Here is a 199,151-nt window from a genome sequence, read left to right as displayed (position 1 = left end):
AACAAGTCTTGATTTAGCTGGGTAAAGCAGCAATCCATTGCCGGAGTTGACGCTGAATCAGAGGCGGACAGTGTCTTTCCTAAATTGGGCAAGCAACTCGACCGCTTTGCTACGATTCTGCTTAAACATGGAAGCATAGAAGCGTCAACGATGAAGAGGGCGTCACGATCCGCCGAGGTCAGCACATCTACCTTTTGCACTGTAGCCGTTTCGGGCATTTTCACAAATCGACGCCAGGTGAGGTGGCTGTCTAAAGGGTTCGTGTCTTCATGTCTTCGTGTCTTCGTGTCTTCGTGTCCCTGCCTGCAGCCTTTGCACGATTATCCCTTTCGTTAAGGGAGCAGGGGGTGTGGGCTAGAGCAAGAGTTCCAAAAAAAGAGAGAAGAAAAAGAGATGGGGGAAAAAATGAGGCCGTTCAGGTGAGATGTTCGACTTGAAAAGGGAACGTGTGTTTGGTATGATGAAATAAACAGAACACACGTTCGCAAACTCTTGATTCGGGGGCGAGTAAACATGGGGGTCAATGCGGGAACGGAACTCCAACCATTCACCAGCCGTTATAACAGCGAGCAGGCCTGCATGGAGGCGGTGATCGCGATGAAGTGGCCGAACGGCTTCGTCTGCCCGCGCTGCGCTCATACCCGGTGCAGCCGTCTGACTTCCCGGCATATCCCCTTGTTCGAGTGCGGAAAGTGCAAGCATCAAACGTCGGCTTTGGTCGGCACGATTTTTGAAGGAACGCATCTGCCCCTGCTCAAGTGGTTCAATGCGCTGGAGTTGTTCTTGCTTGATGGTGGCATTTCGGCGATGCGGCTGAGCAAGGTGATCCGGGTTACCTACAAAACCGCATGGTTGATGCTGCATAAAATACGCCATGCCGTCGGGGAATTCGATATCCGGGAGCTGCTCTGCGGAGACGTGAAGGTGAACAGCGATCTGTATGGGTGTAATCCGTCCCGGTTTCAGGTTTCGAATCCGTATGCCTCGGCGGTCGTAGCTGGATGCACGGTCACGGAGTCGGGCGAGCCGGAGCAGGTCAAAATCCGCCTGGTGCCGCATAAGAGAGGAGACGGAAAAAGGGCAAACCGTCTCGAACTCGCCGCGTTCATCAACGGGCATGTGGATGTCCGTACATCGGTGGTAGAGTCGTTTCCTCTAGCCTATCGGCTGTATGCGCCCTTGCGGAAAGTAGTGAGAGAGGCGTGGGAATCGCTGAAGAGTACGTATGTAGCCTTGGGACTGAAGCATCTGCAGGCGTACCTAAACGAGTACACCGTACGCCGCTCGCTGCGCCGGCCCGGAGCGGAAGATACGATGCGGCAGAAGTTACTGCACATGTGTGTGGCGATTCCGGCGATCCCTTACCGCCGGCTGATCGCACGCCAACCGAACCAGCCCCTTGCGGCTGCGGCCTGATCGAGACGCTGTAACGGTGGGGGGAGTTTGACGCAGATCAACTTAATGGGTAGGGGGTAGCTTAATGCGGATCAACTTGATTGGTGTGAGTTAACATGAACGGTGTGGGCGTTGCTGCAAACGGAAGGGTTCAGGCTACAGCAAAATCATGGTCTTTTCGTTTCCCTCGCTTCTTGTCCTTGATCTCCTGTCTTGATCTCTTGTCCGGTCTGTTTCACCTCCCCTAAACCTGATTCCTTCTCCTAAGCCCGTCTAAATTATCTCGGACCTATCTGCTTCTTCACCAAATATTTTCTTCTCCCGAGCCTGTCTGTTTCTCTGCTACCCTGATCAAACGGGATAATCGTGCAAAGCGTCCGGACAGTGAGTGTTGATCTGCCGCCCAACCCACCGATCTTCTCTGTCCTCAAGCTTCCAACGCCCTTCCGCGTTTCTTGCCACGATCGGTTTTGGACTTGACTTTACCAAACGAAGCGGTGTTTTTCTATTTTGCAAGCCGCTTATCTAACTCCAGATTATAGAACTGGCCTTTGGTATTGTACTGACCTTTTATGGAAAGTACCCCTCTTTTTTTACGTTTTATTGCCACAAAACAAAATTAGTTGAATCGGGAGCATAAGCTACCGCACCCTGTACAGTTTTTGTTGAGAAATAAATGATAGAATGCGCGGGAGGGTGGGGGAATCGGAAGAATGGAGGTCAACAGCTTGGAATGGCGAAGCAGGCGGAATGTGTTGTGGGTGGCGATCGTTTTACTTTTGGGGGCATCCTTGGGGATCGGGGGATGCCGTTCCCATGCGGAAGGAAAAGAATCGACGAAACGATTTATTGCAATGAATCTGACCAACCCCAACGGCACACTGGCTACCTATTTGCAGGAGGCGGAGCCGGTCAGTCCTGAATTGGCGGCGGGGCGGGAGGCGCTGTCCGAGTCACTTGGGCTTTGGATGCAGGCGGCGTTGGAAAGCCATGATCTTGACGCGTTTGAAAAAAGTTATGAAACTTTAACCCGTCATTTCACGACGGATCGAAATTATATTGCGTGGAAGTTAAATCCCGAAGGCGGTACGGAAGTCAGCACAAACGCGCTTGGCGACGATCTGCGGATCATTGGGGCGCTGCTGGAAGGGACCCGAACGTGGGAGGGCCACCCTGAGTGGAAGGCGACGGCCAAAACTCTAACGGAAACGTTGTTAAGCCGGTCGCAAAAAAACGGGTTCCTGGTGGACTTCTACGATTTCTCCAGGCAGGAAGCTCCCGATACCCTGGCTCTCGCCTATGTGGATCTGTCGGTGCTGAAAGAGCTTGTGCAAGAAGGGATGCTGGACGAGGAAACGTACGGCCGATATCATGCCCTGCTGCAGGACATGCCGGACGACGGCGTATTTTATCCCAAGTCTTTTAACGTGGTAACCGGAGAGTATACGTATGAAACAACCGTCAATTTAATCGACCAGCTGCTGGTGGCGATTCATGCCGGAGAAACGGAAAGGGATCAAGAGCCGTTGCTTCAATTCCTGAAACAGAAATTCAAGCAAACGGGGAAACTGTCCGGACAGTACGTGCGTGCCGGCCGAACGGCCGCGGTAAATTATGAGTCCCCTTCGGTTTACGGCCTCGCCATTAAATTTGCGATCGATAGAGGGGACAAGCCTTTTGCGAAAGCCTTGTACAAGCATATGCTGACCCTCAAAGGGCGTGATGCAAAGTATCCCGGCGGTTACGTGTTTGCAGGCAATACCCATATTTTTGATAACCTGCTTCCATTGTTGGGGGAGTATGCCTTGGCGAACCATTGAAAATCATCATTGAGGTGAACATGAGGAATAAAAGATTAGTCCAGCGCATGGTCTGGGGGTACGTGCTGCTGATTGGGTTGGCGATCCTGCAGGAGCTGCTGGTGTATGTGAACGTTTTTAGAGACCAATCGTTTGTTTTCATCGAGCTGGGGTTCAGCATCGGGTGTCTTGCGGCATTGCTGCTGGGTTTCCTGGCTCCCGCCGGGGTTTCGGCCGTCTTGATTTTTATTTATATGGTCGCGTATTTCGTCTGGTTTTCGGCTTATGCCGAAGCGGATGTGCTGTCGTTTTCCTGGTGGTGGCTGCTTCCGGCCAATGTGGCCGCAGCCGCGTTTATCAAGGCCGGGTTGATCCGCAATAAGCGGCTTATGGAGCGGCTTGAGGAACTGCAAAGCAGAATCCCGGAAGTGGATTTGGATACCTCGCTCGGCAATAAGCAGGCCTTTGCGGCAACGCTGGTCAAGCAGTCTAACCTGGCCCATCGTTATTCGGATACATACAACTTTTGCCTGGCCATGTTTAAAATCGATTTTCTGCCGATGGTGCAGGAATCCCTCGGTTCGCCAGGGTATGCCCGGCTGCTCGCTTCCTTATCGGAAGAAATCCAGAAACAAATCCGTTATGAGGATTACAAGTTCGCGCTTGACCGGGGAAGGTTTGTCGTTTTGCTTCCAATGACCGACCATTCGTATTTAAAGGCGCTGACGGAACGGATTAAAAATAAGCTGATGGATATTCCGTTTCAAGACGGGAAAGGCCGGAAGCTGAATCTGGTGATCCGCGCCGGGGCACTGGTTTTTAATAAGGAGCAGTTCGGTAAATACGAGGATGCGGACGCGGTCATTTCCGCGCTCGAACGCAATACCGAGACGGATTTGATCGGGGAATACATTTGAAACCATCGCGATTCGTCTTGGATGATTAGCAGCAGGAGGAGAAGGAGATGTCTTATACCGCGTGGTTCATCCCGTTATGCAATGGGGTCAGTCTGATTTTTGCCCTTGCGGTTCTGGGGTTGTTTATCGCAACAATGATCTTTCGGTCACGCGTAACTCGAAAATATGACCGGAGGAAAGTCAGTGGCTGATCTATTATTGGTGTTTTCCATTTTCAGTATTTGGGCGGCCGTCTTTGAGGCGATTCTGATTATGTGCGGGGCGGTCCGGTTTATTTTCAGGCAGAGCCGTAAGGAATGGACCGTTCCCGGACCGGAGGAGATGAAGCACTTTCCCAAGGTCACCGTCATGGTGCCCGCGCATAATGAAGAATTGGTGATCGCCGCCACGGCGGAAAATATTTTGCGTTTGAATTATCCACAGGACAAAGTCCAGCTTATCGTCATTGCCGACAACTGCAGCGACGATACCGCCGGGAAACTGCAGGCGCTCAAAAATAAGGAAGCGTTTCAGGACCGGGATTTTATGATCTTCGAACGGACGGGAACGGGCGGCAAATCGGGAGCGCTTAATGATGCGCTGCAGTATGTCAAAAACGAGTGGATTTGTATTTTTGACGCCGACGCGGCGCCTGAGCGGAACGCTTTATACTTTTTGGTCGAAAAAGCGTTGGAAGACCCCGAAACCTACGGAGCGGTCTTCGGGCGGAACAAGGCGAGAAACCGCGGACAGAATTTTTTGACCAAATGCATTAATCTCGAACTGGTGACGGCCCAGCGGATTTATCATACCGGATTGTGGGAGCTGTTTAAGCTGGGGACGATCCCGGGGACGAATTTTATCATCAAAACGGAACTGATCCGCGAAATCGGCGGCTGGGATACGGAGGCGATTACGGAGGATACGGCCATTTCGTTCGAGATTATGGCGAGGGGACAACTCATCGCACTGGCGCCCCAGGCGGAGGCCTATCAGCAGGAACCGGAGCAGTTCAGCGTGTATATGAAGCAGCGGACGCGGTGGGCGCAAGGGAATTTTTCCGTGGTAATGGAGAACATCCATCATTTGTTTCAACGGTCAAGCTGGCGCATTAAGCTGCATGTGCTCTACTTTGCGGCGAGTTATTTCTGGTTTTTGTTTGCCTTGATCGTCGCGGATATCATCTTCGTCGTTAACCTGGCTTACGGGGCGATCGCTTTGTTCAACCCGGAAGTGGTTTCGCCGTTTCAATTTGCGGGGGATGTGTATGTGCACCTGATGATTGCATCAGGGCTGATGTATTACCTTTTTGTGCTGCAGATCAACCTGGCGCTGTCCACCGATATTGGACAAAGCACGAAGGAAAATTTTATTTTATCCTGCGTGTCCTATTTCACTTATTCCCAGCTGTTTCTGGTGATTTCCCTGCGCGCTTGTTATTCCATCATCGTCGACAAAGTGACGGGCAGAAAAACCAAGTGGTACAAAACGCAGCGGTTTGGGTGAGCGGGACGGCTTTATCACCCATGAGACTGTCAAACTAAAAGAACCGACCGTAAAGTCAATCCTAACGGGCCCCAGCGGGCCTCTTGATGTTTGCACTTTCCTTTAACGTGGTCATATTCTTCACCTCATGAAAAATGGTTACTAATTATATTGTAAATTAAAATATTCCGCTTGCCGATAAGCCAGGAAACATTTATATTTTAAGAAATATTGCCGCAAGGGAATAACTAAAATGTATCCTTTATGAATGGAATCGAAAGGAGCAAACGCATGAAACTGAGAGTATCCGCCGTTCAGTATCATCTTCATACGATAAACTCATTCGCGGAATTCGCCCGGCAGGTCGAGCATTATATCAAAACCGCCGAGGAGTTCGGCGCGGATTTTGTGCTGTTCCCGGAATTTTTCACGACCCAACTGATGTCCATCGGAAACAGCGAAGGAAAGGCGCTAACGATTCAGGAGCTGCCCGACTTTACGGAGCAGTACCGGTCTTTGTTTTCCGGATTGGCCAAGCAGACCAAGATGCACATTATCGGCGGCACGCATGTGACCCGGAATGGGGACCGGTTGTATAACGTGGCTCATCTGTTTTATCCGGACGGAAAAATCGCGGAACAACCTAAGCTTCACATCACGCCGACCGAGGTGAACGAGTGGAAAATGACCCCCGGCGACGGCCTCCAGGTATTCGAAACCGAGAAGGGGACGATCGCCATGTTGACCTGTTACGACATCGAATTTCCGGAGATCGTCCGGATGGCCAAGGCCAAAGGGGCGGACGTGATTTTCTGTCCTTCGTGCACGGATGACCGTCACGGATTCCATCGGGTCCGTTATACGAGTCACGCCAGAGCGGTCGAAAACCAGGTCTACGTCGTTACGACCGGGACGGTCGGCTCGCTGCCGACGGTGGACTTTATGCGGGCCAATTTCGGGCAGGCGGCGGTGATTACGCCCAACGACATTCCGTTCCCGCCGCGCGGCATCCTGGTGGAAGGCGAGATCAACGACGATATGATCGTCACCGCGGATCTGGACTTGGAGCTATTGTATCAGGTTCGGGAAAAAGGCTCCGTCACCACTTGGCGCGACCGGCGGACGGACCTTTACACCGACTGGAAATAAGCGGAGGGCCACTTCCACGTATGGAGGAACAAGCGATGTATCGGAAAGAGCTGTTTGTGTTTGACGGGGACCGGCCGGTTCCGGCGGTCATCCGAAATTATGAGGAGAAGGATTTTCCGGGCTTGATCCGCATTCAGCAGGAAAGCTTTCCGCCGCCGTTTCCTGCGGAATTATGGTGGAACACCGAGCAGCTAGGCAAGCATGTTGAGCTGTTTCCGGAAGGGGCTTTATGCGTCGAGGCGGATGGGGAAATCGCCGGGTCGATGACCGGTTTGCTGGTCGACTTTGACCCGCGCGCACCGGAGCATTCCTGGGCGGAGGTTACCGACAACGGCTATATCCGCAACCATAATCCCAAGGGGAAGACGCTGTACGTCGTCGATATCAGCGTACGGCCGTCCTACCGCAAGCTGGGACTTGGCAAATGGCTGATGTTGTCCATGTACGACCTCGTCGTGCATAAAGGGCTGGAACGCTTGTTGGGCGGAGGAAGAATGCCCGGCTACCATAAAAAAGCGGGGGAATTGACGGCGGAGCAGTACCTGGAGATGGTGCTCAAGGGCGAGTTAAAGGACCCCGTCATAACCTTCCTCCTGCGCTGCGGACGGACTCCCGTCACCGTCGTGGCGGATTATTTGGAGGATGAGGAATCGCGCAATTATGCCGCGTTGATGGAATGGAAAAATCCCTTTTATCCCGTAGTATCCGATTAGAAGGAGGCCTAAACTTATGGAATATACGCGAATTACGAACATTCAGGACCCTTTATTTAAGCAAATGCATCAGCTGATGCAAAACATTTTTCCGCCGGAAGAAGTGCTGGAATTCGATCTTTGGAAAGAGCCGCTGGAAGACCCGGGCATCCGCGTGTTTGTCGCGGTGCATGAAGGTCAAGTGGTCGGCGCCACGGAGTACCGGTATTATGAAGATTTCAACGTCGCGATGACGGATTTTACGATTATCGGTCAAGCGGGGCTGGGGATCGGGCGGTTTTTGGCGGACAAAAGATTGAAGGATCTGCACGCCTTGGCCAAAGCGAACGGGAAAAAACTGCACGGCATGTTTGCGGAAATTTACGATCCGTATCGGGTGGAGGACCATGAATTCGGCGGCGTAAAACCGATGGACCCTTATGTGCGCCGCGAGGTGTTGTCGCATCTCGGATATAAGCGTCTTGATTTCCCTTATGTCCATCCGTCCTGGAACAACGACGGGGAGGCGGTCACCGGACTTGATCTTTGTTTCCTTCCGATGGACGATGATGCGGAACAGCTGCAAACGGATCTGATCGTGAAGTTTTTGCAGCGCTACTATACCGTACTGCCGAACAAGCCGCAGTCCTGGTACGACATGGTTGAAGGCTTGAAAGCGAAAGAAACCGTGAAGCTGCTGCCGATTTAACGTAACGGAATACAACAGCGTTTCACTTGGGCAGTCCCTCGTCTGTTCAGTAACAGGAGGGACTTTTCCTTGTTTTCGGGCAGACTTGCAAAAGGTCAGGACGGGATGTTCAGAGCGGTTTGAATGTTTTGCAGGTCCCGCCCGATTTGCTCGTTTATCGCGTAAGGCTTGTAGAATCCGCGTCTCATCATGTAGTCGACGATCATCTCATGGGTGTTGATCGCTTCCTCCAGCTGTTTGGCCAAAATGGTTTTGACTTCCGGAGTGGCGCATTCCGTCACGGCCATGGCGTAGTTTCTGACCCCGGTTTTGGCGCTCAGCAAAAAATCCATGGCGATGATTTCATCGGTCAACGTGTCCACACCCATCATACGTTCCAGAATAGGAATCATGGGCTCACCTCCCCCAGGCCCGAATGGGATAAAATTCCGCTGAGTTTTTGAAGCTGCCGCGTGGTCACCAGGACATCTTGCTGCAAAATCTGCTTCAGTTCCGGGTCCGCAACCAGAATCTGCATCGTTTTGGACTTGGTCATGCAAAGCGTTTTGAACGTGGCCAGTTCATGGACTTCCAAGGTTTCGTGCAGGCCGTATGCCATCGGATTCATTTGGCTTTTTCCTCCTAGATTGATTTTGTGCTTAAGGCTTCAGGATGACTTTGATGCAATCTTCCGTTTTCGTATCGAACATTTCATACCCGTGTTTCGCCTCGCTGAGCGGAATGACGTGCGTGACGATATCGCCGGGATTGACTTTGCCCGTGGTGATCAGCTCGTACATATACGGCATGTAATGAATGACCGGGGCTTGTCCCGAATAGAGATTGATATTGCGCTGCATGATGTCGCCCAGCGGAAAGCCGTTATAACGTCCGCCATACACCCCGGTGACCTGGATTGTACCGCCCTTGCGGACCGCCTGAACGGCCATAACTAAAGCGCTCATCGTTCCGCCTTGGAGCTTCATTCCGCTGGCCAAATACTCGAGATCGCTCATTTTCCCGTCCATGCCAACCGCATCGATCACAACGTCGGCGCCGCCCTTGGTCAGTTCTTTGAGATAGCTTCCAACGTTTTCTTGCTGCTCGAAATTGACGATTTCCACGTTGTTCGTACGCTTGGCGTGCTGCAGGCGATAATCGACGTAGTCGACGGCAATCACCCGCGCCGCCCCTTTCAGCCAGGCGAATTTTTGCGCCAGCAGCCCAATCGGTCCGCAGCCCAATATGATCACGGTATCCCCGTCTTTGACCCCGGCATTATCGACGCTCCAGAACGCCGTCGGCATCGCATCGGCGATCAAACACAGCTTTTCGTCCGGTTCTTCGCTGCTTTCCGGAATTTTAAAATGGGTAAAGTTCGCGAAAGGAACGCGCAAATATTCGGCTTGTCCTCCGGGGTAGCCGCCCGTATTTCCGGAATAGCCGAAATAGGAACCCATGTCCCCGTGCTCATTGGCATTGTCGCATTGGCTTTCCAGGTGGTTTTTGCAATAAAAGCATTCTCCGCAAGCGATCGTGAAGGGGATGATCACCCGGTCGCCTTTTTTCAGTTTCGTTACTCCAGGACCGGCTTCCTCCACAACGCCCATCGGCTCGTGTCCGATGATGTAGTTCTCGTCGAGATTGGGGATCATCCCGTGAATCAAGTGGAGATCGGAGCCGCAAATCGCCGAACTGGTAATTTTGATGATCATGTCGTCGGGTTTCTCGATCTTGGGAGCGGGCACCTCTTTCACGGCAACGTTTTTGATTCCTTGATAGGTGACGGCTTTCATGCTTGATCTCCTCCCAGGTGTTCGTCCGGCGTCCGATCAAACATGCCTTTGCGGCGGGTATCGGCGGGAAATAAATTCATCTGCCCGATCATGACCGTGTTTTTGGCCGAAAGCTGATCCAGTTGATATTGTTCGTGAAGCTCATAAGGGTGGAACCATTTTTTTCGCATCATAAGTTCGGAGATTTCCTGGTGCAGCGCGATTCCTTGCCGGAGTTGATTGCGGAGCAGAGTGCGGGCTTCCGGAGACGCCGTTTCCGTCAGCGCGATCGCCGCATTTCTTACCCCTTCCTTCGCCCGTATCAGAAAGTCCATGGCCAAGGTCATGTCTGCCATTTCCGGCATATTCAGCGCGTTAATCGGATCCAAATCATCGTGATTCATGGCCAACTCCCCCTTAATTCAAAATCGGTTCGGGACGGCTTTCAGGGACGGGGGCTTGGAAAGGAACTTTTGCGTAGATGGCTTGCAGATCTTGAATCGCCTGAATGGATTGAACGACGTCTTTTTGCATCAAGTCTTTAAGCTCCTGGTCAAACACGAGACCTTGCATCAGTTTGGATTTGGCCAAACAAAGCGTCTTGAAGTTAAGCATCTCATGAAGGTCCATGGATTCATGGGGCGCCAAAGTTTGCGTTTTCATCATCGGGACAGCATACCTCCACATTTTTTAGGGATAGCATGCCCTTGGGCCGGAGAGTTATGCTTTGGGTTATCCGCTGTTTAAACGAGGCGAAGGCGCTGAAATGAAGGCGGAGGGGGGAATGGACTTAGGCGGAAAGAGCGATGCATCCTGGTATGGTGATTGGAGGGGCAGCGAGAGGCAAATCTTGAAGGTTCCCGCTGCCGCGCTCCGTAACAATGGTACGGAGGGTTCTGTTCTACACAACGCTTGACTTCGACGTATTGGAATCGAGCAGATCGGCGTCCATAATATTCGTAAAGGTCAGATAAAACGGGGATAAGTCGCCCATAGACTCCACGCCTTGGCTTCGCTTCGTTGATACGAGCACATCCTCCATCAGAGTGGATCCAAGGCTAAGGGACGATGCTCTATCCAGCGTGTTCACCTTAAAAGCGAATACATTCACAAACATCGGGCTAAAATTCTTGTTCATGCCATCTCCTCCTTAGCTGCAGCAATTTAATTCCTTACCCTTATTGAAGAAGGACGGGGCATCGATTAGATCCCGATCGTCGATAGCGGATCGCAAGCCGAAGAAACCGCTGTCGTCACCGGAATTATTGCCGAAGCCATGCGTATGTTTGGACGAATTGTTCCAATCGATCAAATAATTCTCGCCTATATTCACGGCAGACGCGTTTTCAATGGAGTTAATTTTAAGGATGTAGATATTGTTGGTGATGATGGAAGGCCTTCCGTACATTCCCGTTCCCTCCTTTTCGACATGTATATGAGGATATTTTCTGAATATGTATTTTAGTAAGGGGGGAGTATCAATGGACATGGATAGGCTCAAAAAATGGTTCGAAATCGCCCAGCAGTTTCATGGCAAGGAATTTTGGGATGACGTCTTTCGCGAACAAATCAAGCCCTTTAAAACTTCCTCCGAAGCCTATACTTCAAATTTAAACGAAAACTTTTCCGGTATGGAGCAGCAGCCTGATTCTCCCCAAACGGAATATCCTCCGATCGATGTTCTGAAAAGCGAGCATGAGATGCTGATCGTTGTTGACGTGCCCGGTTATAACAAGGATCAAATCGAGGTGTTTATCGAGGGCAGGCAATTAAAGATACAGGGGGAACCAAACATGAATTATACCGGATATACATTCATTAAATCGGAAAGGCATAACGGCGCTTTCCAGCGAGTTATCGGCTTGCCCGGCCGCGTTGACACGAAGGAGGTTACTTCCTTCATGGATAAGGGACTGCTGCTCATCCGGTTTCCGATTAAACCCGTACAAGGGAGGAAGGTCATCATTGATTAGTTTTCGTCTGACATGCGGGTCGGACTATCGAACAGATCCCGGTCATCGATATTCATGACGGAATGGAAGGCCACCGATCGGTCCGCCTGTTGGCGAATCAACTGACTGATCTTCATGGCGTTTAGGAGGCTCTGCTTTTGATTGACGCCGCCTATGGAGAGCTGGGAAATATAATCGATGGAATTGACTTTGATTAAGCCCAAATTGATTTGCCTTACTTTCTTCATGGCAATCCCTCTTTCATCGCTAGATTTACTAAAAAAGTATGCAACCGGATCTGGCCACATACATAACCGGATAAGAAAAAGGTGATCACACAAATGGCGGGGCAATTTTGGAGAAACTGGTTTGGTGCAAATGATCAAGTAAATGATCAAGTAGATCAAGTAAACGAAGTGGACGATCGGCTGAGGAAACTCGAATTAGAATTGGAAAAACTGAAAGTTCAGGATATCGGCCGCAGCATTATCGAAGAGCTCCAAAAGCTTCGCCACACGATGGATAAACTGGCGGAGGCGGAGGAGCAGAAGCAAAAACAGCCCCCCATTCACATCGAAAAGCTGGACATCGAGAAGGTGTTGATCGACCGGGTCGAGACCAACAACAATATCGGGGCCGTGGGCATCAAAGAGTTGGCCGGAAAACTGAATATCGGCGCCAATTATGGACAAGGGGCGGAAACGGCGGCATTGCCGGGTGAACAAAAGGTTGCGGCTCTCTTACAAAATTATGCGGACAAGGCCCCGATGAACGAAAAATCAAGCGAACCGCCCGCCGTCAATATAAAGGGGCGGTCAAAGAGGACTTGAAATCATTAGGGATAAATAAAAATGAACTGACGCCGAAATATACCGACGTCAGTTCAATCTAGTCCAGTGTATGATTTTCCAGAACTTACGGTTTGGACCAGTGTCTTAATTTAATGATGAGAATTTTCCCGGGCGGTTTTCTTTTTGGCGTCGATCAGACATAATTTGTTCCCGTTCACTTTCCTTAAGCAGAAACGCCAGAGCTCGGGGGTGGCCTTGAGCTTCTGGCGTTTCCAGTTTATTGCGGGTTGGTTGTCCAGATGCCGGCGGATTTGATGAATACGCGCTGCGGCAGCTTCAGGGTGGCGGTAATCAATTCGGCCACGTCCTCCGGCTGCATCATCCGGTCTTCGTCGCCGATTTTCAGGCCGGCTTTGACGGCCAATTCCGTGTTGACGGTGCTCGGGGTCAAGGCGGTGACGCGGATGTTGAACTTTCGCACCTCCTGCAGCAGAGACTCCGTTAGTCCCAGCACGCCGAATTTGGAAGCGCAGTAAGCGGAGCCGGTGGCAAAACCTTTTTCTCCAGCGGTGGAGGCCACATTGAGAATGGTACCCTGGTTTTGCTTAATCATCGTTGGCAGTACGGCGCGGGAAACATAATACGTCCCCATAAGATTCACTTGAATGATCCGTTCCCACTCCGCAGGGTCCATATCGAGCAACGTGCCGAACTGGGCGATCCCCGCGTTATTGATCAAAATATCAGCCGAACCCAACTGTTCAATCAACTGGCTTACCGCTGCATTAACTTCTGCTTGATTGGAGACATCGGCTGCAGCGTAGTAAGAGTCTACTCCATATGTACGCTTCAACTCGCCTTGCAGCGCTTCGAGATCCGCACTTGTTCTGGCGAGCAGACCGAGCTTAACCCCTTCTTTCGCCAGGGCCAATGCGGCCTCCTTCCCGATTCCTTTGCCTGCGCCGGTAATAATCGCCGTTTTGTTTTGCAAATCCATTATCTATCATCCTCCTTAAAAGATGGCTATCATCCATTATATTACAGCTTCACTCTTCGTTTCAAAGCATTATGTAACACTGTCGCCATGAAAAAATCGCTTGACCTGCAATTGTTCTTCTGTTATTTTTGATATTAACAAATTGTTATTATCAGAACTGTACTAAGAAGTACAGGAGCCGAGGGGATGCAACATGAAAAAAGGGTTGGGCAATTGGAGCTTATTCGAAATGACCTGGTTGGTACTATTCACCGGAATCGCGATCGCGCTCACGGTGTTGATGAAGGATTCTTTATTTGGTTTTACGGTGTTCATTACGGGAGTGCTGTGCGTGGTTTTTGCGGCCAAAGGCAATCTGATGACCTATGGGTTCGGGATGTACAATACGTTCGGCTACGCTTATCTGGCGTATGTCAACGGTTTGTTTGGCGAAGTGATGTTGAATCTGCTGTTTTTTGTTCCGATGAACGTCATCGGTTTCCTGATGTGGAGGAATCACCGCCATGGGGGCAAGTTGTCGATGCGGCAGATGGATGTTAGAGGCTTAGCGCTTGTGGCCGCCGCTTGTGTCCTGGGCAGCGTGCTGCTCGGGTACGGATTATCGTTTATTCCGGGGCAAAACTCCCCTTATATCGATGCCATTACGACCGTGTTGTCGATTGTCGCGACGATGTTGATGGTGAAGCGGTTTAAAGAGCAATGGCTCGTTTATATTGTGCTGAACATGTTCACGGTGCTGCTGTGGGCGATCAGAACGCTGGAAGGCAGCCCGGACGGCGTGCTGATGATTGTGATGTGGAGCGCATACCTGATCAACGCGATATACGGCTACTACAATTGGAACAAAGGAGCAAAGGAGAGTCTGGCATGAAAACGCTGGGATTAACGTTAGGGAAATTTGCGCCGCTGCACAAAGGTCATCAGTTCATGATCGAAACGGCGCTGCAAGAGGTGGATGAGCTGATCGTCGTTATTTATGAGACGGATGTGATGCCGGTTCCGCTGCATATTCGGGCGGGCTGGATTCGCAAGCTCTATCCGGCGGTCAGGGTGATTGAAGCTTGGGACGGTCCGGACGGGTATTCGAACGACCGCGAGCACGAAATCCGGGAAGAGCAATATATTTTGGGCTTGCTGAAAGGCGAGCAGGTGACGCATTTTTATTCCAGCGAGTTTTACGGGGAGCACATGAGCCTTGCGTTGGGCGCGGTGGACAGAAGGGTGGATGAAGCGCGCAGGGAAGTCCCGATCTCGGCGACGATGATCCGGTCCGATCCGTATAAATACCGGAAGTTTATCAGCGACGTTGTTTACCGGGATTTAATCACGAAGGTGGTGTTTGTGGGAGCGATGTCGACCGGCAAATCGACGATCACCGAGGCGCTCGCAGCGCGGTATGGGACGACATTCGCCAGCGAGTACGGGCGCGATTACTGGACCGAGCATCAGGTGAACCGCAGGATCGGCCTCGAGGCGTTCGATGAAATCGCACTTGGGCATATTGAGCGGGAGGAGCAGGTTTTGCTTCGGGCGAACCGGTATCTTTTTGTCGATACCAATGCGATTACCACGTATATGTTTGCTTTGGACTACCATGGACGGGCGCCGGAGCTGCTAACCCGGATCGCTCTGGAAAACGCGCAGAGATACGACCTGTTTTTCCTGTGCGACGACGATATCCCTTATGATGATACGTGGGACCGCAGCGGGGATCAGAAGCGGCATGTTTTTCACAGACAGATTATTGCCGATTTGCAGGAGCGCCGGATTCCCTTCATTACGCTGCGGGGAAGCCTGGAGGAGCGGATGCGCAAAGTGGATGAGGTGCTGGCCGGCTTCAAGCCGTACAGCAATTATTTTGGGGAATGAAGTAAAAAAAAGAGGCGGGTGGAGTTAGTGGACATGTTGGATCGCGACGGGCTAACGGAAAGCGAGTTTTTGCAGCGCTATTCGCCGGGGGATTACGAGCGGCCCTCGGTGGCGGCGGATATGGTTATTTTCACCGTGACGGACGCGGATGCGGACAGTTACCGCAAGCTCCCGGAGAAGGAGCTGAGGGTTCTGCTCATTCGGCGGGGCGGACATCCCTTTTTGGGTCAGTGGGCGCTGCCGGGCGGTTTCGTCCGGCCGGATGAGACGACAGAACAGGCCGCGGCGCGTGAGCTGCAGGAGGAAACCGGCGTGGACGACGTTTATTTGGAGCAGCTGTATACGTTCAGCGACGTGGGACGCGATCCCCGCACCTGGGTGATGAGCTGCAGTTATATGGCGCTGGCGGACAGCAGCCAATTGCAGCTGCAGGCGGGAGACGACGCTGACGATGCCGCCTGGTTCAAGGTGTCCTACCGGCTGCTGCGGGAGCGGAAGGAATTGATCGATGGCGGTTTCATCAAGGCGCTGCAGTATGAGCTTCGGCTGAGCTCCGGCGAGGTTGAACTCGCCGCGGTCGTGGAGCGGACGGTGACGGCGAAGCCGGCTTCGACGGCCACCTCATATTCTATCATTTCCAATGACGGACTGGCATTTGATCATGCAAAAATTATTGCCTACGCTGTCGAGCGGTTGCGGGGAAAGGTGAATTACACCGATATTGCTTTCAATTTGATGCCGAAGCTGTTTACCTTAACAGAGCTGCAGCAGGTTTACGAGGTGATTTTGGATAAAGAGCTGCTGAAAGCGGCTTTCCGGCGCAAAGTGGCCGACCTCGTTGCGGAAACGGATCATTACACGGAAAATGCGGGCCACCGGCCATCGCGTTTATTTCGAAGAAATATGGAGGATTACCGATGATTTACGGAATTGAAGAGTTCACGGGACAGTCCAACCCGGATGTGGAGAATCCGGCGAAATGGCGGGGCAAAAACCTGCTGGGCTTCGCGCTGACCGAAGCGCGGGACGAAATTTTAAGGGAAGAAGGGGAAAGAAAATGAAGCGAAAAGGAATTGCCGGGGACACCTTGCGGATCCAGCGGCAAGGCTTCTATGAATATGAAGGACGCCGGGTCGATTTTGCCGCGGCGCAGAAGCGTTCGGAAGAAGGCAGCCAGTTGATCACTCCCGACCAGGGGGCAGAGCTGGTAAGAACTTATCGTATGCTGCCGCGATCACAGGAAGCTGCGAAATATCCCGTCGCGAACGAGGCCACCGTAAAAGCGATCCTGGATTTTGCGGCAGCGGGCCAAGACCGGGTCGGCGTACTGAACTTCGCCAGCGCCAAAAATCCGGGCGGCGGGTTTCTGAACGGTGCGATGGCCCAGGAGGAGAGTCTGGCGGCTTCCAGCGGACTGTACGAAACCCAGCTGCGCAACGAAGGCTACTATGCCGCGAATCGCGCCTGCCGGTCCATGATGTACACGGACCATGCCATTTACTCGCCCGATGTGGTCTTTTTCCGCGACGAAAGGTTTAAGCTGTTGGAACGGCCGGTTACGGCTTCCGTCTTGACGCTGCCCGCCGTCAACTACGGACAGGTTCTGCTTAAGGGAGAGGATACGGTAGAAGCAAAACGTGTGATGAAAGACCGGATGCGGCTATCCCTGGCGATCTTCGCCAACAAAGGCGACACGCATCTCATCCTGGGAGCGTACGGCTGCGGCGTGTTCCGCAACGATCCGGTGGAGGTGGCCCGCTGGTGGCGGGAGCTGCTGGAAGATGAGGGCTGGGGATCGTTATTCACGGAAATCCGGTTCGCGGTATTGGACAGCTCGAAGGACGGCAAATGCATCCGCGCCTTCGAGCATGCGTTTCATGACTAAATCGCTAACGGTTCAAATTGGCTCGTCCCGATTAGATTATGCTGAGCCGTTCGCCGGTAAGGGCGGATTGCCGAATCGTTTCCAGCAGACGGTGCAGGCGGGCGGCCTCATAAAAACCGGGGGCCTGAAACGTCCCCTGGCGGATATCCTCTGCCAGCGCCTGGTGAGCCTTCAAAACCTGATTCACGGTCACTGAACCATCTTCGGTCTCATCGAACACCCTTTGGAGTGTCTCCTGATCTCCGTAACTCCCAAGGTGTCCTGACGGATATAGCGCCTGCTCGGCCACCAATCCCCCGAACTGAACATGACCTTGGGACTGGGGCTGGGAAAGGCGAATGACCCCTTTCTCTCCTTGAATCTCCAATTCAAATTTGGGATAGGTTCCGCCCTGAATATGGACCGATACTGATGCGCCGCTTTCGAGCATGCCGTGAACCATGATTTGATCGGCCGTATCTTTCGGCACGGTTTCCCCGGTTCCCAGCACCTTAGCCTCTGAATAATTGCTGTTCATGGTTGCGTAAACTTCTTTCAAATCTCCCAGCACAAAGCTAAGCGCGTCAAGCGAGTGTCCCCCGTTAATCGATAGCAGGGTAGCCCCATACTTTTCTTGGAGCAGATAGATGGCGTTTTGTTCCGTAAACCCTCCCTTGCCCGGTGTGGATACCAACATGGAGGCGGATAACACCCGTCCGATGTCTCCGCGCGAAATGCGGTTCTTTGCATCCAGCAGCGCAGGCGATTGTCTAGCCTGCAAGCCGACCGCATGGTGAATCCCTTTTTGGGAAGCCAGCTCCGCCAGTTCCTCCGCCTCTTCCGACGTGACGGTAAGCGGCCATTCGCTGTATACATGTTTTCCTGCGGCGATGGCCTCCTTGATCATTTCGTAATGATGGGGAACCTTGACGCTGACGACCACCAAATCCACATTTTCGGACCGCACCAGTTCCCGATAGTCGTCGAAAGCCTGGGAGACACCCAGTGCAGCGGCACTCTCCTTGGCAGATGCCATATTCGAGGTGGCAATGACGGTAATTTCATGGCATGTGCTTTGGGTAAGGGCCGGAATATGAGTCCGGCTAGCCCATTGATTGTTTAACGAGCCTCCGATGATCCCTGTGCGTATTTTTGCTGAACCTGCTGAACCCATCGTTTTCATGTCTAACATATATCTCCTTCCGTCTTTATGATCCTTTGCCGTTTCAGTATACTGGGATTGATCCATCACGAATAATGCATGTTTTTTATGGAGTCATCATCTTTTTTGATACCTTGGAGGTCCGTATGGATATTGACAATATGAAAGCTTACGTTACCGTCGCCGAATTAAAAAGCCTGTCTGCCGCAGCCATCAAAATGAACCATCTGCAGTCCAACATGACGGCCAAGATCAAAAAAATCGAAGCCCATTACGGGCAGCAGCTGTTCATTCGGAGCGCCAAAGGCATGGAGCTGACGTCGGAGGGACGGAAGCTGTACCGTCAGTACAAAAAAATGCTCATTTTATGGGAAGAAACCGAGCTGGATATGAGCCGGAGGGAGATGAAGCTTAGGCTGGGTACTATGCAATCCGTCTTCGGCAAAGATCTTACGGACGCCTTAACCCGCTTATATGAGAGCCACGCCGATCTGTCCGTAACGCTAAAGACCGGGACCACGCTGTCGATGGAGCACGAATTGATCCAAGGCAACATCGATTTGGCCTTCACCATCGGCAGGACCGATTTGCCGCAGTTGAGTTACAAAAAGCTGGGGACGGAGGAGATGGTGCTCATCGGCAAAAGGTTCGCCAGCGGGCTGAGCCTGGAGAGCTGTCTACACGGGGAGAACTGGATCATTTTGACCCGGGACTGCTTGTACGCAGCAATTCTGGAACGGCTGTATGCCGAGCTTGACCTTGAAAAAGGGGAAGTCACGGAAGTTGGGATTCTGGATACCCTCCTTCAGCTGACCTCCCTTGGCATGGGCATCTCCTTGATGTCCAAGAATATCGTGATGCAGCACGGTTTTTCGGCATATGCCCAGCTTCCTGAACCGTTCCGCTATGTGGACAAATATTTGGTTACCCGCGCGGGGTATGAGATGTCTCCCCTGGAAAAAAGCTTTGTGGAAACGAGCCACTTCCTATAAAGCAAGGATTTGATTTTCCGGGACGATGGGATTCCCCGCCGTCTATCCCCGGTTTTTTCCCAGCATTTTGTGAATGCGTTGGGCTTCAAGGAAACCCGAGTTGGCCGCGCCTTGGAAGCCTCCGCCGGGTTGGGTCCACGCTCCGACCAGAGAGAGGCCAGCAAAAGGGGTCTTCCGCGCGGTTCGCTTGATTCCGGATTGGTTGACAGTTTGCGCAAAACCGTAAACGGCGCCGCGCGGATTTTTCGTGTAACGCTCCATGGTGCGCGGCGTGCCGAGTTCCAGCATGGCGATACGTTTCTTTATGCCGGGATAGTAGCTTTCCAGGCGCTGCAGGAGGATGGCGGTCACCTCTTGCTTTTTCTGCGTGTAAGCTTCGCCCCGCTCCGGCCAGTTGGCGATATCGTCAATCATGGTAACGGTCAGCACGCCGCGGTCGTGGCGGTTTAAGGCGGGATCCATTTTGTTGTAGTTGGTTAATCCCAAATTGGCGGCGGCATATTTTCCTTGGGTTGCGTTATCGTAATCGGTCTGATGATCCGTCTCCTCCACCAGAAGAATGTCTTCGTCCACAATGCCGAGTTCTTCCGGATGGCAGGACAACCCGATATAAAGCTGTGTCAGCGATGGGCCGATTTCATGCTGCCCAAGGCGCTTTCGATATTTTTCGGCCCGCGGATGGTGATGGATCAAAGGCCCCAGCGTATGCTCGGGGCTGGCGTTGGAAACGACCCAGTCCGCCGTGAATTCCTGCCCTTTTTGGGTGCGGATTCCGCAGGCTTTTTTTCCGTGAATCAGGATTTCGGCCACTTCCTGCCGGAGATGCAGCTTGCCTCCGTTTTGTTCGATTACGTAGACGAGCGCATCGGAGAAGGCCTGGGCGCCGCCTTGGATGTAGTAAGTGCCTTCGAGATGATACCCTAGCCAGGGAATGAAAAAGTAAAGCGCGGAAAGCTGTTGCGGCGGCAACCCGTAATAAGGCCAGAGGACGGTAAAAAAGTTCATGAACTCCGCGGACTTCACATGCCGCCCGATCGCTTGCGCGGTCGTTAATTTGGACCATTGGACCAGCGTCGGACATTTGGCCAAAAAGCCGAGGGCTTTTTTCCAGCCGGGAATGCCGGGATCGTTCAGGAACTTCATTTCTGCGGAAAGCCGGCGGATTTCTGCAAACAAGCGGGCAATCCCGTCCTTCTCTTCCGGAAAACGCCGCTCAAGCTGCGCCAGGTACGCGTCGGCGTCCTGGGGGACGTCGAACTTTTCGCCTTTCCATCGGAACGAATAAGGATATTCTTTGAGCAGAGGTTGGATGTGACGCATGACCCCGCTGGCCTGCAAAATTTGATAAAAACCTTGCCCCTGGCCCAGCCCTCCAACCCCGTGCAAAGCCGCGTCAAAAGTGTATCCCTTGCGCTGGAAATTGGTAGCATACCCTCCGGGCAAATAATGCTGATCGAACACGGCGACTTTGTAACCCAAGGCGGACAATCTCGCCCCGCAGGTCAATCCGCCGATCCCCGCGCCTACGACAACCACATCGTAATGATTCATGGTTCCATCCCCTTTTATTTGATTTATCGCTCCAGCTGGTTAATTTAAAAACAAACCATCGGTTTGTTTTTAAATTAACGTATTTCCTCGTTAAGTGTCAAGTGAAAATATGTATAATCGCGAAACGCCAAAACCAAACTAATTAGGAAAAGAAAGTAGCGGCACTGCACTCGTGGGAGGCGTAAGAAGTGGTAGACGTATTTACGGAAATCATCATCCAATCTCCTCGTGACAAAGTTTCAGACTATGCCGCTAATCCCAACCATGCGCCGGAATGGTATGAAAATATCGAGTCGGCCGAATGGAGAACCGAATCTCCGTTAAGGGTCGGCTCTCAAGTGGCCTTTAAAGCCCGGTTTCTGGGAAGGGAACTCGCGTATGTTTATCAAGTCACGGAATATATCCCGGGTGAAAAGCTTGTCATGAAAACCGCGGAGGGACCTTTTCCGATGGAGACCATCTATACTTGGGAATCCATCGGCGGTCATTCCACCCGAATGACGCTTCGCAACCGGGGGAATCCGAGCGGATTTTCAAAGGTGTTCGCTCCGTTTATGTCCGCGATGATGAAAAAAGCAAATCGTAAAGATTTGCAAAAAATAAAGAGCATATTAGAGGATGCTTGAAGCAAGTTATGGTAGCATCCCCAAAATTAAGACCCAAAAGTGTCGTTATTCCCGGGATATCAGTCCATTGGAGAGAAATAGGAGCAATTAATGTCGCTATTTCCCCCCGCCGCAAGGAAATACCCGTGTTCTGAACCATTCATAGGAAAATAAGTACATAAAATGCCGCTAATGGAGATGAACATGCAAGGGTCCAGGAAATAAGTACATAAAGTACCGCTATTTTGAGGGCCGGCGCAACCCGACGCAACCCCACGCTGCTCGGCCGTTCCCGTTTCGTTCCGGTAACCGGCCGTCATGCAATGCACCGATTGCCAGGTTGAACCCCAAAAAATCCCCTCCAATAATTTGAAGGGGATCATCGCTTCTTTAAGCCAATCTCATCTTAAAATCCTCATATCCGAACTCATGCAGAACTTCGCAATCGCCGTCCTTGTGCTGGACCACAAGGGCGGGAAGCGGCATGCCGTTGAACGTGGTGTTCTTCACCATCGAATAGATCGCCATGTCGCCGAACACCAGCCGGTCGCCGTTCTTCAATGGCTGATCAAACGAATAGTCGCCGATCGTATCGCCGGACAGGCAGGTTGGCCCGCCCAGCCGGTACGTGTACGGCTTCTCGCCCGGTTCCCCGGAGCCGAGCAGCGGCGGGCGATATGGCATTTCGAGCACATCGGGCATGTGGCACGAGGCCGACGTGTCAAGGATAGCGATATCCATGCCGTTTTGCATCGTGTCCAGCACGGTCGTAACCAGGTAACCGGCATTCAAGGCCACGGCTTCTCCGGGCTCCAGGTACACCTGCAAGCCGTATTTGTCCTGCATCCGTTTGATGCATTGTTCCAGCAGAGGGATATCGTAATCCTCGCGGGTGATATGGTGGCCGCCGCCGAAGTTGATCCACTCCAGCTGCGACAGCCACGGTCCGAACTTCTCTTCAATCGCATCCAGCGTGACGGCCAAATCATCCGAATTCTGCTGGCAAAGCGTGTGAAAATGCAATCCGGAAATCCCGTCCAGTTGCTCGGGGCGGAAATGCTCGATCGTCACACCGAACCGGGAACCTACCGCACACGGATTGTAGATATCGTGCCCGACTTGCGTGGAGCATTCGGGATTGATGCGGAGTCCGATTTTTTTGCCGGCGGCGAGCACTTTATCGCGATATCTTTCCACTTGGGAAAACGAATTGAAAATAATATGATCACACAGCCTGATAATTTCGTCGATCTGATCTTCGCGGTAGGCCGGGGAGAAGACATGGTTCTCTTTCCCCATCTCCTCGTGCCCCAGCCGCGCTTCATACAATCCGCTGGCCGCCGTACCGCTCAAATACTCTCCGATCAGCGGATACAGGGTGTACATCGAGAACGCTTTTTGCGCCAAAATAATTTTCGCGCCGGTGCGCTCCATGACCCCGCTGAGGATGCGGAGGTTTTTTTCCAAAAGGGCTTCATCCACTACGTAGCAAGGGGTAGGCAGTTCCTCAAAACGCATCGGATTAGACGAGCTCCGTTTCCAACACTTTTTTCGTATCTTCTTCCGAAGGATACTCGTCTACGGGCACCGGGTTAAAGCTTTCTTGCCACGGCAGACCCCATTGGTTCAGCGCGTCCATGAACGGATCCGGATTGAACTCTTCGATGTTGTACACGCCCGGTTTGTTCCAGTGTCCTTGAAGGATCATCATGGCGCCGATCATGGCCGGAACGCCGGTGGTGTAAGAAACGGCCTGGGAACCCACTTCCTTATAGCATGCTTCATGGTCGCAAACGTTGTATACGTAGTAAGTTTTATCTTTGCCGTCTTTTTTGCCTTTGAAAATACAGCCGATGTTCGTTTTGCCTTTCGTGCGCGGTCCCAGGGAAGCCGGATCCGGCAGCACGGCTTTCAGGAATTGCAGCGGAATGATCTGCTTGCCTTCGAATTCGATCGGCTCGATCGAGGTCATGCCGACATTTTCGAGCGCCTTCAGGTGTGTCAGATAACTTTGACCAAAGGTCATGAAGAAGCGGATCCGCTTCAGCCCGGGAATGTTAACCGCAAGGGATTCCAATTCTTCGTGGTACAGCAGATACATATCTTTTTCGCCGACTTCAGGGAAGTCGTAGACCCGTTTGATCTCCATCGGTTGGGTTTCGATCCACTCGCCTTTTTCCCAGTATCTTCCGTTGGCCGAAACTTCGCGGATGTTGATTTCCGGGTTGAAGTTGGTGGCAAAAGGATAGCCATGATCGCCGGCGTTGCAGTCGAGAATGTCGATATATTCGATTTCGTCAAAATGATGCTTCAGAGCGTAAGCGGAAAATACGCCGGTCACGCCAGGGTCGAAGCCGCTGCCGAGCAGGGCGGTAATGCCGGCTTTCTCAAAGCGCTCGCGGTATTCCCACTGCCATTTGTATTCGAATTTCGCGGTGTCTTCCGGTTCGTAGTTCGCTGTATCCATGTAGTGTGTTTTCGTCGCCAGGCAGGCGTCCATGATCGTTAAATCTTGATAAGGCAGCGCCAGGTTCATGACGATGTCCGGTTTCACTTCGTTGATCAGGGCGATCAGCTCTTCAACATTGTTGGCATCTACTTGAGCTGTCGTAATTTTCGTTTTGCCGCCATCCAGCTTGGCTTTCAATTCGTCACATTTGGATTTCGTGCGGCTGGCGATGCAGATTTCCTCAAATACTTCGCTGTTTTGAACACATTTGTGAATGGCCACGGAAGCAACTCCGCCGGCTCCGATAATAAGCGCTTTTCCCATTGTTCCATTTCCCCTAACCCGGTAAATTTTTGTGCTGCTTTGTTGGTTTCGCGAAATTTGCAAATAAAAAAACAAGTAATGAACGCATAGGTGCGCACCACTTGTCTTCGATATAGTCAAATATTAAGATAACTCCGGTCATGACGGGACGGAACGACATAAACGTCCGTAAAACGCTCGCCAGCCAGCCATAAAACGCGCGCTTTTTATGGAAAAGTCCTTAATATTCAAATACATCATGTTAGGTTCAGAGTCTATTTAGCAAATAATCGCCTTTACCACTCTTATTGACCGTTTCACAAGTTGATGTGCGATATGCACCGGTTGTAAAGTAACCAACTTATAAAATTTGAGCTTTTAACTCAATCAATAAGGCAACAAAAGTTGCCAATCGGCATTTGACCCGGCTGTCCGTATGGCCTTAACTCTCCGAGGAAAGTGGTCAAAAATTATCTGCTTGGAAAGACCCGAAAATATACTTGAATATTAGCTTTCCAAAATAACGCTGTCCTTATATTAGCAGGACATATGGGAAAGGGCAAGAGAAAAAACAAAAAATTGTTATGAATAATTTTGGGTATTTAATATATGGGTTAGTTGGAAAAATCTGATTGACAAATCTCGTACAAGCCTTATAGGATTATTATAGATATGGAAGCGTTTTATATGAAAGGAGATGATGTTTCCATTTGCAGAGCCATGCCAAAAAGTAAAAAGGAGCGTGAAATTGATATTAAAAAAGCGGGAATCAACTCATTTTTTCGCGAACGGAGGAGAAAGACGATGAAGAAACGGTTTTTACGTAAAGTGTTAAGCTTGTTTTGGATTATAAGTTTGGTTGGCGCGTACTTCTATGCGCTGCCGGACGCCCAGGCGGAGAATACCGTCCTGGTGCAGAGCGATTTTGAGGACGGTACGGCCCAGGGGTGGACCGGACGCAGTGCGGAGGAGACGTTGACGGCGGTGGCCGAAGCGGCCCGCAGCGGAGCTTACGGATTGAAGGTGGCCGATCGCAGCAAGGGTTGGCATGGGGTGACGCTGGACGTGACGGCGCAGATGGAATTCGGGAAAACGTACGTGTTTTCGGGCTGGATCAAGCTGCCGGCCGGTTCCCCGGACAGCCGGGTGTACATGACTATGCAGCGTACGGCAGGGAGCGATGCGCACTACGAGCAAATCGCAAACGGCACCGCTTCGGCCAGCCGCTGGTTAGAGCTGCGGGCGGAGTACAAATACCGCGAACCGGGGGATCAACTGTCCATATACTTTGAAATTCCGGATCAGCCGACGCAGTCGTTTTATCTGGACGATTTTGCGCTGGAGCGGCTGCCAGACTCCGACCCGATCGTCATCGAAGACGGGATTCCGTCGCTCAAGGACGTATTTGCGGACGATTTCCTGTTCGGGGCCGCTTTTGAAAATTCCGAGCTTTACCAGGAGCCGGACAGACAACTTTTGGCCAAGCATTTCAACAGCGTAACGCCGGGCAATGTGCTGAAGTGGGACAGCACCGAACCGGCGGAAGGCCAGTTCCGCTTCACCGAGGCGGACGCGGCCGTGCAATTTGCGCAGGACAACGGCCAGCAGGTGCGGGGGCATGCGCTTGTGTGGCACAATCAGACCCCGGATTGGGTTTTCCGGGACGAGAGCGGCAATCTGGTCAGCAAAGACGTGTTGTTCCAGCGGATGGAAAACCACATCAAAACGGTTATGGGCCGGTACAAAGACGCAATCTATGCCTGGGACGTTGTCAATGAGGTGATTGATACCGGCCAGTCTGATGGGTTGCGCCGCAGCCTGTGGTACCAGATCGCCGGCGAAGAATACATCGAGAAGGCCTTTATTTATGCGCATGAAGCCGATCCCGACGCCGTGCTGTTCATCAACGACTACAACACGCACGAGCCGGCCAAGAGCCAGGCTTTGTACAACCTGGTGAAGCGGCTGCAGGAGAAAGGCATTCCCGTTCACGGGGTAGGGCATCAAACACATATCAACATCGACTGGCCGCAGATGAGCGAGATCGAAAACTCGATCCTCAAATTTGCCGAGCTTGGACTTAAGACGGAAATCACCGAATTGGACATCGATGTGTATACGAACACCAATCAGCGTTACGACACATTGCCGGACAGCGTCGCGCAAAAGCAAGCGACCCGTTACCAACAGCTGTTCGACATTTTCAGAAAACATAGCGACCTGATCGACAACGTGACGATCTGGGGCAAAGACGACGGAAACTCCTGGCTCCGCAAGTACCCGGTGAACCGCAACAATTGGCCGCTGCTGTTCGATGAGCGGCTGCAGTCCAAGCCGACGTACTGGGCGATTGTCGACGCTGCGCAGCCGCAAGTTCCGGCGGTGCCGGCGAACGTCCGGGCGGCAGCCGGCGATCAGCGGGTGACGCTGAGCTGGGGCGCGGCCAACGGGGCGTCCGGGTACCATGTGAAGCGGGCGGAGCAAAGCGGCGGGCCGTATGTGACGGTGGCCCAAGGGGTCACGGCTGCGGTGTATACCGATGCCGGCTTGGTCAACGGCCAGACGTATTATTACAAGGTCAGCGCCTTCAACAGCGTGGGCGAAAGCCGGGACTCGGCGGAAGTCAGCGCGACGCCGCGGGAGACCCCCACGCCGGAGCCCGGCGACCTGGCGGTGCAGTACCGGGCCGCCGATTCCAATGCGGGCGACAACCATTTGAAGCCGCATTTCCGCATCGTCAACCAGAGCGAGGAAGCGGTGTCGCTGAGCGAGCTGACGCTCCGGTACTGGTACACGATCGATGGGGACAAACCGCAGCAATTCCACTGCGATTATGCGCAGGTCGGCGGCTCGAACATCAGCGGCAGTCTGGTGAAGCTGGACGAGGCCCGTTCGGGAGCGGACTATTATCTGGAGCTGTCGTTCTCCCCAGCAGCCGGCAGCATCGCGGCGGGCGGCAACAGTGGCGAGATCCAGACGCGGATCAACAAGACCGACTGGACGAACTACAACGAGCTCGATGATTATTCTTACGATGGGGCCCACACCTCGTTTGCCGATTGGGATCGCGTGACGCTGTACCGGAACGGCACGCTCGTTTGGGGGACCGAGCCGGGGATGTAATGTAACGCGTATGGGGCGGAAGCTCCCGATGCGCTTATGCAGTCCGAGGGAATGAGTGCGAGTGTGTGGAAGCGCGTTAAAGCAAGTTAAAGCAAGTTAAAGTAAGTTAAAGTAAGTTAAAGCACGAAAAATCTAACGGTTGTGGCAGCGGCTATTTGACGAAAAAAGCCCTTTTCAAAATTCTAACGGTTGTGAGCGCGGTTATTTGCCTGGATCTAAGCGAAATTAGCCGACTTTAAGTGAAATAAGCGCCAGGGCAACCGTTAGAATTTGAAATCACCGTTTTTGGAACAAATAGCGCTTGTGGCAACCGTTAGCTTCAAGTTAAAGGCAAAGCACCAATGCCGTCATGCATTAATTGGCGGCTTTGGTGCTTTGTGTTTTGGTTCAGGGGAGCTGCCCGTTTCCCGGATAGGGCTTCACCGGCGGCAGGACATGGGCGGGAATCGGGCAGGCGTATCCCTCCAGACCGCCCCGGCTGCGCAGCTCCCGTTTCGCCTCTTCGAGGACGGACGGGTCTTTCAGCAGCTCCGCCGCGGTCGCCGCGAGCACTTTGGCGGCATGCAGCATGCCTTTATGGGCGGCCGCCGCCTTCCCTTGCGCGACCATCTGCCACGAGTGAAACGGCGTATCGGCGGCGAAGCAGACCGTTTCGAGCTGGGCTGTCGGGACGACCCAACTGACATCGGCGACATCCGTGGAACCGAGCATCCGGCCGGTCACGGGGCGGTACGGATCGAGTGTCTCCGGCAGGGCGGCTTGATCCGGAGCGTATTTCGGCTCCGGGTTCGTTTCTGGTCCAGCCTCCGGGTCCGTTGCCGCTCCGGCCTCTGGTCTTGGATCGCCTATCTGGCCGGCCTCCTGCCGCGAATCCGCTGTTGGCCCGGGATCCGGCCGCAGCGTCTCCAGTATGGCGCGGGCGTAACGCCGCTCCTCCTCCGTAAACGCCGGCACGCCAAGCGCCTCAAAGCACCGCTGCATGATCCGCTCCACGGTCACGTTCGGGATCAGATTGGAGCAGGCTTTTTCGAAGCCGATTTGCACCTCCGTTCCGGTCATCAGCGCCGCTCCCTTGGCGATATCGTTGATGCGCGCGTAAATTTCCTCCACTTGGCGGACCTCGGGCGCGCGGATTAAATACACGACTTCCGCGGTCGCCTGCACGACGTTCGGGGAGAATCCGCCCGTATCCGTGACCGCGTAATGGAACTGGGCCTCCCGCGGGACATGCTCCCGCAAATAGTTGGCCCCGACGTTCATCAGCTCCACCGCATCCAGGGCGCTCCTTCCCGTATGGGGACTGGCGGCCGCGTGCGAGCTGCGCCCTTGAAACCGGTAGCGCACCTGGTAATTGGCCGAGGACGTCTGGGAAACGACCGCGTTGCCGTAGCCCGGATGCCAGGTCAGCGCCGCGTCGACGTCGGCAAATGCGCCTTCCCGCACCAGGAACGTCTTGCCGGAACCGCCTTCCTCGGCCGGGCACCCATAATAGCGGACCGTGCCGGGCAGCCCCGCTTCAGCCATAAATTCTTTCAGGGCCACCGCCGCGGCGAGCGAACCCGTGCCCAGCAAATGATGGCCGCAGCCGTGCCCGCTGCCTCCGGGTTTAAGCGGCTCGCGGATAGCGGCGCCCGCGATTTGGCTCATTCCCGGCAGCGCATCGTATTCGCCCAGGAGGGCAATCACCGGCCGGCCGCTGCCGTACGAAGCCATAAATGCCGTCGGCAGCCCGCCGGTGCCAAACGCCACCGTGAACCCTTCCTGCTCCAGCCGCTCCGCGAGCAGCCCGGCCGATTCGAACTCTTCGAATTTCGTTTCGGCCAGCTCCCATAACTGGTCGCTCAACTCCGTCAACGCTTCCCGCCGCCGCTCGACCAGCTCGGCAATCCGCTTCCAAGCGGCCGTTTTTGCGTCTCTCTCCTGTGTCATGGCCGATTAGCGGGTGAGCGCCAGCACGTCTTCTGTTGTGATGTTGGCCCCGGTTTGCAAGTATTCCATGTTGAGCAGCGCCATATCATGGGCTTGCCGGGTCGTGCCAACGACGGCGTCGGACACGACATGGAAATGGTAGTCGTGCTGATGGGCGTCCACGGCCGTAAAGCGGACGCAGATGTCGGTCATGCCGCCGATCAGGTACAGGCGTTTAATGCCGAGGCAGCGCAGCAGCAGATCAAGGTCGGTCGCGAAAAAGGCGCTGTAGCGGCGTTTGGTGATAATATACTCGCCTTCGATCGGGGCGGTGGATGGGTGAAACTCCTCGGCCGGCGTCCCCTCGAGGCAGTGGACCTTCTCCACGCCGTCGAGCTCGCGGCCGAAGTCGCTGTGGTCGGCGCGGTGCAGCTCGCGGATCTGGATGACCGGCACCTGCAGCTTGCGGAAATGCTGAATGACCTTCGGCGCGTTCAGCAGGCATGTGCCGCCCTCCATCACGGGAATGGCGTCGCTTTCCGTATCGTTTTGAATGTCGATGACGAGCAATGCGCTATGTTCGGGGATTTTTGCCATAATCGGGTCTCCTCCTCATTGGGTTTTAGTTGAACAGGTCTTCCACGGAAATGACCGAGCCCGTTTGGAAATATTCGATATTGTCGAGCGCCGCCTGGGCAACCTCGTCGCTGCTTGGCGTCCCGCAAGCTTCCTTGAACACGTGGACGTGATAGTTGTATTGATGCGCGTCCACGGCCGTATAGTGAACACAGATGTCGGTCATGCCGCCGGCGAGGAACAGATGCTCGGCCTTAAGCCCGCGCAGCAGAATTTCCAAATCGGTTCCGAAAAAGGCGCTGTACCGGCGTTTGTCCACCGTATATTCGCCCTCGAGCGGCGCGGTTGGCTCGTAATACGTCGCTTCAGGCGTGCCCTCCACGCAGTGAATGTTCTCCGCGCCGTCCAGCTCGCGGCCGAAATCGACCAGATCCTTGCGGTGGATTTCGCGGATGTGCACGATCGGCACGCCGCCGCGCCGGCGGAAATATTCGGTGACCCGCTCGACGTTTTTCAAATACGCCAGCCTTTTTTCCGGAATGCCGCGCGGATGCTTGGCAGGGTCGGAGTTTTGCACGTCAACCAGGATAAGCACGCTGTGTTCGGGAATCACAATCATTATGGTCGCCTCCTAATTTAAATGGGGTGGCGGGGCGCTGACGCCCCGGCCAAGTTTTTCGGGTTACCAGAGGAAATCGGTGGATACCAGCTGCTTCACGTCAAAATTATTCTTGATGACGCCAATGGAATGATAGAAATAAACGACATCCTTCATCGTGTTGTACAACCAGCCGCCATCGTCCATCCCTTCATGGTTGTCGGCCAGCGTATACAGGTGGACGGTCGGGAACATTTCCTTGACTTCCGCGGCGCTGACCTGCAGATCATCAGCCGTCACCTCGGCGGCGTCGTCCAGATCGCTGTTGACATATTGCGTAGCGTCTTCTACGGCTTTCAGCGTGTTTTGCAGCCATTCCGGTTTTTCTTCGGCATTTTTGGCGGAGACGACGATCACGTCCAGAATCGTGTTCTCCAAGTTCGCGGTGGAGATGATCACATTGCCGCCCCGGGAGGTCACGCCTTGAGACAGGTACGGCTCGAACGTCGTGGCGGCGTCGACGCTGCCGGCGACGAAGGCGGCCCCGCCTTTGCCCGGCCCCATGTCGACGAGTTTGACGTCATCAACGGTCAGTCCGGCCGTTGCTAACGCTTTTGCCAGCATGTAGTGGGTCACTTCGCCGTATTGGGCCGTGACCGACTTTCCTTTCAGGTCAGAGACCGTTTTGATGCTTTTATCGGCCACGATGCCGTCCGCTCCCGTTGAAGCGTTGTGCAGGTACACGATTTTCGGCAGGGCGGCCATGTCGGTGCCTTCTTCAATTAGGGCGTTTATCGAAATGAGATAGGATTGCAGCGTTGTAAAAGCGATATCGACGTCCCCGGTCATCACGCTCATGAGCGGGGAAGTGGCGCCGAAAGCGCCGATTTGCACATCCACGCCGTGGGCCAGGTCAAACTCCTTGTCATTAAGCGCGTAGACCCCGATGCCTCCGATAAACGGCGCATACGCCGTTTTGACGGTTACGGGCGCTCCGGTTTGTGCGGAAGAGCCCGCCGCGCCGTTTGAGCCTGCTGCCGACCCGGCGGCGTTGGCCTGACTATTGCCTCCGCCGTTGGCGGAATTGCCGTTTCCGCATGCGATCACACCAAACATCATGGCCGTTAATAGCAGCAGCGTTGCCCCCGTTTTCATCAAGCCGCGTTTCTTTTGTCTCGTCATGATTTCTCGCCTCCAACTATTTTTTTATTTGATTACATCCGGCGAAATAGCCATTAGCCGCTAGCCCACCAGATTGCGAATCCATTTGTTGCTCCGGATGCGAAGCCGGATAAGCACGTATTTGCAAACATCGTCAATGATGACGAAGAGATAAACGGCTTCGATGCCGAGATTCAGCGTGTAGCCGGTGAGAAACGTCAGCGGAAGCGAGACGCACCACAGGGCGGCATTGTCGATGATGAAGCACATCTTCGTGTCCCCGCCGGCGCGCAGCGTCCCCATGATGTGCACGAAATTCATTCCCTTAATCGGCATGATGACGGCGAGGTAAACGACGATCAGCATGACGTTGTCCCGCACCGTATCCGAGATGCCTTGATAAAGCTGGAGCATCAGCGGCGTCCCCAAAACCATGACCGCTCCGGTCAAAATGCCGAATAGGGCGGTATAAGCTTCCATACGCTTGACGTAATAGGGCGCTTTTTCCGCACGGCCTTCGCCAATCGTCTGTCCCAGCATGATCGCGGCCGCCTGTCCGGTGCCGATGAAGAAGGCGATGAGCAGCTGCTCCAGCACCTTGGCGATCCCGACGGCCGCGCCGACGGTGTAGCTCATATGGTAAAAGACGACGCTGTACAGGGCGTAGCCGATGCTCCATACCGTTTCATTGATGATGACGGGAAAAGAGGTTTTGAAAAAAACAGCCAGGAAATCCCGTTTTGCCGCGAACAAATCGCCGGTCGTAGGTGCGAAATCGCGGAATTTGCCGTACAGCACCGCCGTCATAATGAGCATTTCGATGCATCTAGCCGCGACGATCGCGTAAGCGGCCCCTTGGATGCCCAGCGCCGGCATGCCGAATTTCCCGAAAATCAGCCCATAGCTCAGCGCGATGTCAATCAAGATGGTCAGCACGGTAATGCGCAGCGGGAACCCGGGCCGGCCGATATTCCGGAAAATCATCGTGCAGGCGAGCGATAGTCCTGTCGGCAAATAGCTGAGACAGACCGCTTGCAGATAACGTCCCGCTGCCGCGACCACTTCGCTTTCGTTGGAGAACACCCGCAGCGCCTGCTCCGGCCAGAAAAACCCGATCGCCGTAAACCCTCCGCTGACACCCAGGATGAGGACGAAGGCGAGCGCCGATGCGATCTTTAGCTGCCGCCGGTCTCCTTTGCCGTAAAATTGCGACAGGAAAATGGTGGCCCCGCTGACGATGCCGACGATGACCAGATTCAGGATGAAAAAGACTTGGCCGGCCAGGCTGGTGGCGGACACCTGCAGGTCGCCAAGCTGGCCCACCATCACCGAGCTGAGGGTGTTCGTAATGCTCGTAACCATGCTTTGAAGGCCGATCGGCAGCGACAGAAGCAGGAAGCTTTTCAGAAATGGAACATCCTCGCGAAAGGTCGAAAAGAGATTAGGTTGCCGCATGCAGGTCATTCCTGAAATCGCCGGAGTGCAGCAGGCTGTGAATCCTTTTGCGGATTTGGATGAATTCGAGTGTGTCCTTCAGCTCAAGATCGCGCCGGGCCGGCAGATCGATCGGGATATCGGCGATAATCCGCCCCGGACGGGCGCTCATGACGTATACGCGCTGGGAGAGAAACACCGCTTCCTCGATATCGTGCGTGATGAAGATAACGGTGTGTTTCTCTTGTTCCCACAGCTCGCGCAGCTGCAGCTGCATATTGCCTTTCGTGTCCGGATCCAGCGCCCCAAACGGCTCGTCCATCAGCAGCACCTCGGGGCTGTTCGCCAGCGCCCGGGCGATGGCCACGCGCTGCTTCATCCCGCCGGACAGCTCTTTCGGCAGCCGCCCCCGGAAATCCGTCAATCCGACCAGGCTCAAATATTTCTCCGTGATCCGGTCGGCTTCGTCCTTCGGCATTTTTTTCAGCTTGAGACCGAAGCGGATGTTTTGTTCGACCGACAGCCAGGGAAACAGCGTGTAGGCCTGGAACACCATGCCGCGGTCGGCGCCCGGCCCCGTCATGATGCGGTCCCCCAGCATCACATCGCCGGAGGTGGCTTCGTCGAGCCCGGCAAAAATGCGAAGCAGGGTTGATTTTCCGCAGCCGGACGGGCCGACGACGCAAATGAACTCATTGTCCTCAATGTCCATGTTGATGTCTTTCAGCGCGTACGTTTCCGATCTTTTGGAGCGGTAGATTTTGTTGAGGTTTTTACAGGAAATTTTTGGGCTGGACGCGGGTTGCAACATGATTATTTCCCCCTTTCATGGCATCGCAGTATAGGTTTAGAGGTCTTCGGCCCAGTGAAACAGCAGCTTGTTGATGTAAGCGAAAATGCGGTCGAACAGCAGGCCCAGCAGGCCGATGACGAAGATGCCGCCGAAAATGATGTAGGTTTTCATGAAGCGTTCGGCAATCATGATGCTGTAGCCCAGGCCGGAGCTGGAGGCGAGCATTTCCGCCATAATCAAATAGGTCCAGGCCCAGCCCATAACCATCCGCATCGTATCCATCACGCTTGGCATCATCGCGGGAATGATCACGCTGCGAATAACCTGCCCTTGCGTGGCGCCGAGCGTATAGGCGGTATTGATGAGGTCGATTTGGATGTTTTTTACGATGTCGGCGATCATGGCTGTCATGGAAAAAACGGCTCCGACGACGATAATCGTGATTTTGGCGGTTTCGCCGACGCCGGTCCAGACCATGATGAGCGGGATCAAGGCGGAAACCGGGAGGTAGCGGAAAAACTCGATCAGCGGCTTCATCACCGCGTTTACGACCTTGTAGGCGCCCGAGAGCAGGCCCAGCGGAACGCCGATCAGTACGGAGATCAGGAAGCCCATCAACACCCGGTAGCAGCTGACGCCGATGTCCCCCCAGAGGCTTCCGTCTTGGAGGACGGAGAACAAGTAAGTGAAGGTCGCCTCCGGTGTCGGCAGAAAAATCGGATTGATGCCGGAAAAATGGCTGCCGGCATACCACAGCGCAATCAGCAGCAAAAACGTTACCGCCATGATCGTATTGAACAGGCGCGGAGGGATGTCCCGGCGGATTCGAAACAGGGTGCGCGGCTGGCTTCGGTGGTTCATTTTTAATTCCCCCTTTGTGGTTTGGGTGCTTTACTCTCCCATTTCATAAATTTTCAAGCCCAGTTGCAGTTGGAGCCGCGCTTCCGGATCGTCGAACGAAATGCCCAGCAAGGACTTGATTTTATCGAGGCGGTACACAACGGTATTGTAGTGCGTGTACATATTTTGAGCGGTAAGCTTGATGTTGCAGCCCATTTGAAAATAGACCTTCAGCGTTTGGATCAGGCTGGAATGATGCGCTTCATCGTACACAACCAGCGGCTGAACGTAACGGCCCAAAAATTTGTCCACATTGGCGTGTTTAGGCAAAAGGCTGAGGACAGCGTAGATGCCGAGCCGTTCCCACGTAATCAGCCTGGCGTTCTCTTTGCTGATGCATGAGGCGGTGTATAAATTTTCCGCATCGATATAGCTGTCGTTCACCGCCAGCGGCCCGCTCGCTTCGCCTACGCACAGGGAGAAGGCGCCCGTTCCGCATACGTCCGCGATGTGGCGGAATAACGGTTCGGTATCCTCCGGCGAGAGTACGGCCCCGCTATTGGCCGTTTGCGGCAGGAGCCCGATGATTTTGCCGCCGATGCTCGTAAACAGGCTATCGTTTGGCGCGGAGCGGGTAAGCTCGGCGGTCAAACCGCTGTCCAGAGCGGGCGGCGAGCCGGCATGAAATTTGACGATCGCTGCCCGGTAGGTTTTGGAGGAGAGGGCGTCGTACCCGTAGAGCCGGCCTTTAATATCGAGATGCTCCGCGCTGGGAACGACTCCGGTCAGCCAATCCTTGATAAAATCGTCGAAGTATTTGGCTTTTACCAGGTTGTACGTGTTTTCGCCGCTCAGCCTGATGTTGATCAGCGGCAAAATCCGCGATACGGTGGACAGGTCCAGCTCGGTGCAGGCGCCGTTTTTCTCGGCCAGCAGCACGAGAATCGGGTCCTTATCCGCCTCCCAGAGATTGAATACATGCAGGCGGACGCCGCTGCCCTTGGGCGGCTTGCCCGGGACCGTGATGATGCTGCGGCTTTGGGGGCAGCTGGAATTCAGGGCCGTCAGAAGCTCGCGGAACGAGGAGAAGTAGGCGGCATGCCGCGGCGAGGTAATCATCCGGCCTTCGGCGCCTAAGATGCAAAGCGGATTGCCGACCATCGCTTCAACCGCCTCGACGATAAGCGCCATTTCGCGGCCGTGCAGCATCAGTTCCGCCACTTGCTCCAGCCGCTGCTGCAGCAGGAGGACGTTTTTTGTTTCCAGCGAGATCACCTTCTCCATCACCTCGCGTACGACGTTGGAGAAGATCGTCGACTCCGGCAGCTCGAAGAGCGGCAGTTCATACGCCTCGGCGCAGTCGACGATCTGCCGGGGGATTTCCGTAATGAACCGCTTGGGCTTGATGCCGAGCGCGGCCACGCCGCGCTCGACCAGCCGCGGGATGATCTCCAGGAAGGCGTCCATATTATGGTGATGCGAGTAGCCGGTCGTCACCAAAAGCTCGTTGGCCTGGGCCCAATTCTGGATATCGGGCACCTCCATAATGTTGACCCGGCTGATGACGTTGTCCAGCCGGCATTCGCCCGCCAGCAGCTTCAGGTTCGGGAGTGAGTTCATATGAAACAGGTCTGCGCAGCGGAATTCGCGGGCCAAAGGCTCCGTTAAACGACTGGTCATGTTCATGCTTGTTCGCTCCCTTCTCTCCTACTTGCTCTTATCCCGTCGCGGGCTCGCCGCTGTGGCTCCTGCTCCGCTCTGCGGCCGCCCATCCGCCGTAGCGGGTGATGTCTTCCCCGCCCAGCTCGGCGTAAGGCTCGCAAAGGAAGCCGGTGACCTCGCTTCCGTTTTGCAGCTCGATCTTGCCCAGCCCGAGCGGCGCGGGCACCTTGCGGATGAACTCGCCAAGCCGGTGCAGCGGAATCCGCCAAACCTCCAGCTCGATCGAGCTGCCTGGCGCGGAGCGGATCAGGCCCGGCTTCGGAGGGTTCGATTGCAGCCGGATCAGGCGGTAGCAGGGGGCCGTCCGGTCCGGCCGCAGGAAGGAGGCGCCGCATTCCAGCAGCTGTTTTTCCAGCGGGAATCCCCGCATATGCAAGCCGCAGACAGCCAGCTCGATCGAATCGGTCTGCATAAACTCGGCGGCGGCGCCCTTCAGGATATGGTCCTGGCCGCGTAAGGCAAACATCGTGATGCCGAAAGGCAGCCGCTCGCCGGCGTAATCGGACGGCAGCGCGATGGCCGTCAGATCGAGCAGGTTGCAGTGGTTGGTGTAGTAGCCCATGTCGCTGTTAGCGGCTACCGGTTCGGCGGCGACCTGCTCCCGCGTATACGTTCCGCCGCAGGTCGGCATGACGAGTATGGCGTCCCGCATCAGTGCGCCGGTCTGCTCTTTATAGCCGCGAAGCTGGTGTTGCGCCGTAAACACGGAAGCGGCGTCGTACCCTCGTTCATGCGAGGAGCGGAGGACTTGCTCCGTCACCGGGAAGATTTTGCCGGGATGCGATTCGACGAATTCCCCCAAATCGGACCAGCGCTCCGCGATCCATGGGCCGTCATACAGGATGCCGGACACTTTGCGGAAAATGCCGCAATCGATGTATTCGATGGGGATTCCGCATTGCTCCAGCCGTCTTACCGCTTTGTCCCAAGCGGAGCGGTAAGCGTCTTTGTGGTTGCCGTAAAAGAACAGCGGCTCCTTCGGCAGCAGCAGCTTCCGTGGCTTGCCCGAAGCGATGGGGGGATTGAAGCGGAAGCCGCCGCCGTTGTGGGCATCCTGCTCCCGTTTCCCCCGGGCAACGGAATCGACAAGATAGGCGTCCTCCAGCGCGGACGTGAACACTGTTACGCAATCGAGACTGGCGCAGGCCGGAACAACGCCACTGGCCGGCCAGTCGCCGATCGCGGCTTTGTAGCCGATCAGATCGTTCAGCGCGGCGGGAACGCGCCCCGACCCGGCCGTGTCGGTGCCGAGCGCGAAGACGGCCTGCCCGCGAGCGACGGCCACCGCCGACCCGGCGCTGGAGCCGCCGCTGATCAGTTCGGGCAGCAGTGCATTGTGCGTTTCGCCGTAAGGGCTGCGGGTGCCGACAAGCCCGGTCGCAAACTGGTCGAGATTGGTTTTGCCGAGCGGGATGGCCCCGGCTTCGATGAGCCTTTCCACTACCTCCGCGCTTTGCCCGGGTGTATAAGCGTAGGCCGGGCAAGCCGCCGTTGTCGGGACGCCCGCCAGATCGATATTGTCCTTAATGGCGAAGGGGATGCCCCAAAGCGGATATTGCTCCGGATTTTTGTCCTTCAGGCCGTCCAAATAAGGCTGGATAAACGACAGGGACGGAGGAACGATCCAGATGTTTAAGGACTTGTCGTGTTCGGCCTTTTCAATAATCGCTTCGATCAGCGCCTGCGGCGTCGTCTTTTTGCTTTTATACATGGCCTTCAACGTAGCGATGGTCAGCTTCTCCAAGATGTGAACCCCTCTCTCTCAAAATTTGCAACCATAATGGAAAAATATAAAAGTTTATTGTGTCATTTTATATGACTCTAAATGTTATTTAGATGCCATGATTCTCTTGAGTTTGCGAATTTGTGTGATGTAATTTGACATCGTGTTATGGCTTTTATTATTGTCGCTGTTGTCGAAGACTGTCAAGATACCACGAATCGGACTCGATATTTTCATGGTTCATCCACAGAAATGGCGCTTTCCACCCTTTGAAATTTGTGTGCGATCCACAAATAAATGCCGGGAGAATTATGAATAGATTCAATAATGGTGCGGAAAAACCCGCTGTTTGCGAGGGCTTTGAAGATGTGCTCGTTTCAGTTGGCGGGAGCTTTTTTTCAGAATTATTTACATTTATTTGATTTGACAAGGAAATAATTTTGTTGTTATGTTATCTAACATAAAATAAAATAGTTCAACAGTTTACTAGGGTTCCGTCTGGAAACAGAGTCTGGTCCGAGAGTAAACGGTCTCCTGCATGGGGGGGCTACACGGAAGGATAAAAACCTGGGAGATATCGTAAGGACGCGCGTCTAGCTGCGTTTATAGATGTCTCCCTTTTGTTTTACCTTCCGAAAGTTCGGCGCGAACCGCCAGGAAAAAAGGAGTGGATAGCCATGAACGTGATTTGGAGCGAAACGATGCACCTGGGAGGCAAATGGTCCGGAGTGATCGGCAGGGGCAAGCTGATTCGTCTGACGGCCTTGGAAGCAGGAGCGAATGTTGCAATGCTGATGTACCACGCCCGCGATTTGAGCGAACGGTACAATATGCCGGATACGCTCAAAGCCCAACACACCGCGCATTTAACGAAGGGGAACGTGCTTATGAGCGACAACGGCCGGGTGCTGGCAAGCATCGTTCAGGATGATTTGGGTTGGCATGACCCGTTAGGGGGCTATACCACGCGGGAATCGACCGACGCGAAGTACGGCTTGAGCCGGTATCAGGAGAAGCGCAACGAATGGCTGCGCAGCGGCCGGGAAAATTTAGCGGTGGAGCTTACCCGCAGCGGGCTTGGCAACCGGGATTTGTCGCCGGTGGTCAACTGGTTTTCCAAGGTGTTCTGCGACGAGGAAGGTAATATGAACTTCGACCAAGGTCACTGCGCCGCGGGACAGGCAGTCACACTGCGTACGGAAATGGATGTCCTCGTCATCTTTTCGAATACGCCCCATCCGTTGGACCCCCGGGAGCCGTACCCGTCGGTGCCGGTCAAGATCGAAGTGCTGCCCGGATTGCCGGTTGATTCGCAGGACCCGTGTGTTAACTACCGTCCGGAGAACCGCCGGGCTTTTGATAACACGTGGAACTATTATGCGCTGCAAAGCTGAGTGACCTAAAAGAAAAGGGAGGTTAAACATATGAAGGCATTTTATCGGGTGGAAAGTCCTCGGGTGGCCGAGACGGCGGTTTATGACGAGGTCATTCCGGCGGGCCAAGGCTGGATGCATGAGCTTGGGCCGGGGCAGGTGCTGCGCATCGTGGATCTGGAGGGGAATCAGGCGGCGGATACATTGCTTTACGATGCCGACAATCCTGAGGATCATTATAGCGCCGTGCGGACGATTCATGCGCAGAACAACATTTACCTGACAACGGGCTCCGCGCTGCTTGCCGAATCGGGCAAGGAACTGGCCCGGATCGTCGCCGATACGTGCGGCCGTCACGATACGCTGGGCGGGGCATGCTCGTCCCAAAGCAATACGGTCCGCTACGCGCATGAAAAAGGCTACATGCACAACTGCCGCGATACGTTTATGCTGGAGCTGTCGAAGCACCCGGAGGGCCATTTGTACGGAAAACGCGATTTGTCGCCGAATATCAACTTTTTTATGAACGTGCCGGTTACGCCGGAAGGCGGACTGACCTTCGAAGACGGCGTATCGGGGCCGGGCTGCTATGTGGAAGTTCAGTCGAGCTGCCGTTCCATGGTGCTGATCAGCAATTGCCCGCAGCTCAACAATCCGTGCAACGCCTACAATCCGACGCCTATCCGCGTGTTGATCTGGAACGAGTAGAAGCCGGATATTCAATAGAATCGGGAGAATTTTACGACAAGCAGTCGAGCAAATGCCTGCCTCTATCAACTGGGGGCGGGTATTTTTTGTCAAAACGGGGCGGAGGAACATATCAATTGTAAAATGAATGTAAAATATTGGGATAAAACCAGTATATAAGATTCGATGGAAAATAGAGTAATTATTTTGATTGACAAATTATTCCTCTTATGTATACGATGAAACTAGTTTGCAAGCGTTTCTTAATAACGCCCAAAAACTACTAATCTCTCAGCGGGAGGGGATGTATAAAAGGTGAATATCGGATGGCTGAACGATGCGGAAAATACGGGGAACGAGTCGGCCAAGGGACAGGGGGAATTCTGGCTGCCGAGCTGCCTGGCGGCTGTAATTCTCTTTTTCTATCGTTTTCCAACCCAAATGCTAGGAAGAGGAGCGTGAATGATGAACTGTTAAAGGCTGTCGCTTGCGGCTTACCGAGGAAGCTGAAGCGCCAACCAACGATAAGATTTTATAGTTATATTCATACAATTTTTGTTAGAAAAGTTCGAATTTGCAGAAATTGCCGAAACAACGAAGGGAGTAAAATAAATGAATAAAAAGCTTTTCGCCAAAATGAAGACCCTCTTCATGGCTAGTATGATTACAGCATTAACCGTTCCGGCAGCTTTGCCGGCTTCGGCGGCGGACTCCGGACATGTGGACAACCCGTTTGTCGGCGCCACGGCTTACATTAATCCGGATTACGCGGACTTTGTCGACACGTCGATTGCGCAGGTGACCGACGATGAATTGGCGGCGAAGATGGAGACCGTCAAATCGTATCCGACGGCCGTCTGGCTCGACCGCATTTCGGCGATCGAGGGCGGTGACGGACGCCTCAGCCTGGAAGAACATCTGGATAACGCCCTGGCGCAAAAACAGGGTGACACGCCGATCACGGCCAGTTTCGTCATCTACGATATGCCGGGACGCGACTGTCACGCCCTGGCTTCCAACGGCGAACTGCCGCTCACGCAAGCTGCATTTGAAAGATATAAGACGGAATATATCGATGTAATCGCGGATATTTTCTCCAATCCGAAGTATGAAGATATCCGTATCGTCACCGTGATCGAACCTGACTCGCTGCCTAACCTGGTGACGAACTTGAGCACCCCGGCTTGTGCGGCGGCAAATTCCAGCAATATTTACCGCGACGGGATCCGTTATGCGCTGGACCAATTGCATGATATCCCGAACGTCTACAAATATCTGGATATCGGGCACTCCGGCTGGCTCGGATGGGATTCCAACCTCCAGCCTGCGGTCGACCTGTATACTTCCGTAGTTAAGGGAACCAAAGGCGGTTTCTCCAGCGTTGACGGTTTCGTCACCAATACGGCCAACACCACGCCTTTGGAAGAACCAAACTTGCCGAACTCGAATTTGCAGATTAACGGACAGCCGATTCGCGCGGCTAAATACTATGAATGGAATCCGTACTTCGATGAGGCCGACTTTACGGCGGCCCTGTACTCCGGCTTTGTGGCCAAGGGCTGGCCGTCCGACATCGGTTTCCTGATCGATACCTCGCGTAACGGATGGGGCGGACCTGACCGGCCGACCGGAGCATCCGGCTCGGATATCAATACTTATGTAAATTCCGGACGTATCGATAAGCGTCTGCATCGCGGTAACTGGTGTAATGCGGCGGGCGCAGGGATGGGCATGCCGCCGGAAGCCGCTCCGCAAGCTTATCCGCATGTCGATGCGTTAGTATGGGTGAAGCCGCCTGGAGATTCGGACGGTTCGAGCACCCTAATCCCGAATGATGAAGGCAAAGGCTTTGACCGGATGTGCGATCCGACTTACACGACAGCCGACGGTACGTTGACCGGGGCTCTGCCGAACGCTCCGCTGTCGGGTCACTGGTTCCATGAACAGTTTGTAGAGCTTGTACAAAACGCTTATCCGGCTATTCCGCTGTCCGACAACGGCGGCAATCAAGATACGCCTCCGGTAGCTCCGGATAGCCTGACGGCCGCGGTAACGCTGAACTGGTCGAAGGCGGAAGGCGCGAAAAGTTATAACGTAAAACGCGCGACAAGCGCGGAAGGTCCGTTTACGGTTATCGCCTCCGAAGTGAAGGGCTTAACCTACACGGACGCAAGCGTGAAGAGTGACACTACTTACTACTATGTTGTCAGCGCCGTTAACAAAGCCGGTGAGAGTGTGGATTCCGCCGTACAGGTCGTCGTAACGACGGGCTACGGCAAATCCGTTCCTACGGTACCGTCCGCTCCTGCGAAGGTGACCGCAAAAGCGGGGGACGTGCAGGTGAAGTTGAACTGGAATGCCGTGGGCGGAGCCGATAGTTACACCGTGAAGCGTGCGGTTGACGCGGCGGGGCCGTTTGAGCCTATCGCCGAGACCGTAACGGGGACCGTCTATACGGATACGAATGTGATTAACGGCACTACTTATTACTACGTCATCAGCGCTACAAACGGCGCCGGAGTAAGTCCTGAATCTACCGTGGTCAGCGCGACTCCTGCCGCAGAACCGGCTCCGGATGCGCCTGCGGGTCTGAAAGCAACGGCCGGCAGCGCGGAGGTGAAGCTGAGCTGGAACGCGGTGAGAGGCGCAGAGAGCTATAATGTGAAGCGTGCGGATAGCGCTCAAGGTCCATTTGATACGATCGCGGATTCCGTGACGGGAACCTCTTTTACGGATAGCGACGTGGAGAATGGCAACACGTACTACTATGTCGTGAGCGCCAACAATAAATCGGGAGAGAGCTCGGACTCCAATGCGGTCAGCGCAGCTCCCCGGGAATTGCCTAAAGGCGATTTGGTTGCACAATACCGCAACGGTGATTCCAGCGCTACCGACAACCAAATCCGTCCTCAATTCAACATCAAAAACAATGGTTCGACCGCCGTTAAGCTGAGCGATGTGAAGCTCCGCTACTATTTCACTAAAGAGGGCAGCGATGCCATGCAAGCCTGGGTCGACTGGGCCCAAGTCGGCTCCTCTAACGTAGTGGTAACCTTCACGGACAGTTATATGGAGGTTGGTTTCACCAGCGGTGCGGGCTCGATCGCTCCGGGAGGACAATCCGGGGATATCCAGGTTCGGGCGGCTAAATCAAGCTGGACCAACTTTGACGAAACCGATGATTACTCTTATAATGCAACCCAAACATCGTTCGCAAACTGGGAAAAAGTGACGCTTTTCCAAAACGGAGAGCTGGTGTGGGGGATCGAACCGGGGGTATGATGGCAAGCTTAAGCGCTAAACAGCCGGAGTGTGCCTGAAAACTTTTAAAAGACGCTCCTCCGTGATGAAGCGTTGGTGCTTTGCGCAGCGTTGTACCTGTGGTGAAGTATTTGAATTTTGCTTAGGAATAAATGGCCCGGGCCCTAAAACGGCTCGGGTCTTTCCGTCGTTTCGTAATTAACTTCTACCGTGGCAGGAATACACCCGGAAATGGCGAACTGGAAGAAATGAGAATTCATTCCTGATGGTGAAAAAACAAAGGAGGAGAAGCGTATGTCCGTCGGAATTTTAGCGCATTTGCTGGGAAAGCAGCCTTTTAAGGAGTTGGCCGCGAAGTTGGCCGAATACCATTTTCCTTATGTGCAGCTGGCGTTGTCCAAAGCGATTGCGGACGTTGACTTTTCGCTGGGTAAAATCAGCCCGGGTTTGGCTAACGAAGTGGGAGGCGCGTTTGCGGACAACCGTGTGCGGATCGCCGTGCTCGGCTGCTACGCCAGCTTGATCGAGCTGGATGACGAGAGCTTCCGGCATAATGTAGACCGGTTTAAGGAGCATTTGCGGAATGCGCGGCATTTCGGGGCGCCGATCGTCGCAACCGAGGTGGGAGTGCCCGCGGACCGCAGCAATTTGCCTAAGTATTGGGAACGGCTTAATCAGGCGCTGGAGGAGCTGGTGGAAGAAGCGGAACGTTGGGGTGTCACGATCGGTTTGGAGGCCGCGCAGGGCCATTTGATCGACTCCCCCGAAACGATGGCCGAAACCATCGAGCGGTTCCCGTCCTCATGCGTGGGCGTGCTGCTGGATCCGTGCAATATGTTAAACGCTTCCAACTTTGACCGGCACGACGAAATTATCCGCACGGCCTTCGAGCTGTTCGGTTCGCGGATCGTCAGCGCCCATGCCAAGGACGTGAAGCGAGAGGCGGACGGCGGCGGGTTAACGGTCACGGCCGCGGGGCTGGGAGAGCTTGACTATCCGCTCTTCTGGCAGCTGCTGGAGCAGCACAAGCCGCACGGGTTTGTCACGCTGGAGCAGGTGACGGAGGAGCAATGCGCTGCCGCCGCGCGGTTTGTGCGGGAAAGCCGGGCGAAGGCTAGAGTGTAATATAGGGGCGCAGTCGGACTCCCCGTTTCAGGCTCCCTATTTCGGACTCTCTCTATTTATAGAAGGCCTCTTTGGTCGGCCAACTGCAAAAGTACATCTCATTTCGGCGATTTTCCCTTTCCGAGGCGATTGGCCTGCAAAAGTGCAGTTGGTTAGGGTGTTTATGGAAAAATATGGGGGGGGTATGGCTGAATATGAACTGCACTTTTACATTTGAGCTGCCTTTTACAGAGGGTTTCGACAAAAATCGCCTGCACTTTTGCATTTCGCGGAATATTTCTGACCTCCCGTGATCGGAAAGAGATGACAGGAAAGAGATGACCAGAAGGAGATGACCGGAAAGAGATAATCAGTAAGAGGTGCCGCGCTGGTGAACGCTCCTCTCGGAATGGTATAATTTGAAAAAGGCATTCGCGTAGGAGGAATTCGTGTTGAGAGAAGATCTTTTGGCGCAATTGGAGACGTGGCATGAGGAAGATAAGTTTGAGAATATCGTAAATGCGATTACGGAGATCCCCGCCGAGGACAGGGATTATGAGCTAGTCAGCCATTTGGGGCGGGCGTTAAACAATCTGAAACGGTATGAAGAAGCGGTTGAGCAGCTTATGACCGTTGCGGATGAGGGGCAGGAGGACCCGCTTTGGCATTACCGGGCTGGACTGGCCTATTACTATCTGGAGCGGTATGACGAAGCCTTAAAAGCCTTCGAAGCCGCCGACCGGTTGGACCCCGGGGATGAAGACACGCTGGAGTTCCTGGGTTGGATCCGGGAGAAACTTGCGGAGGAGTCCGGCGATCCGGGAGATGGTGACCGGAGCGAAGCTGGGGCTTCAACTGGGGCGGATGTTGATACGGACGGCGATAGCGATCGGGGAAGCGGTGCCGGTATTCGCGGTGCTGGACGAGCCGATACGAGTGCTGAAGGCGGCCCCGGTGGTCCCGGCGTTTACGCTCATACCGGAGTGAACGGCGATTTGGACTTGGCGAATTTTTGGGACGATAGCACCTTGGACACAGAGAAGTATGTATCCGCACCGCCCAGCGACGAGCTGATTGCTTCCGTGGAAGAGGAACTGGTCTTCAAGCTGCCTGCTTTTTATGTTCAAATGATGAAAATACATAACGGCGGCGTCCCGCGGAACCGGTTTTTCCCTTTAGGGGAAGCAAGCGGGGGAACTAAGGGTAATATAGAGATTACGGGCATTTTGGGCATTGGCAGAGAGAAGAAGCATTCCTTGTGTGGGACGGCGGGCAGCCGGTTTCGCATTGACAACGAGGGTTATCCCGAGTTTGGCGTGATTATCGGCGAGTGTCCGGCAGAGTCCGGGGTGGTCATGCTGGACTACCGCGAGTCCGGAAACGATGGCGAACCAGAGGTTGTACATGTCGATAAGGGGAACCGGTTCAAAGTGACTAAACTTACCCCGAGCTTTGAAGCTTTTATTCGCGGTCTGGTGAGTGAGGTTTAAGCGTAAATTCATTTTGCCCCGAGAAAAGGAAATGAACGACAGAGCCGCCTTTATAGGCGGCCTTGTGCTTTTTTTGGGATTGCAGCCTTGGCTGGATTCCTCCATATGGGCTCGGGTTCGGCTCATTTGAATAACGCCGCCGCTCGATGGAGCAGCTTTTTTGACATTATAGAATTTTATAAAATATCGGGCAAGGTAGAGGGCGATACGCAGGTAGAGAGGGGAGGAGAAGAGGACCTGGAGGGGGCTAAGGGACACCAGAGCCGTTATTCTCGAAAAAACGGAGGTTTGCAAAATGTAACGGACACAGAAGACCTTATTTACCTCAAATCGGCCTGGATGAACGGGTTTAGAGCGAAATAGGGCCGCCTGTGTCCGTTAGCCTGGGAAATATCCGGGAAATGGGCGAATAAGGTCGCTGGTGTCCGTTAGAGCAGCGTCCAAAGTTTAGGAAGAGCCTCCAATCGCTCCAAAGTAGAAGTCAGAATCACAAAGGACGCCGTCAGGCGTTTTTTTTGTGCCCTTGTCACAAATAGCCTATCTTTACTTGTTATATAAGTGAACAGATTAAGGATCAGGGAGGATAACACCAATGAACAAAATTTACAAAATAATCGGCTCCGTTGCACTGGCCGCCATGCTGGTGAGCGGTTTGCCGGACGCTTCTGCCCATGCCGCCTCGGCCGTGACTATCGAGAACGTGGATCAAGCTTTAATCGAAGCTGCGCAGAACAAGCTGAAAGAGATCACGGGGAATACCTACTCGTTCTCGAAAGCCAAAGCTTTCGGAAACGATGTGGAGTTTGAGATCGAGGGACAGTCGTACAGCCAGGTGATCGTGGACACTGAAGGAACCGTTAATTTCATCTCGGCCCAATTCAAATACAAGGACCTGCAAAACGAAAAGTTTAAGAAAGAACTGAAAGATGCATGGAAAAAGGCTTTCCCGAAAAACAACCAGGAGCTTGACCTGGTTATCGTTAACTACATGGGTTCAGAGGGGCTGAAAGTAAACGCAGGCAACGATGCCGGAACCATTTTCCTTAAAAACGGAAAGCTGGAGTACAGCACCATAGACGTTAAAGATAAGGATGTCCCTCAGCCGGCCAAGGCGGCGGCGGACGCGGCCCTTGCCAAAATCGGCGGACTAAAAAAGAAAGCCCGCAGCGTGAGCGGAATGACGATAAGACCGAATCAAAAGCCGGTTTATAATTTGGCCTACACGACAGACAAGGGAAACGCTTGGATTGATGTCGAGCAAGGAACCAACCGAATCATGACCGTCAACGCGCTGGCACTGTCCGATCAACTTCATAAAAAAGACACCAAAGATAGGGAGGCTATCGAAAACAAGATCAAAAGCTATACTGTGGATCAACTGCTGAAAACAGCCGCCAAGCAAGCGAAATCGATCATGAGCCTGAATCTGTCGGGATATACCGCTGAAAAAGTTGAAGGCAATGAAGATACCGTAGTGTTTACTAAAAAGGGCGCTCCCCAGGTAACAGGGAAATTTAATTCCAAAGGTCAATTTTATTATTTCGAAGTGATGTAAAAACTGTGAACAAGCCTTCTCTGTCGGCCAAGAGAACCGCCGGGGAAGGCTTGTTTCATTTTGTTATGCAGGCGCCCCGATCTACTCCATATTGCTGAAAGGTTCGATTTCAATTTGATCGGCAACAAATTCGTTTTTGGCAGGGTCGAATTTATAGGTGATATGGACATCACATACGTACACGGCTACTCCGATGCTTGCGCCAAGGTGGAGGTGAGCTTTTGCTTCTCCACGTGATAATAAACTACGCCGCCGAACCCAAGCCGGTCTTGATCCAAATCCGGATAGGGGGACTCGTAACGGAATTCGTGTTCTTTTCCCTCATAGAGCGTAGGGAAGCTCCAGTCGAACTCTTTTTTCACGCCATTGACTTCCACGGTTAGGCCCTTATAGGAAGAATCGGTGGCCTTCACAGGCTTAAGCTTCACTTCTTTGTTTTCCGAAGACCAGGCCGAACCTTCTTCAGCCTTTTGTGTCGGCTCCGTTTCCGCTCAGAAATGATACCAAAGAAAATAAGCAGGTTATTTACATAAAAACAACAAAACTTTACAAAAAAGTTAAGTTCATATGAACTGGTCTCTCTGGTCTGTTTATTTTCCGGCCTTCCTGCTTAACCTAACGGGGGAGTAACATTCAGTCCAACACCCTAAATGGAGGGAACCAAAATGACAAATGATCAGGCGGCGCATCAAGAGGCCGTTGAAACGGTCCGGGAATTGATTAAAGGGATCGAGATGGCGATGCTTACCACCGTAACGAAGGAAGGATTAGTGTCACGTCCGATGAAAACGCAGGAAGTCGAGTTTGACGGAGATCTTTGGTTCCTGACCAAGGAGGATACGGACAAGTATCGTCAACTCCAGCAAAATCCCGACGTGAATGTAGCCTATGTGGGAAAATCCTACGTATCGATTCGCGGAAAAGGCGAGCTGGTCGAGGATCGGGCGAAAATCAAAGAGTTCTGGAACCCGGCCTATGCGAAGCTGCTGAATACGACCAGCGACGATCCGCAGCTTGCTTTGATTAAGGTTCGGGCCGAAGCGGCCGAATATTGGGAGACCGGCAACTGGACCAAAATGATGAAGCGGATGTTCTCGCAGCTTACCGGTGCGCGTTCCGAGACGGAAGTGAACAAGACGGTGACTTTGGTCTAAACCCGGTAAAGTTTGGAGAGCGCTAAGTCAGCCAGAAAAAATAAAACCAAAGGCGCAGCCATCATGGCCGCGCCTTTGGTTTTTCTATCGCAATAAGTTACTTCGCCGGAATCACAATTTTCTGTCCGATATGGATCAGATGCGGATTCGTCAGCTTGTTGTACTTGGCTAGAACTTGCCAAGTTGTGCCGTGTTCAATCGCGATGCGGTACAGGTTATCGCCTTGTTCCACCGTATAGACGATTGATGCCGCCGGCTTAGACGGTGCCTTTACCGGTTCCGTTGCCGGTTTAGCCTCGGCTTCCGGCTCCGGCGTTGTGGTTGGCTCTGCTTCCGGAGCGGGCTGCTCCGGCGTCGTTGCCGGCGTTTCCGCCGGATCGGCTTGCGGCGCCGATGGCGATGCCGGCTGCGCAACCGGTTCGGAAGCAGGCTCGGCGGAGGCCTTTTCGGCATTCACGCTCAGCTTGAATTTGGCATAGCCGTCTTCCGTATTTTTCAGGTACGTCAGAACGTTTTGCTCCGCGGCCAATGCGGCGCTGGCGGCCAGGGCGTCTTTGGCGGCCGGCGACGTGGCGAATGTTACGTTGGCGCTGCCAAACGGAGCGAGCGACCAGTTCCCGTCCGCGCTCGGATTGATCGTTTCGTTTTTGCGGATGTAATCGATGATGACTTGGCGGTTTTCGTCCGGCGAAGCCAGGATAATCCGCTTGCCGTCCGGGTTGGCGAACTTATTCGACGAGGCGCGGTAGTTGTTGCTGGCGACGACGAATTTTTGCTCCGGATCGACCGGTTTGCCTTCGTAGCTGAGATTGACGATACGGCTGGATTTTTCGTCTAGCAATCCGCCTTTGGCGTCGTATTTGGCCGGTTGCGTGACGTCGATTTGGTAAGTGACCCCGTCAATGACGTCGAAGTTGTACGTCGGGAAATCGTAGTTGACCAGTTCTTGTTCATCCGTTTTGGCCGGATCGATTTGGTTGAATTGTCCCGCCGACCATTCCAGCCATTCCTTCAGCTCGGCGCCCGTCACCAGCACGGCGTTCACCGTATTGGAGTACAGGTACAGATCGGCGACGTTTTTGATCGCGATGTTGCCGGCCGGAATGTCCGTGTAGTAGTTCGCGCCTTGGCGTCCGCCCGCCTTGAAAGGAGCCGCTGCCGAAATGATCGGAACACCTTCGTACTCCGTTCCTTGCAGATGCTGTTCCACGTACCATTTTTGCGCGTTGTTTACGATTTGGATGGACGGATCGTCCTGGATGAGCGCGAACCAGCTATTGATCGGCGCTGTCGTCGTGCCGACCGGCCCGCGCACGTAGTTCACTGTGTTTTCATGATCCTCGGCGACCGCATCCCAGATTTCTTGGTCGGCTTCGACGAGAGCCTTTTTATTCGCGGTATCGTAAATCGGCTTCACGGAAGCGGCGGAATCTTTGACCGTCCACTTGCCGTCCGCCTGCTCCAGCGTCAGGTCGATGATCCCCAGATGGTTGCCCCAGTAACCCGGCTCGACGGCGGGAACACCGTTGATCGTGCCTTTTTTCAGGTCAACGCCCGTTTTGCCTTCAAAAGAAGCGTCCGGGAACACTTTATGCGCATGGCCGAACAGGATCGCGTCGATCCCTTTCACCTTGCTGAGGTACAGCACCGAGTTTTCCATCAGCGGTGTTTGGGGAATGTCCTCGAAGCCGGAGTGCGGTACCGCGATAATGATGTCGGCGCCTTCCGCTTTCATTTGCGGCACGAACTTCTCGGCCGTTTCCACGATATCTTTGGTGATGACTTTGCCTTCCAGATTGGCTTTGTCCCAGGACATAATTTGCGGAGGCACGAAACCGATCACCCCGACCTTGAGCGTGTGCTTGGCTCCGCTGTTGTCAGTCACTTCCTTGTCCAAAATGACGTACGGCTTGAACGCGTTTTTGTCGTTTGCGGGGTCCCCGTCTTTGTCGTCTATGTAAATATTCGCGTTCACATAGGGGAAGTTGGAGCCTTTCAGCGAGGTATTCAGAAAATCCAGCCCATAGTTGAATTCGTGGTTGCCCAGGTTGCCCGCATCGTAATCCAGCAGATTCATCGCTTTATAGACCGGATGCGTTTCACCTTCCTGCAGCTTCTCCACCGTGGCCACGTAATCGCCCAGCGGGTTCCCTTGAATCAGATCGCCGTTGTCGATAAGCACGCTGTTTTTGGCTTCTTCACGAGCCTGCTTGATAAGCGTCGCCGTTTTCGCCAGGCCGTACTCATCGGTAGGTTTGTCCGCAAAATAGTCATAGTTGACGATATTCACGTGCAAATCGGTGGTCTCCAGGATGCGGAGCTCCACGGTGGCCCCGGCGCTGTCGGCCGCAAAGGCCGAGAAAGGCATGGCCGCGAGGCTGGCGGTCAGGATCGCTGACATCAGGATAAGCTTTGGACTTCGGTGCTTGATCAATTTTATTCCTCCCTCTTTTTTGGTATTGCCGGGCAAATGTAAAAACTAAGTAAACTTATGAAATTGATTTTATTTTAAGGGATGGGGTGGGAAATGTCATGGGTTTTTTGGACCGGCGGCAGGGGGATGGCAGCTATATTCTCCTTGTCCCGCCGTTTCATGCAAAAAACAGCGGCTATGGACGTATGAAAACCGTATATTACTCAGCATGACCAGGAAAAATAAAGCGGATAAACTGGCCAGCTAAGGGGTGCAAACATCATGAACAATAAATCGATTTGGAAAAATCCCGTGTTTTCCGTATCCGCCGCGATCATTTTTGCTTTGGTCCTACTGGGGGCGATCATGCCGCGGGGATTTGGCGCGGTTTCGAGCCGCTTGTTTGAATTGACCACAAGGGATTTCGGATGGTTGTATCTGCTGGGAGTATTTGCGATCATCCTGTTTCTAATTTGGCTGGCGATCAGCAAGTATGGGGCGACCCGGTTGGGCAATTGGGGGTTATCGCCATTATTTTCGTGGGTTATATGCTGTCGTCGACCACCGGCCTCGACAAAGGGATTCGCTATTTGAGCAACTTAAACCTGGGGTTAGCCCTGGCTCTGTTGTTATTCGTATTTGCTACCGGGCCCACGGTGTTCATTTTGGACACTTTTACACTGGCGTTGGGGGATTATTTTTCGAACTTTATCGGATACAGTTTGCGGATGCAACCCTATCGGGGCGGCACCTGGGTGCGCGACTGGACGATTTTTTATTGGGCCTGGGCGATCGCCTGCCTCTGGATTGCGGTATTCGGCGGTACGGCATTATGGAGCGACCTGCACAATGGCATCGGAATTGCCTCGGCCGTGAATGAGGACGTTACTGTCGCCTTATTCCAAACATTGGGTCAGCTTCCCTTTTCCACGTTTATGTCGGTGTTGTCGATTCTGCTGATCTTCGTGTTTCTGGTGACCTCCGCGGATTCGGCGACGTACATTTTATCCAGTATGACGACGTTCGGCAGCCTGAATCCGCCGCAATTCGCCAAGTTTGTCTGGGGAGGGCTGATGGCGGTAATCGCCGGCGTCCTTCTCTATGCGGGTGGGCTTGAAGCGCTGCAAACCGCTTCCCTTATTGCGGCCCTGCCGTTTACGATCCTGCTGCTGTTGTTGATGGTGGCTGTCGTCCGGCTGGTCAGTAAAGAACCGCTTCCGATCCGGAAGTCGGACCTGAAACGTTTCCGCCGCCTGGAAAAAGCGGCCAACGAGGAAAGAAGGAAATAAGAACAGGTGAAATGAAGGGATATTAGGAAGGAGGACAGGAGATAATGATTTTAGTGAATCTCTTATTCTAATAATCTCGCAAGCATACGGGAGGAACGGTAATGAAGTTGGCGGAGCTAATCATCGAAAACTTCCGGGGGATCGGTCCGGAGGGCGTAAAGATAAAAATCGATAATATTATTGTACTTATAGGCAAAAATAACGTCGGCAAAACGACCGTCCTATCCGCCTATGAGGCTTTTGCGTCGACGGGTGCGCCCTTGAAATTGAAAGATTTTTACAACGAAGATATCAGTAATAAGCCCGTAATAACCGGGATTTTTGTGGATGTTGAAGAAGGGGAGTTAGCCCAAAAGTGGATCCATGACGACGAGGAATCCGGGTACAAAAATTGCATCAAAGCGCAGTACCGCTGGTCCTCGCCTGATATGGGCGGTGAGAAATTTTCCTTTAATCCCGCGACTAGAGAGTTCGAAAAAGGGGGCATGGGCGGTTTTGACAGTATCTTGACGAGCAAGATCCCAACTCCTTTAAAAATATCTCCGCTCGATGATCCCTCAGAATTGGAGAAAAAAATCCTCGAAATCCTCATCGATGCCATCAAACAAAACACCAAAAGGGATAATACGAAGGTTCAGCAGCTTTTGGCCGACATTAAGCAGTTAGCTGAAGACGTTCAAATGGAAATTTCCGAGGAATTGAACCGTTCATGCACTATGGTTTCCGCAGAAATCACAAAGGTATTCCCGGAAGCAAGCATCATCCAGATTGACCCGCAGGCCAGCAAAATCGAACCGGACAAGCTGATCGGCAGCGGCAGTTTTATCCGGCTAGGCAGCAGTGAACAGCATTTAGCGCCCCTTTCCAATCACGGTACAGGTCTGCAGAGAACTTTTCTGTGGTCGGCCTTAAAAATGCTCGCGGAAACCGGCAGACACCAAGTCAAAAAGAAGCCGGTCGGCGTAGGCACGAAAAAAATTCTACTATTGGAAGAACCGGAGGCTTTTCTGCATCCCTCGGCGATTCGAAACGCCATGGAATCACTCTATACGATTGCCGAGCATTCCGATTGGCAGGTGATGATCTCCACACATTCCCCTGTTTTTATCGATCTGACGAAAGACCATACAACCATCATCAGAATTGAAAAAGACCATCGCGCTAACCATACGGTGAACACTTTTTCCACGGAAGATGCCAAGTTTACAGCCGATGATAAAGAAAACTTAAAAATGCTGAATTTCTGCAACCCATATTTTAACGAGTTTTTCTTTGCAAATCATAATTTACTGGTTGAAGGGGAAACCGAGGTTACGGTTGTAAAATCACTCATGCAAACCGGGAAAATTGAGCAGGACTCGGTTCACGTCATCAATTGTTTGGGCAAAGCGAATATCGTGACTGTGTCAAAAATACTCAACCATTTTAAAGTAAACTACAGTATTCTTCATGATGCGGATAGCCCGAAAATGAACCAAAAAATGATGAGAGAAGTTGAGGCAGGGCGTGCGAATGGCCTTAACATTAAATCCTTTGTATCCATACCAAACTTTGAAGCGGAGTATTTAGAAGGAAAGGCCGACGGTTTAAAACCGTATAATGCATGGAGGATTTTCACTGAGGAAGAAAATGAGGCTGCCCAAAAGTTCATTACCATCATCAACAGAATCATTGGAAAAGAACACAATTGCAATTTAGAATACGCAAATCTATTTGAATTAACAAAGAAAGTGAGCGGGTTTATTGCGCAAAAGGGGTTAAGTCATGATCCGCTTTGGAAAATTAGGGATGAGGATATTACGGTGGTGAATGAGTAAGTTATCGTTAAATATCCTCTTTGCATATTTACAAACCGACGGTCTGTATTATAATAAACTTATAAAATTTAAATGGTTACATGGAGGGGCGGCTTTGAAACAGGAGGAACGCAGACAACACACAACAAGACGGCTGATTGACGCAACTAAGGCATTGATTGAGGAAAAAGGCTGCTATTCGATTACGATGCAGGACATTATGGACAGATCCGGCCTGTCCAAAGGGGCGATTTTCCATTATGTCAAAAGCAAAGACGAAATCTTTGTTTGGATTTTGCAAGAAGGTCTTGAAGAGACAAACGAACGGTTTATGAATGAGATTAAGCAAGGCCGCCGGAATTTCGACGACCCGATGCAGAAAATCAAGGAAAGTATTTTTGAGTATGAAAGCCCGCATAACATCACGAACAAAGTGCTGCTATATTTACTCGGAAAAGAAGAAGATCCTATGGTCGCGGAAGCCTTAAAGCAGTACTACGATCGGTCCGTATATTTATCCAAGGTATGGATTGAAACGGGCCAGAAGCACGGAGTCATTCCTGAAACGGTGGATGCGGCAAAAACAGCGGAAATGTTCACCCTAATGACATTTGGTTTCCGAATCCGCTCAAGCATTCCGAATGTACTGGCGATTCTTAAAGCGCAAGATTTAACGGCGTTGATGACGGATATTTTAAATCCCCGCAGAGAACAGGTATAGGAGGGGTGATCTGAGCCGCGAGAGTAAAACGATCGGGGCGGAGTTGCCCCTTGGGCGGCTGCAGGACTCTCGCTTCTACTCATCTGCATGTTCCCCGCACCCTGATGCAATCGTCTTCCTGTCAGCACCCCTTGCAATCATGATATTCTACGTCCGTCATCAATCTGCGTGGCGAACATAAAATGAGATTCGGGAGGCTATAGCTTATGCCCATAAAAATATTTTTCCCCGGCTTCCCAATTTCCTCTGGAGAGCTCTCTAACATAATTGTCAAATTCCCGGGAAAAGCCAATTCCTGATTAAAATAATATTTCCCCGTATCGCACGCGTCGCAGTATTCCCAGTAATAATGACCGATCTCTTCAATCGAAGCGCCCAAGCCCAATGGTTCTTCATAATCAATAAACGCATCGATGGCCTCTCTAAGGACCGTGGAAGTTTCGGGCACCTCATCCCAATCCTCAAGCAGGGCCAACAAGTAAGGAACGGCCTCAAGCGAAAGCGAAGTAACCACAGCCTACGCGAAGGTATGAACCATATCCGCCGGGACACTTGCCAGAAAACGCAGATGATCGGGATCCCTTAAATCTTCATGGGTGGCGATGGAGCAGAACAACCGAATGCAATGGTTTAATACAGCCCGATCTTCGGTATGATTCATTAACTGAATCAGCAGAGGCTTTTGCGAAAAATCCCCCAACTTGAACAACTCGGTAAGATAGAACAAAACTTCTTGCTCGGTGGATGCCCGCAAAATACGCTCCTTAATTTCTGCACAGGTGTCCACCGGTATCTCCCCGTACCAAATGCTATTCATAAGGTTCTGAAAGTTTGTCATGATTCACGGCCTTTGTTATGTAGTAGAAAGTAAATTGCTGATGCAATTTCATTAGTGAATCTATATTTTTAATTTTCGAATTAATTCAACTCCCCCTCACATCCAGGTTATACCACAAAATTCCAGTGAGGATGAGGGGAGGAGTTTCGTTGCTAAGTATTATATGGGCTTGAGCCGTACCACAAGTGAAGCAACTTCACGTACAGAAGCTTCCAAAAGTATCGACAATTGAAAATTACATAATTCCTCTATTTCTCGCCTCAGTATAGACCTTAGGTAAGTAACAGAGAAGCTTAGTTTTTCATCTCCATCCCCCAAATTACATCCCTAGCGATCTTCGTAATCAATGCGATCTCTTCCGCATTTCTACCACTTACCAACTTCAAATGTTCATCAAGCAAACGCTGCTTGTCCAATGCTTCTTCCGATATAATTATAATAGAAATTTAATCGCTTGAATAGTACTTATAAGTATGGAAAATAAGTAAGAAGAAAATAATTGCCGTTAAACAGGCTCAAAATCGAGATCAGTGCTTGACAAAATAAATTATAGCGTTCGTATCTTGGTATCCTTGCATGCTGCTTTGCACGATTATCCCTTTTGTTCAGAGGGTAGAGGGTGGGGGCTAATCACGGTCCTTTCATTTTTTCCGGTGTCTTGCCCCATTCCTCCCGTCAGGTCTGCTTCACTTCTCCTAAACCACCTTCTCCCAAACCTATTTTCTTTTCCTGAATTTATCTTCCTCTCAGCTTCCGGATCAAACGGGATAATCGTGCAAAGCGTCCAGACAGCGGATATTGATCTGTTATCTTAGTCAAATTTTTACGGCTTGCGGCCACGATAACCATTGGCAAAGGGGCGGTTATATTTAATACAAAAATATTTTATAAATTGTTTATATCTTTTAACCTGGGAGTTTAGATATGTACTTTAAGATTGGTTTATGCAGTAAAGGTAGATACAAAATTGAGGAGGGAGATTAATAAATGATTAGAAAGAAAAAGAATGTGATATTAAGTGTTTCTATCCTATTGTTGACATTTTTGTTGAGTGCGTCTTCAGTAACGGTCTATGCGGATACGTCCACGCTATCTAAGGAACAAGAACAGCTAATAAAAATGTTGCGAAGCGACGAGGATAAAGTCAGCGAAGAGTTGATGAATAAATACAAGGTCGGAAAGACGGAAGAAATGATGGTTCCGACGCGTGACGGGGAAACCCATATTTACGTATACTATCCTGATTCCGATCAGAAAGGCCCGTATCCCCTTTTTGTCAACATCCATGGCGGAGGATTTATCACAGGGTATAGAGAGCAGGATATTGTATTCTCAAAGAACATTAGCAGTCGTGCAAATTACGTGGTCATAGATATTGATTATACACCGGCACCCGAAAAAAAATATCCATATGCTTTGCATCAGTCTTACGATGTTATTAAGTGGGCAAGCAAGAACAGTGAATTATTGAACATTGATCCGGAGAAAATCGTATTGTGCGGGCATAGTGCCGGCGGGAACCTTGCAGCTGCAGTTACCCTTTTGAACAACGTAAGGCATGATTTTAAGATTGCATTGCAAATACTCGATTATCCTTCCCTTAATCTGTATACACCTCAGCCGCTTAAGCGCAATGCTTATAAAGACCCGGTGAATGTTCCGCTCTCCATTGCCAGCCTGTATAACAGTGCTTTTGTAGACGAAGAAAAGGATCTTGATCCGACGGCGTATGCGCGTCTTTCTCAACTGTATTACGACGCTTATATTGACGAGGATTACAGGCTTGACCCTACAGCGTCTCCAATCTTTGCACCGGACGAAATGCTGATCGGATTACCTGAAGCTTTAATTATTACTTGTTGGGATGATTACCGTGGAGAAGATGCGGAAAAGTATGCATACAGATTATTACAGGCAGGTGTACCCGTTACGGCAAGAAGAATGACCGATAGCAGCCATGGTTTTGTAGTGAGCCGTGATGATCAATTTGAAGAAGCGGAAAAAATGATTTTCGATGCACTGGACAGGGTGTATAAAAAATAAAGCCCTCAAACCAAATAACCCCCGGCCTTGCCGGGGGTTATTCCATTTCGAACAACTTTCTCCATAGAGAGGTGGTAAAAATTGTCTCTTACCTTCCGTTAATTAGTTCCCCTTCATCTCCATCCCCCAAATTACATCCCTAGTGATCTTCGTAATCAACGCGATCTCTTCTGCATTTCTACCACTTACCAACTTCAAATGTTCATCAAGCAAACGCTGCTTGTCCAATGCTTCTTCCGACTGAACTAGCTCCCCTGCCGGTACATCTAAAGCCAAAGCGATTTTTTCCAATGTTTCCAAAGAAATATTGCGATCTCCACGCTCCACGCTGCCTATGTAACTGTTATGAAGCGAAGCAGCTTCGGCTAGTTGCTCCTGGGTCCAATTCTTCTTTCTTCTACATTCGCGTATTCGTTTTCCAACAATTTTTGGTAAACTCATGGATTTCCACCTCTTCTTTTAGTTTTGGTAAGGCACATGTATAATTATAATAGAAATTTAAGCGCTTGAATAGTACTTATAAGTATGAAAAGAAAATAATTGCTGTTAAACAGGCTCAAAACCGAGATCAGTGCTTGACAAAATAAATTATGACTTGGCTCTGAGGTGGCTGTCTATAGCGTTCCTGTCGTGATATCCCTGCATGCTGCTTTGCACGATTATCCCTTTTGTTCAGGGGGTAGAGGTGGGGGCTAATCACGGTCCTTTCATTTTTTCCGGTGTCTTGCCCCATTCCTCCCGTCAGGTCTGCTTCACTTCTCCTAAACCTCCTTCTCCCAAACCTATTTTCTTTTCCTGAATTTATCTTCCTCTCTGCTTCCGGATCAAACGGGATAATCGTGCAAAGCGTCCGGACAGCGGATATTGATCTGCCGACCAACCCACTGGCCTTCCTTGTCCTCAAGCTTTCAACGCCCTTCCGATATTTCTTGCCACGATCGGTTACCGGCTTGACTGTCAAGCGCTGATTATTAGGTTGAGCCGTTAAACATGCTTTGTTTTCTTCTTGGCGTCGTGGGGGGGTGGATGGGTTAAGTGGTTGAGCGATTGGTTGGACATGAATATTATAAAGTGCAACCGTTATTTCGCATCAAATGAGCTAAATTCATGTGGTGTAAGGAGAGGTGCAAGTAATCGGTAATAAGAGTATTTTTATTTACCATACATATACCTCCTGATACAGAAGAGTTTTATACGGAATAATAATATCTATAAATATCAAAAATAACAATGATATTCCATGATTGATGTTTGCCTCTCGGAAACTTGACTACACTTCTACATAGAGAGGTGAATCTCGTGAAAGACAAAAAGGCATTAAAGCTCGTAGGAGCTAGAGTTCGTGTGCTGCGAAAGGAAAAGGGGTTGTCCCAGGAAGCTCTAGGAGAGAAGGGCGGCTTTCATTTTTCATATATCGGGCAAGTTGAACGTGGCGAGAAAAACGTATCACTTGTGAATTTGGCCAAAATTGCAGAAGCTCTGGAAGTTAATTTGATCCAGTTGTTTGCTTACGTGGAAGAAGAAATGAAAATAACTCCTATGGACCGTTCTATCCAAGAGATTGTGGACATGCTTAGAGAAGCTAATGAAGAGAAAATGAAGCTGGCTAAGAATGTTTTGAAAGAGATTTTAAAGACGGATACCTCATCATAAAACAGGTGTTTATTTTACGATCCTACAATTAAAGAAACTCGCCTTTTCTTGTGTAAAGATAAAGAGGTGAGTTTTATTTTATATAAAGAATAAGTCCGATCAATTTGACGAATCTCCCGTTCCGTAATAAGTTGGAAGGAGGAAAATTCAACCATGGGCCAATGCATGGCCACACCAAGAACGACAAGAGGCGGGCCCTATACCAAGGGGGTGGACCGTCTCTTTTTTGCATGGGGGCGGGTACGGCTCAAACTCTATTACAGAATGATAGGAGCACAAACATGAATGAAGAGCTGATCAAGATGCTGCTCGCTTTTCGGGAGGAGCGGAACTGGGGGCAGTTCCACAATCCGAAGGATTTGGCGATCTCGCTAAGCTTGGAGGCTTCCGAGCTGTTGGAGAATTTTCAATGGAGATCGTCCGAAGACGCGGTGTTACATAAAAAGCAGGAAATCGCTGACGAACTGGCCGACGTGCTGATCTACGCCGTGTATTTGGCTGATGCGCTAGACCTTAAGATCGAGGACGTGATCCGGGACAAAATGCGGAGAAACGCCGCCAAGTATCCGGTGGACAAGGCCTTTGGCAAAATGACCAAATATACCGAGCTATAGGAGTGCAGGCAGCATGATTATTTATAGCAGCAACGCGTTGAAATTTCGGGAGTCGGTGGACCGTAACCAAATCACCGTGGAGATCGAGCAAGCATTTCTCAACAAGATGGGGACGAAACCGAGCCCGGGCGAAAAAAGAGCCTGGAACAACTCCATGCAGTTCATGGAACGAGTCATCCGTAATTCCAACATTGCCGACGATTGTGGCGTCATGATCGAATACAATATCCCGGCGACCAGCAAGCGCATCGATTTCATCGTGGCGGGGCAGGACACGGAAGGCCGGGATAACTTCGTGATCGTGGAGCTGAAGCAGTGGGATGCGGCCCAGGCGACCGACCGGGAGGATGTGGTCGTGGCTTACATCAACGGCAGACAGCGCGAGATTCCTCATCCGTCCTACCAAGCATGGTCTTACCGCCAGTTTCTGGACGATATGAATGAAGCGATTCACAGTAGTGAGCTTAAGGGTTATTCCTGCGCTTATTTACATAACTATCGCGTGCCGGAGCCTGATCCGCTAAAGAGCGAACGCTATCAAAACATCATCCGGGAAGCGCCCTTATTTATGGCGGACGATACGGCGAAGCTCCAGGAGTTTTTACATCAACACGTCGGCAAAGGAAACGGCATTAATCTGCTTTACTTAATTGAGAACGGGAAAATCCGCCCTTCCAAAAAGCTGATTGACCATGTGGACGGGCTGTTCAAAGGGAACGCCGAATTTATTTTGCTGGACGAACAGAAGGTCGCTTATGAGACGATCATCAGTTTGGCCAAAGACATGAGCCGAAAAAAAACGATCATCATCAAAGGCGGGCCGGGTACCGGCAAATCCGTCATTTCCATGAACTCGCTGGGCGGCTTGCTGAAGCAAAAGCTGAACGCCAAGTTTGTCGCTCCCAACGCCTCCTTTAGAACGGTCATGGTGGAGACGCTGGCGAAACAGCAGCCGAAGAACAAAGCGCGGGTTCGCAATTTGTTTGCGGGATCGGGTCAATTTGTCGATATCCCGGAAAATTTCTTTGACGTCCTCGTCGTCGATGAGGCCCACCGCCTGAAAGGAAAAGGGGCTTACCAGTACCGCGGCGTCAATCAGATCGAAGATATTATCAAGGCCTCGAAGGTCAACGTCTTTTTCATCGATGAGTTCCAGCGGATTCGGCCGGACGACATTGGCACTGTGTCCGAAATCGAGCGAATCGCCAACGCTTACGGCTCCGAAATTCACGAATACACGCTATCGGCCCAGTTCCGCTGCTCGGGAGCTGAAGGCTTCATCAACTGGATCGACCACGTGCTGCAAATCCGCCCTACGGCCAACTTTAACGGCTGGGACCGGGAATCTTTTGAGTTCAAACTTTTCGATACGCCTAATGCGGTCTATGAAGAGATCAAAGCGAAGGTAGACGCTGGGCATAAAGCACGGATGCTTGCCGGATTCGCCTGGGATTGGACTAAAGACACCGAAGGCAACCGCAACGGCGAAGTCGCGGACGTCACCATCCCGGAACACGGCTTCCAAATGCCCTGGAACGGCCGTTCCATCTCCAGCACCTGGGCCATCCACGAGGCCGGCGTCGAGCAAATCGGCTGCGTCCATACCTCGCAAGGCCTGGAATTCGACTACGTCGGCGTCATCATCGGCAACGATCTGAAATACGATCCGACGACGATGGAACTTTACGCCGATTACAACGAATACAAAGACACCATGGGCAAAAGAGGCCTAAAAAACAATCCCGACCAGCTCACCAAGCTGATCAAAAACATCTACAAAGTGCTGATTTCCCGAGGCATGAAGGGGTGTTATTTGTACTGCAGGAACCCGGAGTTGAGGGAGTATTTGGAGGGGCAGTTGGATAGAGTGATGAAAAACTAAACCTCGTAAAACCCAAAAGCACGGCAATCTTGCCTTTTTTGATCGAATACCCAAACCATCAGTCTCTTTATAAAAAGCTGATGGTTTTCTTTTTTGTTCACAGTGGACTTCAAAAAGCCGTGTATAGCCCCATAAGTGGAAGGATCGATCTGCTCCACAAACAAATTGATGTGTGTATCGACTGTAATCTGACTGACCAGATATTTCATGGCTTCGCTGGTTTTAACAAACACGTTGGTATAGTGGTCATGGGAAGAATAATGAAGTAAGCTACAGTCGATTGATATGGTCTCTCCGCAAAGATAAATGGTATTTTCACTATCTACTGGACCTATAGAAACATTAAGATACTCCATTATTTTTCCTTCTTCATATATGGAAGTTCAAGGGATTGATGGAAAGAAACTAGTGACAATTTATATTTTAGTGCATATATACACTATTATCAACTAAATAATGTATATGATGTTCTGTTTGTGGGCACGAAGCTTCTCTAATCTGATAGAGAGGTGGTAAATCGTGCTGCTGAAAATCATAGGCAAACGGATCAAACAATTGCGGAAAGAACAAGGACTTACACAGGAACAGCTTGCTGAAAAAGCCGGTGTAAACGCATCATACATAGGAACCGTTGAACGCGGAGTGCGAAATATTTCCATTGAGACGTTGGAGAAAATCATTCAAGGGCTGGATGTTCCTTTAGCGGTGATGTTTCAGTTTCACGAAACGAAGAACGTGGATTCCTGGAAAGATAAAGCCGAGGTTTTGGAGGTAGTAAATTCGCTGCTTTATAGCCGTTCATTAGAGGAGAATAAGCTTATTTTTCGCGTGATTAAGGATGTTTTGGATACGATGGATGTGAAGAAGCACAGAGTTTAAAAAGGGTTGAACATATAGTAAGAAGGCAGAGCTATTTGTTTTAGATACGTAAGAACGCTTTCCTGTTTTGAAATGACAAACAAGTAACTTTGTCAGTTTTATGACACTTAAAAATGTGTGCTGTATAAGTTGGTGTCTGGTAAATAAACTAACTTGGGGGTTTACAAATGTCAGAAGGACTTACAATTAGACAAATAGTAGAGAATATTCAGCGAGGGCAAATTAGGATACCAGCTTTTCAAAGAGGCTTTGTTTGGGATGCTAATAGAGTAGCATTTTTTATGGATAGTATTTATAAAGGGTATCCTTTTGGCTCTTTTTTGGAGAACCAAAGAGCCACTTAAAACGGAAAGACAACTTGGGCCGTTTAAACTCCCGGAAAATGACCCGGATTTCCCAATAGATTATGTACTTGATGGACAACATTGCTTGTCCCACTATCTTTTTTTTGCAGCTAACGGAAATGTGCAAATTAAATATGATGATAGTCAAAGAAGGACAATTATTAGCTGGTTCTGGAAGTGTTGTTTTTCAAGAAGGTATAGTAGCGGTGTTCTAAGGAATCTTAAGACAGATATTGAGGAAATGTCAAAATTGAAAAGAGGGGAAGATTCTAGACTTTCTGATTTTCCGGTTATAATTACATCGGAATTTTTCCAGCGAGAGATATTTAGGTTAAGTACAGTTAACGCTGCAACTTTTATACTTCTACTCGCCCAAAAGCTTTTATAAAACTTCGTTCCGAAAATTTATCGAACTTTGCAAATGAACTAATGAGGATTAACCAACTTGTATAGTTTATAGTATTTATTCGTCTATTCGATTAGGTATCGAATGCATTTTTAATACATCTTAACTTTTGTCATCCTGTTTTATATATCCTAAGAATAGCCTTTTCCTCACGGAAAAGGCTATTTAAACGCCCTCAAAACCTCCTGATTTACCCGCCGCAAAATCTCAATCTGTTCCCCCGACAATCCTTCAGTACTTGCAATAAACTGATCAATGGCTTCCCAACGTGCCGTTTCGACTTTACTTTGTTCGACGCTTAGGTAAGCAACTTCATGGAGCGAAACGTTTAAGGCAGTAAGCACCTTTTCCAAATTATCTATGGAGAAATTCCGTTCTCCACGTTCGATTGCTCCGATATATCTATAATCCAAGCCGGATATATCTGCTAAATTTTGCTGGGTGAGGCCTTTTGCATTTCGGATTGCTCTGATTCGATTCCCTAGAAAATTGCGCAATTCTGCCATTTCATCACCTCAGTATAAGCTTAGGTGACCGGGCAAATATTATGCAGGGCAGTAAATTTAGTTTTTTATATACAAAATACTACGTATATGTAGTATAATTGAGCCTAAAGTGGGCATATGTGGGTGCACGTAGTTTCTGCAGTGATTCTTACCGTAGGTTTTCTGCCATTAAAGGAGGTTTACCTATGAAACCTGCAACCGCGGTCAGACAAGAATTGGAGGATTTTCTGAGACATAGAGGGTTAACGCTCCACCAATTTTCGGAAATTTCCGGGATTAACGTGGGGACGATCAGTTCGATGTTAAGCGGGTATCGCCAAATCTCCATTCATAATCTGGATCTGATCACTGTGGGAATGGGGCGGGAGGAAGGCAGCCTTTACGAGGTCTATTTGGAGGACTGTTTGCTTAATATGCCTCTGGATTGGCGGCGTTTGGGGCCATTTTTGCGGCGATGTGCGGAATTGGGGAAACTTAATTGCATAGAACGGCTTATTCAGGCGGTCGCAGATAATTTGACGTATGTACCGTTGCTGTTTGAGACGGCGGAGCAGTTTTTTCTGGAGGGAAAAAGAGAGGCTGCGGCACTGCTGTATGACTGTGTCGCCGAGTCCGAAAGGTATCAGCACTCCGAACGTTTGGCGCTCAGCCGCTATCGGCTGTTTACAATCGGCCTCGGCGACAATCAAGAGGAAAATATGCGTGCGGCCATACAGTTTGAACCTTATGTTGAACGCTTGGATGAAGCGGATCAGTTGGATGCATTAAAGGATCTGGCGGATGTGTATGCTTCTCTTCATCAGTGGGATCGTGTTAACGGCTTGGCGGAAAAGTTGGGGCAGAAAGCAACTCTGGCACTTCGTTCTAAGCGTTTCCGCAAGATAAAATCCGAGTACAGGGAAGGCAAGAATGCGTCTAGGCCGCCGCTTTTTTACTTCCTTTATGCTTATTTGTTAAATGCGAATGTTTGTGACGCTCGCCAAGAGTATGATCAGGCTTTGGGCTATGTAAGACGGTATGCTAATTATGAGGTGCGTAGTGGTGAGGAATTGAGCGAACAAGAGCGGCAGATTGCCGAACAGTTTCGGGATTGGGGAAAAGCGAATACTTTTTTATACCGTTTGATGTCCGGTGAGGTTGAGGTGCTGGCGAGTTACGCGGAATGCGTTGTTGCCAAGGAGCATGAGATTATTCCGGCGATGTACCGGATTTTGCAGGCGGCTAACCAATACCAGTTGAATGTGGATGATCTCCTGGAGCGTTTCAGACCGCATTTTGCGCTGAAAGAACGGCTCTACCGTTTTGGTAAATACAATGCGCAGATTGTGGCTGATCACTATGTCCGTTTCTTAACAGAGCTTGCTTTTTACGATTTACATAGGCAGCGGTATGATTTGGGAATCCGAAATTTATTGCAAAGTTTGGAGCTTGCCATAAGATTTAACCATGAATCCATGCTTTTTCGTTGCGTGCAGTTATTCGAGCAATTCCGGCATGTGGCTTCCCAGGAAAGTCAGGATCAATATAAGCATCTAATTTGTGAGGTGAAAAGAAATGAGAAGAAGCGTGTTGCCGTTTATTATGCTTAGCTTTCTGTTCGGCGCTGTAGGGAGTTTGGACAGCGGAATGGTACAAGTTCTGATTCACGGGTTAGGGGGTTAGTTAGGCGGAGAGGTATGAAGAGTCCCATTTTTGGGGCTCTTCTTCTTCAATAAAAAAGCCCTGATATAGTCTACATCAGAGCAAATAAATGTGCTAAAAAATCCTTAGCTTCCGCCACTTATGAATTGAATAACCCCTACTATGGTCAACAGCAGAAAAATACCCAAAATAATCGCAACGAAAATAAGGACTGCCTTCTGTATTTTGCGTGAGGCATTCCGGGATTGGTTTAGTTGTTGTTCAACATCATGTAATCGTTGTTTAAGCTCATGGATATCTTCCTTAACATCGTCATGCTGGTTTTCGCCCGATAAGTTAGGATTCATCGCATCCTCCAATAAGAATTAATATGTGAACTTCCTGATTCTATCAATCGCTATTGGCGCACTGTTTTTATAATTCGCCCGCCCAATTTCCATTAATTGTATTAAATTGTTGCAAAATGTATTCCTATCGAGTATAATAAATACGCATGACCGACCTGGCTTCGGCTAGAAAATCGGCCGTGCTTTTTTATGCATGCACGATGCCTAATTTGTCATATTTGGCTGCTTGTTTGAACAAGATTGGCTCTATGATCGGGAACATTTCGTGAACCTTATATTTTTCAATTTGCTCAGTTGGTCGTTCTTTAAATTTTAGTAATGCGTAGGCATTTTCCGAATCGCGGAAAAAGGGATCGCCAATAATTCTGTCAGTCACCAAGTTTTTGGTTTTTGAACCGTCTGTCCAAACTCCAAACATACTAGGGATAGGATTAAATAATTCATTTTCCGGCTAATTCTTCGAACCAGTTCTTCTTTTCCTTCATCAAATATGAGAATTCCATTCCTTCCTTTTTCAGCAAGTGTTCTCTGAATTCTATTAAGCATTCTATCGACGGCAATATCGTATGAATTTTGGCCAGGCTTATTTGTCACGCATACATTGATAGAGTAAACATTAAAATGCTCAAAGTAAGCGAGGACTTTTAGATACTTTTCGAAAATTTTGGATCTTTCATATTTTGAAATGATGCTTGTTCGACTAGGTCTTCCTCTTCCCCTAACAAAGTCACGGGCATGTATTTCCTTTCTCTTTGGGATCCCATACTGATCATAAGATGCTTTCTAAAATTGCCGGTAATTTCAAATACTTTGTTCCAGCTTTCTTCGGGAACAATTAAAGATGAGAGTATAAAAAAGATGTGTTCCCCATGTTGACCTTAACGTCTCCTGCTTCATCCAAGTAAACCAGATCCATAGTGACCACTCTATTAAATTTCCACATCGGTTGCGGGACTTTTTAAAGTAATCAGTTGATATGATTATGACCCTCATAGTCTTGATTTGTCAATGTTTTACAAAATGACAAATTTTCGACTCATCATTTTTACTTCTTAATATATCTGTCCTCCCCCTTGTCCTCTCACTGTCCTTTTCATGTCCGCTTTAGGGCCGATGATGGCCGCCAATCCGCGATAAAATGATAGTGTCGAAAGATGAAAACTTAATACCGAACGGGGCTGTGAATGAGACTTTCACGGCCCTATTTTTTTCTCGCCGGTTTCAGAGGCAGCGGCAGGCATTCCGTCTGGGCGGGACCTCATTGCAGCGGGTGATGATACCAGGTAGGCGCTATAGAGGAAGGGCGTTCGAACAATTGTGCAATAGAAGGGCCACTGGCTGGGACCTGTTGTGAAGCAATCTGAGAGTATCAGCCGTTCGATGCCGGTTGATGCTGTCCAGAATGCTGCGCCCCTGAAAATCGGCGGGAAAAACAAGCCTAAGCGAAGGCAGGTGAGCATTTGTCACAGTCGATCATGTACGATGTGGTGCAGAGCGTGGCTGCGGCGGTAGCGGCCCGGTTTCCGGATCTGCCGGTTTACACCGAGCCCAGTCCGGAAGGATTCACGGGGCCGTGCTTTTTCGTACGGCTGCTGAAGTCGGAGCAGCACCAGGAGCTGGGGCGCCGCTTTAAGCGGAACTATTCGCTGGATGTCGGGTTTTTCCCTGCGGCGGAACGCAGCCGGGAGTCTGCCTATGAGGTGGCCGAGCAGCTCTACGAGCTGTTTTGGAACTTCCAGGCGGAGGAAGGGCTGTCGCCGGGGGCGGGGATGAGCAGTGAGTGGAAGGACGACGGGACGGTGCATCTGTACCTGACGTTCCAGCATTTTGTCTGGTCGCCGGCCAGCGAAGAGATCAAGATGAGAAAACTCCAGCAGGAAGGGAAGGTCAAAGATGGTGTTTAAAAAGAAAATGGACAAGCCAGCAGCTGCGGCGGAACGGACTTTTTCCAAGGCGCAGCTGCTGGCGGCCAAACGCTTTAGCGGCGTGGAAAAGGACATTTTGCACGTGGCGCTGGCGGACGGGACGGCCTATACCGCGGCCCAGGCCGAGCAGGCGTTACAATCATTTATCCAAAGAGGAGTGAAGGAACATGGCTAATGGCACATGGACAACGCAAAACAAAGTATCTCCGGGGGTCTACATCAATTTTAAATCGGCGGCTCGCCCGGTGGGTACGGTAGGCGAACGCGGCGTGGCGGCTTTTCCGGCGTCGCTGCCTTGGGGACCGAGTGGCGTGATCAAGCTGGAGGCGGCGACTTTTCTGCAGAATGCCTTAAAGCTGCTCGGCTTCAACGCGGCGGACGCAAGAATCCGCCATATTACGGCAGCGATGGCGCACGCCAGCCAGGTGCTGATCTACCGGCTGGGGGCCAAAAACGCCGTAAAGGCTACGGCTGTCATCGGCAATCTGACGGCCACGGCCAAATACGGCGGCTCGCGCGGCAATGATCTGCAAATCGTCGTGCAGGCCAGCGTGGATCAACCGAACGCTTACGAAGTCCGTACGTTGCTGGAAGGCGAGGAAGTCGACGCCCAGATCGTCGGTTCGGCCGAGGCGCTCGTAAGCAATGACTTCGTCACGTTCGCGGGCAGCGGCGAGTTGACCGAAACGGCGGGAACAGCGCTGGCGGGCGGCAAGGAAGGCACCGGCGGAAACGGCGACTGGACCGACGCTTTGGCGGCTTTGGAAGCGGAGGAGTTCGACGTGCTTGGTTTGCCGACCGACGATTCCGCGCTGAAGCAGTTGGCCGTGGCTTATACAAAACGTCTGCGGGACGATGAAGGCAAGAAATTCGTCACCGTCCTCTACAATTACCCGCAAGCGGACTACGAAGGGGTCATCAGCTTGAAGAACAGCGTGATCACTTCCGACGGATTGACGGTGGAGCCGATTTCCCTGTTGTGGGAAATCGCCGCGATGGAAGCGGGAGCAGCCGTCAACGAATCGCTCACCTATGCGGAGATTCCGAATGCGGTTGACGTAACGCCGAAACTGACGTACAGCGAGACGATCAAAGCGCTGCAAAACGGCGAACTGGTGCTGACGGCGGCGAACGGCAAGGTGCAGATCCAGCAGGATATCAACACCTTCAAGACATTTACGCCCGAAAAAGCCAAGCATTTCAGCAAAAACCGTGTCGTGCGGGTATTGGATACGATCGCGCGGGACATTCAGCGTACTTTTGGCGCAAGTTACATCGGGAAAGTCGGAAACAACGCGGACGGCCGCAATTTGCTGAAAGGCGAGGTGCTCAGCTATCTGGGAACTCTGCAGGGCATTGGAGCGATCCAGAATTTCAACGCGGAGACCGATCTGGAAGTGCTGCCGGGCATCGACGGGGACGCCGTTGTCATCAATCTGAGCGTGCAGCCGGTGGATAGTATCGAAAAAATCTACATGACCGTCACGGTCAACTAAGGAGGACAAAACGATGGCAGGTTCTTTTTTTAATGTGAAAGATGCGATAAGCGGCAAGCAAGCCAAGGCCTTCGTAAAAATCGGCGATCGGACGGAGGAACTGTTCTACGCCAAAACGTTGGAATCGACGATCGAGAAAACGAAGGTGGACGTCCCGACGCTGGGCAGAACGGGCACGCCGCAGCGGTCGGCCGGCTGGAAAGGTACGGGCACGCTGACGATCTATTATGTCTCCTCTTTTTTCCGCAAGCTGATGGAGGACTATGTAAAAAACGGGAACGACTTCTGGTTCGACCTGATGATTACGAACGAGCAGCCGGGGAGCAGCACGGGCAAACAAACTGTGTTCCTGCGGAACTGCAACCTCGACAGCATCATCGCCGCCAAATTCGACGCGTCCAGCGAGGATATGCTTGAGGAAGAAATTCCGTTTACCTTTGAGGATTATGACGTGATGGAATCCTTTAACGCGATTCAGCCGACCAACTAACGATCTTTTACGAGAAAATAAAACCATTCAGGAGGAGATTCACGAATGAGCTCTTTATCTGCTTTTTTTGCGCAAAATGCCGCCGCCGGACTGGTGGAGGAAGTCGTTGTTTCCGAACGTTTCAAGGATGAGCAGGGACAGCCGATCCCGTGGCGTCTGCGCAGCATGACCGAGGACGAGAATGAGACAATCCGCAAGTCCTGCCAGCGCAAGGTGAAGGACAAAGGGATGGTCAGCTACGAGACTAATACCGACGAGTATTTAGCTAAGCTGGCGGTTGCCAGTGTCGTGTTCCCCGATTTGAAGAACGCCGAGCTTCAGCAGTCCTATCAAGTGATGGGCGCGGACCAGTGCCTGCGGAAAATGCTGCTCCCGGGCGAATACGCTACGCTTGTGCAGAAGGTCCAGGAGATCAACGGCTTCGACAAGAGCATCAACGAACTGGCGGATGAAGTAAAAAACTGATCGATGAGGGCGACGGCGAAACGGTCTGCGCCCTCTTCGCCCTGAACCGCTTCCACTTGATGCCGTGGGAGTTCGCCGCGTTGGGCGCAAAGCAAAAGGCAGCGCTCATCGCAATGATCCAAGAGATCATCAGGAACGAGAAAAAAGCGGCGAAGAAAAAGTGAACATCCTGCCTGGAAAGAAGGTGAAGCCATGGCAACTCCAGATTCCATGATAGTAGTGTACGACAGAATGAGGAATCTGCTTCCTCAAGTCATCCAGCCTGCCGAGCAGTCGATTGTCGTCTGGGAGGCCTCCGCGCGGGCGATGAACGACAACGTTAATGTGATGCTGCAGTTCTTACAGACCCTCCAGCAAATTATATCTAGCGAATTGAAGGCGCATCGGGAAGCGATGCAGGCCACGCAAGCGCAAGAGGAATTTAATCAGGAGCTGGACGAGTCCGCCAAGAAGGGGAACAAGCTTGTTGAAGCTTTTAAAAAGATGGACCTGAGTAAAATCGCGGAGACGGGCAAACAGTTCCTCGGTAAGATCTTAAGCGATGGTGCCCAGCAGCAAGAGGCGCTGAATCAGATATCTTTTCGCGCCGGCAGTCCGGGGGCGGGGCAGCAGATATTTGACCAAACAGCCTCGCAGGCACTGCGGTACGGGCAAGATGTGGACACCGCAATGGCCGGTACGCAGAAGTTTATGTCGATAACGACCGATCCCGCGCAGCTCGCCGAGTTAAATATGTTAGCGATGCGGCTTGAGCAGCTTAACCCCGGGCAAGGGCTGGAAGGGGCCGCCGATGCGCTTTCGCAAGTACTGTCCGGAAGTACGGAAGGCTTAGGCTCTTATGATATTTCAGCCGGCGCGATCGATAACAGCGGAGTTCAAACGGCGGGGCAGCAGGGTAACGTGAACGGCGTCATCGCGGCGATGGATGAGCTGCTGAACAAACAGCGGATGACGCAGACAACTTTTGAAACGATGATGGACTCCCCGGCGGTGAAATGGAAGCGGGTGGTAGACACCTTTAACTTCCAGCTCGGATCGATAGGCCGTCAGGGGCTAAACGCGCTTGGGCCAATGTTTGACTCCTTCCTGGAAGTGTTGAACAGCGATGCGTTCAAGAGCTTCATCGACGGCTTGGGGGCAGGCTTAAGCATCGTGGGGTCTTTTTTGGGCGAGGTGGCCGATGGGCTGGCGGCGTTCTTTGGAGCATTCACGTCCAACGGTTCTTCCTCTTATTTTATCGTTCTCGGAATCATAGCGGCCTTGGGGCTGATGACGATCATGCTCTGGGCGATGGTTGCGCCACTTGTGACCCAAGCGATACTTTGGCTCGCCGCCTATTGGCCGATACTGCTCATCGCCGCCGGAATCGCCCTGCTCATCGGTGTGCTGATGAATTTCGGGGTTTCCGCCGAGCAAATCATCGGCTTTGTCGTCGGGCTGTTTTACGGGCTGTATGCCTTTATATATAACGTATTTGCATTAGTTTACAATTTGATTGTCAGCTTTGCTGAATTTTGGATCAACGTATTCAGCAATCCAATCTATGCAATCCAAAAACTGATTTACGACTTGGCGATGACGTTTGGCGGTTATCTGTACGATATGTTGCGTTCCGCCGAAGATTTTGCCGGCGGGTTTATGAGTGTTATTCTTCAGGCGATTAACGGTGCTTTGAAAGGTATTAACAGGTTAATTGAAGGGTTTAACAAGCTGTTTGGCACCGACTATAAGACTATAGAACTGCTTGATGAGAAAAATATTCATGCGCTCAGCGATAAATTTAAGAATAAGTTGGATAACATGGTTCCCCCGGAGAAGGCAGATAATGCCGCTGAATTTGGAAGAATGCAATATAAAAACATCGCCGATTCTTCTAAGCAAGGATATTCGGTTGGAGCACAGGGCTTTAACGATCTTGCCAATGGTGCAAACTCTTTAACATCCGGCTTTGGGAAGGATCCGGGCTCGGGCTTTACGGGTGCCGCGGGGCAGGGAGCAAACATCACCAACATCGGCAGCGTCGGAAACGTCGGCAGCGTGGACCGTGTTAATGAAACCGTGGATATTTCCTCGGAGGATTTAAAAATGATGCGTGAGCTGGCCGAACTGAAGAATATCCAAAATTACGTTACCTTACAGCCGTCGATCAGTTTCGGGGATACCCATGTCCGTCAGCAGAGCGACATCAATACGATCATTGCGCATATCACGGAAAAATTAGAACAGGATATCGTCACGTCGGCGGATGCTGTATATGGTTGGTAGGAGGGATGGATGGTGCGAGTATATGGCGTTGAGTTGAGCTTTAACAACAGGGCCGAGGTACTGAAGCTGCCGATCAACCCTTCCGAAATCAAAGTCAGTGAGTCCGGTCAAGGCAGTTCGTATGATGTGGCCGGGCTGGGCCAGATCAATGTGATTAAGGATCGGGGGTTGACGGAATACAGCTTTAGCGGCTTGTTTCCGGCCCAATGGTATAAGTTTGTGACGACGGATGACCTGCTGCACCCAGTTGAATATATCAAGATGATCGAAAAATGGATGACCACCAAGCGGCCGATCCGGTTTATTTTCACCAGTGACACTTACGACATCAATACACCGGCCAGCATCGAGTCCTTCACTTGGAAAGAGGTGGCTGGCAGCGGCGGAGACATTGAGTACGACATCCAACTTAAAAAATATGTTTTTTACGCCGCCCAGAAAATTACCCGGGAGACCACCAACGGGGGCAGCCAGGTGCAAAAGAAAACGGCTAAAACCCGGCCCAATGATAAGCAGCAACCGAAGACCTATACGATGGTTGCCGGCGACAGTCTTTGGAAGGTGGCTCAGACGAAGCTCGGCAATGGAGCCCTTTGGAAGGAAATCCAGAAGCTAAACGGAATTAAGGACTCCGACCTGAAACGGCTGCCTGTAGGAAAGGTGCTGAAGCTGCCATGACCATGGCTGTAAAAATCATCAATCGGCAGGGGAGCGGCAACGACGCTGAATGGGATGTTAGCGAAATCGTGAAAGGGCTATCCTGGAAGACATCCCGGATCGGCAAGGCAGGGACTGTTTCTTTTACGCTGATTAAAGGTTCTCCTTTTCAAACCACTAATTTTACGTACAACAATGGGGATATCGTGCGGGTCCGGGTGAATGACACGAATGTGTTCCATGGCTACATTTTCAGCATTGACGAGGGCCGGGACGAAGCCGTCAAGATCACCGCGTACGATCAGATCAGGTATTTAATGAATACTGACACCTACGTATTTACGGGCGTCACGGCGACGGAGGTTGTGCAGCGGATCGCCAAGGATTTCAATCTGAAGCTCGGGACGGTGGCTGATACGAGACATCGAATCCCGACGATGACTGAGGATGGTAAAAAGCTGCTGGATATCATCGACAAGGCGATCACTTTGACCCTTAAACATACTGGCCGCGATTACTGCCTCTACGACGATTTCGGTTCGCTCTGCCTGCGCGAAGTGGATGATGCCGGGCTGGACCTGATTATCGGCGATGGCAGTCTGATGTACGACTATGAGGTTAAACGCTCGATCGACAGCGATACGTACAACCAGATTAAGTTATATAAGGACAATAAGGAGACCGGTAAACGAGAAATTTACATGGCCAAGGATAGCGTTAATATTAAGCGTTGGGGCTTGTTGCAGCTTTACCAGTCGGTAGACGAAAACTACAACACGGCGCAGATCAGCGAGCTCCTGAACAACTTGGCCCAGCAGAAGAACCGCGTGACTAAATCGCTTAAAGTAAACGCCCTGGGGGATATCCGCGTCCGCGCTGGCATGCGCGTCCGGATCGTTATATCGGAATACGGCGTCGATCAGGCGCTGCTGGTGGATGAGTGTTCTCACGACTTCGACGGGGCAGTGCATACGATGACACTGGATTTGAGGGTGGTGTGAATGGCAGATTTACTGGGTACATTGAAAAAAGCTGCAACGGACGCCGTCCATGCCGGCAACCCTGTCGCAGTGCTGTTCGGCGAAGTAAGCAAAGCGGATCCGCTGGAGGTAATCGTTGATCAACGGTTTACACTCACTGCGGATTTTTTGTATGTGACAGAACGCTTAACCCGATATGAAATCGATCTAAAACACAACCATACGTTTGACGGAGGGGTTACCCGTGATGCGTTGCCGGAAAAAATCGATCTCCAGCATAACCATACATTTGATGGCGGAGTTACCGGCGACGCGCTGCTGGACAAACTCGATTTAAAACACAACCACGCGTACAACGGTGGATTGACGGGGGACGCTTTGCCGGGAAAAATAGTGATCCGCGAAGGGTTGCAAGCCGGTGATGCGGTTCTCTTGCTGAGAGTACAAGGCGGTCAAAAATATGTCGTATGGGATAGGGTGGTGAGCGGATCATGATACCGGAAACAGACGAGAATCTGTTAAACGAGCCGTTAGTGGACCAGCCCATGCCGTCCCTGACTTGGCAAATTGATTTGGGCAGGGGACGCATCGCCGGGAAGACGGACGGCTTGGACGCCATCAAACAGGCGGTATTCAAGGTTTTCCAGACGGATCGCTTTTGGTATGACATCTATTCATTCGATTATGGCCACGAGCTAACGCTGCTGCTTGGCAGCAGCCCAGTATTTGCCCGGTCCGAGGCGAACCGGATGATTCAGGAGGCATTATTGCCTGATGACCGGATCGACTCGGTGGAAAATGTGGAGGTTGAAGTAGATGGCGATCAACTCATCATCCGTTTTACCGTGGTGACAGCGTACGGCAGTTTTGAGCAGGAGGTGAGCCGTAATGTATGAACACATGACTTTTGATTTTATATTGCAGCGGATGCTCTCCCGGGTACCGGATACGATCGACAAAAGGGAAGGCAGCGTTATTTATGACGCATGCGCGCCGGCCGCGGCCGAGCTGGCCCAGATGTACATTGAATTGGACGTTAACTACAATCTTTCATTCGTAGATACGGCCAGCGGCGAATATCTGAGCCGGAAAACGGCCGAGTTCGGGGTTAACCGCATACCGGCGACGCCGGCGGAGCGAAAAGGGATGTTTTACAACTCGGCCAATGACCTCATGGATGTACCTCTGGGCATACGGTTTGCGATTGCCGATTTGGCCTTTGTGGTCAAAGAGAAGATCAGCACAGGCATATATAAAATGTCCTGCGAGACACCTGGCACGATCGGTAATACGCAGTTCGGTACGCTCCTGCCGATCGACTATGTGGCGAACCTGACCCGGGCCGTGTTGGCTGAGGTGCTGGTGCCAGGTGAAGACGAGGAGTCAGACGAAGTACTTCGGGAACGGTTTTATGAGACCGTCAACGAACCGGCCTTTGGCGGCAATGTCGCTGATTATAAGCAGCGGATCAATCGTATCCCGGGCGTCGGCGCGACCAAGGTCTACCCGGTCTGGCAGGGTGGAGGAACCGTCAAGTGCACCATCATTGCCGCGGACTGGACGCCCCCGTCGCAGGCCCTGGTCGATGAGGTGCAAACGATCATGGACCCGACGGTCAATAGCGGTCAAGGATTTGGTCAGGCACCGATTGACCATAAAGTGACCATTGCCGGAGTGACGGGCCTCGCGATCAATGTAGAGACGACGCTGACACTTTCGGCAGGTATGACGCCCGGTCAGGTGCAGGCAGACGTGGAGGCTGTGATTGCGTCCTACCTGTTGGAACTCCGGAAGGACTGGGCCAATCAGCAGCAGCTCATCGTCCGGACCGCGCAGATCGATGCGCGAATCCTAACCGTGAACGGCGTCGATGATGTGGCTGGGACGATCATTAATGGATCGGCAGCCAACTTAACGCTGGAGGCCGACGTGGTGCCACAGCCGGGGACGGTGACCATCCGTGTCTGATGATCGCATTTTGATCCATCTGCCGGCCTTTTTCGGCGGCATTGAAGATTTTATCCGGCTGGCCGAAACGGAGACCATCGAGCTTGATTTGGCTCAGGGAGCCATCGACCAGCTTTTTAATGATCAGTTTGTTGAGACGTCCGGGCTGCAGGCGATCAAACGGCGCGAGCAGATGCTTGGCATCCAGGCGGACCCAGCGAGAGAGACGATGGAGTTCCGCCGGCGCCGCATTCTTAACCGCTACCAGACCAAACCTCCGTTTACCGTCAGATATTTGCAGCGGCAGCTCGACACGCTGGTCGGCAAAGGGATGACGATCGTGTCGGTGGACTACGCAAACCGGGTTTTAACGGTGACGGCCACTGTCGACAACGCGAGTGTGTTCAAAGAGGTTTTGTATACGATTGAGACCACCAAGCCGGCCAACCTCGTGTACCAGCAAAACACGGCGCTAGAGGGAGCCGTTGCACTGGAAGAGCATATCAGCACGCGGGAAATGACATGGATTTACAAGCTGGACGGCTCTTGGAAGCTGGGAGAAGAGCCATTCCTTACTTATGGACCGGAGGTGCCGATTAAATGATAGCGGCAAATTTACTGCAAGATATGGCGGAATACGTCAACGAGCGTGTGGCAAAAGTGGTCATCAATGGGACCTATATCATCACGGATTTTGAGGTTAAGACCGTTGCTGACAACGTGCTCGTGCTCAATTACGTAGTTCCCGTTGCGAAGGTATCCCTGATGACACTGATTGAGCTTAAGGATTCTGCCGATCATGTATTGACTTCAAATGCCGTTAACATCCCGATTACAGCAGACCACTTGATGCTGCAAACGATTGAAGTTAAGGAGGGATTGAGTAATGGCTAAAACGGACTGGAAGAATTCAGATGTCGTTAAAGCACAGGACATGAACGATATTGGGGAAGAAATAAATCAGCTGCAGACTGAAATTGAGGAGCGTTTTGATACCACCAAAACCGACTCGGTTACACTACAGCCTGGGCTGCAGGTAGTCAACGCAGCCAAGGATGCGCGGTTCCGGCTTGGGGAGGTGCGGGGGCGGACGCTGATTAATTTACTCGGAAGCGCCGGATCGTTTGATTCACTGACTGGCTGGTCTGTCGTTGGTACTGCTGCTATTGATACAACAAATAAAGTCGAAGGTTCAGGATGTGCTGCTATAACTGTTACCAATGGGCAATACGCAGACATATTCCAGAGATTTTCTTACAATCCAAGCAAAAATTATATTGCTGTAGCGAGAGTGAAAATGGTAAGCGGAGTAGCAATGGCTTTGCGGATGAATGATAACGCTGTTCCTAAAGAAATGAAGTCACCGCTCATGTCCACGCTAAATAAATTTGAAACAGTGTTTATTCGAGTTCCTGCTAATTTTTTTACTGGGGCTAACATCGTGTATATCAGTGCTTTGCTGTCCGGTCCAAATGATTCCTCCGGCTATGTAGATGCCTTGCGCGTCTATGAGATTTCTGATGCTGAATACGCTGCGTTTGATGGGATGACGCCTGAACAAGTTGCCGCAAAATATCCGTTTGTGCATGCCGGCATCCGCGGCGTAGACGGTCCATATGCTATCGCTACATCGGACAATCTGCTGCCGCCATTTTATGAATGGACGGCAGACGTACCTTCACAAGTTAGAATACTATCTCCTTACAAAATTCAAAGATCAAACGTGGATGTGGAGTTTCGCAGTATTATTACGAACATTGATGTTATACCGGGGGAGACGTACACACTTTCCATAAACACTTATGAAACCGGCGCATATGTGACTATTTGGGGGACAGACAAAAAAGGTTCTAATGTGATACTGCAAGATGCTATCGGGCAAGGAACTACAGGTATTTCATCACGGACATTTACAATACCTAGCGAATATAAAAGAATCATTGTCGGGCTTATGAATCAATACACCTCCGGAATGTTCACGTTCGAGAACCCATCGCTCATCGTTGGCTCCGAACCCAAACCATTCCAGCCACAGTGCAAGTCCATACTCGCTTTCCAGACAGAGTTACACGCGAACCCAGAAGATAGCAGCGAACCAGACGTGTTGTTTAAGAAAGACGAGCAATATTTCAAATTGGCGAAGTGGAAAAAGTATGTGTTGGACGACTCGTTTAGCTATGAGTACGCCGATTATGACAATCCTGGTTTCAAGGGGATTCGTTTTCCCCACGGCTCCAAACCGATAGATAGAAGCTCTATCGGGACAAAGTATGACGGGAAGGTATTGACCGAATACGGAGGCGTGAAAGCGGCGGATAAAATAACCATAGACGGGCTTTATATTTACATCTGGATTCTTAATGTTGATAGCGGATGGGGAGATTCGGCGGAATCCGATACTTTCAGTGGGGATGGTTCGACAAGATCATTTAGACTAACAACGGCAAATTCGGTTATTCCTACCAACCTGAGGGCGACCATCGAAGGCGTCCCAACAACGGAATTTACCATTGACAAAAAGACGGTTACGTTCTCAACAGCACCGGCAGTTGGGACAAATATTGTTGTCTCCTATGTATCCGCCTATTTTCCTACACCCGACGAGATTAAGGCCTATTTCTTGGGGTGGAGGATGAGACAAGATGGAACGATTTCCGATCCGTACACATCAGGAAAAAAATTTTGGCGTAGAATTACTGATAATGAGGGCGTAACTGATGTTCTGCCAGTCACTTCTTATGAGGGATTTACGCCTTACCAACTCCTTTACCGTCTTGCCAAAGAAAACGTGGAACCTGTTGTTTCTGAAGGGTGTCTAACGCTCACCGAGGGCGACAACGTGGTCGAAGTTGGTACAGGAATTGTGCTGCGGGAGAATGTTAAGCCTGTAAATAACGGGGAGTCTCCGAATCCATATTATGTAATTAACCAGTACATTCATGGTTCGGCGCTTAAGAATAAAACCAACCGCATTCTAACTGTACACACAGACGGTCGAGTAGACTATGGGTGGAACATCCGTAGTAACCAAGGTCTTAGTTGGAGTTATGGTGGAGCAGATGCAGTAAGGTTTGTGTCCACTTTAGACAGTACCAACAAAGTATTTGATGTTACCTATATCAAACTTGACAAATCCCCAATCCAGCCGATTACCGGCAGCCTGGCAGCGAATGAAAAGGCGCAGATCAGCGACCTGACGGCAGGTGTGGTCGAAGCGTTACAGCGGGTTTCCGTCGTCGAAGTGAAGAAGTCGGATGAGGATGCGCCGGGGTGGATTGCGCCGACGCTGTTGAGTGCCTGGGTAAATTATGACACGGGCTACTTTTCACAAGCAGGTTATTATAAAGAAGGCGATAGAGTGTGGCTTAAGGGGCTCGTAAAAGATGGAATCTTAAATGCACCGATCTTTAAACTTCCGTCGGGGCATAGACCCAAAGGCATTCTTTTATTTTCAGTGGTTGGCGGCAATAATGATTTTGCACGTGTTGATATTGACTTTAATGGCAATGTATTTGTCAGTTATGCAAGTAGTTTAGCGTATATAAGTCTTAATGGTATTTCTTTCCGGGTCGGACAATAAGGAGGAACAATATGAAAGCCGTACCTAAAATAAATATAAACGGCCTCTACTTGGAGGACGAATTGGTGGGCGATGCTTTTTCCGGTGTCGTCCCTTTTTATTCCGAGAAACCCGATCTCGGCGCTGCGCTGCCGCCCGAAACTAATGCCGCCGCCGAAGGAGAGCAGGCAGAAGAGGAACTGCAACCAACCGGGTATGTCGTCGGAGTGCCTGTTCCGCCGGGGCTTTATCAGCCGCACTTCAATTTAGAGGAGTGGAAGACGTACCAGGACACCGTGACCGCAGCCGAAAAGGCGTATCGAGCTGCTTACAATGAGTGGGCCGCACTGCCGGAGGAAAAGCGCGGAGAGCCGCCGGTATATTCCGCGCCAGAGCAACCAGTATTATGGGGCGAGGGCCTGACGCCGGAAGAGATTGATGTGCTGCATCCGCCGGTAGTGCCGACCGAATTGGAGCGTCTTCAGGCGGAAAATATAAGGCTTAAACTGGCAGTTGCAGAGTTAGCGGAGGTGAATGTAGCCGATAAAACGAAAATGCAACTCGCGCTGGCGGAGCTGGCCGATCTGATTGTTGCTAGATCGGGAGGTGAGGGAACAAATGGCTAAAGTTTACTTTGATTTGATTAAGAAAAATCTAAAAACGATTGACAATGTACCTCTGCGCTGGAAAGAGCAAGTACAGGAATTGCTTGATGCTTACGCTTAATAGGTGTTCTTTTATCTTGCCCTCGGAGCCGATCCGAGGGCTGCGTTTTTGAAGGGATTGGATTATAACGCCGTATGCTCTATTGAGAGTGTCACCCTTTCCTCGATTCTAACAACCATTTCTGTATATTATCGCCCTCTAACCTTATTGGTTCGTCCTCTGTACCAACAAAAATATATTGAGCAAATATTTCATCAATTCCTTTCGCATCTTTAAAGCTTGCCCCGTAGAGAAGAGCTCCATCAAGTATAGCGCCTGTCAGGTCTACATTGTAAAAATTAGTGTAACGTAAATTCGCTCTTCGAAAAGAAGCCCGGCGCATATCTGATCCGGATAAGTCAGCAATGCTAAGATCTGCGTCGTCAAAAGACGCTTTTATACCAAGGCAATTTCTCAAAATTGAATTTTTTAATGATGCATGATCGAATACAGTTTTGCTCAACATACATTCCGACAAATTCGTTCCATCAAACGAAGAACCTAAAAAGCAGCAATCGCTCATATCATTATTTGTCAGGAAGGAGTTACTTACATTTGAATCAACAATTTCAGAACAACTTAGATTCATCTCTGTTAGATTTAGTTCACGTATTTCTTTTTTTACTATTTCTAACTTTTTTCCACTTTTCCCATCCGACTGTGCCCAGAGGTGATGGCTCAAAAACATATCCTTAATATCCATGCAATACTCCTTTTCGGGCATATCTATGGACAACAATTAAAATATATTTAGGTTTTTGTTTTAAAATAAACTACAGTACATTTTCCCGCCTTAAACTTTCCAAAAGTCTCCGGTCAATATATAAGTCTGTTTATACTGAAAAATCGTCTGAATTGTTGTGGAGACCATACGATAGTATAAATTTTTCTCCGTTATCCATAACTATCTCAACACCAACCTCATTTGGCAATTCGGCGAGCAAGGCATTTTGCGGATTGCGCTTAATAATATTCACCATCCTTATTTTCTGCCCTACTATTTGGGTCCAATAAGAATTACTGTATTGTTTATCCAGGGCACTAATAGCGTAGAGTTCTGGATCGTTTTCGATAGGTTCCTTAGTGATGTAGCCTGTATCATCTCGTTCAACCCATAAAATAACCGAATTTTGCGATGGGTCGCTGGCGGCCCCAATGACTAACCCCGATTGAAAGTACATTAACACTGGTCCTGCGGTTAGTGAAAATACCTCTTCTTCTAGAATTTCACATTGCTCTACGGCATCCACTACTTTCCCACCAACTAAACCTTGTCAATTGGCAAAGCGTCTGATTTTTTATAATTTGGAATAACATAATTTTATCAGATGGAAAAGAACTTAATCTAATATCCCCATCCATTTAGTTCCCTCATTTCAACGCGCTTCTTTTAGTAGCTTCAATAAGTAGATCTATCATTCTCAAGTTATTCTAAGTCTGCTTTGAGTCTCGGCCTGTATTAATGCTCTCAGAGGATGTTTGTGTTTAATGAGAATTTTTATTCTAGTGCTTGATAAAAAAGGCCGACTTCGGCACACTCTGACCAAAGACGACCTATGAACATTATTTTATTTTGTTATATTATTTATCTAGCTCATAAAATTCTACTGATTAAAACAACAGTAACATTAAATCAAACTGTTAGACAAAGCATAGTCTATCATATGATAAAACCCCTGAAACTCTTGTACTTGTGAGCCAGACGGCTTATCTAATTCGACATAAATGTCTCTTTTTATATCATAACAATACCAACTTATATTCCCGTCCCCAAAAAACATATAGGCCTTCTGATGCTCGTTTTCGTACCAAATTTCATTGGTCTCGATGTATCCAGTTACTTCTTGGTTAGTATTTTCATCATTAGTTATCTTACCATCAACCCCGTACAGGACTAAACCGTTATATTCAATTCCATTAATATAGGACAAAAACTCAATATATTCTTTGGGGAGCTTGTAGTTAAAAAGTTTAGTGACTTCTTCTTGAAAACGTTCCAAATGTGTCGTTGAACAACTAGAATTTAAAAATCTATCTCTTTTTGCTCTTCGTGCTTTAATTTCTTCAATTGTATCTGTCCACATAATCTTTGTTATACCTTTCTATTCCCCTGCGGAAATTGAGTTAAGGATAATAGCTTCCCATATTTCATCAGCCTTTGTTATATTTTTTATCTGCTCTAATAACTCTACAGTTCCGTTAATATAAACTTTCGTGCTATTTTCAAAATAGCAAATTTCATCATGAACTGAGCTTGTTAATAGCGCATGAGTATGTATTCTCTTCATCAGGTTGAATATAATTTGAAGCGCTTTACTATAGGCGAAGCGTAAATCTGATTCTTTATTAAAGTCGAACAAAATAACCTGATTGTACTCAAAGTCTCTCTCTAACAAGGTCATTTCATAAATATTATAAGGTGGTTTTTTATTCTTAATTAAAGTTACGGTAAAACCTAACAAATCATAGGTTGTATCAAATTCAATTATATTCTCATCAATAAGGCTAAATTCACCCCCGCTTGCCAACTTATTTATTTCATTTTTTATTGTCAGTTCATTAATCTCGTATCCACTTAACTTTAATGAAAACTGAATTGACATACTTATTCATAACTCCTTTGATCATTAAGGATAAATAGAAATAACCTGCTCTCCATTTGTTATTACAATAACTTCTTTCAAGCCCTCTATGGGATAATTACGTAATTGTCCTACTATAGAGTCTGTATTTCCTTTCCAATCACTTAAGTTTAGTATAACTCTGTCGGCCTGCTTTTTCGTGATAATCTAGTCTCCGATTTTTTTCCTCATAAAACTGAATAAAATTCTTCTGCCGCTCATTTTTAGAGAGGGGCGGGATGTCGTTAGGACCGGGCCCGGTGATAGGAAATATACTCCCTTCGGGAGTGGAAGCTACAGGGGTTCGAGTAGGTTTAATCTTCGGCAACAACTCAGCCAGCTTCTTCGACGTCTTCGCCGAAAGCTTGGCCCCGGATTTGACTGCGCCGTTCACCAGCGTCAGCGCCATGACGGCTTTGGTCAAAGCCCGGCCATAGGTTACGCTCTCTTCGTAGGTGGCTTTGCCGCTGAAGATTTTGTCGGATAACTCATTGATTTGTTCAAAAGGGACGACGAATTCTTGGGCTAACCCTTCGCCGATTGCATTTTTGATGTCATCGTAGGTGATCTCGCCGCCGGCGATCGCTTTACCCAAATCGTAATATCCCGGGATAGTTTCTGTCCAGAACTGCAGGCTGGTTGGCTGAACGCTTATTGCGTACTCAATAAAATCTTTGGCATCTGCACCAGGTTGCTTGACGATGCCCTCCCCAACGCCCACCGTCGTGAAGGCAACGCTCATTCCGCGGGTGTCTAGGTCCGGATTGTTGCGGATGCCCAGCCCCTGCTCGGCAACGGCCAAATCCAGCAGTTCTTTAGTGATTTTGCCGTCCACTTCAAATTGGTAGCCGTCCAGGCCGAACATGTCCCGGCGCACCGCGGCCACGGAACTGACGGTATTCGCAATGTGCTGGTAGCCCGCGACCGCGATCAAAAATTCCTCATTGTACTTTCCGGTGACTTCGCCGTGATAGATGTTCATGCCTTTCAAGTATTGCTGCATCGTGCGGATGTCTTTCTCAGGCACCTCGCGGTTATACGTATCGAGTTGTGACCGGAGATTTCGTCTTAGCTCGGCGGCCTTAAGTACAGCGGCTTCGATTTGATTGTAGTGGCTCCGCGCCCATTCCCGGTACATGGCGTTCAGCATTCCGGCTGCGATGACAAGCCGCAGTTCGCTTTCCTTCGGCATCGGGGATCCGTCCTGCTTGAGCGGATTGTACGCACAGGCGTCCAAAGGCGAGCCTTTTCGGAACTCCGCTAAACTGACTTCTTCCTTGAACCACTCCTGCGATACGCCCAAATCGGCCAACACCTTGCGATACTTCTCAGCCTCTTGATGGGCCTGCTCCATGTACGGACGATTACCGTATATCTGATAAAACCGGTAGGCCGCCTGGCTGCGGGCGATTTCTTCAAAACTTTTCGCGATAATCTCAAGTTCTCTTCTTGCGTTCAACTGCTCCTCTGCGCTTCCGGTGTCCAAGCTAGCCAAAAGAGCAGCGATCCGCGCATCTTCTTTGACCGGGGCGAGACGGCTTTCGAGCGACCATTCCTGAATCTTCAGCAAAGACTCTTTGATCAGTTGCAGGATAGAGGGAGGCGCCGACACAACTTCGTGCGAACCCACGCCATTTCCTGCCGTAGTGACTGTAAACCGGTTCAACCCGCGCTGGAGCAGCCCTTTTAGAGTAAACACCGGCGGTTTCTTGGCCCGGGTTAACGCCAGCATCTCTTTTTCGGTTTGCCGATATTGACCGGCGGCCATCGTCAGAGCTTTCGCTTTACCCCTCATATGATCGTCCAACTGCATCGACAGCGACATGATTTTTTGCAGCTGATCCCTTGCCGCCCGAGCCGCCGAGCACACGTTATTTTCATGATAAGCCGATTCTACACTGCCGATTAGTCGATTCAGTTCCCGGTACATCCCGGCGTTCGTCTCTTCAAAGGTCTGTCTTAACCGATCTAACTGGCGCGATAGCCGCTCGACTTGATCGGGATTTACCTGTTGCAACATGCTTGATCTCCGCCTTTAGGTGGACGTAGGTACTCGGTAAAATTTACCGCCACCCAATATATTCACGGGTATTCTACCAATATGAACCAGGCCGAACAATAGATACATCGTACAAATTTCGTTATACGAAAGTCCCATTATTGCGGCTTAACACGGCGACGGTCCAACCGCAGGCTATCCAACCGACTAACAGCCGACAAACAACCGACAAACAGCCAACTAACAGCGAACAGGACCGCGAACGAGACGTTCACGGCCCTGTCTTTTCCTCACCGGAATCCGCAAATCAGCGCCTTTCACCCAACAATTTTTCCACAAGCCAAGGCTTGATCACGGGCAACACCACGTCAGGCTGCATCGCTTTCGTATGATCCATGCCGCTCCCCGGCATAATTTCAACATCCCACCCCGCTTGCCCCAACAGACTCTGGTTCTTTTTCAAACGCCCGACGATGTCCACCGTAACACTGCCGAAGCTTTCGCCATAAACGATCGTGTCCCGTTCCCCGGCAAAAGCGAGCTTGGGAATCGCCAGTTTGTCCAGAACGCTTCGGTCGTCAAAGTCCATCAAGCTTTGGTACAACGTCATGAATTGCTTGGTTACGAACGGATCGATCGTGACGGTGACGTTATCCCAATCGAAATCCGCCGGATTTTCGGGGGCCGCTTGTTGGGGAAGTGCATTTTGCTTTTGGTGCAGCGCTTGCTGATATGTTTTTTCGGTGACGACCAGCATTTCACGGTACGGCCCTTCATAAGGCGGATAGCCGCCCATGATCAAGCTTTCCAACCGATCCGACCTGATCGCCAGTTGCAATCCCGCAAGCGCCAGCCAGGAATATCCGTAGTAGCTAAACTGCCGAATGTTCATTTGATCCGCGATATGCAGGAAATCGTTCACGATGTGCTCCGGCGTGAGGTCGTCCGGAACGGGATTTTGAAACAAGTGCCCTTCATAATCGAAAAATAACACCTGAAACCGGTCGGCGAGTCCTTCCACCAAGTGCTTTCCTGACTCCGGGTCAACGCCCCACTGCTTTAAACTTTCGGCCTCCTGGCCGTATACCGGTTTTTTGGCGACGGGCAGCATGATCGTTTTAGAATTGAACAGTCCGGCAAGCCCCGCTTCGATGACCGAGTTGTCGGGCAGGGTTATCGTTTTTTTCAACCAAATCACTCCTTAGGGCGGTTATATTATCATCGTATAACATTCATGCAATCTTTCGCTTTGCCGCTCATCATGCTTTGGTATTCGTGTTATATTAATGGTCAATATTAACGCAGCACTTTAGGGTTTAACTTTAATCTCTGAACTGGGGTGCAAGAATGAACGAAGTATATACACCGAAACAAATAGCAAAAATGTTAAACATCAGCACCACAACTTTGCGAAGATACGAGGAACAGGGTCTGATTCCGGATGTCCATAGAACGGCCAGCAACCGCAGATGCTACCGGACCGTCCACGTGCAGGCTTTTATCGTTATCCGAACGCTGCTTCAAGGGTATGACATTCCGGTGGTCTATGAGGCGATGCGAAATATTAAAAAAGGGGACACGGCGCAGGCTTTCTGGTTAATCAACCGGCAACTGCACAACATGCAGGAAGAGAAGCAGAGAGTGGAGGAAATTTTAACGATGATCAGAAATGCGGATTTCTCCAAATACCGCAACGTCAAGGTCGCGGAGGCGATGAAAATTGGAGAAGTGGCCGCGTTGGCCAGCGTCAATCCTTCGGCGATCCGGCACTGGGAAAAGGAAGGGCTGATCAAATCGGAGAGAGATCGGGAGAACGGGTACAGAATGTACACCGTATCCGAACTGAAAAAGATCATTGTGATCAGCAGCCTGCGAAAAACGATCTATTACATCGAAAATATGAAACAGTTGCTAAATGAGCTGGAAACACAGCACTTCACGAAAGTGGAGCGGTCTTTTCAACTGGCCCTGCAAAAATTAAATCATCAAATTTCAATACGATTCCAAGGCATTGCCGAATTGATGAAATATGTAAGTCTTTATCGCGAGCAAGCCCCGTCCCGGCAAACTTGACCTCTCCCGAAATGACGTTTTCAGCAGCCCTTCCGGTTAGCTCAAGTCCGGCAACAAATCTCTCTCTCATCAGCCGCTAAAAAAAGAAGGAGGTACAAGCTTATGCTTGTTTTCTTTACCCTCATTTGCATCGTGGTGCTCCTCGCCGTCGGCTTCGATTTGTTTATGAAGCTGTATCCGCCCTTTGGCGGAAAGCCGTCGCCCGCAGAGGTGAAACGCTACCGGCAATCTCCGAATTATAACGGAAAAAAGTTCGAGAATCCCCTGCACACGCAGTTGATGGCGCCGTTGCCCGGCAGTCTTTTTACAGTGCTGCGCGAATACCTGCAACGCAAACCTCATCTCAGACCTGACCGGCCCCTGCCGCAGGTCAAGCTGAATCGGCAGGCGATCGAAGGGATCAAGGAGGATACGGTCATCTGGTTTGGCCATTCGGCCCTGCTGCTGCAAATCGGGGGAACGCGGATGCTGCTGGACCCGATGTTTGGTCTCTCTTCTTTTCCGATCAAGGGAATGGGCGAAAAAAGATACAACCAAGAGCTGCCGTTCGGCGGCCTGGACGAGCTTCCGGCGATCGACGCCATTGTTTTGTCGCATGATCATTACGATCATCTCGACTACGGCACGATCAAGCAGCTGAAGGACCGGGTGAAGCGGTTTATCGTGCCGCTCGGCGTTCGCTGCCATCTGGAGCGGTGGGGCGTCGAGCCCGAGCGGATCAGCGAACACGACTGGTGGGATGAGCTGGAGTTTCAAGGCGTTCGGCTGGCCTGCACGCCGGCCCGTCATTTTTCCGGCAGGGGGTTGTTTAGCCGCGACGGCGGACTATGGTGTTCGTGGGTCATCACGACGCCGGAGACAAGGGTGTACTACTGCGGGGACAGCGGGTACGGGCCCCATTTCAAGGAGATCGGCGAAAAATACGGTCCGTTTGACCTCACCTTAATGGAGTGCGGCCAATATGATGACCGGTGGATCGACGTCCATCTGTTTCCCGAGCAGACGGTGCGGGCCCATCTGGACGTCAAGGGGAACGTGCTGCTTCCGGTGCATTGGGCCGCGTTTACGCTGGCGATGCACAGCTGGTATGATCCGGTCCGCCGCCTGACCGAAGAGGCGGGGCGGCAGGGCGTCCCAATCACAACGCCGAAAATCGGGGAGCCCGTCAAGATAGGTGCATCCGGATACCCGGCCGAGGCGTGGTGGAAGTAGCGAGGGCGGGCAGAGGCGGACGCATAAACAGGAGCTTTTCCGGGAGGATGAGGACGGTCAAGATTTAAATCCGCGCCCCCTTGCGGAAAAGCTTTTTTGTGCGGGCAGAGTGCTGCCCGTTGCCGCCATAGTACCGCCTAAGTGCCGCCATAGTGCGCTCAGTACCCTCAGTGCCGCGAAAATAGCGCCCTTTTTCGGCGCTATTTTCGTCATCGAGCGGAAACCGGATCCAATAGAGGACTTTTTGGTCGTTATTTCAGTAGGAGGGTGATCCAAAGCCGGTTTTTCCAGGGCCTCGGGGGAAATAGGTACATAAATGTCCGCTATTTGGAGAATAGAGGGGAGCTCCAGCCCAATAGCGACATAAATTACCGTTATTTCCGGAATAGCGGGATTGATAGTGTTATGGCAAGCCATGAAAGGCCGCGACCCGATTATCCCGGGCGCCGCGACTTTCTCGCAAGTCAAAAGTACAGACTGGCTGGCCAAAAGGACCCGAATCATCAACCAAAAGGACCGGAACCACTCGGTCCCGGCCCATACCATACGGCATGCGGTGCCGCTTCCGCTTACAGCTTAACCCAGGCCACCAGCCCGTTGGGCTGATCCGGGTTGATGCCGTGGCGTTCGGCGTTGGCCAGAGCGGCGATTTGCGGGATAAAGATGAACGGAATGCCCCGCACCGCCGCGTCCAGCGGCCGCTCCGTCGTGATCGCGAGGTCGACGATATCATGCGGCACCGCCTTCGCCCGATCCGCAAACGCGATCACAGTGGCTTCGCGCTCTTTGATATCAAGCAGGGCTCCAGAGGCGCGTCGCTGCGCCAGCCTGACGGAAGCGTGATCTCGGCCGGGCCTTACGCAGTGACTCCGGTGGATACGACGGGAGCGGGCGATTGTTTTAACGCGGGGATCATTTACGGCTATCTGCTCGGCCGCCGCGGCGAGGAGCTGCTGCGATTCGCCAACGTGTGCGGGGCGCTGTCGACGTTTGGTATTGGCGGCACCGGGAGCCTGCCGACCGTGGAGGCCGTCCTCCGTTTGCAAGCAGGACAGGCTCGGTAATTTATGGTACAATGACTATACCAAACAAAGGGGGATGAGGAATTATAATGAAACTTAGTAAAATATTACTGGCGAGTTTGGGTGTGGTTTTAGGTCTTGGTTTGGTTGCCGGAAATATGCAGCCCCCCGCTGCCTCCGCAGCCGGTACGGAATATTATGTGGCGACGAGCGGCAGTGACTCCAACGCGGGAACGAGCGGCGCGCCGTGGAAGACGCTGCAGCACGCGGCCGACGTGGCCCCTGCGGGCAGCACGGTTTACGTCCGGGGCGGCGTGTACAATCAGAAGCTGAAGATCACCCGTTCCGGCTCCGCTTCCCAGGGTCCCATTGTGTTCACCAACTATGGCAACGAGACCCCCATCATTGACGGCACCGGACTTTCGGTCAGCGGGAGCGAAGGGCTGATCGAGCTGGAGAATGTCGATTATGTTACCGTTCAGGGGTTTGAAGTCCGCGGGTTTACCACGGCATCCAAGAACGCGGTGCCTGTAGGCATTTATATCCATGGCGCGGGCGGCTTCATCAATCTGTCCAACAACAAAGTCCATGACATCAAAAACACGGCTACCCCGAGCGGCAGCGACCGGCTGGGCCGGGACGCCCACGGCATTGCGGTTTATGGCACAAAAGCTCCCGATTCGATTCACGATCTTACGATCAGCGGCAATGAGCTGTACAATCTCGTGCTGGGCTCCAGCGAAGCGCTTGTTCTAAACGGCAACGTAGACGGTTTTGCGGTGACCGGCAACCTCGTTCACGATAATGACAACATCGGGATCGATCTGATCGGCTTTGAAGGAACCGCCCCGAAGACCGCTTACGATCAGGCGCGAAACGGGCTCGTGAAAGGCAACCGGGTGTACAACAATTCCGTCAAAAATAACCCGTCTTACGGGAAAGACGACAACTCGGCGGGCGGCATTTATGTGGATGGCGGCAAGGACAGCATTATCGAGCAGAACTACAGCTACAGCAACGACATCGGCCTCGAAATCGCCTCCGAACATGCCGGCAAATCCACCAGCAATATTACAGTGCGCAGCAACGTGATCTATAACAACCGGCTGACCGGCATCGCCATGGGCGGTTACGATGATGAGCGCGGCTCGACGGTAAACTGCAAGATCGTGAACAATACGGTGTACAAAAACGATACTTTGAACGATTATAACGGCCAGCTTCTTGTGCAGTACGATACGCAAAACAACGTGATCAAAAACAATATTTTCGTGGCCAACTCCACGGATGTTTTGTTCTACAATGAATATACCAAAAACTCCGGCAACGTGGTGGATTACAATTTGTATTTTGCTCCGGGCGGCAGCTCGGATGCCACCTGGACCTGGAAAAATAAAGAATATACGGGATTCTCCTCGTACCAAAAGGGAACCGGCAATGATGCGCATTCGCTGTTTGCCGATCCTAAATTCGTGAACGCCGCGAACGGCGACTTCCACCTGCAGTCATCGTCTCCGGCGATCGATGCCGGGAACACGGACACCGCCATCATCGGAACCGAGGATATTGACGGGGAGCCCCGCGTAAAAGGCAGCGCCGTGAATATCGGCGCCGACGAGTAAACTTTATTTTAGCACAATTCTATCGGATTGCCGCAAAAGCCCTCTGACTCAAGAGGGCTTTTGTTTAATTTAGACATGGGGTTGGCAACGATAAAAATCAGTGAAGCTGAACAATTCTATAATCGCGGGGAAAAGTTGTTCAGCGGGATCACACCGGCTGGCTTACAAATTTCCGCATGTTTTTCACTTTCAGCAATTTAACATTTTTGGTTAAGAGGGATTTATCGCTTACGATCCAGGTATGATCTTGGGAGTTGCTTCTGCGTACGGCCATGAAGTTAGAGGGGCTTCCCGCGTAGATTTTAAAGCCTTTTGCCCGGCAAGCGGCGCAAAATTTTACGCATTCCCTCCGGTTTCGGGCCGGGAAACTAACCTTGTTAAACACCTGCCGTTTCACGAGAAGAGTGGCGCCTTGAACAAGAGGAACGTATTTTTTGGCCTGGCCAGGATAACGCAGCAGCAGTTGCTTATTGCCGATCAATTGCATATAGTGGGCTCGTTTCCCTACAATATCCGCGTTTGTCTTTTGCATGGCTTGTATGCTTTCGGGTAGATAATTGGGAGCGTAATAATCGTCGTCATCAAATTTTGCGATAAGTGAGTGTTTGGCGCGTTTAACGCCATAATTCAGGCATTGACCCAGTGGGACGTTATCCGGCAAGCTGTATATTTTTACGTTCTGAAATGGTTTTGCCGCTCGAATATACTCGTGCAGCTTGAGGTTTTTATGATTTAAAATCACGATAAGCTCTTTGCGCTTATAATTTTGCCTGTTGTAGTTACGGAATAATGCGTTCATGAAGCGCCGCCGTTTGGTGCAAGTAATGATGGAAACCGCCTCTGACATTACCGGACTCCCTTCGGTTTGCTTTGTACAAATTTTTTGTAATTCTTCACGTTCGGGATCTTTTTATGATGAGCGATCAGCTTTTTATCGCTGATGATCCACGTATGGTTGGACGAGTTTTTGCGGCGGATCGCCACAAAATTCGTTTTCTCTCCGGAATAAACTTTGTATCCTCGCCGTTTGCAGCGCAGGCAAAAAAGATCATCTTCCCCCACGTTTTGATTGGGGAACTGTACCCGGCTTAATACCTCCCGCTTGAAAACAAGGGTAGCGCCCGGAATTTTGGTGACGGGCCGGTTTTCATCCCGCGGAAAACGAAGGATCAGCGTCTTCGATCCGCGTAAATACATATAATGCGCCCGCTTTCCGATGACGTGGGCACCGGTTCTTCGAAAGACCAGCAAACTGGAGGTCAAATAATAAGGAGCATAGTAGTCGTCATCGTCGAACTTGGCAATGTAGCGGTGTTTTGTTTTCTTGACGGCGTAATTTAAACAAGCGCCGAGCGAGAAATGCCCCGGCAAGCGGTAGACGTAAACGTTTTGATATCGCTTTGCCATGTTTAAATAAGGTTCAAGCGGAATTTTATCGTTATTTACGACGATGATCAGCTCTTTTTCGGGATGGCGCTGCCGGGTAAAGTTGTTGAACAGGTTGTTGATATAGCTTCGACGGTTTGTGCAGGTGATAATGGAAACTCCTTGCTCCATTTCATCACTCCCCTTATCCGTAATTTGATTCATCAAGTCCATATCTCACTCTTACAATATGTACGAGGCATATAACGGTAACGGCATATCCACACCGTGGGGGACAACGGTCTGAATACCCTTGGGGACGGACGAATGGCGTGGGCCTAAAATTGTGTATAATAAATCAAACCATCGTTTAGAGCAGGGAGACACTTATGATGACGAAAACAACCGTTCTTACCACAGGATGGAACTTCGATAACAGCTATGCGGCATTGCCGGACATCTTTTATTCGCGGATCGACCCGAATCCCGTCCGTCTGCCGAAGCTGACCGTTTTGAACGAGCCGCTGGCCGGGGAACTGGGGTTAAACCCTGAGGCGCTGCGCAGCGAAGAAAATGTCGCGGTGTTTGCCGGAAACCGGGTGCCGGAAGGAACCTTCCCGCTGGCGCAGGCTTATGCCGGACATCAATTCGGACACTTCACGATGCTCGGGGACGGCCGGGCTTTGCTCGTCGGCGAGCAGATCGCCCCCTCCGGGGGGCGCTGGGATATCCAGCTCAAAGGCTCCGGCCGGACCCCTTATTCCCGGGGCGGGGACGGCCGGGCCGCGCTGGGGCCGATGCTGCGCGAATATATCATCAGCGAAGCGATGCACGCGCTGGGGATTCCGACCACCCGCTGCCTGGCGGTGGTGACCACCGGGGAGCCCGTGTACCGTGAAACGGAGCTGCCGGGCGCGGTGATGACCCGGACCGCGGCCAGCCATATCCGGGTCGGCACGTTCCAATACGCCGCAAATTTCGGCAGCGGGGAGGAGCTTCGAGCTCTGGCGGACTATACGATAAAACGTCATTACCCGGAAGCGCTCGAAGCGGAGAACCCCTATCTGGCGCTGCTTCAAGCGGTGATCGGACGCCAGGCTTCCCTGATTGCCCGCTGGCAGCTGATCGGCTTTATTCACGGTGTCATGAATACCGATAATATGGCCGTCAGCGGAGAAACGATCGATTATGGCCCCTGCGCGTTCATGGATGTGTACGACCCGGCGACGGTGTTTAGCTCCATCGATACGGGCGGACGGTACGCCTACGGCAATCAGCCTTACATCGGGCTCTGGAATTTGACGAGGTTTGCGGAAAGCCTGCTGCCCCTCCTTCACGAAAATGAGGACGAGGCCGTGAAGCTGGCGGAGGGGGCGCTGGCCGAGTATACGGATTTGTTCCAATCCCGCTGGCTTGCGGGAATGCGCGCCAAGCTGGGGATGTTCGGCGAAGAGGCGCAGGACGAAACCTTGATCAAAGATTTGCTCGGACTGATGCACGAACACCGGGCGGACTACACCAATGCCTTTCTGGGGCTTACCTTTGACCGGCCGGACGATTCGGCTTTGTTCGGGGCGCCGGAATTTGCGCGGTGGCAGGAGCGGTGGCGGGAGCGGCTTGGCAGGCAGCCGGAGTCCGAGGCGGCCTCCCATGAGCTGATGCAGCGCAGCAACCCCGCGCTTATTCCCCGCAACCACCGGGTGGAAGAAGCGCTGGAGGCTGCGGTGGAACGGGGAGACTACAGCGTGATGGAACGGTTTCTGGGGGCGCTGTCGGATCCTTTCGCGCACGCTCCGGAACAGGCCGAATACGCCGCGCCGCCCGCCCCGGCGGCTTGCCCGTATCGGACCTTCTGCGGCACGTAATGAAATCGGACAAAATAAGGGATCGGATCAGCTCCGGTCCCTTTTCCGCGCCAATTGAAATTATTTTTCTCCCATAAAAACGCCAAACGAAAGATGTTCATGGAAATCCATCAAAAAAGCATGATTTTGCGCAAAGAAACCGAGTGCGTCCGGGTCCTGCAGCGTTTCGAGATCAAAAAACTGGTACGGGTCGCAGATGTATTCCCCGTCCGAATCCGCAGGAATCAGGGACGCAGCCCCGGGTTCCCACGGGTTAACATTCCGGAATCCGGCCGCACGCATCAGCTCCAGCCATGCATGCAGCTCCGGAAGCTGGGGATTGCCGTACAGCTTGAACATTTCCGGGTACAGCCCGGGGTGAGGTTTCGCCTGATAAAGCTCCCGGTCCCATAACCGCCCTCCGGTCCGCAATACGCGATGATACTCCCGAAATGCTTCCGCGGGATCCGTAAAAATCGTAACCGACTCCGCAAACACGACATCGAAGCTGTCCGATTCAAACGGAATGGAGCAAACATCCCCTTGGATGACATCGATGTCAACCTCCTGCATCTCGGCTCGTTTTTGGGCTTTGCCTACCATGGTGGAGCTCAGGTCCATAGCCGTAACCTTAGCCCCTTTTTGGGCCAGCAAGCAGGCCGTTCTGCCGGTACCGCACCCAACCTCCAATACGCGCAGTCCCGGGGGGACGTCGACTTCGTCAAGAAAGGCGAGTGTCCCTTGATATCCTCCCGGATGAGCCGCTCCTTCACCAATCGCCGCGATCATCTCATGATAATTCATGTCATCAGCCCTTTCTAGGGTAGCATATGCCCCGGGCCATCAAAAATTATAGGCATCCGCTGATTAGTTATCCGTATATGGACGGATGACCCAATCCCATGGGTGGGGGAAAGCATAGGATGAACCGAGAGTACCGAGAAGGGAGGCAGAATGTATTGCAGCAAATCTATCCCATTACCCAGGACGGCTGCAGACCATATATCGGAAAGCAGGTCTGTGCGGTCCTCCGGGACGGAAACTGTTTTGTCGGAACGATCAGCTCCGTCGGCCCGGACGGGATTCAATTTGACGGGCCGTTGCCAGGTGGCGCTTCCGTTCTTTCCAATCGGTCCAAAAAAGCCAAAAAGCAATTTCGCCATATAAAAGCTAAGGCTAAAACGAAGGCCTTTGGCCCGTTCGGGTTCGGACCCTTTGGACGATTCGGCGGCTTCGGCGGATTTTGGTTCCCCTGGGCGGCCATCTCGCTCTTGTTCTTGTTGCCGTTCCTCTTTATCTGAGGCCTAAGCCGTTTATTCTTTAAAGGAGGTGAATAATTACATGGGTTTCCCTAATGCAGCTTTCGGTGGAGTTGGTGCAGGTCACGGATTTTTTACATCCACGGGCGTGATTCTCGTTCTGTTTATCCTCCTGGTTATCGTCCTCCGCACTTGGATCTAATGCCAATCCGCTAAAAAGAGCCGATTTCGCAAAAACGAAATCGGCTCTTTTGTCATTTCGCGTAAACCCGCGCCGCCGTGTCCTCATCAAATACGCTCCCCAGCAGCTCGGCGCTGCCCGCATTGTCCAGCAGCGATTCGATGTCCTTTAATTCATTATAGTCTCCGGAGACGGAAAGTCCCTGGTTTTGTTTCTTGTGGCTTGTAAATCCGCTCGGCAGGTTGTTGCCGATATTGATGCAGGAGGAGCCTTCGACGGTTCCCACCCGGATGTGGCCGATGACGAAATTAGGGGCAAGCACCAGTTCCATGCTTACACCTTCTTCCCGGGAACATGCTGGCCGATCAGCACCGAGTGAAGCCCCTGGAAGCGGTTGCCCCGGCCTTGCGAGGCCGCTGCCGCCTGATTGTCGACCGCCGATGAACTCCATCCCGACTGCCGGTTATCTCCGGCAAAAACGCCCGAAGAACGTTGAATCCGGTCCACCTGAATCTCTCCGACAATATGCAGCTTCATCATAAACCTCCTTATTTTCTAAATGAAAACCCCCTGGGCGTCTGTTGAAACCCGGAATCGGGACTTTGCCGCGAATTTGCCCCCTTTGCCTCCGTTCTTGCCTCCGTTCCCTGCGGCTGGCCTGCGCTTTTGACCTCATCCGGTTTCTTCTCGCCCGTCTTTTTGTGCTGAGGGACCCCGGTCCCAAAATTGTTCCCCAGATTCAGGGAACCGCTGAGTTCGTCGATATCCAGGCTATCCAATTTAAACGTTAGCTGATCCAGCGCCGGATGATGGACGTGGACCTGATCGATCCGGATATGATATTCCGTCTTTGCATGGGGCATTTCCTTCAGTTGGGCCTCCATCTTCTCCAGGCGCGCCAGCAGGTCTTCCGGGGGATGCGGTTTGCCGGTGCGCTTGCGTCCGAAGAGGAAGCCCATTTACGCTTGTTCCTCCTTTTTAGGCAAAATAGGAACGTCCTGTTCGGGAGTGTCCGGCTTGCATCGAAATGTGGCAGTCAGAAGTCCGAATTCAAACACGGCCTCCGCGTTGCCCGGCTCGACCTCGACCGGCAGGGAGACCGTCCGGTTGAAGCCGCCGAGGGAACGTTCCGATCGTAATAGCTGATCTTCATGAACGGGGTAGTCGTACGGAATGACGCCGGTAACTTTCAAGGTTTTTCCGTTTGTCGATATTTTGATCCGGTCAGGTGAGGCGGCACCGGGAAGCTCGATGACGGCGATCAATTGACCGTCTTGACGATACATATCCATCCGGGGGAACAGCGGCGGAATCAAGCCGGACATATCCTCCCAGAACGTCTCACCGACCGTTTCGTGCATATGCGAGCGTAATTTGCGCAGCATCCGCTTCGAAGGGTCAACCTCCATGGCCATTCCCCCTTTTTTGAGCAACAACTTTCAGGTGATGAAGCTTATTAAAAGCTTATTATTCCCAAGGCCACTTTATGAGTTGAGGCTGGGCGGAGATGGCGCGGAACCGAGCCCATAGCTCATCCCGGGAATCGGGACATTTTATGGCTGCATAGGATGAATAAAGGAGTGATTTAGAGTGGCCGTTTCCATTGTCTTCAATGCGATCAACGTGGCGGGCCAGAAAACCAACAGCTCGATATCCGTCGGTGAGGTCTTGCAAAATACATGGTCGGCTCACGCCAAGATAAATATCGGACAGGGGATTCAGTTTGGCATAAACAACACCATTTTGTTCGTCAGTACGATTGTGGATCCCGATGTCGTGGACGCGCCGATTGTCGACAATGATATCCTGGGACCCACTGCCCAAAATCAATCCATTTGAGAGGTTGTTCAAACACGTATTTAAAGTTGAAGGAATGGGGGGATTTCTCTGAAAATAACGCCGCTGGGAACAGTGATTTCATTGGATAAATTGTCGGTGAACTCCATAGAATCCAACTCCGGCGTATTTATAGGCACGGTCATTCATGCGGACGGCTGGAGCTCCCACAGCAAGTCGAATGCCGGATTCGGCAGCTTGTCTGGTGCGGAGCTTTCCCACTGCGTTGGCATTGTCATCGACAATGACGTGATCGATACGCTGATCGACGATGCCGATCAGTTTTTGATTCATCATGCGGGCAGTCCGGCTGAAGGAACGCATGCCGGGACCGGCATCTCCCTGGCGGACATTAACGTCAACGGCATGGCCACGAATGCCGCCTTGGCGGTGGGGGAAATCGAGCAGACAGGCTGGAGCTCGCACAGCAAAAACAATGCGGGGGTAGGCGGTTCCAAAGGAATCAACATTACCCGAAACGGCAAATCGTATGTATTTGACGGCGATGTTGTCGACGCCCCTATCAAGGACATATAACGGAGGTTCGTATGGCCAAGGAAGATGAAACTCGAACGTGCGTGCGTTGTCTCTATGAAGCCAGCGGCAAGGACAAATATTGCAAAAGATGCGGGGCGCCCTTGATCAACCGCTGCTCGGACGAGGGGGGACGGATCGATAAAGGCTGCTCTCATGTGAACGATTCGGACGCGGCCTTCTGCGCGAGGTGCGGCTGCCAGACCACGTTCCGGAAGCAAGGATTAATTTAACGGAAAGGAGATGAGCGGCGTGAATAAACCTTTTTTTGATGATAATTTCCCGTTTCTAAATCAACAGAGCTTTACGAGCTACGTAAACGACCTCATTCAAAAATCGCTGTCAGGTCAAAACGCCCTGAACGGCTCCAACCTGGTACCGCCCGATCCCCAGTCCATATCCCAGTATGTAAATGAGATTTTAAAAAAGACGCTGCCGGACCCGATGAATTCATTCGCAGGTATGGGCAAGGAGGCTTCGGTATCGGGGTGGGGAGCGGGAAAAATCCAATTTGAAAATTTCGAAACCCATCAGTCGGTGATTACCCGGTTTCGCGTGCCCGCGGGCGTGAATCCGCAGGACATCGGGGTTATGGTCGGTGCGGGCGACGTAAGGATTCGGCTGCCGGACGGCGGGGAGGAGCGGAATCCGCTACCGAGGCGGGTCAGGGTGGAGGACAGCAAGGCCGTATATAAGGACGGCGTTTTTGAGATCAGAATGCCAAAAGAAGCGGAAGACGAACATTACCGGGAAATTTTCGTAAAGTTTAGTTGAGTCCATTTTCGTCGGCCTATGTTAATGTATAATAAAGCCTGAAACTATACTTGGAAAATCACAGCTGATGGAAATGGGGAGAGATGCTAAGATGTTAAAACCGTCGGAGGACCAGGAATTTTACGAATTGGCCAGTCCCACGCTGCTGCCGAAGGCCTCGGGATTTTTATGGAACGAAAGCATGATGATTCACGTGAATTGCCGCGGATACACGGTGGCCCAGTTTATGCAGCCGGAGCCCGCGAAATATTCGCATGCGCCCAATCTGGAAGCGAAAACGTTCATGCAGCCGGAGCAGCCTTATTACGCGCATCATCCCGGCCGCTTCGTGTACGTGAAGGACGAGGAGACCGGGGAAATTTTCTCCGCGCCTTATGAGCCGGTTCGCGTGCCGGCCGATCAATACACCTTTGCGGTGGGCAAAAGCCGCGTCGCTTGGAAAGTGGAATTTGGGGGCATCGCTCTTGAAATGAGCCTGACCCTTCCGAAGGAAGAACCGATGGAGCTATGGCGCATCCGGGTGAAAAACCTCTCGCCGGCCAAGCGCAAGCTAAGCATTTATCCCTATTTTACGGTTGGCTATATGTCGTGGATGAACCAGTCGGGGGAGTATAACGAGGCGCTGCAGTCGATCGTCTGCTCCTCTGTAACCCCTTACCAAAAATATCAGGATTACGACAAAATCAAACATTTCCGCGATAAAACCTTTCTGATTCCCGACCGTCCGGCCGCTTCCTGGGAAGTGAACCAGGAAGCTTTCGAAGGTGAAGGCGGTATCATGCGTCCGTCCGCGCTGGACCGCGAGGAACTGGCTCGGGGCGATGCGCGGTATGAAACGCCGGTGGCCGTGCTGCAGTACCGGATCGCTTTGGAGCCGGGACAGGAGGAGGCCTACCGGTTTATATTCGGCCCGGCCCGGGACGAAGAGCAGATCGCCGGAATTAAAGCCGGGTATTTCGGCGGCACAAACGCCGGCGGCGATGACGGGTTCGTCTTGGCGGAGCGGGAGTATGACAGCTATATCCGGGAGGGTGGAGGCTGCATGGAAATCGCCACCCCGGACCCGGAACTGGACAACTTCGTGAATCACTGGCTTCCGCGGCAGATGTACTATCATGGACAAACCAACCGCCTGACGACGGATCCCCAAACGCGCAATTACTTGCAGGACAATATGGGGATGAGTTACATCAAGCCGCAAACGGCCAGAGAAGCTTTCCTGACGGCCTTAAGCCAGCAGGAGCCCAGCGGCGCCATGCCGGACGGCATCATCCTGCATCCCGAGGCCGAGCTGAAGTATATCAACCAGGTGCCGCATACGGATCACTGCGTTTGGCTGCCGATCTGCCTCAGCACGTACTTGGATGAAACGAACGATTACTCTCTATTGGAAGAACAGGTTCCATATGCAGGCGGGCAAGAAGCCGGCTCCGTATTCGAACATGTGCACCGGGCGATGCAGTGGCTGATCCGGGATCGCGATGAACGCGGGTTAAATTACATCAATCAGGGCGACTGGTGCGATCCGATGAACATGGTCGGCTATCAAGGGAAAGGCGTGTCCGGCTGGCTGACCATCGCCACCGCTTACGCGTTTAACGTTTGGGCGGACATTTGCGAGCGCAGCGGACAAGCCGGCGCGGCGGAAGAATACCGCCTGGCGGCGCAAGCGACAAATGAGGTCGTCAACGAATATTTATGGGACGGCGAGTGGTATGCGCGCGGCATTACGGACGCGGGCGTCGTGTTTGGCGTGAGCGCGGACCGGGAAGGGCGCATCTTCATCAACCCGCAGGGCTGGTCGCTGTTAAGCGGGGCGGCCGACGGGGAGAAGCGGGAGAAGCTGATGCAGGCCGTCCGGGAGCAGTTGGAAACGCCTTATGGCGTGGAAAAACTGGCGCCCTCTTACACCGCGATGCGCGAGGATGTCGGCCGGGTTACCCAGAAGCACCCGGGATCGGCGGAAAACGGTGCGGTATACAACCATGCGGCCGCCTTCTATATCTACGGGCTGTATTCCGTAGGGGAGAAGGACGACGCCTACCGGCTGCTGCGCAAAATGATCCCCGGGCCGGATCTGGACGATATCGTGCGGCGGGGCCAGCTCCCGGTGTTCGTTCCGAACTATTATCGCGGCGCCTACCGGCAATTTCCGCGCACGGCGGGACGCTCCAGCCATCTGTTCAACACGGGAACGGCGCCATGGATTTACCGCTGCCTTATCGACGGGTTGTTCGGGCTGCAGGGATGTCCTGAAGGCCTCCGCATCCGGCCGCAGCTTCCGTCCCATTGGAACGAAGCCAAGGTAACCCGGGATTTCCGCGGGGCCAAGATCCGCATCGAAATGACGCGCGAGGCCGGCGTCCGCGAGGCCGAGGTGTATGCCGATGGCGCGCCTATGGCGGACGGCATCCTGCGGGATGTGCGGCCGGGCGCCGAATATCGCGTGCTGGTTAAGCTTCCGTTCGTGAACTGACCGGCGGGCTTACATGAAATCGAAAAAATACCGGATCACGTGCAGAAATACCGGCGAGGTGTAGGTCAGGGTGTCGACAAGGCTCAAGTAGCTTTTTTTAAGCGCTTGGGCCTTGTCGTCGTCGCCGATCTGCAGGTCCCGTTTCAAGACGGATATCGTCAGGCTTCCGAAGAAGCCGCTGAAGCCGATCAGCATGCCGGAGAAAAGCCCAAAACCCGCGCCGAGCGGCGTCAGGTAAGGGGAGATCAAGCACGCGGCCCCGGTCGTGACGAGCAGCCCGCATGCAAAGCCCTCCCACGTCAAATACGGATTGGCGGTGGGGACGATCTTGTGCCGCCCGAAATAAAACGAGGCCGCATATTGCATGATGTCGTTCAGCTGTGTCAGCAAGACGAGGAACAGCACCAGGCCGGCTCCATATTCCGGCGAGGCCGCCTGGAAATAAGCGAGGTGGCTGAGACCGAACACCATCAGCATAAGCCCCCACTGCACCCGGCTGACGCTGCGCAGAAACCCGACCGTGCCCTTGTTGATCAAGCGTGGAAGCGGCAGAAACAGGAACACGTAGACCGGAATAAAGACGATAAACATGCCGTACCAGCCGATATAGATCCAGTAGAACTGCACGGGAATCGCGAGGTAGGCCCACAGATACAGCCGGCGTTCGGCTTTGTTCGAGCGGATCATGGAGAAATATTCCTTGAGCGCGAAGAAGCATAAGATCATCAGGGCGAGCAGGGAAGCGGCCCGGTTAAACAAGGTGGCGAGGCATAAAATCAGCCACATGCCCCACCAGGTCCGAAGGCGCAGCCCCAAAGCGGCGTAGTCCCGCTCCGGGCGGGCGCGTCCGGTAAAGAGGTATGCCGCGTGGATCCCGAGTAAGGCGAAAAAGAGAATCATCAACGTAAATTGCAAACTGCTCATTTTTTTAATCACCAACTTGTAGTGAGGTAGAATCCTTGAATCCTTGAGAGGGATACTATGTTATTATGAAGGAATAGTTCACACTTGATAAGGGGAATTTTCGGACATGGACGGGGAAAGATCGGTTTATATCCTGCTTACGAATACGGGAACGCTTTTTACGAGGGTGATCAAAGGGTACACGGGAGCGCCTTATAATCATGCTTCGATTTCTTTCGACCGCGAGCTTTCGGAGCTGTACAGCTTCGGCAGAAAGAACCCGAACAACCCGCTGAACGGCGGGTTCGTGAAGGAGGACATCAAGACGGGCACGTTCAGCAAATATCCGAATACGACGTGCGTTCTTTACGAGCTTCGGGTGACCGGGCGCGAGGTGGAAAAAATGGAGCGGGTGCTGCAGTTGTTTATCCGCAAGCGGAAAAAGTATCTGTACAACCTGCTGGGGGTGATCGGCATCGTCCTCAAAGAGCCGGTGGAGTTCAGCAACTCTTATTTCTGCTCGCAGTTCGTCGCGGAGATCCTTGAACGTTCGGGCATCAAGCTGTGGGATAAGCTGCCCGCGCTAGTAACGCCGGACGATTTCCGGCGGTGCGATCGGCTGAAGCTGGTTTACGAAGGGAAATTAAGCGAATATGAGCCTTAATCCTCCCCATTTTGAATGATCCGCTTTCGAACCGGAATAATAAAGTACATCATCACGAGTTAGGGAGCGGAAAGATGGATATTCTTAAGCTTCTTGAGATGTTCAAACAAATTTTTGCCAACTGTTCCGATATTGTGCTCCGTCCGGTGACGATCCATGGACAAGCCCGAGTGCTTCTGATTTATGTCGATGGGCTGGTAAACGCGAATGCGCTGGAGCAGGTTGTGTTAAAACTGATGGCGTCCGAGGGCGTGCCGGGGGAGGCGGAGAACGCCGATCCGCTGGGGACCATTATAGAAGAACAGCTTGTCGCTATATCCCGGATAAAAGTGGTTCATCAGATTAGCGAGATCGTGGATGGCATTCTGAAGGCCAATATAGCCGTTCTAACGGATGGAGAGATCAAGGCTTTGCTCGCCGATCTGGAAGGATCCGAAAAGCGGGCCATCGAAGAACCTTCCGCTGAACTGTCCGTTCGCGGACCGCGGGATGGATTTACGGAAACGTTGCGAATCAACACCAGCCTTATACGCAAACGAATCCGCAGTGAAAAACTCAAAATGGAATCGCTCAACATTGGTGAATTTACCCGTACCGATATCGTCATAGCATATATAGAAGGCGTTGTCTCGGATTCGGTTCTGAAAGAAGTCCGCCGCAGAATCCGGCGCATCGAAATTGACGGGGTACTGGAATCGGGGTACATCGAAGAATTTATTGAAGACGCCCCCTGGTCCCCGTTTCCGCAAATTCAAAATACGGAGCGCCCCGATATCGTAAGTTCCAGCCTGCTTGAAGGCAAAGTTGCCATTCTCGTCGACAATACTCCGTTTGTGCTGATTGTGCCGATGACATTCTGGTCCGGTTTGCAAGCGGTGGAGGATTATTACGAGCGATCCGTGTATACGACCTTCATTCGCCTCATTCGCTACTCCTTATTGAATATTTCCCTGTTGCTTCCGTCTCTGTTCGTTTCGCTTTCCACATTTCATCAGCAGCTTATTCCTACGAATTTGCTCATCAGCATCGCTGCCGCAAGGGAAGGTGTCCCGTTTCCCACGGTGATCGAGACCCTGTTGATGGAGATTATGTTTGAGGGCCTTCGCGAAGCGGGCATTCGTTTGCCGAAGCCGATCGGTTCGGCCGTTAGCATCGTAGGCGCGCTTGTGATTGGGCAGGCTGCCGTACAGGCCGGCATCGTGTCGGCCACGGTCGTGATTATTGTGGCCACGACGGGGATTTCTTCGTTTGTCATCCCGCGATATAATCTCGGGACGGCGTACCGGATGCTCCGCTTCCCCATTTTGATTTTGGCGGGAGTCCTGGGTTTGTACGGCGTCATAGCGGGCATTTTTATCATAGCCATCCATCTCCTTGGTCTTCGTTCGTTTGGCGTTCCTTATATGAGTCCGATGGCCCCGCAAATTTCCGGAAACCTGAAGGATGTCTTCATTCGCACACCCAGATGGAGCATGCCCCGCCGTCCCCCGCTCAACTCTGGGCCGAACAAAAGGCGTGTGCCGGATGGCCGGAAGCCGAGCCCTAGACGAGGGAGAGAGCGCGGATGAACAGGAGACAAACGGGTTGTTTGCTGTTGCTTGCCCTTCTCTCGTTGTTATTGACGACAGGGTGTTGGGACAGTTCGGAGGTCAATGACCTTGCCCTTGAGCTCGCATGGGGAATCGATGAAGCGAAGGACAAGGGGGTTCTGATTAGCGCACAAGTAATCATCCCGTCCCAGATCAGCAGTGTGCAGGGACAAGGAGGCGGAAGCGGAGGGGGGCCGGGAAAGCCCTATTTTGTCGTAACCGGCGCCGGAAGAGATACGCTGGATGCGGTACAGCAAATGCAAACGAAGCTTTCCCGGCTGGTATTCCGCGGACACCGGCGGGTCATCGTGATCGGAGAACCGCTGGCCAGAAAAGGCATCAAAGATCTATTGGATACGTATACCCGGGATCCGAACCTTAAGCTGCGAACCGATGTATTTATCGTCAAAGGAGGCACCGCCAAGGACTTTCTGAAAATGTCCTACCCGCTGGAGAAAATCCCCGGCCTTGGAGCCTTAAAAGAATATGACCAGATCGGAACGCCGCAGGAAATGGGATTTATCAACCTGATGATCTCCGCGGCCAGTGCAGGAAGCTGCCCGGCTTTACCGGTTGTTGCCGTTGGTTTCGATCCGGCCGATCAAGAAAGTGAAGAGCAGCAAGATCACTCCAATGCGAAAGGGTTTCGTATCGCGGGCACCGGAATTTTTGACAAAGATCTGAAATTGCTCGGATTCTTGAATGGGCGTGAGGGTAGAATACTGCGGTGGATTAACGGGGATTTACGTAAACTGGTGGTAACGGCAACCGTACCGCAGAAAAACGGCTATGTCAGTTTGGATATGAGCAAGATAGGCAGCAGAATTCAGCCCATGTTTCAAGGAGACAAGCTAAAATTCCAGGTCAACTTAACCGGACAAGGCATCATTCGCGAAAACAATACAAATCTGGATCTCACGCAACTCCATAATCTAGCCCGCGTGCAAGAAGCGTTGGAAAAACACGTTGAAGAGAGCACGCTTCAAACCATTACCAAGGTCCAAAAAGAATATGGGGTGGATGTTTTTGGATTTGGCGAAACCGTACACAGAAAACATCTATCCCGTTGGCGATCTTTAAAAAAAGACTGGAACAAGGAGTTTCGGGAAGCCGAGGTTTCCGTCCAAGCGAATCTGACGATCCGGCGGATAGGCGTAACGGGACCGTCGTTGCATTTGCAAGAAAACAACATTCAAAAATGAATAGATGATTATTTTCGCAGCGTCTGCCGGATCCACGTCACGATAAGCAGTATCGCCGGCAAGACCAAAAACATAGGCACCCAGAAATAAGGCACCAGTATTTTATAATGCTGGAAATAAATATGCTCGGCGATATTTCTTGACATGGTTAGGCCCAGGAACAAGGCGATCGCGGCTGCCGGGATGACAAGCACGCGGTAATCCTTCATCTTCGTCAACTGCTGGATGCCTCTCAGCGCCACGAGCAGATTGATCACGTTTTTTATTAATGCCGTCATGAAAAAATACATGACCCCGAACATCTGCAGGTTTTCGATGAATTTTCCGATGCTGATCATGCTTAATAAGGTGTATAGCGGATAGAGAAAACGCGAGAACAGATCGCTATAAACCAAAATGGCCAATAAATCAAAACAGGTGATCATAAGTCCGGCAAGTAAGGTGGCGAGAAAGGTGATTTTCGTAACCTTTTCACGGTTTTTCACATCCGGCCAGAACATGGCGAGCGCAATGGTTTCCCCAAAAGGTTGGGTGATCCCGTTAGGATAAACTACCTTCCAGACGGGTTCCCATCCCTTCTCCAAAACCGGCTGGATATATTCGAAATGCAGGACGCCCGAGCCGAAGAGCAAAACCGTCTCCGTAATGAACATGACAACGACGACGGGAAAGATCAATTCTCCCAGCCGCGCAATGATCTCAATGCCGCCATAGACGCAGTAAGCGATAATAATGGCAAATAACCCCGCAAATACCAGGGGCGGCGTTCCGGGCAAGATGGTGGTCGAAACCATGTCTCTGATGTCTGCAATAATTCGTCCTGTAAGATACAAGAACATGAGCGGGTACAAAAATGCGATGGGCGTCCCGATCCAGCGCCCCAATTGGGCCGGAAACCATTCAACCAGGGATAATCCCGGGTTCATGCGCATTAAGGCGGTGTATATCCAAATCACGCATAGGCCCAGTCCCAGTGACGTCAGGTCGCCAATCCACGCATCCCGGCCGGCCAAGCCGCCAAACCCAAAGATGATGGTCGTACCTAATTGAAAAATAAAGGTAATCGTGAATAATTGGTACGCGGAAATTTTGTATGTCATATCCTCTCCTCCCCCCATTAAGAATCCAAAACAAATAGTGAAGCATGGTAGTTATTGTATCCATTGGGTGTTGGCAGCAAACTCTGATACTCTTTTACAATAGTCCATAAGATCTATAGGCGGGATGAACTATTGGAACCGGACGTATATTTGGATAAAATACCCTTGATTCTTATAACTTTCTGATGGAGGGGAAAACACGGGGCATGACGAGAATGGAGAAGAAGAGAAGCGCATTTCCGCGCAAAAGCTGGCTGCTGGCCTTAAGTTTGCTGCTGGTGTCGCTGGCTTTCCTGCCGGCGGGTTCCGCCCGGGCAGCCGACAGCAAATGGATGGGTCAGGTTTGGAGCAAATATGAAACGTATAACAAGAAGACAGTTGCAAACTACGATGCTTACATGAAAAAGACGACCGATACATACAATGTGTATTTGAAGGAACAAAACGACCGGCTGGCGGAACTGGAGCGCATCGTCCTTGAAGATCAAAAGCAATGGAACGAATGGCTGGAAGCGGACTTGGCGGAACTGGAGGAACGCTATGGGGACGACCGCGAGCTGCATGCGGAATTAAATCAGTATGAACGCGCTGTCAATCCGAATTCGCTGAGCAGCGACATGGGGCTTTATACCCGGGCGGCCAACCGCAATTCGCTCACCAGCACGCTGGGCGTTTACGCCCGTGCGCTCAATGAGAACGTGCTGACCAGCTACATGGCGGAATATAAAAAGGCGGTCAATCCCAATAATCTGACGAGCCCGGCCTATGCGCTGAAAAAAACGGTGTCCGACAGCTATCTCACCAGTCCGATGTACATGTTGATGAAAAACTCCGGCACCGACTATCTCACGAGCCCGATTTATAAGTATTCGCGCGGGAAAATCAGCAAAACGAAGGCGCAGCAGGAATACAGCAAGCTGTATAAGAATTACACCGCGCAGATTTCCAAGAATAGCGCCGCTTATAAAAAAGAAATCGCCGAAACCGCCGCGTCCGCGGACCGGAAGATTCAGCAGCTGTATCTCGAAACGGTCAGCGCGCTCGAAACGCAGCGCAACGAAACGCTGCAAAACATCTCCGACAAGCGCAAAGAAATAACCGGGGAAGGGCTGACCTGGGAGCCGCTGCTGGTGACCCCGGCGCAGGAACCGCAGGACGAAACCGAATAAGGAACTCTGATAAAATTTAGAACTCTTAAATCAAGGACCGGGAAACCGGTCTTTTTTTTAACCTTATGGAATTTATAAAATTTCGTGCATGGTAGAGGGCGATGCGCAGGTAGAGAGGGGAGGAGAAGAGGGGCCAGGGGGCTAAGGGACACCAGAGCCGTTATTTTGGGAAAAACGGGGGGTTGCAAAATGTAACGGACACAGAAGACCTTATTTACCTCAAATCGGCCTGGATGAACGGGTTTAGAGCGAAATAGGGTCGCCTGTGTCCGTTAGGCTGGGAAATACCCGGGAAATGAGCGGATAAGGTCGCTGGTGTCCGTTAGAGCAGCGTCCAAAGTTTAGGAAGAGCTCCAATCGCTCCAAAGTAGAAGTCAGAGCCACTAAAGGACGCCAATAGACGTTTTTCTTATGTGAGGAATGGACGACGGCTTGGCCCTAAACCAAGTGCAAAAGTGCAGTTGAAATCGGCCAAATTCCGGCTATGAGAGCGATCAGATGCAAAAGTGCATTTGAAAATGGGAGTTAGAAGCGATTTTGATCAAAATGGCGAAGATGGCCTGCACTTTTGCATTTGAATCGCGAAAATGGCCCGGTTTCGGGGCGAATGAAATGTACTTTTGCATTTCGCGGCCCATTTGATAACGCTAACGTACGTAAGCACCATGTGAAATAAAATCCGAAACAGAATAATTATGGAAATTTTTATTCATAATACTCACGTTAGTCCAAAAGATGGAGGAGTTATTCATGGATAACGTGATGCTGGCCCGGTCCCTGTTCGGATCGTCGATGGCTTTTCATATTATTTTTGCCACCTTGGGGGTGGGGCTGCCCTTTATGATCGTAGTGGCGGAAATCGCTTATCAGGTCAAAAAAGACCGGGACTACGCCTTAATGGCGAAACGCTGGACGAAATGCCAGGCCATCCTCCTGGGGGTGGGCATTCCGTCGGGGACGATGGTCGGCGTCATGCTGTCGCTGCTGTGGCCCGGTTTCATGGAAATCGTGGGCCAGGTGATCGCGCTGCCTTTCCAAATCGAAATCTGGGCGTTTTTGCTGGAGGCCTTGTTCATGTCGATTTACGTATATGCGGCTGACCGGCTGCCCCCGGTTCTGCGGATCGCCAGCGTGACTTTAGTGGCGCTGGGAGCCAGCGCTTCGGCCGTGCTGATCACCGACGCCCATGCCTGGATGAACACCCCGCAGGGCTTCCGGCTGGAGAACGGGCAAGTGGTTGATGCCGACCCTTGGGCGGCGGTATTCAACCCCAGCTGGCCTGTGACGGCGACGCATGTGCTGTTCTCCGCCTATTTGCTGGGCGCTTTCGCCATCGTATCCGTGGCCGCCGTCAAGCTGCTCGCCCGCAAGCGGCCGGAACGGGAGCGGCAGTATCACCGCAAGGGCCTGATCCTATCGCTCGCCATCGGCGGCCTGATGTCGCTGTCGACCGCGCTCAACGGGCATGAAACCGCGCAGATGCTGCACCACCACCAGCCCGAGAAGCTGGCCGCCGCGGAAGGCCTGTTTGAAACCCAGGCTTACGCGCCGCTGGCGATCGGCGGCTTCACCGACAAGGAAACCCGGACGATCCGGGGAGCGATCGAAGTTCCATGGGCGCTCAGCTTTTTGGCCGGCAACCGCTTTGACACCGTGGTCAGGGGGCTAAACGATTTTCCCGAGGACGAGTGGCCTCCCCTGTTCGTACATACGCTGTTTAACTTGATGGTGGGGATCGGTTCCCTGCTGATTGTGGTCTCGGCCGGCACGATCCTCTACCGCTTGGTCAAAAAGAAGGAGTACCCGCGCTGGCTGCTCAGGGGGCTGGTGCTGACCGGACCGCTCGCCCTGATCGGCATCGAGACCGGATGGATCTTCAGCTGTACGGGGCGCCAGCCCTGGACGATTTACCATATCCAGACGACCGCGTCCGCGGCCACCCAATCGGAGAATCTCGGCACCCTGTTCGTCACTTTTATCGGGCTGTATGTATTTATGCTGGTCGTTACGTCTATAGTGCTGCGTTTTTATTTCAAGCGCCATCCGGTGACGCCGGAAATGCTGGAAGCAGGGTAAGAAGAAGGGGGCGAAGAGGATATGAGCGATTCCACGATAGCGATCTCTATTCTTTGGGGGTTCCTGTTCATTTACTCAATCATGGGCTCCATCGATTTTGGCGCCGGGTTCTGGTCGCTTGTTTTCAGCAAAAAAAATCCGCAGGCCGCCAGCCTCGCCAACCGTTTTCTGTCGCCGTCCTGGGAAGTGACAAACGTCTTTTTGGTGCTGCTGGTCGTCGCTTTGGTCGGCTTTTTTCCGCGCGCCGCTTATCTGCTCGGAACGCTGCTGCTGCTGCCCGTCAGCTTCGTGCTGGTGCTCATGCTGTTCCGCAGCGCCTTTATGGTATACGCCTATTCCGCGCAGCGGAACGTCGGCAGTCTGCGCTTCGTGTCGGGCGTTACCGGGCTGCTCATTCCGGGGCTGCTTGTCAGCGTGTTGCCTATTACGCTTGGCGGATTTATCCAAGAGAAAAGCGGGTATCCTCAGTTGAACTACGGGGCTTTGCTGTCCAGCCCTTCGCTTTACGCCTATTTGGGGTTTGGGATCGCCACCGAGCTGTTCCTGTCCTCATTGTTCCTCTCCGACTTCTCCCGGCAGGCAGGCGATGAAACCTCCTACCGGCATTACCGGGCGCTGGCGGTCGTCGCCGGGCCTTTGGCGATGCTGCTCGCCGTCGTCACCACCTTTACGATGGAAAGGGAAGCGATGTGGATGGTGGCCCGGATGAAGGAGCAGGGGTTCTGGTTTATGCTGTCCACCGCGGCTTTTGTCGTTGGTTACGGCTCTCTGTGGATCAAACGGAAAGGCCGGCTCGGGTGGCCCCGGCTCGCGTTTATTTTCGTGGTCGTGCAGTTTGCATTGGCGAGTTATGCCTATGGGAAAGCGCATATGCCCTACATCGTTTATCCGTATCTAACGGTAGAAGAAGGGATTACGAATCATTCGATGTTTGTGTCCCTGCTGTGGGGTTACGGCGTAGGGTCGGTGATTTTGCTGCCGGTGTTCGTGTTGTTCTGGTGGCTGTTCTTAAGGGACAAACGGTATCTCCGGGCCGAATAGCCCGCATTGCCAATCCCCGCTCTTGAAAATATAATAGGACTGGAACGAAAAAACACGGTCTGGTTGGTAGTCCAGGCGCGCGCGGCTTGAAAATCTTTGATATAAGCGGCGCGTCAGTAACCTTCCCCCCTCGGGATGTCCGTCGCTTCCGATTGAACAAGAGGGGGATGTTTGCATTGAAACTTACGATTTACCACGATGGGCAGTATTGGGTCGGCGTGTTTGAAGAGCACAGCCAAGGGAAGCTGCGGGCAGGAAGGCATATTTTCGGAGCGGAGCCGAAGGACGAGGAGGTTCTTAGATTTATCCGGAGCGATTTGACCGGGCTGCTTGAAAGTATTTCGCAGGGCGTTGCCGTTCAGCTGCCGGAAGCCGGAAGGGTAAATCCGAAGCGGTTGGCCAGACAGGCGGCCGTGGAATTGCGAAGCCGCGGAGCTTCCACCTTGGCGTACGAAGCGATGCGGCTGGAGTATGAGCAGCGCAAGCTGGCCAAGCGGTCTACCACGAAGCAGCAGCGGGAGGCCGAGAGGGAACGCAAGCGGGAGATCAAAATCCGCAAGGCCAAGGCGAAGCATCGCGGGCATTAACGGACCAAGCCCCTTTCCGGGTTATGGAAAGGGGCTTTCGCCATGTTTCGGGGACTACCGGGTGGTCCAGCCAAACTCGCAATCGGCGGGGCAGCCCAAGTCCGCGAATACTTTGCGCGCGGAAGCGTCGACCGGCAAAAAAACTTGAATTTGCGGGTACAGGCGGCTTCCGGCGGACACGGACATTTGCCTGTAGCGGATCGGAACCAGCTCGCCCGAGCTTTCCGGTCCGGCCAGGATGGTTTGCGTACGATCCGGCTCTTCCTCGGCATCCGGCTTGTTGTCATATTTTTCGATCGCGTTATATTTTTGAGCCCGCTGGATCACTTGTTGATACCACGCGTCATAGCGGGACAGCGCATGATTTCTTTTGAACGCCTGAATCCCTTGTATGGCATGGTACTCCCATTGCTCGAACGACGTTTTGTCGAAGGTGGAGCGGGGACGTACGGGCAAATCGGCATTGAAGTGCAGATCGATCCGGTTCAAGGGGGTGTCGCCGGAAGGACCGGACGGAATAGCGAACAATCGGCGAAACGGCTCGTTATATCCCTTGATGTCCTGGGTATGAGTGACGATCATGGCGGGAAAAGGGAGCGTCTTCATCGTTTGCTGCGCCCATTCAAGGGCCAGCTCCAGCGCCCGTCCCGCCAATTCGGTTTGAATCGGCAGGTAACCGGCGGCCAGAAGCAGATCGTTGCGCTCGCCGGAAGTGCATTCGAGATATTCCGCGATACCTATGATCGTCTGGCGATCCGGGATTCTGCGCGAACGTCCGATCAGCAGATTTTTATACGTGGGACAAGCCTCGTCGTTCAGCTCCTGCTGCGTAAACCTTTTCCAGGGCGAATGAGAGCGGTGGGCCAGCTCTTGCTGCCGCTTCATCCGCAGCGTTTCGATTTCTCCCAGGACGTTTTTTAGCCTGGAGTTTTCCGAATGCATCATAGCCCCGTTTCTCTCCCCTTTTATTTCAAGAGTAGTTCTGCACTTGGTCCGAAAAAGTGATTAAAGTATACTCCTTTATGAATTCGGAGGTCAATTCAGGTTGGCCGTACTATTCTCATTTTATGGAGGAGATCAATATGATTCGTGCCATTGTAACCGATCCGCATGCCGCGGAATATTTCACGATCAAAGAAGTGGAAGCACCCCAGGCCCAGCCTTGGGAAGCGATCGTGCAGGTGCAAGCCGTCTCCCTCAATCGCGGCGAGGTGAAAGACGCCTTAGATCAAAGAGCGTCATCCCGGCCCGGCTGGGATTTCGCCGGGATTGTCGTCGAGCCGGCCCAAATCGGCACAGGCCCGCAAAAAGGAACCCGGGTTGTCGGTCTGCTCCCGCTGGGTGCCTGGAGCGAGCAAATTGCCGCCCCCGTGTCGATGCTGGCGGAAATTCCGGATCAGGTCACCTTTACGGAAGCGGCGACTCTGCCCGTAGCCGGCCTGACGGCGCTGAATGCGCTGCGAAAAGGAGGTTTGCTCCTTGGCAAACGAATCCTGATTACGGGCTCCACCGGCGGCGTCGGCCTGTTTGCCCACCAGCTTGCGGCCCAGTCCGGAGCATTCAACGTAGGTACGGCCAGCATGGAGGAGAAGGCCAAGCTGGTCCGGGAGGCCGGAGCCGACGAAGTGGCCGTGGGCGCTTCCGCTATGGAAACGGCTCGCAGCTTCGGACCTTATGACCTGATCATCGATTCGGTCGGCGGCGATACGCTGTCAGCTTTGCTGCCGCAGCTTGCGCCGCAGGGCATTTGCGTTGCGGTGGGATTCTCTTCTTCGCCTATGGCGACGATCGATATGATGAATTTGGTGACCAGCGGAGGAAGAACCCTGTACAGCTTCTTTCTCGGGGAGGAGCTCACCCGCCGTTCGGCCGCGGACGATCTGCATTTGCTGGCCCGGCTGGTCGCAAACGGCCGGTTAACGCCCCGGATCGAAGTGGAGGCGCCATGGACCGAAATTGGAGCCGTCACGCGCAGGCTGATGGACCGAAAGTTTTCCGGAAAAGCCGTGCTGCGGATGGATTGACGGATAAATTTGCATTACCGCTGTTCGGAAATCTAGCATTCTAAGACAAGTGACCCAGCCTCGAATCCCGGAACCCGGATCTTGGATTCCGTATTCGGGGGTTTGACATATCCGTAAATGTTGGAATATGATATTAACGTACTATTTAGTATGCTAATGTAACATGCTTGAACTTTTAAGGAGAGAGGCAGTTTGAACCATCACGATAAAATCATTCAGGCCTTAATGGACTTGGCCGCGCGGCTGCCGGCGGACAAAATCAGCTATGAGGATGTGGCCCGCGCCGCCGGCGTGCATTGGACAACGGTGCGCAGACATTTGGGCGGCAAGAAGGAAATGCGGGCTTTGCTGGCCAGCCGCGGGCCGGAGCCGGAAAGCGCGCATGCGGATACGCGGACGCGCGTGCTGGATGCGGCCATGGAGGTGTTCGCACGGTACGGTTATGTTAAAGCTACGATGGACCAGGTGGCGGCCGAGGCCGGGTATACGAAAAGCGCGATATATTGGCATTTTGCGAACAAAAGCGATCTGTATCTGGCTATTTGCGAAAGGAATCTAAGGCAGCAGGAGCAACTGCTTCCCGGGCAGATCGAAGCGATCGCCCGCTCGGAGGATAAGGTCCAAGCTTTGACGGAGTGGTTAAAGGAACAACTCGCAGCCTGCATGGTAACCCCGGATCGGCCGATGCTGTTTTTTGAGTTTTTGACTTCCAGCCGCAACCCGGAGGTTCAGGAGCAAATCCGGGAGCTGTTCGAGGGATTTTACGCGAAAGTCACGGAACTGCTGCATGTTTGCCAGACGCAAAAGTGGCTTCGCGGCGATATCGATCCGGGTTCACTGACACTGTATACGCAGACCGTCCTGAACGGGATCGTGCTCTCATGGATCCTGGCGCCCAAAGGCCTTAAGCTGGACCAATTTGCCCAGGATGCCGCAAGGCTGCTGTGGGACGGATTATCGCCGCAATAAGGCGAAAGATTAAACGGGCTTCTTCGAACATTCATTTCGATGGAAGCCTAAAATTATAACATTAACGTACTAGTTAGTATGTTGTTGTGTTGACGCAGCGGAAATCCAAAAATGAGGAGAGGAAGAATTGGTTATATTCATTGTTTTGCTGGGATTTGTTGCGATAATGCTGGCGGCGCTTTACGGGTACAATCAGAAAAAGCTCCGGAAGGCGGAAATGGACTTCCCGCCTTCCGGGAAGTTTGTGAAGGCGGACGGAATCCGCCTGCATTACCTGGAACGGGGCCAGGGCAGGCCGGTCGTGTTTTTGCACGGGGGCGTTTTGCGGGGCCATGATTTTGACCAGGTCATGGAACTCGCGGCTGCCAAGGGATATCGGGCGTTGGCCTTTGACCGCCCCGGCTACGGGCATAGTGCCCGCCCGAAGCACAGGTCGGTTACACCGATCGATCAAGCCAAGCTGCTGCATGAGGCCTTAACCAAACTGGGAGTGGACCGGCCGATTCTGGTGGGGCATTCCTGGAGCGGATTGCTGGTGCTTTCCTATGCCAGCTTGTATCCCGGCGATTTGGCGGGGATCGTGACGCTGGGGGGCGGCATGTATAAGGAGGGGTATCCGGCGGAAAAAGGCGACCCGATCTCCAGCATCGTAACGATGCCGGTCGTGGGGCCGATCGTGATGAATCTCCTGCTGGCGGCCTTGGGGAGTGTTATGGTCCGGCAAATCATCAAAGCGACCTTCGCCCCGGAGCCGCTTCCTGCCGATTATGAACGGGAAACGTTGGCGTTATGGCTTCGGCCGTCCCAGTTCCGGGCGAACCGGGAGGACGTGTTGGCTTTTGCTCCGGCGGCCAGCGAGATGTCTCCGAACTATCGCCGGATTCTGGCGCCTGCCGTCATCGTCGTCGGGTTGCGGGACCCTTTTCCGACCAAGGAGCACAGCTATCGGCTGCACCGGGACATGCCAAACGCGGCGTTGATTGAGCTTCCCCATGCCGCGCACATGATCCCCCAGCATCATCCGCAAGCCGTCATCGACGCCGTGGAGAAGCTGCCTCACGTATCAAGGCACAAAACTTAAGAAAAATTTTATTTTTACCCCCATTTCTTCTTAACAAGTTTTCTCTATCCTTAAGTAATGAAAGGTTAGGAGGATAACGAACGATGAAGAAATGGGTTTTTTGTTTGCTGGTCCTGCTGGTTCTGAGCTATGCTTTCGTTAAATTCAAAGCTAGCGATTTGTCCATCATACCGCTGCATAAAATTACGCTTACGGAAGAAAATTCCCCAACCCCGACGGACCGGGGATTTACGATAAAAGTCACTCAGGAGCAGGTTTATCAGGGCGATTTGCTGCTGGTCAATCAAGACCATCCGGTTCCTGATCAAGGCCCGGCGGAGGAGGCGGTCAGTCTGGCTCAACATCGGGAATTGCTCCAAGGTTTTAGCGTGCTAGACAACACGGTTCGGCTATCGGAAAGATTGGCGGGAAAACTTGCCGAGATGGTCGCCGCCGCAGGCGAGGACGGGGTGAACCATTTCCTGATCACCAGCGGGTACCGGGACGAGCAGCGGCAGGATGAGCTGTATCGTCAAATGGGGGCGGAATATGCGATGCCGGCGGGATATAGCGAGCATAACCTGGGCTTGTCGCTCGATATAGGCTCGTCACAAGCGGAGATGAATGTTGCGCCGGAAGGCCAGTGGCTAAAAGAGAACGCATGGAGATACGGGTTTGTGCTGCGTTATCCCGAGAACAAAACCGCGGTGACCGGCATTCAATACGAACCCTGGCATTTTCGTTATGTAGGGCTGCCCCACAGCGCCATTATGCAGAAAAACGATATGGTTCTGGAAGAGTATCTGGACTATCTGAAAGATAAGCAGGCCGTTAAGGTCGAGGTCAACGGACAGACTTACCAGGTATTTTATTTCCCTGTCACCGATGACGGTACGATCCGGGTTCCGGCCGAAGGGAGTTATGAGATTTCCGGAAATAATAGGGACGGCGTGGTTGTAACCGTGCATGAGGAATAGAGTTTAAAAATATTTTTTTCTGCAAACTTTTCGTAAGTAGCTTGACAAACGGAACTCCGTGGGTTTATGATTGTTTCAGAATCAAGCATCTCAATATAAAGATAATATTTTGAGGATGCAAGCAATATATATGGCGGTGTAAACTCATGGGTCTGCTGGACAGAATATTTGGAAGAACAACCAATAAGGAGGAAACAAGCATGTCAAAATTGAACATTGGGATTATTTTGGGAAGTACCCGCGACGGCCGCGTCAGCCCGCAAGTAGGAGAATGGGTGAAAAAAATCGCCGACGCGCGCGGCGACGCGAACTATGAAATCGTCGATATCGCCGATTACAAGCTGCCGCTTCTGGGTGAAGCCGACGCTTCCGAGCAAGCAGCGAAGTGGAATGAAAAACTGAACTCCTTGGACGGCTTCGTGTTTATCGTGCAGGAGTACAACCACAGCATCACCGGCGCTCTGAAAAACGCGCTCGACTACGCGCGCGAAGCCTGGAACGACAAAGCGGCCGGCATCGTGAGCTACGGCTCCGTCGGCGGCGCCCGCGCGGCCGAACATCTGCGCGGCATCCTGGGCGAATTGTCCGTAGCCGACGTTCGCGTGCATGTTGCGCTTTCGCTGTTCACCGATTTCGAAAACTACAGCACATTTAAACCGGCCGATCTGCACCTGACCAACTTGAACGGTATGCTGGACCAAGTGCTCGCTTGGAGCGGCGCTTTGAAGACGCTGCGTTAATTTCATAAACGAACGAAAGGGGCGGCCCCCAAAAGTAGACTTAAGCTACTTTCTGGGGTCCGCCCCTTTTTTAAGATTATAGAATTTATAACTCAACTTTCGCAGCAAAAAAATCGTCAGACAAGCCTTGATTTAGCTGGGTAAAGCAGCAATCCATTGCCGGAGTTGACGCTGAATCAGAGGCTGGACAGTGTCTTCTCTAAATCGGGCAAGCAACTCGACCGCTTTGCTGCGATTCTGCTTAAACATGGAAACATAGAAGCGTCAACGATGAAGAGGGCACCACGATCCGCCGAAGTCAGCACGTCTACCTTTTGCACCGTAGCCGTTTCGAGCAGTGTCACAAATCGACGCCAGGTGAGGTGGCTGTCTAAAGGGTTCGTGTCTTGGTGTCTTGATGTTTTGGTGTCCCTGCCTGCAGCCTTTGCACGATTATCCCTTTCGTTAAGGAAACAGGGGGTGGGGGCTAGAGCAAGGATTCCAAAAAAAGAGAGAAGAAAAAGAGATGGGGGAAAAAATGAGGCGGTTCAGTTGAGATTTTCGGCTTGATTAGGGAACGTATGTTTGGTATAATGAAATAAATAGAACGTGTGTTCGTGAATTCTTGATTCGGGGGCGAGTGAACATGGAGGTCAATGCGGAAACGGAACTTCAATCATTCAGCAGCCGTTATAACAGCGAGCAGGCCTGCATGGAGGCGCTGATCGCGATGAAGTGGCCGAACGGCTTCGTCTGCCCGCGCTGCGCTCACACCCGGCGCAGCCGTCTGACCTCTAGGCATATCCCCTTGTTCGAGTGCGGAAAGTGCAAGCATCAAACCTCGGCTTTGGTCGGCACGATTTTTGAAGGAACGCATCTGCCCCTGCTCAAGTGGTTCAATGCGCTGGAGTTGTTCCTGCTTGATGGTGGCATTTCGGCGATGCGGCTGAGCAAGGTGATCCAAGTCACCTACAAAACCGCCTGGTTGATGCTGCATAAAATACGCCATTCCGTTGGGGAATTCGATGCCCGAGAGCTACTCTGCGGAGACGTGAAGGTGAACAGCGATCTGTATGGGCGTAATCCGTCCCGGTTTCAGTTTTCGCATCCGTATGCCTCGGCGGTCGTAGCTGGCTGCACGGTAACGGAGTCGGGCGAGCCGGAGCAGGTCAAAATCCGCCTAGTACCGCATAAACGGGGAAACGAAAAAAGGGCAAACCGTCACGATCTAACCGCGTTCATCAACGGGCATGTGGATGTCCGTACATCGGCGGTACAGTTGTTCCCTCTAGCCTTTCGGCTGTATACGCCTTTGCGGAAAGTGGTGAGAGAGGCGTGGGAATCGCTGAAGAGTACGTATGTAGCCTTGGGACTGAAGCATCTGCAGGCGTACCTAAACGAGTACACCGTACGCCGCTCGCTGCGCCGGCCCGGAGCGGAAGAAACGATGCGGCAGAAGTTGCTGGGCATGTGTGTGGCGATTCCGGCGATCCCTTACCGCCGGCTGATCGCACGCCAACCGAATCAGCCCCTTGCGGCTGCGGCCTGATTGTGGCGCTGGAACGGCGGGGGAGTTTGACGCAGATCAACTTAATGGGTAGGGGTTAGCATGAACAGTCCGGGCGTTGCTGTAAATGGAAGGGTTCAGGTTACAGCAAAATCACGGTCTTTTCTTTTCCCTTGCGTCTTGTCCTTGATCTCATGTCTTGATCTAATGTCGGTCTGTTTCACCTCTCCTAAACCTGATTCCTTCTCCTAAGCCCGTCTAAATTATCTCGAACCTATCTGCTTCTCCACCAAATATTTTCTTCTCCCGAGCTTGTCTGTTTCTCTGCTACCCTGATCAAACGGGATAATCGTGCAAAGCGTCCGGACAGTGAGTGTTGATCTGCCGCCCACCCCACCGGTCTTCGCTTTCCTCAAGCTTTCAACGCCCTTGGCAGTTGATTTGGGTCGGGCTGATGTCTATAACAATGAAAGTAACCTCTTCTGTCTGATACGCAAAGGTGTGCCGCACTGCTAAGAGACCTGAGAGACGCTAATCGGGCCAAAACGGGGGGCCGAAAAATGATAACGGACCCAGGAGGCGTTATTGCCGGCAAAATCGCGAAAATACTCTCCAATAGAGCCAGATAACGACTGCTGAGTCCGTTAGACCGGGAAATACCCGGGAAATGGGCAAATAACGTCATTACGATCCGTTCGAAGGCAGAAGGCGGACGGAGTGCCTCGGACAGAGCACCTCGGACGGAGTGCATCGCGGACGACGCTGGGCGCGCATTTTAGGACAAATGCACGTAAAACGTGGTCGATTCGCCTGGGGTGCTTTTGGCGTAGATCCGGCCGCGATGCTGTTCGACGATCGACCCCGCGATCGCCAGGCCCAGGCCGTAGCCGCCTTGCTTGCGCGACCGCGAGGCATCGGTCCGGTAGAACCGGTCAAAGATGCGCGTCAGGTGCTCGGGGGCGATGCCTTCGCCCGTATTGGACACCTCCAGCACGGCTTCGCCGTACTGCTTGTGGAGCGAGACGCGGATCGAACCTTGCGGCCCCGCGTATTTCACGGCATTGTCGAGCAGGATCATGACCACCTGCTTGATTTGCTCGCTGTTGCCGTATGCCGTCAAATTCGGCTCCATCTCGTAATCGAGCGACAGCTCTTTTTCGAAAATAACCGCCTCCATCGTCAAAATGATCGTCTCAACCGCTTCGCTCAGATCGAACTTGGAATAGAGCATCTCCGTCCGGGCGTCGTCCATTTGCGTCAAATAAAGCAGGTCGCCCGTCAGCTTGGCCATCCGTTCGGTTTCCGACTTGATGTAATGCAGCCATTTCGCCTGGTTTTCCGCCGTGTCCGGCCCGCCGGCCAGCAGCACATCGGCGTTGGTGTTAATGATGGCAAGCGGGGTTTTCAGCTCATGCGACGCGTCGGCGATAAACTGCTTCTGCTTCTCGAATGCTTCCTTGACCGGGGCAATGGACCGGTTGGCGAAATAACGGCTGGCGAAAAACAACGCGACCAGCATCACCGACCCCACCACGGCAAACGTATAAATGAGGTTGATGAGAATTTCCTGCTGCGCGGTCATGTCCAGGAAGACCAGCATGTACCCGTCATTTTCGGGACGGACGGAATAAATCCAATGGCTCCCGTCGAGGTTGAATTGCCCGGTCTCCTTCTGCTGAGATGCGGCTTTCTCCAAAGCGCTAGTATAAAATTCATCGTCCATATCGAACTTGGACTTCGCGGAGATCAGCCCCCAATCCGCATCGGCCAGCAGCATAAAGGAAACCGAACGTTCCGGCGGCGGTTCGAACCGGCCATCCGGCGGCCGATTGCCGGCAGGCGCGTCATCAGCAGATGCACCATCATTACGCTCCGTGTCGGCAGGCGCGCCATCGGGGCGTACCGTCTCCGCAGATCCGCTGCCGTCCGTAAGCGGCTGGTCATCCCGCGGCCCGGATCGGCCCGGCGGTTTTTCATAGGACTGGGAGATTTTGTGCAGCTCCCCTTTGCTGTCGCTTTGCACATCCCGATAGGTGATGATGTAAATGGCGGCGAACGCCACGAGCATCATCACGGAGATCGTGACCAGATTGACGATCAGAAACCGGTTCCTGAGCTTTTTAAACATTAGGAACTCACCTCTAATACGTACCCCAGACCGCGGATCGTGTTAATGCGCACGGATGAATTCAGGAAGGTCAGTTTTTTGCGCAAAAAAGAAACATAAACCTCCACATTGTTATACTCCACCTCGGAGTCGAATCCCCATAGCTTTTCGATGATTTGCTCTTTGGAAGTAACCGCCTGTTTCCGGGAAATCAGCAGTTCCAACAGTTCGCTTTCCTTTAGGTTCAGCTTGATCTCCTTGCCCAAGGCGGTGAGCTTCAGGTTCGACGTATTCAGCTCGATATCCCCGAATTTCAGCGCGTCCTCCGGGATCACCTCGCCTTTGCGCCTAAGCGCGGCGCGGATTCGGGCCATCAGCTCCTCGGTGGAAAAAGGTTTGGCGATGTAATCGTCGGCCCCACAATCGAGTCCCGTCACTTTATCGTTAGTTTCCCCTTTGGCGGTCAGCAGAATCACCGGTGTGGACACCCCTTCGTTGCGCAGCTTCCTTAATACCGTAAACCCGTCCATCTCCGGCATCATCACGTCTAGCAGCAGCAGATCGTAAATCCCGCTTAGCGCGTAATCGTAGCCGGATCTTCCGTCATGCACGGCATCCACCGAATAATTATGTTTTTTCAAGATTTGGGTCAGGGCCTCCGCCAGACGCACCTCATCCTCTACGATCAATATTCTCATCGCTTGTCATCCTCTTCTAAAAAGTCGCTTTGTGCTTTGCCTCCGCTATTATATCAGGATTACCTTTAACCAACCTTAAGGACTCCATTTAAGATTCACTAAAGGTTCGGCGTTTAAGATACAGACATAGCCGGCGGGACAGGCGCCGAAAGTATGATGACAGAAAGGATTTGAGGTTATGGCGATCGAGGTATTCAACCGATACGAAAACAAATATTTGCTGGATACGGAGGCCTATCGCAATTTTTATGTGGAGCTTCTCGAATATATGGAGCCGGACGAATACAACAAGCAGCACGAGTTTTACTCCATCAGCAACCTTTATTTCGATACCAGGCACGATACGCTGATCCGCAGCAGCCTGGCGAAGCCCAAGTATAAAGAGAAGCTGCGGCTCAGAGCTTACGGGGTTCCGCGGCCGGACGCGAAGGTGTATCTCGAAATCAAGAAAAAAGTGTTCGGGCTGGTCAACAAACGACGGACCGCGCTCCGCTTAAACGAAGCTTACGAGTTCGTCCGCACGGGAATCGAGCCGGAATACCAGGATTACATGAACAAACAGGTCCTGCACGAAATTACATACTTCCTGCAGCGTTACGACCTGGAGCCGAAGGTATACCTGGCTTACGACCGCAAAGCGCTTTTTTGCAAAAACAACCGGGATTTGCGCATCACCTTCGATACGAACATCCGCAGCCGGCGGTATGATGTGAGGCTTGAACAGGGCGATTACGGCGAGCCTTTGGTGGAGCAAGGGCTGTGGCTGATGGAAGTGAAGGCGGAGAAGACGGTTCCGGTATGGCTGTCGAGGTTGCTTTCGGAGCATGGGATGTACCGGACCAGCTTCTCCAAATACGGCAACGAATACAAAAAAATGATCAGAAACAAAGACGTGGCAAAGGAGAGTGTTCTTTATGCTTGATACGCTTTTTAACGTCAGTTTAACGAACACGGAGCTAAGTTTTACGGGAGCCGTTATCACCATTTTGATTTCCTTCGTATTAGGCGGAATCATCAGTTTCACTTATATGAAAACAAACCCGCAAGGGTATTCGCAAAACTTTACGTTAACGATGGTGCTGCTGCCCTCAATTGTGGCGATTATCATTTTGCTGATCGGCAGCAATGTCGCCCGGGCGTTCAGCCTGGCCGGCGCCTTCTCGATCATCCGCTTCCGCAGCGCGCCCGGCGATCCGAAGGATATTTCGTACGTGCTGTTCACGATGGCGGCGGGGCTGGCCTGCGGCGTTGGCTCCTTTGGATATGCCGTTTTATTTACGATCATTCTGTGCCTTTTGATGGTTGTGCTGAACCGGTTTAACTTTGGGGCAAGAAAAACGCTGCAGAAAACGCTGAAGGTGACGATCCCGGAGAACCTGGGCTACGAGGAAGCCTTCGCCGAGGTATTCAAGAAACACAACGTCGGGTACGAGTTGAAAAAGATCAGAACCACCGAGCTGGGCAGCTTGTATGAGCTGGTTTATGCGATTACGATCGATCATCTGGCGAACCAGAAGGAATTTCTGGACGACATCCGCGTCCGGAACGGCAATCTGGACATCTCGCTGACGATGAGTCCGGCTGCACACGAATATGCATGAAAAAAATCATAAGCGAAAGGATCGATGAAAAATGAAAAACTTTACGGCGATGAACAAGTTGGGAATCGTGCTGCTCTGCTCCGCTATGCTTTCGGCTTGCGGATCGGTTTCGGCAAACGGGGGAGCGGCGGCCGGAACGCAGCAGACGTCAGCGGCCGCCGACGCCACTGCCGCCTCTGTGGAGGGCATTCGGGCAGCGGATCTGGTTACGTTTGACGATAGCGACAATACGGTGGATTGGAGCGCGGACAGCGCCACGACGATTACACTGAATGGCGCGAACGCCACGGTCGATGGCGCCGGAGCCGAGGCGGAGGACGGAACGGTGACGATTACGGCCGCAGGTACCTACGTTTTGAGCGGCGAGCTTAGCGAAGGGCAGATCGTGGTCGACGCGCAGGATGAAGGCGATGTTCATCTGGTGCTGAATGGCGTCGATATTCATGACAGCGACAGCGCGCCAATCTATGTGAAGGCCGCGGGCAAAGCCATCGTCACGCTGGCCGCGGGCACGGAAAACACCGTTTCCGACGGGGAAACTTACGTCTTCCCGGACGCCTCGGATGACGAGCCGAACGCGGCGGTATTCAGCAAGGCGGATCTGACGATTAACGGGGAAGGCAAGCTTGCGGTAAACGCCAACTACATGCACGGGATCAACAGCAAGGACGACCTGAAAATCATGAGCGGTACATTGGTGGTTAACGCGGCCGATGACGGCATCCGCGGGAAAGATATGGTGGCCGTGCAAGACGGGAATATCACGGTAACCGCCGGGGGAGACGGCATCAAATCGAATAATGACACCGACGAAGCGAAGGGATTTGTCGCCATCGCCGGCGGCACCTTCGACATTCAGGCCGGAAACGACGGCATCCAGGCCGAGACTTCGCTGGTGGTGGACGGCGGCACCTTTGACCTCGTAACGGGCGGCGGCAACGAGAACGGTGAAGATCATACGGAAGATAACGGACCTGGCGGTCCTGGGGGAGGAGGCGCTCCAGGAGGGGGCGGCTGGCCGGGAACGGCGGATGTTCCGCAAGACGCCGGCAAAACCGAGGGCGCGGCCGGTTCGAGCGGAAACGTGCAGACGGAAGATACGGCCGGGGCGAACGGCGCGGACGACACCGCCGTTACGGAACAGTCGTCCGGTACGACTGACACCGACAGCGGCACCGTCACCACGGAAGAGACGGAATCGCAAAGCGCCAAAGGGCTTAAAGCTTCAGGCAATGTCATCATCCATGACGGCAGCTTCACGGTAGACTCCGCGGATGACGCCATTCACAGCAACGGGAACGTCGGCATCAAAGGCGGGAATTTTTCCATCCAAACCGGGGACGACGGGGTTCATGCGGATATAACGGTGGAGATCACCGGCGGCACTTTGGATATCGCCAAGAGTTATGAAGGCATTGAAGGGGCGGCGATTACGATTTCCGGCGGGGAAACGCATATCGTCGCTTCGGATGACGGGGTCAACGTGACGGGAGGCAATGACGAGTCCGTACCGGGCGGCCCACAGGGACAGGATCAAACTAGCGATACCGGAACCCTTATGTTTGCAATCACCGGCGGTTCCCTGACGGTGGACGCGGCAGGCGACGGACTGGATTCGAACGGCTCGATCGAGATGAGCGGGGGCACCGTCATCGTGAACGGCCCAACCTCGGACGGCAACGGGACTTTGGATTATGACGGCAGCTTCACGATCAGCGGCGGCATCCTGGTGGGGGCGGGCAGCGCGGGTATGGCCCAGGCTCCGTCCGACGCTTCCAGCCAGTATTCGGTGGCGATGAACTTTACCGCGACGCAGGCGGCCGGAACGCTGGTTCATTTGGAGGATAGCGCGGGGAACAGCATTCTGACCTTTGCGCCGGCAAAAGATTACCGGAACGTCGTCATCAGCTCGCCGGATCTGAAAGCCGGTTCCTACACGCTGTACAGCGGCGGCAGCTCGACCGGGACCCCGGCGGACGGCCTGTATACGGACGGCGAATACAGCGGAGGCACGAAGGTGGTTTCGTTCGAAATTACGGACAGCGTGACGACGTGGCTGAACGAGTCCGGCGTCACCGACGGCAATTCGATGGGCCGCGGCCCGGGCGGCGGCGGAGGCAGAGGCGGCCGGGGAGGCATAGAACCGCAAGGCGGGTTGCCTGCCGATCAGCAGACTGCCGAAGAATCGAATACGACGGAAGCCCAATAAAAATCCAAGCCGGCGCAGACGCGCCGGCTTGATTTCATATTGGAGCCAATCTACGAAACAAAGTTGGAAAGCATCTTGTCCTTTGCCGGCTTTCGGGTCCCGGAAGCAGTATGGATCATCAGCATGAGTACGGTGAGCGTAACCGGGAGGACCGATGGAGGATAGACCAAATACACGTCCTGCCAGGCGGGGGCAAACTTGTTCTTGTAATCGTACAGCCCCTTGAAGTTATAGAACTTGTTCCCGTATTTATAAACCCATTTGGCGAAAAGAAGGTCATTTACGTTGGCCAGAGGGGCCATGCCGAGACTGCAAAAATCATAGCGCTGTTCCTGGGCCCACATAAACAGGGAGGCGAACAGCACATCCATGGCGCCGTGCGGACAAGCCTTCGTATACCGCATAAGGTCTACGGTGATCTGGCGGGTCACGGCCGGTTCACGCGAATCCGACAAACACGAGGGCGGATCGCCGCCAAGCGAAGCGAAGGCTTCGTATTCCCCATCCGGACCAATCAATACGGCTACGGGGAACCGCTTGACATACGCCCGGGAAAACGAACCAACGGAGAAGCTTTTCTCCTTCCGCTGGCCGAGCCATTCCTCCGAAATCGCGTGCAGCCGGCTCAGGAACCGATCCTCGAACGGCGGCAGAAGCACCTCAAAGGAAAAGCCGGTCCGCTTCAATTTATTGATCCGGCCGCGCAGCTTCAGCCACGCTTTTCCGTGCAAATGGAACTTCGCCAGGTCGACTTGGGCCTCTTCTCCGATTTTGGCATAGTGGAGCCCGTGCTGCTTGTATAGAGGCAAACAGGAAGACTTGGCCTGATAAAAAGCCGGGATGTGTCCGTGCGCGCGGCAGTGATCCATAAACTGTCCGATCACCCGCGGAATCGCTTCCGGTTTGCCCAGGGGATCGCCCAACGCGATGCTGCGGTTTCCCAAACTGCGGTAGACGATACATGCTTCGTGCTTCGAATCCCAAAACCATTTTTTATCGCCAAGGTAGTATAAGTGCGTGTGCGAGTTGTGTCCGCAGCTATGCAGCAAGCGCTGCAGGCGGCGCTCTTGCGTGACATCGATCAAAGGAACATCTACTCCTAAACTGGTGATTTCTAGGCTGATTAAAGACGTTGATTTGCGTCGAATAGTTTAATCATCGGCCACGTTTCAAATGACCTTATGAGCATACCACTTTTTCCCGCGGAACCGCCACAGAAAAATCACGCCGCGCACGCCCCATTCGCAGCACATCGCCAGCCAGACGCCGATGATGCCGAAGCCCAGCGTGATGCCGAGAACGTATCCCAGCACGACCCGGAACAGCCACATTGTCAGCATCGAGGTTACCGAAGTGAACCGCGAGTCTCCCGCCGCCCGCAGCGCGGAAGGAAGGATGAAGCTGATCGGCCATAGCGGGACCTGGGCGATGTTGCTGATGAGCAGGATCCAGAAAATATCGCCGACGATTTCGGCGGGAGGATCGAACAAACCGACCAGCGGCCGGAAGAACGGCATCAGGATAAGCCCGATTAGCGTCAGGGAAGCGGAGCCGAGCCAAAGGAACGACTTGATGAACTTGCGGGCATCGGCGATACTGCCGCGCCCAATGCACTGCCCGACAACCGTGACGATCGTGAGCGACAAGGCGCCCGCGGGAATTTGAAACACCATGCCCAGCGAACCGCCGATGGCGTTGGTCGCGATCGCATAGGTGCCCAAGCTGACGATAAACACCTGGGTGAGCAGCTTCCCGCCGTTAAAAAACATCTGCTCCGCGGCGAACGGAAGCCCGATGAACATGATTTTGCGCAGCATGGACAACGGTAATTTGAACAGGTCGCGCAGGTGAAGCCGCAGCGATTCCTCCATTTTGAACAAATAATACAAGGCGCAGATTGCGCCCGTATACCGGGCGATATTCACGGAAAAAGCCATCCCGAGCACGCCCATGTGGAGCAGGTTGATGAACACCACATTCAGCAGCACGTACAGCAGATTCATGATCAGCGAGAGGGATAGCGAGGCGCGTGTTTTCCCGATTCCCCGCAGTCCCGCGCATACCGCCTGCACAATTGCCAAGCCCATGTAGGATATGCTGCTGCCGATCAGGTAGACCCGGGCGCTGTCCAGAACGTCGGCGGAGGCGGAGCCGAACAGCAGGCTCATGATGGGATTATGCAGCCCGATCAGGAGCAGGCCGATGGCCAGAGCCATCAGGGATACCGAGGCGACCGTGCTCGCCGCGGCCTGGGATACCATGCGGTCATTGCCGCTGCCTTTGTATTGGGCCACGACCACCGTTCCCCCGGTGGCCACGGCGACAAAAACATTGATCAGGAACACGTTCAGCGAGTCGACCATGTTGACGGCGCTGACCGCCGCGACGCCCGAGGAACTGATCATCGCGGTATTCACCAGATTAAGGCCGACGATAAAGGCCTGATCCACCAAAATCGGCAAAAACAAGGCGATTACTTGCCGGTAATCCATCGATTCGCCGGATAAAAGTTTGTCTAGTATGCCGCCCTCTTTTTGTAGACGTGCCAGAGCCTGTTTCAAAGGAATCACATTCTTTTCGTGTAATGGAAAAAACTCTTCGGACGAAGAGTTGAACGAATCGCAAGGTTAGCGATAGGGTTGAAGATAACACCACAGGCGATTTCTGTCAATGAAGTCGGATGGATCGCCGAAATTCCCCGCTTTCAACCGATACTTTTAAATGATACCATATAAACAAGGAAGGAAAAGCCATGGGGAGGGATTTTTTTGAAAGCGCTGTTTATCGGAGGAACAGGGACAATCAGTTCGGCGATTACGAGACAGCTCACGGAACAGGGCTGCGAGCTTTACCTTTTGAACCGGGGAACCCGGAACGGGAATTTGCCGGCCGGCGTAAAAGTCATTCAAGCGGATATCAACCATGAGGACGAAGTCAGGGGGCTGCTGGCGGACCAAACCTTTGACGTGGTAGCCGATTTCATCGCTTTTGAGCCGTCTCAGGTGGAACGGGATTATCGTCTGTTTAACGGGAGAACGAAACAATATATGTTTATCAGCTCGGCGTCCGCTTACCAAACTCCGCTGTCGGATTACCGCATCACGGAGGGAACGCCGTTATCGAATCCTTACTGGGCTTACTCCAGGAACAAAATCGCCTGCGAGGAGTATTTGATGAAGCAGTACCGGGAACATGGCTTCCCGGTGACGATCGTCAGGCCAAGCCATACTTATGGCGAGCGGTCCATTCCGCTGGGGGTTCACGGAAGCAAAGGCTCGTGGCAGGTGGCCAAACGCATGCTGGAGAACAAGCCGGTGATCATTCACGGGGACGGCACGTCGCTGTGGACGTTAACCCATAACAGCGATTTCGCCAAAGGGTTTATCGGGCTGATGGGCAATATTCACGCCATCGGCGAGTCGGTGCACATTACCTCGGACGAAAGCGTCACCTGGAATCAAATTTATGAAATTATCGCAGGTGCCCTTGGCGTGAAGCTGCGCGCAGTGCATGTCGCTTCCGAATTTCTGGCCGCCAGCGGTCCCTATGATTTGCGGGGCGCGCTGCTCGGCGACAAGGCCAACACCGTCGTGTTCGACAACGCCAAGCTGAAAAGGCTGGTTCCCGATTTCGTAGCCACGACACGGGCCGATCAGGGCATCAAGCGGACGGTGGAATACATTTTGGCCCATCCTGAGCATCAGCCGGAGGACCCGGAGTTCGACGCCTGGTGCGATAAAGTGATCGGAGCACTGGAGACGGCCGCCAAAGCCGTAAGCGAATAAGGCTTGAAAACATGAAAGCGCCTGATTCATTCAGGCCCCGGGACGCCAGCTTGGCGTCCTTTTTTTTGACCTATAGAATTTATAAAATTTCGGACATGGTAGAGGGCGGTGCGCAGGTAGTGAGGGGAGGAGAAGAGGACCTGGAGGGGGCTAAGGGACACCAGAGCCGTTATTTTCGAAAAAACGGAGGTTTGCAAAAATGTAACGGACACAGATGACCTTATTTACCTCAAATCGGCCTGGACGAACGGGTTTAGAGCGAAATAGGGTCGCCTGTGTCCGTTAGCCTGGGAAATACCCAGGAAATGGGCGGATAAGGTCGCTGGTGTCCGTTAGAGCTTGGGAACCCATCCCTCCAATCCCTCCAATCGCTCCAAAGTAGAAGTCAGAGCCATTAAAGCACGCCGTCAGGCGTTTTTTCTTATTCAGCGTGCCCAGTCCTGGTCCGAAAATAGCGGAACTTTATGAGCGCATAATTCAAACATCTCATTCGAGGCTGAACGTGAGGCGGATCACAGTGCATTTGCACAATACATTTCGTCCCTTTATCAATATTTTTTCCGGCAAGGGCCCTTTATACTGAAAGCGTGTTCAACAAATGCATGGGAGGAAGACAGATGGAAGGACTAACGATCAGTTGGATTGGCGCTTTGGCGGGGCTCGCTATAGCCATCGTTCTGATATTAAGAAAGTTGAATCCGGTTTATGCGTTGTTTTTGGGCGCGATTGTAGGCGCTTTAATTGGTGGAGCCAACCTGGAAGAAACCGTTGGCGTGCTGGTCAGCGGGACGCAAAGCGTGATGGGGACAGTCATCCGGGTGCTCGCGGCCGGCGTGCTGGCCGGGGTGATGATGGAGTCGGGGGCGGCCGAGACGATTGCCCAGGCGATCGTCAGGAAGTTCGGCGGAAGCAAAGCGATTCTGGCGCTGGCGCTCGCGACCATGATCATTACCGCGGTGGGCGTATTTATCCCCGTTGCCGTGCTGATCGTAGCGCCGATCGCCTTGTCGGTCGGGAACAAGATGGGGATCTCCAAGATTGCCCTGCTCCTGGCGTTATCCGGCGGCGGGAAAGCGGGGAACATCATTTCCCCGAACCCGAATGCGATTGCCGCCGCGCGCGGCTTCAACCTGGACTTGAGCCAAGTCATGCTGGCCGGCCTGATTCCGGCGGTCTGCGGCCTGATCGTCACGGTCATCGTCGCTACGCTATTGAAAAATAAAGGAGCCAAAGTGCCAGATGCCGAAGCAGTAGACGAGGCGGTAGACACGTCGAAATATCCCCCGCTGGGCAAAGCGATCGTGGCGCCTTTGGTCGCCGTCGTCCTGCTGATGATCAACCCGATCGGCTCGCTGTCGGGCATCGAGGCGCTCGCGAAGTTTAAAGTGGACGCCATGTACATTTTGCCGATTGCCGGAATCATCGGGATGCTGGCCATGGGCCAAGGTAATAAGATTTTGGAGTACACCGCCTCCGGCTTGAATAAAATGACGGCAACCGTGTTGATCCTGATCGGCGCGGGCGGCATTGCCGGGCTGATCTCCGCTTCGGACCTGTCGACGCAGGTGGTGTCTTTGATTGAAGCTTCGGGGATTTCGGGTACCTTCCTGGCGCCGATTTCCGGCATCCTGATGGCCGCAGCCACGGCATCCACATCGACGGGCGTTATTTTGGCAACAGGTTCGTTCGGACAAGCCATCCTTAATATGGGCACGGCTCCGCTGGCGGCGGCGGTGATGGTCCATACCGGGGCCACCGTGATCGACTCCCTGCCGCAAGGCAACTATTTCCACGTTACGGCGGGAGCGATGAAAATGACGATCAAGCAGCGGATGGGCCTCATTCCTTACGAAGCCATTGTCGGCGGAACGATGGCCATTGCGGCGACGTTGATTTACGGATTTTTGTTCTAAAAGTTCTAAAGTTGGACTTTCCACAATCATAGATGAGGTGAAAGAATGAAAGCGAAAACATTTGTGCTGGCGCCTGATTCGTTCAAAGAGAGCATGACGGCCAAGGAAGTGTGCGATGCGATGGAAAAGGGGCTGCGCAAAGTTTACCCGCACGCCGACTATATCCACGTTCCGATGGCGGACGGCGGCGAAGGCACGGTGCAATCCCTGGTGGACGCCTCCGGAGGGCGGATCTATACGAAGCTGGTAACCGGTCCGCTTGGGGAGCCGGTGACGGCACAGTACGGCATTTTGGGCGACGGAGAGACCGCCGCGATCGAAATGGCCTCGGCCAGCGGGATTCACCATGTGAACAAGGAGACGAAAAATCCGCTCATCACGACCACGTACGGCACCGGCGAATTGATCCGCGAATGCCTCGATCAGGGAATCAAGCGGATTATCATCGGCATTGGCGGCAGCGCGACCAATGACGGCGGTGCGGGCATGGCCGAGGCGCTGGGCGCCCGGTTCCTGGATGCGGACGGCCTCGCACTGCCCCGCGGCGGCGGAGCGTTGGAACGGCTGGAGCGGATCGATATTTCCGCGCTTGATCCAAGGCTGCGGCAGGTGAATCTGATCGTGGCCTGCGACGTGACGAATCCGCTGTGCGGCGAGCATGGCGCGTCCCATGTGTTTGGCCCGCAAAAAGGCGCCACGCCGGAGATGGTGCGGCAGCTCGACGCCGGCCTGGCCCATTATGCGGACATTGCGAAGCGGCAGCTCGGCAAGGACGTGCGCGATATCCCGGGCGCCGGGGCGGCCGGCGGGCTGGGAGCAGGGCTGCTGATTTTTACGCAGGCCGTGCTGCGGAAGGGCATCGAGATCGTTATCGAATACACCGGCCTGAAACAGAAAGTGGCGGCAGCGGATGTGGTGTTTACCGGCGAGGGCGGCATCGACTTTCAGACGAAATTCGGCAAAACCCCTTACGGGGTAGCCAAAGCGGCCAAAGAAGCGGGCAAAAAAGTCATTGCCGTTGCCGGTTACATCGGCGAAGGGATCGAAGCGCTGTACGAGGAGGGCATCGACGCGGTGTTCGGCATCGTTCCGGGCGCGGGCGAATTGGAGAAGCTGCTGGCCGAAGGGCCGCAAAACGTGGAGCGCACCTGCGAAAACATCGCCAGGGTGTTGAAGTTGAGCGAGTAGTTAACAAGGGCGGGCGGATGGATGGAACCCGTCTCCATACAACATGGGAAGCTGAGGGAGAAAGGTCGCGACGTATGCGGCCTTTCTTTTTTCCTTTCCCTTTAGCTGTACAACGACAACAAGCCATGGGTAAGCTCAAACAATTGCAGCACGTTCCGGGGATCTTTGCCGGTCACGGTTTCGATCCGTTTCAGGCGGTACTGGAGTGTGTTGCGGTGGATATTTAATTCGGCGGCCGTCAGGGAAACGCTGCAGTTGTTGTTGATGAAGCTGCGCAGCGTCTCCAGCAAATCGGCTACGTCCTCGAGCTTGCCGACGGCATGCAGGTCGGCGGACAGTTTCACTTGGCTCAGCTTCACCAGAAACGGAACCTGCTCGTAATGGATCGTCCGCACCGGCAGCTTTAAAGCCAGCAATACGCCCATAGCCGACTTCGCCTGCCGGTAGCTCTCCGCGATGCTGCTCTCAAGCTGGCCGACGGAGATCAATACATCGGGTTGTTTTTTTAACAGCTGGCGAATCAGCGGCTCCGTGTCCAATTCGTGCTGCAAGAGAATGAGGCAGGTGTCTTCCTCCAGGGGAAAAGAGGGAAAGGGCCGCAGCAGCTTGGACGCCTCTTCGTCCCATTGGAGATGCTTCAGATAAAGCGCCGCGGTTTTTAGCAGCAGGTCCAGCTTGTAGGCGGCGGCTTCTTTTTTCAGCTTCTGGGTGTACGGTCCTTGCGCGGCAAGCAGCATTTCCAGAAACGCCTTTTTGCGGGTGGCTTCATGCGCCAGGTTTTCCAAAGCGGTTTTCTGCTCGACCAGCAGCGCTACGGTCGTCCTTACGATATTGCAAAAAGGCCGGACCTCGTCCGGATTGCCGCTGATGCCAATGACGCCCACGCGCCGGCCGTCGATGACGATCGGTTCGTTGGTGCCTTTTTTCTCAAACCGTTTGTCCTCCCACACCTCCACCATTTGTCCCGTGGCCAACGCTTTGACGGCGCCTTGGTGAACGGTGCCTACCCTTTCTTTTTTGCCGCTGCCGACGATGATCCCCCGGTCATTCATAATATTGATGTTATAGGGAATATCCATCATCATTTTATCTACGATTTCCTGGGCTTGCTTCTCGGAAAGCTGGAACACTTCGGGGTCCTCCTTCGGAAAAAGAATCCGCCTACAAACATTTTACCCTTTGGCAAAAGAGTATACATCATTTGTGCATTTGCATGAAATGACAAAAGGAGCAAAAAAACCGGTGCTCTCCACCGGTTTCTTAAATTTTCGCATATATTTTCATCAAATCATATGAGGGTCAGTTTGCCGGTGAAGTCCAGTTTGAAGGGAGGCGCTTCGTCGGCATTGGTAATGATTTCATGAATATCGTTCAACTCGCAGACTTTGACTAGTGCGGATTTGCCCAGCTTGGTTTTGTCGAGCACGGCGGCGACTTCGCGGGATCTGGAAATAAACGCCCGCTTCACTTCCGTCTCTTCCAGATTATAATCCGTCGGCCCGTCTTCATTGTTTAAACCGGCAAGGTTTAAGTAAAAACGGTCGAATTTAAATTTCAAAATCGTTTCGATGGCAATCGAGCCCACGTTCGCCATTTCCGAATTGCGCACAAACCCGCCGATCAGATAGACGTTTAGGCTGCTCCGGCACAAAATGGACGCGGCTTGCACGGAAGAGGTAAAGACGGTGACGGACAAATTGGGCCGCGTAATCAGCTCTTTGGCGATTTCTACACAGGTGGTGCCGATATCCATGGCGATAATCTCCCCGTCTTTAATCCGGGAGACCACGTATTTGGCGATTTGTCTTTTTAAATCCAGATTGTGCCCCTCGCGTTGAATGTGTATCGTTTCCGCACTGATTTCCCGCAGCATAACCATGCCGTTGTCACGGATTACCATCCCCTGAGCCTCCAGCTCGCCTATATCCCTTCGGATCGTCGGCAGTGATACGCCCGTCAGCTTGGCCAGTTCTGCGACCGAAAGGGGAGACGTTTCATGCAGCATATTTAGAATATCGCGCTTCCGGTTATAGTTTTTTACTCCCATACTCCAACCTCTTTTTCGAATGAATTTCATTTTTTTTCTGCTGCAATCAAAATCGGGTAAGTAAATGTTTCTAAAAATGATTGCAGAATCATTTTGTGAACATTTATGAATTGATTTTAACCCATCCGCATCTAATTTACCACCCTTTGCGTTCAGCTGTACTTGATGTCTTTGCATGCCGCCAATAAGAATATTGATTACTATATGTTAGATAATGTAACATAAGAAAATCCTTATTGTTAAAAACTTGTTGACATGTCGAAAATTCATTCTATAATGACAATATAACTTTCGAAAAACGATTTTTAATTTTCTAAAAATGATCGAAAGAAAACGAAATGTCGATGAAAAATATGAAATGTCATATAAGATGACACGACCGATGGAAGTCTCGAATTTCCGGCGTTTCTTCACCTCTTGTTACCTATCCAATTCATATATAGGTATGTCAACAAAAGATCATTTTTAAGGAGGGAATCATGGTGTTAAAGAAAAGCTTTTTGTCGGTTTTGGCAGCTGTCTTGGTGATCATTGCGGGATGCGGAGCCGGGACGAATACAACGGGAGCGCCGTCCGGAGAAAACGGAAACGGCGGCAGCGGAAGCGAAGCCGCGGTGTTTTCCACGAGCGAGGAACAGCTCGCGGCATGGAACGAGTTCACCGAAGGGTTAAAAGGGAAGTGGCAGGGCAAGACGCTGAACATCGTTTCGGTATCCGACCCATGGGTCGAATCCATGACCGGATTGATTAAGCAATTCGAGGATTTGACGGGAGCCTCCGTCAATGTCAGCCAGTTCGGATACGATGCCGCGTACTCCCGGGAAATTCTCACCGGAAGCGAGCAGTCCTCCGCCGATGACCTGTTTGTTTATGACGTACCGTGGGTCGGGGCCTTGTCGCAGTACTTGCTTCCGCTGAACGACCGGCTGCAGCAGTCGGCGGTAGTTGTCGATTATGACGACTTCTTCGGCGTAATGCAAAAGGCCAGCACTTGGGAGGATAACTTGCTCGGCATGCCTTTTGCGCCTTACTTTGTGATGCTGGCTTATAATACGCAGCATTTTGAGACGGCCAAGATCGATGGCCCGCCGGCAACGCTCGACGAATATGTCGGCGACATCAAGGCGATCTCCGAAAATAACGATCTGCCCGGCGTGTATGGCGGTGTGCTGAACAACCAGTCCGGCACGGCCGTGGGACAAGCTTATTTCGAATATATTTACAACGCGGGCGGCAAGCCGTTCGAAAGCATGTATCCGGGCTCGGAGGATCCTTACGCCGACATGACGCCGCTGTTCTCTTCCCCGGAAAGCCTAAAGGTAGTCAAAATGTTCAAGGATCTGCTGCCTTACGAGCCGGAAGGCGCGCTGAACATGTCCTGGAACGAGCGGGCATCCACCTTTGCTTCCGGGCGCGCGGCGATGATGCAGCCTTGGGTTACCGACATTGCCCCGCTGTCCGATCCGGAAAAATCGACCGTCACGGAGAGCTATGCGACAGCGCCTGCTCCGACCTCCGAAGGCGTTAAACAGTCCGCGCCCGTTGGCGGGTACTCGATGGGCATCAACCGCTTTTCCGCACAGCAGGATTTGGCTTGGGATTTCCTCGTCTGGTTCACAAGTCCGCAGATGTCTTATCGGTTCGCCGATACGGGCGGCTTTCCGAACCGTTATTCGGTGCTGAACGATGAGACGCTGGCCGGCAAATACGTCTACTATACCACCGAGCGGGAAATCGTGGACACGGCCGAAGCCTTCTTCCGGCCGCAAATTCCGGAGAGCTTCGAAATCATCGACACGCTCGGCACTCATATCGGAGAATACCTTGCAGGAACCGTGGGGCTTGAGGAAGCGATGGCGGCGGCGGATCAGGAAATCGGAGCCATGCTGAAAAAAGCGGGATATACCGTAAACGATTAATATTTGCCTTTTACTAGCGGGGGGGATGGACAGAACCATCCTCCCGTACAGGAGGGGAGTTCAACATGTCTTCACCGCGATCGGCGCAAAGCAAAGAACAACGGATGGTGTCGCGCAGCTTTTTGTATCCGTTGCTGGTGTTTCTTTTTATGGTCACAACCTTTCCCGGTCTGTACTCCTTCTGGATCAGCCTGACCGATATGCAAATCCGCACGAGCGGGTCGGGCCGATTTATCGGCCTGAGCAATTATTTGGAAATTTTAAGTCCCGGTTCACTGTTTCTGAACTCGCTGGGCAAAACGGCGCTGTTCGTCGTGATTGCGCTCCCCCTGCAATTTATTCTGGGGTATGCGGTCGCCAAAATTTTTGCCTTGGCAGGCCACCTGCGGGGAACGGCTTTTCTGCGCACCGTTTATTTGCTGCCGGTCATGATCACGCCTTTATCTGTCGGCTTGTTCTGGAGTTACTTGCTTAATCCGCTGCTCGGACTGGTCAATTACATCTTAAGCATTTTCCACCTTCCGCCGCAAACCTGGCTGGCCACCCCTGGGCAGGCTTTGGCGGCGCTCATCGGGATTTACTTGTGGCAGTGGACGCCGTTTGTTGCCATGCTTGTGCTCGCCGGACTGCTCGGCATTTCCAAGGAGATTTACGAGAGCTCCGAGGTGGACGGCGCTCATTGGTGGAACCGCGTGCTGCAGATCGATCTGCCGCTGCTCAAAAAAGTGTTGTCCGTGGCTGTCATTTTGTCGGTCGTACAAATCATCCAGACCTTTGACCTGGTGTTGGCCACCACGAACGGCGGTCCCGGAACGAGCACGATGGTAAGCGGATTTGCGGTGTACCGCGACGCGTTTAAATATTTTCAGACCGGGAAGGGCGCGGCCGAATCGATCGTCATTATGGCGCTTACCGTCATCCTGAGCCAAATATTCGCAAAATACGTGCTGAAGGAGGACTGACCGGATGAAAACCGTCAAAAACACCCTGCTTCGCATCGTCTGTCTGGGGATTGCCCTGTTCAGCGTGTTCCCGATCTTGTGGGCGATCGGCACTTCATTCAAATCGTACATCCAGACGCAGATGTATCCGCCGATCTGGGTTCCGGATCAACTAAGATGGTCCAACTACGCCAAGCTGTTCGACGGGGCCGGTTCCATTCTGCCCTCCCTGCTTAATTCGCTGATCATCGCGGTGCTGACGACGGTATTCGTAATGCTGCTGGCGATTCCGGCGGCTTACAGCCTGGCCCGCTTTAAAACCGAACGCACGCAGAAGATTCAGTTTTGGATTATCAGTTTGCGCATGATGCCGCCGGTGGCGGCCATGATTCCGCTCTACATTTTGTTCAGCCGGCTTGGCCTGACGAACACCATCTGGGGCATGGTCATCGTGTATACGATGGTGAACGCAACCTTTGCCGTGTGGCTGCTGGCCGTCTTTTTTGAAGGCGTCCCGCGGGAGGTTGAAGAAGCGGCGATGATCGACGGTCTCTCTTATTTCGGCTCGATGATCCGCATCCTGCTGCCCCTGGCGGCAAACGGGGTGTTGGTCATTGCGGCGTTCGTGTTCATCTTCTCCTGGAACGAGCTGGCGTTTGCGCTTGTGCTCACCGGGCAGGGGAGCCAGACGCTGCCGGTCGTTCTGTCGGGATATGCCAGCGACGTATCCGTCCAGTACCAGACGATGGCCGCCACGCAGATCGTCCAAATCATCCCGGTTGCAGTGCTGACGTTCCTGATTCAGCGCAACATTTTGACCGGCCTTTCCTTTGGGGCGGTTAAGGGATAGCCTCTGGACTTGAAAATAAACCTGCAGGAAAGGATGAGAAAACAATGAGCAATGAGAAGAAGCAGACGGTGCTGATTACCGGAGGCAACCGGGGCATCGGACTGGCGATCGGACGGCGGTTCGGCCAAGAAGGGTATCGGGTGGTGATACTTGATCTTCCCGCCGAGCCCGGCGCCGCAGCGGCCGCGTTGACAACGGACACCGGGGGCGCCTACTATTGCTGCGATATCACGAGAAAAGCGCGGGTGGACGAGGTCATCGCGGACGTGCTCGGAACGTTTGGTTTCGTCGACGTGCTGGTCAACAATGCAGGCGTGCTGAAATGGACTTCGTTTATTGATACGACCGAAGAGGAGTTTGATCTTCAGTTTAACGTGAACGTCAAAGGCATCTATTTCGTTTCCCAACCGATTGTGCGCAGCATGATCGCGCGCGGCCGGGGCAATATCATCAACATGGGCTCGATGGGCGGCAAGGACGGCGCAGCGATTCAGACCGTGTACTGCGCCAGCAAAGCGGCCGTGATCCAACTGACCAAAGTGATGGCAAAAGAGCTTGGACCGCACAATATCCGCGTGAACAGCCTTTGCCCGGGCATCATCCAGACGGATATCGGCAACGACGCTCCGATGTCGGCGGACTCTTGGCTCGTAAAAACCCCCTTGGGCCGGCTAGGCGATCCGGAAGATGTGGCGGGCGTCGCTTATTTTCTCGCCTCGGATGACGCCAAATATATGACCGGACAGGCCATTAACGTAACCGGAGGCATGATGACGTTCTGATGGTTTAGGACGGCGGCGTTTCGGACGATTTCGGGCGACAAGGAGGGATGAAAATGGACGTTTTGCTTGGGGTGGATATCGGAACCTATTCGGTTAAGGCGGTAGCCGTGAACGCGCAGGGAGACCTGCTGGATACCGCGGCTTTGCAACACGATGTATCGTTTCCCCGGCCGGGGTATGCTGAACAGGACCCCGAAAGCGTTTGGTGGGAAGGCTTAAGGACCGCCGTCAGGCAGTTAATTGCGCGCGGAACGTTTCAAGTATCGCAGGTGCGGGCATTGGGCGTAAGCACGTTGTCGCCGTGCGTCGCCGCCCTGGACCGGGACAACCGCCCGCTTCGGCCGGCGATTCTGTACGGTATGGACGTTCGCGCCGGCAAGCAGATTCAGCGGCTGAATGAGGAACTGGGCGAAGGATTCGTGCTGGACCGCTTCGGTCAACTGCTCTCTTCGCAGACGGCCGGGCCGAAAATCATGTGGATTCGCGAGGAGCAGCCGGAACTGTTCCGGCAGGCGGCCCGTTTTGTGCCGGCTTCGACCTATCTTGTTCACAAGCTGACGGGCGAGTGGCGGATCGATGCGTATATCGCGCCCAGCTATGCCCCCTTCTTCCGGATGGACACGATGGAATGGGACGATGAAATGATCCGGACTTATTTGGCGGACGACACCGCTTTAAAAGACGGCATCGCGTGGCCGGAGTTGGGCTGGCCGGGGGACCTGGCCGGCGTTCTGACCGCGGAAGCGGCGGCGGCAACCGGGCTTGCGGCCGGCATTCCGGTCGTGATCGGTTCGGCGGACGCGCTCGCCGAGGCGATCTCCGCCGCCGCGCTGACGCCGGGCGATCTGTTCATGATGTACGGCAGCTCGATGTTTTTTATCGCCACGACGCATAAGCCCGTTAACCGTTCCGAAACGTTCTGGCCTTCCCCGGGGCTGGCGGAGGGGGCCTGGGCCGTGGCCGGCGGCATGTCGGCGGCGGGTTCGCTGGTGCGGTGGGTGATGGACTTGGCGTATCCGCCGGGCACACCGTTCGAGACGTTTTTCGCAGCGGCGAAGACGAGTGTTTCCGGCAGCAACGGGTTGGTGATGCTGCCTTATTTCAGCGGCGAGCGCACGCCGCTGGGCGATCCCGACGCCCGGGGAGTCATCGCCGGACTGAGCCTGAAGCATAACGCGGCCGATCTGTCGCGGGCGGCGCTGGAGGCGGTCGCGTACGGCATCCGTCATAACATTGAAGCGTTCGAGGCGATGCTTGGGCCGGTCTCCCTGATCGGGGCCGGAGGCGGCGTGACCGATCCGTTCTGGGCGCAGATCGTGACCGACGTCAGCCGGCGCCCGCAGCGGATTATGCAGAACACGAACGCCGCGATCGGAGATGCGCTGCTCGCGGGGACGGGGGCGGAATTGTTCGGCCATTCGTTTATGAAGGAGCTGGCCCTGCGGATCAGCCATCCGTTGGAGCTGCAGCCGAACCCCGACCTGGCCGAAGTTTATGACGCCCGCTACAAAGTATACAGGGAACTGTATATCAACACCCGGGAGCAGATCGTTGAACTGGGAAAAAGATAGAAAACAGGAGGTACGGGGATGGCAAGAGAAACGCCCCTGCTGATCTTTGATATCGACGGCACGCTCGTTGATTCGAGCCGCATCACGATTCGTACCGTACGCGAAGCGGTAAGCCGCTTTGCTCATTTGCGGCTGCCTTCGGACCGCGAAATTCTCGGTACCTTCGGCCTGTCCGAGGCCGACATGTGGCGGCGGCTGATGCCGGAGGGTACGCTGCAAGAGCGGCTCGGCGGCTCTGCGCTCTATGACGAGCTGATCGTGCAGCGGCTGCATGAAGCGAAGGTGCTGCTGCCGCATGCCGCGGAGGTGCTGGAGGAACTGCGTTCCCGCGGTTACCGGATGACGACCGCCAGCAATTGTGACGCCCCGTATTTAAACGCGGTGCTGGATTCGCAGGACATCCGCCGCTTCTTCCATAATCCGCTTTGTCTAGGATTGGTTGGAGGCACGGTGAAGGCGGATATTTTACAGGTCCATCTGTCGGGAAAACCCGTCCCGCAAGCGTATATGATCGGGGACCGCGCATCCGACATGGAGGCGGCCGCGGCTCACGGAATTCCCGCCGTGGGCTGCGATTTCGGCTTTGGCGGCGCGGAAGAGCTGCGCGGAGCAAGCCGGATCATTTACGCGCTTCCCGAACTGCTGGAGATTTTTCCGGACCTCGGTTAGCGAAACATGTATTTTACAATGGAGGGATTTGCTGATGAATTGGTTACAAGAGCTGACGGGTACGGATAAGGCGGTCATTGCCATGTGCCATTTGCAGGCCATGCCGGGCGACCCGTACTACGACAAGGCCAAAGGTATGGATTACGTTGTGGAAATGGCCAGACGGGAGCTGCACGCCCTGCAGGATGGCGGAGTGGACGCGGTGATGTTCTCCAACGAGTTTAGTCTTCCGTATTTGACGGACGTAAGAACCGAGACCGTTGCGGCCATGGCCCGCATTATCGGGGAACTGAAAAGCGAAATCAAAATTCCCTATGGCGTCAACGTGCTGTGGGATGCCAAAAAGTCGATCGATCTGGCGGCGGCGACGGGAGCGCAGTTCGTGCGGGAGATTTTTACGGGGGTGTATGGCAGTGATTTCGGCTTGTGGAACACCAATGTCGGCGAAACCGTCAGACACCGGCAGGCCGTCGGCGCGGACAATGTGAAGCTGCTGTTCAACATCGTGCCGGAATCGGCCAGGTATATGGCCGCGCGCGATATTCGCGAAATTGCCGTATCCACCGTGTTTGTCGGCAAACCGGATGCCTTGTGCGTCTCCGGGCTGACCGCCGGGGCTCCGACGGACTCGCAGTCGCTGCGGATCGTGAAGGAAGCGGTGCCCGGCACGGTGGTGCTGGCGAATACCGGCGTCAACGCCGCTAATTTCCAGGAACAGTTGTCCATCGCGGACGGCGCGGTGATGGGTACGGCTTTTAAAGCAGACGGAAAGTTCGAAAACCAGGCGGATGTGTCGAGAGTGCGTTCGCTGATGGACCGGATCAAGGAGTTTCGTTCGGGGCTGAAGGGCTGACGCGGCAGCGGATGTACTAATAGTGGACCTCTAATTACGGGAGAGTGATTTTGACATGGAAGAAACATTAAAGCTGCTGGAGAAACTGACGTCGATCGGAGCGCCGAGCGGCAATGAGGTGCCGTTGGCCAAATATTTGAGCAACTATATGCGGAGTTTTGCCGAGGAAGTCGTGGTCGATCACCTGGGCAACGTCATGGGCCGGATTACCCCGCTCAGACCGGATGCGCCAAGGATTATGATTTCCGCGCATATGGACGAGGTCTCGTTCATGGTGCACAAAATTCAGCCGGACGGTTTTCTGAAAATTACCCGCAACGGAGGCATTCCAGAGAAAAATTTACTCGGGCAGCTCGTCGAATTGCTGGGGGACGAAGGACCGGTCAAAGGCCTGATCGGTACGCGTTCCCACCATTTGACGGGCATGGATCAGCGGTATCAGGTGGTGCCGATCGAGGACCTGTTTGTGGACGCGGGCTTCCGCAGCAAGGAGGAGGCGGAAGCGGCGGGGATTCGCGTCGGGACGCCGGTAGTATACAAGCGTACCTTTTTCCGCAGCGGCTCGCGGGTGTTCTCCAATGCGCTCGATGACCGGATCGGCATCACGGCCATGCTGGAGGCGGGAAAACGGCTGGCCAAAGAGCGGGTGGACGCGGAGGTTTGGCTGGTCGGCAGCGTACAGGAGGAATGGAGCTTGCGGGGGATTTTGCCGGCCACCCGGTATCTGAAGCCGGACATGGCGCTGTGCATCGACATTTATCCGGCGACGGATACGCCGGATTTGAACGCCAAAGCGGACCTTGGCCTCGGCAAAGGCCCGGTCATCAGCGAATACAACTTCCACGGCCGCGGCACGCTGATGGGGCTGATTCCTGATCAGGTTTTGCGCGATACGGCGATCGAGGCCGCGCGGCAGGGCGGCATTCCGATTCAGCGCGGCGCGCTGATCGGCGTGCTGACGGATGCTTCGTACGTACAGTATGAAGGGACGGGCATCGCCACTTTGGATATGGCGATCGCGGCCCGCTATTCGCATTCGGCCGTTGAGAGCAGCGATATTGAAGATTTGCGGCAACTGATCGATCTGATCGTCCGTACGACCCTGTTATGGCCGGCGATGCCGAAGAAGACGCGCAAGGACCTGATTCTCAGCTAACGAAAGGAGGGAGAACTCATGGGCTTTATTTCGGCCTCTTTTCCGAGAGAATTGACGATCCCTTGGCTGCGGGAAGGGTATTTGAGCGGAGCGTTTACGCCTGCGGACGTGGTGGGCGAGATACTTCGCCGCGTCGGGGAAGACCGCGGGATGAACATTTGGATCGCGCCGCCGTCTCCGGAGTCGGTGGCCCCGTATCTGGAGCGCCTGCGGGACGCCGATCCGGCAGTCATGCCGCTGTGGGGCATCCCTTTTGCGATCAAGGATAACATCGACTGGACCGGGGCGGAGACGACGGCCGGCTGTCCGGCGTACGCGTACCGGCCGGACGAGAATGCGGCCGTCGTGGAACGCTTGATTGCCGCGGGCGCCCTCCCGCTGGGCAAAACGAATCTGGACCAGTTTGCCACCGGACTGGTCGGCACGCGCAGCCCTTACGGCGAGACGCATAATGCGCTGCGGCCGGAACTGATCAGCGGCGGCTCGAGCTCCGGTTCGGCGGTGGCGGTGGCCCGCGGGCATGCTGTTTTCGCCCTGGGCACGGACACCGCCGGCTCCGGCCGCGTGCCCGCCGCGCTGAACAACCTCGTCGGCTATAAGCCAAGCCTCGGGGCTTGGCCGGTGCGCGGGGTTGTTCCGGCCTGCGCGAGCCTGGACTGCGTGAGCGTGTTCGCGCACACGCTGGAGGATGCGCTCGCGGTCGACGGCGCCGTGCGCGGCCCGGACGCCCGCGACCCGTGGTCGCGCCCGCTCCCGCGGGCGGCGGCCCGGCTTCCGCGCAGGCTGTGCCTGCCGGATCAGCCGCCGGCCTTCTACGGCCCGTTCGCGGAGGCGTACCGCGCCGCATGGGAACAGGCGCTGCGGCGGCTGGAGGCGCTCGGCGTGCCGGTCGAATACGTCGACGCCGGCTTGTTCGCGGAAGCGGCCTCTCTCTTGTACGGCGGCCCGTGGGTCGCGGAGCGCTGGGCGGCCCTCGGCGGCTTCGTCGAAGCGCATGCGGAAGCGGTCTTTCCGGTGACCGGGCAGGTGCTGCGCTCCGGGGCGGACTCGCGGTATACGGCCGCCGCGCTGTTTACGGCGAAGCATCGCCTGCAGGCGCTTAAACTTGAGGCGCGCCGGTTGCTGGCGAATGCGGTGCTGGCGCTGCCGACTTGCGGCGGGACGTGGACGCGGCAGCAGCTTCGCGCGAATCCGGTCGGCGCCAACAGCGATATGGGCCGCTACACGAACCACTGTAATTTGCTGGACCTGTGCGCGGCGGCGATTCCTGCGGGTTTCGCGGGGAATGGGCTGCCGTTCGGAATAACGCTGTTTGGAACGGCGGAACAGGAAGCCTTGGTTTGTGGCTTGGCCAAGCTTTTCTTGAGCGAAAATCCAGGGGGAGCGGCAATGCCTTTGAAGGAAGCGGTTATATCTGCGAACGGACAAGGGGGATCAGATGGCGGGCAGGAAATATCCGCAAACCATCCAGTGGCGCTCCGCGCACCCGCATCAACGGCCACTGAAGCTGCTTCACCAAAGAACGGGGTGGAGGCTACCACGCGCGTGGCGGTCTGCGGCCTGCATATGCGCGGCTTCCCGCTGGAGCGGCAGATGCAGAAGCATGGAGCAGTGTTCCTGGAAGAAACAGTGACCGCTCCGGTCTACCGCATGATCAAGCTGCCAGCGGACCCGGCCAAGCCGGGACTGATCCGCGTAAGCCGGGGCGGAGCTTCCCTGCGGCTGGAGGTGTGGGAGATGCCCCTTCGTGAGTTCGGCGCATTTGCCGCCCAAATTCCGGCGCCGCTTGGAATCGGCAAGGTGGAACTGGAGGACGGAACGGCAGTTCCGGGTTTTATCTGCGAAGCGTATGCATCCGACGCCGCGGGAACGGAAGATATCACATCATCCGGCGGTTGGAGGCAGTTGCGTCAGCGTTGAAAGCTGCTGAAAAGCCGGGTAATGAAGCGGGTTTGCTCCTAGCTAACGGACCCCAGAGACTCTAACTGGCCCCAAAACAGCGGCTCCTAAACTTTAAACGGACACAGGAGCCGGATTCCCTGCAAATCCGCAGATATTACCTTGTTTGCAGCTAAATAGGGTTAACTGTGTCCGTTAAAATGGGAAATAACCAGGAAATGAGCGATTAGCGTCATTTGGGTCCGTTACGTTCGAACTGAAGATGAAAATAGCGAATTTCGAATACGGGTATACGAAAGCGCACAGTTTATAACTGGGCGCTTTTCTTTTGCTTTAATGAGAAAAGTATAGTAAAATACAAAAATATAGTTAATATAATGAAGCGGGGGACCGATCATGGAAATTGGAATCAGCACGTTTGTGGAAACGACGCCGGACGTTGTCACCGGCGAAGTCATCAGCCATGCCCAGCGGCTGCGCGAGGTCGTGGAGGAGATTGTTATGGCCGACCGGGTGGGGCTTGACGTTTTTGGTGTCGGCGAGCACCACCGGAAGGATTACGCAGCGTCTTCGCCGGCCCTCGTACTGGCGGCGGCCGCGCCGCAGACGAAACGGATTCGCCTCACCAGCGCGGTGACCGTATTGTCGTCGGACGATCCGGTCCGGGTGTTTCAGGATTTCGCCACGCTTGACGGCATCTCGAACGGACGCGCGGAGATTATGGCGGGGCGCGGTTCTTTTATCGAGTCCTTTCCGCTGTTCGGATATGATTTGAACGATTACGACGAACTGTTTGATGAGAAGCTGGACCTGCTGCTCAAGCTGCGGGAGTCGGAAAAAGTAACCTGGCAGGGCAAACACCGCCCGGCGATTCAAAACCTGGGCGTCTATCCTCGCCCGGTGCAAAATCCGCTGCCCGTGTGGATCGGCAGCGGCGGGAATACCGAGTCCGTCGTCCGGGCCGGGGTGCTTGGACTGCCGCTGGTGCTGGCGATCATCGGCGGCCGTCCCGTCCAGTTTGCGCCGCTGGTGAAGCTGTATAAACGTGCCGCGGCCGAGGCCGGACACGATGTTTCCAAGCTGACGGTGGCATCGCATTCGCACGGGTTTGTCGGAGACAAGCTGGACGAGGCGGTCGAGAAGTTTTTTCCGCCGACCCAGGCCGGCATGAACATCGTCGGCCGGGAGCGGGGCTGGGGTTATTACAGCCGCGCCACCTACGATGCGGCCCGCAGCTTGGAAGGCGCGCTGTACGTCGGCGATCCGGAGACGGTTGCGGCCAAAATCATCTATCTGCGTAAAAACGTCGGCATTACCCGCTTTATGCTGCACTGTCCGCTCGGCACGATGCCTCATGAGGACGTCATGAGATCGATCGAACTGCTTGGCACCGAGGTGGCGCCGCGGGTCCGCGAGGAAATCGCCCGCTGGGAAGCGGAAGGCGGGGAAGTGGAGTAAGTTAAAACCAAAAAGCGCGAGTAATAGGGGAATGTGTCCTTGTCCACTATGCTCGCGTTTTTTTACCTTGCGAAGGTAGAGAGGGGGGAAGAGGAAACTGGGGGCTAAGGGACACCAGAGCCGTTATTTAAGGAAAAACGGAGGTTTGCAAAATGTAACGGACACAGATGACCTTATTCACCTCAAATCGGCCTGGATGAACGGGTTTGGAGCGGAATAGGGGCGTTTGTGTCCGTTAGGCTGGGAAATACCCGGGAAATGGGCGGATAAGGTCGCTAGTGTCCGTTAGAGCAACGTCCAAAGTAGAAGTCAGAGCCAATGCATTTATTTCCTGGTTAACTCTCCGCCCGGAACGTCTTCCCCAGCCGCTCCCCCAGGCCGAAATAGTGGCGGAAGTTGTAGATGAGCGGACTCCATTTGCGCGGATCGATGCGGTTTTCGTCCAGGATGATGTCCCGGTGGGCGTGAACCCGGACCGCCCGGGTTTCGACGATGGCGAAATCCGGGGAATGTTCCGGGACACGCAAGGACAGGACCTCGGCTTCGATCTGCAAGGGACATTCCTGAATGCGTGCGGGTTTTACTTGAAGTGATGCCGCAGGCGTTAAGCCGCTGACCGCAAACTTGTCCTTTTCGAAGGCAAAGCCCATATTCCGCTTCGCTTCGGGCACCGGATTTTTGCCGGTCGTCGGGGCCAGTCGCTCTACGTTCTCCCACATGGACGGGCTGGGAAGATTAATGACGCATTCGCGGTGCCTGTCCAAATTTTCCGCCGCTTTCCCGCCCAGGCCAATGCCCAGCACGATGATATCTCCCAGCGCCCACGAGGAAGAGATCGGGCTGATATTGACGGTGCCGTCCTCGTTTAGCGTACTCAGCAAAATTACCGGAGTTCCGTAATATAAAATTTTGGGCTGGATTACCCTGGTTTCAGGCGCCCCTGCTTCCGTGTTATTTGTGATTTGTTTCATCTTAGCTCCTCCTTCAATAACTTCCTCCGAACTTCTCTCCCATTGTATAATAAGGACATTTCCACTATGATCGAAGTATGGAATGCACTGAAACGAACGTCCTGATAAACAAAGCCAATAATTAGGAGGTAACAACTTATGGCAATCGTGAACACCAATGTGGCGCTCATCGCCTCGATGGTCAGTGACGCCTCCCGTTCGGCCATACTTACCGCCCTGATGGACGGAAGGTTCCACGCGGCCGGGGAGTTGGCCCAGATGGCGGGCATCCAGCCGCAAACGGCAAGTTTTCATTTGGCCAAAATGGTTGATGCCGGGATGATTACCGTCGAAAAGCAGGGAAGACACCGGTATTACGGCATCCGGGATCCGGAGGTCGCGCAGGTGATGGAATCGTTATTGTCCATTGCGCCGCCGGTGAAGATCAAATCGCTTAGGCAATCATCGGAAGATCAAGCGCTGCGCCGCGCGCGCACCTGTTACGATCATCTGGCCGGAAGCCTGGGGGTAAGCTTGACCCAAAGCTTGGTCCGGGAAGGGATTTTGCTGGAAGATGCGAACGGTTTTGAAGTGACGAAAAAAGGGGAGGCTTTTTTTGAAAATTTTCAAATCGACCTGAACCGGGTGCAAAGCAAACGCCGCTCCTTTTCCCACAAATGTCTGGATTGGAGCGAACGGCGCCATCATTTGGCCGGAGCGCTGGGCCACGCCCTGCTGGAAAGGCTGCTGGAGCTAAATTGGGTGCAGCGTCTGCCGAATACGAGAGCGGTCAAAATTACACCGCAAGGCAAGGCGGGCTTGAAAGAAGCTTTCGCCCTGGCAATGGAGGATTAACGGCTTCCGTCTGGCAAAATAAAAGGGGCAAGCAAAGGGGCATCTCCTGAACAGACCGTTTTCGGCCTGAAGGGATTGCCCCTTTTCAATAAGATGCGGTTCCTAGATTCGCTCCTGCAAAAACAGTTTGATTTTCTCCAGCGTTGCGGCCGTTTCGATATTTTGCAGCAAAAAGTCGCTTTCCCGCTTGTAAATCACCTGGTCGGAGTAATTCCGCAAATATTCTTCGAGCACCTCGGAAGGCGCGCCTTCCCGCTCCAGGCGAAGCCGGATATCTTCCTTGGTGACGTACAGAAAAATCCGGACGGCGTTTTCGCCGTACAACTTCCGGAATGTCTGGACACCTTCGTGGTTAACGACGACGATCGCGGCCTGATGCTGCTGCAGCGCCCGGTCCAGCTCATGCTTTGAAATGCCGTAGCTGCCCCGTTCGAGGCGGACGGACTCGCAGAGCTCGTCTTTTTCCTGAAGCGCCCGAAATTCCGCGTCGGTGATGAAATGATAATGCTCCCCGTCCTGTTCGCCCGGGCGAGGCGCGCGCGTCGTGTAAGGAAGCACATAAGGAACGCCCAACCCGGAGCTTAACCGCTTGGCAATGTCTTTGCGCCCCGATCCGCTCGTTCCCGTGATGATAATGACCTGTTGCTTCGCCTCCCCGCCGGCCTCGCCGGGTGTGTTCGCCGGCTCAGGCGTGTTGACCGGTTCGGGGGATACGGGGGAAGTTTTTGATGATTTCAGCCATTTCCACATCGTTCTCCATGCCCGCAGCAAAACTAAGCTTACATCCTGCGGCGCACGGATTCACCTCCTTGCTGTAAAATTTTCTCTATACCTAATATTTCGGCAGAAATTGGCAAACTCGTTACGTGCGCGGGCGAAATTGTAGTGCCGAATTAAGCGGCCGGTTCAGGAGCTTTATCGAGCAGCATCCGGATCTTGAAGCCCTACGTCCGTCCGGGGAGTTTACGGCGCGGTACGCGGATTTCATCCAGCATCTCGTCAACCATGGGACGTATCATCGGGGGAACGTTACGGCGATGCTGAGACAGTTGGGTCATCCGGGGACGCCGACGGATTTTGGTTTTTATTTGTACACCAGCTCCGCTGAGGAAGTGGGGGAAGTCTAACGAAAGGCAAAAGTGCAGGTGATTTTCGTCGAAATTCCTCGAAACAGGTGGTTCAGATGCAAAAGTGCAGTTCATTTCCGGTCATATGCTACTTTTTTGTCGGAAAGCCCTAAAAGAGATGTATTTTTGCATTTCAATCGCTCTAAAGTGGTAATTTATAGAAAATAGAATGCACTTTTGCAGTTGATCCCATCGGGTCGCCCTTCTTCCATGAAAAACGGATAAACTCGTAAACTCGGCTGCAGGCCTTGACCAAATCTGGCTTGGTGTGTTGGCCCAAATAAATTTTATAATTTAAAAAAAGACCCGCGGAAAAGGCTTAAAAAAGCATTTCCGCGGATCTTTGCGTTTCAGGATTCGCCTACCCGGCGCCGCCGGCTCTAAAATACCCGGCGCGCGGTCACGAACCGGTTCCGCCACTGTCCGTCAAATTCCCCGACATGCACGCCCAGCTCATTGGAATAGGTGTGGAGGATTTTGTTGTTCCCGGCATATATGCCGACATGGCCGATATCCAGCCCGCGTGAGCTGAAAAAGAGCAAATCGCCTTTGCGCAGTTCATTCACGCCGACCTCTTTGCCTTCTTCGGCTTGGTTATAAGAGACGCGCGGCAACTCGATCGACAGCACCTCCTCAAATACGTGCTTAACAAAAGAAGAGCAGTCGAATGTTTTCGTTTGATTCGGAGAAGCTCCGAATTCGTAAGGCGTTCCCTCGAAGGTTTTGCCGTAAGCGATCAGCTTGTCCGCTTGTTTTTCCGCTAATTCGTCGCTGGTGTAATCGGTGTATTTCGGCTTGGCGGACACATATCCGCTAATTGCCTCCGGAGTGCGCGCCTCCAGCCAGAAGGCCCCGACCTCACGGACTACGTGAATCTTGCTGCCGGCGGGCAGCAGTTTAACGCTGTCGCTTTCCGCGTCCGGCTTGCTGCGAAGGTAAACCCCCTGCTCAATCGTCGTTTCATAATCGAAAGCCGAAGCGATCCGCACCTTCCGTCCGGCTCCGTCCCATTCCACCTCGCTGCCCAGCGCTTCGCTCACGAAGCGGAGCGGAACTAGCGTGTGGCCGTCCGCGATTTGCCCGGGAACCGTGAGCGCCAACGTCCGCCCGTTTAGCTGCGCCTCCCGCTGGCCGATCCGGTAAACAAGCGTCATGCCGTCTTTGGCCGCCGTCACTGTTTTGTTCTCCCCGTTCCATGCCGGCTTCGCTCCTAAAGGTTCAAATATGTCGCGGATGGGGACGAGCACGGTTCCGTTGACCAAGACCGGCGGGACTTCAGGTCCAAGCGGCTTCCCGTCCAGTTCTATGGCAATGCGGCTGTCCGTACCGGCTTGCACCTGCTGGGCCGTGCCGGCGGCGGCCGCCTCCGCCGAAGCGGACAACACCAGGGAGGCCGCCAGCATACACGTTATCGTGCTTTTTCGTTTTGTCATAAGATCACCTATTTCTGGATAGTCTTATATATTTAAACGGAGCCGGTATGGTTTTGTTTTATAGTAAATATTACCTATACGCCGGTATGATCCGCTCCAAGCCGTTCATGTATTTGCGCAGCGCCCGCGGAATGCGGATGCTTCCATCCTCCTCCTGGTGGTTCTCCAGCAGCGGGATCAGAATGCGGGGCGAGGCCACCGCCGTGTTGTTCAATGTGTAGCAGTACTGCAATTTGCCGCTGTGATCCTTGAACCGGATGTTCGACCGGCGGGCCTGAAAATCGAGCAGCTGCGACGACGAATGGGTCTCCCCGTACGACGCCCGGCTCGGCATCCACGTCTCGATATCGTATTGTTTGTATGTTTTTTGCGACATGTCGCCGCTGCAGACAGCCATCACCCGATAGGGAAGCTCCAGCAGCTGCAGGAGTTCCTCGGCGTTTTCCGTAATTTCCTGAAAAAGCTGCTCCGACACCTCCGGATCATTTTGGCAGAGAATGACCTGCTCCACCTTCGAAAACTGGCGAACCCGGTACAAGCCGTGCACGTCTTTGCCGGCCGAGCCCACCTCGTTCCGGAAGCAAAGCGATGCCGCGGCAAGCTTGAGCGGACGGGTGACATCGACGATGTCATCCTCGAAATATGAGACAAGCGGTACTTCCGATGTGCCGGCAAGCCAGCGGTCTTCATCGGCGATCCGGTAGGTCTGCCCTTGGCCAAGCGGGAAAAAACCGGTGTTATACATCGCCGCGGGCCGAACCATTAACGGCACCTCCAGCAGCGTAAAGCCTTTGGCCACTAGCAGGTCGACGGCCAACTGCTGCACCGCCCGGTGGAGCAAAACGCCCGTGCCGGTGAGGTAATAATTGCGGCTTCCGGCCGTTTTGACGCCGCGGGGAATGTCGATGAGGCGGTGCAGCTCGCCGAGCGCCACGTGGTCCCGCGGTTCAAAGCCAAACGCCGGCGGCTCGCAGGCCCGCTTGATCTCCACATTGTCGTGATCCGACAGGCCTATGGGTGTGTCCGGCGAAATCGGGTTGGGCACGAGCAGCATGAGCTCCCGATACTCCCGCTCCGCTTCCTGGAGTTCATGCTCCAGACCGGTGAGCCGGCGATTCAGCTTTTTGACCTCTCCTTTGCACGTTTCGGCCTCCTCCTCCGCGCGCTCCCGAATGAACCCTTGAATGCGCTGGGTCAACCGGTTTCGTTCCTGCCGTAAACGCTCGACCTCCAGCAGCAGCGCCCGGCGCTGATCGTCCCGGCGGAGCAGCTCGGGGATCGAGATATCAATCCCCTTTTGCTCCGCGATAAGTTGAACCTGTTCCTGATGCTCCCGAATCCACTTGATGTCTAACATGGCTATCCGCTCCTTTGTTATAAAAATACAAAAAGCGCTCGTCGTCCGATTGGGACGAGGAGCGCTTGTATTCTCGCGGTGCCACCCAAATTGACCAAACGGCCCTAAGCCGTTTAATCCACTTGCTTCCGCAGTAACGGGCGGATCCGGTTAACTTAGGGGGATTTTGCGCAGGGTTTGCCGTTTTCCCCTTGACGAAAACGCCTCCGAGTTGGATGCTCATCATAGGCATGATTCCGATATATTTTTCACAGTATAACGTAGATGATGTTTTTTATTCAAGGGGGAGGAGGGAATTTGATGAAAAAAATGTTGTTAACCGGTTTCGAGCCTTTTGGCGGCGAGCGAATCAATCCGGCCGTGGAGGCGATGAACCGGCTGAAGGGCCGGACCCTCGGCCCATACGTGATCGAAGGGATTGAGCTGCCGACGGTGTTCGGCAAATCAACGGACACGTTGATCGCGGCGATGGAGGAGATGGGGCCAGGCATCGTCATTTGTCTGGGGCAGGCCGGGGGCCGTGCCGAAATCTCGTTTGAGCGGATCGCCATCAACGTGGATGATGCCGCGATTCCCGACAACGCCGGGAACCAGCCGGTCGATTTGCCGATTGTGGTGGAGGGGCCGGCCGCCTATTGGTCGACGCTGCCCGTCAAGGTTATGGCGGACCAGCTCCGGGCCCATGGCATTCCGGCTTCGGTGTCCAATACGGCCGGCACTTTCGTGTGCAATCATTTGTTTTACGGGCTGATGCATCATATTGCCGTCAGCGGCCAGGCGATCCGGGGCGGCTTCATCCATGTCCCTTATCTGCCGGAACAGGCGGTGCGGCATCCCGGGGCCCCAAGCATGGCGCTGGATCAAATCGTCAGGGGCCTGGAGCTGGCGATCGTCGTTTTGACTTAGTCGGCGTCTAAACCCAGACCTTCAAATATAGCGGAACTTTATGTACTTATTATCCGAAACCCAGCATGCTTATCCCCATTAATGGTATTTTATGTACTTATTTTCCTGTGAACGGTCCAGAACGCGGGCATTTCCCCGCGACCGGGGAAAATAACGACATAAAATGCCTCTATTTCTCTCAAAGGAACGGATATCTCCGGAATAACGACATTTTATGGCCTTATGTCTTCTTCGTGACGGGCAGCGCTTCTACAACTAGCTTAATTCGCTCCACTTGCCCAACTCCCCCAACTCATCCCCCCATTTGCGCACTAACTCCACAAACTCCATTTACTCAATCCGCTCCACCGGCTCCACTCGTCTGACTCGCCGCCGCCTCCACACCGCCGCCGCGTTTCTCATGGTTCAGCAGCCAGCTTTTGCGCGACAGGCCGCCGCCGTAGCCGCCCAGCTCGCCATTCGAGTTGATGACGCGGTGGCACGGGATGACGATGGCGAGCTGATTGGCTCCGTTGGCCTGGGCTACGGCGCGGTAACCCGCCGGATTCCCTACGGCGACGGCCAGCTCAGCGTACGAGCGGGTCTCCCCGGGCGGGATTTGCTGCAGCTGCGCCCACACCTGCCGCTGAAAAGGCGACCCCAGCAAAAACAACGGGGTCTTGAATTCGCGCAATCGGCCGTCAAAATAAAGCGCCAGCTCTTTTTCGATCGAGCGGATCGGCGCGGTGACGCCGGGGATGACCGCCGCCTTCGTCCGTTGGCGAAGCCGCTCCACCTCGCGCTCCAGCCCGCGGCGGTCAACGAATTCCAGCAGATACAAGGCCGCCTCGTCAGCGATGGCGATCATCGGCCCCAGCGGCGTATCAAGCCAGGCCGCCCGCAAAATCCGGCCCTCCTCCAGCCGGGTCGGCGGCGCGCCCATGATCCGGGAAAACGCGTCGCGAAACCCGCTGCTCGATTCGTAGCCCGTGGACAGCTGGGCATCGATTACAGGCTGGCCGGAGCGGATATGCTTCATCGCCAGGCCCATGCGGCGGGCCCGGGCATATTCGACAAAGGTCATGCCGAAGCGCTTTTTGAATTGGCGGCGCGCCGTCGACGCATCGACGGAAAGCTGCCGGAAATCTTCGTCCCTCCAGCGCTTCTCGGGATGCTGCTCCACCGCTTCCACCAGCTGCCGGACGAGATCGGACGCCTCGCCCGGAGGGGACAGCGGGCGGCAGCGCTGGCATGGCCGAAAAGAAGCGAGCAGCGCTTCTTTGGCAGTCTCGAAAAATTCGCAGTTTTCGAGCTTCGGTTTCCGGGCCGGGCAAGTGGGGCGGCAGAAGACGCCGGTTGTTTTCACGCCGACGTAGAACAAACCTTCATACTCCGTGTTTTTTTCCAACAAAGCTTTATAAAATTCCTCTTTACGTTCCATGGGGATCATGCGCGGCCTCCCTGATATTGATTAGGTTAGTGTCCCATCTCAATGCGTTCTATCGTGTATAAATTATACCGCTCACCCGCCCAAGCCGCCGCCGAAAATCGGGCATCGATTTTTTTCGCTCCGGGCCTGTCCCGCAGGCGGTCGACACTTCCATTGTGGGCGGGTATGTTTTGTTATATGATATCATGGTGAACCAGGAATTCATGATCTAATGATTTTAAATATAGGGTGTGAGGGAAATGATGTATCCTAGAGACTTGAACTATAAAATGCCGGCCGAATGGGCGCCGCATGAGCGCACGTTTATTTCCTGGCCGGTGCAGGCATCGATGTGTTATCCCGGGCAGCACGACGCGGTCTGCCGGGGTTATGCCGAATTCGTCGCGGCGATCGCCGAATTCGAACCGGTGACGGTCGTCATCAATCCGGACGATTTGCAGAAGGTGCAGGAAATTTTCAGCGGCGGCAACCACCGCCATCCGATCGAATGCCTGCCGATCGCGCACAATGACGCGTGGCTTCGCGACAACGGCCCGACTTTCGTCGTGAGCGGCGAAGGCGAGCTGGCCGGGGTCAACTGGCGGTTTAACGCCTGGGGCGGCAAATATGCGCCATGGGATTTGGACGACGCGGTCGCGCCGCAAATTCTCGAAGCGCTGGACGTGAAGCGGTTTGACGCGCCGCTGGTGCTGGAGGGCGGCTCCATCCATACGGACGGCGAAGGCACCCTGCTGACGACGGAGGAGTGCCTGCTGAACACAAACCGGAACCCGGAAATGAGCCGGGAAGAGATCGAAACGGCCGTGAAAAACTTCGTGAACGCCGAGCAAATTATTTGGCTGAAGCGGGGCTTAAGCGGCGACGAGACGGACGGCCATGTCGACAACGTAGCTTGCTTTGCAGCGCCGGGTAAGGTGATTTTGCAGGTATGCACGGACCCGGAAGATGACAATTATGAGATTACGCAGGAAAACCTGGCGATCCTGAACGCCGCGGCGGACGCTAAAGGGCGCAAGCTGGAGATTATCCAAATTCCCCAGCCGCCGCGCACCTTTTATGAGGATAGCCGGTTAACGTTGAGTTATTTGAATTTTTATTTCGTCAACGGCGGCATCATTTTGCCGGTGTTCGGCGGCGCCGCGGCGGAAACCGACCGGCAGGCGGAGCAAATCTTAAGCGAGGCCTTTCCGGACCGCAAAATCCGCACGGTGGACGGCATGGCGATCATCCGCGAGGGCGGCAATGTGCACTGCACGACCCAGCAAATGCCGGCAGGACGGAGACGCGCTTAAATCAACAATTACAAAGGGGGAGCCCAGATGAGAAATGTGAAGGTGGCGGCCACGCAAATGAGCTGCTCCACGAATAAAGAAGAAAACATCGCCAAGGCGGATAAGCTGGTCCGCGAGGCCGCCCGGCAGGGGGCGCAGATCATTTTGCTGCAGGAGCTGTTCGAGACGCCTTATTTTTGCCAAAAAGAAAAATCGGACTATTACGTCCATGCAACAGAACTGGAGGAGAACGCGGCGATCCGGCATTTTCGCGAGGTGGCCAAGGAGCTGAAAGTGGTGCTTCCGATTAGCTTCTACGAAAAAAAGAACAACGCCCGCTACAATTCGCTGGCCGTGATCGACGCCGACGGCGAGTTGCTCGGACGTTACCGGAAAAGCCATATCCCGGACGGTCCGGGGTATGAGGAGAAGTTTTATTTTAACCCGGGCGATACCGGTTTTAAAGTGTGGAAAACGCGTTATGCCAAAATCGGCGTCGGCGTCTGCTGGGATCAATGGTATCCGGAAGCCGCGCGCTGCATGGCGCTGATGGGCGCCGAGCTGTTGTTCTACCCGACCGCGATCGGCTCCGAGCCGCAGGACGGCTCGATCGACTCCAAGGATCACTGGCAGATGTGCATGCTTGGGCATGCCGCCGCGAACCTGGTGCCGGTCATTGCTTCCAACCGCGTCGGCGTGGAAACGGATGAGGATTCGAGCATCACGTTTTATGGCTCGTCCTTTATCGCCGGGCCTCAAGGCAACAAAATCGCCGAAGCCGGCCGTACGGAGGAGACCGTGCTGACGGCGGAATTCGACCTCGATCAACTTGAGACGCAGCGGATCGAGTGGGGGATTTTCCGCGACCGCCGGCCGGATTTGTACAAAATCATCACTTCCTACGACGGCGAGCTTCGTTTCGACTAAGCGCATAATTTCATAGAAAATCAAGCCCCCAATTTCACTCGAACGCTGTGATTGGGGGCTTTTGGCGGTAGCACGTGGCGCAAGGCAGGATCATCCTTGCCCGTTCTTAATCTCCGGGTTGGCGTCGATGATCGCTTGCGCCGCCTGCATAAGCCGCGGGAGATAGTGCAGTCCCTCCCCGGCGCGGGCGAGAAGGCCAGGCCAAGCGTTGAACCGCTAAAATAGGCTCCCAGGAAATCCGCCTCCCGGGCGGCGTGCTCCGTCACCTACTTGGCGGCCGCCGTTCGTGCGGACCCGACTTTCATGAGCATCCTCCTCCATTTCATGGAACATCGACATTTCGATCACAGTCGAAGCGAAGCCGTGCTACAATCGGTATCGCTGCAGCAAGAAAACATAGGCCGCCCGCGCCCCCTCCTTCAGAATAGCGGAACTTTATGGTCTTATTTTCCGGGGTGAGGCATGATTCCTCTCCATTAGCGGAATTTTATGCCCTTATTTTCCAATGAACGGTGTAAAAAGCGGCCATATCCATACGGTTCAGGAGAATAACGCCATAAATTCCCTTTATTTCTCTTGAAGTGGGTGATCTCGCCGAATTAACGCCTTTTTTGGTCCTTATGTTTCAGCCTGAGGAGCAGTAGCATTGCATTAACTCTTACACAAGACATTGGGTGCCCTGATACTTTCCGGATTTGCCGATAAAGCTCCGGTTTTCGAAGCGCAATTAGGCCTGCCGGAAATCTAACGGTCGCAGCAGCTGTTATTTTACGAAAATAGACCTTTTCAAAAATCTAACGGTTGTCATCGCCGTTATTTGCCTGAATCTAAGCAAAATAGCCGGATTTCAGTGAAATAAGCGCCAGGGCAACCGTTAGAATTTGAAATCAACGTTTTTTGAACAAATAGCAGTTGTGGCAACCGTTAGAGTATGTAGTTCAGCTAAAAACGCTAAAAGAAAGAAGGGATTTGGAGTGGCGCGTCCGCTTTATTTTGCATTGATTTTATTAAGCCTGATTTGGGGAGGTTCCTTTTTCTTCATCAAAATTTTGCTGCCCGACTACGGCCCATGGGCGATCGCCTTCCTGCGGTCGGCCTTCGGGCTGGCGACGATCTCCGCGGTGATGCTGATCCTGCGCAAGCCGTTTGGCTTCCGCAGCATTCCCTGGCTGCCGATGGCCGTCATGGCGCTGGTGAACACCGCGATTCCCTGGGCGTTCATCGGTTTCAGCGAAACGCGGCTGACGAGCGGCATGGCCTCGGTGTTGAATGCCACGACGCCGCTGTGGACGCTGGCCGTCGGGGTGTTGTTTTTTCGCGCCGCCGCGGGCCGGAGGCAGTGGCTGGGGATGGGCATCGCCTTTATCGGAATCATCATTCTGCTCGGCGTAAGCCCGTCGTCGATCATCTCGGTTGATGGGATCGGCTTCGCTTGCATGCTGGCGGCCACCCTATGTTACGCGGTCGGCTCGCACCTGTCCAAGAAGCTCTCGGAAGGGCTGTCGATGTATCAGGTGACGTTCGGCACGCTGCTCTGCGCCATGCTCGGCAGCGGCGTCATGGCCGCGGCCACCGAAGGCGTCTCCCTGGCGCCGCTGGCTTCGCCCGCCACCCTCGGCGCGGTCATCGGCCTGGGCGTATTCGGCTCCGGCTTCGCTTATATTCTTTTCTATTTCATGGTGCAAAAAGGCAGCCCGCAATTTGCCACTACGGTCACCTATCTGGTGCCGGCCAGCGCGATTATCTGGGGATTCACGCTGCTCCATGAGCCGATTAGCTGGCGGCTGGTGGCCGGGCTTGTGTTTATCCTTGGCGGCGTCTACCTCGCCAACAAGAGCGGGGCGCGGACAGCCCGCTTGTCAAAGGCGGCTTGACCGTAAGGGGGATAGGCAGGATATTCGTATTCCATCCGTCTCACTTCTTTACAGAGGAACATTGGCATCGCCATACGTTATGCGCTTTCCGGCGGAATATGCCTATTCCCAAGCCAATTCGAACCATTCCTCCCCCAATGCCGGCCGCCGCTCGCGAATATGCCGCCATTCGTTTGTTCTCGAGTCATAGATGTAGTCTTGTTTCCACTCCTGAATATTCTCCGTGACCGCCCGGACCGCGGCGCCGATGAATGCGGCTTCCCGGTCGGTCATCATCGGATGAAGGGACACGCGGACCCAGCCGGGCTTCCGCGATAAATCGCCGGCGGCGATCAGGCGGGCGATCTGCCGGGACGAAACGTGGTCGATGCCCAGCAAATAATGGCCGTACGTTCCCGCGCAGGAGCAGCCGCCCCGGACCTGGATGCCGAAGCGGTCGTTCAGCAGCTTCACCATCAGGTTGTAGTGAACGGATTCCGTGACAAAGGACACGATCCCGAGCCGGTTCCGGCCGGGGCCGCCGAGAATGTGCAAGCCCGGAACGGATTCGAGCTCCCGCAGCAGCACCTCCGTCAGCTCCCGCTCGCGGCGCAGCATGCGTTCGATCCCCATCCGCTCCTTCAGCTTCAGGCACAACGCCGCGCGCACCGCCTGCATCACTCCCGGCGTGCCGCCGTCTTCCCGCGTTTCGGGGTCGGGCCAATACTGGTACTCACCCCAAGGATTGGTCCAGGAGACCGTGCCGCCGCCGGGATGATCGGGGACCGGATCAGCGCTCAGCTTCGCATCCATGACCAGCACGCCGCTTGTGCCCGGACCGCCGAGTAATTTGTGGGGGGAGAACAGAACAGCATCGAGCTTATCCTCCGGGGCTCCCGGCGGATGCATATCGATGCGTACATAAGGAGCGCTGGCGGAGAAATCGACCACGCTGATTCCGCCGTGCTCGTGCATGATCCGCGATAAACGGCGATAGGGCGTTTCAAAGCCAGTCACATTGGAGCAAGCGGTAAAAGCGCCCACCTTGACCTTCCGCTCACGGTATCGGCGGAGCAGCCGCTCCAGGTGCTCCGGATTGACGCGTCCGTCGGCCCCGGGCGGAATGCAGACCACTTCGCCGATCGTTTCCGCCCAGGAAATATGGTTGGAGTGGTGCTCCATATGCGTCACGAAAATGACCGGGCGGTCCCGCTCGGCCACCATGGATCGGACCGCCGCCTGCCAGCGCCGCGGTATTTTCAGTCCCAGCAGCCGCAGCAGCTTGTTCACCGCACCGGTCATCCCGGTCCCGGCAAACAGCAGCATATCGTCCGGACCGGCGTTGACGTGGCGTTTGATGATGCGCTTTGCCTCCTCGTAGGCGGCGGTCACCGCGGTGCCGGTCAGATTGGAACGCGTATGCGGATTTCCCGCGAACGGGCCGAACTCCTCGGCCAGTTTGGCTTCGATCGGCCGGTACAGACGGCCGCTGGCCGCCCAATCGGCGTAGAGCAGCCTTTGCCTTCCGTACGGGGAAATAAAGCTGTGGCGATAACCGATCGTATTTTCCCGATAAAAATGGAACTCATTTTCCTCCGCGATGATGCGCCGTCCGCTTCCCAACCCGTTTTCGGTTTCGTGCGCGGCGTTTCCGATTTTGGCCTGCAGCATGCCGTCTCTCCCCTTTAGCCTTCTTTTAACATCGGTTTAGGTTACGTACATTCGCCCAAAGGGGTTAAGCGGAGAATACAATTGTCAGGAAATTGTAATAATTTGGATAAGTCTCCCGGCTTGCTTCAAGTCTCTAGATAAACAGCTGGATATCGGATTCCAGCGCATCGCGCAGATAAGTTTGAGCATCGATGATCTCCAGTTCGGGAATGAACTCCTCCGGTTTGAGGCCCATAATCTCCACCGAGAGCTTGCAGCCGTAGAATTTGATGTTCTTTTTTCGCGCGCCTTTCAAAAAATGAATCAGCTTCGGCGCCTCGTTGTCTTCGATCATTTCCGTCAGCATCCGCTTGCCGAGCCCGCTGAAATTCATCCTGGATAAAGGCAGTTCCTCCGGACCTTTGGGTGTCATCCAGGTCATCAGTTTTTCGTACAGCGTCTTGTCCTCCAGAGTCATTTTGTCGGGATCGCGCACGAGAAACAGTCCCCAGAAGGCAAAAAACATCGTCACCTCCACCTCGATATCCCGCGCGGCATTGGCCAGGATAAGTCCGGCCATCGCTTTGTCGTATTCTCCGCTGAACATCAGCAGGTTCATTCTTTTTTGTCCCATCGTTTCCAGCCTCCATTGCTGCAAGATGACTCTAGTATGTTGTTGGCGGCGGCCGGTTATGCCGGATTCATGAATTGGCCGTACGGAGGAAACTCTTTTTCTTTATTGCAATTTAGGATTGACTGGTGTGGGATGATGGTTTTGGCGTACTTCCTGAAAAAGGACGGATTGGTCCAGGGACATGCCGGGTTTGAGCCCGAAAATACGCTCCAGATCGCCGATGGTAACGGGGCGGGCAGACTCCATCAGTTCGTATCCGATCTGACCGTTAGGTTCTAGAGTAGCCGTTTTCACGTCGCCGATGTTGGAGATGCCTATCTGCCTTAACCTTACCTCCAGCTGGTCGACGGTTATGCGCAGCTTGCGCATGTTGTTCGGTAGGACTTGTCCGTTTTCGATCACGGTGATGGAACGGCCGCTGAGCAAGCCCTCGAACCAGTCCCATTTCAACTGCAAGTATTCGACGACAATCAGCCAGAAGATAAATACCGACGCGGAAGCCAGCGCTTTCCATAGCGGATCAAAGGCGACCGGTTGGACGACCATAGTCCCGATCGAAATGATGATTACGGTGGTTGCGGCGGTCGATTGCGCAATCGACTTTCTGCCGGCAATCCGCAGCAGTGCGATCCCGGCCAGGACGAGAACCGAAGATTCCCATACCCAAGACCAATTCATCAGCGAGTTCCTCCTTATCCAATCAAAGAGTTCATGGTTAAGTTGGATTTTTTTACTTGAGTTTATGCAGTGGACGACCCCACTCCCTCCGCCCCTTATTGGAAAAATCAACCAGATTTTCGGAGATCGAACGCTTTTTTGAGCTTTCATTGGAATTATCCAATCGCACCACTCCGGCTGAAAATAGATTTCAATTCTATTGGATTTTTCCAATCAACCATTCGGTTTTAAGCCCCGCACGAGCGAAAATTTGGCGGGCAGCCGCCTTCGCATTTTTACTGCAACAAAACGAGGGCCGGTTTACGTCTTTTAAGATGGAGGTGAACGCGCCTTGCGGAAAATATGCGTTTGGTTTATGATCCTGATCTGTCTGGCGGGAGCGGGATGCCAGTCTCCGGACCCGGTGGAGCAAGCCGTTTCGAAGCCGGATTTGCAAGCGCCATTGGAGGTTCCGGACGAGCAGGACTTTTTCTCAGCCCGCATTTCCTTGCCGGAGCAAGTGGGCCTTAACGAGACTTTCAAGATCAAAGCCTATTTGAAAAACGAGCAGGATTTCGCGGTGGAGCTGCAAAGCCGGCCGGACATATTTCACTATGTGATCCAGGACGAGTCGGGGGAAAGAGTCAACACCGTCACGGTCATGGTTGACTCGGCCGTCATTCAGGAATTCCCGGCCGACAAGGAAATCTCCGAATCTTTTGCTTACAAAATCAACGAGCCAGGCACATATGAGGTGTATGGGATAGCCGAATTTACGATAAACAAAAACGGGGCTTCCAAAGACTACTCGATCGAAACCGAACATATGCAGTTTGAAGTAAGCGGTTAACCATTTGGTTGCTATTTTGCCGGCAATCGATACAATAGAACTTGAACCTTATTGATGAGTGTTCAAAAAGTCGGCTTTTTGAACAACCTCTTATAGAAATGTTGTGGTGAAACGATGGTATCGATCAAAGATGTGGCCAAGCGGGCCAACGTGTCGATTTCGGCGGTGTCCAAGACGTTAAACGGCTATTCCGACGTCAGCGAGTCAACAAGAAAAAAAGTGATGAAGGCCGCGCAGGAATTGAACTATTTCCCGAATATGCTGGCCAAAAATCTGAAGCACAAAGTAACGAAAACGATCGCGCTGATCATATCCAACTTTGAACAGGCCAACGGCAAAGACGGCCTGACGTTCCAGATTATGAGCGGCGTTTACGCCGCGGCCCAGCATTACCAGTATGAAGTCGTCATCTATACGCGGAGCTTGTCCGAGCAGCAGGACAAATCCTACTGGCAGTTTTGCCAGGAAAATAAAATCGCCGGGGTGGTTATTTCCGGCTTGCGCACAAGCGATCCTTATTTCGAGGAATTGGTGAACAGCAAGTTGCCGAGCGTCGTTGTAGATGCGAATATCGTCGGTCCCCATTCGGGCTCCGTGTCCACGGACAACCTCATCGCCGCCAAGGAGGCGGTGAAATATTTAATCAGCAAGGGCCATCGGGAGATCGGCTTGATCAACGGGCACCCGTTTGCCGCGGTTAGCGTGGATCGCCTCGAGGGGTATCGCCAAGCCCTGGAGGAAGCGGGGGTGCCGTACCGTCCCGAACGCGTGATCGACGCGAATTTTAACGAGGAAGAAGCCTACCAGGCCACTGAAGCTTATCTTCGGGACAACCCCGGGATCACCGCCGTTTTCGCGGTCAGCGATTTGATGGCGATCGGTTTTATGACCCGCTGCCGGGAACTGGGCATAGCGATTCCGGAACAGATATCGGTCATGGGATTTGACGATATCGTATTGTCCAGCTATACAACGCCCAGATTGTCGACCGTCAAACAGGACTTCACCCAAATCGGTTATTCCGCTTTTGAGCAGGTGGTTAACATGCTGGAAAAGCAAACGGCCGGGTATCATAAAATTCTTCCGTTCCAAATTGTTGACAGAGAGACGATAAAGGTGCAATAATGGAGTCGAAAACGTTTTCGATCTAGTAATACCTTTTTTATTTTGCTGACATCGAAATCGTTTTCGAATTTTTTCGATCATTTCGAAAACGATTTCGATTACGCTTTCAGAAAAAGAAAGAGATATGGAGTGGATGACTGCAATGCTTAACTACAACCCGGCAAGCACGGAAGAACTGCGAAACTGGATTTTCTCCGAGACCGAATTCGATCCGCTGGCGCTCGGAAAATGCGAAGCCGTAATGTCGCTTGGAAATGGCTACATGGGGCTGCGTTCGGCGACGGAAGAACCCTACATCGGTGAAAAAAGAAATTTGTTCGTCAACGGGACGTTCAACAAGTTTGATGAGTTTGAAGTGAGTGAATTGCCGAATGCGGCCGACCTGACCAAGCTCGACATCCGGGTTGACGGTACGCGCTTGTCGTTGCAGCTCGGAACGGTGACCGAATATGAACGCAGGCTCAATCTGCGGGATGGCGAGCTGGTTCGCAGCTTCGTATGGGAGCACCGGGGCAAAAAAATCGCCTTCATATTCCGGCGCTTCGTCTCTTTGGCCCATCTGCATCAGATCGGCATGCAGGTGGAGATCCGCTTGCTCCAGGGAGGCGCGAACCTCTCGATCAACTCGGGCATCGACGGCCAAGCTGGCAACAGCGGCAGCCAGCATTTTCATGAAGGCGAGAAGCGGATTTACGACAAAACGTATTTGGAACTCATTCAGAAGACAACGGAGTCGAAAATCGACTTCGTGCTTGGGGCGGCCCATCGCCTGGAACTCAACGGCAGCCAGGCCGATATTGTCCCTAAAATGGACATCGACCGCCGCAAGGTAGCCGTCACTTACTCGCTGGATCTGACGGAAGGGGACACGGTCGTATTTGAAAAGCTGGCCGCCGTTTACACCAGCCGCGACCGCGAGTTCGCCCAAGGCGCTGCACTGGACGCGCTTCGCCAAGCGGCGCTGAACGAACTGAAGGACATGCACCGCGCCGGATACGACGAATTGTTCCACCGGCACCGGGAAGCCTGGGCCGATGTCTGGAACCGGTACGACCTGTCGGTTCAATCGGAACATGCCTTCGATCAGCTGGCCGTCCGGTTTGCGGTCTACCATCTGGTCGTCATGACGCCCGCACATGACCGCCGCATGGGTATCGGCGCCAAAGGCTTAAGCGGCGAAGGCTACAAAGGCCATTCTTTTTGGGATACGGAAATTTTTATTTTGCCGTTCTATATTTATTCGAATCCCGAGGTTGCCCGCTCGCTGCTGGAATACCGTTACCTGGGGCTGGAAGGGGCGCGGGCCAAAGCGCGCGACAACGGCTTTGCGGGAGCGATGTATCCCTGGGAAGCGGCCTGGCCGAGCGACGGCGAAGTGACTCCCGTATGGGGGGCGGTCGATGTGGTTACCGGCGAGCAGACCAAAATCTGGTCCGGGTTTATCGAGCAGCATATTACCTCCGATATTGCGTACGCCGTCTGGCACTATTACCAGGCGACCGGAGACGGGGAGTTTATGCGCCGCTGCGGGTACGAGATCATCTTCGATACGGCCAAATTCTGGGCCAGCCGCTTGGAATGGAACGAGGACCGGGGCCGCTACGAAATCAACGAGGTTGTCGGGCCCGACGAATACAAGGAACATGTCGACAACAACGCGTTTACGAACTATATGGCCCACTTTAACCTGGAACTCGCTATGGAATATTACAACGTGCTGCAGGAGGAAGACAAGGAGCTGTTTACCGAGTTGAACGCGAAGCTTGGCTTGGAGCAGGCCGTGTCCGATTGGGCGGTGAAGGCGCAGCGCATTTATTTGCCTAAGCCAAATGAAGCGGGGATCATCCCGCAGGATGATACGTATTTGCAGAAAAAGATCATCGACCTTACCCCATACAAACAGCAAGAGAAGGTCGGCGGCATTTTCGACGATTACAATCTCGATCAGGTGGGAGAAATGCAGGTATCCAAACAGGCGGACATCATGATGCTGTTTTTCCTGCTGGAGAACCGCTTTTCCCCGGAAGTGAAAAAAGCCAACTACGATTACTACGAAGAAAAAACGCTGCACGATTCCTCGTTGTCCTTGTCGACGCACAGCATTCTGGCCAACGATCTCGGAGATCGCAGCCTGGCTTACCGGCTGTTCCAGCGGGCCGCCGAAATCGATCTCGGCCCCTATATGCATTCGTCCGACGCGGGCATTCACTCCGCATCGCTGGGCGGAGTTTGGGAGTCCGTGGTTATGGGTTTTGCCGGCGTGCGGATGCTGGGCGGCGAACTTCATGTGAACCCGAGTTTGCCGGAGGCGTGGGAGCAGCTTTCCTTCCCGCTGTATTGGCGGGGTGAACGCCTGCGGTTTACGCTGGACCGCCAGCACCTCCATATTCAAGCGGGGGACGCCAACGCGGAAGTTTCGCTGATCATACACGGACAACGCGTGCAGTTCACCGGCGAGTTGCATTACGATTATGAGTCGATCAAGCAATCCTAACGGACCACAGCGCCGTTATTTCGGCGAAATCAACCGTTTTCGAGCTGTAACGGACACCACAGACCTTATTTGGCGTTGATGTGCACGTATCCGGCCTTTTTCGAGCAAATAGCGGCTCTCCTGTCCGTTAGAAATGAAAATCGTGCTTTTTCAGGCGAATAAGAGCATTCAGGTCCGTTAGCTCTATGCAGTCGGTAATCGTTATATCGAAATTGAATTTCTTAAGGGAGGTCATTAGAAATGAGCAAAAAATGGTCGGCAGCAGTTATTTTGGTTATGGTTGCAGCGCTGGTTCTTTCGGGGTGCGGGGGCGGCAAAGGCGCTTCCGGCGGCGGGAGCGCGGAAGGCGGGAAAGAAAAAGTAACCCTGACCTTCTCCGTCTGGGGGGATGTGAACGCCGGCGCCAACGAGCAGAAGCTGGCGGATGAATTCAACGCGGCGCATCCGGATATCCAGGTCAAATTCGAACCGATTCCGAGCGACGGTTACGCTACGAAGCTGACCACCTCGCTGGCCGCCGGGCAGGCCCCGGATGTGTTCCTGATCGGCGAAGGCGATTATTTCAAATATGTCGATAAAGGCGTCATTGAACCGCTCGACGATTATTTGAAGAACGACAGCTCCTTTTCCCTGGACATCTTCCAGAAGGATTTGATCGACAACATGAAGATCAACGGGAAGCAGTATTATTTGCCGAAGGATTTCAATCCGCTGGCCTTGTGGTACAACAAGCGGATGTTCGACGAAGCGCAGCTTCCGTATCCTACGGACGACTGGACCTGGGATGACCTGATCGCCGCCGCACAGAAACTGACCAAAAAAGACGGTGACAAATATACGCAATTCGGCTTCAACGCCACGAAATGGGAATATCCGATTTACACCTATCTGTGGGATCACGGAACGGACATCGCCAACGAGGACGGCACCCAAGCGGAAGGTTACATGAACGGTGACAAAACCGTGGCCGCCCTTGAAAAATATGTGGCCTTGTCCAAAGGAGCGGACCGCGTCTCTCCGACACCGCAGGATACGCAAACGATGGGCGGAGATTCCTCCATGTTCATGACCGACAAACTGGCAATGATGGTGACCGGACGCTGGATCAAAGGGGATCTGGACAAGTCGGACGTACAGTACGGCTCGGCCTTGATTCCCAAAGGGGAAGACGGGACTAGAACAAGCATCATCGCCAGCGCCGGCTGGGCCGTCAACGCCGCAAGCAAGCACAAACAGGAAGCTTATGAACTGGTGAAATGGCTGTCCGGCACCGACGCCCAGAAGCTGCGCGCGGAGTACAGCAAGGTGCTGCCCGCCACCGTCGCCGAGCTGGACCAGGTGAAAGAGACGGAGGTGGCCGACAAACCGGTGATCGAAATGATGAACTACGCGAAAAAGCCGGTTACGATGCGTTCCGCCAACGGTCCGGTATTCGTCGAAGAGTTCACCAAGGCGCTGGAGAAAATCTTGCTGGGCAAACAGGATGTCAAAGGGGCGCTCGATGAAGCCGCCAAAAATGTGGACGGCAAAGTCAAGTAAGTGACCGGCGGGTGAAGCGAGGTGTATAGCGCCCTTCGCTTCACCCCGTCTCATCAAGGAGGTTTTTTCCATGCGTAATTCAAAATCGGAGCGCGCCGGGTATTTGTTTATTCTTCCCTGGTTGCTTGGACTGCTGCTGTTCACCATCGGTCCGATGCTGTTCTCCTTGCTGCTGGCATTCAGCAAATGGGACATCATCACCGGGGTCAAATCGATCGAATGGGTCGGGTTGGACAATTTCCGGGCGATTTTTCAGGACGATCTGTTTTACCAGTCTTTAAAAGTGACCTTTGTGTTTGCGCTTGTTTCCGTGCCGCTGTACCAAATTCTCTCCCTGCTCGCGGCGATGCTGCTGAACATGCGAAGCCGGGGCATGAAGCTGTTTAGGCTGATTTACTTTATGCCCTCGGTCATTCCGGCGGTCGCCGTTTCGATGATGTGGGTGATGATCTTTAACCCGGAATACGGGATTCTGAACCGGGCTTTGGCCTTGTTCGGCATTCAGGGGCCGGCCTGGCTGCAGGACCCTTCCTACGCGCTGGGGGCGCTGATCGTCATGGGCATCTGGGGGATCGGCAACACGATCATCATCTATTTGTCCGGACTGCAAGGGGTTCCGGAAGAGCTGTACGAAGCGGCCGAACTTGACGGGGCGGGCCGTTTGCGCCGTTTTTCCAGCATTACGCTGCCGATGATCTCGCCGACGATCTTTTTTAATTTGATCATGGGGGTTATCGGCGGATTCCAGTATTTCACCCAAGCCTTTGTCATGACAAACGGCGGGCCGCTCAACTCGACGCTGTTCTACAACTTGTATCTCTACAACAAAGCGTTTCAGGATTATGAAATGGGTTACGCTTCCGCGCTGTCTTGGATTTTGTTCGTGATCATTCTCGTTTTCACGCTCCTCGTCATCCGCAGCTCTTCCATGTGGGTGTACTACCAGGGCGACGACGAAAAGGATTAAAGGAGGCGCAAGCGAATGGAACGCAATCTCAAAAAAATAAGCATATCCGGGATCATAAGCCAGTTGGTGCTGATTGCCGGGGCGGCGGTGGTAATTGTTCCGCTGCTGTGGACCTTTTTTACGTCTTTGAAAACACCGGCCGGGGTGTTTAAAGACAACTTCTTCCCGACGACCTGGCTGTGGAGCAATTATACTGACGCCGTGCGGGCGATCCCGTTTTTCACTTTTTTGCTCAACACGCTGATCATTTTGCTTCCGGTGCTGATCGGAACCGTGTTTTCGGCGGCTTTATGCGCCTACGGCTTCGCAAGATTCCGCTTCAAAGGGAAAAAAACGCTGTTTCTCGTTTTGCTGGCGACGATGATGCTGCCTTCCCAGGTGACGCTGATCCCGATGTTTATCATGTTCAAGGAGGCGGGCTGGGTCGATACGTTTTTGCCGCTGATCGTGCCGTCCTTTTTCGGGGGCGGGGCGTTTAACATCTTTCTGATCCGCCAGTTTATGCGGGCTATCCCCCGCGATCTCGACGAATCGGCGTTTGTGGACGGGGCGAACCGGATGCAGATTTTCTCGCGTATCATTTTGCCGCTGTCCATGGCGCCGCTGATTGCCGTAGCCATTTTTACCTTTATGGGCGTTTGGAACGATTTCCAAGGACCTTTGATTTATTTGAATTCCACGGAAAAATACACCCTGGCGCTGGGCCTCTCGATGTTCAAGGGGCTGTACAATGTCGAATGGAACATGCTGATGGCGGCTACGATCCTGATTATGCTGCCGGCGCTGATCGTCTTTTTTGCCGCGCAAAAATACTTTATCGAAGGCATCTCCATCTCTTCGGCGATTAAAGGCTGATTTATATCAAGGAGGAAGTTCATGACCGGGTTAACGAGCAGACACCCACTTAATCTTTATTATCACGGCGGCGAATACGTCAAAATTTGCGGCTCGCAGGACGGGTATTTTCCCGATTTCGGCCATCATCTCGCGGGTGAGATGGGGGGCGTGTGGCTGCATCCAATCAAGCTGCTGGACGGCTTTTGGCTGAAGGTTACGGACCTGGACCGGGGCATTTCCGTCTGGGCAAGAGCAGACGCTTTTGCGAGCGAGCCTTGGGGCGGCCGTTTTGAATACGATCACTGGCTGGGCCATATCCCGGTCTCCATCGAGCGTTCCCAATTCGCTCCGGAGCGGGAAAAAGGTTTTGCCGCCAATTACCGTGTTCACGCTAATGCCGGGCAACCCGTACGTTTGCGGTTGGAGCTGCTCGTGCGGACGGACCTTCGTCCGGTTTGGTTTTCGGAGCAGGCCGGCGTCGTAGACGGGGAACGGGACGTGCCGGTGGAGATCGCAGATCGCCAGGTGCTGGTCAAGGATCAGGATCATTCGTGGTTCGTGCGGGTGGGGACAGACCTGCCGGGGACCGCAGTCGAAGCCGATCCGGAGTTGTACGGGCCTGAATTTACGGCGGGGGCCGGCTGCGGAATCTCTTTTGCCGCTGAGGTGGAGCTTCAGGCGGGGGAAACGTTCGATTTCCGGCTGTTTGCGGCCGGTTCGTATACCTCGCAGGAGGAGTGCGACCGTAGCTATGAGCAGATTTCGCGGCGGCATAAAGCGCTGCTTGCGGAGAAACAGGCGTTGTACCGGGAAATCGCGGAGCGGGCCAGCCTAGAAATCGAGGGCGAACCGGGATTAAACGAAGCTTTTGCCTGGGCCAAGTGGAACAATCAATGGCTGGTGCAGACGGTGGACGGACTGGGCCGCGGCTTGACCGCCGGGGGACCGACGTATCCCTGGTGGTTTGGCTGCGACAGCACGTATGCGCTGCAAGGCGTGCTGGCCATCGGCGATCCTGGGCTGGCGCGGGATACACTGGATTTGCTGCTGAAAAAGTCGGAGGAAACGAACGGCAACGGGCGGGTTGTGCATGAGATCACGACGCTGGGAGCAGTGGCCAATCCGGGCAATACCCAGGAGACCGCGCACTACATCGCGTTTGTGTGGGAGCTGTTTCAATGGACCGGCGATGAAGCGCTGCTGCGCCGCCATTATGACTATTGCCTGAAAGGGATCGAATGGCTGCTGGGGGAAATGGACCCCGACGGCGATTTGTTCCCTTCCGGCTACGGGATTATCGAAATCGCCGGGCTGAATATGGAGCTGATCGACAGCGCGGTTTATACCGCCCAGGCACTGCGGGCGATGGCCGCCATGAGCGAGTTCCTTGGCGAGCACGAGCGGTCGGCGAAATACGGCGAGTTGGCGGAGCGGGCGGTTGAGGCTGTCAATCGGGTCTTCTGGTGCGAAGCGGAAGGGCTGTACGCCGACGCCGTGGCGCCCCGCGAAATGGTCGTGGCCAAGCGGGAGACTATGGTGTCCCTGGCGGAGAAACATGGGGTTGCCGGGTACGGGGAGTATATGGATCAGATCCTGCGGGATACCGCCGGTCAAGAGGGAGACGTAGCTTGGCTGCTGAACAAAAACTGGGTGATCGTCACGCCGATGGAGGCGGGTATCGCCGATCCGGACAAAGCCGCCAAAGCGCTGGAAACGATGCGGTCGGACGTTTTTGTCGGCGAGTATGGCACCTATCTGTCCGGCATCCTCCAGCAGGGGACGATGACGATTTCAACCGGCGTTCATACCGTGGCCGAAGCGGAAAACGGGCACCCGGACGAGGCGCTGGAGCTGCTGCGCCGGATGCTGCGCACGTTCTCCGCGGTGTTACCCGGCTCTTTTTCCGAGATGTCCCCGGATTACGGCTGTGTGGTCCAGGCCTGGACCCTTTACGCGCTGGCGGTGCCGGTCGTCCGCGGCTTGTTCGGCGTCCGGCCGCAGGCGCACCAGCGCGTGCTGCGCTTGAACCCGCAGCTGCCGGCCGCCTGGCAAGAGCGCGAATGCAAGCTCAGCGGGCTGAACATCGCCGGCGCCCGGTTTGATATTGTGTTCAAACCCGAAAGTGGCGGGAAAGGCCGTATGGTCACTGTGCGCAATGATGAAAGATGGCGCGTAGTGCTGGAGCTGAACAGGGAGCGCCTGGAAAGCGACGAGCCCTGGATCGAGTGGGAAGTTAGCGGGGAGTAGAGGAAGTAGAGGGAAGTAGGGGGGAAGTAGAGGAATTAGAGGAATTAGAGGAAGTAGAGGAAGTAGAGGAAGTAGAGGAAGTAGAGGAAGTAGAGGAAGTAGAAGAAAGTAGCGGGAGTAGGGGGAAGTAGGGGGAAATAGGGGGGGATTGCGGGGATACGCCCGCCTGGCCCAACATTCTGATTGGATATAGTCCAATAGAATTGGAAATCTTCTGGCAAATACAGCAGCCTGATTGGATATTTCCAATAGATGAGGTTTGACAGGACACGAAATGGGCAATTTGAGCGAAATCTATTGGATATTTTCCAATGAGAGCTCGAAATGGCGGTCTATATCCGCTAATCTATTGGATTTTTTCCAACGTGGAGGACTATTGAAAAAAGTAGATAGGAGTGTTCTAGACAATATGGAACTCAAAGCGGTCATTTTTGATTTGGACGGGGTGATCACCGACACCGCTGAATATCATTTCATCGCCTGGAAACAGCTTGCCGAAGAACTGGGCATCGCCATCGACCGGGCGTTTAACGAACAGCTTAAAGGCATCAGCCGGATGGAATCGCTGGAACGGATTCTCGTTCACGGCGGTAAGGCGGATGCTTATACGCCGGAGGAAAAAGAGGAAATGGCGCAGCGAAAAAATGAGCATTACGTTTCGCTGCTGGAGCGGTTGAAACCGGAGGATACGTATCCGGGCATACGTGAGCTGCTGCTGGAGTTGCAGCGCGAAGGGATTCCGGCGGTCATCGCGTCAGCCAGCAAAAACGCGCCGCAAATTCTTCGCGCTTTGGAGCTCACGGAATTATTCAGTTACGTGGTGCCGCCGGATTCCGTCAAGCGGGGGAAACCTGCCCCGGATCTATTCCTGCGCGGAGCCGAAGAAATCGGCGTAGGGCCGGAGGCGTGCATCGGCGTCGAGGACGCCCAGGCCGGGATCGAAGCGATCAAGGCCGCGGGCATGATCGCGGTGGGCATCGGCGAGGAAGCCGCGCTCACCGCGTCGGGGGCGGATGTTGTCCTGCCGGATACCACGGGGCTAACACTCCGCTTCTTGCGCGAACTAAGGGCTTAATAAACAGGGGGCTGACCGAAGGCGATCGCTAATCATCGCCTTGGCCAGCCCCTTTACCGCTATGCCGGAGGCCTATAAGAATAAACCATTTGAAATCATAGGCCGATCTCGGTTATGCTGTCCATGAAAAGGAGAGGGCCTAACGATGAAACCAATCACGATATTGATTGCGGATGACGAAGCGGAAATCGCCGATCTGATTGAACTGCATCTGGCCAGTGAGGGCTACCGCTGCATCAAAGTTTCCGACGGGCAGCAGGCGGTTGACGCCGTTCGGACGCAGCCGGTCGATTTGGCGATTTTGGACATCATGATGCCGGGGCTCGACGGGTACGAGGCGACGCGGCAAATCCGCGAGCGGCATCATCTGCCGATTATTTTCTTAAGCGCCAAGGCGACCGATCTCGATAAAATCACCGGCTTGGTCCGCGGCGCGGACGATTACATGACAAAGCCGTTCAACCCGATGGAGCTGGTGGCCCGGGTGAACGCGCAGCTGCGCCGCTTCATGGAGCTCAACCCATCGGCGGGTGCGCAGGCGGGGACCCCTGTGCTGGAGGCTGGCGGGCTCGTCATTCATCCCGAGGAGCGGACCGTATTCCTGTACGGCGAACCGGTGGAGCTTACGCCCAAAGAGTTCGATATTTTATATTTGCTGGCCAGCCACCCGAAAAAGGTGTTCAGCTCGGAGCATATTTTTCAAAAGGTGTGGGGCGAGGCTTATTACGAAGGCGGGAATACAGTGATGGTGCATATCCGAACCCTGCGCAAGAAGCTGGGAGAGGAACAATACAAAAACAAGCTGATCAAAACCGTCTGGGGAGTAGGTTATACGTTCAATGGTTAAAATCAAATTCCGAAGCTTCCGCTTCCAAATGATCAAGCTGTTTGGGCTGAGTATGCTCTTGTCCGCCGGCACTACTTTTCTAATCTACTTGGCGTTGCGTCAGTATTACCATACGTTGTTACGAGAAAACCCGATGTTCGAAGTCCGCGAATCTATCAGAGAGCTCGGCGATATTAATGTGTTCCTGATCATTTTTTTCCCGATCTCGTTTTTCTACTTCTATCTGCTTACCCGGCGTTACGTTGCTTATTTCCGGGAAATTTCACGGGGAATCAACCAGTTGGCCGGAGGCGACTTCACCAACCCGGTCCATGTTCCGTCGAGAGACGAACTCGGGGATATCGCGCGAGACATCAACCTGGCCAGCGAAAAACTGCAGCAGGCGGTGGAGCGGGGGGATTTTGCCGAAACAAGCAAAGAGCAGCTGGTGCTCAACCTGGCCCATGATTTGCGAACGCCGCTGACCTCCGTGATCGGGTACCTGGACTTCATTCTGCAGGGCAAAGATCTGAGCGCCGAACAGATGAAGCATTACACCTCCATCGCCTACACCAAATCGCAGCGCCTGGAGAAGCTGATCGACGAGCTGTTCGAGATCACGCGGATGAACTACGGCAAGCTGAAGCTGAACCGCAGCCCGCTCGACCTCGGCGAACTGCTGTCCCAATTGACCGAGGAACTGTATCCCCTATTCGAAAAAAACGGGCTGACCGTCCGCCTTGACCTCGCCCCGCAACTTATGATCTCCGGAGACGGGGACCTGCTGGCCCGTGTGTTTGAGAATCTGCTATCCAACGCCGTCCGTTACGGCAAAGACGGCGGGTACATCGATATCCGCGGCCGGCTGGAAGGTGGGAACGCGGTTATCCGCGTCATCAATTACGGGGATTCCATTCCGCCGGATGAGTTGCCGCATCTGTTTGACATGTTTTTTACCGGCGACCGGGCGCGGACGCATCAGGAAGGCAGCACCGGCCTGGGTCTGTTCATCGCCAAAAATATCATCGAGCAGCATGAGGGCTCCATTTCGGCGCAAAGCGATGTCATCCGCACCGAATTCGAGGTGCGTTTGCCGAAATCATGACTTAATGTTTGGAGTGGCGCGTCCGCTTTATTTTACATTGATTTTATTAAGCTGATTTGGGGAGGTTCCTTTCTCTTCATCAAAATTTTGCTGCCCGACTACGGCCCGTGGGCGATCGCCTTCCTGCGGTCGCTCTATCGCCATACGTTATGCGCTTTCCGGCGGAATATGCCTATTCCCAAGCCAACTCGAACCATTCCTCCCCCAATGCCGGCCGCCGCTCGCAAATATGCCGCCATTCGTTCGTTTCCGAGTCATAGATGTAGTCACCGCTCCCGGCAATCCGCAGCAGTGCGATCCCGGCCAGGATGAGAACCGAAGATTTCCGTACTCAAGACCAATTCATCAGCGAGTTCCTCCTTATCCAATCCCAGAGTTCATGGTCCCTGATCCCTTCCAAGCTATCAAAAGCCGATCATTTTCCGGTTCCGCCCAGTATGTCCTACTTAAATAACGAACGGTTTAGAGGAGCGGGGAGCGTATTAATTTGACCGTAATTTACGGACATGATTTAGTATTTCTCGTGATATCGAGGGGGTGTTATGATAAACGTGAGTTAAGGAGGTGATCCTCATGATAGCGCTATCAAGCAGGCAGAAAAGAATCATTGACTTACTCAGCCGGCAGCGGAACTACGTTACCGCCAAATGGATAGCCGACAGGCTCGACTTGTCGGAAAAGACGATTTACCGCGAGCTGCAGGCGGTGGAAGAAAGGCTGGAACGCGAGAGAATCGGGCTGAAAAAACAGCCGGGAAAAGGGTACATGCTGGAATTGCCGGCCATGCCCCGGAATAAGGGATATCAATTCGAAGATCCCCCTGAACCATCGGATCAGTCCACCGGGGCCAGGCGGATTCAAATTTTATCCGAACTGCTGAGCCAGGCGCCGAAAGAGACGTCCATCAGCAGGCTGGCGGCGGCGTATTACATCAGCAATGCCTCGATTGTCAACGATTTGAAATTTATTGAGGGCATGCTGGAACCCTTCCGGTTGCAGTTGGTCCGCAATCAGAAGGGGACGCACATCAGGGGAGCGGAGGAAGATATCCGCAAAGCTTTTATGCACCTCGTCAACGAACTGATCCTCACCTATCCCAAGGAAAGCGGCTGCGCCGAGCAAAACCGGATCGACCGCCAAACCTACCGGGAACTGGTGCGGCAGTTTGAACCGGGAGCCGTCAGGTTTGTGCAGGAGCTGCTGGAGAAAACCGAACACGACCTGAGTTATCCGATTGGCGATCCGTATTATATTAATATACTGTCCCATTTGCTTATTTTGATCAAAAGGTTTGAAAAAGGTAAGCTTCTGACCGGCAAACCGGATGCCCGGCAAGATTCATCCTTGGACGAAAACGCTTTCAAAATCGCCGATTCGATCATAAAGCACGTCGAGCAATACGTTGGCGGCAGTCTGCCGGAGGAGGAGACCTATTTTATTTATCAACATCTGATTTCGTCCGGAGCCGGGATATCCGCTTATAGCCCTTCGGCCACCGAGCTTATCGTGCGGGAAAATCCCGATATCCCCCGGATCGCCGCCCGGTTGGTCGCTTGTTTTTCGACGTTGATCCAAACCGGTCTTACTGGGGATGAGCAGTTGCGAACCGGGTTGATCGTGCATTTTAAACCGATGATGAATCGGCTGAAATATCGGATCTCCATTAAAAATCCGATGCTTGCCGAAATTAAACGGGAGTTCCCGGCGGTGTTCGACATCACGGTAATGGCCATGGCTCTGATGTCCGCCGAGTGGCAAGGACGGGAGGTCAGCGAAGACGAACTCGGATATTTAACCTTATACTTCCAGAATTCCATCGAGCAGCAGGTGAAATGCAAGAAAGTTCTGCTGGTCTGCTCAAGCGGGATTGGAACTTCCCATCTGTTGAAAACCCGGATTTTGCGTACTTTTCCCGATTGGAAAATCGTCGATACCGTCTCTTCGGCCAAGGCGGCGGCATCCTGGAAGGACAAAGCCGACTTGATCATTTCCACCGTCAAGCTTCGTGAAACGGATGTCCCGGTGATTCTTGTAAGCGCTCTATTTGGTGAGGCCGACGTCAAGCTTGTTACCGGGCGGATCGTTCAGGAGGCTATAAAGGGGCGCCAAGCCGGCCCAGGCTGGAGTTTTCTGGCGGACGTTTTTGACGATGCCGACCTATTTATCGCAGGCCAGCCTCGAGACCAAGCGGTGCAGCATTTATGGAAGCGTTTTAAAATCAGGCTGAATGGTCCGGCCCGATTGCAAGATCTGAACTGCCTTACACTGTCAAGCGGAGACCGATTCTATCTGGTGCCGTCCGGGAGGATCAGGCAAACGCGAATCGGCTTGGTCATCACGACAGGCGGAGAAGGGGAAATCGCCGCTTTGGACTGGATGATCGCTTGCCCGGGGGAAAAGGAGCTGATATGGGTTTTCCGCCAGTTGTCCGATTGGTATCACGCGCAAGGCTTTGCCAACCGGCAAGGCATCATCATTAGTTCCGCGCAGAAACGAATGGTTCGCGGACAGTTGAATCTGAACAAGGAGGAACATCATGGATATCGCCCAAATTCTCAATGAAAACCGGATCAATCTCCATTTGCGGGCGGCCACCAAGGACGAGGTGTTCCGCGAAATGAGCGGGATGCTGCTGCGGGAGGGGGTGTTGTCTTCGGTCGACGATTTTATCGCCGATGTGTACAAACGTGAAGAGGAAGGGCAGACCGGACTGGAAAACCATATCGCCATCCCGCACGGCAAATCCGAAGCCGTCCTGCAAACCGCGCTGGCGATCGGCAGAAGCGAACATCCGATTCCGTGGGAAACCCTTGACGGCAAGCCGGTGCATTGCGTCATTCTGTTTGCGGTGCGGATGACGGACAAAACGACCACCCATATCCGGCTGATGTCGCAGGTCGCATCCGCCTTGGCGGATGAAAAAGTGCTGGATGCGCTGCTGGTCGAACAAGATCCGCAGGAAATAATTTCTCTGTTTAAAGTTCACGCTTGATTTCAGTAAATATCATCGCGGGAGGGGTATATATGAAAATCGTTGCGGTTGCCGCATGCACGGCCGGCATAGCCCATACGTACATCGCCAGGGAGAAGCTGATTAAAGGAGCGGCGGCAAGGGGGCACGACATTTTGGTGGAAACCCAGGGCACCATCGGCACGGAGAACGCGCTGACCGCTGAAGACATCGAGCAGGCGGATGTGGTGATTTTGGCGACGGATATCAAGATAGGAGGCGAAGAAAGGTTCAAAGGAAAACCGGTCGTTCGGGTCAAGACACAAACCGTTATCAAATCGCCAGTTCAGTTTATCGAGAAGGTGGAGCATTCGCTGGCCTCCAACCAAAACCCCGCATAAGGAGGAACGACGATGACTAATAAAGGCAGCCATGTCGGCCAAATCATCAAGAAACACCTGCTTACCGGTATATCCTATATGATTCCGCTGATCGTTGCCGCCGGCATCTGTATTGCGCTCGGACAACTGCTTGGAGGAACCGACGTAGCGGAGAAGACAGGTACCGTTCCTTATTACCTCAACCAGCTTGGAGGTTTGGGCATGGGGCTGGTCGTCCCGTTGATCTGCGCGGCCATCGCCTACTCCATCTCCGATCGTCCGGGCATCGCCCCCGGGCTGATCGTAGGTTACGTATGCTCGCAGATCCAAGCCGGTTTTATCGGTGGAATGGTTGGCGGTTTCCTGGTCGGCTATGTGGTGCTCGCCATTCGGAAATACGTCCGTTTGCCCGCATCCATGCAAGGGCTTATGCCGGTTATGGTGATACCGGTGCTGGCAACCATCCTATCGGGGCTGGCCATGTATTTGCTGATCGGGCAGCCCATCGTATGGGCGCAGAACGGTCTGACCCATATGCTTGAATCCATGCAGGGCGGGTCCAAATTCCTGCTCGGCGCGGTCCTGGGGGCGATGGCGACATTCGATTTCGGCGGACCGGTCAACAAAACGATGTCCCTGTTCGCGGACGGCTTGCTCGTGCAAGGTGTCTACGGTCCGGAAGCGGTTAAATTCGTCGGTTCGATTATTCCGCCGCTCGGCATCACGTTATCTTTCTTTCTCACCCGCAAGAAGTATACCCGTTCGGAAAAAGAAGCGCTGAAAGCCGCTTTTCCCATGGGAATTTGCATGATCACGGAAGGCGTTATTCCGATCGCAGCGCGGGATTTGTTCCGGGTGGTTCTCTCCTGCGTGATCGGTTCCGCCATTGCGGGCGGATTGATTATGACCTGGGGCGTGGAAGCTCCGGTTCCGCATGGGGGATTGTTCGTTGTGCCGCTGTTCACTCATCCCTGGCTGTTTACCGCCGCGCTTTTGATCGGAACGGTCCTTTGCGGAGTCGCCCTCTCTATGATCAAAAAAACGGTAACCGAGGCTGATGAAGAATTCGACGATACGCTTGGCGTAAGTGTGGATGATGACGACATCACGTTTACGCTGGAGAAAGCGCAGTAAAAACCCAAAAAGATATTAAAAATGCGTGATCAAAAGAAGTTGGCTTTTTGAACAACCTCTAAAAAGGAGCGAATGAGATATGTTGTTGACGATGAAAGAATTGTTGGCCGTAGCAAAAGAGAAACGGTTTGCCGTAGGTGCTTTTAATGTGGCGGACAGCAGCTTTTTGCGCGCGGTTATTGAAGAAGCGGAACATTCCCAGGCACCGGCGATCATTTCCATCCATCCCAGCGAGCTGGAGTTTTTGACGGATGAATTTTTCAGCTATGCGCGGGACCGCGCGGTCAAAAGTCCGATTCCGTTTGTCATCCATCTGGATCATGGCGGCTCGGTGGCCGAGGTGATGCGGGCCATCAAGTGCGGATTCACCTCCGTGATGATCGACGGTTCCCTGCTCCCCTATGAAGAGAACGTCAAATTGACCAAGCAGGTCGTGGAGCTTGCCCATACGGTCGGCGTCTCGGTGGAGGCGGAGCTGGGGACGATCGGGAGCACGGGCAATTCCGTCGAAGGCGGGGTAACGGAGGTAACGTATACCGATCCGGAGCAAGCGCGGGATTTTATCGCCCGGACGGGCGCGGATACATTGGCGGTAGCGATCGGGACCGCGCACGGCATCTATCCGAAGCACATCAAACCGAAGCTGCAGCTCGATATCCTGAAAGCCATCGCCGAGCGGATCGATATCCCGCTTGTGCTGCATGGAGGTTCCTCGAACCCGGATGAAGAAGTGGCGCAATCCGTGAAGCTAGGCATCTGCAAGGTCAACATTTCGAGCGACATGAAACACGCGTATTTCGCCAAGGCGCGGGAAATTTTGAGCCGTGAAGAATGGTGGGACCCCAACGTCATCTATCCGGACTGCATCAGCGCGGCCAAGGAAGTGATCCGCAACAAAATGCGCTTGTTCGATTCCATCGGCAAAAGCGAGCTTTACAGCAAGCAACCCGTTCTCTTGTGACCAAAGAAAAACGCTTCTAAACCATCCGGTTGCCCATATACTGCAATGGGGGCTGACCGAAGGCGATCGCAATTATCGCCTCGGCCAGCCTCTTTACCGCTTTTGAAATCGCAGGCCGATCTCGGGTATGCTGGTTTGATATTTTGATGTTGCTGGCCAGCCACCCGAAGAAAGTGTTCAGTTCGGAGCATATTTTCAGGCAGGTGTGGGGCGAAGTTTATTTATGAAGGCGGAAACAAAGCAGGTTTTATGAAAGCAGATGCCCCACCCGGCTGAATTCAAGATTCGACATCGAGTTAAGAAAAATTTAAGATTTACCCCACTTTTGATTTTAAAAGTCTGCCCTATGCTTAAAGGCATGAATGCAGGAGGACTGGAAGATGAAGAAGTGGGGTTTTTTGCGTGCGCCGAACGGCCTGACCCGGCTGGGCCTCGCCCGCCCGTTGCGCGGGGACGGGGCGGCGGCGTGGTTGTTTCTGGCGCCGAGCGCGGCCGGGTTTGCGGTGTTTTATCTGATTCCGTTCGGGATGAGTCTGATGTATTCCTTCATGAGCGGCAATTCCGGCGGAAGTTTCGTCGGCCTGGCGAATTACCGTGAGCTCCTGTCCAGCGATTCGTTCCGGAAAGCGGCGGCCAACACGTTTTATTTCAGCGCGCTTGGCGTCCCGCTGATGCTGGTGCTGTCGCTGGGACTGGCGTTGCTGTTGAACCGGCAAATCTATCTGCGGAAGTGGCTGCGCACCTCCTACGTGCTGCCGTTGGTGGTGCCGGTCGCCTCGGTCATCATCATCTGGCAGGTGGTGTTCGACTGGAACGGCGTTTTGAACTATGCGCTCAGCCATTTCGGGATCCAGCGCGTGGACTGGATGAAAACCCCCGCCGCCCGGTATGTAGTCATCGTCGTGTATTTGTGGAAGAACGTTGGCTACAATGTCATTTTGTTCCTGGCGGGCCTGCAGCAAATTCCGCAGGATTACTACGAAACCGCCCGGGTCGAAGGCGCCGGACCCTTTCGCCAGTTTTTGGGGATCACGCTCGTCTACTTAACGACGACGACGTTTTTCGTGGTCATTATATCGATCATCAATTCGTTTAAGGTGTTCCGGGAGACGTATTTGCTGGCGGGCGATTATCCGCATGACAGCATCTACATGCTGCAGCACTACATGAACAACATGTTTGCTTCGCTGAACATCCAGAAGCTGACGGCCGCGGCGGTGCTGATGGTCGCCGCCATCCTGGCGATCGTCCTGGTCTTGTTCGGGCTGGAGCGCCGCTACCGGAAGTTTATGGAATAGAGAACTTGTACGAATAGGAGGTGGACGGCGTGCAAGTGATCAAAGCGGTGCAAAAAGCTCTGCTGACGGCGTTCCTGGGGGTGATCGGCTTGCTGCTGCTGTTCCCGGTCGTCATTACGTTCACCAATTCGCTGATGACGGAACAGGAGCTGAAGATCAATTACGGGGTGATCGGAAAGCTCACGGAGGTGACTTCGACCGGTGCCGGAACCTTCGTCAATCTGAAAGGGGTGCCGGACCAGGTCACCTTGGAGCAGTACGGCCGGCTGTTGGTGTATACCCCGAAATATTTGGTGATGTTTTGGAATTCCGCGGGACTGGTGCTGCCGATCATCGCCGGACAAACGGCGGTGGCGGCGATGGCCGCCTATGCGCTCTCCAAACTGCGGTTTCGCGGACGTGACGCGCTCTTCTTGGTCTATTTACTGTCGATGCTGATGCCCTTTCAGGTGACGCTGGTCCCCAACTATATCATGGCCGATAAACTGGGGCTGCTGCACAGCCCGGGAGCGGTGATCCTGCCGGGCGTGTTCGCCGCGTTCGGGGTATTCATGCTGCGCCAGTTCATGCTGCATATCCCTTACGCTTACATCGAAGCCGCCAAAATGGACGGCGCCGGCCATCTGCGGATATTCCTGACGCTCATCCTGCCGATGGTCAAACCGGGACTGGCAGCGCTGGTGGTCTTGCTGTTCGTCGATTATTGGAATATGGTCGAGCAGCCGCTGATCTTTTTGGACCCGCTCAAGCAGCCTTTATCGGTCTTTCTATCGAGATTAAGCGGAGAATGGGGGATGGCTTTTGCCGCATCCATGCTGTACATGTCTCCGATGGTGCTGTTGTTCCTCTACGCGGAGACGTATTTCATCGAAGGTGTGCAGTTGTCCGGGATCAAGGGATAAGGGGGGGATGCAAAACGATGGAGTTAACGAAAGAGCAGGCTGATCGTAAACGGAAAAAACTGATTTTTACCGTCTTTATGTTGCTGATGGGGGGACTGCTGTTTTTCACGTTTTTCAGCAACACGCTCCAATCGGTGACCTTACCGAAGGTCCGGACGGTGCAGGCGGTGGCCGGGGGGCTTACATACAAGCTGGAGGGCAGCGGGATCTTGCAGCCGGCAAAGCAGGCGGAGCTGGCGAATCCGGCGGGCTGGAAGGTCCGGGAAGTGCTCGTGAAGAAAGGCGAAGCGGTTAAGAAAGGACAGAAGCTTGTGCTTTACGACAGCGCCGCCGCCGAGCGTGAGCTTGAGGATGAGCTCGCAGAGCTAAAGAAGCAACGAATCGCGCTGCAAAACGTTCAGGATCAATTTATTCAGGCGACGGTTAGCGGAGACGAATCCGACCTTCGTACGACTGGACGCGAGTTGGAAACGCGAAAGCTCGATCTCTCGGTGCAGGAGCGGAAAATCGCGGGGCTGCGGGAGCAGTTAAACCGTGTGCGGGAACTCTTGGCCCCGTTTGACGGGGTGATTAAGGAAGTGAATGCGGTGGAGGGCTTGGCCTCGGCGGGACTGCCGGATGTGGTGGTATCGAGCGGCAGCGCGGGATACCTGCTGGAGATTGCCGTCGACGGGCCGCTGATCGGCCGTCTCGGGACCAGGGCCGGGCAGAACATCGAGGTTGAGGTTGCCCAGGCCGCCGATCAGCCGGCGTACAGGCTGGAGGGCACGATCGAAGTAATGGCCGATGCGGGGTCGCGGAGCTACGGTTCGCCGGAGAACGGTGCCGGAACGTTGGAGGCGGTGCCGCAAAAGCTGCTGCGCATCCATGTGGCCGATCCCGGCCTGAAAGGGGGTGAGCAGGCTTCGGTCAAGCTGGAGCAGGCTTCCTCCGACAAAGGCTGGGTGCTTCCGAGCGAAGCGGTTCATCGCGACGGAGAAAAGCGGTTTATTTTCAAGGTGGAGGAACAGCTGGGCGCTTTGGGCAATGTGTTTGTGGCCCGCAAGGTGCCGATCGAAACGAGCGCCGTGAGCGAAGGGGAAACGATGATTCCGGCGGATCTCCTGTATGAAGGAGACCTGATTATCCTGGAAAGCAGCGAGCCGTTGCAGGACGGCAACCAGATTCGGTTGCAATAAATTTGTTGAAAACCTGAGTTTTTGAACACGGACTTTAAATAAAGATGTGAGGAGAACAAGGAGGTATATTCATGAAAAAACGGTTGGCAATGACACTAATTGGAGCTTTAATACTTTCGGTGGCGATGACCGCTTGCGGAGCCGGCGGTGGAGGGCCGGAGACGAGCGGGAAGAAAGAGCAGCCTGCTGAGGAAGGGGGCAAAACCCGGCTGACCTTATCGGTTCAGGAAATGACTCCCTTTTATGAAGCGTTGGAGCGTAAGTTTGAAGCGAAATACCCGGACATCGATTTGAACGTCCAGGCTTACAAGCAAGCCGGAGAAGAGAGTAAGCCCGGCGATTTGGAGGAGTACCAGAAGTCGATCAATACGGAGTTGCTCTCGGGGCAAGGAGCTGACGTGTTCGAGCTCGATAACTTGCCGGTGGGCGATTATGTCGGAAAGGGCCTGCTTTTGAACATGGATTCACTATTGAGCCAGGATAAGACCGTGAAAACGGACGATGTGCAAATGAATGTGCTGGAGGCGATGAAGGAAAGCGGCGGCCTGTACGCTGTTCCGGCCGGCTTTAGCCTGAGGGCGTTTATCGGCGACGGCGAGGTGTTGAAAGACGCCGGCATCCAGGAGGAAACCTGGACCTGGCAGGATTTTGCCAATGTAGCGAAGACGTTGACGCAGGGCAAGGAAGGGATTTATGCAATGGCGGATTACCCGCCGGAGATGCTGACGCAGGAAATGGTGGTCGACAGCTACGGGACGTACGTGGATTCGGCGGCGAAAAAAGCGAAGTTCGATTCGCCAGAATTCGTGGCGCTGCTGCAGCAAGTGAAAAAGATGTACGATGACGGCATCATGACCGGGGACCCGGCAGAACTTGGCAAGCAGCTGTTCTATTCCGCCATCTTGTTCGAACCGGCCGATGTAATCAACGTTACGCATACGTTCTTCGACCACCCGCAGCTGTTGCAAAAGCCCCACAGCGCGGAGCAATCCGGCGCGATGCGGATCATTCCCCTTACCCAGCTTGGCATCCGTGCGAAGACGCCCGTCCAGGAAGAAGCCTGGAAGCTGGTGAGCTTCCTCCTGTCCGAAGAGGCGCAATCTATACGAGAGCGCAGCGGATTTTCGCTGCTCAAATCGGTGAACGGGCAAAAGCTGGACGAGATCAAGCAGCAAATCGGGGAAGGCACCTACAAACTGCCTGACGGAAAAGCCGTGAAGGCGGAGGATGAGGAATTCACCCGGTTCCAGCAGCTATTGGATAAGGTGGACCAATATTCGCAGCTCGACGGGAAGGTGATCGCCATCGTGGGCGAGGAATCGCTGGCGTTCTTTAGCGGGCAAAAATCCGCGGAGGAAGCGGCAAAATTGATTCAAAACCGCGCGACGACCTTTTTGAACGAATAAGCCGGCGCCTCCACGAACATTTGAGATCGCAGAAGACTCAAAACCGAAAAGGGCGTTTGACAAAACAATAGAAAAGCCCGCAAACCACCAGGCTGCCGGAGAACCCACAATGAGAGCACTAGCGTTGCATTAAATCTGACAAGATACATTTTCTAGCCACACCAATATTCTAACGGTTGCTTTAATGCAACGCTAGTGCTATGGGAGTGCAAAATGGCGTTCGATATCCGCCAATCTATTGGATTTCTCCAATGGGAGGAAAGAAGGTCGTAAAAACGGGGGTCGACCGGAGGCGATTGTATCATCGCCTCGGCCAGCCCCAGATCCCTGATGCAATAAATTCGCTGATCTAAAAATCAAAGTTGTCCGGATCCGGTCCGACGCGAAGATTTTTGTTCAAAGCGCCGATCCGCTCCATATCCTCCGGGCTCAGCTCGAAGTCGAAGACGGCCGCGTTTTCGGCGATCCGGTGTTCCGTGGTCGATTTCGGAATCGTGACCACACCGTTTTGCAAATCCCAGCGGATGATCACCTGAGCTACCGATTTGCCGTATTTCCCGGCGATTTCCCGCAGCGCCGGGTGATCCAGCAACTGGCCCTGCATCAGCGGCGACCAGGCCTCCATTTGAATGCCGTGCTCCCGGCAGAAAGCCTGCACTTCCGTTTGCGTCAGTCGCGGATGGTATTCGACTTGGTTGACCATCGGCTTGATCTCCGCGTCCTGCATCAAGTCCTCCAGGTGATGAACCTGGAAGTTGCTGACGCCGATCGCCTTCACTTTTCCCGCTTTGTACAGCGTCTCCAGCGCTCTCCAGGCTTCGTTGAATTTACCGGCCACCGGCCAGTGAATCAAGTATAAGTCGAGATATTCCAGCCCCAGCTTTTTCAGGCTTGTCTCATAAGCGGCTAGGGTTGTTTCATAACCGAGATCGGCGTTCCATACTTTCGAGGTGACGAACAATTCCTCCCGGGGGATTCCGGCTTCCTTCAAACCTTCGCGGATGCCTTGGCCGACCCCTGCTTCATTTTCGTAGATGGCGGCGGTATCGATGCTGCGATACCCGCGGGCGATGGCGAATTTGACCGCATTTACCAATTCAGGGCCTTCCGCCACTTTAAATACGCCGAGCCCGAGCCAGGGCATGTTTATTCCGTTACGCAGCGTTGTTTTATCTTGCAGACTTGAAATCATTATGATTGAACCTCCCAATGTAATTGTTGTTGTTGTGCGTGCGATTCGCGTTGATCCTTTCTTTCCAGGGCGAGGCTCCAGCCCGTCAGGACAACGGCGGCCGCCACCATAAGCGCTCCGATCCAGGAGGTATGAATCAAGCCGATAGAGTCGGTGATGACACCTCCCAGGTAAGATCCAATTGCGATGCCCGCGTTAAAGGCGGCGATGTTGATCGCGGAAGCGACATCCACCGCCGATGGGACGAACCGTTCGGCCAGCATGACCACATAAACCTGCAGCCCGGGCACGTTCATAAAGGCGAGCAGGCCCATGAGCACGATCGTAATCAGACCGGCCGCCTTATATGGCGCCGTAAACATCAGGGCCAGCAGCACGACCGCCTGGATGATGAACATATAAAACAAGGCTTTGATCGGTTGGCGATTAGAAAGTTTCCCGCCGATCATGTTGCCGATCGCTATCGCAATGCCGTATACGAGCAAAATGACGGCGACGGTTCCTTCCCGGAAACCGGTAATCTCCTGGAGAATCGGCGACAAGTAGGTAAAGACGACAAAAGTGCCTCCATAGCCTAGCGCGGTAATCAAAAACAACAGCAGCAGCCGGCCGTTGGTTACCAGCTTAAACTGGTCGCGGAACTTGGCGGGCGCTCCTTTCCGCAGATCGGACGGCACCAGAATACTGTTCGCGATAAAAGCCAGAAGGCCAACGGCTACGATCATGAAGAAGGCCGCGCGCCAACCAAACTGCTGGCCGATAAAGGTGCCGAGCGGCACCCCGGTGACCGTGGCGACGGTCAGGCCGGTAAACATGATCGAGATGGCGCTGGCCCTGCGGTCCTCCGGCACCAGGTCGGCGGCGATCGTGGAGCCGATCGACATGAATACGCCGTGCGAGAACGCGGAGATCACGCGGGCCGCAAGCAGCATGCCGATGCCGGTAGCCGTGGCGGCCAGCGTATTGCCGATCATGAACACGATCATGATCCACAGCAGCAGCGATTTGCGCGACATTCTCGATGTCACGGAAGTTAGGACGGGCGCTCCGATGGTGACGCCCAAAGCATATAAAGAAACGGTCAAGCCGGCGGTCGTCACGGATATGTGCATATCGTCCGCGATGAGCGGCAGCAAACCGACGCTGATGAACTCGGTCGTCCCGATCGCAAAAGCGCTCACCGCCAAAGCCAACAGCGCCAGCGTGCTCCGTTTTTTACTCAAAGTCATTTCTTTCCCTCCCCAAAGATGATTTTGCCATAAAGGATAAGCCTGCCCAAAAGGTATCCGGCGGACCCGGGCGGCAAATGTTATTATGGAATATAGCGTTGTCTATGAGAAGTACGCACTTTGAAGTAATATAGGTACCATGCGGTAATATAGGTACTTTAAAGTGCCTATGACAATAAGGAGAGATGGAAATGAAACAGAAAAAATACAACATCGCCGTGGAGGCCACGCTGGAGATCATCGGGGGAAAATGGAAATGCGTCATTTTATGCCACCTAACCCACGGGCGAAAGCGCACCAGTGAATTGAAGCGCCTGATGCCCGATATCACGCAAAAAATGCTCACCCAGCAATTGCGCGAACTGGAGGCGGATGGTATCATCCGGCGGATCGTATATCACGAAATTCCGCCTCGTGTGGAATATGAACTGAGCGAATACGGACAAAGCTTGCGGGGCATTTTGGACGCGCTTTGCGCCTGGGGCGAGCAGCATATTCACAAAGTTTACGGGAGTTACGAGGTGTTGGAAGAGAACGTGCTGAACGAACATTTGAGATCGTAGAAGAGCTCAAAACTTAATCGCGCTTGACAAAACAATCAGAAAAAACCGTAAACCACCCCAGGTTGCCGGAGAAACCCCGACAGCTAAAAACATAAGGGCAAAAAAGGGCGTTATTCCGGCGCATCGGTCTATTTGAGAGAAATAAAGGAAATTTATGCCGCTATTTTGAAGACTAAGCCGACGTTTTGTCATCCCAGTAGCTGGCTCGGCTCGGCTGTAAAGCGCCGATTTCTAGGTTGAGCCCGTAGAATAGGAAAGTAAATGCCTGTTCCCCATCTGAAAATTTGGGAGGAGGGACAAGCGGCAGCATGGCAACCAGCATTGTCCCCCATTTGTGTTTGTCCGCTCCGCGTTAGAGGAATTCACCTGGGATATCGATAAAGACAGGCTCTGACAGCTTCACGGGATTTCGGGCAAAATCCCAACCGCCGATTGCGACGATGCGGAATCTGCCTGGGCTGTGGAGCTTCAGATAAGCGGCCGTGCTTGGATTTAGTTCGATTTTGAATTCATGGCGGCTGAGCATCGTCACGGTGTAATCTCCGGAGGAATTCAAGTGTTTCGTATCCTCATTCGTGAAATCGCCGCTGGCCGAATAATCGAGCGTGATGCCGCCAAGGTCCGGCGTAACCGACAAATCCTCGCTAAAGGTTAAGGTAATCGTTCCGTCTTCGTTGTAAGTGCTGCCGGTTACGGTTGGCGGCGTTTCGTCAAACGTAATCTTAAGTTCCTGGCTGCCGAGTACGAAGCCGTTTTCCCAGACATTAAAGAACAGGGATGCTTCCGTGTTTTCCGTCGCTTCTTCGGCGGGAATAATGATGATCCCGTCGCTGCTTTGAATAATAGAAACGAGATCGGAGTATGTGCTCAACGTGACCGTAGCTATCACGGCATTTGTGGACGGAGCAATCACGTTGAAGGCGCCTTTTTCCAGATCGTATTCGAAGCTTCCTACCGTTTCACCGCGCTTGACTTGCAAGAGTTCCTTGATATTCCGTTCGTTGTAGGAGTATTCCGCTCCTTCGGATTCGGATGAATCCCCGGATGAGATCGTAACGGCAGCCTGTTCCGGCAGAAGACCGCTGTTCAGGAAAAACGCGGCTCCCTCCGCAGGTGCAATATGTAGCGTCAGCTCTTGGGCGGCGATCAATGACACCGGCGCCGAAGGCGCCGACACATTGCCGGCGGCGTCGACCGCATAAACCTTATAATCCCCTTCCGCGAGACCGGGGGTAGAGATTTCCGCCGTGCTGCCGGCCGTGGCAACGTCTGCTCGGCTGGCGGCGCCTGCGGTGACCAGCGCGTCCAAATCCGCTTTAGTCAGCGGCTTGCCGACAGCCGGGACAAGGTAAACGTAACCGGCTTCGCTGGATTTGACGGCAACGGCTTGTCCGATCTTCACCGGAGAAGCGGATACAACAGTGACCGTGGGTGCGGTCGTATCCGGCCGGTTTGAACCGCTGCCGCCGCTACTGCTGTTTCCGTGTCCGGCAATCAAAGTTCCGCCGCCGCTGTCCGTCCCGATTGGAGCAGGAGTTGTTTCAGGCTGCTTGGATGCGTCCGAATCACCTTCGGAAGGCTTCATGTCCGGAGAAGAATCCCCGCCTTTAAGAGTGTCCAGCGTTTCGATGAATTTGCTGGTGAGCGAAGCCACCTCTTGCCTTTGCGCGCCACCGTCGGGTTTAAACGTGCCATTGGGATAGCCGGAGATGAGGCCCAGTTCAACGGCTGCCGCGACCGCATCCTTGGCGTAACCGGAAATAGAAGCCACGTCGCTGAATTTCAGGTCCGCCGCTTTACCGGCCGCATCAACCCCAAGCGCCCGCACCAGAATAACCGCCAGATCCTGCCGTGATAAATCGTTGCCATTGCCGAAAACACCGTTTCCGTAGCCGTGAATCAAACCGGCTTTGACCGCGGCTTCCACAGCGTTATAGGCATAATTGGTCTGGGGCACATCCTGGAAGGTAGCCGCCGCCGGGGAAACCGACAAATCCAGTCCCAGCGCTCTGGCGAGGATAATGGCAAAATCCTGGCGTTCGATGTGTCCGGCCGGATCGAATTTCCCGTTGCCCTTGCCGTTCAGAATCCCGGACTCCGCAAGCTCCAGAATCGCGTCTTTGGCATAGAAATTGCCGATGTCCGTGAAAGCGGTTGTGGCATGAGCCGGCAGCGCGCAGGCACCAAGCAGGGCCACCGTGGTCATTACCTTGACATAAAGCTTTTTGTTCAAAAAAGTCCCCCCATTAACTTGTAATCTTCCATGTCCCCTCTGGTTGTCTGAAAGTCTAGTTACAGTAAATATATAATAGTTTAAAAATTATGTAATCAAAATTTTACGCATGTAAAAACGCCCTCCCCTTCCCATGGATTGTTGGGACAGAGCTTGGCCATGTGTTGGCCATCCATCTCACCCGCTTCACCTGCATACCGGACACTTTGCCGTCTAACGGACCGAGAAAAAGTTATTCGAGCATAAATCGGGAGTTTTGGGGAAGTAATGGACATCATGGCGTTGGCATTGCATCAAATCGACGAAGCTATTCTAACCAGGAAGTTATTCTAACGGTTGCCACAACCGCTATTGGTTCCAAAAATGTTGATTTCAATTTCTAACGGTTGCTGTGGCGCTTATTTCGCTGAAACCCGGCTCATTTTGCTTAGATTCAGGCAAATAGCGGCGCTCACAACCGTTAGAAATTAGAAAAGGTCTTTTTTCGGGAAATAGCCGCTGCTACAACCGTTAGATTTCCGGCAGACGTATTATCGGCTCAAAAACCTGAGCTTTGGCGGGAAATCTCGAATGCTCAGGGCTACAAGTTGTTTAGAAAATTTCAAACTTCGCTTTTTGGGCTAATAGCGGTCGCTGAGGTCCGTTCCCGTATGCCGCAGGTGCATTGTCAGCCGGATTATCCGTTGGCGGTATGCCGCAGATGCGTGCAGCCGGATCGTCCGTCGTCCCTCCCGCCAATGCGGCCGCAGCCGGCAGGGGCACCTTGCTGGGACTACGTACGACGGCTGCCTTTGCACCAATCGCTCCCGCTTACCGGAAATCCGGCGGAATGCGCCGGGCCACTCCGGTCGATATCGCCGCCACCACGATTGCCTTGCGAACCAGGGGGACAACCTGGTCGTTGAAAATGCTTGGAATGATATACTGCTCATTCCGCTCCTCATCCGTGACGGACGAGGCGATCGCCTCCGCAGCGGCCAGCTTCATCGCCTCGTTGATCCGTCTGGCGCGGCAGTCGAGCGCGCCGCGGAACAAGCCGGGGAAGACGAGCACGTTGTTGATCTGGTTCGGGTAATCGCTCCGCCCCGTGGCGACCACGGCCGCATGCTTCAGCGCTTCCTCCGGCCTGATCTCCGGCTCCGGGTTGGCCAGCGCGAACACGATCGGCCGTTCGTTCATCGCCTGGATGTCGGCGCCGGTGAGCAGGCCGCCGGACGAGACGCCGATGAAAACGTCGGCCCCGGGCAGGACGTCCTTCAGCGAGCCGGCGCGTGCCTCCACCTGCGGCTGCTCCGCCAGCCACTGCCACATCGGGTGCTCGTATTTGCCGCCGAACACGATGGCCCCGGCTTTATCGACCGGAACAAGCCGGGTGACGCCCGCGGCGAGCAGCATTTTGCAGATGGACACGCCGGCCGCGCCGACGCCGCTCACCACGACCCGCACCTCGGACATTCGCTTGCCGACCACCTTCAGCGCGTTGATCAGGCCGGCGATGACGACGACCGCGGTGCCGTGCTGATCGTCGTGAAACACCGGGATATCCAGCTCCTCCGCCAGCCGCCGCTCGATTTCAAAGCAGCGCGGGGAGCTGATATCCTCGAGGTTGATGCCGCCGAAGATCGGAGCGACCGCTTTGATGGTGCGGATGATTTCCTCCGTGTCGCTCGTATCGAGGCATAATGGAAAAGCGTCCACCCCGGCCAACTGCTTGAACAGCATCGCTTTGCCTTCCATGACCGGCGCGGCGGCGTACGGACCGATGCCGCCAAGGCCAAGTACGGCGGTGCCGTCCGTAATCACGGCGACGGTGTTGCGTTTGATCGTCAGCGAAAACGCCTTAGCCGGGCTTTCGTGGATCGCCTTGCACACTTTGGCGACGCCGGGAGTGTACACCTGCGACAAATCGTCGCGGTTGCGGATCGGCATCGTCGGCTTAATGGAGATTTTGCCGCCGAGGTGCATCAGGAACGTGCGGTCGGACACGTTGATCAGCCGGACGCCGGGCAGCTTGCGCAGCGCGCCTACGATGGCGGCCTCATCACGGTCGCCCGTGTCCACGGTGATGTCGCGGATCGACGATCCTTTGGCCGAAGAGATGACGTCGATCGACGTAATGTCTCCGCCGGCCTGGCTGATCGCGGCGGCGACATCGCCGAAGCTGGCGTGCTCGTGGTCCAGCTCCAGCCGGATTATAATCAGCGTAGTTGCCATAGTTAGATCCACCCCCGCCATTTTACGGCCTCGGTCATTCTTTTCAGGCCAACGATATAAGCGGCCAGCCGCATATTGATGCCCCGCAGCCTGGAGGCCCGGTACACCGTCTCGAACGCGGCGGTCAGGATGTCGGCCAGCTTTTTGTTGATTTCTTCGAGCGTCCAATAATAACCTTGATTGTTTTGCACCCATTCAAAATAGGACACGACCACGCCGCCGGCGCTGGCCAGCACGTCCGGCACGATCAGGACGCCGCGCTTCGTCAGGATTTCCGTCGCCGCATACGTCGTCGGGCCGTTGGCCGCCTCCACCAGCAGCTTCGCCTTAATGTCGGGTGCGTTCTCCTCCGTGATTTGATTTTCGATCGCCGCCGGGATTAGGATATCGCAATCCTGCACCAGCAGCTCCCGGTTTGTAATTCGACCCGGAAACAGGTGGGACACGGTTCCGAACGAGTCGCGCCGGTCCAGCAGTTCGAGGATATCGAGCCCGTCCGGGTTGTACAAAGCTCCGCGCGCGTCGGCGATTCCGACGATCACCGCCCCGGCGTCGTGCAGGAACTTGGCCAGGTAACCGCCGGCGTTGCCGAAGCCTTGGATAATGACGCGCGAGCCTGCGACGGTCATGCCGGCTTTTTTGACCGCTTCTTGCAGCACGATCGTCACGCCGAGCGCCGTCGACGACTCCCGGCCCAGCGAGCCGCCCAGCACGACCGGTTTGCCGGTGATGAAGCTGGGCGAGTCGAACTCGCGGATGCGGCTGTATTCGTCGAGCATCCAGGCCATGACCTGCGAGTTGGTGTAAACATCGGGCGCCGGAATATCCTTGGTCGGACCGACGATCTGACTGATCGCCCGGACGTACCCCCGGCTGAGCCCCTCCAGCTCGCGCAGGGACATGGTGCGGGGGTCGCAGATGACCCCGCCTTTTCCGCCGCCGTAAGGCAAGTTCACGATGCCGCATTTGATGCTCATCCACAGCGACAGGGCCTTAACCTCCTCCTCCGTGACGTCGGGATGAAACCGCACGCCCCCTTTGGTCGGACCGACCGCATCGTTATGCTGGGCGCGGTATCCGGTGAACACTTTGACCGAGCCGTCGTCCATTTTTACGGGAACCCGCACCGTCAGCGTGCGCAGCGGTTCCTTCAGCAGTTCGTACATCGCCGCGGGCTCGTTCATCGTCTGCAGGGCAGTCCGGATCAACTGCTGCGTGCCGGTAAGCACGTTCCCGCTTTCCGCGTTAATGAGCTTCCCTTTCATGACGTCTATCCCCTTTTCATGTCCATATTTGAAGAGGTTGTTCAAAAAGTCCGCTTTTGATCACGAAGAGAATTCAAGAAGTAACTCGGCATCGAATCTTGAATTCAGCCGGACCTAAGCCTATGCTTCCGAAGCATGTTTCCTTCGGAAACATTTCAGGTGCTCACGTACCCTCACAGGCCTATGCTTCCGAAGCCGTTTTCTCCGAAAACGTTCAGCTCCGCTCCTCGGCCCCTGGCTTCATCCAACCTAAAGCGTTTTGAAAAAACGCACATCGGAAGCATAATCTTCGGTGCTGAAAACCGACCTTTTTGAACACGCACTTGAACTATATTCACATCGGCATTAGTATCGGCAACCGTATCGGTATTCATATCGGGATTCTTCGCAGCGGCGTTATTTTTTTCGCGAGGTCAGCTTGGCCTGCGTGAACAGCAGCAAATAATCGTACCCTCCCGCTTTCGAATCGGTGCCCGACATGTTGAAGCCGCCGAACGGCTGGCCTCCCACCAGGGCCCCGGTGCACTTGCGGTTCACGTAAAGATTGCCGCAGTGCATCGTTTCCAGCGCTTCGTAGATCCGATCTTCATCCCGTGAGAAAAAAGCTCCCGTCAAACCGAACTCGGTGTCATTGAACAGCCGGACCGCTTCCCGCCAATCCTGCGCTTTGCCGATCGCCAGCACCGGCCCGAAAATCTCCTCCTGCATGATCCGGGCCTTACCGTCCACGCCGGCAAAAACCGCCGGCTCGATATAAAACCCTTGCGCGCCTGCCACCTCGGCTTGGCGGCCCCCGGTCAGCAGCTCGCCCTCCTGCTTGCCGACCTCGATGTAGTCTAGCACCTTCCGGTAGGAGCTTTCATCGATCACCGGGCCGACGGGAAAATTGTGCTCAGGCAGCCCGATCGTCAGCCGCCGGGTCAACTCCACCACTTTTTCCACGACCTCGTCATACACCGCCTCCACAATAAAAGCCCGGGACCCGGCGGAGCATTTTTGCCCCTGGTAGCCGAACGCCGAGGTGACGATCGCCTGGGCAGCCGCGTCCAGGTCGGCGGTTTCGTCCACCACGATCCCGTCTTTGCCGCCCATTTCCGCCACGACCCGCTTGATCCAGATTTGCCCGGGGGCGGTGTCGGCCGCCAGCTTGTTGATGTGCAGGCCCACCTCCTTCGAGCCGGTGAAGCTGATAAACCGGGTTTGGGGATGCGCCGTCAAATAGTCGCCCACCTCCGCGCCGCTGCCCGGAATAAAATTAAGCACCCCGGCCGGCAGGCCAGCCTCCTCCATTAAAGCGGCGAACTTGGCGGCGATCACCGGCGTGTTGGAAGCGGGCTTCAGCAGGACGGTGTTGCCGGCGACGATGGCCGCCGAAGTCATGCCGGCGCAGATCGCCAGCGGAAAGTTCCAGGGCGGGATAATAACGCCGACGCCAAGCGGAATATACGTCAGCCGGTTCTCTTCGCCGGCCACCGGGGTGAGCGGCATCGTCTCGTTGATTTTGCTCAGCCGGATCATTTCCCGCGCGTAAAAATTCAGAAAATCGATCGCTTCCGCCGTGTCGGCATCGGCTTCGGCGTAGTTTTTGCCTGCCTCGAGAACCATCAGAGCGGAGAACTCGTGCTTGCGCTCCTGCATGATGGCGGCGGCCTTCAGCAGAATTTCCGCGCGCGTTTGCGCCGGTGTCTTTTTCCACGATTCAAACGTCTTCAGCGCCGACTGCATCGCTTTTTCGGCAAGCGCCCGGTCGGCTTTGCTTACCCATCCGATTGTTTCGCTTGTCTGCCCCGGGTTGAAGGAACGAATCTTATCTTCCGTAAAAATAAGCTCACCGCCGATGCGGAGCGGATATTCGCGCCCCAGTTCGGACTTGACCTTGGCGATCGCCTCCTCTATGGCCCGTTTGCCGGGCTCCTGGCTGAAATCGGTGAAAGGCTCGTTGCGGAAAACATCCAGTTTTGCCGTTTTGCTCATAAGGGAAGTCTCCTTTTCAAGGGGATTATTTAAAAAGGTTCTTCAAAACAAACCAGACATTGGCCGGGCGCTCAGCGAGACGCCGCATGAAGTAGCCGAACCAATCTTGGCCGAAAGGGACGTAGATGCGCACTTTGTAGCCTTCGCGGGTGAGCTGCAGCTGAAGTTCCTCCCGAATGCCGTACAGCATCTGGAACTCGAATTGGTTAAGCGGAATATTCAATTGTTTTACGAGCTGTAAGGTGAAGTCGATGATTTGCGGGTCATGTGTTGCTATAGCGGTATAGTTGCCGTTCTTGAGGTGAGTGGAAATGAGGCGTTTGAAATTTTCGTCGACGTCCGGCTTGTTCGGATAAGCCACTGCGGGCGGTTCTTTGTAAGCCCCTTTAACGAGGCGCAGGTTGGGCTTCTGTTCTTCGAGGTCTACGAGATCCTGTACGGAGCGGTACAAATAAGCCTGGATGACGATGCCGACATGGTCGAACTCCTGGCGGAGCCGTTTGTAGATGGCGATCGTTTTTTCGCACTGCGCATAATCCTCCATGTCAATGCGGACGAACAAACCGTACCTACGGGCGCGCTCCAGGATAGCCGTCATGTTGCGCATGCACTGCTCCTCGCTGATGCCGAGGCCAAGCGAAGTCAGCTTCAGCGACAGATTCGCCCGGACTCCCGAGGCTGCGATCGCGTCGAGCGTCCTCAGGCACATCTCGGTGGACCGGCGGGCTTCCGCTTCGTTCGAAACGAATTCGCCCAGGTGGTCGAGCGTCGCTTCCCGTCCGGAGCCGTTTAATCGGCGCACGGTTTCGATCGCCTGCTCAAGCGTTTCCCCGGCGACGAACCGGCTTGCCCCGAACCGCAGCCCGTACTTGCGGGCCAGTTTGCTCACGGACCGGTTTTGGGCCAGGGCCAAAAACATCGTTCTCATTAACGCATCCATGGCATCCATCCTTTTCCATATATCGTTGTACACAGAATATACAATATTTTAAATAAATGAACAATATGTGTCTAAAAAATAGACGGAATTTTATTGTTTGAACCTTGAAGGTGTTCAAAAATGAACAGTTTGAGACCCCGATTACTGCACCTTCTCTCCGCCTGCGCGTCAAACAATCTCGTTAAACGAATATTGAAACGCCGCTTTTTTCATGTTAGATTTACAAATAAATTGTGACGACGTGCGAGGTAATCGATATGTTCAATGTTGAACGGGAGCGGCTGATTCGCCGGGATTTCTTAGAACTGAAGCCGGAGGAAAAAGTTTCTGCGCTGCTGGCGGCGCTTCGGCAGGGCAAGGTGGCCATTACGGCGGCGGGGGATGGGGGAGTGTGCCTGTTGGCGCCCCGCGACGCCAGCTTGCTCGAGGGGGTGACGGGCCGCATCGGCGAGTATTTGGCTGCGCATGGCGCGGCTTTTGCGGCGGTTGTTGTCCGCGAGGAGGAGTTGAGCGTAAGCGGCCCGGTGCATGAGCTGATCGCCAAGCTGCCTGAGACGGGCAGCCGGGCGGCCATCGTCGTCGCGGACGAGGAAGGGCGGCCGACCGGGTACTGCCCGTTTAGCGAGATGCTGTTGGCGGCGGGGGAGGCTGAGCGGCAAACCTTGGCTTATTTCCGGACACTGCTGGAGACGGTCAGCGATGCCGTAACGGTCGTGGACCGGAACGGGACCGTGGTCGGCTGGAACCTGGTCGCCGAAGAAGTGTATGGGATTGCCAAGGAGGACATCGTTGGGCGGACGATCGGGGAGCATTTCGATCCGGAAGCGCTGGTCGTGCTGAAGATTCTGGACGAAGGCCGGCGGCTGCAGGGAGCGTATCACCGTCCGCGGCCGGACACTCACGTCCTGATCAACGCTTCGCCGATCGTGGCGGAGGGTGGCGGCGAAATCATCGGCGGGGTGGCGACCGAGCAGGACATCACGCATCTCGTCAAGCTGAACGACGAGCTGGGGGCCGCGCAATCGCGCCTGCTGACCCATAAAATGAGCGACCGGGATCCGTTTGCGCTGCTGCACGCCCGCGGCGAAAGCATGGGCAAAGTGGTCAAGATCGCCAAAAAAATCGCCGAAACCGATTCGCCCGTGCTGTTCATCGGCGAAACCGGGGCAGGCAAGGAGCAGTTGGCAAAGGTGATCCACCAGGCCAGCCGCCGGAGCGAGGGGCCGTTTCTGTCGATCAGTTGCGGCGCCATCCCCGTAGGACTGGCCGAGGCGGAGCTATTCGGCTATCAGGGAGGCGCTTTTTCCGGCAGGCCGTCCGGGCAGGCCGGCAAACTGGAGGCGGCCGACGGGGGTTCGCTGTTTTTGAACGAAATCGACCGCCTCTCGCCGGATGTCCAGGATAAGCTGTGCCGATTCATGAAAAGCCGCGCGGTTGCGCGGATCGGTGGCGGCGAGGAGACCGCCGTGTCCTCACGGATTTTCGCGGCCACGGCGCAGGATCTGGAGCGGCTGGTGCAGGAAGGGAAGTTCCGGGCGGACTTGTATTACGCCTTGAACATTGTTGCGCTGAAGGTGCCGCCGCTCAGGGAACGCAAGGAGGATCTGTCCACCTTGATCCAGACGTATTTGCGCACCTTTTCGCTGCAATATCAAAAGCCGGTCCCAGCGGTGGCCCCGGAAGTGATGCTGGCCTTTATGAATTACGACTGGCCAGGGAACCAGACCGAGCTGCGGGCGGTGATGGAGCGCTGCGTCATTTTGAGCGAAAACGACCGGATTACGCTTGAGCACTTGCCCGGGGCTTTGCAGCAGCGGCAGGCTCAGCTGGAGCTTGACGGTGAGGGAGGTGGCGGGGAGGGTCTCTCCGCTTCCGGCCGGGTCATGGGGGCTCACTCCGCTTCCAACCGGGCCGTGGAGGCTCACTCCGCTTCCGGTCAGGCCGGAGGACAAGGAATGGAGAAGTCGGGAGGATCAGGCTTGGAGCCTTCGGCCAGAATGTTGAAGCCCCGAATTACGCCCGAAGAAGAAATCGAGCTGATGAAGGAGGCGCTGGAGCGCGCTGCCGGAAACAAAAGCAATGCCGCCAAGCTGCTCGGCATCTCCCGCGGAACCTTGTACAAAAAAATCAGGGACTACAATTTGGTTTAGATTGGGCAGCTTGGTCTAGCCGAATGGATCAAATGCAAAAGTACATCTCATTTTCCGCGAATGCCCCCTTCAAGGATGATCGCCTGCAAAAGTGCAGTTGTTCGGGGCCGTTTCAGAAATTTTCGATGTTTTTGGCGGAATTGAAATGCACTTTTGCATTTCGTTGGCCCGTTTCGGGAGGTTTTGACAAAATCCGCATGCACTTTTGCATTTCGTGGAATTCTGGACCTCACAGAATGT

The 199,151-nt window shown here is 53.5% G+C and carries 185 protein-coding genes, 7 pseudogenes and 1 riboswitch; of the genes and pseudogenes, 122 read left to right on the top strand and 70 right to left on the bottom strand.

What is annotated here, in order from left to right; genetic code table 11:
* Positions 1-78 precede the first annotated feature (78 nt).
* Positions 79-236: pseudogene (locus tag EHV15_RS38225) on the bottom strand (IS4 family transposase); the annotation flags it as partial.
* A 277-nt stretch (positions 237-513) separates the two neighbouring features.
* Here EHV15_RS38225 and EHV15_RS07330 point away from each other — a divergent pair.
* The 7 genes from EHV15_RS07330 (at position 514) to EHV15_RS07300 (ending at position 8,125) form a co-directional block, all read left to right on the top strand.
* A complete protein-coding gene (locus tag EHV15_RS07330) occupies positions 514-1,416 on the top strand; it encodes a transposase (RefSeq protein ID WP_246061389.1) in 903 nt (300 codons plus the stop codon).
* 692 nt (positions 1,417-2,108) lie between these two features.
* A complete protein-coding gene (locus tag EHV15_RS07325; RefSeq protein WP_128630659.1) occupies positions 2,109-3,215 on the top strand; it encodes a C2 domain-containing protein in 1,107 nt (368 codons plus the stop codon).
* A 20-nt stretch (positions 3,216-3,235) separates the two neighbouring features.
* Complete coding sequence (locus tag EHV15_RS07320) at positions 3,236-4,111, top strand: GGDEF domain-containing protein (protein ID WP_128630658.1); 876 nt, start codon at positions 3,236-3,238, stop codon at positions 4,109-4,111.
* Between the two features lie 183 nt (positions 4,112-4,294).
* Positions 4,295-5,596: a glycosyltransferase family 2 protein gene (locus EHV15_RS07315; RefSeq protein ID WP_128630657.1), complete on the top strand. Its 1,302-nt coding sequence runs from the start codon at positions 4,295-4,297 to the stop codon at positions 5,594-5,596.
* A 270-nt stretch (positions 5,597-5,866) separates the two neighbouring features.
* Positions 5,867-6,724: a carbon-nitrogen hydrolase family protein gene (locus EHV15_RS07310; RefSeq protein WP_128630656.1), complete on the top strand. Its 858-nt coding sequence runs from the start codon at positions 5,867-5,869 to the stop codon at positions 6,722-6,724.
* Positions 6,725-6,759: 35 nt separating this feature from the next.
* Positions 6,760-7,437 carry a GNAT family N-acetyltransferase gene (locus EHV15_RS07305; RefSeq protein ID WP_128635237.1) on the top strand — a complete coding sequence of 226 codons (678 nt, stop codon included), beginning with the start codon at positions 6,760-6,762 and terminating at the stop codon, positions 7,435-7,437.
* Positions 7,438-7,453: 16 nt separating this feature from the next.
* On the top strand, positions 7,454-8,125 hold the full coding sequence (locus EHV15_RS07300; RefSeq protein WP_128630655.1) for a GNAT family N-acetyltransferase: 672 nt from the start codon (positions 7,454-7,456) through the stop codon (positions 8,123-8,125).
* Positions 8,126-8,220: 95 nt separating this feature from the next.
* Here EHV15_RS07300 and EHV15_RS07295 read toward each other — a convergent pair whose 3' ends face one another.
* From EHV15_RS07295 to EHV15_RS07265, 7 genes are all read right to left on the bottom strand, one after another.
* The gene (locus tag EHV15_RS07295) at positions 8,221-8,517 is read right to left on the bottom strand and encodes a spore coat protein (RefSeq protein ID WP_128630654.1); all 297 of its coding nucleotides are present in this window, start codon (positions 8,515-8,517) and stop codon (positions 8,221-8,223) included.
* Positions 8,514-8,723, bottom strand: a complete 210-nt coding sequence (locus EHV15_RS07290; protein WP_128635236.1) for a hypothetical protein — start codon at positions 8,721-8,723, stop codon at positions 8,514-8,516. Before EHV15_RS07290 ends, EHV15_RS07295 begins: the two co-directional genes overlap by 4 nt.
* Before the next feature lie 40 nt (positions 8,724-8,763).
* The gene (locus tag EHV15_RS07285) at positions 8,764-9,900 is read right to left on the bottom strand and encodes a zinc-dependent alcohol dehydrogenase (protein WP_128630653.1); all 1,137 of its coding nucleotides are present in this window, start codon (positions 9,898-9,900) and stop codon (positions 8,764-8,766) included.
* Complete coding sequence (locus EHV15_RS07280) at positions 9,897-10,283, bottom strand: spore coat protein (protein WP_128630652.1); 387 nt, start codon at positions 10,281-10,283, stop codon at positions 9,897-9,899. Before EHV15_RS07280 ends, EHV15_RS07285 begins: the two co-directional genes overlap by 4 nt.
* A 13-nt stretch (positions 10,284-10,296) precedes the next feature.
* Positions 10,297-10,542, bottom strand: a complete 246-nt coding sequence (locus tag EHV15_RS07275; protein ID WP_178076045.1) for a spore gernimation protein GerQ — start codon at positions 10,540-10,542, stop codon at positions 10,297-10,299.
* A 238-nt stretch (positions 10,543-10,780) separates the two neighbouring features.
* The gene (locus EHV15_RS07270; protein WP_128630650.1) at positions 10,781-11,017 is read right to left on the bottom strand and encodes a hypothetical protein; all 237 of its coding nucleotides are present in this window, start codon (positions 11,015-11,017) and stop codon (positions 10,781-10,783) included.
* 12 nt (positions 11,018-11,029) lie between these two features.
* Positions 11,030-11,287, bottom strand: a complete 258-nt coding sequence (locus EHV15_RS07265; RefSeq protein ID WP_128630649.1) for a spore germination protein — start codon at positions 11,285-11,287, stop codon at positions 11,030-11,032.
* A gap of 73 nt (positions 11,288-11,360) precedes the next feature.
* Here EHV15_RS07265 and EHV15_RS07260 point away from each other — a divergent pair, with 73 nt between their 5' ends.
* On the top strand, positions 11,361-11,852 hold the full coding sequence (locus EHV15_RS07260) for an Hsp20/alpha crystallin family protein (protein ID WP_178075789.1): 492 nt from the start codon (positions 11,361-11,363) through the stop codon (positions 11,850-11,852).
* Here EHV15_RS07260 and EHV15_RS07255 read toward each other — a convergent pair.
* Complete coding sequence (locus tag EHV15_RS07255; protein WP_128630647.1) at positions 11,849-12,079, bottom strand: hypothetical protein; 231 nt, start codon at positions 12,077-12,079, stop codon at positions 11,849-11,851. The two genes, EHV15_RS07260 and EHV15_RS07255, sit on opposite strands and share 4 nt — an antisense overlap.
* A 93-nt stretch (positions 12,080-12,172) precedes the next feature.
* On the opposite strand from EHV15_RS07255, the gene EHV15_RS07250 reads away from it, so the two are divergent.
* Complete coding sequence (locus EHV15_RS07250; RefSeq protein ID WP_128630646.1) at positions 12,173-12,661, top strand: hypothetical protein; 489 nt, start codon at positions 12,173-12,175, stop codon at positions 12,659-12,661.
* 238 nt (positions 12,662-12,899) lie between these two features.
* Here the strand turns inward: EHV15_RS07250 and EHV15_RS07245 are convergent, their stop codons facing one another.
* Complete coding sequence (locus EHV15_RS07245) at positions 12,900-13,619, bottom strand: 3-ketoacyl-ACP reductase (protein WP_128630645.1); 720 nt, start codon at positions 13,617-13,619, stop codon at positions 12,900-12,902.
* Positions 13,620-13,812: 193 nt separating this feature from the next.
* Here EHV15_RS07245 and pnuC point away from each other — a divergent pair, with 193 nt between their 5' ends.
* The 5 genes and pseudogenes from pnuC to EHV15_RS07225 all read left to right on the top strand — a co-directional run bounded on the left by pnuC (position 13,813) and on the right by EHV15_RS07225 (position 17,373).
* On the top strand, positions 13,813-14,490 hold the full coding sequence (pnuC, locus tag EHV15_RS07240; protein WP_128630644.1) for a nicotinamide riboside transporter PnuC: 678 nt from the start codon (positions 13,813-13,815) through the stop codon (positions 14,488-14,490).
* Positions 14,487-15,488, top strand: a complete 1,002-nt coding sequence (locus EHV15_RS07235; protein ID WP_128630643.1) for an AAA family ATPase — start codon at positions 14,487-14,489, stop codon at positions 15,486-15,488. The genes pnuC and EHV15_RS07235 overlap by 4 nt, the downstream gene beginning before the upstream one ends.
* Before the next feature lie 27 nt (positions 15,489-15,515).
* Positions 15,516-16,409 carry an NUDIX hydrolase gene (locus EHV15_RS07230; protein WP_128630642.1) on the top strand — a complete coding sequence of 298 codons (894 nt, stop codon included), beginning with the start codon at positions 15,516-15,518 and terminating at the stop codon, positions 16,407-16,409.
* A gap of 23 nt (positions 16,410-16,432) precedes the next feature.
* Positions 16,433-16,549 (top strand): annotated as a pseudogene (locus tag EHV15_RS36250) (DUF1768 domain-containing protein); the annotation flags it as partial.
* Positions 16,546-17,373, top strand: coding sequence for a TIGR02452 family protein (locus tag EHV15_RS07225; RefSeq protein WP_128630641.1), 828 nt, complete (start codon positions 16,546-16,548; stop codon positions 17,371-17,373). The pseudogene EHV15_RS36250 and the gene EHV15_RS07225, both read left to right, overlap by 4 nt.
* Before the next feature lie 31 nt (positions 17,374-17,404).
* Here the strand turns inward: EHV15_RS07225 and EHV15_RS07220 are convergent, their stop codons facing one another.
* Complete coding sequence (locus tag EHV15_RS07220; protein ID WP_246061388.1) at positions 17,405-18,535, bottom strand: Gfo/Idh/MocA family protein; 1,131 nt, start codon at positions 18,533-18,535, stop codon at positions 17,405-17,407.
* Between the two features lie 125 nt (positions 18,536-18,660).
* On the opposite strand from EHV15_RS07220, the gene EHV15_RS07215 reads away from it, so the two are divergent.
* A complete protein-coding gene (locus EHV15_RS07215) occupies positions 18,661-19,506 on the top strand; it encodes a LysR family transcriptional regulator (RefSeq protein WP_128630640.1) in 846 nt (281 codons plus the stop codon).
* Between the two features lie 42 nt (positions 19,507-19,548).
* Here EHV15_RS07215 and EHV15_RS07210 read toward each other — a convergent pair whose 3' ends face one another.
* Positions 19,549-21,057: a phytoene desaturase family protein gene (locus EHV15_RS07210; protein WP_128630639.1), complete on the bottom strand. Its 1,509-nt coding sequence runs from the start codon at positions 21,055-21,057 to the stop codon at positions 19,549-19,551.
* A gap of 188 nt (positions 21,058-21,245) precedes the next feature.
* On the opposite strand from EHV15_RS07210, the gene EHV15_RS07205 reads away from it, so the two are divergent.
* Positions 21,246-21,683, top strand: a complete 438-nt coding sequence (locus EHV15_RS07205) for an SRPBCC family protein (protein WP_128630638.1) — start codon at positions 21,246-21,248, stop codon at positions 21,681-21,683.
* Between the two features lie 369 nt (positions 21,684-22,052).
* On the opposite strand, the gene nspC is transcribed toward EHV15_RS07205, so the two are convergent.
* Positions 22,053-23,180 carry a carboxynorspermidine decarboxylase gene (gene nspC, locus EHV15_RS07200; RefSeq protein ID WP_128630637.1) on the bottom strand — a complete coding sequence of 376 codons (1,128 nt, stop codon included), beginning with the start codon at positions 23,178-23,180 and terminating at the stop codon, positions 22,053-22,055.
* A 4-nt stretch (positions 23,181-23,184) separates the two neighbouring features.
* Positions 23,185-24,435 (bottom strand): saccharopine dehydrogenase family protein, encoded by a 1,251-nt coding sequence (locus EHV15_RS07195; RefSeq protein ID WP_128630636.1) that lies wholly within the window; start codon positions 24,433-24,435, stop codon positions 23,185-23,187.
* A 783-nt stretch (positions 24,436-25,218) separates the two neighbouring features.
* Between EHV15_RS07195 and EHV15_RS07190 the strand changes: the two genes are divergently transcribed.
* The gene (locus EHV15_RS07190) at positions 25,219-27,537 is read left to right on the top strand and encodes an endo-1,4-beta-xylanase (protein WP_128630635.1); all 2,319 of its coding nucleotides are present in this window, start codon (positions 25,219-25,221) and stop codon (positions 27,535-27,537) included.
* A 387-nt stretch (positions 27,538-27,924) separates the two neighbouring features.
* On the opposite strand, the gene EHV15_RS07185 is transcribed toward EHV15_RS07190, so the two are convergent.
* The 9 genes from EHV15_RS07185 to EHV15_RS07145 form a co-directional block, all read right to left on the bottom strand.
* Positions 27,925-29,466 carry an amidohydrolase gene (locus EHV15_RS07185; protein WP_128630634.1) on the bottom strand — a complete coding sequence of 514 codons (1,542 nt, stop codon included), beginning with the start codon at positions 29,464-29,466 and terminating at the stop codon, positions 27,925-27,927.
* 6 nt (positions 29,467-29,472) lie between these two features.
* Entirely contained in the window at positions 29,473-30,042 is a 570-nt protein-coding gene (locus EHV15_RS07180; protein ID WP_128630633.1) for a cysteine hydrolase family protein, read from the bottom strand.
* 25 nt (positions 30,043-30,067) lie between these two features.
* Positions 30,068-30,640 (bottom strand): cysteine hydrolase family protein, encoded by a 573-nt coding sequence (locus EHV15_RS07175; protein WP_128630632.1) that lies wholly within the window; start codon positions 30,638-30,640, stop codon positions 30,068-30,070.
* 63 nt (positions 30,641-30,703) lie between these two features.
* Positions 30,704-31,801, bottom strand: a complete 1,098-nt coding sequence (locus tag EHV15_RS07170; protein ID WP_128630631.1) for an ABC transporter substrate-binding protein — start codon at positions 31,799-31,801, stop codon at positions 30,704-30,706.
* Between the two features lie 60 nt (positions 31,802-31,861).
* Positions 31,862-33,235, bottom strand: a complete 1,374-nt coding sequence (locus tag EHV15_RS07165) for an MATE family efflux transporter (protein WP_128630630.1) — start codon at positions 33,233-33,235, stop codon at positions 31,862-31,864.
* Positions 33,222-34,025: an ABC transporter ATP-binding protein gene (locus tag EHV15_RS07160; RefSeq protein ID WP_128630629.1), complete on the bottom strand. Its 804-nt coding sequence runs from the start codon at positions 34,023-34,025 to the stop codon at positions 33,222-33,224. Before EHV15_RS07160 ends, EHV15_RS07165 begins: the two co-directional genes overlap by 14 nt.
* Before the next feature lie 36 nt (positions 34,026-34,061).
* Positions 34,062-34,868: an ABC transporter permease gene (locus tag EHV15_RS07155; protein WP_128630628.1), complete on the bottom strand. Its 807-nt coding sequence runs from the start codon at positions 34,866-34,868 to the stop codon at positions 34,062-34,064.
* 30 nt (positions 34,869-34,898) lie between these two features.
* Entirely contained in the window at positions 34,899-36,533 is a 1,635-nt protein-coding gene (locus EHV15_RS07150; RefSeq protein ID WP_128630627.1) for a PucR family transcriptional regulator, read from the bottom strand.
* 31 nt (positions 36,534-36,564) lie between these two features.
* Positions 36,565-38,313, bottom strand: a complete 1,749-nt coding sequence (locus tag EHV15_RS07145; RefSeq protein ID WP_128630626.1) for an allophanate hydrolase — start codon at positions 38,311-38,313, stop codon at positions 36,565-36,567.
* Between the two features lie 454 nt (positions 38,314-38,767).
* Positions 38,768-38,868, top strand: a riboswitch (guanidine-I (ykkC/yxkD leader).
* Positions 38,869-38,969: 101 nt separating this feature from the next.
* Between EHV15_RS07145 and EHV15_RS07140 the strand changes: the two genes are divergently transcribed.
* The 7 genes from EHV15_RS07140 to EHV15_RS07115 all read left to right on the top strand — a co-directional run bounded on the left by EHV15_RS07140 (position 38,970) and on the right by EHV15_RS07115 (position 47,762).
* Entirely contained in the window at positions 38,970-39,686 is a 717-nt protein-coding gene (locus EHV15_RS07140) for an urea amidolyase associated protein UAAP1 (RefSeq protein WP_128630625.1), read from the top strand.
* A gap of 30 nt (positions 39,687-39,716) precedes the next feature.
* On the top strand, positions 39,717-40,373 hold the full coding sequence (locus EHV15_RS07135; protein ID WP_128630624.1) for an urea amidolyase associated protein UAAP2: 657 nt from the start codon (positions 39,717-39,719) through the stop codon (positions 40,371-40,373).
* A gap of 294 nt (positions 40,374-40,667) precedes the next feature.
* Positions 40,668-40,814, top strand: coding sequence for a hypothetical protein (locus EHV15_RS36375; RefSeq protein WP_178075788.1), 147 nt, complete (start codon positions 40,668-40,670; stop codon positions 40,812-40,814).
* 150 nt (positions 40,815-40,964) lie between these two features.
* Positions 40,965-43,634 carry a glycoside hydrolase family 6 protein gene (locus EHV15_RS38220; protein ID WP_425464428.1) on the top strand — a complete coding sequence of 890 codons (2,670 nt, stop codon included), beginning with the start codon at positions 40,965-40,967 and terminating at the stop codon, positions 43,632-43,634.
* 273 nt (positions 43,635-43,907) lie between these two features.
* A complete protein-coding gene (locus EHV15_RS07125; protein WP_128630623.1) occupies positions 43,908-44,738 on the top strand; it encodes a sugar phosphate isomerase/epimerase family protein in 831 nt (276 codons plus the stop codon).
* Between the two features lie 431 nt (positions 44,739-45,169).
* On the top strand, positions 45,170-46,207 hold the full coding sequence (locus tag EHV15_RS07120; protein ID WP_128630622.1) for an SMI1/KNR4 family protein: 1,038 nt from the start codon (positions 45,170-45,172) through the stop codon (positions 46,205-46,207).
* Positions 46,208-46,799: 592 nt separating this feature from the next.
* Positions 46,800-47,762: a hypothetical protein gene (locus EHV15_RS07115; protein WP_128630621.1), complete on the top strand. Its 963-nt coding sequence runs from the start codon at positions 46,800-46,802 to the stop codon at positions 47,760-47,762.
* A 185-nt stretch (positions 47,763-47,947) separates the two neighbouring features.
* Here EHV15_RS07115 and EHV15_RS07110 read toward each other — a convergent pair whose 3' ends face one another.
* Entirely contained in the window at positions 47,948-48,190 is a 243-nt protein-coding gene (locus EHV15_RS07110) for a hypothetical protein (protein WP_128630620.1), read from the bottom strand.
* Positions 48,191-48,427: 237 nt separating this feature from the next.
* Here EHV15_RS07110 and EHV15_RS07105 point away from each other — a divergent pair, with 237 nt between their 5' ends.
* Positions 48,428-48,916, top strand: coding sequence for a pyridoxamine 5'-phosphate oxidase family protein (locus EHV15_RS07105; protein WP_128630619.1), 489 nt, complete (start codon positions 48,428-48,430; stop codon positions 48,914-48,916).
* Positions 48,917-49,013: 97 nt separating this feature from the next.
* On the opposite strand, the gene EHV15_RS07100 is transcribed toward EHV15_RS07105, so the two are convergent.
* The gene (locus EHV15_RS07100) at positions 49,014-51,317 is read right to left on the bottom strand and encodes a bifunctional 2',3'-cyclic-nucleotide 2'-phosphodiesterase/3'-nucleotidase (RefSeq protein ID WP_128635234.1); all 2,304 of its coding nucleotides are present in this window, start codon (positions 51,315-51,317) and stop codon (positions 49,014-49,016) included.
* A gap of 294 nt (positions 51,318-51,611) precedes the next feature.
* Between EHV15_RS07100 and EHV15_RS07095 the strand changes: the two are divergent.
* The 3 genes and pseudogenes from EHV15_RS07095 (at position 51,612) to EHV15_RS07085 (ending at position 55,135) form a co-directional block, all read left to right on the top strand.
* Positions 51,612-52,618: pseudogene (locus EHV15_RS07095) on the top strand (BCCT family transporter).
* A 101-nt stretch (positions 52,619-52,719) separates the two neighbouring features.
* On the top strand, positions 52,720-54,435 hold the full coding sequence (locus EHV15_RS07090; RefSeq protein ID WP_128630618.1) for an ATP-dependent nuclease: 1,716 nt from the start codon (positions 52,720-52,722) through the stop codon (positions 54,433-54,435).
* 94 nt (positions 54,436-54,529) lie between these two features.
* On the top strand, positions 54,530-55,135 hold the full coding sequence (locus tag EHV15_RS07085; RefSeq protein ID WP_128630617.1) for a TetR/AcrR family transcriptional regulator: 606 nt from the start codon (positions 54,530-54,532) through the stop codon (positions 55,133-55,135).
* A gap of 121 nt (positions 55,136-55,256) precedes the next feature.
* Here EHV15_RS07085 and imm47 read toward each other — a convergent pair.
* Positions 55,257-55,922: pseudogene (gene imm47 / locus EHV15_RS07080) on the bottom strand (Imm47 family immunity protein).
* A 1,038-nt stretch (positions 55,923-56,960) separates the two neighbouring features.
* On the opposite strand from imm47, the gene EHV15_RS07070 reads away from it, so the two are divergent.
* Positions 56,961-58,016, top strand: coding sequence for an alpha/beta hydrolase (locus EHV15_RS07070; RefSeq protein ID WP_128630616.1), 1,056 nt, complete (start codon positions 56,961-56,963; stop codon positions 58,014-58,016).
* Between the two features lie 102 nt (positions 58,017-58,118).
* Here EHV15_RS07070 and EHV15_RS07065 read toward each other — a convergent pair whose 3' ends face one another.
* Positions 58,119-58,457, bottom strand: a complete 339-nt coding sequence (locus EHV15_RS07065; protein ID WP_128630615.1) for a helix-turn-helix domain-containing protein — start codon at positions 58,455-58,457, stop codon at positions 58,119-58,121.
* Between the two features lie 858 nt (positions 58,458-59,315).
* On the opposite strand from EHV15_RS07065, the gene EHV15_RS07060 reads away from it, so the two are divergent.
* The 3 genes from EHV15_RS07060 (at position 59,316) to EHV15_RS07050 (ending at position 62,165) form a co-directional block, all read left to right on the top strand.
* A complete protein-coding gene (locus tag EHV15_RS07060; RefSeq protein ID WP_128630614.1) occupies positions 59,316-59,669 on the top strand; it encodes a helix-turn-helix domain-containing protein in 354 nt (117 codons plus the stop codon).
* Between the two features lie 281 nt (positions 59,670-59,950).
* Positions 59,951-60,283, top strand: coding sequence for a nucleotide pyrophosphohydrolase (locus EHV15_RS07055; RefSeq protein WP_128630613.1), 333 nt, complete (start codon positions 59,951-59,953; stop codon positions 60,281-60,283).
* A 13-nt stretch (positions 60,284-60,296) separates the two neighbouring features.
* Complete coding sequence (locus tag EHV15_RS07050; RefSeq protein WP_128630612.1) at positions 60,297-62,165, top strand: DUF2075 domain-containing protein; 1,869 nt, start codon at positions 60,297-60,299, stop codon at positions 62,163-62,165.
* On the opposite strand, the gene EHV15_RS07045 is transcribed toward EHV15_RS07050, so the two are convergent.
* Positions 62,162-62,521, bottom strand: a complete 360-nt coding sequence (locus tag EHV15_RS07045; RefSeq protein WP_128630611.1) for a hypothetical protein — start codon at positions 62,519-62,521, stop codon at positions 62,162-62,164. The two genes, EHV15_RS07050 and EHV15_RS07045, sit on opposite strands and share 4 nt — an antisense overlap.
* 163 nt (positions 62,522-62,684) lie before the next feature.
* On the opposite strand from EHV15_RS07045, the gene EHV15_RS07040 reads away from it, so the two are divergent.
* Positions 62,685-63,044, top strand: coding sequence for a helix-turn-helix domain-containing protein (locus tag EHV15_RS07040; protein ID WP_246061387.1), 360 nt, complete (start codon positions 62,685-62,687; stop codon positions 63,042-63,044).
* Between the two features lie 167 nt (positions 63,045-63,211).
* Positions 63,212-63,388 (top strand): DUF262 domain-containing protein, encoded by a 177-nt coding sequence (locus EHV15_RS37185; protein ID WP_246061380.1) that lies wholly within the window; start codon positions 63,212-63,214, stop codon positions 63,386-63,388.
* 567 nt (positions 63,389-63,955) lie between these two features.
* Here EHV15_RS37185 and EHV15_RS07030 read toward each other — a convergent pair.
* Positions 63,956-64,300, bottom strand: coding sequence for a helix-turn-helix domain-containing protein (locus EHV15_RS07030; protein WP_128630610.1), 345 nt, complete (start codon positions 64,298-64,300; stop codon positions 63,956-63,958).
* A 185-nt stretch (positions 64,301-64,485) separates the two neighbouring features.
* On the opposite strand from EHV15_RS07030, the gene EHV15_RS07025 reads away from it, so the two are divergent.
* Positions 64,486-65,889 (top strand): helix-turn-helix domain-containing protein, encoded by a 1,404-nt coding sequence (locus EHV15_RS07025; RefSeq protein WP_128635232.1) that lies wholly within the window; start codon positions 64,486-64,488, stop codon positions 65,887-65,889.
* A gap of 177 nt (positions 65,890-66,066) precedes the next feature.
* Here EHV15_RS07025 and EHV15_RS07020 read toward each other — a convergent pair whose 3' ends face one another.
* Entirely contained in the window at positions 66,067-66,288 is a 222-nt protein-coding gene (locus EHV15_RS07020; RefSeq protein WP_128630609.1) for a hypothetical protein, read from the bottom strand.
* A gap of 1,460 nt (positions 66,289-67,748) precedes the next feature.
* On the opposite strand from EHV15_RS07020, the gene EHV15_RS07015 reads away from it, so the two are divergent.
* The 16 genes from EHV15_RS07015 to EHV15_RS37855 all read left to right on the top strand — a co-directional run bounded on the left by EHV15_RS07015 (position 67,749) and on the right by EHV15_RS37855 (position 80,798).
* Positions 67,749-68,192, top strand: a complete 444-nt coding sequence (locus EHV15_RS07015) for a phage tail terminator family protein (protein WP_128630608.1) — start codon at positions 67,749-67,751, stop codon at positions 68,190-68,192.
* Positions 68,182-68,388 carry a hypothetical protein gene (locus EHV15_RS07010; RefSeq protein WP_246061376.1) on the top strand — a complete coding sequence of 69 codons (207 nt, stop codon included), beginning with the start codon at positions 68,182-68,184 and terminating at the stop codon, positions 68,386-68,388. Before EHV15_RS07015 ends, EHV15_RS07010 begins: the two co-directional genes overlap by 11 nt.
* On the top strand, positions 68,381-69,709 hold the full coding sequence (locus EHV15_RS07005) for a phage tail sheath family protein (RefSeq protein WP_128630607.1): 1,329 nt from the start codon (positions 68,381-68,383) through the stop codon (positions 69,707-69,709). Before EHV15_RS07010 ends, EHV15_RS07005 begins: the two co-directional genes overlap by 8 nt.
* 13 nt (positions 69,710-69,722) lie before the next feature.
* Positions 69,723-70,199: a phage tail tube protein gene (locus EHV15_RS07000; protein ID WP_128630606.1), complete on the top strand. Its 477-nt coding sequence runs from the start codon at positions 69,723-69,725 to the stop codon at positions 70,197-70,199.
* A gap of 45 nt (positions 70,200-70,244) precedes the next feature.
* The gene (locus tag EHV15_RS06995; RefSeq protein WP_128630605.1) at positions 70,245-70,664 is read left to right on the top strand and encodes a phage tail assembly chaperone; all 420 of its coding nucleotides are present in this window, start codon (positions 70,245-70,247) and stop codon (positions 70,662-70,664) included.
* Positions 70,665-70,856: 192 nt separating this feature from the next.
* Entirely contained in the window at positions 70,857-72,929 is a 2,073-nt protein-coding gene (locus EHV15_RS06990; RefSeq protein WP_128630604.1) for a phage tail tape measure protein, read from the top strand.
* A gap of 9 nt (positions 72,930-72,938) precedes the next feature.
* Complete coding sequence (locus EHV15_RS06985; RefSeq protein ID WP_128630603.1) at positions 72,939-73,607, top strand: LysM peptidoglycan-binding domain-containing protein; 669 nt, start codon at positions 72,939-72,941, stop codon at positions 73,605-73,607.
* Positions 73,604-74,587, top strand: coding sequence for an XkdQ/YqbQ family protein (locus EHV15_RS06980; protein WP_128630602.1), 984 nt, complete (start codon positions 73,604-73,606; stop codon positions 74,585-74,587). Before EHV15_RS06985 ends, EHV15_RS06980 begins: the two co-directional genes overlap by 4 nt.
* Positions 74,588-75,061 (top strand): DUF2577 domain-containing protein, encoded by a 474-nt coding sequence (locus tag EHV15_RS06975; protein ID WP_128630601.1) that lies wholly within the window; start codon positions 74,588-74,590, stop codon positions 75,059-75,061.
* Positions 75,058-75,462 (top strand): DUF2634 domain-containing protein, encoded by a 405-nt coding sequence (locus EHV15_RS06970; RefSeq protein ID WP_128630600.1) that lies wholly within the window; start codon positions 75,058-75,060, stop codon positions 75,460-75,462. Before EHV15_RS06975 ends, EHV15_RS06970 begins: the two co-directional genes overlap by 4 nt.
* Positions 75,455-76,534: a baseplate J/gp47 family protein gene (locus tag EHV15_RS06965; RefSeq protein ID WP_128630599.1), complete on the top strand. Its 1,080-nt coding sequence runs from the start codon at positions 75,455-75,457 to the stop codon at positions 76,532-76,534. Before EHV15_RS06970 ends, EHV15_RS06965 begins: the two co-directional genes overlap by 8 nt.
* Positions 76,527-77,117: a putative phage tail protein gene (locus EHV15_RS06960; protein ID WP_128630598.1), complete on the top strand. Its 591-nt coding sequence runs from the start codon at positions 76,527-76,529 to the stop codon at positions 77,115-77,117. The genes EHV15_RS06965 and EHV15_RS06960 overlap by 8 nt, the downstream gene beginning before the upstream one ends.
* Complete coding sequence (locus tag EHV15_RS06955) at positions 77,114-77,407, top strand: ketopantoate hydroxymethyltransferase (protein WP_128630597.1); 294 nt, start codon at positions 77,114-77,116, stop codon at positions 77,405-77,407. Before EHV15_RS06960 ends, EHV15_RS06955 begins: the two co-directional genes overlap by 4 nt.
* Positions 77,400-80,093, top strand: a complete 2,694-nt coding sequence (locus EHV15_RS06950) for a hypothetical protein (RefSeq protein WP_128630596.1) — start codon at positions 77,400-77,402, stop codon at positions 80,091-80,093. The genes EHV15_RS06955 and EHV15_RS06950 overlap by 8 nt, the downstream gene beginning before the upstream one ends.
* A gap of 11 nt (positions 80,094-80,104) precedes the next feature.
* Entirely contained in the window at positions 80,105-80,698 is a 594-nt protein-coding gene (locus tag EHV15_RS06945; protein ID WP_128630595.1) for a hypothetical protein, read from the top strand.
* The gene (locus tag EHV15_RS37855) at positions 80,691-80,798 is read left to right on the top strand and encodes a CD1375 family protein (RefSeq protein ID WP_281281604.1); all 108 of its coding nucleotides are present in this window, start codon (positions 80,691-80,693) and stop codon (positions 80,796-80,798) included. The genes EHV15_RS06945 and EHV15_RS37855 overlap by 8 nt, the downstream gene beginning before the upstream one ends.
* Positions 80,799-80,889: 91 nt before the next feature.
* Here the strand turns inward: EHV15_RS37855 and EHV15_RS06940 are convergent, their stop codons facing one another.
* The 7 genes from EHV15_RS06940 to EHV15_RS06915 form a co-directional block, all read right to left on the bottom strand.
* On the bottom strand, positions 80,890-81,480 hold the full coding sequence (locus EHV15_RS06940) for a pentapeptide repeat-containing protein (RefSeq protein WP_178075787.1): 591 nt from the start codon (positions 81,478-81,480) through the stop codon (positions 80,890-80,892).
* Positions 81,481-81,610: 130 nt separating this feature from the next.
* Complete coding sequence (locus EHV15_RS06935) at positions 81,611-82,027, bottom strand: hypothetical protein (RefSeq protein ID WP_246061374.1); 417 nt, start codon at positions 82,025-82,027, stop codon at positions 81,611-81,613.
* Between the two features lie 378 nt (positions 82,028-82,405).
* Positions 82,406-82,861 carry a YrhA family protein gene (locus EHV15_RS06930; RefSeq protein ID WP_128630593.1) on the bottom strand — a complete coding sequence of 152 codons (456 nt, stop codon included), beginning with the start codon at positions 82,859-82,861 and terminating at the stop codon, positions 82,406-82,408.
* An 18-nt stretch (positions 82,862-82,879) separates the two neighbouring features.
* On the bottom strand, positions 82,880-83,380 hold the full coding sequence (locus EHV15_RS36975; protein ID WP_218571215.1) for a hypothetical protein: 501 nt from the start codon (positions 83,378-83,380) through the stop codon (positions 82,880-82,882).
* Positions 83,381-83,404: 24 nt separating this feature from the next.
* Positions 83,405-83,536, bottom strand: a complete 132-nt coding sequence (locus tag EHV15_RS38215; protein ID WP_425464466.1) for a hypothetical protein — start codon at positions 83,534-83,536, stop codon at positions 83,405-83,407.
* On the bottom strand, positions 83,520-85,418 hold the full coding sequence (locus EHV15_RS06920; protein ID WP_128630592.1) for a WXG100 family type VII secretion target: 1,899 nt from the start codon (positions 85,416-85,418) through the stop codon (positions 83,520-83,522). The genes EHV15_RS38215 and EHV15_RS06920 overlap by 17 nt, the downstream gene beginning before the upstream one ends.
* A gap of 286 nt (positions 85,419-85,704) precedes the next feature.
* Entirely contained in the window at positions 85,705-86,595 is an 891-nt protein-coding gene (locus EHV15_RS06915; RefSeq protein ID WP_342773957.1) for an alpha/beta fold hydrolase, read from the bottom strand.
* 149 nt (positions 86,596-86,744) lie between these two features.
* On the opposite strand from EHV15_RS06915, the gene EHV15_RS06910 reads away from it, so the two are divergent.
* The 3 genes from EHV15_RS06910 (at position 86,745) to EHV15_RS36365 (ending at position 89,262) form a co-directional block, all read left to right on the top strand.
* The gene (locus EHV15_RS06910; protein ID WP_128630590.1) at positions 86,745-87,470 is read left to right on the top strand and encodes a MerR family DNA-binding transcriptional regulator; all 726 of its coding nucleotides are present in this window, start codon (positions 86,745-86,747) and stop codon (positions 87,468-87,470) included.
* Between the two features lie 102 nt (positions 87,471-87,572).
* On the top strand, positions 87,573-88,682 hold the full coding sequence (locus tag EHV15_RS06905; protein WP_128630589.1) for an MBL fold metallo-hydrolase: 1,110 nt from the start codon (positions 87,573-87,575) through the stop codon (positions 88,680-88,682).
* 400 nt (positions 88,683-89,082) lie between these two features.
* The gene (locus tag EHV15_RS36365; protein ID WP_178075786.1) at positions 89,083-89,262 is read left to right on the top strand and encodes a hypothetical protein; all 180 of its coding nucleotides are present in this window, start codon (positions 89,083-89,085) and stop codon (positions 89,260-89,262) included.
* Here the strand turns inward: EHV15_RS36365 and EHV15_RS37180 are convergent.
* The gene (locus EHV15_RS37180; RefSeq protein WP_246061372.1) at positions 89,252-89,452 is read right to left on the bottom strand and encodes a hypothetical protein; all 201 of its coding nucleotides are present in this window, start codon (positions 89,450-89,452) and stop codon (positions 89,252-89,254) included. The two genes, EHV15_RS36365 and EHV15_RS37180, sit on opposite strands and share 11 nt — an antisense overlap.
* Between EHV15_RS37180 and EHV15_RS37175 the strand changes: the two genes are divergently transcribed.
* Both EHV15_RS37175 and EHV15_RS06895 read left to right on the top strand, forming a co-directional pair.
* Entirely contained in the window at positions 89,414-89,746 is a 333-nt protein-coding gene (locus tag EHV15_RS37175) for a carbohydrate kinase family protein (protein WP_281281603.1), read from the top strand. The two genes, EHV15_RS37180 and EHV15_RS37175, sit on opposite strands and share 39 nt — an antisense overlap.
* 44 nt (positions 89,747-89,790) lie before the next feature.
* Positions 89,791-91,326: a right-handed parallel beta-helix repeat-containing protein gene (locus tag EHV15_RS06895; RefSeq protein ID WP_178076043.1), complete on the top strand. Its 1,536-nt coding sequence runs from the start codon at positions 89,791-89,793 to the stop codon at positions 91,324-91,326.
* Positions 91,327-91,474: 148 nt separating this feature from the next.
* Here the strand turns inward: EHV15_RS06895 and EHV15_RS06890 are convergent, their stop codons facing one another.
* Both EHV15_RS06890 and EHV15_RS06885 read right to left on the bottom strand, forming a co-directional pair.
* Complete coding sequence (locus EHV15_RS06890) at positions 91,475-92,173, bottom strand: glycosyltransferase family 2 protein (protein WP_128630586.1); 699 nt, start codon at positions 92,171-92,173, stop codon at positions 91,475-91,477.
* The gene (locus tag EHV15_RS06885; protein ID WP_246061368.1) at positions 92,173-92,883 is read right to left on the bottom strand and encodes a glycosyltransferase family 2 protein; all 711 of its coding nucleotides are present in this window, start codon (positions 92,881-92,883) and stop codon (positions 92,173-92,175) included. The genes EHV15_RS06890 and EHV15_RS06885 overlap by 1 nt, the downstream gene beginning before the upstream one ends.
* 197 nt (positions 92,884-93,080) lie before the next feature.
* On the opposite strand from EHV15_RS06885, the gene EHV15_RS06880 reads away from it, so the two are divergent.
* Complete coding sequence (locus EHV15_RS06880; RefSeq protein WP_178075785.1) at positions 93,081-94,556, top strand: protein adenylyltransferase SelO; 1,476 nt, start codon at positions 93,081-93,083, stop codon at positions 94,554-94,556.
* A 60-nt stretch (positions 94,557-94,616) separates the two neighbouring features.
* Here the strand turns inward: EHV15_RS06880 and EHV15_RS06875 are convergent, their stop codons facing one another.
* A complete protein-coding gene (locus EHV15_RS06875; protein WP_128630584.1) occupies positions 94,617-95,339 on the bottom strand; it encodes a class I SAM-dependent methyltransferase in 723 nt (240 codons plus the stop codon).
* Between the two features lie 155 nt (positions 95,340-95,494).
* Here EHV15_RS06875 and EHV15_RS06870 point away from each other — a divergent pair, with 155 nt between their 5' ends.
* Entirely contained in the window at positions 95,495-95,836 is a 342-nt protein-coding gene (locus EHV15_RS06870; protein ID WP_128630583.1) for a hypothetical protein, read from the top strand.
* 40 nt (positions 95,837-95,876) lie between these two features.
* On the top strand, positions 95,877-95,996 hold the full coding sequence (locus tag EHV15_RS37170; protein ID WP_128630582.1) for a sporulation protein YjcZ: 120 nt from the start codon (positions 95,877-95,879) through the stop codon (positions 95,994-95,996).
* Positions 95,997-96,048: 52 nt separating this feature from the next.
* On the opposite strand, the gene EHV15_RS06860 is transcribed toward EHV15_RS37170, so the two are convergent.
* Genes EHV15_RS06860 through EHV15_RS06845 form a run of 4 tightly spaced genes read right to left on the bottom strand, consistent with a single transcriptional unit; the run spans position 96,049 to position 97,384 of the window.
* Positions 96,049-96,306 carry a hypothetical protein gene (locus tag EHV15_RS06860; protein ID WP_128630581.1) on the bottom strand — a complete coding sequence of 86 codons (258 nt, stop codon included), beginning with the start codon at positions 96,304-96,306 and terminating at the stop codon, positions 96,049-96,051.
* 2 nt (positions 96,307-96,308) lie between these two features.
* Positions 96,309-96,512 carry a hypothetical protein gene (locus tag EHV15_RS06855; RefSeq protein WP_128630580.1) on the bottom strand — a complete coding sequence of 68 codons (204 nt, stop codon included), beginning with the start codon at positions 96,510-96,512 and terminating at the stop codon, positions 96,309-96,311.
* An 11-nt stretch (positions 96,513-96,523) separates the two neighbouring features.
* On the bottom strand, positions 96,524-96,934 hold the full coding sequence (locus tag EHV15_RS06850) for a hypothetical protein (RefSeq protein ID WP_128630579.1): 411 nt from the start codon (positions 96,932-96,934) through the stop codon (positions 96,524-96,526).
* Positions 96,935-97,384, bottom strand: coding sequence for an Hsp20/alpha crystallin family protein (locus tag EHV15_RS06845; protein ID WP_178075784.1), 450 nt, complete (start codon positions 97,382-97,384; stop codon positions 96,935-96,937). It abuts the gene before it with no gap.
* Between the two features lie 181 nt (positions 97,385-97,565).
* On the opposite strand from EHV15_RS06845, the gene EHV15_RS06840 reads away from it, so the two are divergent.
* The 5 genes from EHV15_RS06840 to EHV15_RS06820 all read left to right on the top strand — a co-directional run bounded on the left by EHV15_RS06840 (position 97,566) and on the right by EHV15_RS06820 (position 101,595).
* The gene (locus EHV15_RS06840) at positions 97,566-97,814 is read left to right on the top strand and encodes a hypothetical protein (RefSeq protein ID WP_128630577.1); all 249 of its coding nucleotides are present in this window, start codon (positions 97,566-97,568) and stop codon (positions 97,812-97,814) included.
* Between the two features lie 96 nt (positions 97,815-97,910).
* Complete coding sequence (locus tag EHV15_RS06835) at positions 97,911-98,348, top strand: hypothetical protein (RefSeq protein ID WP_128630576.1); 438 nt, start codon at positions 97,911-97,913, stop codon at positions 98,346-98,348.
* Between the two features lie 11 nt (positions 98,349-98,359).
* Complete coding sequence (locus tag EHV15_RS06830) at positions 98,360-98,578, top strand: hypothetical protein (RefSeq protein ID WP_128630575.1); 219 nt, start codon at positions 98,360-98,362, stop codon at positions 98,576-98,578.
* A gap of 19 nt (positions 98,579-98,597) precedes the next feature.
* Positions 98,598-99,119 (top strand): Hsp20/alpha crystallin family protein, encoded by a 522-nt coding sequence (locus EHV15_RS06825; RefSeq protein WP_128630574.1) that lies wholly within the window; start codon positions 98,598-98,600, stop codon positions 99,117-99,119.
* 91 nt (positions 99,120-99,210) lie between these two features.
* Positions 99,211-101,595 (top strand): GH36-type glycosyl hydrolase domain-containing protein, encoded by a 2,385-nt coding sequence (locus EHV15_RS06820; RefSeq protein WP_128630573.1) that lies wholly within the window; start codon positions 99,211-99,213, stop codon positions 101,593-101,595.
* 9 nt (positions 101,596-101,604) lie between these two features.
* Here the strand turns inward: EHV15_RS06820 and EHV15_RS06815 are convergent, their stop codons facing one another.
* A complete protein-coding gene (locus EHV15_RS06815; RefSeq protein ID WP_128630572.1) occupies positions 101,605-102,519 on the bottom strand; it encodes a phosphatidate cytidylyltransferase in 915 nt (304 codons plus the stop codon).
* A 106-nt stretch (positions 102,520-102,625) separates the two neighbouring features.
* Here EHV15_RS06815 and EHV15_RS06810 point away from each other — a divergent pair, with 106 nt between their 5' ends.
* The 3 genes from EHV15_RS06810 (at position 102,626) to EHV15_RS06800 (ending at position 105,953) form a co-directional block, all read left to right on the top strand.
* The gene (locus EHV15_RS06810; RefSeq protein ID WP_128630571.1) at positions 102,626-103,162 is read left to right on the top strand and encodes a hypothetical protein; all 537 of its coding nucleotides are present in this window, start codon (positions 102,626-102,628) and stop codon (positions 103,160-103,162) included.
* Positions 103,163-103,236: 74 nt separating this feature from the next.
* A complete protein-coding gene (locus EHV15_RS06805; protein ID WP_128630570.1) occupies positions 103,237-104,730 on the top strand; it encodes a spore germination protein in 1,494 nt (497 codons plus the stop codon).
* Positions 104,727-105,953, top strand: coding sequence for a Ger(x)C family spore germination protein (locus EHV15_RS06800; RefSeq protein ID WP_128630569.1), 1,227 nt, complete (start codon positions 104,727-104,729; stop codon positions 105,951-105,953). The genes EHV15_RS06805 and EHV15_RS06800 overlap by 4 nt, the downstream gene beginning before the upstream one ends.
* Positions 105,954-105,961: 8 nt before the next feature.
* On the opposite strand, the gene EHV15_RS06795 is transcribed toward EHV15_RS06800, so the two are convergent.
* Positions 105,962-107,053 (bottom strand): GerAB/ArcD/ProY family transporter, encoded by a 1,092-nt coding sequence (locus EHV15_RS06795; RefSeq protein WP_178075783.1) that lies wholly within the window; start codon positions 107,051-107,053, stop codon positions 105,962-105,964.
* 206 nt (positions 107,054-107,259) lie between these two features.
* On the opposite strand from EHV15_RS06795, the gene EHV15_RS06790 reads away from it, so the two are divergent.
* From EHV15_RS06790 to EHV15_RS06775, 4 genes are all read left to right on the top strand, one after another.
* Complete coding sequence (locus EHV15_RS06790; protein ID WP_246061366.1) at positions 107,260-108,222, top strand: hypothetical protein; 963 nt, start codon at positions 107,260-107,262, stop codon at positions 108,220-108,222.
* 750 nt (positions 108,223-108,972) lie between these two features.
* Positions 108,973-110,298 carry a cytochrome ubiquinol oxidase subunit I gene (locus tag EHV15_RS06785; protein WP_128630567.1) on the top strand — a complete coding sequence of 442 codons (1,326 nt, stop codon included), beginning with the start codon at positions 108,973-108,975 and terminating at the stop codon, positions 110,296-110,298.
* A gap of 21 nt (positions 110,299-110,319) precedes the next feature.
* Positions 110,320-111,339, top strand: coding sequence for a cytochrome d ubiquinol oxidase subunit II (locus EHV15_RS06780; protein WP_128630566.1), 1,020 nt, complete (start codon positions 110,320-110,322; stop codon positions 111,337-111,339).
* 176 nt (positions 111,340-111,515) lie between these two features.
* Positions 111,516-111,926, top strand: a complete 411-nt coding sequence (locus EHV15_RS06775; protein ID WP_128630565.1) for a YjdF family protein — start codon at positions 111,516-111,518, stop codon at positions 111,924-111,926.
* 54 nt (positions 111,927-111,980) lie between these two features.
* On the opposite strand, the gene EHV15_RS06770 is transcribed toward EHV15_RS06775, so the two are convergent.
* Positions 111,981-112,868, bottom strand: a complete 888-nt coding sequence (locus EHV15_RS06770; RefSeq protein WP_425464465.1) for an MmyB family transcriptional regulator — start codon at positions 112,866-112,868, stop codon at positions 111,981-111,983.
* 140 nt (positions 112,869-113,008) lie between these two features.
* On the opposite strand from EHV15_RS06770, the gene EHV15_RS06765 reads away from it, so the two are divergent.
* From EHV15_RS06765 to EHV15_RS06745, 5 genes are all read left to right on the top strand, one after another.
* Positions 113,009-113,950 (top strand): zinc-binding dehydrogenase, encoded by a 942-nt coding sequence (locus tag EHV15_RS06765; protein WP_128630563.1) that lies wholly within the window; start codon positions 113,009-113,011, stop codon positions 113,948-113,950.
* 192 nt (positions 113,951-114,142) lie between these two features.
* A complete protein-coding gene (locus EHV15_RS06760) occupies positions 114,143-114,919 on the top strand; it encodes a TetR family transcriptional regulator (RefSeq protein WP_128630562.1) in 777 nt (258 codons plus the stop codon).
* A 127-nt stretch (positions 114,920-115,046) separates the two neighbouring features.
* Positions 115,047-116,000, top strand: coding sequence for an alpha/beta fold hydrolase (locus tag EHV15_RS06755; protein ID WP_246061361.1), 954 nt, complete (start codon positions 115,047-115,049; stop codon positions 115,998-116,000).
* Positions 116,001-116,083: 83 nt separating this feature from the next.
* A complete protein-coding gene (locus tag EHV15_RS06750) occupies positions 116,084-116,956 on the top strand; it encodes a M15 family metallopeptidase (RefSeq protein ID WP_128630561.1) in 873 nt (290 codons plus the stop codon).
* A gap of 200 nt (positions 116,957-117,156) precedes the next feature.
* Positions 117,157-117,696, top strand: a complete 540-nt coding sequence (locus tag EHV15_RS06745) for an NADPH-dependent FMN reductase (RefSeq protein ID WP_128630560.1) — start codon at positions 117,157-117,159, stop codon at positions 117,694-117,696.
* A gap of 195 nt (positions 117,697-117,891) precedes the next feature.
* Here the strand turns inward: EHV15_RS06745 and EHV15_RS38210 are convergent.
* A pseudogene (locus tag EHV15_RS38210) lies at positions 117,892-118,052 on the bottom strand (IS4 family transposase); the annotation flags it as partial.
* 269 nt (positions 118,053-118,321) lie between these two features.
* On the opposite strand from EHV15_RS38210, the gene EHV15_RS06735 reads away from it, so the two are divergent.
* Complete coding sequence (locus EHV15_RS06735) at positions 118,322-119,224, top strand: transposase (protein ID WP_128630559.1); 903 nt, start codon at positions 118,322-118,324, stop codon at positions 119,222-119,224.
* 733 nt (positions 119,225-119,957) lie between these two features.
* Here EHV15_RS06735 and EHV15_RS06730 read toward each other — a convergent pair.
* The gene (locus EHV15_RS06730; RefSeq protein WP_128630558.1) at positions 119,958-121,310 is read right to left on the bottom strand and encodes a sensor histidine kinase; all 1,353 of its coding nucleotides are present in this window, start codon (positions 121,308-121,310) and stop codon (positions 119,958-119,960) included.
* On the bottom strand, positions 121,310-121,987 hold the full coding sequence (locus EHV15_RS06725; RefSeq protein ID WP_128630557.1) for a response regulator transcription factor: 678 nt from the start codon (positions 121,985-121,987) through the stop codon (positions 121,310-121,312). The genes EHV15_RS06730 and EHV15_RS06725 overlap by 1 nt, the downstream gene beginning before the upstream one ends.
* 178 nt (positions 121,988-122,165) lie before the next feature.
* On the opposite strand from EHV15_RS06725, the gene EHV15_RS06720 reads away from it, so the two are divergent.
* Genes EHV15_RS06720 through EHV15_RS06710 form a run of 3 tightly spaced genes read left to right on the top strand, consistent with a single transcriptional unit; the run spans position 122,166 to position 125,797 of the window.
* Positions 122,166-122,909 (top strand): polyphosphate polymerase domain-containing protein, encoded by a 744-nt coding sequence (locus tag EHV15_RS06720; protein ID WP_128630556.1) that lies wholly within the window; start codon positions 122,166-122,168, stop codon positions 122,907-122,909.
* Positions 122,902-123,588: a DUF4956 domain-containing protein gene (locus tag EHV15_RS06715; RefSeq protein WP_128630555.1), complete on the top strand. Its 687-nt coding sequence runs from the start codon at positions 122,902-122,904 to the stop codon at positions 123,586-123,588. Before EHV15_RS06720 ends, EHV15_RS06715 begins: the two co-directional genes overlap by 8 nt.
* Positions 123,589-123,619: 31 nt before the next feature.
* On the top strand, positions 123,620-125,797 hold the full coding sequence (locus tag EHV15_RS06710) for a carbohydrate-binding domain-containing protein (RefSeq protein WP_128630554.1): 2,178 nt from the start codon (positions 123,620-123,622) through the stop codon (positions 125,795-125,797).
* Between the two features lie 50 nt (positions 125,798-125,847).
* Here the strand turns inward: EHV15_RS06710 and EHV15_RS06705 are convergent, their stop codons facing one another.
* Together EHV15_RS06705 and EHV15_RS06700 are read right to left on the bottom strand one after the other, a co-directional pair.
* Positions 125,848-126,882 carry a phosphatidylglycerol lysyltransferase domain-containing protein gene (locus EHV15_RS06705; RefSeq protein ID WP_178075782.1) on the bottom strand — a complete coding sequence of 345 codons (1,035 nt, stop codon included), beginning with the start codon at positions 126,880-126,882 and terminating at the stop codon, positions 125,848-125,850.
* Positions 126,883-126,966: 84 nt separating this feature from the next.
* Positions 126,967-128,289 carry an MATE family efflux transporter gene (locus EHV15_RS06700; protein ID WP_128635225.1) on the bottom strand — a complete coding sequence of 441 codons (1,323 nt, stop codon included), beginning with the start codon at positions 128,287-128,289 and terminating at the stop codon, positions 126,967-126,969.
* A gap of 276 nt (positions 128,290-128,565) precedes the next feature.
* Between EHV15_RS06700 and EHV15_RS06695 the strand changes: the two genes are divergently transcribed.
* The 3 genes from EHV15_RS06695 (at position 128,566) to EHV15_RS06685 (ending at position 132,683) form a co-directional block, all read left to right on the top strand.
* Positions 128,566-129,582, top strand: coding sequence for an SDR family oxidoreductase (locus tag EHV15_RS06695; RefSeq protein WP_128630552.1), 1,017 nt, complete (start codon positions 128,566-128,568; stop codon positions 129,580-129,582).
* Between the two features lie 617 nt (positions 129,583-130,199).
* Positions 130,200-131,495, top strand: a complete 1,296-nt coding sequence (locus EHV15_RS06690) for a GntP family permease (RefSeq protein ID WP_128630551.1) — start codon at positions 130,200-130,202, stop codon at positions 131,493-131,495.
* A 45-nt stretch (positions 131,496-131,540) separates the two neighbouring features.
* On the top strand, positions 131,541-132,683 hold the full coding sequence (locus EHV15_RS06685) for a glycerate kinase family protein (protein ID WP_128630550.1): 1,143 nt from the start codon (positions 131,541-131,543) through the stop codon (positions 132,681-132,683).
* A gap of 101 nt (positions 132,684-132,784) precedes the next feature.
* On the opposite strand, the gene EHV15_RS06680 is transcribed toward EHV15_RS06685, so the two are convergent.
* Positions 132,785-133,813: a CdaR family transcriptional regulator gene (locus EHV15_RS06680; RefSeq protein ID WP_128630549.1), complete on the bottom strand. Its 1,029-nt coding sequence runs from the start codon at positions 133,811-133,813 to the stop codon at positions 132,785-132,787.
* Between the two features lie 158 nt (positions 133,814-133,971).
* The gene (locus tag EHV15_RS06675) at positions 133,972-134,730 is read right to left on the bottom strand and encodes a DeoR/GlpR family DNA-binding transcription regulator (RefSeq protein WP_178075781.1); all 759 of its coding nucleotides are present in this window, start codon (positions 134,728-134,730) and stop codon (positions 133,972-133,974) included.
* Positions 134,731-135,209: 479 nt separating this feature from the next.
* Here EHV15_RS06675 and EHV15_RS06670 point away from each other — a divergent pair, with 479 nt between their 5' ends.
* The 10 genes from EHV15_RS06670 to EHV15_RS06625 all read left to right on the top strand — a co-directional run bounded on the left by EHV15_RS06670 (position 135,210) and on the right by EHV15_RS06625 (position 146,828).
* The gene (locus tag EHV15_RS06670; RefSeq protein WP_128630547.1) at positions 135,210-136,649 is read left to right on the top strand and encodes an extracellular solute-binding protein; all 1,440 of its coding nucleotides are present in this window, start codon (positions 135,210-135,212) and stop codon (positions 136,647-136,649) included.
* Positions 136,650-136,714: 65 nt separating this feature from the next.
* Positions 136,715-137,611 (top strand): carbohydrate ABC transporter permease, encoded by an 897-nt coding sequence (locus EHV15_RS06665; protein ID WP_128630546.1) that lies wholly within the window; start codon positions 136,715-136,717, stop codon positions 137,609-137,611.
* Positions 137,612-137,615: 4 nt separating this feature from the next.
* Complete coding sequence (locus tag EHV15_RS06660; protein ID WP_128630545.1) at positions 137,616-138,440, top strand: carbohydrate ABC transporter permease; 825 nt, start codon at positions 137,616-137,618, stop codon at positions 138,438-138,440.
* A gap of 44 nt (positions 138,441-138,484) precedes the next feature.
* Positions 138,485-139,222 (top strand): SDR family NAD(P)-dependent oxidoreductase, encoded by a 738-nt coding sequence (locus EHV15_RS06655; RefSeq protein ID WP_128630544.1) that lies wholly within the window; start codon positions 138,485-138,487, stop codon positions 139,220-139,222.
* Positions 139,223-139,275: 53 nt separating this feature from the next.
* Positions 139,276-140,793, top strand: coding sequence for an FGGY-family carbohydrate kinase (locus EHV15_RS06650; protein ID WP_178075780.1), 1,518 nt, complete (start codon positions 139,276-139,278; stop codon positions 140,791-140,793).
* Positions 140,794-140,811: 18 nt separating this feature from the next.
* Positions 140,812-141,462 (top strand): HAD family hydrolase, encoded by a 651-nt coding sequence (locus tag EHV15_RS06645; protein ID WP_128630542.1) that lies wholly within the window; start codon positions 140,812-140,814, stop codon positions 141,460-141,462.
* Positions 141,463-141,496: 34 nt separating this feature from the next.
* Entirely contained in the window at positions 141,497-142,315 is an 819-nt protein-coding gene (locus EHV15_RS06640; protein WP_128630541.1) for a BtpA/SgcQ family protein, read from the top strand.
* Positions 142,316-142,370: 55 nt separating this feature from the next.
* Positions 142,371-143,471, top strand: coding sequence for a M42 family metallopeptidase (locus EHV15_RS06635; protein WP_128630540.1), 1,101 nt, complete (start codon positions 142,371-142,373; stop codon positions 143,469-143,471).
* Positions 143,472-143,489: 18 nt separating this feature from the next.
* A complete protein-coding gene (atzF, locus tag EHV15_RS06630; protein ID WP_128630539.1) occupies positions 143,490-145,391 on the top strand; it encodes an allophanate hydrolase in 1,902 nt (633 codons plus the stop codon).
* A gap of 375 nt (positions 145,392-145,766) precedes the next feature.
* Positions 145,767-146,828, top strand: a complete 1,062-nt coding sequence (locus tag EHV15_RS06625) for an LLM class flavin-dependent oxidoreductase (RefSeq protein ID WP_128630538.1) — start codon at positions 145,767-145,769, stop codon at positions 146,826-146,828.
* A gap of 335 nt (positions 146,829-147,163) precedes the next feature.
* Here the strand turns inward: EHV15_RS06625 and EHV15_RS06620 are convergent, their stop codons facing one another.
* Positions 147,164-147,799, bottom strand: coding sequence for a flavin reductase family protein (locus EHV15_RS06620; protein WP_128630537.1), 636 nt, complete (start codon positions 147,797-147,799; stop codon positions 147,164-147,166).
* A 138-nt stretch (positions 147,800-147,937) separates the two neighbouring features.
* On the opposite strand from EHV15_RS06620, the gene EHV15_RS06615 reads away from it, so the two are divergent.
* A complete protein-coding gene (locus EHV15_RS06615) occupies positions 147,938-148,633 on the top strand; it encodes an ArsR/SmtB family transcription factor (protein ID WP_128630536.1) in 696 nt (231 codons plus the stop codon).
* A gap of 102 nt (positions 148,634-148,735) precedes the next feature.
* On the opposite strand, the gene EHV15_RS06610 is transcribed toward EHV15_RS06615, so the two are convergent.
* Positions 148,736-149,404, bottom strand: coding sequence for a guanylate kinase (locus EHV15_RS06610; protein ID WP_246061358.1), 669 nt, complete (start codon positions 149,402-149,404; stop codon positions 148,736-148,738).
* Positions 149,405-149,499: 95 nt separating this feature from the next.
* Here EHV15_RS06610 and EHV15_RS06605 point away from each other — a divergent pair, with 95 nt between their 5' ends.
* Positions 149,500-149,760, top strand: coding sequence for a DinB family protein (locus EHV15_RS06605; RefSeq protein WP_425464427.1), 261 nt, complete (start codon positions 149,500-149,502; stop codon positions 149,758-149,760).
* 380 nt (positions 149,761-150,140) lie between these two features.
* Here the strand turns inward: EHV15_RS06605 and EHV15_RS06600 are convergent, their stop codons facing one another.
* Together EHV15_RS06600 and serS are read right to left on the bottom strand one after the other, a co-directional pair.
* A complete protein-coding gene (locus tag EHV15_RS06600; RefSeq protein ID WP_128630535.1) occupies positions 150,141-151,193 on the bottom strand; it encodes a C40 family peptidase in 1,053 nt (350 codons plus the stop codon).
* A 70-nt stretch (positions 151,194-151,263) separates the two neighbouring features.
* Positions 151,264-152,550 carry a serine--tRNA ligase gene (gene serS / locus EHV15_RS06595; RefSeq protein WP_128630534.1) on the bottom strand — a complete coding sequence of 429 codons (1,287 nt, stop codon included), beginning with the start codon at positions 152,548-152,550 and terminating at the stop codon, positions 151,264-151,266.
* A gap of 300 nt (positions 152,551-152,850) precedes the next feature.
* Here serS and pcp point away from each other — a divergent pair, with 300 nt between their 5' ends.
* Positions 152,851-153,456: a pyroglutamyl-peptidase I gene (gene pcp / locus EHV15_RS06590; RefSeq protein WP_128630533.1), complete on the top strand. Its 606-nt coding sequence runs from the start codon at positions 152,851-152,853 to the stop codon at positions 153,454-153,456.
* Between the two features lie 334 nt (positions 153,457-153,790).
* Here pcp and EHV15_RS06585 read toward each other — a convergent pair whose 3' ends face one another.
* Positions 153,791-154,885: a bifunctional transcriptional activator/DNA repair enzyme AdaA gene (locus tag EHV15_RS06585; protein ID WP_128630532.1), complete on the bottom strand. Its 1,095-nt coding sequence runs from the start codon at positions 154,883-154,885 to the stop codon at positions 153,791-153,793.
* A 242-nt stretch (positions 154,886-155,127) separates the two neighbouring features.
* Here EHV15_RS06585 and EHV15_RS06580 point away from each other — a divergent pair, with 242 nt between their 5' ends.
* The 3 genes from EHV15_RS06580 (at position 155,128) to EHV15_RS06570 (ending at position 158,957) form a co-directional block, all read left to right on the top strand.
* Positions 155,128-156,177, top strand: a complete 1,050-nt coding sequence (locus EHV15_RS06580; protein WP_128635223.1) for an agmatine deiminase family protein — start codon at positions 155,128-155,130, stop codon at positions 156,175-156,177.
* Between the two features lie 27 nt (positions 156,178-156,204).
* Positions 156,205-157,083, top strand: coding sequence for an N-carbamoylputrescine amidase (gene aguB, locus EHV15_RS06575; RefSeq protein ID WP_128630531.1), 879 nt, complete (start codon positions 156,205-156,207; stop codon positions 157,081-157,083).
* 974 nt (positions 157,084-158,057) lie between these two features.
* A complete protein-coding gene (locus EHV15_RS06570) occupies positions 158,058-158,957 on the top strand; it encodes a DMT family transporter (protein ID WP_128630530.1) in 900 nt (299 codons plus the stop codon).
* A gap of 102 nt (positions 158,958-159,059) precedes the next feature.
* On the opposite strand, the gene EHV15_RS06565 is transcribed toward EHV15_RS06570, so the two are convergent.
* The 3 genes from EHV15_RS06565 to EHV15_RS06555 form a co-directional block, all read right to left on the bottom strand.
* Positions 159,060-160,607, bottom strand: coding sequence for an aminotransferase class V-fold PLP-dependent enzyme (locus tag EHV15_RS06565; protein ID WP_128630529.1), 1,548 nt, complete (start codon positions 160,605-160,607; stop codon positions 159,060-159,062).
* Between the two features lie 133 nt (positions 160,608-160,740).
* The gene (locus tag EHV15_RS06560) at positions 160,741-161,220 is read right to left on the bottom strand and encodes a DsrE/DsrF/DrsH-like family protein (protein ID WP_036618869.1); all 480 of its coding nucleotides are present in this window, start codon (positions 161,218-161,220) and stop codon (positions 160,741-160,743) included.
* A 102-nt stretch (positions 161,221-161,322) separates the two neighbouring features.
* Entirely contained in the window at positions 161,323-161,898 is a 576-nt protein-coding gene (locus EHV15_RS06555) for a DUF421 domain-containing protein (RefSeq protein WP_128630528.1), read from the bottom strand.
* A gap of 331 nt (positions 161,899-162,229) precedes the next feature.
* Between EHV15_RS06555 and EHV15_RS06550 the strand changes: the two genes are divergently transcribed.
* From EHV15_RS06550 to EHV15_RS06445, 21 genes and pseudogenes are all read left to right on the top strand, one after another.
* Complete coding sequence (locus tag EHV15_RS06550; protein ID WP_128630527.1) at positions 162,230-162,727, top strand: hypothetical protein; 498 nt, start codon at positions 162,230-162,232, stop codon at positions 162,725-162,727.
* A 114-nt stretch (positions 162,728-162,841) separates the two neighbouring features.
* Complete coding sequence (locus tag EHV15_RS06545; RefSeq protein WP_128630526.1) at positions 162,842-163,852, top strand: LacI family DNA-binding transcriptional regulator; 1,011 nt, start codon at positions 162,842-162,844, stop codon at positions 163,850-163,852.
* 142 nt (positions 163,853-163,994) lie between these two features.
* Positions 163,995-166,346 carry a glycoside hydrolase family 65 protein gene (locus EHV15_RS06540; RefSeq protein ID WP_128635222.1) on the top strand — a complete coding sequence of 784 codons (2,352 nt, stop codon included), beginning with the start codon at positions 163,995-163,997 and terminating at the stop codon, positions 166,344-166,346.
* A 240-nt stretch (positions 166,347-166,586) separates the two neighbouring features.
* Positions 166,587-167,885 carry an ABC transporter substrate-binding protein gene (locus tag EHV15_RS06535; RefSeq protein WP_128630525.1) on the top strand — a complete coding sequence of 433 codons (1,299 nt, stop codon included), beginning with the start codon at positions 166,587-166,589 and terminating at the stop codon, positions 167,883-167,885.
* Positions 167,886-167,955: 70 nt separating this feature from the next.
* Positions 167,956-168,852 carry a carbohydrate ABC transporter permease gene (locus EHV15_RS06530; protein WP_128630524.1) on the top strand — a complete coding sequence of 299 codons (897 nt, stop codon included), beginning with the start codon at positions 167,956-167,958 and terminating at the stop codon, positions 168,850-168,852.
* Positions 168,853-168,867: 15 nt separating this feature from the next.
* Positions 168,868-169,707, top strand: coding sequence for a carbohydrate ABC transporter permease (locus EHV15_RS06525; RefSeq protein WP_128630523.1), 840 nt, complete (start codon positions 168,868-168,870; stop codon positions 169,705-169,707).
* Positions 169,708-169,728: 21 nt separating this feature from the next.
* Positions 169,729-171,936, top strand: coding sequence for an alpha-L-rhamnosidase-related protein (locus tag EHV15_RS06520; protein ID WP_128630522.1), 2,208 nt, complete (start codon positions 169,729-169,731; stop codon positions 171,934-171,936).
* Positions 171,937-172,345: 409 nt separating this feature from the next.
* Positions 172,346-173,011, top strand: a complete 666-nt coding sequence (gene pgmB, locus EHV15_RS06510; RefSeq protein WP_128630520.1) for a beta-phosphoglucomutase — start codon at positions 172,346-172,348, stop codon at positions 173,009-173,011.
* A gap of 145 nt (positions 173,012-173,156) precedes the next feature.
* Positions 173,157-173,858, top strand: coding sequence for a response regulator transcription factor (locus tag EHV15_RS06505; RefSeq protein ID WP_128630519.1), 702 nt, complete (start codon positions 173,157-173,159; stop codon positions 173,856-173,858).
* The gene (locus EHV15_RS06500; protein ID WP_128630518.1) at positions 173,851-174,942 is read left to right on the top strand and encodes a sensor histidine kinase; all 1,092 of its coding nucleotides are present in this window, start codon (positions 173,851-173,853) and stop codon (positions 174,940-174,942) included. The genes EHV15_RS06505 and EHV15_RS06500 overlap by 8 nt, the downstream gene beginning before the upstream one ends.
* 13 nt (positions 174,943-174,955) lie before the next feature.
* Positions 174,956-175,080: pseudogene (locus tag EHV15_RS38205) on the top strand (DMT family transporter); the annotation flags it as partial.
* Positions 175,081-175,515: 435 nt separating this feature from the next.
* Positions 175,516-177,504: a BglG family transcription antiterminator gene (locus tag EHV15_RS06490; protein ID WP_128630517.1), complete on the top strand. Its 1,989-nt coding sequence runs from the start codon at positions 175,516-175,518 to the stop codon at positions 177,502-177,504.
* A complete protein-coding gene (locus tag EHV15_RS06485; RefSeq protein ID WP_128630516.1) occupies positions 177,479-177,934 on the top strand; it encodes a PTS sugar transporter subunit IIA in 456 nt (151 codons plus the stop codon). The genes EHV15_RS06490 and EHV15_RS06485 overlap by 26 nt, the downstream gene beginning before the upstream one ends.
* Positions 177,935-177,966: 32 nt before the next feature.
* Complete coding sequence (locus tag EHV15_RS06480; protein ID WP_128630515.1) at positions 177,967-178,293, top strand: PTS fructose transporter subunit IIB; 327 nt, start codon at positions 177,967-177,969, stop codon at positions 178,291-178,293.
* Between the two features lie 12 nt (positions 178,294-178,305).
* The gene (locus EHV15_RS06475; protein ID WP_128630514.1) at positions 178,306-179,406 is read left to right on the top strand and encodes a PTS fructose transporter subunit IIC; all 1,101 of its coding nucleotides are present in this window, start codon (positions 178,306-178,308) and stop codon (positions 179,404-179,406) included.
* Positions 179,407-179,485: 79 nt separating this feature from the next.
* Entirely contained in the window at positions 179,486-180,367 is an 882-nt protein-coding gene (locus EHV15_RS06470) for a ketose-bisphosphate aldolase (RefSeq protein ID WP_128630513.1), read from the top strand.
* A 134-nt stretch (positions 180,368-180,501) separates the two neighbouring features.
* A pseudogene (locus EHV15_RS37165) lies at positions 180,502-180,604 on the top strand (winged helix-turn-helix domain-containing protein); the annotation flags it as partial.
* A gap of 143 nt (positions 180,605-180,747) precedes the next feature.
* A complete protein-coding gene (locus EHV15_RS06460) occupies positions 180,748-181,665 on the top strand; it encodes a carbohydrate ABC transporter permease (protein WP_128630512.1) in 918 nt (305 codons plus the stop codon).
* A gap of 29 nt (positions 181,666-181,694) precedes the next feature.
* Entirely contained in the window at positions 181,695-182,567 is an 873-nt protein-coding gene (locus EHV15_RS06455) for a carbohydrate ABC transporter permease (RefSeq protein ID WP_128630511.1), read from the top strand.
* Between the two features lie 17 nt (positions 182,568-182,584).
* Entirely contained in the window at positions 182,585-183,745 is a 1,161-nt protein-coding gene (locus EHV15_RS06450) for an efflux RND transporter periplasmic adaptor subunit (protein WP_128630510.1), read from the top strand.
* A gap of 71 nt (positions 183,746-183,816) precedes the next feature.
* Entirely contained in the window at positions 183,817-185,151 is a 1,335-nt protein-coding gene (locus EHV15_RS06445) for an extracellular solute-binding protein (protein WP_128630509.1), read from the top strand.
* Between the two features lie 349 nt (positions 185,152-185,500).
* Here EHV15_RS06445 and EHV15_RS06440 read toward each other — a convergent pair whose 3' ends face one another.
* Together EHV15_RS06440 and EHV15_RS06435 are read right to left on the bottom strand one after the other, a co-directional pair.
* Positions 185,501-186,343 (bottom strand): aldo/keto reductase, encoded by an 843-nt coding sequence (locus EHV15_RS06440; protein WP_128630508.1) that lies wholly within the window; start codon positions 186,341-186,343, stop codon positions 185,501-185,503.
* Positions 186,343-187,572, bottom strand: a complete 1,230-nt coding sequence (locus EHV15_RS06435; RefSeq protein WP_128630507.1) for an MFS transporter — start codon at positions 187,570-187,572, stop codon at positions 186,343-186,345. The genes EHV15_RS06440 and EHV15_RS06435 overlap by 1 nt, the downstream gene beginning before the upstream one ends.
* Before the next feature lie 191 nt (positions 187,573-187,763).
* Here EHV15_RS06435 and EHV15_RS06430 point away from each other — a divergent pair, with 191 nt between their 5' ends.
* A complete protein-coding gene (locus EHV15_RS06430) occupies positions 187,764-188,135 on the top strand; it encodes a winged helix-turn-helix transcriptional regulator (RefSeq protein WP_128630506.1) in 372 nt (123 codons plus the stop codon).
* Positions 188,136-188,487: 352 nt separating this feature from the next.
* Here the strand turns inward: EHV15_RS06430 and EHV15_RS06425 are convergent, their stop codons facing one another.
* From EHV15_RS06425 to EHV15_RS06405, 5 genes are all read right to left on the bottom strand, one after another.
* On the bottom strand, positions 188,488-190,368 hold the full coding sequence (locus tag EHV15_RS06425; protein WP_128630505.1) for an S-layer homology domain-containing protein: 1,881 nt from the start codon (positions 190,366-190,368) through the stop codon (positions 188,488-188,490).
* 810 nt (positions 190,369-191,178) lie between these two features.
* Positions 191,179-192,582 carry an NAD-dependent malic enzyme gene (locus EHV15_RS06420; RefSeq protein WP_128630504.1) on the bottom strand — a complete coding sequence of 468 codons (1,404 nt, stop codon included), beginning with the start codon at positions 192,580-192,582 and terminating at the stop codon, positions 191,179-191,181.
* 2 nt (positions 192,583-192,584) lie between these two features.
* Positions 192,585-193,847: a Glu/Leu/Phe/Val family dehydrogenase gene (locus EHV15_RS06415; RefSeq protein ID WP_128630503.1), complete on the bottom strand. Its 1,263-nt coding sequence runs from the start codon at positions 193,845-193,847 to the stop codon at positions 192,585-192,587.
* A 396-nt stretch (positions 193,848-194,243) separates the two neighbouring features.
* Positions 194,244-195,821 carry an L-glutamate gamma-semialdehyde dehydrogenase gene (pruA, locus tag EHV15_RS06410; RefSeq protein ID WP_128630502.1) on the bottom strand — a complete coding sequence of 526 codons (1,578 nt, stop codon included), beginning with the start codon at positions 195,819-195,821 and terminating at the stop codon, positions 194,244-194,246.
* Between the two features lie 25 nt (positions 195,822-195,846).
* On the bottom strand, positions 195,847-196,761 hold the full coding sequence (locus tag EHV15_RS06405) for a proline dehydrogenase family protein (protein ID WP_128630501.1): 915 nt from the start codon (positions 196,759-196,761) through the stop codon (positions 195,847-195,849).
* Between the two features lie 257 nt (positions 196,762-197,018).
* On the opposite strand from EHV15_RS06405, the gene EHV15_RS06395 reads away from it, so the two are divergent.
* The gene (locus tag EHV15_RS06395; protein ID WP_128630500.1) at positions 197,019-198,911 is read left to right on the top strand and encodes a sigma-54 interaction domain-containing protein; all 1,893 of its coding nucleotides are present in this window, start codon (positions 197,019-197,021) and stop codon (positions 198,909-198,911) included.
* Positions 198,912-199,151: the final 240 nt, after the last annotated feature.

Origin of the sequence: Paenibacillus oralis (assembly GCF_003863965.1) — a bacterium.
GTDB lineage: Bacteria > Bacillota > Bacilli > Paenibacillales > Paenibacillaceae > Fontibacillus > Fontibacillus oralis.
Note: the sequence above shows the minus strand (reverse complement) of the source record. Positions and strands in the feature narration are given on the sequence as shown.

Coding starts and splice junctions, on each gene's coding strand:
- EHV15_RS37170 (WP_128630582.1), top strand. CDS start 95,877: ATGGGTTTCCCTAATGCAGCTTTCGGTGGAGTTGGTGCAGGTCACGGA.
- EHV15_RS06490 (WP_128630517.1), top strand. CDS start 175,516: ATGATAGCGCTATCAAGCAGGCAGAAAAGAATCATTGACTTACTCAGC.
- EHV15_RS06945 (WP_128630595.1), top strand. CDS start 80,105: ATGAAAGCCGTACCTAAAATAAATATAAACGGCCTCTACTTGGAGGAC.
- EHV15_RS07210 (WP_128630639.1), bottom strand. CDS start 21,057: ATGAATCATTACGATGTGGTTGTCGTAGGCGCGGGGATCGGCGGATTG.
- EHV15_RS06830 (WP_128630575.1), top strand. CDS start 98,360: ATGGCCAAGGAAGATGAAACTCGAACGTGCGTGCGTTGTCTCTATGAA.
- EHV15_RS07000 (WP_128630606.1), top strand. CDS start 69,723: ATGGCAGGTTCTTTTTTTAATGTGAAAGATGCGATAAGCGGCAAGCAA.
- pgmB (WP_128630520.1), top strand. CDS start 172,346: ATGGAACTCAAAGCGGTCATTTTTGATTTGGACGGGGTGATCACCGAC.
- EHV15_RS06735 (WP_128630559.1), top strand. CDS start 118,322: ATGGAGGTCAATGCGGAAACGGAACTTCAATCATTCAGCAGCCGTTAT.
- EHV15_RS07235 (WP_128630643.1), top strand. CDS start 14,487: ATGAAAACGCTGGGATTAACGTTAGGGAAATTTGCGCCGCTGCACAAA.
- EHV15_RS07025 (WP_128635232.1), top strand. CDS start 64,486: ATGAAACCTGCAACCGCGGTCAGACAAGAATTGGAGGATTTTCTGAGA.
- EHV15_RS06655 (WP_128630544.1), top strand. CDS start 138,485: ATGAGCAATGAGAAGAAGCAGACGGTGCTGATTACCGGAGGCAACCGG.
- EHV15_RS06730 (WP_128630558.1), bottom strand. CDS start 121,310: ATGTTTAAAAAGCTCAGGAACCGGTTTCTGATCGTCAATCTGGTCACG.
- EHV15_RS06645 (WP_128630542.1), top strand. CDS start 140,812: ATGGCAAGAGAAACGCCCCTGCTGATCTTTGATATCGACGGCACGCTC.
- EHV15_RS07125 (WP_128630623.1), top strand. CDS start 43,908: ATGTCCGTCGGAATTTTAGCGCATTTGCTGGGAAAGCAGCCTTTTAAG.
- EHV15_RS06975 (WP_128630601.1), top strand. CDS start 74,588: ATGGCAGATTTACTGGGTACATTGAAAAAAGCTGCAACGGACGCCGTC.
- EHV15_RS06640 (WP_128630541.1), top strand. CDS start 141,497: ATGAATTGGTTACAAGAGCTGACGGGTACGGATAAGGCGGTCATTGCC.
- EHV15_RS06685 (WP_128630550.1), top strand. CDS start 131,541: ATGAAAGCGAAAACATTTGTGCTGGCGCCTGATTCGTTCAAAGAGAGC.
- EHV15_RS07010 (WP_246061376.1), top strand. CDS start 68,182: ATGGTGTTTAAAAAGAAAATGGACAAGCCAGCAGCTGCGGCGGAACGG.
- EHV15_RS07275 (WP_178076045.1), bottom strand. CDS start 10,542: ATGAAAACGCAAACTTTGGCGCCCCATGAATCCATGGACCTTCATGAG.
- EHV15_RS06850 (WP_128630579.1), bottom strand. CDS start 96,934: ATGGGCTTCCTCTTCGGACGCAAGCGCACCGGCAAACCGCATCCCCCG.
- EHV15_RS06505 (WP_128630519.1), top strand. CDS start 173,157: ATGAAACCAATCACGATATTGATTGCGGATGACGAAGCGGAAATCGCC.
- EHV15_RS38220 (WP_425464428.1), top strand. CDS start 40,965: ATGAATAAAAAGCTTTTCGCCAAAATGAAGACCCTCTTCATGGCTAGT.
- serS (WP_128630534.1), bottom strand. CDS start 152,550: ATGTTAGACATCAAGTGGATTCGGGAGCATCAGGAACAGGTTCAACTT.
- EHV15_RS06555 (WP_128630528.1), bottom strand. CDS start 161,898: ATGAATTGGTCTTGGGTATGGGAATCTTCGGTTCTCGTCCTGGCCGGG.
- EHV15_RS37175 (WP_281281603.1), top strand. CDS start 89,414: ATGCGGCACCGCCTTCGCCCGATCCGCAAACGCGATCACAGTGGCTTC.
- EHV15_RS06430 (WP_128630506.1), top strand. CDS start 187,764: ATGAAACAGAAAAAATACAACATCGCCGTGGAGGCCACGCTGGAGATC.
- nspC (WP_128630637.1), bottom strand. CDS start 23,180: ATGCGTTTTGAGGAACTGCCTACCCCTTGCTACGTAGTGGATGAAGCC.
- EHV15_RS06585 (WP_128630532.1), bottom strand. CDS start 154,885: ATGATCCCCATGGAACGTAAAGAGGAATTTTATAAAGCTTTGTTGGAA.
- EHV15_RS07255 (WP_128630647.1), bottom strand. CDS start 12,079: ATGAAGAAAGTAAGGCAAATCAATTTGGGCTTAATCAAAGTCAATTCC.
- EHV15_RS07195 (WP_128630636.1), bottom strand. CDS start 24,435: ATGGGAAAAGCGCTTATTATCGGAGCCGGCGGAGTTGCTTCCGTGGCC.
- EHV15_RS06880 (WP_178075785.1), top strand. CDS start 93,081: ATGATGACGAAAACAACCGTTCTTACCACAGGATGGAACTTCGATAAC.
- EHV15_RS06990 (WP_128630604.1), top strand. CDS start 70,857: ATGGCAACTCCAGATTCCATGATAGTAGTGTACGACAGAATGAGGAAT.
- EHV15_RS07250 (WP_128630646.1), top strand. CDS start 12,173: ATGGCGGGGCAATTTTGGAGAAACTGGTTTGGTGCAAATGATCAAGTA.
- EHV15_RS06765 (WP_128630563.1), top strand. CDS start 113,009: ATGATTCGTGCCATTGTAACCGATCCGCATGCCGCGGAATATTTCACG.
- EHV15_RS06905 (WP_128630589.1), top strand. CDS start 87,573: ATGCTTGTTTTCTTTACCCTCATTTGCATCGTGGTGCTCCTCGCCGTC.
- EHV15_RS06635 (WP_128630540.1), top strand. CDS start 142,371: ATGGAAGAAACATTAAAGCTGCTGGAGAAACTGACGTCGATCGGAGCG.
- EHV15_RS06780 (WP_128630566.1), top strand. CDS start 110,320: ATGAGCGATTCCACGATAGCGATCTCTATTCTTTGGGGGTTCCTGTTC.
- EHV15_RS37185 (WP_246061380.1), top strand. CDS start 63,212: ATGTCAGAAGGACTTACAATTAGACAAATAGTAGAGAATATTCAGCGA.
- EHV15_RS06950 (WP_128630596.1), top strand. CDS start 77,400: ATGGCTAAAACGGACTGGAAGAATTCAGATGTCGTTAAAGCACAGGAC.
- EHV15_RS07330 (WP_246061389.1), top strand. CDS start 514: ATGGGGGTCAATGCGGGAACGGAACTCCAACCATTCACCAGCCGTTAT.
- EHV15_RS07270 (WP_128630650.1), bottom strand. CDS start 11,017: ATGAACAAGAATTTTAGCCCGATGTTTGTGAATGTATTCGCTTTTAAG.
- EHV15_RS06500 (WP_128630518.1), top strand. CDS start 173,851: ATGGTTAAAATCAAATTCCGAAGCTTCCGCTTCCAAATGATCAAGCTG.
- EHV15_RS07030 (WP_128630610.1), bottom strand. CDS start 64,300: ATGGCAGAATTGCGCAATTTTCTAGGGAATCGAATCAGAGCAATCCGA.
- EHV15_RS06930 (WP_128630593.1), bottom strand. CDS start 82,861: ATGTGGACAGATACAATTGAAGAAATTAAAGCACGAAGAGCAAAAAGA.
- EHV15_RS07310 (WP_128630656.1), top strand. CDS start 5,867: ATGAAACTGAGAGTATCCGCCGTTCAGTATCATCTTCATACGATAAAC.
- EHV15_RS06710 (WP_128630554.1), top strand. CDS start 123,620: ATGAAAAACTTTACGGCGATGAACAAGTTGGGAATCGTGCTGCTCTGC.
- EHV15_RS06955 (WP_128630597.1), top strand. CDS start 77,114: ATGATAGCGGCAAATTTACTGCAAGATATGGCGGAATACGTCAACGAG.
- EHV15_RS06815 (WP_128630572.1), bottom strand. CDS start 102,519: ATGAGCAGTTTGCAATTTACGTTGATGATTCTCTTTTTCGCCTTACTC.
- EHV15_RS06435 (WP_128630507.1), bottom strand. CDS start 187,572: ATGACTTTGAGTAAAAAACGGAGCACGCTGGCGCTGTTGGCTTTGGCG.
- EHV15_RS36975 (WP_218571215.1), bottom strand. CDS start 83,380: ATGTCAATTCAGTTTTCATTAAAGTTAAGTGGATACGAGATTAATGAA.
- EHV15_RS07115 (WP_128630621.1), top strand. CDS start 46,800: ATGAACAAAATTTACAAAATAATCGGCTCCGTTGCACTGGCCGCCATG.
- EHV15_RS07050 (WP_128630612.1), top strand. CDS start 60,297: ATGATTATTTATAGCAGCAACGCGTTGAAATTTCGGGAGTCGGTGGAC.
- EHV15_RS06725 (WP_128630557.1), bottom strand. CDS start 121,987: ATGAGAATATTGATCGTAGAGGATGAGGTGCGTCTGGCGGAGGCCCTG.
- EHV15_RS07245 (WP_128630645.1), bottom strand. CDS start 13,619: ATGGATTTGCAAAACAAAACGGCGATTATTACCGGCGCAGGCAAAGGA.
- EHV15_RS06965 (WP_128630599.1), top strand. CDS start 75,455: ATGTATGAACACATGACTTTTGATTTTATATTGCAGCGGATGCTCTCC.
- EHV15_RS07100 (WP_128635234.1), bottom strand. CDS start 51,317: ATGTCAGCGATCCTGACCGCCAGCCTCGCGGCCATGCCTTTCTCGGCC.
- EHV15_RS07170 (WP_128630631.1), bottom strand. CDS start 31,801: ATGACGAGACAAAAGAAACGCGGCTTGATGAAAACGGGGGCAACGCTG.
- EHV15_RS06670 (WP_128630547.1), top strand. CDS start 135,210: ATGGTGTTAAAGAAAAGCTTTTTGTCGGTTTTGGCAGCTGTCTTGGTG.
- EHV15_RS07220 (WP_246061388.1), bottom strand. CDS start 18,535: ATGAAAACGATGGGTTCAGCAGGTTCAGCAAAAATACGCACAGGGATC.
- EHV15_RS06805 (WP_128630570.1), top strand. CDS start 103,237: ATGGATATTCTTAAGCTTCTTGAGATGTTCAAACAAATTTTTGCCAAC.
- EHV15_RS07175 (WP_128630632.1), bottom strand. CDS start 30,640: ATGATTGTGATTCCCGAACACAGCGTGCTTATCCTGGTTGACGTGCAA.
- EHV15_RS06665 (WP_128630546.1), top strand. CDS start 136,715: ATGTCTTCACCGCGATCGGCGCAAAGCAAAGAACAACGGATGGTGTCG.
- pcp (WP_128630533.1), top strand. CDS start 152,851: ATGAAAAAAATGTTGTTAACCGGTTTCGAGCCTTTTGGCGGCGAGCGA.
- EHV15_RS06420 (WP_128630504.1), bottom strand. CDS start 192,582: ATGGCAACTACGCTGATTATAATCCGGCTGGAGCTGGACCACGAGCAC.
- EHV15_RS07215 (WP_128630640.1), top strand. CDS start 18,661: ATGGATATTGACAATATGAAAGCTTACGTTACCGTCGCCGAATTAAAA.
- EHV15_RS06770 (WP_425464465.1), bottom strand. CDS start 112,868: ATGCATTCGGAAAACTCCAGGCTAAAAAACGTCCTGGGAGAAATCGAA.
- EHV15_RS06690 (WP_128630551.1), top strand. CDS start 130,200: ATGGAAGGACTAACGATCAGTTGGATTGGCGCTTTGGCGGGGCTCGCT.
- EHV15_RS06440 (WP_128630508.1), bottom strand. CDS start 186,343: ATGATTTCAAGTCTGCAAGATAAAACAACGCTGCGTAACGGAATAAAC.
- EHV15_RS07150 (WP_128630627.1), bottom strand. CDS start 36,533: ATGAACATGACCAGTCGTTTAACGGAGCCTTTGGCCCGCGAATTCCGC.
- EHV15_RS07190 (WP_128630635.1), top strand. CDS start 25,219: ATGAAGAAACGGTTTTTACGTAAAGTGTTAAGCTTGTTTTGGATTATA.
- EHV15_RS06615 (WP_128630536.1), top strand. CDS start 147,938: ATGGCAATCGTGAACACCAATGTGGCGCTCATCGCCTCGATGGTCAGT.
- EHV15_RS06545 (WP_128630526.1), top strand. CDS start 162,842: ATGGTATCGATCAAAGATGTGGCCAAGCGGGCCAACGTGTCGATTTCG.
- EHV15_RS07325 (WP_128630659.1), top strand. CDS start 2,109: ATGGAGGTCAACAGCTTGGAATGGCGAAGCAGGCGGAATGTGTTGTGG.
- EHV15_RS06885 (WP_246061368.1), bottom strand. CDS start 92,883: ATGGAGCAAGGAGTTTCCATTATCACCTGCACAAACCGTCGAAGCTAT.
- EHV15_RS06980 (WP_128630602.1), top strand. CDS start 73,604: ATGACCATGGCTGTAAAAATCATCAATCGGCAGGGGAGCGGCAACGAC.
- EHV15_RS06540 (WP_128635222.1), top strand. CDS start 163,995: ATGCTTAACTACAACCCGGCAAGCACGGAAGAACTGCGAAACTGGATT.
- EHV15_RS07280 (WP_128630652.1), bottom strand. CDS start 10,283: ATGAATCACGATGATTTGGATCCGATTAACGCGCTGAATATGCCGGAA.
- EHV15_RS06535 (WP_128630525.1), top strand. CDS start 166,587: ATGAGCAAAAAATGGTCGGCAGCAGTTATTTTGGTTATGGTTGCAGCG.
- EHV15_RS07135 (WP_128630624.1), top strand. CDS start 39,717: ATGAAGGCATTTTATCGGGTGGAAAGTCCTCGGGTGGCCGAGACGGCG.
- EHV15_RS06745 (WP_128630560.1), top strand. CDS start 117,157: ATGTCAAAATTGAACATTGGGATTATTTTGGGAAGTACCCGCGACGGC.
- EHV15_RS06940 (WP_178075787.1), bottom strand. CDS start 81,480: ATGGATATTAAGGATATGTTTTTGAGCCATCACCTCTGGGCACAGTCG.
- aguB (WP_128630531.1), top strand. CDS start 156,205: ATGAGAAATGTGAAGGTGGCGGCCACGCAAATGAGCTGCTCCACGAAT.
- EHV15_RS06520 (WP_128630522.1), top strand. CDS start 169,729: ATGACCGGGTTAACGAGCAGACACCCACTTAATCTTTATTATCACGGC.
- EHV15_RS07265 (WP_128630649.1), bottom strand. CDS start 11,287: ATGTACGGAAGGCCTTCCATCATCACCAACAATATCTACATCCTTAAA.
- EHV15_RS07155 (WP_128630628.1), bottom strand. CDS start 34,868: ATGAACCACCGAAGCCAGCCGCGCACCCTGTTTCGAATCCGCCGGGAC.
- EHV15_RS06660 (WP_128630545.1), top strand. CDS start 137,616: ATGAAAACCGTCAAAAACACCCTGCTTCGCATCGTCTGTCTGGGGATT.
- EHV15_RS06795 (WP_178075783.1), bottom strand. CDS start 107,053: ATGACATACAAAATTTCCGCGTACCAATTATTCACGATTACCTTTATT.
- EHV15_RS06445 (WP_128630509.1), top strand. CDS start 183,817: ATGAAAAAACGGTTGGCAATGACACTAATTGGAGCTTTAATACTTTCG.
- EHV15_RS07005 (WP_128630607.1), top strand. CDS start 68,381: ATGGCTAATGGCACATGGACAACGCAAAACAAAGTATCTCCGGGGGTC.
- EHV15_RS06650 (WP_178075780.1), top strand. CDS start 139,276: ATGGACGTTTTGCTTGGGGTGGATATCGGAACCTATTCGGTTAAGGCG.
- EHV15_RS06485 (WP_128630516.1), top strand. CDS start 177,479: ATGGATATCGCCCAAATTCTCAATGAAAACCGGATCAATCTCCATTTG.
- EHV15_RS06450 (WP_128630510.1), top strand. CDS start 182,585: ATGGAGTTAACGAAAGAGCAGGCTGATCGTAAACGGAAAAAACTGATT.
- EHV15_RS06415 (WP_128630503.1), bottom strand. CDS start 193,847: ATGAAAGGGAAGCTCATTAACGCGGAAAGCGGGAACGTGCTTACCGGC.
- pnuC (WP_128630644.1), top strand. CDS start 13,813: ATGAAAAAAGGGTTGGGCAATTGGAGCTTATTCGAAATGACCTGGTTG.
- EHV15_RS07090 (WP_128630618.1), top strand. CDS start 52,720: ATGAAGTTGGCGGAGCTAATCATCGAAAACTTCCGGGGGATCGGTCCG.
- EHV15_RS06790 (WP_246061366.1), top strand. CDS start 107,260: ATGACGAGAATGGAGAAGAAGAGAAGCGCATTTCCGCGCAAAAGCTGG.
- EHV15_RS07290 (WP_128635236.1), bottom strand. CDS start 8,723: ATGGCATACGGCCTGCACGAAACCTTGGAAGTCCATGAACTGGCCACG.
- EHV15_RS06875 (WP_128630584.1), bottom strand. CDS start 95,339: ATGAATTATCATGAGATGATCGCGGCGATTGGTGAAGGAGCGGCTCAT.
- EHV15_RS06910 (WP_128630590.1), top strand. CDS start 86,745: ATGAACGAAGTATATACACCGAAACAAATAGCAAAAATGTTAAACATC.
- EHV15_RS06995 (WP_128630605.1), top strand. CDS start 70,245: ATGAGCTCTTTATCTGCTTTTTTTGCGCAAAATGCCGCCGCCGGACTG.
- EHV15_RS06860 (WP_128630581.1), bottom strand. CDS start 96,306: ATGGAACTGGTGCTTGCCCCTAATTTCGTCATCGGCCACATCCGGGTG.
- EHV15_RS07045 (WP_128630611.1), bottom strand. CDS start 62,521: ATGGAGTATCTTAATGTTTCTATAGGTCCAGTAGATAGTGAAAATACC.
- EHV15_RS06620 (WP_128630537.1), bottom strand. CDS start 147,799: ATGAAACAAATCACAAATAACACGGAAGCAGGGGCGCCTGAAACCAGG.
- EHV15_RS06405 (WP_128630501.1), bottom strand. CDS start 196,761: ATGGATGCGTTAATGAGAACGATGTTTTTGGCCCTGGCCCAAAACCGG.
- EHV15_RS06525 (WP_128630523.1), top strand. CDS start 168,868: ATGGAACGCAATCTCAAAAAAATAAGCATATCCGGGATCATAAGCCAG.
- EHV15_RS07020 (WP_128630609.1), bottom strand. CDS start 66,288: ATGAATCCTAACTTATCGGGCGAAAACCAGCATGACGATGTTAAGGAA.
- EHV15_RS06700 (WP_128635225.1), bottom strand. CDS start 128,289: ATGGATTACCGGCAAGTAATCGCCTTGTTTTTGCCGATTTTGGTGGAT.
- EHV15_RS06625 (WP_128630538.1), top strand. CDS start 145,767: ATGGAAATTGGAATCAGCACGTTTGTGGAAACGACGCCGGACGTTGTC.
- EHV15_RS07165 (WP_128630630.1), bottom strand. CDS start 33,235: ATGCGGCAACCTAATCTCTTTTCGACCTTTCGCGAGGATGTTCCATTT.
- EHV15_RS06845 (WP_178075784.1), bottom strand. CDS start 97,384: ATGGAGGTTGACCCTTCGAAGCGGATGCTGCGCAAATTACGCTCGCAT.
- EHV15_RS07285 (WP_128630653.1), bottom strand. CDS start 9,900: ATGAAAGCCGTCACCTATCAAGGAATCAAAAACGTTGCCGTGAAAGAG.
- EHV15_RS06715 (WP_128630555.1), top strand. CDS start 122,902: ATGCTTGATACGCTTTTTAACGTCAGTTTAACGAACACGGAGCTAAGT.
- EHV15_RS06785 (WP_128630567.1), top strand. CDS start 108,973: ATGGATAACGTGATGCTGGCCCGGTCCCTGTTCGGATCGTCGATGGCT.
- EHV15_RS07260 (WP_178075789.1), top strand. CDS start 11,361: ATGGACATGGATAGGCTCAAAAAATGGTTCGAAATCGCCCAGCAGTTT.
- EHV15_RS06750 (WP_128630561.1), top strand. CDS start 116,084: ATGAAGAAATGGGTTTTTTGTTTGCTGGTCCTGCTGGTTCTGAGCTAT.
- atzF (WP_128630539.1), top strand. CDS start 143,490: ATGGGCTTTATTTCGGCCTCTTTTCCGAGAGAATTGACGATCCCTTGG.
- EHV15_RS07180 (WP_128630633.1), bottom strand. CDS start 30,042: ATGGCAAAAATCCCCGAACATAGCGCATTGCTCGTCATCGACATTCAA.
- EHV15_RS06920 (WP_128630592.1), bottom strand. CDS start 85,418: ATGTTGCAACAGGTAAATCCCGATCAAGTCGAGCGGCTATCGCGCCAG.
- EHV15_RS07295 (WP_128630654.1), bottom strand. CDS start 8,517: ATGATTCCTATTCTGGAACGTATGATGGGTGTGGACACGTTGACCGAT.
- EHV15_RS07105 (WP_128630619.1), top strand. CDS start 48,428: ATGACAAATGATCAGGCGGCGCATCAAGAGGCCGTTGAAACGGTCCGG.
- EHV15_RS06395 (WP_128630500.1), top strand. CDS start 197,019: ATGTTCAATGTTGAACGGGAGCGGCTGATTCGCCGGGATTTCTTAGAA.
- EHV15_RS06460 (WP_128630512.1), top strand. CDS start 180,748: ATGAAGAAGTGGGGTTTTTTGCGTGCGCCGAACGGCCTGACCCGGCTG.
- EHV15_RS06810 (WP_128630571.1), top strand. CDS start 102,626: ATGGACGGGGAAAGATCGGTTTATATCCTGCTTACGAATACGGGAACG.
- EHV15_RS06560 (WP_036618869.1), bottom strand. CDS start 161,220: ATGGGACAAAAAAGAATGAACCTGCTGATGTTCAGCGGAGAATACGAC.
- EHV15_RS07185 (WP_128630634.1), bottom strand. CDS start 29,466: ATGACACAGGAGAGAGACGCAAAAACGGCCGCTTGGAAGCGGATTGCC.
- EHV15_RS06475 (WP_128630514.1), top strand. CDS start 178,306: ATGACTAATAAAGGCAGCCATGTCGGCCAAATCATCAAGAAACACCTG.
- EHV15_RS06720 (WP_128630556.1), top strand. CDS start 122,166: ATGGCGATCGAGGTATTCAACCGATACGAAAACAAATATTTGCTGGAT.
- EHV15_RS37855 (WP_281281604.1), top strand. CDS start 80,691: ATGGCTAAAGTTTACTTTGATTTGATTAAGAAAAATCTAAAAACGATT.
- pruA (WP_128630502.1), bottom strand. CDS start 195,821: ATGAGCAAAACGGCAAAACTGGATGTTTTCCGCAACGAGCCTTTCACC.
- EHV15_RS07320 (WP_128630658.1), top strand. CDS start 3,236: ATGAGGAATAAAAGATTAGTCCAGCGCATGGTCTGGGGGTACGTGCTG.
- EHV15_RS07305 (WP_128635237.1), top strand. CDS start 6,760: ATGTATCGGAAAGAGCTGTTTGTGTTTGACGGGGACCGGCCGGTTCCG.
- EHV15_RS06580 (WP_128635223.1), top strand. CDS start 155,128: ATGTATCCTAGAGACTTGAACTATAAAATGCCGGCCGAATGGGCGCCG.
- EHV15_RS06530 (WP_128630524.1), top strand. CDS start 167,956: ATGCGTAATTCAAAATCGGAGCGCGCCGGGTATTTGTTTATTCTTCCC.
- EHV15_RS07065 (WP_128630615.1), bottom strand. CDS start 58,457: ATGAGTTTACCAAAAATTGTTGGAAAACGAATACGCGAATGTAGAAGA.
- EHV15_RS07225 (WP_128630641.1), top strand. CDS start 16,546: ATGAAGCGAAAAGGAATTGCCGGGGACACCTTGCGGATCCAGCGGCAA.
- EHV15_RS07300 (WP_128630655.1), top strand. CDS start 7,454: ATGGAATATACGCGAATTACGAACATTCAGGACCCTTTATTTAAGCAA.
- EHV15_RS06480 (WP_128630515.1), top strand. CDS start 177,967: ATGAAAATCGTTGCGGTTGCCGCATGCACGGCCGGCATAGCCCATACG.
- EHV15_RS06820 (WP_128630573.1), top strand. CDS start 99,211: ATGTTAAAACCGTCGGAGGACCAGGAATTTTACGAATTGGCCAGTCCC.
- EHV15_RS06565 (WP_128630529.1), bottom strand. CDS start 160,607: ATGCTGCAGGCCAAAATCGGAAACGCCGCGCACGAAACCGAAAACGGG.
- EHV15_RS06470 (WP_128630513.1), top strand. CDS start 179,486: ATGTTGTTGACGATGAAAGAATTGTTGGCCGTAGCAAAAGAGAAACGG.
- EHV15_RS06600 (WP_128630535.1), bottom strand. CDS start 151,193: ATGACAAAACGAAAAAGCACGATAACGTGTATGCTGGCGGCCTCCCTG.
- EHV15_RS06800 (WP_128630569.1), top strand. CDS start 104,727: ATGAACAGGAGACAAACGGGTTGTTTGCTGTTGCTTGCCCTTCTCTCG.
- EHV15_RS06855 (WP_128630580.1), bottom strand. CDS start 96,512: ATGAAGCTGCATATTGTCGGAGAGATTCAGGTGGACCGGATTCAACGT.
- EHV15_RS07055 (WP_128630613.1), top strand. CDS start 59,951: ATGAATGAAGAGCTGATCAAGATGCTGCTCGCTTTTCGGGAGGAGCGG.
- EHV15_RS06970 (WP_128630600.1), top strand. CDS start 75,058: ATGATACCGGAAACAGACGAGAATCTGTTAAACGAGCCGTTAGTGGAC.
- EHV15_RS07070 (WP_128630616.1), top strand. CDS start 56,961: ATGATTAGAAAGAAAAAGAATGTGATATTAAGTGTTTCTATCCTATTG.
- EHV15_RS07140 (WP_128630625.1), top strand. CDS start 38,970: ATGAACGTGATTTGGAGCGAAACGATGCACCTGGGAGGCAAATGGTCC.
- EHV15_RS06985 (WP_128630603.1), top strand. CDS start 72,939: ATGGTGCGAGTATATGGCGTTGAGTTGAGCTTTAACAACAGGGCCGAG.
- EHV15_RS07160 (WP_128630629.1), bottom strand. CDS start 34,025: ATGTTGCAACCCGCGTCCAGCCCAAAAATTTCCTGTAAAAACCTCAAC.
- EHV15_RS06675 (WP_178075781.1), bottom strand. CDS start 134,730: ATGGGAGTAAAAAACTATAACCGGAAGCGCGATATTCTAAATATGCTG.
- EHV15_RS06890 (WP_128630586.1), bottom strand. CDS start 92,173: ATGTCAGAGGCGGTTTCCATCATTACTTGCACCAAACGGCGGCGCTTC.